Origin of the sequence: Ruminiclostridium cellobioparum DSM 1351 = ATCC 15832, from assembly GCF_000621505.1 — a bacterium.
GTDB classification, from domain to species: Bacteria; Bacillota; Clostridia; order Acetivibrionales; family DSM-1351; genus Ruminiclostridium; species Ruminiclostridium cellobioparum.
In genome coordinates this window covers 1-230,686 of sequence record NZ_KK211289.1, presented here as the reverse complement: position 1 = coordinate 230,686, position 230,686 = coordinate 1, and the positions used below count along the sequence as shown (strand labels likewise).

Here is a 230,686-nt window from a genome sequence, read left to right as displayed (position 1 = left end):
GGCGTTGATATAATGGTTATACGGGAACTCACGGGCGGAATCTACTTCGGTAAGAGAGGCAGACTTGATACTGAAGGCGGAGAGGCCGCTTATGACACCGAAATGTATAGCAGGGCTGAAATAGTGAGGATTGCAAAAGTGGGTTTTGAAACAGCTATGAAGCGGGGCAGGAAGCTCATGTCTGTGGACAAGGCCAATGTGCTTGAAAGCTCAAGACTGTGGAGGCAGGTGGTGGAAGAAGTTGCAAAGGACTATCCGGAAGTGGCCTTAAGCCATATGTATGTTGACAATGCTGCAATGCAGCTGGTGAGAAATCCCGCACAGTTTGATGTGATACTCACCAGTAATATATTCGGTGATATTTTATCGGATGAAGCCTCAATGATTACAGGGTCGATAGGCATGCTGCCTTCGGCAAGTCTGGGTGCCACCAGGCTTGGCCTATATGAACCGATACACGGTTCTGCACCCGACATTGCGGGACAGGATAAGGCAAATCCTATTGCTACCATACTTTCACTGGCTATGATGTTCAGATATTCCCTGGACCTGCCTGCTGAAGCCGACGCTATTGAAAGTGCGGTTGTGCGGGTGCTGGATAAAGGCTTTAGAACGGGGGATATTGCCTCAGCCGGAACTACTGTGGTGGGAACCGGGGAAATGGGCAGAATCATCAGGGCCGAGCTTCAATAATGGTACCATAATAAAATACCATTATGCTATATTTATAGCTAATTAGAGCACAATTAAAGTGTGCTGGAATTCAAAAAACGCAGCTATGCACTGGGAGACCGATCTGTCCCGGTGCACAGCTGTGTTTTTGTTTTAGAGTATAGGAGTTTATTGGAACAGCCTGATACTAAAATGATATAATAAACTTAACCTGACGGTACTACTTGGAAATTTAAGGAGAATTATGTCGCAAATAACAAAAAAGGCTCTGGCAGCCTCTTTAAAAAAACTTCTTTCACAGAAGCCGCTTGACAAGATCACAGTAATTGATATTGTAGAGGACTGTGGAGTAAACAGGCAGACTTTTTATTATCATTTTCAGGATATTTATGACCTGGTGGAGTGGATGTTCCTGACGGGGGCTGCTGCTGCCCTGAACGGGAAAAAGACCTATGATACCTGGCAGCAGGGTTTTTTGCAGGTGTTTGAATATGCACTTGAAAATAAAAATTTAGTTATAAACACATATCATTCCATAAGCCGTGATCAATTGGAGCGTTATCTTTATGATGTCACGTACAATCTGCTCATAGGAGTTGTTGAGGAGCAGGCGGCGGGAATGGCTGTAAGAGATAACGATAAAAAATTCATTGCCGATTTTTACAAATTTGCCTTTGTGGGCTTGATGCTTGACTGGATCAGAAGAGGTATGAAGGACGACCCTGAAAAGATAGTAGAGCATATAAGCACACTCATCCAGGGAGACATAAAGCGGGCACTGGAGAAATACAGAACCTGACAAATATGCCCTTATGTATAAATTTTAAACAATATCACCGCTGTGTCAAAGTTTTAGGCACGGCGGCTTTTTTGTCTATTCATTTTATTGCAGGCAATAATTATAGTATAAGTATGATTTCAATTGATTATGGGAGGTCGGTAATTATGTATTATTCAAACGGTAACTATGAAGCCTTTGCACGTCCTGAAAAACCGAAGGACGTTGATAAAAAATCTGCTTATCTTGTAGGAAGCGGTCTGGCTGCTTTGTCAGCGGCATGTTTCCTGGTCCGGGACGGACAAATGAAAGGCGAACATATTCATATCTTTGAGGAAATGAAGCTCCCAGGCGGCGCCTGTGACGGTATAAGGGATGACCAAAAGGGTTTTATAATCCGGGGTGGGAGGGAGATGGAAAACCATTTCGAATGCCTCTGGGATCTGTTCCGGTCCATTCCATCCATGGAGACCGAAGGGATATCGGTCCTTGACGAATTTTACAGGCTCAATAAGCATGACCCGAACTATTCACTCATGCGCGCATCGGTAAACCGCGGGCAGGATGCACACACCGACGGAAAATTTACGCTGTCGGAAAAGGCTTCAATGCAGATAATAAAGTTGTTTATGACAAAGGATGAGGATTTGTACGATAAAACAATTAATGATGTTTTTGACAATGAATTTTATTCCTCAAACTTCTGGCTTTACTGGCAAACAATGTTTGCTTTTGAGAAATGGCACAGTGCCCTTGAAATGAAATTGTATTTGCAGCGCTTCATACATCATATCGGAGGACTGCCGGATTTCTCAGCACTGAAATTTACAAAATACAACCAGTACGAATCACTTATCCTGCCTATGATAAAATATTTGGAAGCACATGGAGTACACTTCCAGTATGACACGCAGGTTACCAATGTCATCTTTGACATCAGGGGAAATAAAAAGGTTGCAAAGCAGCTTGTCCTTGTACACGAAGGCAGAAAAGAAACAATTGATCTTGTAGAGGACGATTTGGTATTTGTAACCAATGGGAGCTGTACTGAAAATTCCACTTTGGGGGATGATGACCATGCACCCGAAATGAATACCAATCCGGGTGAAGGGGGCTGCTGGCAGCTGTGGAAGAATATCGCGGCGCAGGACCCGGCTTTCGGGCGGCCGGGAAAATTCTGTTCGGACATCGGTGCTACCAACTGGGAATCTGCAACGGTAACAACACTTGATGACAGAATTCCCAAATACATTGAGAAAATGTGCAAACGGGATCCGTTTTCGGGGAAAGTTGTCACCGGAGGTATTATTACCGTAAAAGATTCCAGCTGGCTTATGAGCTATACTCTTAACCGCCAGCCGCACTTCAGGGAGCAGCCCAAGGGTCAGCTGGTGGTATGGGTTTACGGACTGTATACCGATGTTCCGGGGGACTTTATAAAGAAGCCCATGAGGGAGTGTACCGGAAATGAGATCGTGCAGGAATGGCTCTACCATATGGGTGTGCCAGAACATGAAATCCCTGAAATGGCCAGGACGGGGGCACACTGTATTCCATGCATGATGCCGTATATAACTGCATTCTTTATGCCAAGGACAAAAGGGGACAGGCCAAAGGTAGTTCCTGAGGGCAGCGTAAATTTTGCGTTTATTGGACAGTTTGCAGATACGGTACGTGATACGGTATTTACAACAGAATATTCTGTCAGAACTGCAATGGAAGCAGTGTACACGCTTCTGGACGTGGACCGGGGGGTTCCGGAGGTTTTCAATTCCTGCTATGACGTGAGAGTGCTCCTGGACTCAACCTCCAAAATGATGGATGGTAAGAAGCTCACCGATATAAAGCTTCCATTCATTGCCAACCTTGTGGAGAAGAGGGTACTCAAGAAGGTAGCGGGAACAATTATAGAAGAATTGCTTCAAAGGTATAAATTAATTTAACCTGCAGTGCCAGTTAATTTAATTTATACTTTACTAAGGTAATATTTTTATATCAACTGGGAACTCCCGTACTAACTTCATAAGATAAGGACGCACCCAAAACAATTGCGAAAATTGTATCGCCTCATTTAAAGCGGTTTTACCGTCGCTCAAACTCGACCTCCTGTCTCGATTTGAAGCTCAAAGCAACGTCCTGTTGCTTTGCCGGCAAAACCACTTTACCTTCGTCGACAATTTACCGCAATTGTTTTTGACCGTGCATCTTATTTCATGAAGTTGTACTCGCGTACCAGTTGATACTGATTTAAATCTATCCGTAAAGCAAAAACAAAATTTCAATTACTACAATTTCAAGCTACGGAAAGCACCTGCTACCCCAGCTGTAAAGTCAGCAGTGCATTATCCTCATTGATTCTCTCCAGGGAAACTTTAGACGTAAGTTCTTCATCGGTAAATACCTGCTGTGTTTTCTTAATTCCCATAAATGCACTTTCATTGTCTCCCAAGACCTCACCTGAAAATATCTTACTGTAAAATTCTTCGAGACAGAGGTTTCTTTCTTTCATATATATACTTAAGGGAATACCAACATACCTTATATGCCAGGGTTCATAGACAGCATTGGTCTCCTTTGTCTTGTCCTGGGGATACCTGATTATAAAGCCGTATTTCTGGAGATTGGTATTGAGCCAGACTTGTTCCTTTGTGCCATTAAAATCGTTCCTATGGCGTCCGCTCACACTGAAGATATCGGCGGCCAGTCCGGTGTGGTGTTCGGAATTACCCGGGAGTGCCACCAGCTGTCTTGTTTTTGCGTAGGCTTCCTCATAAGTTTTGGAGCTTTTCTTAAACCCGCTCAGGTTGGCGTCAAATATTTGCTGCTGAGTTGTGAGGCTCCTGTAGGCACTGTTTATTATAAAGCCTTTTACACCATCCTCTTTTGCGGCTTCTACCATGGAATACAGGGCTTTGAGAGTAACTGGCAGCAGTTTGAGTTCCTGGTACTCCAGCTTTACCTTGCCGGAGTCGATATTGACCAGATTTTGAGGTATAAAATTTTCAGGAAGGGGATTGTCCTTATTGACCAGAAGTTTGCTGCCGGCGGTATTATCTGTTTCTATTTGTTTTAAAGCTTTCAGGTTTATTTCATTAAGCTCATGAGATGTGATATATATATTATTATTTCGGCCATATATGTTAACAGGCTCCTGGCTGACTGTGATTTTATAAAGCGGATTGAAGCTTTCAGAGCGCGGTTTTTCAATAACTTCAAACATGTCGGGAGCCTTCGCTGCCCCGGAATTTTTGGCATCGGATACATTGTGTGTCCCGGTGTTATCGGCAGTATTTTCGGGCAAAGCCATCAGTTCTGTTTTGTCACCTATGACATTTGGTTGGGAGAGGTTTGTGCAGCCGACAAAGAATATACTGAGAACAACTATGCAAGCGGCTTTTTTCAATTTCAGTTTCCTCCATAATAAACTTTAGTGGGATAAAAGGTATTATTAATATACGTAAATTTACCAATTTTAATTATTAACCTGGAAATTTTACATTTGGTCCTTATATTGCCCACGGGGGTTCATGATATGGAGTTTAAGAGAGCCGGTAATATTTAAACAACTTCTTCAGCTTTCAATATTTCTGCCCCTGACGAATATTAAACTGAACATTATCAGCAGCATGCCGCCGATTTGTATAAATGAAACGGTTTCACCAAGCACCAGTACACCTCCTATAATAGACACCACGGGAATCAGATTCAGGAACATCGATGAGACAGTGGCCCCAAGGCCTTTAACTGCAACATTGTACAGATAATATGCCAATGCTGAGCAAAACAGGGCCAAATACAGCAGGTTGGCCAGGGAATAGGCCGACAGGCTTTGCCATTGTTTAAATTCAGGTATGATAAGGGGTATAAAAAGCACAGAGGCTGCTCCCATTTGATAGGCGGTTATTACGATACCGTTATATTTGCCTGTCAGGCTTTTGCAGATAATGGTATATATGACCCAGGTAACCATGGCACCGATCATCAGAAGATTTCCCCTGGTATAGCCCGAGGAAAAATCCAGACCCTTCTCGAAAATAACCAGGAAGACCCCGATTATTGAAATGATGACGCAGACAATTACCCTGGAGGTTATTTTAAACTTGTAAAACAGCGATTCTGTTATTAAAGTAAAAATTGGTACGGCAGCGACGATAATCGAACCGTTTGAGGCAGTTGTATATTTTAAACCCATATTTTCAAATAAAAAATATAAAACTATTCCGAAAAAAGAGGAGGCAAACAGGAGAAAAACATCTTTTGCCGGCATCCTCACAAACAGCTTTTTTATGTATAATATGACAGCGAGTACCACGGCGGCTATTACCTGACGGAAAAATGCAATGGTGATGGGCGGAAGGTCATTGAGTAAAATTTTTGTACTTACGAATGAATAACCCCAAAATATTACTGTAGCAGTAATAGCTATCAAAGCGAATAATTTATTGTTTTTTCTATCTCTATTCATTTTACAAAATCCCCATATTAATGTCTTTAAGGTATAATTTTCTCACATCACGAAAAGTATATCAAGAGAATATATGATTTCTATGATGTTTTACCGGGTCAGCAAGCATATATTTAATGAAAGTTTTGGCAGCTGCACTTGCAGAATCCTTGATTTCAACTGTTTTTAAAAGTGAATATTAACTGTATAAACTGTAAATAATACGCTATGAAACAGAAATAAAACAGATAGTGCAAGGCTTTATGAGGAGTACATTATGGATAATGTTCAGGGAATTACAAATCATTATGAAAACGTAAAAAGAATACTTTTTCTTTTTATCGGTTGGATGTCAGCTATTTTATCACTATTCTTTTATCCCTTTGTATTTGGAATGATTGGTGTTATTTCGGGAATTCTTGCAACCAAAAATAATAAAAGCAGGCTTGGAGTTTTCCTTGTAGTAACTTCCATTGTTCTTATGGGGTTGGGGCTTGCTTTTAGCAGTAAGTTTCTTGGTTTGGCCAAAGATGTATTAAATATATTATCAGTGGCGGGTTTACAGCTTCCGCTTATGATATAGTCCCGGCGAGCGTTACGAACTCGTAAAGGTGGATTTATTTTTATTTAAATTGGAGGAAAATAATGGGTGAGCTAGTTAATGGTAACTTATTGATCATAGGGGGAGCTGAAGATAAGTGGGGACAGAGCAGTGTCCTTAAGCATGCTATAGAAATGTGCGGAGGACCTGAAGCCAAAATAACTGTTTTGACAACTGCAACACAAAAGCCCCAGGAGGTTGGAGAAGAATACAGGAAAGTTTTTTCCAGGCTTGGAGTACAGAACATAGATGTTTTAAATATTGACAATAGAAGCGATGCAAATGACGACTCTGTAGCACAAAGGATATCAGGTGCAGCAGGAGTTTTTTTTACAGGAGGAGATCAGCTAAGAATAACAAGCATATTAGGCGGAACGAAAACCTTTGGAGTACTTCTGGACTTATATAGAAAGGGAGTGCCGATTATAGGAACCAGTGCAGGTGCATCTGCCATGAGCAGTGTTATGATTGTCGACGGCAACAGTAATTCGGCTGCAAGGAAATGCACATTGGGGATGTCACCCGGACTCGGACTTATGGAACAGGTTATACTGGATCAGCATTTTGAGCAGAGAGGCAGGCTGGGGAGGCTTCTTGTAGGTGTTGCCCAGAATCCGTCTATTCTTGGCATTGGTATTGATGAGGATACCGCAATTAAGGTTCATGCCAATGCTTCCTTTGAAGTTGTGGGCACCAACTGCGTTACGGTTATTGACGGCAGAACCATTCAGAACTCAAATGTTTCGGAATTGAATTCCGAAGATATAATAGCACTGTCAAATGTTACAATTCATGTATTGCCCAATGGCTATGGCTTTGATCTTGGCCGGAGGTGTGTTCAGAAGAAAAATTCATAACTTCAAACTAACAAAAACTAACAAAATGAATCAATATTCATATTGCATAGTAACAATATTAGGAGGGTTTTACGGTGCAAATTCAAAGCATTTATTGCTTTCAAGGCAGAAATATATATAGTCACAAACCTGTGGTAAGAATGATTGTTGATATTGGGATTTTTGAGTCAGGACCAACAAAGGATATACCGGGCTTTAATGAAAAATTGTTGGAAAATTTTCCCGAATTGGCTGAACATACCTGCGGAGTCGGTTATGCGGGAGGCTTTGGCGAACGTCTGGCCGAAGGCACTTACATGGGACATGTTGCAGAACACTTGATCATAGAGCTGCAAAATAAACTCGGGTATAACGTGAATCATGGAAAGACCAGGCAGATCGGTACGACCTCGAAGTACTATATCATATATGAATATATAAATGAAACACTTGCCGTAGAATGCGGCAAAAAGGCTATAGAAATTCTCAAAGGCTTTGCTGCCGGAAAAGATATTGAAATCTGGAAAATAATGAACGCGCTGAAGAAATTATCCCTGGAAACCGATATGGGACCAAGCACAAAAGCCATTTATACCGCCGCTGTAGACAGGGGTATCCCGGTGGTCAGGCTTGGTAACGGCAGTATGCTGAGGATGGGCTACGGGAAGGGTATAAGGACAATACAGGCATCGCTGACCGATAATGCCAGCTGCATATCGGTAGATATGGTGTCGGACAAGCAGCTTACCAAGAAAATATTAGCCGACGGCAATATTCCCGTGCCTTACGGTGCAGCAGCCAAGAGCATCGAGGAAGTGGAGGAGGCGGCACAAAAGGTAGGTTATCCCCTGGTGCTGAAGCCTCTGGATTCCAATCAGGGAAAAGGCGTCACAGTCAATATAACATCCGGTGACCAGCTGGGGGAGGCATTTGCAGAAGCAAGAAAATATTCAAAAAAAGTTATTGTGGAAAGGTATATAAGCGGAAAGGATTACAGAGTGCTTGTGATAGGGGGGCGCGTAAGCGCAGTGGCGGAGAGAAGGCCTCCTGAGGTGACCGGGGACGGCAGAAGTACTGTGGAACAGCTTGTTGAACAGGAAAATCAGAACCCTCTGAGAGGGGAGGATCACGAAAAACCTCTGACATATATAAAACTGGATGATATTGCAGAAAAATGTCTGAAGTCACAGGGTTTGACCCTGAAAAGTATTCCGGAGGCTGGAAGAATTGTAAGACTGAGGCAAAATGGAAATATCAGCACAGGCGGTACTGCCAGAAACTGTACCGAAGATATCCACCCCAAGAATGCACAGTATGCAATAGCAGCTGCACGTGCGGTTGGGCTTGATGTTGCAGGGATTGATTTTGCCTCTGAAGATATCTCCATACCGCTGGATATGAATGCCGGTGCAATTATTGAAGTAAACGCGGCTCCAGGGCTTCGGATGCACCTGTATCCCTCTGAGGGAAAACCTGTGGATGTTGCAAATGATATTATTGATATGATGTATCCAGACAGCTGCTGGAGCATTCCAATAGTGGCAGTCACGGGTACAAACGGCAAGACTACCACCACCAGGCTGATCAGGCACACTCTGGCGCTGACCGGACTGACAGTGGGTATGACCTGCACCAGTGGAATATATGTAGGAAATGAATGTATCCAGAAAGGCGATACTACCGGTCCGGTGAGTGCCAACGTGGTACTGGCCAACAAAAAGGTCGAAGCGGCTGTACTGGAAACAGCCAGAGGCGGGATTATCAGAAAAGGCCTGGGGTATGATCTGGCTGATGTGGCAGTGCTGGTAAATATCAGCGACGATCATCTGGGCATTGACGGAATCAATACCCTGGAGGATCTGGCAAAAACAAAAGCCCTGGTAATAGAAGCGGTCAAGCGGTCGGGCTATGCGGTTCTCAACGCCGATGACAGCATGACACCCTATGTTTTGAACAGGGTGAGGAGCAGGGTGATATTGTTCGGAAGGACTATGTCAAACCCGCTTATAAAGAAGCACAGTAAGAATCCGGAAAATATCGCCGTATTTGTGAGAGATAATTACATCTGGATACTCAGAAATGGAAAAAGGGAGCCTGTTATCAGTCTGGTGGATATCCCCATAACCTACGGAGGTTTGGTAGACTGCAATATAGAAAACTCTCTGGCTGCAATTTCAGCATTGATCGGGCTTAATATATCCGTGGATGTAATAAAAAAAGGTATGAGTACATTCCGGCCTGATATCGAACTGAACCCGGGAAGGTTTAACATCTTTGATATGGGGACCTTTAAGGTAATGATAGATTACAGCCACAACATAGCAGGTTACTCGGCGGTTATAAGATTCATGCAGAAAACAAAGGCAAAGCGGCTGGTGGGAATTGTGGGAATGCCCGGAGACAGGATGGATGCAAATATAAAGGAAGTTGGCGAGCTGTGCGGGAGGTCTTTCGATAAAATTTACATCAAGGAAGATAAGGACTTAAGAGGCAGGAAAAAAGGAGAAGTTGCGGAATTATTTGAGTCAAGTATATTAGGTGCAGGATTTAAAAAGGAAAATATCGAGATAATATTAAGCGAAACCGGTGCACTTGAAAAGGCCATGCTGGACGGCCAGCCGGGCGATTTGATAGCATTGTTTTATGAGGAATTTGATCCGGCTGTACAGGTGATAACCAAATTCAAGAAAGAACAGGAAGAAGTGAATCAGGTACTTGAGGACAGTCTGAAGGATATGACAAAGGACAAAACGGAGGTTGCTCCAATACTTTTAAACAGTATTTTGACAAAACCCGATATGGTGGAATTCAGAGAATTGTAATATAATGAAAGAAATGAGGCGGATTCATGGGGTGTGTTAATGGTAGAGGTCTATTATTATGTCAAAACGGAAAATGTGTCGAATATATTGGAGTGCGGATTAAAACTGTCTGCTTGTCATAACAGGGAAGTTTTAATAGGCCCCGAGAAGGTAATGTGCTTCTCGGGTCTGTTAAATCCCAAAGACAATCTGGAATTATACAGATCCTCTGATTTTACATGTCTGAAAATACAGGTGAAAAGCGAGAAATGTTTTGTAGCAGACAGATTTCTATTTGAAAATGCATCGGATACTGATTATAGTATGGATTTGTATTATAAATCGATCATACCTGTAAAAAAATATATTTTCGGGACTTACAGACTGCCGGAATGCCTGATAACTACCACAATCCTCCCCGGAGAGGCGGCAGTACTTGATAAAAGAATGGATTCGCCGGTTATTTATACAAATTCGGAAGAACTATATATAAACAATATTTTGCAGGAATTGAGGGAACAGCTTGCAGAATCTGATGATTTTCTACTGTATTACTTCTTTGATAAACTTGCAGAAGGAAACTATCTGGAAAAACTGGAGAATCCTCAGAATAGAACAGCGGTGTTCAGAACTCCGGCAGGGAAAACATATTGTTTAAAAAGACCCCGGCAGGATCAATTCCCTGAGTTGGACCGGCTTAATGAACGGTGTGAGGCGGATCAGATAATTAATATAACATGATTTATTGTTATAAGGGATGGTGACCAGGCAATTTGAAAAATCTTATTTTACATAGGCTTAAAGAAAAGCGGGAATACGTATCGGGTGAGGAACTCAGCAACAGTCTGGGGGTTTCGCGTACCGCAGTATGGAAGCATATAAATGAACTGAGAAAAGAAGGCTATAACATAGAGTCTTCTTCAAGAAAAGGATACAGACTTATAGAGTTGCCGGATATACTTGATGAAAGAGAACTCTATGTCCCTGAAGGACAGCATATCGGAAGAGAACTTATACATTTTGATGAAATAGATTCTACCAATAACCATGCAAAAAAAATTGCTAATGATGGCTGTCCCCACGGGACAGTAGTGGTTGCCGAAAGGCAGACCCTGGGAAGAGGCCGTGTCGGGAGACTCTGGCAGTCTGACAACAACCGGGGACTGTGGTTTTCAATTGTTCTCAGACCGGATCTGGAGCCCGAGCAGGTTCAGATAATCACTCTTGCGGCATCTGTTGCTGTTGTCGAGGGAATATTCCGTGATCTGGGAATAAATTGCGGAATCAAATGGCCCAATGATATAATATTGGGGAACAGCAAGCTGTGCGGAATACTTACCGAGCTGAGTGCCGAGCCGGGGCATGTAAATTATGTAGTGGTCGGGATTGGCATTAATGTAAATCAGAGTTTCAGCGAATTCGATGCGGATATTCAGGACAAGGCCACCTCTCTGCAGATACACGCAGGCAAAAAAATTTCCAGGGTGAAGCTGCTTGCGGGCATATTGACCTGCTTTGAAGAAATGTATAATAAAGTGCTTGAGAAAAATACAGAAGATATTATTGACAGATGGAATAAATACTCGGTTACCCTTGGCAGGGAAGTGAAGATTGTAAGCAGGGATATGGAATACATTGCCACTGCACAATCCGTTGCCCCGGATGGAAAACTTGTTGTAAAATGTAAGGATGGCACTGTAAGGGAGATTTCAGCGGGAGAGGTTCAGGTCAGAGGTCTGCTGGGATACGTATAAAAAATTAAGCCGTATATCAAGAGTACGCGGCACAACGCATTGCTGTACGTCTTTGCCCTGTCGCAAGCCAAGTACGACGACAAAGAAAGGTGGCAAAATAGCCGGCGTGAGGCGTGTTGTACATTGTCAATAGAGGGGATATATGCTATGATAACAAAGGCTGGATTATATTTTAAAATTGATTATATTTAGCTGAACAGAAAGCTTAGGAGGAATAAAAAAGTGGTTAAAAAGAATGATTACCCAAGAAAAAACTTTTCAAAGGATGGAGTTCAAACAGGTGCGCCTGCCAATCAAAATTCACAGCAGAAATCCTTTCAAAAGGATTCAGATGTATCTCGCAAAGACAACCATAATCTAAGAAGCAACAGGCCTCCAAGAGACAGAGACAATCAGCAGAGGGAAAATAATAACCAAAGGGATTTTAACCAGCAAAGGGATACACAGAGAAGAGAAAACCGGGACAATCAGGTAAGGGAAAACTCTTCACGGGAAAACGGACAAAACCAGCACAAGGAAAATTATCAGAGAAATTTTCATAGGGACAATCAAAAGGAAAACAGGGAAAATGTCAGACAGCATTTCCAGAGACCTATTAAGCCTCGTGCAGAAGAGACAGTGGCGGATATTTCCGCGGATATAGCCAGAATAGAAAAAGAAATTGAGCTGGAATTAAAGGAAATTCGCACTATGAGACTTGGAGTATAATTGGAGTATAATATATTTATATTTCTCGTAGTCTGCAAAATCTGAAGCGTGTATTGTCCGGCAATACATGAATTGAATTTAGCTGTTACGGATTACTGGTTAAGAATGGTGGAGGAATATGATTCTAGTAGTAGATGTTGGAAATACGCATATTGTGCTTGGTGTTTACGGGAACACGGAGCTTCTGGCCAGTTGGCGGCTGAAAACCGACAAGGAGAGGACCGCGGATGAATTGGGGATGTTTATGCTCAATTTATTTGGACACGCCGGTTTAAAAGCCGGTGAAATCGAAGCGGTTATCATAGCATCAGTTGTTCCGCCCATAATGTATACTTTGGAGCATTCAATCAAAAAGTATTTCAAACTGGAACCCATGATCATCGGTCCGGGTACCAAAACTGGTATAAACATCAGGTGTCAGAATCCGAAGGAAGTGGGAACAGACAGGATAGTAAATGCTGTTGCAGCCTTTGAAATATATGGCGGACCGCTTATAATAGTAGATATGGGAACCGCTACCACTTTTTGCGCCGTATCGGGCAGGGGGGAATATCTGGGCGGTATTATCTGTCCCGGAGTCAAGATCAGTCTGGAGGCGCTGTTCCAAAAGGCGGCCAAGCTCCCAAGAATAGATCTGGTAAAACCGGAAGGTGTCATTGGCAAAAACACCGTATCCAGTATGCAGTCGGGAATATTTTACGGATATATCGGACAGGTTGAATATATAGTTAAGCGGATGAAACAGGAAATGCAGGAAGACAATATAAAGGTAATAGCTACCGGGGGACTGGCAAGATTTTTCTCCGAGGAATCCAGGACAATTGATCACGTAAATCCGACATTGACACTGGAGGGGCTCAGAATAGTATACGAAAGAAATCGAAATTGATTAACATATTGTACCATCGTTTCCATATTAGCTTCACTAACTTCAATCGATGAATGCACACAGAGGTGCTTACATGAAATAAACAGGTTCAGCAAATATTTTGCCTGCAAATTTCAGTAAGCACTTTTATTGTAAGCGCTATTTTTTTAACAAAGTTATAAATATTCACCTTGTTAAATTTTGCTCAATCATCCGCAAATCTGCATGGTATGTATACATCTGGGCTAAAAAGAAAACATTGTATACAAGTTAAATGGAAATGCATAAAAACTTGAGATTAAGCTACAATATGAAATGTAATCTCGAAAATCAGCGATTTTTGCTAAGAAAATAATAGAATATCATGTTATTTATGTTTGTAAGTTAATACAAGTTGTGATACGCTTATAACAATTGCGAAAAAAATGGAGGGAATTTGTATGGGATATAAAGTAGCTATAATTGGCGCAGGATTCGTTGGAGCTTCAGCAGCTTATGCGATGTCTATTAACAATTTGGTATCTGAGTTGGTTTTAATCGATGTAAACAAGGAAAAGGCTTACGGAGAAGCTCTTGACATTAGCCACGGCTTATCATTCGCAGGTCATATGAATGTTTATTCAGGTGATTATGCCGATGTTAAGGATTGTGATGTAATCGTTGTAACTGCGGGTGCTGCAAGAAAACCGGGCGAAACACGTTTGGACCTTGCAAAGAAAAACACTGCAATAATGAAGAGTATTGTGACTGAGCTTATGAAATACTACAACAAGGGTGTAATAGTAAGCGTATCAAACCCTGTTGACGTATTGGCATATATGACACAGAAGTGGTCAGGCTTACCTGCAAGCAAGGTTATCGGTTCAGGTACTGTTCTTGACAGTGCAAGATTCAGAACACATATCAGCCAGGCGTTGAATGTGGATATTGCCAACGTTCACGGCTATATCATGGGTGAGCATGGAGATTCACAGCTTCCTGTATGGAGCCAGACTCATATTGCGGGAACACAATTTGACGACTATGTAAAGGCTAACGGTTTAAGCATAAATAAGGACGAGTTGTTTAGTGAAGTAAAGGCAGCCGGCGCTACAATCATCAAAAACAAGGGAGCAACTTACTACGGTATAGCTCTTTCAATCAACAGAATAGTTGAATCAATACTGAAGGACTTCAACACAATAATGCCTGTTGGTACTGTTCTTGACGGACAATACGGCGTCAAGGATGTATTGTTGAACGTTCCCACAATAGTTGGCGGCAGCGGAGCTGAAAAGGTTCTTGAATTAAACATCACAGATGCTGAATTACAACTTTTGAGAGATTCGGCTGAAAAGGTAAGAGCAGTTATCAATGAAGTAAAAGATATTTAATTTTGTAAAAAATTAGGATAAGCTTAGTTTTTTATGGTTAAATTTAAAAAAGAGGTTGTGAAAGATTTCACAATAGTGTAGAATAGATAAGGGACAAATAACAGTAAAATCCGGCGGCCGCTGGGAATTATTGGTTGTTTGTTCCTTATGGCAATAAGAAAAAATCGATTAAATTAACGTTTGGAGGATTATCAAATGGGAACTATTTATGAAGATTCACTTAAGGCGCACGAAGAATGGGCAGGCAAAATAGAAGTAGTATGCAAAGCTCCCTTAAAGGACAAGAGAGATCTTTCATTAGCTTATTCACCTGGAGTAGCTCAACCATGCCTTGAAATACAGAAGGACGTTGAGAACTCATACAAATACACAAGAAGACACAACATGGTAGCAGTTATCACCGACGGTACGGCTGTTCTTGGTTTGGGTGACATCGGTCCGGAAGCAGGTATGCCTGTAATGGAAGGTAAATGCTGTCTTTTCAAAACTTTCGGAGATGTTGATGCATTCCCGCTTTGTATCAAATCAAAGGATGTTGATACCATAGTTGAAACTGTCAAGTTGCTCTCCGGCAGCTTCGGCGGAGTAAATCTGGAAGATATAGCTGCTCCGAGATGCTTTGAAATAGAAGAAAGGTTGAAGAAGGAAACAGATATTCCAATATTCCACGATGACCAGCACGGTACTGCAATAGTCACAGCAGCAGGTCTTATCAATGCATTAAAGGTTGTTGGAAAGAATATGGAAGATATCTCAATAGTTGTTAACGGTGCAGGCGCCGCTGCTATAGCTATTACCAAGCTTCTTTTCTCCATGGGTCTCAGAAAAGTTGTTCTCTGCGATACCAAGGGTGTTATATATGAAGGCAGAGACAACCTCAATCCAATCAAGGCTGAGATGGCAAAGATCACCAACCTTGAAGGCAAGAGAGGTTTATTAAAGGATGTTATGGTCGGAGCTGATGTATTCATCGGAGTTTCAGCTGCCAACCAGGTTACCAAGGAAATGGTCAAGTCAATGGCAAAGGATCCGATCATATTTGCACAGGCTAACCCGACTCCTGAAATCATGCCTGAGGAAGCTCTTGAAGCTGGTGCTGCTGTTGTTGGAACAGGCCGTTCAGACTATCCGAACCAGGTTAACAACGTTCTTGCATTTCCTGGTATCTTCAGAGGTACTTTTGATGTAGGAGCACGTGAAATAAATGACGAAATGAAGATAGCTGCAGCATACGCAATAGCCAGCCTCGTCAGCGATGCTGAAAGAAACGCTGAGTATGTTATTCCTGCTCCTTTCGATCCGAGAGTATCAAAGACAGTTGCAGAAGCGGTTGCTGAAGCAGCCAGAAAGACCGGAGTTGCAAGAAGGTAACATTTTTAAAAAGTTATTGATTTTAGAATAATATCGCTTAAACAAGCTGACAATGTTTCCATAACATGGTCAGCTTGTTTTTTTATTTTTCCTTATTGCATTAGAAAAAGAGGTATGATACAATTAATTCATAGAAATAAAGAACGTCGTTCTATATTATAGAACTAGGGGGCGCGCAATGGTATACGATACTGGTGAAGTTAAGATCAAAAGTTTGAGCAAAGCAATCGAGGTTTTAAACTGCTTTGTCAAGAAGCCTAATCTGGGTGTTACCGAGATCAGTGAAATGCTTGGCCTTTATAAAAGCAATGTTCATAATATATTGGATACATACAAGCAAATGGGATATATAGAGCAGGATGAGGAAACAGGAAAATACAGTCTGGGTATCGGTATTTTTAACCTGAGCAGAGCTCTGGGGGATACCTTTGCCATTACCAAGATAGCCCAGCCCTACATGCAGGAACTGGCCAACATTACAAACGAGAACGTTTACCTCGCAGTTCCCCACCGGGGAGAGGTGCTTTATCTCGAGGCTACCTATCCTGCGCAGGCAACCCATTTGATGCGTTCTCTTTTCGGTGAACGGGCCGGAATGTACTGCACGGGAATCGGCAAGGCAATGCTTGCCAACATGTCCGAGGAATTTATTTCAAGCTATCTGGAACAGGATTTCGTGCCCTTTACCGGGAATACCATAGTGGATAAAAAGATTCTGAAGGAAGAACTGCAGGTCACAAAAGTCAGAGGTTATGCAATAGATAACATGGAACATGAATTTGGTGTCAAGTGTGTGGCATTGCCCATATTCGACTCCAAGCACCAGGTAGTTGCCGCCATGAGTGTTAGCGGAGCTTCCTTGAAATTCACAGAGAGCTTCATACAGGAAGTAGCTGAGCTTACAAAGAGATATATTCAAAAAATAGAAATAAGGATTTGATCAATAAAAAAATTGAATATTTCGCTTTAAATCCATAGGGGCTAAAACTTAGGTATATTTATCTAAGTTTTCCTTAACAACACAATTGAGAACAGAGTTCTACGATGTGGAACAAAATGAATAATTGGTATATATTATACAGAAATGGAGTGAAGTTATAGTGGAAAATAAATTTCCGGGTGGGGTTTGGCCGGTCATGCTGACTCCTTACAATGAAAAGCAAGAAATTGACTATAATGCGCTGGAGCAACTTGTTGATTGGTACATAAAGGAAGGTGTATCAGGGCTGTTTGCAGTTTGCCAGTCGAGCGAGATGTTTTATTTGAGTCTTGAGGAGAGGATCAAACTGTCTAAAGAAGTTGTAAAAGCTGCGGCAGGCAAAGTCCCGGTTATAGCTTCAGGCCATGTATCCGATTCCTTTGAGGATCAGGTGACAGAAACCAATGAAATAGCGAGAACAGGTGTGGATGCGGTAATTTTAATAACCAACCGCCTGGCAGGGGAAGATGAGAGTGATGAAATATGGCTGGAAAATTGCAAAAGACTTCTGGAAAAAATAGACCCGGACATACCGTTAGGCTTCTATGAATGTCCTTATCCGTATAAAAGACTTATATCTGTTGAAAATATAAAGTGGTGTGCCGATACCGGCAGGTTTTTCTTTCTGAAGGATACTTGCTGTGATACCGGGGAAATCCGGAAAAAGCTGAAGGCAATAGAGGGCAGCAATTTGAAACTGTATAATGCCAACAGCTCCACGCTGCTTGAGTCCTTGAAGGACGGAGCTGCCGGATACAGCGGAGTAATGGCCAACTTTCATCCGTCATTGTATGCCTGGCTCTGTAAGAATTATGAAAAAATCAGCGCCGAAGACCTTTCGGATCTGCTTACAATTACATCACTGATTGAGCGTCAGTATTATCCGGTAAATGCAAAATACTATCTTAAAACCTTTGAAAACCTGCCCATGACGACGGTGTGCAGGGTAAAGGAGGAAGATGGACTTACTGAAACCTTTAAAAAAGAAATTTCGGTACTGAATAGGATTTCGAAAAACCTTATTGACAAGTATGTGGATTAAAAGGCTGCAAAAGGCTATATAGGGGGGAAGGTATAAATATGAGCGGGGCAGTTAAAGCAAATAAAAAACTAAATGAAGAAAAAATATTGGCAGTTGTATTTTTAGCGCCGGCATTGATTTTGATATTATGTATGACTGTAGCACCTATCTTCTACGCAATCAATACCAGCCTGCATGCAACGGAATATGCGCAGATAAAAGAGTTTATCGGCCTGCAGTACTACAAGGAAATACTGGGGTCGGCAAAAGGATGGTATTCCATATTCAATTCGGTTACGTATGTTTTAATGTCTTTGATTCTGGTTATTCCTTTAGGAACAATCAGTGCAGTATTGCTGAACAAAAAGATTGCAGGGAGGACAATCATCCGGACACTGGTGATCATACCCTGGGTATTGTCACAGACCGTTACGGCTTTGCTGTGGAAATGGCTGCTCAACAGCAACTATGGACCTGTAAGCTATATATATTACTCCATCACAGGCCAGAAGGTCGACTTCTTTAATACACCTCTGGCAGCCAAGTTTACTGTTGTATTAGCCAATGTGTGGAATTCCTTCCCCATTGTTTTAATCCTGATACTGGCTGCCCTGCAATCAATATCCTCTGAAATCTATGAGGCGGCTGAAGTAGACGGTTCAACCAAGCTGCAGACATTCTTCAAAATAACGCTGCCGCTGTTGAAGCCTACAATACTGACGGCGGTTGTGCTTCAAAGCATGGAGTATTTCAACATGGTTACTCTGATATATACCCTGACATCGGGCGGACCCTTCGATGCCACTCAAACCGTGAGTGTACTGGCATTTAAGGAAGGTTTTGATTACTGGCACCTGGGGTATGGCTCTGCCAGCAGTATCATAATACTTTGTCTCAACATGCTATTCAGCATTTTTTATATGAAAATCCTCAGAAAAAAAGACTAGTGATGAAAGAAGGGAACAGAAGATGGCAAAAGGTTACTCAACCATGGGAAAGGAAAAGTTCAGCATATCAACTGTAGTTACATATATAGTTTTGCTGTTGTTTATTTTTGTCATGATAATTCCTATTTTCTGGGGATTGATGACATCCTTGAAAGGGACCGGAGAGATTAACAGATTTCCGCCTACAATTATTCCAAGTGTACTGGATACGACAAATTATTATAAAGTACTGTTCTTATCAAATTTTACAACCTATTTTAAAAACAGCGTACTTGTAACGGTTCTATGTGTTTTTGTCTCAACAGTCATAGCCGGGCACGCAGCATATGCAATTTCCCGTTTCAACATAAGGTTTAAAAACCAGCTGATGTTTGGAATACTGATGACCAGTATGGTTCCTGCTGTGGCACTGCTGATTCCGCTCTATATAATGGGCGTAAAAACCGGAATTTACAACACCAGGTTTATGCTGGTACTGGTATACACTTCCTGGAGAACACCAATGCTGACATGGATACTTAAAGGGTTCTTTGACTCGGTACCGCTGGCAATTGAAGAAGCGGCAATGATCGACGGCTGTTCGCGGCTCAGAACTTTTTATACTATCGTGATTCCGATGTCACAGCCTGGAATTGTGTCAAGCGCATTACTTACAGCGGTTTATGTGTGGAATGATTTTCTTGTATCCTTCAGTTTTGTAACGAATGAAAAACTTCGAACCGTGTCGGTTGGTCTTTATTCCTACATTACGCAGTATGGGGTCCAATGGGGAGAACTTCTGTCTGCGGTCATGATAACAATCATTCCCATAATTATTCTGTTTGTTTTACTGCAGAAAAAGTTCGTGGATGGAATGGCTGCCGGGGCAGTCAAGGGTTAGAAGCTGTTTCGTGTCAGCTTGCGTTTGGCATTTTGGTTGGGTTTCGCACCAAAATGACGAGCGTAATGGGATATTAAACAGACTTTTGAGTGTGAATTAAGGCTGGATGCTTTAATTATAATTTAAAGGGCAAAGGAGAATAAAAAATGAAAAGATTAGTTAGTGTAATACTCGTATTAGTGCTGGTCTTTAGTCTGGCTGCATGCGGAGGAAACTCAAACGGAAACGCTGAAAGCAGCAAGACAGGTTCTGAACAAAGTTCGTCAGGTTCTGCCGTGGCAGAAGGGTCGGATTTAACTCTTTGGATTTTCTTGAATCCCGAATCCCAGGAGGATCCAAGAAATGTTGTTTTAAAAAACATAGTTGACAACTACAATAAGAATAATACCATGAAGAATACCGTTAAGGTTGAGAGCATTCATTACAGCAAGTTTGAAGCTCAGGCTATCCAGGCGGCGGCAGCAGGCACCGGACCCGACATAATCAACGTGTACACCGATATGCTGAAACAGCATATTGCAGGCGGAACCATCCAGCCAATGACAAAGTACGCTGAGGAATTCATACCCACCCTGGAGGGCTATACTTATTCTGCAGACAGTTTGAAAATCAATAATGAAATATATTCGCTGCCATGGGAGAGCAGAACCTTTGTATTCTGGTACAGAAATGACATATTCAAGGAAGTGCCTACATCTCTCTCAGGTCTGTCCAAGCTGGCAGGCGCACAATCAACAGCTCTTGCACAGGGTTTTGTCATTGGGTTGTCGGATGGTTCAAAAGGTGCGAGCTTCATGGAATCCTTTGTTCCATTCATTCGCTCGGCCGGAGGTACATTATTTGATGATTCGGGCAAAGCGGTATTCAACAGCGATTCAGGTGTACAGGCTCTGGATTATGTAAAGAGTCTCGTGGACTCCAAGGCCATGGACAAGTCGACATTAAGCCTGGGAGTTGATGAGATAATAGATGCATTCAAGGCAGGAACAATACTCTCCTGCAATGCAGGAACACAAAGAGCGGCTGCAATAAGAGCATCTGAGCTCAACGATAAAATTGTATCGGCGCCCATGCTGGGTTTCAAGGATAATGAACCAAGTCCGGCAGTGGTTGCAGGACAGAGTTTGGGTATAGGAAAGTTCTCAAAGAACCCCGAAGCCTCATTTGATTTCATAAAAGCATTCTTCACCAAGGAAAGCCAGGTTGACTGGTTGAAGGCAAAGGTTCTTCCGGCGCTCAAGACGGTATATGACGACCAGGAAGTCAAGAGCATGGCAAACTATGATGAACTGCTTTCCTGGAATGAATATGCAAGCAAAGGAAAAGTTGAGTTCTACCCGGCAGATTATTCCGAGTTGTCGGTAAAACTGGTTCAGGCAGCGCAGAATGTCATATTCGGCGGCAAGGATTCAAAGACCGAACTGGACAATGCTGCAAATTGGTATAACAGCAAAAATAATAAATAAGTTGGTCCGGGAATGCACTTATACGGGAAAGTGTAAGTGCATTCCCAGGAAATAAAATATTAATGGAAGCTGGGGGAAGTTTGAATATGAATTATAAAGAGAATTATGATGTAATAGTAGTAGGAGGCGGCCCGGCGGGAATCATGGCAGGTCTGGCTTCGGCCAGGGTTGGAGCCAGCACGTTGATAATTGAAAGAAACGGTTTTTTGGGCGGTGCAGCTACAAATTCCGTTTTAGGCCCGATTTCTCCGTTTCATTTTGGTGATGAGCAGGTTATAAACGGAATTCCGCAGGAATTCATAGAAGAACTGGTCAAGGTCCACGGCAGCACCGGACATTTAAAAGCGCTGGACGCATATGGCAGCGGAGCATATCTTGGTTTTTACGACAGGGAAAAATACAAATATGTGGCCGAAGAAATGCTTGTTAAGGCAGGAGTGGATATATTCTTTCATGCCTTCATAAGCGAAGTGCAAAAAGAAGGTGACAGGATTAATGGAGTTACTGCCATAACAAAAGCAGGCTCAAAAAAATTCGGCGCTAAAATTATTGTTGATGCAAGCGGCGACGGGGATGTGGCTGTTATGGCCGGAGCCGGCTATGTGTACGGAAATGCCGAGACCGGCAAGGCACAGCCCGGTTCATCAATGTTTGAAATGGTGGACGTGGACACCGACAGGGTATATGAGTATATTTATCAGAATCCCGATGACTTTGAATGGAAATCCGATTTGGTTCCGGTGAGGGAGTACAGCGACAGGTTAAAGCAGCACTATTTTGTAGCCCAGGGATTTAAAAAGCTGGTTAAAAAGGCTGTTGAAGCAGGAGATCTGTGCTTCGGAAGAGACAGTGTAATAGTGTTGAACGGTATCCATCCCGGCAGCATCCACTTTAATGCCACAAGAGTGACGGGCTATAATTCTGCAGACCCTGTTGAAAAATCCATCAGTGAAATTGAAGGAAGAAGGCAGATAGAGTCTGTTTCGGAATTTATGATCAAGTATGTTCCCGGCTTTGAAAAGGCATATGTAAGTGTTACAAGTAATGAAGTAGGCGTACGTGAAACAAGGCATATAAAAGGCCTGTACACTTTGACCGCTGAGGATGCCGGAGAAGGCAGAAAGTTTGAGGACGTGGTTTCCAGAGGATATTTTCCCATGGACATCCATAATCCCGACGGTGTAACCGGCTATACCGAAGGTAAGAGCGGTGGCTGCTGGGTGGATTTAAAGGATACCTATGATATCCCCATCAGATGCCTGATACCTGAAAAGCTGGATGGAATGGTTTTAAGCGGAAGATGTATTTCGGGAACAAGCGAAGCTCACGGTTCATACCGTACCCAGGGCGGTATTATGGGAATTGGTCAGGCATCCGGAGTCGTTGCGGGCTTATGTGCTGTTAAGGGTGTGGAACCAAGGAATATAGACGTAAAGGAAGTACAGCAAAAGCTGGTTGAGTTTGGAGCATCGGTTTGGCGTGACGAAGAAAAGAAGGCTAAAGAGGAAGCCCATGCCACAGAGTGCGTAAAAAAATACATGAGCAGACGTGACAAGTGTATCACAAAAAAGGAAGTTATGGACCAATATTATAAGTAGTACCGGATGCAATACATTAGATTCATGAAATTCATAAATACTCCTAAATTAAGCGCCTGAAGGAATATTCTTTTGGGCCGGTTTTTTAGGCAGGTTTTTCTCATAAATGATTTTATAAATTTATTCTAAATATCAAAACATAAAAAAATCATAAGGCAAGGCAGGGGGGAATTATATGAAGGTACCCAGGATACTGGTAGTGGGAAGCTTTGTAATGGATTTGATATACAGTACTTCAAAGGTTCCCGGTGAGGGAGAGACGGTAAATGACGGACTATCGTTTGCTTCGGCACCTGGGGGAAAAGGTGCAAACCAGGCTGTTCAGGCCGCCAGGCTTGGCATGGATGTGACCATGGTAGGCAAGCTGGGACAGGACATGTTTGGGGATGAGCTTCTGAAAGCTGTTGAAAGTGCCGGTATAAACGCCGAAGGGGTTATCAGAGACCCCTCCTGTTCATCGGCGGTAAGTAATGTGGTATTGGAAGTGGTGCCGGGCAAAAAAGCCAAAAACAGGATAATAGTTGTACCCGGTGCCAATATGTCACTGACTGTAAGTGATGTGGAATTCTTAAAGGATAAAATTTCACGGTATGATATGGTAATCCTGCAATTGGAAATACCATTGGAGGTAAATAGAAAGGTCATTGATTACGCATATGAAAAAGGAGTGCCGGTAATGCTCAACTCTGCTCCGTATCAGCCTCTGGACGACGACCTTCTCTCCAAACTGACATATATTTCGCCCAATGAGCATGAGGCGTACGGCCTGACAGGAATTAAAACTACCGCCGGGGATGGCGGAATAGATATAAATAAAGTCGAAATGGCCGCCAAAGCTCTGCTCGGCAAGGGTGTTAAAAATGTGATAATAACACTTGGCAGCAATGGTGTGGCATTTATGAACAGGGATATGTTCATTGTCAAACCCTGTGTGGACATTGTAAAGGTAGTTGATCCCACGGCAGCGGGGGATTCCTTTACAGGAGCCTTCTGCTCGGCGGTGTGTATGGGCATGACTATTGAAGAAGCCCTTGATTTTGCCAACTATACTGCCACCATTACGGTTTCGAGAATGGGGGCAATAACCTCTCTGCCGGTTCTTCAGGAGGTCAGGGATTTAATGAAAAAGGATAATTACATTGGAAAACGGGGGGTGTGATTATGGAGCAAACATTGGATGACGTATTAAAAAATTTTGTTGACATTTCCATAAATGAGATAGAAGCCTTAAAGAAGGATATAAGCCTTGAGGTTTATAAAAAGGCCATGGAGCTCATAATGGATGCCGAGGAGCATGGGAGCAGGGTACATATCACGGGAATCGGAAAGCCGGGGCATGTGGCGGGCTATATAGCCTCCCTGCTGTCGTCTACCGGCACTCCTGCTTATGAGCTCCACGGTACCGAAGCAGTTCACGGCTCCTCAGGCCAGGTAAGGCCGGGAGACGTCGTGATTGCAATATCAAACAGCGGTGAAACCTCTGAGCTTAAAGCTACCGTGATGACACTGAAGAACAATGGGGCAAAAATTATTGCGGTTACCGGTAAAAGGGACTCCTGGCTGGTCAGAAATGCCGATGCCTTCCTGTATGCGGGGGTTGAAAACGAGGGCGATCCCCTGAACAGGGCTCCCAGGGCGTCAATACTTGCAGAAGTGTTCGTGCTTCAGATATTGAGCCTGCTGCTGCAGTGTGAAAAAAATATTACTCCCCAGCAGTACGTTAAGTGGCATCCGGGAGGAACTCTGGGACAGCTGAGAGAAGATGAAAAGGACAAATAAAGGAGCGGACTATGCTTAAAACAGCTTGTATAAATCCCGGGCTGGCAGGACTTCTGGCAGCATGCGGGCATGGTGATAAAATTTTGATAGCCGACGGAAACTATCCCTTGGAATCAAACACAGGAGGGAATACCAAAAAGGTATATCTTGGATTGACACACGGTGTTCCCTCTGTGACTCAGGTTTTGGAGGTCATTGATAAAACTCTTGCCATTGAAGCCGCAGAGGTAATGGTTCCCGGGTCGGGAGAGGAACCGGAGATATTCGGTGAGTTCAGGAGTATCCTTCCCGGGGATGTAGTACCGGGCAAGCTTGACCGGTATGAATTTTATGAAGCATGCAAACAGGATAATGTTAAAATAGCAGTCTCAACAGGTGAAAAGAGGGTGTTTGCCAATATACTGATCACTGTGGGCGTTGCATAAATCAGATAAACTTTGTTTATAACACATACGCTTTTGAAAAGTATTCCCGGCGGGTTTGTTAGTTGCCCGTCGGGAATACTGCTGTTAAAAGCCTTATACTTAAGGTGTTCCGGAATTCTGTTTACCGGTGGAACTGCAGCCAGGCAAGGTCGATGCTGTTTCCGGGAAGGAAAATCAGGGATACCGTCTTTTTACCGGTAACCGTTTCTCCCAGTGGAAATACTGCGCTTGTGTAATCCTCGGAACCATCCGCAAATATCACTTTTTGAATTTTTTCTTCTTCACCGGTAAATACAATTTGAATGGAATTGCTTGGTAATTCCGATCTCCAGCTCAAGGCGACACTGCTGGTACCGGTATCACCAAAGTCCATATTTTCATATATGATGGAAACATTGTTTCCGATATTCTCAACCGTACCGGCATTGACCCTGAAAGAATCCCCGTATATGGTATCGTATTCCGCGGCAGAAAGTTTTTGAAAAGCCTTCACGTATTTTTTAAAGGAAAAGCCCTTGATATGGACCTTTTCCCTGAATACCAGGCACAGGGTGGTCACGCCCCGCAAACGTCTGGGAAGCTTATAAGTCACTTCCTGGTAAGTGTTCCAGACGGATCCTTTGTCATAAGCCGCCGTACAAAGCAGTTCGCCGCCTTCGGAAGGCATTCCTTCCCATATTTCGAAAGTAAACGGCTCTTTTCCAAGCGGAAACAGAGGCAAGGTGATTTCATCCGAGCCGTAATTTCCAAAGTCCACATCTTTGAAGCCCACGTGACTTTCACCGCTGCGCAGGGTTGCAATACCACGCTCGTTGCCGTTGGTGAGTTCGGCATTGCTGCAGTTGCACAGCCCTGCCGACACAAAGCCGTAAGGATCCAGGAATGCTTTACCCATACCTGTAATATTGATCACCTGCTGTGATATTATTGTCACATGTCCGCGCCCGTTCCTGGCAGCGCAGCGCACATGGACCCTGCCGTCGCCCTTAGGGATCACTGTTGCGCTTTTGCCGTCCCCGGCAACCTGGAGGATGCCCAGGGGACTGTCTATACCACCCGCATCGGTCAACCGCCAGTATAGGTCGCTGTATGTGGCATTCTCAGGGAAAATCCGTGCGGTAACAATGTAGTCACGTACCGACAGTTCGATCTTCCGGATGGGAATGTCATTGTCATCCATTGCCGCCGATATGTGAGGCGGGTCGTCATTTTCACACTTTACGACGGCCAGAAGCTTACCGTTAAACAACCGCCTGCTGTCCGTGCGGTATTGGTCGTAGTCTGTGGAGTCGCCGTTGTCCAGGGTCAGAAGTTCCCCTCCCTTTACCGAGATGCGGACTCTGCAGTTGGCATTCTCCACACAGTTACCGTTCCTGTCTGCAGCCGTAACGGTTATAAATTCAAGCTCTCCAAACCTTTCACGCTGGATTTGAAGACTTTCCGCGTCACCAAAGGAGCTCCTGGACTCTTCTGCAATTACATTGCCCTGTTCGTCATAGGCTACCGCCCGCAAGGTTCCGGGCTGGTAAGCTATTTGCCAGCCGGCTGAAAAACGGTCTTTGAGGGTTACCGCACCCAGACTTGCATTGTTGAAAAACAGCTCGATCTCCGGTGCATTTGAGTAGACCTGTACATCTATGATTTGCCCCGGTGAAAAATCCCAATAGGGGAAGAGATGCACCATGGGTGCTTCCTTGTAGTCGGTCCAGGCTGCCTGGAACAAATAATAGGAATCCTTGGGGAAACCTGCCGTGTCAATGTGTCCAAGGTAAGAGTTCTTTGTGTGATATGGAGTGGGCTCGCCGAGATGGTCCTGTCCTACCCATACGAAATGCCCCAGTGAATACGGCGTATCCAGGTCAAACTTTACACAGGCTTCAACGCTTCTGGCCCCCCAGCTGGTTGAACTGTTGCCCAGAGCCGAACACTGCAGGTCATCGTCGGCTAAAATGGACTTGCTGAGTGGGAAGTGATAAACTCCGCGGCTTTGCACGGTGGAGCAGGTTTCGCTGCCATAGATGATCCAATCGGGATGTCGGCTGTGATGATTATCATAAAGCGCCTCACCGTAGTTGTAACCGATGAGTTTAATTATATCGGCGCATTTCTGGGTATTCTCCCAGGGCATATAATTGGAGCAAAGAGTCACAGGCGCATGCCCCTTGTAGTCGTGCTTCCTTACAAGCTCAATCAGGCGGTTCATGGTTTCGGCTCCGGCCCGTGCATCCAGATGGGTATCGTGAATCTCATTGCCGATGCTCCACAGGATGATCGAAGGATGATTTCTGTCCCGGCGTATCCAGGATGCCACATCTTTTTCAATCCAGCCGTCAAAGAACCTTGCATAATCATAGGTATTCTTGGGTTGTTTCCACATGTCCAGAATTTCCGACATGACCAGGAAGCCCATTTCATCGGCAATATCCATAAATACTTTGGCTGGAGGATTGTGCGCGGTACGCAGGGCATTCACACCCATGCTGCGAAGCAGGGTCAGCTGCCTGCGTATGGCATCAGGGTGCACCGCCGATCCCAGCGAACCCAGATCGTGATGCAGGCATACGCCTTTAAACTTAACGGGCCTCCCGTTGAGGAAAAAGCCCTTATCGCTTGTATAGTCAATGGTACGGAAGCCGAAACGGGTATGCTCCACATCTGTGATAACGCCGTCTACCAGTAATTCGGAGCGCAAGGTATACAGCTGCGGATTATCAATGTCCCATGGCAGGATATCGTCTCCTGCATCCAGCAGAGTGTGCTTGACCTCATATGGCCTGCCGCAGGTTTCCACCTCGGCATCGGCCTCGAAAAACCATTGGTTATCCCGTTTGCCGCTAGTAATATATATACCGTCCGAAACAAAATGGCTGGCATTTTTAACCTTTAAAAACACATCCCTGTATATGCCGGCACCTGTGTACCAACGGGAATTGGGGGACTTATAGTCCACCTTCAGCAGAATTGTATTATTTCCTTCTGAACGTAAGAAATCGGTTATATCGTATTCAAAGGCGGTATAGCCGTACTTCCATTCCCCCACCTGCCGGTCGTTTACAAACAGCGTGCTGTCCATATAGACACCGTCAAAACGGAGGAACAGTCTCTGCCCGTCCTGGAGAAAGCTGGTGTCGAATTCACGCCTGTACCAGCCCAGACCGCTTTCATACAAATTGTTTACATCATAAATCAACCAATCGTGGGGTATTTCCACGGGTATAAAGTTTTTGGGCTGGTCTTTGGCAAACATCCAGCCATCATTAAATAATTTCATATTAACCTCCATGAGCCACATTTGTGGCCACAAAATGTAATGAAAACTTATATCCTTTATCGCAATGTGGCGAATAAAGGAGGTTAATTGGCCATGTGCGCTTTCAAAGTATTGCGAAATACTTTGAATATTTCGCACGGCCATAAATTCACAGGTTAGTTTGGAAGACGAACGCAAGTGAAGTCTTTCAAGCTAACCTCCGAACAATGTTATTCAGTCACATTTTCATTCTCCAATTGCCGGACGGAACCGCGTATTTGCAGCTGTGGCGGGAACAGGACGTTCTTTCCCTCCGATCCGTTAATTAAAGACAATAGAAGTTTTGCGGCAGCCTGGCCCAATTCCTCCGAAGGGTGGTTAATGCTGGTGAGTGAGGCAATCTTGGCCGGTTCGGAATTATCGATTCCCACCACAGAGAGATCTTCGGGGATATTTCTGCCGTTTTGACGCAGATAGTCAATAAGCCTTAAGGCCATATGGTCGTTAAAACACAGAGCTGCGGTGCACCCGGCCAGCTGATCCAGAAATCGGCTCCCGTGCAGCAGCTGCTGTACACTCTCCTTTGAATACCAGAAAATCCGGTCCTCCCGGATCGGAATGCCATGCTCCTTCAGTGCCCTGACATAGCCCAGGTAGCGCAGGTGCCCCTGCCTGTTGATGTGTGAGAATATGCCCGAAATATTGCGGTGTCCCATGCTTATAAGGTGCTTTGCCGCTGAATATCCCGCCATAACATCATCCAGGCTCACATATGGAATGGACAGCTCGGAGTAGAACGAATCAATAAAAACCATAGGCGTTCCCGCCTGTATTAGAGAATTGTACAAATCAAGATTTGCACAGGGCAAGGCACTCCTTGTGGGAACGATGATCAGGCCGTCAACATGCCTTTCAGCCATGAACTGCAGAGACCTGGCCTCGGTTTCCACAGAGTTGTTGGTAGATGCCAACTGGACGGCATAGCCGCAGGAGGAAAGAATACCTTCTATGCCGCGCACGATACTTGGAAAAATATAATTGTCCAGATATGTAGAAATTATGCCAACCGTCATGGTACGTTCCCTATCCAGGGCAGGCGGGTTAGGTTTGCGGGAGGAGACGTAGGTTCCGCTGCCCTGGACCCGGGAGATATAACCCCGCTGCTCCAATACCTCCAGTGCCCGGCGCACGGTTTGACGGGAAAAGCCGAACTTTTCTCCAAGCTCGGTCTCGGACAGAAATTTATCATTTGGCTTGAATGCTTCGGTGGAAATCTGTTCAACTGTCCACTCAACAATTTCCATATACTTGGGGGTGTAAATCATAGGTTCCTCTCTTTTATTCCTGAATTTTCAAATAGCACAACAAGTTAATTTGATATTTTTATTATAAAGTATCATTTATTATAAATACAAGTGCTATATTGTTGTAATTACAACTAGCGGTTTTGTTGAAGTGCAAGTAAAGAGAGTATTAGAGAGGAATACCCGCTCAAATGGCGCAACAATCGAAGATTATAGGATGCTTGATAAATAAGTAGTTGTATTGACAAGTAAAAATAATATGGCAAAATGTGAAATGTTTTTAAAAACCTGTGCCATATTGTGGTACAGGTTTGAGAAAAGAAGTGAACACACTTATGATTTTGTATTAAAAACTTATTAAATATGAAAGGGCTGTCAAATTAAAGCAAAAACATCTTCAAAATTATCAATATAACAACACAGCAACTTTTGCAAGTCAAATGACAATATAAGCATATTATTTATTACCCGAAATTGTTATTATCTGAATATAGGTGACTAATTGTAAGCTATCTCTGGGGGTGTTAAATCGTTTGAAGAAAGTTTTGTGCTGATATGTGCAATTGCGCAGGGGTAAAACCATAAATTTGCAAAAGATGCTCAGGTTTATGATTATTATTGCTATCTTGCAGCAGGAAAATAGAAGAAATTTTATGCAATATTTTTATGTATTACTTTCTGAAGCTTATTTGTACAACCGGTCTCCGGGAGTACAAGTTTCCACTCTCTGTTAATTAAAAAATAAAGAAAAGGGGTGCACCTTTGTCTGGAAATACACAAAAACTCAAAAACTATTTAAAACGCTACTGGACACTATATCTTCTGCTTGTCGTGCCGATCGTATATTTTCTTGTGTTCCGTTACATACCGATGACTTACATCCAGATAGCATTCAAGAAATACAGTATAGTGCAGAGTCCCTGGGAAATGCCCTGGGCGGGCAACCATGGTTTTGAGTACTTTATAAAGGCCTTTGCAAACAGGGACTTCATTTTTGCATTGCGCAATACGATTTTACTCAACCTGCTGGATCTGGTGATTGGATTCCCTGCTCCCATAATACTGGCATTGCTGCTCAACGAGCTGACCTTTGCAAAGTTCAAGCGGGTTACCCAAACGGTTGCATACATGCCTCACTTTCTTTCGTGGATAATCATTTCGGGTATGGCATTGCAGTTATTTGCGCCAAGTACGGGTCTCCTGAATATCATGCTGAATCATATGGGGGTTGAATCCATTCCGTTCCTCAATGATCCGAAGCATTGGGTGGCGACATACATATTGCTGGGAGTATGGCAAAGTGTGGGCTGGAACTCCATCATATACCTGGCCGCACTTACGGGAATCAATCCCGAACTGTATGAAGCTGCTTCAATCGACGGGGCAGGGCGTTTCAAAAAAATGTGGCATGTAACACTGCCGGGCCTTCGTTCTACTATTATCGTTCTGCTGATTATGAATCTGGGACGTATTCTGGGCAGCGAGTTTGACAGACCATATGCTTTAAGAAATGCTCTGGTTGACAACGTATCAAATGTTATCTCAACTTTCGTATATACTAACGGTATCCGTGGCCTTCAATTCTCTTTAACTACTGCGGTGGGACTGTTTCAGTCTGTAGTTTGTGTTATTTTCCTCATCGGGGCGAACTCACTAGCCAAGAAATTCGGCGAACGCGGTATTTGGTAGGGTATGGCTAATATTTGAAGGAGGATATACAGAATGATTAAATCAAAAAGTACCAAGTTAGGAGACTGGATAATAGCTTTCATATGTTTCCTGGTTATTTTAGTCTGTCTTTTACCGCTGGTTAACATTGCGGCGCGTTCTCTCAGTGCCTCGGAAGCTTTGATTAAAGGAGAGGTCACACTTTGGCCGAAAGGCTTCAATATCAGTGCCTATAAATTGGTGTTCAACGACAGCAAATACGTCTGGTCACTTGGCTGGACTGCAATATTGACATTTATTTGTACGGTGGTATCCATGGTCATGACAACCATATGTGCCTACCCGCTCACTTACGACAAGCTTAAAGGACGTAAAGCCATCAACACCTTGATTATTTTTACCATGTATTTTAATGCAGGTGCAATACCAAACTATTTGCTGATGAAGGATCTTGATCTTATTAACAAGCCTTTGGTATTAATAATTCCAAGCTGTCTGAGTGTATTCAATATGATCATAATGCGCAGCTTCCTGTACGGGATACCCGACAGTTTGCGCGAATCTGCAGAGATAGACGGCGCAGGGCCCATACGCACCCTTGTCAGCATCTATTTGCCGCTGTCTACCTCGGTAATAGCAACTCTCTCACTCTTCTATGCGGTGGGACGCTGGAATGGTTTTTCAGATGCACTGATTTATATGGGTAATAGAAAATATTATCCTATTCAGCTTCTGCTTTACAACATCATCAATAACATTAACAATATCGAGGTCTCAGCTCAGGAGGGCTTTGCCAACCCGGGTCTCTCGGACGGCATTAAAGCGGCGACGGTCATGTTTGCCACCGTACCCATCCTGCTGGTATATCCATGGCTTCAACGGTATTTTATCACCGGTGTGACCATAGGAGCAGTAAAGGGATAGTTTGTATTTAGACATAATATGTCTAATTATGATAAATTAAAGGAGGATTTTATATGAAAAGAGTACTTTTAGTTTTATTGGCCTGCCTTCTTGTGATTACCAGTTTGGCAGCCTGCGGTTCCAGTGACTCCACAGCTGCATCAACCGCCGGTTCATCAGCGGCTGTGAGCAGTACCGCAGACGGCTCGGCAGCAGGCGCTGAAGGTCTGCCTGGAAGATTTGCGGAAAAGAAATCCATCACTGTTGAAGTATTTGACCGTGCTGTAGATGGTGGAACAAAGGCAGAAGATAACTTCTATACCAATTGGATTAAAGAAGGAATGCTTCGCGACTATAACGTTGAAGTTACATTTATTCCGGTACCCCGTTGGACTGAGCAGGAACAGATGAACAATCTCCTTGCTGCAAACAGTGCACCTGATATTTGTCTTACATACAGTTATCCAACTGTACAGACCTATGCAAACATGGGTGGTATACTTGACCTGGCTCCGCTTCTCGAAAGCAATAAGCAATTACTCCCTGACCTGTACTCTCTGGTTGGAGAAGAGAATCTGACCTGGAATAAGGATCCGGACAAGGGAACAATCTGGGCCATTGAGTCCATGCTCTTTCAGAACAAACGTATCAACACTTTTGTTCGTGAAGATTGGCTGAATAAACTGAACATAAAAGAACCGACAACCATTGAAGAGTTTGAAACAATGCTTAAGGCCTTCCAGAGCAATGCTAAAACATTACTCGGAGCTAACGCCGACAAGATGATTCCTTTCCTCCTCAGCGTAGATGTAGGCTGGAATGCTGATCATTTAATAACATCCTATATCCCTGACAGTTTTGTAAATTCCGACAAGGATTATTGGATTAACGGTTTTGACGACAGACACTTATTGGCTCCGGGCTACAAGAACGGAATCAAGAAGCTCAACGAATGGTACAATGCAGGTTTGATCTGGAAGGATTTCCCGCTGTATCCTGCCGGAGACAAGAATATAGACAACCAGATGAAAGCCGGATATGTCGGAGCAATGATACATAATTGGGATTATCCGTACCGCGGCGGAGATGACAGTATTATTGCAAATATGAAGAAGACAGTTGGACCTGATGCGGCATTTATTGCAGTAGAGCCCTTCAAGAATGACGCAGGGGTATACAGAAAATTACTCAGCCCTCCGATTGACCGTAAAATATTCTTCCCGGCAACAAATAAAGAACCTGTTGCATCATTGCTTTATCTCAACTGGATAAGCAAGCTTGACAACCGTAAGTTCCTCCAGATCGGAGAAGAGGGTGTTACTCATGAAAAGACTCCGGACGGCTTAATAAGGACAATAGCTACTACTGGAGATAAATACATGAATTCTCCCAATAATATCGATTACACTATGACAATAAACGGTCTGGATCTTGGCGAGCCCGATTTGACAATGAAATCCGTCGCTCTGGGCTATGCCGGAATAGATGCGAAATATGTTACAAAAGCATATGAACTTACCAGCAAAGATGCTGTTATCAGTAAACATATCAATGTAGGCGAGATCAAGGCGGAAGAAGGAATGGGTCCGGCACTTAAGGAAAAACGCGATAATATGCTGACTCAGGCCGTAACTGCAAAACCGGACAAATTTGACTCCATATATGACAACGCATTTAAGGATTTCCTTGCTTCGGGCGCTCAGGCTATAATAGACGAACGTGCAGCAAAATATGAAAAGTACTACGGTAAATAATTCTTATATTTTACTATAAGATAAAAAAATGAAAGAGCTGCTTCACATAAGGAGAATTGTTGTGAAGCAGCTCTTTTGTTTAGAAATTTTATATCACAGCGTATTATGCGGAGTTGTGTACTTCTATAAATCCTGTTTGAAGTTGGAATAAAAATACTTTGGGGTAACACCGTATTCCTTTTTGAAGGCCCTGAAAAAGTTTGAATAGTCGCCGAACCCGCATTGCTTGAAAACCTCTGTTATGGGTATGCCCTTAAGGATCAGCTCTTTGGCGAGAATCAGCTTTTTTTGAATTATGTATTTATGAATGGTAGTACCCGAATGTTTCTTGAACTCCCTCAACAGGTGATACTTACTGAGGAATACGTGCTCCGAAAGAGTGTCTATGGTCAATTCTTCCTCAATGTGATTATTTATATATTCAATGATATCGGTAATCATATTACTTTTTTTAACATCGGCATCAGGTCTTATACTGTTGTGTTGTAAAGCCATGTTGATCTGGACGAATAATTCCACGAAATATGCCTTGTAAAGAATGTCACTTCCTATGCCGTCATAGTTTTCAATTGAAATGATTTTGTGAAAAATTGACCTTATATTCTGCTGAAGGTCAAGAGACAATCTGATAACATAATCCTTTTTGTTATAAAAACATTCGGCCAAGTCGGTTTTATCGGTTGAAAGACTGTTCAGAAAGTTTTTATCTATCCATAAAACGATTCTTTCATAGGGAACGGTATGGTCTTTAACAATGAGCTGGTGGAGCTCGGTGGTATTGACGGGAACAATATCCCCCGGTTTCAAGGCATAGGTTTTGCCTTCAATGTAATAACTTACATTGCCTGAAATAAAATAGAAGCACTCGTAAAAATCGTGGTGATGCAGAGAAACCTTTTCAATGGTTGAATCTGAATAATAAAATATTTCATAGTCCTTTGCATGCATTTGCTGACGGGTTTGATAATCGTGATACCGTTTTTTCATATGCACCTCTAACTTTACTTTAAGGTAAGAAAATCTTTCGGCAGCCGGAAAATTTTCCATATAACCTGTGTATTATAATATGATTCTATCATAGCAATTATTGCAAGTCAAACGGCAATATAAACATATTAGTAGCAAGTAGTCATTAGTATAATTTATGTAAGGAAAAACGTGAAGACTTTCATTCTGGAGTGATTTATATATTGACTGGGCTTTAATGGACAATAAAAATGCCCGGAAAAGATATTGGCAAAAAGTGCTCATTTAGGAGAGGCTAAAATGGATAAAACACAGGATACAGGGAGTAATGACAGAAAGCTTAAACTCCCGCGTTTGATAAGTGACGGCATGGTTCTGCAAAGAGGGACTGCCGTAAGGATATGGGGGTGGGCCGGGGCTGGTGAAAACGTAACGGTTGAATTTATCGGCAAGTGTTACAAAACCCGGACCGATGAGGAAGGCTGCTGGGAGATTTTTCTGGAGGATTTGAAGGCCGGAGGCCCGTACGACATGGAAATCAAGACTTCCACAGTCATAATGGTAAGGGATGTCTTAGTGGGAGAAGTTTGGGTTTGCTCAGGTCAGTCCAATATGGAACTGCCCATGGAAAGAGTAAAGGATCAATATCCTGCCGATATGGTCAATTGTGATTATCCGCAAATACGGCAGTTTAATGTAGCACTGAGGTGTGAATTCAATACACCCCATTCCGATCTTGCAGAAGGAGGCTGGGAGGCGGCAAGTCCGGAAACCATCAGTGGATTTTCGGCTGTGGGATATTTCTTTTCCAGGGCCATCCATGAAAAGTATCAGGTACCTGTGGGTTTTATAAAGGCAGCCATCGGAGGCTCTCCAATTGAGTCATGGATAAGCGGGGCGGCATTAAAACCATATCCTGAAGTTTTGGAAAGGCTTCTCCCATATAAAGATGACAATTACGTAAAAAAAGTTCTGACCGGTGATGAAAAAGCCACCAATTCATGGTATGAAAATCTGGATAAACATGATGCAGGTATGACTTCCGGAGAATTGCCCTGGTATTCCGATGAAGTGGACACAAGTGGGTGGGAAGACATGGATTTACCGGCAAGGTTTGAAAATGAAGGCCTTGAGGGATTAAATGGAGCCGTATGGTTCAGAAAAGAAATAGAGGTTCCGGAAAATATGCTGAATAAGCCGGCCAGGCTCTGGCTGGGCAGGATAGTTGACAGTGACAAAACCTATGTAAACGGAAAGTTTGTCGGGGAAATAACGTACCAATATCCCCCGAGAAAGTATGATATCCCGGCAGATTTGCTGCGAAAAGGCAAGAATACCATCACGGTAAGGGTCACAAGCAACAATGGAAATGGTGAATTTATTTCCGGCAAGCAATATACGCTGACAGCCGGAGGTCATACCATTGATTTGACCGGTCAATGGAAATACAGGGTGGGAGCGGTTTGTGGTCCTTTGCCCGAAGCCACTTTCATTCAATGGCAGCCAACGGCTTTGTATAACGGGATGCTGGCCCCTCTTACAAATTATACCGTCAAGGGTGCGCTGTGGTATCAGGGTGAGGCAAATACCTCAAGGCCGTCGGAGTACTTCAGCCTTATGAAGACCATGATTGAAAACTGGAGACAGGGATGGAAGCAAAGTAACCTTCCATTCATATTTGTGCAGCTACCCAACTACGGAACAGCCGATATGCTGCCCTCTGAAAGCCAGTGGGCCCAGCTTCGCGAAGCCCAGCTTGATTCACTGCAGATACCCGGTACTGCCATGGTTGTTGCTATTGACCTGGGGGAGTGGAATGATATGCACCCGCTGCGCAAAAAAGATGTGGGAGAAAGACTTGCACTGGCGGCCCGGAGTGAGGCATATGGTGAAGAAATAATTTCTTCCGGCCCAATATTTAAGGATATGAAAATAAAAGACAACAGGATAGCAATTGAATTTTTCAATACAGGAAGCGGATTAAAGGCCGGAAATGGCAAGGAGTTGAAACATTTTGCCATAGCAGGTGACGATGAGATATTTAAATGGGCTGAAGCCAGGATCGAAGGTAACACGGTAGTAGTGTGGAATGACAGCATTTCAATGCCCAAAGCGGTGAGATATGCCTGGGCCGACAATCCGGAAGCTGCCAATTTGATGAATGAGGAAGGACTGCCGGCATCGCCCTTCCGCACAGACAGATGATGATGCCGCTATTGACCCTTAAAACCGGGTGAAGTATAAGAATTGCTAAAAAATAAATTTGGAGATAAACATGGAGTTGAACAGAAAAAGTTTGGAGAACAGCTTTTGGCAGCAGGCAGGTTTTGAAATACCGGAGTTTGATATGGAACAGATGCTGGATAAAACATACGAAGCGCCGGTATGGGTTCATTTTGGAGCGGGGAATATCTTCAGAGGTTTTATTGCCGCCCTTCAGCAGAAGCTGCTGGAGGACGGAAAAGCGGAAAAGGGTATAATTGCGGTAGCTCCTAATGATAATATGATAATTGAAGAGATATATAAGCCGTCGGACAATCTGACTATTTTGGTACATCTTCTTCCTGACGGCACACTGGAGAAAAAGATCATAGCCAGTGTGTCTGAAAGCCTTGTGGGAAATACCGATATAACTGCCGACTGGCAGCGGCTGAGTGAAATTTTCTGCAAGTCCTCGCTGCAGCTTGTAAGTTTCACCGTCACTGAAAAGGGCTATGGGCTGACAGCTATATCGGGGGATTTTTTAACCTCAGTCAAAGAGGATATACAGAACGGTCCTGAAAGTCCCAGGAGCCTTGCGGCAAAAATTGCTTCGCTGCTTTACCTCAGGTATAGGGCGGGAGAATTGCCCATAGCACTGGTAAGCATGGATAATTGTTCTCACAATGGAGATATCCTTAAAGAGTCAATAAAAACGATGGCTGCTTATTGGCTTAAAGGCGGATTTGTTGAGGAGGGCTACCTTGATTACATTGATAATCCGGAGAAGGTGGCTTTTCCCTGCACAATGGTGGATAAAATAACCCCCAGGCCTTCGGAGGCGGTGGATAAAACTTTGAAGGAGCTGGGGATCCAGGGCACTAAAATAATTTGCACTGCAAAAAATTCATATTTATCCCAATTTGTAAATGCAGAAAAGCCTCAATATCTCGTTGTTGAGGATAAGTTCCCAAATGGCCGCCCTCCTTTGGAGGAGGCGGGAGTTTATTTCACAGACAAAGCTACCGTAGACAAGGTTGAAAAAATGAAGGTTACAACCTGTCTGAATCCATTACATACAGCCCTGGCTATTTTCGGATGCCTTCTGGGATACAGGCTCATAGCCGACGAGATGAAGGATAAGCAGTTGAAGAGACTTGTGGAAAGAATGGGGTATGAGGAAGGAATGCCTGTTGTTGTCAATCCCGGTATAATTGATCCTGCCGGATTTATTGATGAGGTTTTGAAACAAAGGCTGCCAAATCCGTTTATTCCCGATACGCCGCAGAGAATTGCCTGCGATACCTCGCAAAAAATCCCGGTACGCTTCGGGGAGACCATCAAAACATATGTTAATCATTCCACACTGGATGCCGGAAAATTGACGTTTATACCTCTTGTTATAGCCGGCTGGTGCCGTTATCTTATAGGAATAGATGATTCGGGCGATGAGATGGAGCTAAGTCCCGATCCCATGCTGGATGAACTCAGAACGTATATCCAGGGAATAAAGCTGGGGAGCGCCGATACTGCCGGAAACTGTCTTAGGCCCCTGCTTTCCAACGAAAGGATATTCGGATTGGATTTGTATCAGGCCGGCCTGGGGGGCAAAATTGAAGGCTTCTTCTGCGAAATGCTGGAAGGCAGGAATGCTGTCAGAAAAGTTCTTGAAAAGTATGTTATATGAGGAGATGATTTTTTGAAAATTACATTCAGATGGTTTGGAGAAAAGGACGATAGTATAACTCTGGAACAAATCAGGCAGATACCGGCCGTTACCGGAGTGGTGGGCGCATTGTACGACGTGCCTGTGGGTGATGTATGGCCCATGGAAAAAATTCTGTCACTGAAAAATTCAGTGGAAAAAGCAGGATTGGAGCTGGAGGTAATAGAAAGTGTCAATATCCATGAAGATATTAAACTGGGCCTTCCTTCCAGAGATCAATATATAGAAAATTACAGGCAGTGTATCAGAAATCTTGGAAAAGCTGGAGTCAGGGTTATTTGCTACAATTTTATGCCGGTATTTGACTGGCTTAGATCAGAACTTGCCCACAAACTGCCCGACGGCTCGGAGGTTCTCTATTATGACCACAATGCTGTAAAGCATATAGATCCTGTCAAGCTGGTAGAGGATATGGCCACAAATTCAAACGGATTTGCATTGCCGGGCTGGGAACCAGAGAGATTGGCCGAATTGAAGGATACACTGGAAAAATACAAAAGTGTGGATGAAGAGAAGCTGTTTGAAAATCTTAAATATTTTCTTGAGGGAATAATACCTGTATGTGAGGAAGCAGACGTAAAAATGGCAATACATCCGGATGATCCGCCATGGTCACTTTTCGGACTGCCAAGAATAGTAACCTGCAGGGAGAACCTTGACAGGCTTGTGAAGCTGGTGGACAGCCCGTATAACGGCTTGACCCTTTGCAGCGGTTCTCTGGGTGCAAATCCGGAAAATAACATACCCGAGATCATCAGATATTTTGGAGGTATGGGAAGAATCCATTTCGGACATGTAAGAAATGTAAAGTTCATCGGTGACAGGGTATTCCATGAGACCTCACACCTGTCCGGAGATGGTTCGCTGGATTTGTTTGAAATAATGAAAGCTTACCATGATATAAATTTCAAAGGGTATATCAGGCCGGACCACGGCAGGATGATCTGGAGTGAAAAGGCAAGACCGGGATACGGCCTGTATGACAGGGCTTTGGGAATTGCTTATCTGAACGGACTTTGGGAAGCTATTGAAAAAATGAAAAAACTTCAGAATAAATAAAAAGTATTAATGTATTATATATAGCAACTTGCAGTAACAATTAAACTATAAATTCATAGAAGTCAGGGAGGAAACTGATGAGTAATTTTGTGGTTGCAGGCAATCCGAAAAGTACTTCCATGTACAAGTGCTGGCTTAAATATTACAAGCTTGAAAATAAAAAATTGTCCGGTGAATATGAAAATCTCTTGAGAAACATCGTGATTAAAGAGAATACGGCAATTACACAAAGTGCGGTAAATGAATTGAAAAGGGGCCTGGCCGGGATTCTGGGAATCAGGCCCGAGATTTCTGAAGAACCGGCAAAACCGGCTTTTCTGATGCTTGGAACTCTTTCAGGGAATAAAAGTATTGCCGGGCTGCTGGGCAGGGAAAAGCAAAACCTGGGAGAAGAGGGTTTTATAATAAAGCTCCTGACAGAGAATGAACAAAAGCAGCTTCTGGTTGCCGGAAAAACCGACAGAGGGCTGTTATACGGTGTATTCAGCCTGCTGAGACTCATTCAGACAGGAACCGGGTTGGATGAACTGCCAAGAATTGAAAATCCTGTAAATCAGCTGAGAATGGTAAACCATTGGGACAATATGGACGGAAGTATCGAAAGAGGCTACGCAGGAAAGTCGATATTCTACAAAAACAATAAAATAACAGGAAACCTCGCAAGGATAGGCGACTACGCAAGAATACTGGCCTCGGTGGGTATAAATGCCATAGCCATAAATAACGTTAATGTGCATAAAATTGAAACCCTGCTGATAACCGACAGATATATAAAGGATGCAGCAAAGCTGAATGAAATATTCCGCAGCTATGGAATCAAGCTCTTCCTGAGTATAAACTTTGCCAGTCCCCTATCCACAGGAGAGCTTTCTACTGCTGATCCTCTGGATAAAGAGGTACGGAAGTGGTGGAAAAACAGGGCGGAATTTATTTATTCGCATATGCCCGATTTTGGAGGTTTTCTTGTAAAGGCCGATTCAGAAGGCAGGCCGGGTCCGTTTACCTACGGGCGCACTCACGCAGACGGGGCAAATATGCTTGCTGAGGCCTTGAAACCGCATGGCGGCCTTGTTATCTGGAGATGCTTCGTCTACAACTGCCTGCAGGATTGGAGAGACCGTACCATTGACAGGGCAAAAGCTGCTTATGACCACTTTATGCCGCTGGACGGAGCCTTTGCAGAAAATGTATTGCTTCAAATAAAGAACGGGCCCATGGATTTCCAGGTGCGTGAACCTGTTTCCCCGCTCATAGGCGGCCTGGAAAAAACAAATCAGGTGCTGGAGCTTCAAACAACCCAGGAGTACACAGGACAGCAAAAACATTTGTGCTATCTGGTACCTATGTGGAAAGAGGTATTGGATTTTGACACCTGCGCAAAAGGACGGGGTACAAGTGTAAAGAAAATTATAAGCCGTGAGGTGTTTAAAAATAAATACGGCGGGTTTGCCACTGTTACAAATATCGGTGACGACACCAACTGGACAGGGCACCAGATGGCCCAGGCAAATACCTTTGGGTATGCGCGGCTGGCCTGGGACCCCGAACTGACCTCGGAAGAAATCGCCGAAAGCTGGATAAGGCTTACCTATTCAAATGACAGAATACTGGTGGGCACCATAAAGGATATGCTTCTGGGCTCCTGGAGGACTTATGAAAACTATACGTCACCTCTGGGCATCGGCTGGATGGTCAATCCGAACCATCATTACGGCCCAAATGTCGACGGCTATGAGTATGACAAGTGGGGGACCTACCACCGGGCAGACCACAAAGGTATTGGTGTGGACAGAACTGTCAGGAACGGAACCGGCTATGCGGGGCAATATCATAAGGAGGTGGCCCGTCTCTATGAAAATGTTGAGACATGCCCGGAGGAATTACTGCTGTTCTTCCACTACATCCCTTATGATTACAGGTTGAAATCAGGGGAGACCTTGATACAATACATCTATAACACTCACTTTGAAGGCGTTGAACAGGCAGAGGAGTTAAAGAGAAAATGGGAAAGCCTTAAGGATAAGGTAGAGGAGGATGTATTCGATCACGTAATGGAGAGGCTGGAAGGACAAATAGCACACTCAAAAGAGTGGAGGGACATTATCAACACCTATTTCTTCAGAAAGACCGGAATACCTGATGAGCTGGGCAGAAAAATATATTAGAGCAAAACCAATTTGGAGATTTTATGGACAATATTCCTGATTATTTGAATAAAGAATTGAGTTTTGAGGCCAGAGCAAAGGATCTGGTCACAAGGATGACCCTGGAGGAAAAAGTTACACAGATGCTTTACAGTGCCCCGGCAATCCCCCGTTTGGGCGTGAGGGCATACAACTGGTGGAATGAAGCACTCCATGGAGTTGCAAGGGCGGGGACGGCTACAATGTTTCCCCAGGCAATAGGCATGGCCGCAACCTTTGATGAAGAGCTCCTGTATAAGGCAGCCGATATAATATCAACCGAAGGCAGGGCAAAATACCATGAAGCGCTGAAGTATGACGACACGGATATTTACAAGGGGTTGACCTTTTGGGCTCCCAATGTGAATATATTCAGGGACCCCAGATGGGGCCGCGGGCATGAAACCTACGGGGAAGATCCTTACCTGGCAGGAAAGCTGGGAGTGGCTTTTGTGAAAGGACTTCAGGGAAATGATGATAAATACCTGAAGACGGCTGCCTGCGCCAAGCACTTTGCAGTGCACAGCGGCCCCGAGGGAGAACGCCACAGCTTCAACGCCGTAGTTTCCAGGAAGGACATGTATGAAACCTACCTTCCGGCCTTTAAGGAATGTGTCAAAAAGGCAGGGGTTGAAGCTGTCATGGGTGCATACAACAGAACCAACGGGGAGCCCTGCTGCGGAAGCAAAACCCTGCTGAAGGATATTCTCAGGGACCAATGGGGCTTCAAGGGCCATGTAACCTCAGATTGCTGGGCAATAAAGGATTTTCACGAAAACCACATGGTTACAAGGACCGCACCCGAATCTGCGGCCCTGGCTGTTAACAACGGCTGTGATCTCAATTGCGGAAATATGTATATCAATCTTCTGATTGCCCACAAGGAAGGGCTTGTGACCGAAGCACAGATAGATCAGTCGGTTGTCAGGCTGATGACCGCGAGAATGAAGCTGGGCATGTTTGATGACGACAAGGATGTGCCCTATGCCTCAATTCCCTTTGAGCTTAACGACTGTGACCGGCACAGGGAGTTCTCTCTTGAGCTGGCCAAAAAGTCGCTTGTGTTACTGAAAAATGCCCATAATACCCTTCCTCTGGACAGGGAAAGGATAAAAACAATTGCAGTCATAGGCCCTAATGCAGACAACAGAAATGCCCTGACAGGCAATTATTTCGGAACTGCCTCACGTTATACCACAGTGTTGGAAGGAATTCAAAATGCTGTTAAGCCGGGTACAAGGGTATATTATTCGGCGGGCTGCCATTTATTTAAAGAGAAGCCCGGGCTTGCAGCTCCCAAAAACTTTTTCGGCGAAGCAGTTGCAATGGCCCAACGGTCCGATGCGGTGGTATTATGCCTTGGACTTGATGCCACACTGGAGGGTGAACAGGGGGATGTATCCAATGAGTATGCGGGCGGAGACAAGTCAGATCTGAATTTGCCCGGGCATCAGCAGGAACTTCTCGAAACTATTTGCAAAACAGGAAAACCGGTTATACTGGTACTGCTGTCAGGCAGTGCGCTTGCAGTAAACTGGGCCCATGAACATGTGCAGGCTATAGTACAGGCCTGGTATCCGGGTGCCGAAGGAGGAAAAGCCGTAGCATCACTGCTCTTTGGTGAATTCAGCCCCAGCGGAAGGCTGCCGGTTACCTTTTACAGAACGTCGGAAGAACTGCCCGACTACTGCGACTATTCCATGAGAAACCGGACATACAGATATATGGAGAATGAAGCTCTCTATCCCTTCGGCTACGGATTAAGCTATTCCAATTTTGAGTACGGAGAAATGCTGATTGACAGAAGCAAGCTCAATACGGGTGAGGAATTCAGCTGCCGTGTTACCCTTAAGAATACCGGCAAATATGAAGCCGATGAGATAGTCCAGCTTTACCTGGAGGATGTGGAGGCAAGTGTCGAAGTGCCCAGGTGGCAGCTCTCAGGCATAAAAAGAGTACATCTTTTGCCGGGGGAGACAACTGAGGTTTCCTTTACCGTTGCTCCAAGGCAAATGGCCCTCATAGATAATGACGGCAGGTGTATTCTGGAACCGGGCCGGTTTAATGTATACGTATCCGGCAGCCAGCCCGACAGGAGAAGCCTGGAACTGACAGGCGGCAAAGCGGCCAGGGGAAGCTTTGAACTGACCGGAACAAGGATGGAGATTGAGTACTGACAAACATACTTGTATAATTTAACTCGTTGCGCCGGTTAAACTCTTGTTTTGATTTACTGAAAGATTTAATTGGGATCAACTGGTACGTGAGGACAACTTCATAAAATAAGATGCACGGTTAAAAGCAATTGCTATAAATTGTCGACAAAGTTAAAGTGGTTTTACCGGCAAAGCAGCAGGACGCTGCTTTGAGCTTCAAACCGAGATAGGACGCCGAGTTTGAGCGACGGTAAAACTGCTTTAAATGAGGCGATACAATTTTTGAAATTGTTTTGGGTGCGTTCTTATTTTTGAAGTTAGTACCGAAGTTACCAGTTGATATAAAAATTTATATAAGTAAAGCAAATTTTAGATCAATTGGCACAACAAGTTAATTTACGCCTGTGTTTCCAGTCTGTTTTTATATTCCCTGGGAGACTGTCCGGTATTTTTCTTAAAAATCCTGCTGAAATAGAAGGGGTTGTCATAGCCTACAATGGATGATATTTCAGAAATGTTGAATGAGGAGCTTGGTAAAAGCTCCTTTGCTTTTGCTACTCTGATATCGGTTATATACTGCTGCGGAGTCATGCCTGTGTAGGTCTTAAAGCAGTTGATAAACCAACAGGTACTCATATTGCACATTTTGGCATACTCCGTTACACTTTGCTTTTGCGTAAAATTTTTATTCATCAGTTCAATAATATTCTGCAGTTGTTCATTTATCCGGTGGATATTGGAGCTCCCCTCGGACATGTTTCTGGACATAAGGGACAGAAGCTCCAGGGCATAAAGGTTTGACAACTCGAAAAAGTGTTTTCTCCTCAGCTGCAGTTCTCTTATTATTTTCTCGAATATTGGTATATAATTATTCTTAATTCCAACATTGAACAGAGAGCCGCCTTCAAAGTCCAAATTATTAAGATAAGTTCCGGCCTGTGCTCCCGAAAAATGAAGCCAATACACTTCGGGAGTGTTTTCCAGATGATATATGTAATATTGAGGTTGACGAGGCAGGTAAATAACAGCAGAGCCTTCTTCTACTGTCATAAGCTCTCCTTCAATTTTAAAATCTGCGGTACCCTTGGCCACATAAAGGAGCTGATAATCCGGTCTTCCTTCGGACCGGCTTGTTTCAAAGGATGCCTGTTTTACCAGCCTGTAATAACCGCAGCTGTTTACAGAAAAAAAGTTCTTGCTGTCAACAATATCCTCGTCTGCATCATTAATATAGCCCGATATATTTATCATGTTTTTACTCCTTTTGCTTACTCCGTTTAGTTTTTATTGTAATTATTAAAAAGAGATTTATTTACACATACTATATTTCGAATACAAATTTGATCTGTTAATACCGATTTTTAAATGGATTATATCTATATTTTATACTATTTACACCGGCAGCACAAATGTGTCTGTTTAATTTTGTGCAGGTTTTATTCTATTTTATTAATGGAATCGGGTATAACCGGAATGTATAATTTAAATTAAGATATGCACTTATTAATTCGAAAGCGGTGACAAAAATTGTTGGTAAAAAACTATTATGAAGATCCCAAAACCCTTCATGTAGGGACCATGGAGGACAGGGCGTACTATATCCCCTATCCGGACGGAAATGCGGCAATACCCGGGGACAGAAACACCTCCTGTCGTTTTCAGCTTTTAAACGGGCAGTGGAGTTTTAAATATTTCAACAGTATTTATGATTTAACAGAGGAATTTTACCTGCCTGATTTTGACCACACCCGTTTTGACAGCATCCCCGTGCCTTCAGTCTGGCAAAATCATGGCTATGACAGGCACCAATACACAAATGTCAAATATCCCTTTCCTTTCGATCCCCCTTATGTGCCGGTGGAAAATCCATGCGGAGCCTATGTAAGACAATTTGAAATAGCTGCAGGCAATGAAGATATGAAAAAATACATTAATTTTGAGGGTGTGGATTCCTGCTACTATCTCTGGATAAACGGTGTATTCGTGGGCTACAGCCAGGTTTCACACTCCACAAGCGAATTTGACATAACGGATTTCGTCAGGGAAGGTACAAACACCATTGCAGTGCTTGTTTTAAAATGGTGTGACGGGAGCTATTTGGAGGATCAGGACAAATTCAGGACCTCGGGTATATTCCGTGATGTCTATATACTCTATCGTCCTCAGGAACACATACGGGATTTCTTCGTAAAAACAGCACTGTCGGATAACTATAAAAAGGCAGACATTACGGTTGAACTTGAATACCTGGATGGGAAGCCGGTACCGGCAGACTATGTGCTCCTGGCTGCCGATGCAAGAACCGAGTTGGAAAGAGGAGCTGTGCAGGAGGGGAATTTCTGTATAAATCTGGAAAATCCTCAGCTCTGGAATGCCGAACAGCCGAATTTATATACTTTGGTTTTGAATACGGCCCGGGAAGCCATAGCCATAAAGGTTGGCATCAGGGAGATAAAAATAATTGACGGTGTTGTGTACCTGAATGGAGAAAAAATCAAATTCAGAGGAGTGAACAGGCACGACAGCAATCCGGTCACAGGCCCTGCCGTGACAGTAGAGGATATGCTGAAGGACCTCACACTGATGAAGCAGCACAACATAAATGCAATACGTACCAGCCACTACCCCAATGCGCCTGTGTTTACCGAATTTTGCGACAAATACGGTTTTTATGTTATTGCTGAGGCTGATATTGAAACCCACGGCACAACAACTATTTTCGGCGGGGGACAGGATGGCAAAGCCTTTCCGATGCTGGCACACGATCCGGATTATGAGGCTTCAATACTGGACCGGGTTAAGAAAAATGTGATCAGGGATAAGAATCATGCGTGTGTTGTAATCTGGTCTCTTGGCAATGAGTCGGGCTTCGGCAGAAACTTCGAAAGTGCATTGAGATGGATAAAGGGCTATGACACCAGCAGACTGACACATTACGAGAGCGCTCATTACACTCCCGAAGGCTATAAATGTGATTTCAGCAATTTGGACTTATTCAGCTGCATGTATGCCTCAATAGAATATATTAAAAAATATTTTGAAGAAGTCAGAGGAGATAAGCCGTTCATACAATGTGAATATATTCATGCAATGGGCAATGGGCCGGGAGATATTGAAGACTATCACGATTTGATTCAAAAATATGACGGCTTCTGCGGCGGCTTTGTGTGGGAATGGTGCGATCATGCCGTCTATATGGGCAGAACTGAAGACGGAAGGGAAAAGTATTACTATGGGGGTGATTTCGGAGAATTCCCCCATGACGGAAATTTCTGTATGGATGGGCTTGTTTACCCCGACAGAAGGATCCATACGGGTCTGCTGGAGTATAAGAATGTGATCAGGCCGCTGAGGCTGGTAAAGGAGAACCCAAAAGAGGGGAAATTCACATTCCGGAATATGCTGGACTTTGTGAATACAGGGGATTACCTTTATGTATCCTACAGTGTGGCAAGGAACGGTGAAGTGATTGCCCGGGGAATTATAGAGGATGAAAGTATCCTGAATATCAAGCCCCATGAGGAAAAAGTTATTTATCTGACATTTGACCAGCCTATTGAAGGGGATTGCTATATTAAATTTGATTATCACCAAAAAAACGATCTTGCTTTAACAAAGAGGGGACATCTCCTGGGCTTTGACCAGGTTAAAGCGGCAGTTGACAGGATTGGGCTGAAGGAGGACAGAATCAAAAGCCTGCTGGGGGAATATGACTCTCCAAAGGGCGAAATGTCCTTTAGTGAGACTGACAGATATATATTCGTATCGGGGGTTAACTTCAAGTACACCTATAATAAACTGACAGGTGCTTTTGAAAGGATGGTCTATGATAATAATGTGCTCCTTGAAAAGCCCATGAACTATAATATCTGGAGAGCGCCTACCGACAATGACAGGAATGTGCGGGGAAAATGGGAGGAATGCGGTTACGACCGGGCTTTCTCAAGAGCTTATGCCACACAGGTATCCATGGAGGACAGCAACATCAGAATAATAACGGAGCTATCCGTTACCGCTGTCCATATTCAAAGGATACTGGATATAAGTACGGAATGGAATATTGCCGGCGACGGTGCAATATCGGTGAATATGCAGGTGGAAAAGAATATGGAGACTCCATACCTGCCGCGTTTCGGCCTCAGACTGTTCCTGCCTCAGGAAATCAACAAGGTTGAATACTTTGGCTTCGGGCCCTATGAAAGCTATGCCGACAAGCGCAGAGCCTCATATATTGACAGGTTTACAGCCAGGGTGGACAATTTGCACGAGGACTATATCAAACCGCAGGAAAACGGAAGTCACTGGGGCTGCCACTACGTAAAAGTCAGCTCGGATTCCGGTCTTGGTCTGCTGGTTTTGGATGATGAGCCTTTCGGTTTTAATGCTTCTTACTATACTCAGGAGGAATTAACCAGCAAGCTGCATAATTTTGAACTTGAAAAGAGCGGCAGTACCGTTCTCTGCCTGGATTATGCCCAGAGCGGCATAGGCTCCAACAGCTGTGGACCGGAATTGATAGAAAAATACAGGCTTAACGCACAGCGGTTCCATACCACAATGCTGTTGAAACCATTTGTGAGAAGTGAGTAAGAACCCGTAAAAATTATAAGCAATATGTAATAAAAAGTTCTATGAAGTGAAAAAGCAGGAATCCTCCAAATTTGTATACAATTTGGAGGATTCCTGCTTTTATATACTTTTATTTATTCAAAAATATGTTTGAGAGCCTCTTTTTTCACTGCTTTAGCTGATCTCATCCGGTGCAGTCCAAACAGAGTCATTTTTTGCACTCCTGACCACAGCATGAATGAACCTGACACCTTCAACCCCATTTTCAATTTGGGGGAAATCCATATCTTCTGCTAATAGCTTTTCTCCGTTGATTGTTTTCAGAACGGCACTTAAATAAGTTTTGTAAATATTGGCGAAGGCTTCATAGTAGCCCTCCGGATGTCCGCTGGGTATGCGGTTCAATTGGGCGGCTCTTCCGGTGATATATCCTGTACCTCTTTCATAAACGGCTGATGGCTGTCCTTTAAGTGTAACCTTTAGCTGATTTGGCTGCTCCTGCCTCCATTCAATTGCACCTTTAGTGCCAAAGATCCTCACAGTTAAGCCGTTTGCATAGCCTACGGCTACCTGCGAGCAGGAATAAACTCCGCCGGCACCGTTGTCAAAGTCTATAAGTATGTTTGCATTCAAGTCCAGAGGCTGGTTGAAGTAATCCAGTTTGGCTGCAACGCGCTTGATTTTCAATCCGGTCATATATGCAACGGTATTTTCAATGTGAGTACCAATATCCCCTACACAGTTGGATATACCCGAAACTTCAGGATCTGTCCTCCAACCTGACAGCTTGGCAGTTTGGGAAGCACTGCTGCCGACGGAGTCTATAAGCCATTCCTGCAAATATTCCGCATTAACATTGATTATCCTGCCTATTGCACCTTCCTCTATAAGCTGCTTGGCCTGTTTCACCATACCATAGCCTGAATAGGCGTATGTGACCGCAAAAAGCAGTCCTCTATCACGGGCAATTTTTTGCAATTCCTCCGCATTGCTTATTTCAGAACAGAGTGGTTTTTCGCATACAACATTGATATCATGGAGCAAAAATTCTTTTGCAATATCATAATGCGAGCAATTGGGGGTGACAATACAAACAAAATCAATTTTATCATTCCTCAGACTTTCTTTTTGGGCCATTTCCCTGTAATCCGGATAAACCCTGTCTGATGGCAGGCCATAGTAACTTCCGGTGTCAAGATTGTTTTGCCTGTTTGAACTGAAGCATCCTGCCGACAGTTCGGCATTAATTTCAAAATTAAGAGCGTTTTTATGAACTCTTCCGATAAAAGAATTTAAACTTCCGCCAACCATGCCATAACGAACAATACTGCGCTTCATTTTACAACCTCCTCAGCTTTTAATTGCATCGTCAAACTTTACATTTGAAGGAGCGAAATCCACTTTTTTTACAAACGCCGCTGCTTCTGCTCCGCCATACTCTCTCTCCATACCGCTGTCTTCCCATTCCACTGACAAAGGACCCTGGTAATTATATCGGTTTAAAACGCGGATTATTTCTTCAAAATTCACATCCCCATGCCCTAAAGAGCGGAAATTCCATCCTCTTCTCAAATCTCCGAAATCAACATGTGAACCCAGTAATCCGGATTTTCCATCCAGGGTTACTGCCGCATCCTTCATATGCACGTGATATACTTTGTGGATGAAATCATTCAGGAAGATATGGGGCTTGATTCCCTGCCATATAAGGTGGCTTGGGTCAAAGTTCAGTCCGAATTCTTCATGGCCGGCAAATTTTTGAAGGAGTTTTTCGGTGGTATAGTAATCAAATGCGATTTCACCGGGATGAACCTCCAAGGCAAACTTTATGCCGTTTTCCTTAAACACGTCCAGTATTGGAGTCCACAGGCGGACAATTTCGTCAAAACCTTCCTCAACCATTGCTTCAGTTGTCTGAGGGAAGGAGTACAGGTATTTCCATATGGGAGATCCGGTAAAACCGGTGACAACCTTTGCGCCAAGCCGTTTTGCAGCAATTGCGCAATACTTCATTTCCTGGGTAGCCCAGGCACGGATTCCCTCGGGATTGTTCCAGTATTCCTTGGGAGCGAAGTTGTTCAGTCTTGTGTCAGGCCCGTCTCCTACACATTGGCCTATAATATGTGCCCCGATTGCTTCACATTTCAAATCATACTTTTTTAAAGTATCCAGAATGTATTGCACGTAACTTTCATCCTTTGCTGCCTTTGATGGATTTAAATGATTGCCCCAGCATGCGATTTCCAAGCCTTCATAGCCCATTTGCCCGGCTTTTTGACACATAGTATCAAATTCCAGATCAGCCCACTGCCCTGTAAATAATGTTACCATTCTGCCCATTATATAGCCTCCTTTGGATTAATAATTATTAAAAGCCTTATACCCTCTATTGACAATGTACAAAACGCCTCACGCCGGCTATTTTGCCACTTTTCTTTGTTGTCGTCCTTGCCTTGTGCCTTGCAAGCGGCTTCAACGCGTCCGCAGGGCAAATCCACCACTCAAAAACGTATTGTACATTGTTAATAGAGGGTACTCTCTAATGTTATAATACAAATCCGGTATTTATAATTCCTGAATAATACTTGATAAATGCTAATATAAACCTAGTACAATATACAGACTACTAGTTTTTTATTAGTATTTTACAGTCATTTTATAGGCGTTGTTCTTTTTCTCATTTGGTTTAAACTATAAGCATCAGATGAGCTCATTCGCATCAAACCAAATAATTTCTAAAGGAGTGTTTCAAAAATGAGTGAATTAAGTCCGCTTTTCAAACCCTTGAAGATTGGCAGCAGGGTAGCCCCAAACCGTATAGTTATCAATGCTATGGAATGCTGTGATGCTTTGCCGAATGGTGATCCGAGTCCGGAAACTTATGCACGTTATGAAAGACTGTTTGAAGGTAAAGCCGGTATTGTTGTTTTAGAGGCTATCACACCCCAGTACGAGCATAGATCCCGTAAAGATCAGCTTTCAATCAGAGAGCACAATATACCGGCGCTGAAGAAATTTGTTGCACACCTTAAAAAAATAAATCCTGAAACTATTTTATTATTTCAGATCACACATTCAGGTGAAATAAGCAATCCTGAGTTTTCAACCAGAATACGCGTTACCAAAGAACCGCTTCCCGGCTATGAGGATGCAAAACTTGTGGGGGAAAAGGAAATCGATGAAGTAATCGCTCTTTACATACAGGGGGCAAAATATGCTTATGAAGTTGGAGCTGACGGAGTAGATCTCAAGCTCTGCCATGGCTACCTGGGTTCTCAGATTCTCAGACCTTACAACAAAGAGAACTGGAAATACGGAGGCAGCTGGGAAAACCGCAAGCAGTTTGCAGTTAATATTTACGACGGTGTACGTGCGGCTATTCCCGACCCGAATTTCATAATTGGTTCAAAAATTTCGATTTATGAAGGATTTCCGGGCGGCTGCGGGACCTTGAATGCAAACAGTGCATGTATGGACCTCACAGAATCAATAGACCTGATAAAAACATTGGAAGCTCATGGAGCAAACTTCGTACTGCAGTCGGCAGGTTCGCCTTCCATTACTCTGGATCTGGCACACCCTGACGTACGTACTCCCGACTATGCTTATATTCACTTCTATCTGCAGAAGGTATGCCGCGAAAATCTGAAACCCGAAACAGCAGTAATAGGTTCCGGTTATTCAATATACAGGGATGGAAGAAAAGGCTTCCATGCAGTTAAGCGGGAAAATAATACGCTTCGCTTCTGGGGAGAGAAGAACATTAGTGACGGCATTGTTGACGCTATAGCAATTGGACGTCAGTCTTATGCAGATCCTTATCTCCCGGCAAAGATGGAGAAAAACGATGATGCATCCATTAAGTGGTGCACTCTTTGCGACCACTGCGTAGAGATGCTGATCACCCAGACAAAAGTAGGATGTGCGACCTTTGACAGGAAATATACCGATGAGTATGTAAATATGATTAAAACAAAGGGCGGAATCAAAGAAAAGCACACTTAATGTTTTGACGGTTTATGAAAGTTGAACAATAATATCTAAAATTAAGGTGTTGTTAATGCTATCGTATATCACGAATTGATTTTATATAACTCATTAAATCTGAAGAAATAGATACTTTATGTATACTTATATCATTGGCAGCACCTTGTCTTTTTAACCCTGGCATAAGATTTGACCCCATTGGAGATTTGTATCAAGCAATTCAAACCTACCTAATTGGTCTTCTTATGCTTTTTTTTAAAGTTTTGGGTTGGTTTTATCAGAAGCATCATGGACAAAAAAAGTGTTAGTAAAGTTTTCGCCAGTATTTAGAAGGGATAAAGGGGGCAATTAATTAATGCCTGAAAAAAAATGTTTACTCGATATTCAAGGAATATCAAAACAATTCTCCGGGGTAACTGTATTTTCTGATTTTGATTTTCAGGTTTACGAGGGAGAAGTCCACTGCTTGTGCGGAGAAAATGGGGCGGGGAAATCCACCTTTATTAAAATTTTAGCAGGAGCGCATCAAAGGGACGGCGGTGAAATCAATATAGAGGGAAATCCGCTGCAAGGAAAACTAAATCCGGCATTGTGTATGAAATTGGGTATTCAGACAATATACCAGGAACATACTCTTATGCAAAATATGAGTGTTATGGAAAATCTCTTTATTGGAAAAGAGGTAACAAAAAGACTTGTTTTGGACCGCAGACAAATGTACAAAGAAACTCTTGACGTTCTGGCCAAGATCGGTGTGACAGGACTGGATCCTCAAACACCTGTGAGGCTGCTGGGCACTGCTCAACAAAAGTTTGTTGAAATTGCAAAAGCATTTGTACAGGAGGCCAGGGTCATTATAATGGATGAACCAACCGCATCCTTCGGCTGTCATGAAATAGAACAGCTGATGAGTGTTATCCAGGCGCTTAAAGAAAAAGGAGTAGGCATTATATATATTTCACATCATCTTGAAGAGGTGTTCCGTATTGCAGATAAGGTCACAGTAATACGTGACGGAAGAAAAATAAGGACATATGACAGAACTGAGATTGATGAGGCTTCCATAATAAGGGATATGGTAGGCCGGGATGCCTCCATGTTTTATAGCAGAGAGGCAGCCGGAATAGGCGAAACTGTTATGGAAGTACAAAATCTTTCGGGTGGTGGAGTGAAAGACATATCTTTTTCGCTGCGGAAAGGTGAAGTTTTGGGGTTCGCAGGTTTGGTAGGAGCAGGACGCACAGAGATGGCCGAACTGTTATTCGGAAAGAAAATTCCTGAATCAGGTGAAATCATGATTTCAGGAGAAAAAGTCAGATTCAAAGCGCCAAAAGACGCTATAAAGGCCGGATTATGCATGATAACTGAAGACAGGCAGCTTACCGGTTTATTTACAAGACAGAAAAACTCTCTTAACACGATTTTGGCGCATTCGGCGAAATTTCCGGTCAGATTTATGCATCCGGACAGGGATAAAGAAACCTGCTGTGAGTATATTGAAAAGCTGAAAATAAAATGCAAGGGCCCTGATCAGCAAGTGCGTTTTCTGTCAGGGGGAAACCAGCAGAAAGTAATTCTATCCAAGTGGTTCCATTCAGACGGAAGCATTTACATTTTTGATGAACCGACACGGGGAGTAGACATTGGAGCAAAGGAGGAGATTTATAAGGTAATGGTGGAGCTGTGCAGGCAGGGTAAATCTATTATCATGATATCCTCCGATATGCCCGAGGTCATCGCAATGAGTGACAGGGTAATGGTTATGAAAGATGGGAGCATTCTTGCAGAGCTTTCAAAAGAGGATGCCGATTCAGAGACAATACTATCGTATGCACTGGGAGGATGTAAAATATGAGTAACAGCCAAATTGAAAAATCAGCATTTGTAAATACATCTGTCAGGAAAAGATTATTCGCAAATGATAATATTTTTTTATTTTTAGGGTTAATTATATACATAATAGTCTGTTCAATAATAGCCCCTAATTTTGCCACCGGCTATAATGTAAGTATTGTGCTTGAACAACTGGCTGTCCCCGGAATCCTTTCAGTGGGGATGTGTGTTTTAATGATCTCGGGGGGAATTGACCTGTCGGTGGGTACTCTGCTTTCCTTTGCTGCATGTTCCATGGCCTGGCTGATATATGGAGGCACACCGGTTGTAATTGCGGTCATTGTCGGTGTATTGATTTGTGTAGTCTGTAATTTTCTCATGGGTCTGCTGCTGTCGCGGACTTCTCTGGAACCATTTATCGTATCGGTGGGAGCAATGATTATTTATAAGGGATTTGCGTTAATAACCACAAATGGCGCTGAATACCCTATTCCCGGGAAATTCGGCTTTGCAACCAATATAAGATTTTTCAACCTTCCCCTAATGGTATACATAATGATATTGGTATACATAATATTTGCACTGCTTCTAAGGTATACAAAATTCGGACGCTGGCTTTATGCAGTGGGCGATAATGAAGAAGCGTCGTTTCTTGCAGGAATAAGTGTCAGAAATTTTAAGCTTTCTGTTTATGTTATCAACGGACTGGTTGTTGCATTAGCTACTATTTTAATGCTTTCAAGAAATGAAGTTGGAAATCCCTATCTTGGTACAGACCTTGAAATGAGAGCTATTGCGTCCGCTGTTGTCGGAGGTACTGCATTATCAGGGGGCAAGGGAAATATTGTTGGAACACTGTTGGGAACCATATGGATGGGCATAATCTCCAACTCCTTGAACGTTATAGGCGTATCTGCGTTCTGGCAGTATGTGGTCACAGGAGGAATCATTGTTGTAGCGGTGTTCGTTAATAATTTGAGATACAAGGTGGCATAAACCCAAATTAATTCGAAATTTGTGACAGTGGTCATAAAAATAAAAAAATAACAGGGGGAAAATCATCATGAAAAAAGTATTAACTCTGGTTCTGGCAGTTGTTCTGCTATTAACTGCAGCAGCCGGTTGCGGCAGCAATGGCGCAAACACGGCTGTCCAAAGCAAGGAATCAAGTCCGGGTACGGCAGCATCCGGCAGTACCGTTTCATCTGGGGAAAAAGGAAAGAATATAGGATTTATACTGGCAGGTTCTGATATTTATTATCAGAAGGGCTACGAAGTTTTTGAGGCGCTTGCCGGGGAAGAGGGCTGGAAGGTGACCAAAACCACATCAGACTACGATCCTAAAAAGGAAACAAACAATGTTCAGGATATGGTAGCCAAAAAAGTCGATGCAATTGTTTTGTGTACAGTCAATTCATCAAATGGTTCCAAAGCCGGAGAAATAGCCAATAAAGCAGGCATTCCCATATTCTACATCACATCGATTCCCGATCCGAAGGGCCCTGGAAAGCCTGACGGATGCGTTTCAGGTCCATGGTATGAAGGCGGATATGAAATAGGTGTTCTCGTGGGTAAAAATTATCCTGCAACTGCGAAAATAGTAACTGTTGAAGGCGGATACGGACAGGCTATAGCAGAACTTCATAGAATGGGCTTCCTGGATGCGCTTGCTGAAACTTGGGGAAAAACACCGAAGCAGGTTTTTGACGATAATATTGTTTATAACCAGACAGGTGGTTTTATGACCGATAAGGCCCAGACAGTAATGCAGGATGCAATATCTAAGACCGGCGGAAATTTTGATCTGGTTTATGTTCATAATGAAGCCATGATGGATGGTGTACTGAAAGCAATAAAGAGTACCGGCAAGACATATCCCGTATACGCCATAAACGGAAAGGAAACTACAATCCAGCAGATTAAGGAGGGAACCGTAGAGGCTACGGTCTCGATTCCCCCTTCAAGTGAAGGAGAAATGGTATTCCAGCAGGTTAAGGCCAAATTCAAGGGTGAAACATATCCGGTATATTTGAAGAATATCTATGTTCCGGTTGATAAAAGCAATGTTGAAACCGCTTCAATTCTTCCGTGGCTGGATTCCAAAAATTACGTTGAAATGTCCAAAGCAGGAAAAACAGGCATTGACATAATGAAATTGAAGGACAGCGGCCCAACGGATCCTGATTGGAGCGAGATGCTGGATCTGAACGGTGCCAAGAGCAAATAACGGTTAATAAACACAACTGTCCTTACCGGCATGTTCAAAATGCCGGTAAGGACGATGCAGCTTCTATTTGATAATATTCTGCCTATAACCTATGGATGCGGTAATAGCAAAGTACGGATTGGAGGGAAGTGTTATGCTGTATTGCAAGTATTGCAACTATCTTAAGATTATTAAGGATAATGACCGGCAAACAGATAAACAGGTATATTTATGTGAATTAGCCGGTATTATCTTTGATTGTGACATTGAATCTCTGATTATAGACTATCCATGCAATAGCATCTCTCTATCGAACAACGCAGAAAATATAAAATTAATTAAAGCGTAAAAACGTAGGCTAAAGCATAATAGCAGCTTTGCATTTATTATTCATATACTGCAGCCTGATTACAGATGTGTTTCCAGATATACCTGCAGATTGTCCTCACGTTTTAAATTCAATTTTTTTCTGATGTTGGCCCGGTGATAATCAACAGCTTTTTTAGTAATACACAGTCTGTCTGCAATTTCCTTGCTGGCGCAATTTTGTTTAATGAGCGAAGCTACCTGTAATTCTCTGGGCGTTAAGGTGCTTACCTGTGATGGACGGATTTTTGTCAGCGGGAAAATGATTTCGTCAATAATACCGCTTACCATATGGATATCTTCTTCCTTTACCACTTTCTTAAGATAATTTAGAGAGGGTTTTACATACCGCTCCACATTGTTTACAATAATTTTTTCCAACTCGTCCCTGCTGTGTTCACGGTTTTTTAACGTATTTATCAAAATGCTTTTTTGTTCCTCCAGATCACGGAAGTTGTCCTCTGCAATTTTCCGAAGTGTTATGTCGCGGACATACTCAATAATTAAAATTACGTCATTGTTTTTGTTCAAAAGCGGAACTGCAAAAAGCTGCTGCCATCCCAGATCCTTATTGTCCAGCTGGTATCTAACCACCTCCACTTGAGGCTGCTTTGTTTCCAGTGCCTTTATGCAGGGACATACTTCACAGGGAGTATTAATGTTATGGAAACGTTGGTAGCACTTTTCAGAAGTTGATTCCGATTTATTATGATACCAATGCTTCATTACGGTATTGGCATATTTAATAGTTAAAGTCGAGTCTAAAACGCTGATACCATCCTGAATAATATCAACAATCAATTTAAACAATTCAGAGGAAGAGGATAATGAATATACATCATCAGAAACATAATTGCTGCAAATATCAGGAGTAAATACCCATTCACTATTTGTTTCAGGTTTTACAATCATGAAAGACTACCACCTTTGCATATTTTATTTGAATAGCAAGTTTTGGAGTAAACGATTTAATCAGGAACCAGTTATTATGCGTAATGAAAAGTATCAGAACTTTAAGATGTTAGTTTTTTTGATTATATCATAACTTTTATAAAAATGATATAGAAAGTTTTTTTATAAACAGACTAATTTTTTATTTAAATTATATTTAAATCAGGAGGATTTTGTATGACAAAAATTGCAATAATAGGTGCGGGAAGTATAGTTTGACCCTGCACTGGCGATTGTGAACAGACTGGAGAAGTTGCCGCTTAAAGGTTAAAAAATTATGGGGCGATTACCTAAGAATATATGCTTTGGTTCTAATATAAACAACTGCTTCTATACTCGGAGGGGGAAAGCAGCATGAGCCTCCGGAAGGTGTTGCTGAAGTAATACACGTCCTTAAAGCCTGTGAGTTCAGCAACCTCGCCTATGTTGTATTCACCTGACTGTAAAAGGATAGCTGCTTTGTTTATCCTGACCTTCATCAGGAAACTGTGTATGGTCATTCCCTCTGATTTCTTGAATAAAGCCCCGCAGTAGACTCTGTTGATATTTAATTTGTCTGCCAGAAGGGAAACGGTTATTTCCTCGGTGTAATGTTCAATGATGTAACGTTTAATTGAGCGGACATGCCGGTTGCCGTTATTCTCTCCGTTCATAAAGAGCAGTTTGTGCAGGAGGAGAGCAAAAACAGCCTGGCACTTGAGCTGGTAACCTTGGGATTGCTGCAGCCATTCATATTTCAGCTCACGGAAAAGATGATAAAATTCATTCAGGTCGGTCATGCTGGAAACAGTGGGGATGAGGATTTCTTCCCCGTCCCTCAGCTGGAAGTCGATGGAGACGCATTGCATGCCGGTGGTTGAGGCAGTACGTGTACTGCCCCGCTTTATAAATAAAATATCACCTTTTTCAACATGGTATTGAACCCCGTCTATAATATAGTCGGAGCTGCCCTCAAGCACAAAAACCAGATCGTAGAAGGGAATCTTCTGATTGATGATTTTCCAGGAGGGAGTACATTCTTTTTCAACAAAATATATCATTGAAGGAAAAGTGATATTATTCATAGGAACCTCGTTTTTAGCGAAAGAATATCATCCCTGCCCAGGAATGTCAAGAAGTCTATTACAAAAAATCTTTAATTTTTATAAATAAGTTTAGTTTTTTCTATGGAATTATATGGGCTGAAAATATAAAATGACTATAGCTTACAGCGAGAGAGGAATAAAGAAATCTCATAACTGTTTTGCGGCCGCAATGCCGGCTCAAAGCCATAACATGGCTTAGGAGGTTAGCTTGAAAGACTTCACTTGCGTTTGTCTTCCAAAACTAACCTGTGAATTTATGACCGTGCGAAATATTCAAAGTATTTACCAATACTTTGAAAGCGCAAATGGCCAATTAACCTCCTTTATTCGCCACATTGCGATAAAGGATATAGGTTTTCATTACATTTTGTGGCCACAAATGTGGCTCATGGAGGCTAATATGATCAGAGTGGCTGTTATCGGAACCGGCAATATATCAAGGCTGCATATAAGCTCCTATCTGGCTTTCCACGATAGATGCCGGATAGTGGCATTTGCGGACATATATCCCGAAAAGTGCAGGGAAAAAGCCGAAGAATTCGGGCTTGAGGTTGAAATCTTTGATTCCCACAAAGAACTGCTTGGGAGAAGCGATATTGATCTGGTAAGCATTTGCACGCCGCCTTTCTGCCATGCGGAGATAGCTGTGGAATTTTTGAATGCCGGAAAGCATGTAATTGTTGAGAAACCCATGGCTGCTTCTCTGGAGGAATGTGACCGTATGCTGGAAGAAGCCGGTAGGAGCGGAAAGATTTTGGCGGTTGTGGCCCAAAACAGGTTCAAGGATCCCGTTATGAATCTGAAAAGAGTATTGGACAGCGGAAAGATCGGGAGGATAGTGCATGCACAGGTGGACTCCTTCTGGTGGAGGGGACACTGTTATTATGACCTGTGGTGGCGCGGAACCTGGGAAAAGGAAGGGGGAGGCTGTACCCTGAACCATGCCGTGCACCATATAGACATGCTGGCATGGATGATGGGCAGGCCTTTGAGCGTTCAGGCACTTCTGAGCAATACCTCCCATGATAATGCAGAGGTCGAGGATATATCAATAGCGGCTTTGCAATATCCCGGCGGTGCAGTGGCCCAAATCACCAGCTCGGTCATACATCACGGTGAAGAGCAGCAGGTGATCTTCCAGGGGGAAAGGGCCAGAATCTCGGCTCCGTGGAAGGTCAGTGCAATGGTTTCCAAAAGCAACGGATTCCCTGAGAACGATCCGCAGCTGGAGAAAGAATTGAACGATTATTACAACAGTCTTCCAAAGCTGAAATATATTGATCACAAGGGCGAAATAGACGATGTGCTGACAGCTGTGGAGACGGGAGGACAGCCGCTTATTACAGGCCGGAGCGGGCGCCTCACCATTGAAATCATAACAGCCATTTACAAAGCGGGCTTTGAGCGGAAAACCATAGACCTTCCTATTGCAAAGGATGATCCGTATTATACGGTAAAAGGGATACGGGAAAATGCTATACATTTCTATGAAAAAAAGTCCTCCGTTGTTAATCTGGGCAGCGGTCAGGAAATAACAGTGGGCAGTGACTATACAAATAATAAATGACTTAAAAGCCGGCAGGCAATGCGGTCTGGAGCCGGAAAAGGAGATGGTGGCTATGGAAAGAGTGGAAGGAATGAACTATATGCCAAAGGGAAAGCCAAACCCCGTGGTGAAGCCGGGTGAATTCATGTTTGCGGCCGTATGTCTGGATCATGCGCATATAGGCGGCATGTGCAACGGCCTTATAGAAGCAGGCGGAACCCTGAAATGGATTTACGATCCCGATCCCGGAAAGATGGACAGATACAGCAGCTTGTTTCCCCAGGCAAGACGTGCAGTAAGTGAGGAAGAGGTATTGTCCGATCCCGAAATAAAACTTGTGGCCGGTGCGGCCGTTACCTCGGAACGCTGTGCTTTAGGGCTTCGTGTTATGGAGGCCGGCAAGGATTACTTTACCGACAAGGCCCCCTTGACCACCCTTGAGCAGCTTGATGCGGCAAAGGCAAAGGTTAAGGCTACCGGAAGGAAGTATGCCGTTTATTACAGCGAGCGCCTGCATGTGGAAGACGCAATATTTGCGGGACAACTCATAGAACAGGGAGCCATAGGAAAGGTTATCCAGACAATTGGAATGGGCCCTCACAGACTGAGTGCTCCGGCAAGGCCCGAGTGGTTTTTCCTCAAGGAAAAATACGGAGGTATCCTCTGCGATATCGGAAGCCATCAGATTGAACAGTTTCTTTATTATACAGGGGCAAGGGATGCAGCCGTGGTACGCAGCCAGATAGCAAACTATTCACATCCTGAATATCCCGAGCTGGATGACTTCGGTGACGCGGCCCTTGTGGCCGACAATGGTGCTTCGGGGTACTTCCGGGTAGACTGGTTTACTCCCGACGGGCTCTCCACCTGGGGGGATGGAAGGACCTTTATCCTTGGGACGGAAGGCTATATCGAGCTCCGCAAATATGTAAATATAGCAGTGAATAATGGGGGAGGTACGGTTTTCCTGGCCAACCGGAGAGAAGAAAAAGCTTATGACATACGGGGAAAAGTGGGCTATCCTTACTTTGGACAGCTTATCCTCGATTGCATGAACAGGACCGAAAATGCCATGACCCAGGAACATGCCTTTAAGGCGGCTGAACTTTGTGTCAAAGCACAGATGCAAGCTGTCAGGCTAAAGTAAATATAGTGTAAGAGAAAAAGGGGCCGGTGTACGTCAATGGGGCGTTTACCGGCCTTGATCACTATGTATGAATAATTCATTTTTTATCGTCGGGTTTCGCCCTCAAGATATCAACTATCCAGCTGCTTTCCGGCATTGGTATTTGAGGGTGGAGAACAACACATTCGGCAATCCCCTGTATGGCACTCCAATAAGCAAGGGCCAGTGCCTCGGGATTTCCCGGTTTTATTTCCCCCAGTTCCTGTCCCTTCAGGATAAAAGGGAGGACGGGCGACATGGGATCAAATTTGTCGACTATTTGTTTTATGTTTTGGGGAACTCCCTCGGAATTCATTGCCTGGGGCATGAGAAGAAACATTTTTGCCGTCATTGAGTCAGTCTTCAGAGCTTTAAAAATTCCTGCCGTGAGTTGTTCGAAGCAGACCACAGGTGAGCCGCTGCTGTTCTCAAGTACCTGGAGTACACTCTGGGGCCCTGACATTCCGTATCTTACCAGCTCTTCATAGACACTTTCCTTGGAATCAAAGTAGTTGAAGAACAGGCCTGTGCTTATATTTAATTTTTTAGCTATGTCTCTTATGGTAGTGGCGGCATAACCCCGGCTGATAATCATATCAAGACTGCAATTGAGTATCTGGTTTCTGCGGTCAAGCCGCTGCTGTTCTCTTTTGTTCATAAGTACCTCTGTCATTTATCATTTCTAATATTATATCGTGGCTGAAGCCTGGGGGGCCATATATTATTTCAGATATTTTGCCGCGGCTCTGGAAGCTTCCTTACCGCTCTCCACTGCCGTACATATTCCCCCGCCCACAGTTGTCCACTGTCCGCAGAGAAAGAGGCCTTCAATTCCGGCGATTTTCTTCTTTATGCTGTATTTAAAGGAGGAAGGAGTTGGAGCGAAGCCTTCCCAGGAACCCTTGTACAGATTTGCATACCGGATATAGGTGGCGGGAGTGGCTATATCGGTTACTTCCACGGCGTCTTTAAAGCCGGGGATCCGTTTGTCCAGGGCTGAAACTACTTCCCGGGCCAGTTCTTCCTTCCTTGTTCGGTAGTCTTCAGGATGGTCCCGGCGCAAAGCCTGCCAGTATTCAAGTGTTGACTCCAGTACCACCATGACACTGCTGCAGTTCTCGGGGGCGGAGGACGGGTCGAATTCAAAGGAACGGATATTTAGGTAGTGGGAAACTCTCTCGGAATCAATTTTGATTCCCTCCGGGCATTCAAAGTTATGTGAAAATGGCAGATTGAATTTTTTATTAAGTCCGAAGGACGCCACAGTTATGGGAGGAAACAGCTCGGCCGACTCAAGCAGGAGGTCCAGCTGCTTGTGGGCAAACCTGCCGCCCAGCATGTTCTTGAGTACATCATACATATCACAGGCCGCCACTATGGCGTCTGCCTGGTAAAGCCGGCCCCCGGATTCCAGAGCTGCGGCCTTTCCGTCTTTCAATACGATTTTATCCACTTTGGATGAAAAATGAATGTTGCCGCCCAATTCCCTGTAGTATCCTTCCATCCTGTTTATAACGTCATGGGCGCCTCCCAGAGGATAACCCGCATTACCGCACATGCGGGTACCCAGCATCATTATCAGGCCGAAAAAGGAATACTGGGGAGGTATCAGATAATATAAAATTGATTTCAATGTGGGATTTTTCAGGGCTTCCACATAGTCCCGCATATGCATTCCCACATATTTTCTTGCCAGATTCAAAAAGCCCCGGCTGTTTTTTAGAATATCCAGCAGTTCCAGGAACCCTGTGGGTCTCCCGGCGGGCATATTGGTGGTTATCATAGTCCCTATCCCGGCACAGAGGGTCTCGATTTTGTCACTGTCTTCCGGGGAGACTGATAACAAAAAGTTCTTAAAGGGTTTCAAGGTCATTGGAATTTCATAGGTTATTCCGTCAAATTCGGTTTTGATACTTTGGGCATTGTAGATTACTGTGTCTTCCTCCAGTGCGTGTACTTCGCGGTACAAATTATAAAACGGAGTACCGGCCTTTGTTCCAACCATCCAGTGAATGCAGCCGTCAAACCTGTAGCCCCGGCGTTCCCAGGCTATGCACATGCCGCCGGCCTGCCCGGATATTTCAAAGATCTCGGTCTGAATTCCCTGTTTTTGCAAATAGATTCCTGCACTTATGCCTGCCAGGCCGGCACCGATAATCAAAACTTTTTTACTCATAAAACCCTCCTTGAACGTTATTTACAGGCTATTGGAAATTATAATTTTTATCACATGACAATTTGATTTATATTGAACAAAAGTTCATTGAACATCTGTTCAATATTATAGTATGACTAGTACCAATAATTGTCAATAGGGATTGTTGACACCTTCCTGCTTATGGTCAATAATGTAATTGGGCTTTAATAAAGCCAATGAAGCCAATGGTTTGAACGCTGTAATAAAAACTATCATGGATATTAATATAAAAGCAGGTGATAAAAATTAAAGCCTATAACACTCCAATATACAATTATCTGCGCAAGTACGCGGGAGAGAATATAAATATTTTTCATATGCCGGGACACAAGCTGGGCAGGGGAGTTCCGGGACAGCTTGCACAGGACCTGCTGCAGCTGGACGTCACCGAGGTGGAGGGCACAGATAATCTCCACTATCCCGAAGGCATTATAAAGGAGGCTCAGGAGAAGGCTGCAAAGGCATTTGGTGCAGATAAGACCTTCTTTCTTGTAAACGGGTCTACCTGCGGGGTGCAGGCGGCTGTAATGAGTGTCTGCGCCCGGGGTCAAAAGATCATTGTGGGAAGGGACTCCCATAGAGCTGTAGCGTCAGGCCTTATACTTTCGGGGGCAGAACCTGTTTTTGTCCGGCCGGGGTTTAATGAGGAATTCGCCCTGTCTGCCGAAATAAAACCGGAAAGTGTGGAGAATGCGCTGCGCGCCAATCCGGATGCAGCCGCCGTGCTCATAACCAGGCCCAACTATTACGGCATATGCAGCGACATTGAAAAAATAGGCAGCCTGGTGCATTCATATGGAAAGATATTCATAGTGGATGAGGCACACGGCGCACATCTGGCCTTCAGTGACAGGCTGCCTCCTCCGGCGCTGGAGCACGGCGCAGACATATGTATTCAAAGCGCGCACAAAACTTTACCGGCAGTTACACAGGGGGCATACCTGCATGTGAAGGGAAACAGGGTTGATATGGACAGGCTGGCGCTCAATCTGGCCATGCTTCAGACCTCAAGCCCTTCATATATCATAATGGCCTACCTCGATATAGCCAGGGAACTGATGGAGCGGGAGGGCAGGAAAAAGCTCGAGGAACTGCTGGATATCAACACCTGGTTCGGAAAGGAAATAGAAAAAACCGGTGCATACAAGGTTTTGCCGGCCGCAAAAATGGGTATAAAAGCTATACAGGATCCCACCAGACTTGTAATAAATCTTAGGGCTCTTGGAATAAGCGGCTACCTTGCTGAGAAGCTTTTAAGGGAAAAGTACCGGACGCAGATAGAGATGGCCGATTATGAAAATTTAGTAATAATCACTACGGTGGCTGACACAAGGGAGAGAATGACAGAGCTGCTGAAGGCATTAAAAGCTTTAGCCGGTGACGGATTCCGGCCCGGCCGGGAGTATAAGGCCGAGAAACTGCGCAGTATATTAAAGGGAATGGGAACGGGAGAAGCGTACGGGAGTTTAAAACTGCTTCCCTGGCAGGCCTTTTATTCAAAAAGGGAGGAAATTTCACTGATGGAAAGCACGGGAAGGATAAGTGCTGATATCATAACTCCATATCCTCCGGGAATCCCTCTCCTGTACCCCGGGGAAATAATAACCGGTGCCTGCATACAATATATTGCCGGTATAATTGCCGCCGGAGGCAAGGTAAACGGAATTACCGGCAATGACGGCATCCGGGTAATAGAAGAGGATAAATGATAACTTACCGTTTTTGCTTTAAAAAAATATTAAAGAGATTAAATGATGTTATGTTATAATAAAGTATATTAAAAAATGATTTATTACAAAGGATAATGGCTTGAAAGGATGCAGGCAAATGAAAAAAGGCTTATTTATTACTTTTGAAGGTACTGACGGATCGGGAAAGACGACACAGATAAAATTACTTGAGAAATATATGCAGGAAAAGGGCTGTGAGGTGGTTTTATCCCGTGAACCCGGCGGAACCAGAATAAGTGAAATAATACGTGATCTGATATTGGATCCCCGGAACAAAGAGATTGTCCCTTTGACCGAAATGATTCTGTATGCCGCATCGAGAGCGCAGCACGTGGCAGAAGTCATAGAGCCGGCAGTTGAAAACGGCAAAATTGTCATTTGTGACAGATATGTGGATTCAAGCTATGCATATCAGGGCGGAGGAAGAGGCATGGATCTGAAAATCATAGCGGATGTGAACAGGATCGCCGTTAATGGAACAGTGCCGGACATAACCTTTTTCCTGGATATAGACCCTGAGATATCAGTAAGACGGAGGATAAATTCCACCGGGGCCGACAGGATCGAGCAGGAAAAACTGGACTTCCACAGACGCGTATATGACGGCTATAAGAAGCTGTCCATTCTGTATCCTGAAAGAATAAAGACAATTGATGCTGCAAAATCCATTGAGGAGATTTCCTCTCAAGTAAGAGATTATATTGATGAATTATTTTAAAAAGGAGGCTTTGCTATGAAACTGGTATTTGCAATTGTTCATGATGAGGACGGCCACAAGGTTATGGAAGAACTGAACAAAAACGGTTTCGGAGTCACAAAAATGTGCTCTTCCGGAGGTTTCCTCAAGGCGGGAAACACAACACTTTTAGTGGGTGTTGAAGAAGAAAAACTGGACGAAGTAATAGCCATAATTGAAAAGAAATCAAAGAGCAGGAAACAGGTGATAAATACCCCTGCAACACCTGGAGGCATGAACGGAATGAACGGAATGTACATGCCGTACCCTGTTGAAGTGACTGTCGGCGGAGCTACAGTATTTGTTGTGGATGTTGAAAGATTCCACAAAGCGTAGTCGTACAGCATGACAATTAATTCTGAAGCTGTGAAAATAGTCAGGATAGGATGTGTTTGCCATTAAGATACAGGATACAACCAAAAATCCTTCAGGTATCAACGCAATCCCTGGAAGGGATGAAAGAACCATAAGAAATGAAAGAGATACTGCTTTTTCGGCCTCTCTCAAAAAGATGGAATTTAAGAATTATGAGGAGAGAATAAAAGTTCTGGCTGACAAGATCCAAAGTCAGGGTAAAAAGCTTGAGAAAAAAGCCGACATTCGTGATCTGAAGATTTACAAGCAGCTTATTTCCGAATTTCTGGATGAAGCGGTTTCCCACTCGCACAGCTTTACAAAAAAGAGTTTTTTGGACAGACGCGGCAGGCACAGGGTATACGCCTTAATAAAAAAGATCAATGAAGAACTTATTGAGCTTACAAATGAGGTGTTGAAATCAGAACAGGACAATCTGAGCATATTAAAGAAACTCGACGATATCAGAGGTCTGATATTGGACCTGCTGTTATGACGGAGAGTATTGAAAATACTTTTTGAAGAGCCCGGCGGATCAATTCAATTGACCCTGCACATGGGACATGGAGGTTAAAGTGTTAGGTCACCGGAAGATACTGGCCAGCTTACAGGAGACAATTAAAAATGACAATGTAGGTCATGCTTATATATTTGAGGGACCTGACGGAATCGGCAGAAGAGAAACGGCGCTGTCCTTTGCGGCAATGCTGATGTGCGAAAGAGAGCAGGCTCCCTGCGGCGAATGCAAATCCTGCAGGCTCTTTGCAGAAGGTTCAAATCCTGATTTTCAGGAGATTTATTCGGCAGATAAAAGTATAAGCGTTGACGACATAAGAAATGTATTAAGGGGGCTGGTCATCAGACCCCTTTATTCCAGATATAAAATAATAATAATCAATGACGCCGACAGTATGACTGTACAGGCCCAGAATGCGCTTTTAAAGTCCCTGGAGGAACCGCCCCCCTATGTGGTTTTCATATTGACGGTGCAATCGGGGGCGGCGGTAACACCTACGGTAAAGTCCAGGTGTCAGAGAATTTTGTTTGACAAACTCCGGGATGAGGAAATAATGCAGATACTTGAAGAAAGGTATGGCCGGAGGAAGCCCGAATGGGACTTTATTGTTTCCTATTCCGACGGCGTGGTAGGTACCGCCCTTGAGCTTGTTGAATCCCCCGGGTACCTGGAGACAAGGGATGAGGTGATCCGGGCTGCAGACCAACTGCTTAAGCCGGGAGACAGTGATGTGTTTAAAATATATGAGCTGTTTGAAAAAAATAATGACAGAACAGAATTCATGTTAAGAATAATGCTTCTGTTTTTTAGGGACATAATAATATATAATCAGACCTCAAACTATAACATATTGATTAATTCCGATAAAAAAGATATGATTATTGAGAACGCCGGTGCAAAACTCTCGGCCATGCTGAAATGCATTAATGCGGTCTGGAGTGCCAAAAGGAGCCTGGAGTACAATGCCAACTTTCAACTGGCGATTGAAGTTATGCTTATGAAAATCAAAGATTCTTATGTTTATTGATAGAAAGGAAATTTTTTGATGGTAAAAGTTGTAGGTGTCAGATTTAAAACTGCCGGGAAAATTTACTATTTCGATCCCGGAGAACTGATTATAGATTTAAACAGGAATGTAATAGTTGAAACAGCGAGAGGAATCGAATTCGGACTTGTTGTGGTGCCAAACAGGGAGGTTGAAGAGTCGGAAATTGTGGCTCCCCTCAAAAAGGTCATACGGATAGCCACTGATGAAGATACAGCGCATGCTGCCGAGAATGATAAAAAGGAAAAAGAGGCATACGATATATGCCTGCAAAAAATAAATGACCATAAGCTGGATATGAAGCTCATAGACGTAGAATATACCTTTGACAACAATAAAGTGCTGTTTTATTTCACAGCTGACGGAAGAGTGGATTTCAGAGAGCTGGTCAAGGATCTGGCCGCAGTATTCAAGACAAGAATAGAACTGAGGCAGATAGGTGTACGCGATGAATCGAAGATGATGGGCGGAATAGGTATCTGCGGGAGAGTGCTCTGCTGCAACTCCTTCCTTGGTGAATTCCAGCCGGTATCAATAAAGATGGCAAAGGAACAGTCGCTTTCCCTTAATCCCACAAAGATTTCAGGCACCTGCGGAAGACTTATGTGCTGCCTGAAATACGAGCAGGAAGCCTATGAGGATTTGCTGGACAGGGTGCCCAAGGTGGGTGCGATAGTTGAAACTCCCGAAGGACAGGGAACTGTGGTTGAAGTGAATCTGCTCAAGGAAATTTTGAAGATAAAGCTGGACATTGGCAAGGAAACAGAGCTTAGGGTGTACAATTACAAGGAAGGCGAAGTAAAGCTGATCAAGAATGCTGCTGCCAACGATGACCTGGATATAGACCTGGAAGTTTTGAAGCAGCTTGAGGACTAGCTTTCAGTGAAATTCGAAATGCGTAAAATACCATTGGTTAAGGGGATTTTGCTTAAATTTAAAGTTTGAAAAATTTTATAATTTAATTTGTCATTTGACAAAAATGATGGTAAAATAAGAGCGAAAAACATATTTCAAATGCTTGTTTTTCCTTAATTATTAGGAGGTGTTTTTAAATGGCATATTTTATTACTGAATCATGCATCAGCTGTGGAGCATGCGAATCAGAATGTCCGGTATCATGCATAGCTGCTGGTGATAGCGTATATGTAATAGACGCTGATGCTTGCATCGAATGCGGCGCTTGTGCAAATGTATGTCCTGTTGATGCTCCTCAACAGCAATAGTTTTAGGGTAATGAGGGTCAGATAAAGGCGGAAGTGCCTTTATTTGGCCCTTTTTTCGGCGTATAGGAATTTTGATAAACTTTTTTATAAGGAAATAATATTGCATGGTGGAGCTAAAGGAAAATGAACGTATAGATGATTTACAGCTGAACGGGCTAAGGCTGATACAAAACCCCCGTTCTTTTTGTTTTGGGGTGGATGCCGTTTTGCTGTCCGATTTTGCGGATGTAAAAAAGGGTCATAAGGTTCTTGATATAGGGACCGGAACGGGTATAATACCCGTTCTGCTGTCAGGTAAAACAAAGGCCGGGTCAATAGTGGGACTGGAGATACAGGCCGAAATGGCTGAAATGGCTTCCCGGAGTATAAGACTCAATGGACTTGAGAATAGAGTAAGCATAGTAAACGGAGATATAAAAGAATACAGACGGTATTTTGGCAAAGCCTGCTTTGACGTGGTTGTTTCAAACCCTCCGTATACCAATAAGGGCTGCGGTCTTGTGAACCCCCATGACAACAAGGCCATTTCAAGACACGAAATACTGTGCACCCTTGAGGATGTAGTAGGGGCCGCGGCTGATCTGCTGGCACCGGGAGGACAGCTTGCCATGGTGCACAGGCCTGAAAGGCTTGCCGATATCATATGCTGTATGAGAAATTGCGGTGTGGAACCCAAGTATCTGAGGATGGTGCACCCCAAGCCCTTTAAGAAACCAACCATGATTCTGATCAAGGGCAGCAGGGGAGGAAATCCTGAACTCAAGGTAATGGACCCGTTGTATGTATATAATGAAGATGGAACCTACTCTGAGGAAATAAACAGAATTTACGGCAGATAGGTAATTGCAAACCAAATTATATTTAAAACAAAAATCTGGCCGCCGGGCGGCTTAACCATAACATGGCTTAGGAGGCAAAATGGAAAAAGGAACTCTGTATCTTGTTGCAACACCGATAGGCAATCTTCAGGATATAACCCTAAGGGCAATAAACACTCTGAAGGAGGTAGAGCTCATAGCTGCCGAGGACACCAGGCAAACCATAAAGCTGCTCAACCACTTCGAGATCAAAAAGCCTCTGGTGAGTTACTATGAGCACAACAAGGTAGTAAAAGGGAATTACCTGATTGAGCAGCTGCAGCAGGGGAAGGATATCGCACTTGTATCTGATGCCGGAACTCCCGGGATATCGGACCCCGGAGAGGATCTGGTCAGGCTCTGCATAGAAAATGAGATAACGGTTACCATGATACCCGGCCCGGTGGCGGCGGTAACAGGGATGGTTATATCGGGACTGCCTACGGGTAGGTTTGTTTTTGAAGGCTTTTTGCCCATGAATAAGAGGACCAGGCAGGAGCGGCTGAAACAGCTGAAGGATGAAACCAGGACCATAATTTTCTACGAGGCCCCTCATAAGCTGCCCTATACTCTGAAGGATATGTATAATGCCTGGGGAGAAAGAAGAATAGCCCTTGCCAGGGAGCTTACCAAGCGGTATGAAGAAGTGATACGGTGCAATTTGTCCGAGGCGGCCGAGAGATATCAGGTTGAAACACCGAAGGGAGAGTTTGTGGTTGTCATTGAAGGGCAGGACCAGGAGGTGCTTCAGGAGCTGGAAAGAGACAAGTATTCCGATATCAGTATAGAGGAGCATGTTGAAAGGTATGTGAAAGAAGGACTCCCCAAAAAGGAAGCTGTCAAAAGGGCGGCAGAGGACAGGGGCTTGAATAAAAGGGATGTCTATAATCTTGTAATGAAGAAATAATTGCACGCACAAAAAAAAGAGCCTTTCAGGCTCTTTTTCGTGTAAGTATTTTTGTAAGTAATTATTTCTTTAATTCTTTCATACAGTCAGGACAGATATTCTTGCCTTTGTATACTTGTACGTCTTTGGCATTTCCGCAGAAAATACAGGCTGGCTCGTATTTCTTTAATATAATAGTAGATTCATCAACATAGATTTCCAAAGCATCCTTTTCGGCAATATCAAAAGTTCTGCGCAATTCAATAGGGAGAACAACCCTTCCCAATTCGTCAACTTTTCTTACAATTCCTGTAGATTTCATAATAATGACCTCCTCATTAATACACTTCATATTTCGACAAACTTCGTTATTATAATACCATAAATTCCAATAAACGTCAACGCTCATTTTGTAAAAAATTAAAAAAATTTTAAAGTTATACAATTTCAAAAACAGTGATGAACAGAGGGTTTGGAGGAATAACCCTGCTAAAAGCATTTATATTACATTTTTATGAACATTTTATTAATAAAATAAAATTACAAAGCTTGAAAAATAATACTGGGAATTTAACAGCAAAAACCGAAAAAATTCGACAATTGTTCGACAAAAAGTGCACAGAATTTTCGACATAAAAACAGGCGTTCAATAGCCAGCCGCCTGCTTTTTAACGACTATTTTACAAATTATTGGTATTCATATTCCGGTACTGGGAGGTGGTTATTCCATATTTTAATTTAAAGGTTGTATAAAAATAGTTTTTGTTTTCCCAGCCTATTTCATCCAGTATCCCTGTTATGCTCATTCTGCTGTTGTCCATATACTCCACAGCTTTTTGAAGTCTTACCTCGGTAAGATAGTCTGCAAAAGATTTGGAATAGGCTTCTCTGAACATTTTTCCAAGGTAATCCCTGGAGATATGAAGTCTGTTGGCAACCGCATCCTGGCAGAGACATTTGTCCATATATTCAGTCTCAATAATGTATTTTACTTTTTCAACCATGCTGCTCTTTTTCTTAAAACGTTTGTTTTCAATGGTATCGGTGATTGCACTGAAGAGATTAACCACTCTTTCATTTATTTCGTTCAGGGTTTCAAGAGTGATAATTTCACTTATATAGCGGTTTGAATCAAAGGTGATCTTCTCATATCCCCTGGCCTCCAGATCGTTGAATTTTTTGATAATAAGATAGGAGAGGTACAGGACATAGGAGTTTATTGTTTCATAGGAATAATCGGTTATGTATTCAATTATCCTTCCATAGGCTTCGGTTGAATCTCCCAGCTTGCCGTTGTTCAAAGCTTCATCCAGCTTTTGTTCAAGGTGAATGGGATGTTCGAAGGCATTGGATTTGAGCCTGAAAATAACCTCGGGCAGCAACAGGCATTTATACCCGTAAACCAGCCTGTACCTGGAAAGCTGCAGAGTGAACCTGCAGCTCTCCGATAAATCTGCCAGATTGACCGGTTCAATATGCAGTGCGGCAGACAAACTGATATTGAGGTTTGCATGGCACCAGTCCTGGATCTCTCCTACAATATCAAGCACATTTGACTTGCGTGTATCGGGCTCTGAATTGTCCGCCTCCATTAAAAGCATGATATTTTTATCATCCAGCTCAAAACATTCATTTCTAAAATACTTCTGGGCAAGCTCACCTGCCACGTTGCAGATTGCAAACCTGAACAGTTTCTGATCCTCTACCGTCAGATTCTGGGAGAAGGAGGCATAGTGATCAATGCTGAAATTGCAAAGCAGAAAATTACCGCCCATATTAAGATTTATTTTGTACTTCCCGAATACCTCTTCGGTTTCAGCCCTGTCTACCGACTCATCGATCAGAAGTCCTCTGAGAAAATCTGTTCTTTTAATAATGTAATTCTCATAGCTGACCGACTGCATATTTCTGGTTTTTTCAAGGGTCTCTGTAAAAATGTCGGTCAGGAAATCAAGTTCATTCTTGGTCTTTTCCATTTTCACATCGGAAAGCTGCTGAACCTTTCCCAGCATACTGTTAATGGGATGATACAAATACTTTGAGAGGAAATAGGACATCAGAAAGCCGAATACAACTATAGCAACACAAAGTATATACAGATTTGTTTTCATTTTGTTGATATCTTTGAAAATCTGATCGTACGGTGTTATATTGACAAATTTCCAATCCAGTACATCGGAAGCGACATAAGTGACAACCACTTTCCTGCCGTCAGCCGTGTCGATAAAGCAGCCATTTTTAGCTTTGCTGTTTAGGATTTTGCTGACGTAGGTCTTGGCTTTTAAATCACTGAAGGCCGTGCCGGGATTGGAGCTTGCAATAACATAGCCCGAACTGTTTATGATGACCGTATCGCCGCCGGTCAAGGCCCCCTTTGTGTTCAGGGTGTTGATCAAACCATCCAGGTACTGTGAACTCAAATTGATTATTATAGCACTCAGGATCTCCTTGCCGTCAAGGGAGTAGTCAGCCATAATATAGGTCAGTACATTCATATATGTTTTGTCGGGGCTGTTGTCAAAATCCACCGGTATTTTACGTAACAGAGGAGTTGATGTGAAGATTTCCCCGCCGGGAATTTTGTTGTTTTTGATTGTATCTACGATATCAGAATCGATAAAGTCGTCGGAGGAGCTGTAAAAGCGCCACCAGGTGGAATAAAAGGTGTTGATCTCCCTGTTGTATATGTAGATTGAATGTACATTGCTGGACTGGATAGCCAGAGCCTCAAGGCCCGTTATCACCTGATAGGCATCTTCCGAACTGGTGTACCTGCCGTATCTTAATACCGAATAGTCGGTATTGGAATAGATATATGCAGCAGTGTTCCTGGCAGTATCATCAAGGTAGGTGGCGCTGTAGCTTATTTCGGATAATATGTTTTTATTAGCTTCATACTGCATTTTCAGTCCAACATTTTCAAAGTTAAAATAAAATACAAAGGATAAGGTCAATATTATTACTAAAACAAGAATGGTTATATACAAAAACATTTTTTTATAAAAAGAATGCTTATATATCCTAAGATTCATGATTCTACCTCAATAAACGCCCATAAGCTGGAAAATAAGAAATAAACTCTCATTATTAGTTAATTATATAGCATTGAAGGGCAAGCTTCAATCTATTTATCAATCATCAGCCGGAATTGAAAAAACTAATAAATAGAGATGGTACCGGCATAAACTGCAAGTACCATCTCTATTGAATGGATACTAAATGAATACTGTTAGAATGAAAAGTGATCCTATTTGGCTTTCCACTCATTTATCTGCTTCTGCATTTCCTTCTGTACATCTTCAAGACCGGCTTTCTTGAGTCTTTCCTGATAGGCGGGGAACTTGGCGAGGTCCATATTGCCTGTATTCCATATGCTCTTATATTCGTTGAAAATAGCTGTCAATTGGGCTATCTGGGTTTTAACGGGGCTGTTGTCAAAGGTGAAGCCGTTTATAGGTGAAACTACACAGTTATCTGTTGCCTTTTTCTGCGCTTCAACCAGTGCAGGCCTTTCAGGCAGGTTGCTGTAAAGCATCCAGGGATCTCCGAACATCCACTCCATGTTGGTCCTGTAGCCATTGGTCTCGTCCGTGACGCCGTCCGGATTCTTGATGATTTTTATAATTGGGTCCTTATCATCAACAACCACATAGTGCTTGCCTTCAATACCAAAGCCCAGCAGATTGAGCAATTTAGGATCGGTGTTGGACTGCTCAAGCAGCATAACCGCCCTCTCGGGATTTTTTGAAGTACTGCTTACCGCAACACAGCTCTGGGTAATATTTGTTGTGTTAAGGAGGGGCTTGGAGCCGAGAGGAACAGCCACCATATCAAATTTGAATTTCTTTTCATAGTCTTCCAGCCAGCCGGGGACATAGCCGCCGATTTCTGCGGCGTATTTCTTGGTCATCATTTCAGGGTCATCGTCCTTGATGGAAACAGCATCCTTCCTTATGTAACCCTCCTGGTTCCATTTGCGGAGGAGTTCCCGGTCATGTATGCTTTCAGGCTGATCATCGGTATTTACAACCGTGCAGCTCTGGTCGTCAAATTTGACGCCTAATGACGGAACACTTACGTCAGGCTGGTCGAACCAGTAGTTGAACAGACCTACCGTTCCGTTTCCGCCGGCCATGCATAGAGGAGTTATACCCTTTTCATTAGCCAGTATCTGGTCAAAGAATGGTTCAAGGTCCTCATATTTTTTAAGGGAATTTACATCAAGCTTGTATTTATCCACAAGATCCTGCCTCAGATACACGGCACCCTGTGCACCAAAGCCACTCATATTGTAAGGGATGCCGTAGAGCTTTCCATTGACCTTGCAGGCATCAAGGTATTTTGCATATTTCTCTTTAACCTTGGGAGCATATTGATCTAACAGACCGGTAATGTCGGCCCAGGCACCCTTGCCGGCATTCTGTATGAAGTTAACCTGCCAGTTGGCAGTAAAACATAGATCGAATTCATCCCCTGTTGCTATCATTACGTTCATTTTCTGCTCGTATGCACCCCAGTCGAGATAGTTTATTTTTACTCTGCAGTTCAGGCTGTCCTTCAAATAATCAGCAACTGCGTCTTCGACCAGTGCCGTATCTTTTTCGGGAGTTCCTACGACATACCAGGAAAGCGTCACAGGCTCCAAAACTGGTTTTGAAGTATCGGCAGCACTGCCGGAGGCGGTCTCTGTCGCCGAAGCGGCCGAACCGGAAGCGCTATTTGAAGCCGAACTGCCAGAGTCTCCGCAGCCTGCGAACAATGATACCGAAAGTGCCAGACCAAGAGCAAGACTTATTACCTTTTTCGCCTTGTACATTTAAATGTACCTCCTCTAAATAATATATTTTTATATAATAACTGAATAAAATCAGTTAATAAACCTAACCTTTGACGGCTCCGACGGTCAGTCCCGACACAAAATACTTCTGGACAAACATGAATGCAAAAATGATGGGACCAATTGCCAGGACTGCCATTGCCATACGGGCGTTCTCTCCCGGGAGGGCGGCTGTGGATATTTGCCCCTGCAGAGGACTTAAACGCATGGCGTTAAGATTTTGCATTATAAGGTAAAGCATATATTGAAGGGGGTTCAGATTGGCGTTGTCAATATACAGCAATGCCAGCCACCAGTCATTCCAGTACTGCAATACAATAAAGAGACCTACCGTTGCCATAGCAGGCAGTGACAGGGGGAGTATGATCTTGAATAAGACATTTATTTCACTTGCCCCTTCAATTTTGGCACTTTCCACCAGTGAGAAAGGTATTTCGGAAAAATAAGTTCTCAGCAGCAGGACGTAAAAGGGAATGATCAAATAAGGCAGTATGAGGGCGAAAATGTTGTCCTTCAGGTTCAGTACCTGGGCTACAATTATGTAGCTGGGCACAAGTCCTCCGTTAAACAGCATGGTAAAGAACAAATACAGGGAGATTTTTCCCCTGTGGGGAAAGTCCTTTCTCGACAATACATATGCCAGACAGGAGGATATGATCAGACTCACTACGGTGCCGATCAGAGTCACTACGATTGTGACTCCGTAAGCCCTTGCAATTTGAGTGGGATCAGCCATTATGTACTTGTAGGCCAATAGTGTGAAATCTCTTGGGAATATGGAATACCCGTTCTCAATAATCATCTGTTCTTCGGTAAATGAGGAAGAAACGACTATTAGAAATGGGATGAGGCAACATACGGAAAATACGGATAAAAATATATTAATAAAGATTTTTGGTATTACACTGCCTTCTCTGCTTTTCATGGATATCCTCCTATCAGAATAATGCTCGTTCAGGATTTATTTTTCTTACGAACAGGTTGCTTGCCAATACCAGCAGGAAGCCGACAAATGCCTGATAAAACCCGGCTGCCGAAGCCATTCCAACATCTCCGGAAAACTTCAGAGCCCTGAAAACATATGTATCTATGACGTTGGTTGTGCTGTACAGACCGCCGTTATCAAGAGTTACGTTGTAGAACAGGCCGAAATCGGCAAAGAAAATACGCCCTATTGACATTAATGTAAGTGTTATGATCAGCGGAGACAAAAGCGGAAGGGTTATCCTTGTGACCTGCTGAAACTTGCTTGCCCCATCGATGGTAGCAGCCTCATAAAGCTCTCCGTCAATACCCATAATTCCGGCCAGATATATGACGCTTCCGTAGCCCACGCCCTTCCAGAGGTTCACTATGGTAAGGATGGCAGGCCACAGCTGGGGCTCATTGTACCATTGTACCGGCTCCATACCGAAGGAGGACAGTATTGAATTGATCATACCCATATCATAGCTCAGCAGCGAATAAACGAAGTATGAAACAATGACCCAGGAAATAAAGTAGGGTAGAAACATGGCAGACTGATAAAATTTAACCAGCCATTTATTATTTACTTCGTTGACCAGGAGTGCTATCAGGATTCCTCCGACGGTTCCGGTCAAAATAAATAAACTGTTTAAAAATAATGTATTATATGTAATGTTCCAGGCATCCCGGGTAGAAAAAAGATATTTGAAGTTGTCAAAGCCCACCCATTTGCTTCCCAGGATTCCATCGGCAATTTTATAATCTTTGAAGGCCAGGATTACACCAAACATGGGGAGATAGTTGAAAACAAAAACGATGGCGATTCCCGGAAGGGCCATCAACCACAGCCATTTGTGGGTATTTAAATCCTTCAGGAATTTATTGCGGGATTTTAACGGTTCTCTGTTTTGCTTAAGATATAATTGGGATTCCACGATTTCTGCTCCTTTTCAGTTGGATTTTCTGTGACTGTTTTATACCAAAAATTAATCTCGTGTTCATGACGGTAGATCACAGCATAATTGTAATTAAGAATTGAAAAATTTTGAAGTTTAAATTTAAGAAGTGTCTTTATTTTTCAGTAAAATCCATATCTAAAATTCAGAAGTTTGAGGTCAGGCAATACATCTATATTTTGAATAAATCCATGTGGGATGTGCTGATAGAGCGGTATTACAGGTATAACCTGACGCGTTTGTGTCAGTTGATTATCTCAATTTTGTAAGTGAAAATTGTTTTTGATTATACAGGTACTTCCGTACTAACTTCATAAAATAGGGACGCTCCCAAAACAATTGTGATAAATTGTATCGCCTCATTTAAAGCAGTTTTGCCGTCGCTCAAACTCGACATCCTGTCTCGATTTGAAGCTCAAAGCAGCGTCCTGCTGCTTTTCCGGCAAAACCGCTTTACCTTTGGCGACAATTTAACACAATTGTTTTTAACCGAGCATCCTATTTCATGAAGTTGTAGTCGCGTACCTGTATAATCAGTACACAACGTTTAACTGTAAAATTGAGAGTAAATTAACGGGCACAAAGAGTAATTTGATTGGTTTTTCTCAATGGATTGCCTGTACAAATTCCGGCAACCGCTTTTACCGTGCTATTCATGGTTGTGAAGTTGTACTCGCGTACCTGTATAATCGGTACACCACATTTAACTGTAAAGTAAACCAACCGGCACAAAGAGTTAAGTTATTTGAAAACATAAACAGGGCTCTGTCCACATATATAATAAGAGGAAACTAAGGAACCGTGCATTTTTGGGACGTGGAGGAAAAATGCTTAATTATATATGGATGGGTTTGATGCTGATAGGCTTTGCCGTGGGAATAATAAACGGAAGGATAGACCAGGTTACAAAAGCTGCCATGGATTCTGCACAGTCGGCGGTGACGGTATGTATAGGACTTCTGGGAGTGATGTGTCTCTGGACAGGTTTGATGAAAGTAGCCGAAAAAAGCGGACTGGTTACCGGTATCAGCAGATTTGTAAGACCTGTGATGACCTTTTTATATCCCGATATACCCAGGGATCATCCTGCCCTGGGGGCCATCGTAATGAATCTGGTTGCCAACTTCCTGGGTTTGGGAAATGCGGCAACCCCGCTTGGAATCAAGGCCATGAATGAGCTGCAGTCCTTGAACCGGGACAAAAAAACCGCCACTGACTCAATGTGCATGTTTCTGGTCATGAACACTGCGGCAATACAGCTTGTACCGGCAACCATAATTGCCTTGCGGACTTCCGAGGGATCAAAGAAGCCTGCCGAAATAATCGTCTGCATATGGATAGCCTCGGTATGTGCCACAATAATGGGAATCATAGCTGCCAAGCTCCTGTCAAAGGTATGGAATGAGGGGCAGACGGAACCGGGCGGCTCCGGAAAAGCCGCAAAGCACAAACGGTAGGTGGAAGGTAAGCCATGGGGATTATAAGACAAATATCTGATTATGCAATACCTGCAATCTTCATTATAATAATACTTGCGGCTATACTCAGGAAAGTTAAGGCCTACGATTTATTTATCGAGGGAGCAAAGGACGGCATAGAAACCGTCATTAAAATAATGCCCTCCCTTGTAGGACTGCTGGTGGCGGTGGGAGTGTTCAAGGCCTCCGGGGCCCTCGACCTGCTGATCATTTTGCTGCGTCCCCTGATCGACCTGTTGGGGATGCCTCCTGAGGTGGCTCCGCTGGCGCTGCTGCGCCCCATTTCGGGAAGTGCCTCGTTTGCATTTGTAACTGAGATAATAAAAGCCTTTGGGCCGGATACCTATGAGGGGCGCGTTGCCGCCACCATGATGGGGTCTACCGAAACCATCTTCTACACACTTGCGGTATATTATGGCTCGGTAGGTGTAAAAAACATAAGATACACACTGATAGCTGCAATAATGGCTGATATTATCAGTGTCATAGCATCACTCTGGGCCTGCCGTTTTATTTTCGGATAGATAATTCCTAAAAATACTTTTTTGCTCTGAGAAGGTTGACGGCTGAGGAATAGAAAAACATTCCCCGGCCCCCGGCCTTCAGCAGCGCCTTGCTGGTAATGGCATTCATACCTTCATTTGCTTTTGGGTGGGTAATGTATATGCTCAGGAGCAGTTTGACGGTGGAACGGACAAGCTTTGGATTGGATGCCTTCATTCTCAAGGCTTTTTTCATAAGGAAAATAATTCTGTTCTCATACTCTTTGAGATTCTCATAATAAAAATCGTAATTGATGTTTCCCGAGGATAAATCATCATTATAATTGATATAACCTTCCAGTATTTTATGAATGCAGCATATCCATGGAAAAAAAGATATGTTGAAGCTTTCAGCCTTTTGTTCTGTCAGATCCGGATCAGTTGCAAGGGCCAGCAGGAGCTGTATGCTTAAAGTTGAGTCAACTGCCATACAGAATTCCCAGCCCGACAGTTCAGGATACTTTTGACCGTGAGCAGAGCTCCAGTTGGTAAGGTTCACTTCTTTCGCATTATCCTCCGAGGAGAACTTTGTAATCTGCAAATCAATGAAAAGTGCCAGAAAAGCCGACAGTTGATCGCGGATTACATCATAGGACGGCAGAGTGCGCATTTTCTGACGGCACTTTTCTACAAGTATGGTGAGATAGCCGCTGTCGTCCTTTGAGGGGAAGAATGTAAAATACTGTTCATATGAGTCGTTTCTGAGATTTAATGCATCTTTTAAGGAAGAAAAGATCAGCCTCAAAAAGGGTTCGGTACTTGTAGAGGAATGCATGCATATGGTGTTCAGGTATTGAAGGATGGCCTGGAAAGAAGTAATCACATCCGCAGCCATTGGTATATCAACATTCGGATACAACATGCATATGGAGGAAACTGCCGAATCAAACCTGTTTTTCTCAAGGGCTTCCCGTGCGTTTGACTTAATGGAGAGCTTGCGGATACGCTTTGTGTAGCCCCAGTTTTCTTTAACTCTTTTTTCAACAATTGGATATATATAATTTTTGTATTTATTTGAATATTTCAAACTTCTTATAAAACTTATCATTCGGAATATTCTCCTTGAAAAATTGAAAACAAATATGTATAGTAGTAATGAGTACTAACTATAAAATTATACCATGTTGGGGAACAATTAAATAACATAATACATTAAGTTATTATCTATTGTTGCATATATTGCAATTTTAGTAACAAATGAGGAGGAAAGATGTCTAAAAAAACTTATTATATTTCGACGCCAATTTATTATCCAAGCGGAAAGCTTCACATAGGACATTCATATACAACTGTTGCAGCTGATGCTGTTTCCAGATACAAGAGGCTAAAGGGCTATGATGTAATGTTTTTGACAGGAACCGATGAACACGGGCAGAAAATACAGAGAAAGGCCGAAGAAAAGGGAATAACCCCGAAGCAGTATGTGGATGAAATCGTGTCAGGTATAAAAGACCTGTGGAAATTGATGAAAATAACCAATGACAGATTTATCAGGACCACCGACGACGAGCATGTAAAGGCCGTTCAAAAAATATTCAAACAGCTGTATGACCAGGGAGATATTTATAAAAGTGAATACGAGGGCTGGTACTGCACACCCTGCGAATCCTTCTGGACAAAGACACAGCTGGTTGACGGCAAATGCCCTGACTGCGGCCGTGAGGTTGAACTGACAAAGGAAGAGAGCTATTTCTTCAAACTGTCAAAATATCAGGATAGATTGATCAAACATATAGAAGAAAATCCCGAATTCATACAGCCTGTATCCAGACAGAACGAAATGCTGAACAACTTCCTCAGACCCGGTCTTGAGGATATTGCGGTTTCAAGGACCACTTTCAACTGGGGCGTTCCGGTTTCCTTCGACGACAAACATGTGGTATATGTGTGGATTGATGCCTTGTCAAACTATATAACTGCATTGGGCTACTCGGCGCAGGACGATGCTCTGTTCCGCAAATACTGGCCTGCCGACGTTCACCTGGTTGGAAAGGAAATCGTGAGATTCCATACCATAATATGGCCTGCAATGCTTATGGCACTGGATCTGCCGCTGCCGAAACAGGTCTACGGACATGGCTGGCTGCTGCTTGAAGGCGGCAAGATGTCCAAATCCAAGGGAAATGTTGTTGATCCGCAGATACTGGTAGACAAATACGGATTGGATGCCATCAGATACTTCCTCTTAAGGGAGGTTCCTTTCGGTTCTGACGGAGTATTCTCCAATGAGGCTCTTATTAACAGGATCAACTCCGATCTGGCCAATGATCTGGGCAATCTGGTAAGCAGAACTGTGGCAATGATAGATAAATATTTCGGGGGCTCGATTCCTGAAAACAAGGTTTCAGGTGAATTTGACAGTGATCTCATAAGCCTTGTAAAAGAAACTCCTGCAAAGGTGGAGGAACTCCTTGACAAACTGCAGTTCAGCACTGCTCTGTCGGAAATATGGAAGACAGTGTCCAGAACGAATAAATATATTGATGAGACAATGCCATGGGTTCTGGCAAAGGATGAAGCAAACACTCCAAGATTGGCACAGGTGATGTACAATCTGGCAGAAACCTTGAGGGTCATAGCCATCCTCATACAGCCCTTTATGCCTGAAACTCCCGAAAAGATATGGAACCAGCTGGGCATAACCGACAAAAGCCTGGTGGAATGGGATAAAGCCGGGGAATGGGGAGTATATCCGGTGGGAGCAAGGGTAAACAAGGGAGATGTTATCTTCCCGAGGATTGATTTGAAGAAAGAGCTTGAAGAGATAGAAAAAATGTCTGAAAATGCTGCGGAAGCTGCAAAGTCGGCTGAACCTGCAAAAGCTAAAGAGCCGCAAAAGACTGCAAAAGCGGAGCAGGCCGTTAACCAACCCGCAGATGAAACCAATGCCAACCTGATAACCATTGACGATTTTACCAAAGTCGATCTCAGGGTGGCCAGAGTGTTGGAGGCCGAAAAAGTTGAAAAGGCCGACAAACTGCTGAAAATGAAACTGCAGGTCGGTGAAGAGGTCAGGCAGGTGGTATCCGGAATAGCAAAATACTATACCCCTGAGGAAATGGTGGGAAAAACCCTGATATTGGTAGCCAACCTGAAGCCTGCAAAACTCAGAGGAATAGAATCCCAGGGTATGATACTGGCGGCCTCGGATGAAAACGGCCTGTCTCTGGTAACCATAGACAAAGACATGCCAAGCGGAGCACACGTTGGCTGACAGAGCCTGGGAGTGTCACACTGAACAGTTTTGAAAAGGAACCTTAAGGCTAATCCTGTCATATAGATATTAGGAAGTACTTTTCATAAATTTGGAAAATACTATGGTATATTCGATAATTATTGAAATAAAACGGGTGATAAATTGATTTTTGATACACATGCACATTATGATGATGAGCGCTTTGACGAAGACAGGGATTCTTTGTTGAAGCAGCTCCATCAGGAGGGGATTTCGTATATATTGAATGCCAGTGCCAGCCCCGAATCTCTGGAGGCAACAATGGAGCTGGCAGAAAAATATCCCTTTGTTTATGCGGCTCTGGGAATACATCCCCATGATGCCGAAAAAATGAATGAGGACATTATGAACAGGATCCGGACCCTGTCGAAAAATGATAAGGTTGTGGCCATAGGTGAAATAGGTCTGGATTATTATTACGACAATTCTCCGAGAGACATACAGAGATATTGGTTTGAAAGGCAGATAGAGCTGGCCAAGGAGCTCAGGCTTCCCATAATCATTCATGACAGGGATGCACATGAAGACACTGTCAATATATTGAAAAAGACGGATGTTAAGCAGGTGGGAGGAATATTCCACTGCTTTTCAGGCAGTGCACAGATGGCAATGGAAATGCTTAAGCTGAATTTATATATTGCCGTCGGAGGAGCTGTCACCTTTAAAAATGCCAGAAAAACCGTTGAAGTTGTAAAAGCTGTTCCTCTGGAAAAACTTTTGGTTGAAACAGATTGCCCATATCTATCTCCCGAACCTCACAGGGGAAAAAGAAACAATTCGGGTTATTTGGTCCACATTATTCGAAAAATTGCCGAGATTAAGGAAATAAGTGAGTCTGAAGTTGCCGGGATAACACTGATGAATGCGAAAAAGGTATTCGGATTGAAATAAAATAATAAGTCTTAATTGATTCTCAAGGAGAGGAATTATGAAAAAGTTTATTATTGTTATTGTGTTTGTATTTCTGATCGCAATACTTATTTCTTTTAATTATTTGTTGTGGGACAGGGAAAAACAGCTGGAAAGCTTTCAGGACCTGAGCAATGCCAAAAACCTGAGTATTGATACTCTCGGTGAAAAAATCAACAATCTTGACAAGCAGAACAAGGAGCTGGCAGAAAGGGTTTCTTCCCTGACACAGGAAAACTCCGACCTGAAAAGCAGCAATTATAAGCTCATTGCCGAAAGCCAGCAAGTCCGGCAGGAAATGGAGGCCAATAAGGCATTTATCAGCCTGCTTAAAAGTAATATGAACGCTGAACCATTTGAAGCAGCTATAAAAAAATGGGTTGAAGCTGTTAATTCAAGAAATTTTAAAGCCGCCCATACTCTTGTAAGCAAAGCATCCAGGGATGAAATCCTCAGTGATGAAGAAAAATTCAAAAAAACCTACCAAAGTGAAGTCAAGGCCATCAGGCTTAAGTCATCAAAGCTTTATAACGAATTGACCGATGACGAACATCTTGCCAAAATTCAATTTCAAGTAGTCTTTGAGATTGACAAACCTGAAGCATCCTCAGAAGATAAGGAAGAGATACCGCAAGTCCTTTTTAAAAGCGGTGAAAATGAAAAATACATTACCATGGAATTAGACAGTGAAGCAGGGGAATGGCGTATTTCCGAACTGTCGGATAAGCCATAGCTGCGGGTTTCGGACTTTTTTCAGGCATAATTAGTGGTTCAGAATAATATACTAAAATCCAGTTAATAATTGTTAATAAGGGAACTGTTTGGAAAATCTATGCCATTAATAGGCAATAAATTTGACAAAATTATACGCTTAGCATAAAATATTCACAGTCCCTTTGAATATTTCTAACAGGAGGTTAGTATTTATGATACCGATTGCGAAGAATATTAAAAGGTATTTTTCACAAATGAATTTTCGTGGTTTTGGCAGAAAGAAGCACGGAGATTTATTCAAGATCAGATCATTGGATATTGCAATAATCAGTATTGCCGTTGTTATATCCGTTACTGCCGGTGTCTTTGTATTTAATGGGTTGAAAAGACACGTAGTAATCAACGACAATGGACATGAGATTGCAATAAAGACAATGAAAGCAACAGTGAGAGAGGTATTGGAGCAGACAGGCGTAACAGTTGCAAAGGAAGATTTTGTCAGCATGCCGTTTGACTCAAAGCTAGGGAGAATCCAGGAGAACAGAATTGAGATAAAAAGAGCTGTACCTGTTTCAATTATTGTGGATGGGAAGGAATTAAGTGTTAAAACTTATAAGGATACTGTCAAAGAGGTACTAAACGACAACGCTATCAGCGTGGATGAAGACGATAAGTTCATCAAGTCCCAATTGGGGGACAGAATTGTACCTAATATGGATATTTCAATAATTCGGGTAGATGAAAAGACAGTAAAAGAGACTTCTCCCATACCATTTAAAACAATTACAAAAGAAAACAACAGACTGGACAAAGGACTAAAAAATACAGTTAGAGAAGGAAAAGAAGGCATCAGAGAGAAGACATATACTGTAGTTTACGAGAATGGAAAGCAGACCGCCAAACAATTGATCAAGGATATTGTTGCAGCAAATCCGCTGGATAAGATTGTTGAAGTCGGTACGGTTTTAAACTACAAGACATCGAGAGGTGATACACTAAGATATTCAAATGTTATGAATATGAAGGCGACCTCATATACGGCTTCTTTCGCCGATACCGGTAAGCACCCCGGAGATCCGGGCTTTGGTATTACTGCCACCGGCGCAAAGGTCAAAAGAGGGATTATAGCAGTAGACCCAAGAGTTATTCCACTGGGAACCCGGGTTTATGTCGAGGTTCCGGGAGCTGCAGCTGACTATGGATATGCAGTTGCTGCCGATGTAGGAGGAGCGATAAAAGGAAACAAGATAGATGTTTATCTTGATTCCAGCTATGCGGTGGACATATGGGGGGTAAAAAAAGTAAAAGTTTATATACTTAAATAGCAGTTTGATTTTAAGTGTGTAAACAAATAAAAGTATTAAAGGGACTGTTTGAGCTGATCCGGTTTGTGGGGTCGGCTCATTTTCTATCCGCGTATCCGGAGAAACCGGACTGTGCCGGACTGTGCCAGCCTGTGCAAAGTCCGATGCCGGGTTGATAGCCCAACCAGGTCACTTTTCTGCGGCTTACAGTTCTGCGGCCAGCATATCTAGCTGATTTTGCAGCCAGGCAATAACATCACTTTTATCTTTATTCAGTGGGGCTATATGATCCCAGAGGTCACAAAAATATTCTTCAAAGGCTCTCACCAGCATAGGCTCCTCTATGGATAGCCGGACCTGGGGTTTGCCGCTTGCGGGTTTGAAAGCCTCAAACTGTACCGAATGCCTTTCCTTGACCGTACAGTATAAATCATTTATTATCAAGGTGCTGTCACCATCCGGGGATAAGAAAGCAATATTATAGTTGCTGAACTTTTGAAGGATATTTATTATATTCTGCAGGATTTCAATAATATCCCTAACCTTCAGCTCAAGGACTTCAACTCCTGAATAAGTGTATAGATAAAGCTGCCTGTGGCAGATCAGCTTTTTTATTGTATCCACAGGAAATATATCCTTATGCCAGTAATTCTGGATATTAGAGATGATTGTATTAATCTGCCTCTTGTGATCCTTCAAGTACATCTGGATTGCCTCAGAAGGCATATTTTTACTTCCCATGAGCTTTTTATACAGCTTCTCAGGCAGAAAAAACTTACTTAGCCCATAATTGTAAACATAGCGGGTACCCATATTTTCTTCACTTTCGGTCAAAAGACAGAAATAGTCTGCAGACATATCCTCAGGATAGTACTTAATGAGCAGTTTTGCATAATTGGACAGAAGCAAATTAAAGTAATCCTTTAAAATATTGACGGCAGCTTTACTTTCCAGGTAAAAGGCACAACTTATTTCCGAAGTTGGATTTGTGGAAAAGCATGAAAGTGCTCCGATATCGGAAATGATACATAGTTCTCTTTCTGCTGCAAAAACACCGTATTTTTTAAAATAATACAGATTAAGTCTCCCCGTTTTCATGAATGGCAGTATGAAATTGATGAACTTTAAAGTCCTTGAGGTATTATTGGTTAATCTCAATAAAAACACCACATCCCATCCGTTATTTATGGTTCTCAATAAAAGCTCCTTAAACTGTGTAACTTTATTATTTGGCAGGGTATGTAAACCCAAGTCACTGTTAAAGGTAAGGAAAACAGTTTTATCTTCCTGCTGGGTCTGGTTCACGGCAGTTTCAAGCAGAGAGATGGCTGCCGAAAGTATATTACTGATTCCAAAAATAATTTTATCCTTGCTGGATAAGGCCACTGCATTGCTAAGACTCTCCTCTATATTTGCCCTGTGGATTTTACTTTCTTTTTTTTCAGCTTTTTTACACTCAAAGGAATAACCCTGTGACTCTCTTAGCGTTATCCTGATTTTCTCCTGAAGGTCAACTACTGCCCCGGTATCCCGGCATACCTCTAAAAGAATATTATTCAGCTGTTCCAATTGAGTGGAGTTATGAACATTTTTGGACAGGTATTCCGAAATTCTTTCAATATAGAGTGTATTATAAGAAGGAACTCTTTTTCCATGAATCCAGCGGTTAACAAGCGAGTTGTCAACATTGATTGCCTTGGCCAGTCTATTAATACTTATATCTAAAGCCGATAGAATTAATTTCAGGCATTCACCGAATTTAATGTTGGTTGCCATGGTTTTCTCCTTAAATCAGTAGTGTATTTACTATATATCAATTAAAACGATTGTTCTCTATCTTCAAATATTTGTCATAACCACGGCTTTGACAAATTTTGATAATATATTACAAATAAAGCCTTACTAATATATCATAAGAGATAAGTTGTCAAAAAAAATATATTGAGATAGTGATTTGTGGCACATTATTTGGAGGTATCTATGTTCAAGCTAAAAAGTATTAAAACAAAGCTGGTTCTATTTTTTGGAGCATTATTGTTGTTTATTTGTACAGGACTTGGAGTTGCAGCAGATATGGTTTCATCCGGAGCATTGAAATCCACTATAAATGAATCGCTGGCTCAAATGTCCAAGGAGGCCGCAAAGGTTATACAGGCAAGGGTTGATGTTCAGCTGAGTGTTTTGGAGGCATTTGCCGAGACAGATTACATAAAAAATGATACCACATCATATGACGAAAAGCTGAGATTGATGGAAAACGAGGTAAAAAGAAGCGGCTATTTATATATGATGCTTGCAGATATGGATGGCAATGCAAGATATACCAACGGTAAAAATTCCATAATTGCGGACAGGGAATATTTTATAAAGGCAAAAGCCGGTGAAAGAGCCGTATCAGACCCTATTGCAAGCAAAACAAATAATAGTCTGGTAGTGTGTTATGCAGTTCCGATTAAAGAGGGAAATACCGTAAAGGGGGTATTGATTGCAGTCAGGGATGGGAATGAATTGAGTTCTCTTATCGATGACATACAATATGGAAAAAGTTCGGAAGCTTTAATGATCAGTAATTCAGGGACTATAATAGCTCATCATGATAAAAATCTTGTCTTTGATATGTATAACGTTTTTGAAGAAGCAAAAAAAGATCCGCAATTAAATGGACTGGCCCAATTGACAAAGCAAATGGCTGAGAGAAAATCAGGAGTCGGGGAATATCATTTTAACGGTGTTACAAAATACATGGGCTTTTCTCCGGTGCAGGGCACTGCCTGGTCGTTGTCCATAGCGGCTCCGGAATCCGAGACCATGGCCGAAATAAGTAAATTGGCCGTAATTATAGTTGTGCTTTCAATTGTATTCATGTTGGTAAGTCTGGTAATTACACTATTGATTGCAGGAAAGATTTCAAAACCTATAAAAACGGCTTCAGATTATTTGAAGGTTGTGGCTACCGGGGACTTTTCGGGTAATATGCCTGAGAAACTGTTAAAAATGACAGATGAAACGGGTATCCTTGCCAACTCCATCAATACCATGCAGCAAGCTGTAAAAAATATTATCATTGAAGTTGCCGATGAGTCCTCCGAGGTCAGCAAGCTGCTGGTTACAATAAATTCTGAAATGGACAGGCTCAACAAAAATATAGAAGAAATTTCGGCGACAACGGAAGAGCTGTCAGCAGGTACCGAGGAGACTGCATCGTCCACAGAAGAAATGAATGCAACCTCTCTTGAAATTGAAACGGCAATTGAGGCTATTGCCACAAAAGCCCATGAGGGAGCACTTACCATAAATGACCTGAATAAAATGACTGAGGATATGGAACAAAATGCTGTTTCCTCAAAGTCCGATGCCGTATCGATATATGAAAAGACCAAAAAGGATTTGCAGAGTGCAATTGAACAGGCTGAAGCTGTAGACCAGATAAACGAACTGTCTGAAGCTATCCTCGAAATAACCTCCCAAACAAACCTGCTTGCCTTGAATGCGGCCATTGAAGCTGCAAGGGCAGGGGAAGTGGGAAAAGGCTTTGCGGTGGTTGCCGATGAAATAAGAAAACTTGCCGAAGGCTCCAAGAACACCATTGCGAGGATACAGGAAATTTCCAGAATAATATTCAAAGCGGTGAAGGAACTCTCGGCCAGCTCGGGAGAGATCATGGAGTTTATTGACAGGAAGGTTCTGAACGACTATGATTACCTGGTTGCTTCCAGCGGACAATACAGCAAGGCTTCAACAAGCATAAACGATATGGTAACCGACTTCAGCGCCACTTCCCAGGAGCTTCTTGCTTCCATGCAGAGTATGGTAAAGGGAATAGACGAAATAGCCAATGCCTCCAATGAAGAGGCGCAGGGTGCTACAAACATTGCAGAGGCGGCATCAACCATAGCCCTGATGTCAAACGATGTCATAAAGATGGCAGGGGCGGCAAAAGGGAAATCGGAGATTTTGATTAAAGCGGTCTCACGGTTTAAGGTGTAGGCAGCAGAAGTTGTTAATGATCATACCGGTACTTCCGTACTAACTTCAAGCAGTGGAGTGCACACAAAGTGCTTGCTTGAAATAGTAAGGGTTCAAAACAAGTATTTTCTTGCCGTCGCAGCGACTCGACCATCCGGGTCTCGCGTACTGCTCAAAGTGACGTCCTGTCACTTTGACGGCTGAAATACTTGTTTTTCACCTACAAATTTCAGTAAGCACTTTTATCGTGCACTCCATTGCTTGAAGTTGTACTCGCGTACCGGTATGATTATCATAAACAGTTCAACTGCCAGGCCGGTATCCGTCAATGGGATGCCTGAGTAGAAGAATTTGCTTGAAACGTGCAGGTTTGCCCAAGTACATGGTGCCGGCAAATTTGCAAACTGGAAAGCATACCGAATTTAACCGGGTTGGCAGGTACATCGGGTCTAAGTTAACGTGTTGTGCTAATTGAAATTGTCTTTTGCTTTACGGATAGATTTAATTAGAATCAACTGGTAACGCGAGGACAACTTCATGAAATAGATGCACGGTTAAAAACAATTGCGATAAATTGTCGACGAAGGTAAAGCGGTTTTGCCGGCAAAGCAGCAGGACGCTGCTTTGAGCTTCAAATCGAGACATGATGTCGAGTTTGAGCGACGGCAAAAACCGCTTTATAATGAGGCGATACAATTTTCGTAATTGTTTTTGGTGCGTCTATTTCATGAAGTTAGTGCGGAAGTTACCAGTTGATATAAAAAATTACACAGGTAAAGCAAATATGGAATAACTGGCACAACGGGTTAAGTTAGCGCAGATGCTGTTTTCTGTACTCCCTCGGAGTGATGGAGGTAATATTCCTGTATGCCCTGTTGAAGGTTCTCAAGGTTTCAAAGCCGCTTTCCAGAGCAATCTCGGTTATCTGCCTGTCTGTGGTTAAAAGCAGATGATTTGCGTAATTTATCCTCAATTCATTTATATATGTGTCAAGCCTGAGACCTATGTTATTTGAGAAGACCCTCGACAGGTAAAATGGGCTTATATCAAGTTCTGCAGCAATGGAATTAAGATTTATGGCATTGAGGTAATTCTGCTGGATATAGTTCAGTACCTTCTCCACCAGATTCACCGATACCTCCTTATTTACTTTTTGCAGATTCAAGAGTTCCAGCAGTCTTGCTACTGCGATATAAAGATATCCTGTGGTGATACCGGGATTATTGCCCGACTGTGTCTCACTGAATATGCTGCTGAGGCTGGAATAGACTTCTCCGGGGATACTCGGCCCCGGAATCCGGCATTCGGCAGCCTTGCAGGTTGAAAATATATTTTTATACAGGGGTAGCAAATCCCCATTGAATATTAAAATATAATAGTGACTCTGGGATATGGTTTTATAGCCATGAATTGTATTGGGGAAAGCAAAACTTACATCTCCTCCATGCAGAACCTGCTGTTTGGAATTGACCGTCAGCTCTATTTCACCTTCTAATAAATACAGTATTTCAAGTTCTTTGTGAATGTGCGGAGGAAAAGTCATATTACTTCCCTGCCAGCAATATAAATGACTGGATTTATTTTCATAAAAAATCATTTAAGCCTCCAATCTGCACTCCATATAATTCAAAACCATGCACATTTTGATACAATTCTGCATCATATTAATATATTATATCTTACTGCAATAATTGTCTACTTTTTATAGCCTTTTTACTTTTTTTAGAAGCTGCAAAAGCATAATATGTTTTTAACGGATATTTAGAATTTAATCCGGACAATAAACTGCGGGTTGATTGACCGGGAGATGGGAGAGATTTTATGAAGAAAAGGGCTATGATTGTACGGGGCGGATGGGATGGACATCAGCCTGTGGAAGTATCTCTGGTGTTTGAAAAACTGTTGAAGGGTGAGGGCTTTGAAGTTGATATCTTTGAAGACCTGAGTGTTTTTGAAAGCCTGGACACAATAATGGGATACTCTTTGATTATACCTGTATATACAATGAGCGAAATCAAGGAGGAATATGTCGGAAACATCTGCAAGGCTGTAGAGAGCGGTATCGGACTTGCAGGCTGCCATGGCGGGATGTGTGACTCCTTCCGCAACAGCACCAGATGGCAATTCTTGACTGGTTCCCAATGGGTGGAACACCCGGGAAATGACGGTATAGAGTATGAGGTCAATATCGTCGGTGCAAGTTCCAGTCCTATAGTTGAAGGGCTTAAAGATTTTAAAGTGAAAACGGAACACTATTACCTGCATATTGATCCGGTTGTAAATGTTCTGGCAACCACGAGCTTTCCGCTTGTCCCGGGACCTCACAGCACCAACGGTCCCGTACTTATGCCCGTTGCCTATACAAAAAAATGGGGTGAGGGCAGAGTATTTTATACTTCTCTGGGACATCATGCCGATGTATTTGATGCACCTGAAGCCGCTGAGCTGATGAAACGGGGATTTTTGTGGGCCAACAGGCTTATATGAAAGTATAAATCATAAAAAAACAAGTATAAAAAAATAAATGAGCATTGGCCCGATACGGTTTAGTCAATGCGAACGGAGGCCGGTATGGAGAAAGTTAAAATTGGAATAATCGGATGCGGAAATATCAGCGATATTTACCTGCAGAACCTGACTTCAGCTTTTGTCAACACCCAGGTATGGGCGGTCTGTGACCTGGTGGGGGAGAGGGCTGCGGCAGCTCGGGAAAAATATAAAATCAACAGGATATGTACCCTTGAGGAAATGCTCAACAGCGATGAAATTCAAATAATTATAAATCTCTCAACTCCAAAGGATCACTTTGAAATTTGCAGGCGTTCCCTGGAGGCGGGCAAGCACACTTATGTTGAAAAGCCTTTGTCGCTCAAAGTTGAGCAGGGACTGGAACTTGTGAAACTCGCAAAAGAAAAAAACCTGCTGCTGGGCTGTGCGCCTGACACCTTTCTCGGTGCAGGCCTTCAAACCTGCCGCAAGGCAATAGATGACAGCCTGATCGGGGATGTCACAGGCGCTACGGCTTTCATGGTCTGCCACGGACATGAGAGCTGGCATCCCGACCCTGAATTTTATTACGATTTCGGCGGAGGTCCCATGCTGGATATGGGCCCGTACTATATGACAGCTCTCGTTTCTCTCATTGGTCCGGCCAAAACGGTAGCCGGAATGAACTCAATAACCTTCAAGCAGAGAACCATTACAAGTGAGAAGAAATTCGGAAAGGTTATTGATGTGAAGGTTCCCACCCATGTGGCCGGAACGGTGGAATTTAAAAATGGTGCAATTGCCACGGTTATAACCAGCTTTGATGTATGGGGAAGCACACTTCCCAGAATAGAGATATACGGTTCAAGAGGCACGCTTCTCGTTCCCGACCCCAATACCTTCGGAGGGGATGTAAAAATTCAGACCTACTTCCAGGACGGATTCAGGGAGCTTCCGCTGACACATATATATTCCGAGAACAGCAGAGGTCTGGGTGTGGCAGATATGGCCGACGCTATCTGCAGCGGCAGAAAAAATATAGCAAGCGGTGAACTGGCAGTCCATGTCCTCGAGATAATGCAGGCATTCCAGGAGAGTTCTGAAAAAAGAAGTTTCATTGATCTAAAAACGGAATGCTCCAGGCCTGAGGCATTAAAAATCGGGCTTGTCAAAGGGTTTGTCAGATAATCAAAACAGTAAAAGTAAATAGTGAACACAATAAAAAGCCTGCCTGTAAATAATACTATAAAACCGGATAGTTTATTTATGGGTATGGCTTTTTTAACATTTTACAAAAATTTGAAGAGGAGTTTTTACACGGCGGTTTTGTTACCTGGGCAATAGTTATAAGTCAAAGTTTGTTCTGGACAAAGATAACGTAAGATAACACGAGATAATTAGTGAGAATTGAAGATATATAATAAAATTGATAAAATTTTAAATAAATTCTTGAAATTCTGCACAAAATCGTGTTAAAATGGGTTTGAGATACTTCTGAAATTATATAATTTCTAAAATTTTATCTTTTAAAAAATTTAAAATCTATTTAAATCAAAATTATTAAATAGTGTCCACACACGTACAGAAAAGACATTCAATGCCATATCTGGAAGGGGGTGAACATATGTTTGTCAGAATGCTAAGGCAGCATAAAATAAAAACTGAATAAAAAAGCGGTCAGAAGTGAAGTCTATTTTTTAGCACTTGTTTTTTGATCGCTGGTATACTTCAATGTTAATACACAAAATGGAGGTACTTAGTCATGACCATTAGAGAATCTGATTTGCCGAATATCGGAAAAAAATTCGAAGTAGAGGTTCAGGAAGGAAATAAGCTGGTTATTGTGGTACATGATGACGGACGACGGGAGCTGTATCATTTCTATCACAATGATTATGAGAACTGTGCTTCAATGGTAACCCTCGATGACAATGAGGCACGGAATGTTGCTGCAATAATAGGAGGACTGGCATACAAGCCAAAGGCCCTTGAAACGGTTGATGTGTCTTTGGGAGACCTGATAGTTGAGTGGTACAAAATTCAAGCCGGTTCAAAATGCATCGGTAAATCCATTGGTGAGATGCAGGTAAGGAAGACGACGGGAGCGTCAATTATCGCCGTTATGGAGAAGGGGCAGAAAAAACACATAAATCCTGGTGTTGACTACGTATTTTCAGCTGAGTCCACCATAGTTGTAGTCGGGGAAAGAAAGCACTTAAAAGTGCTTAAAAATTATTTATTCGGAGGAGAAATATGAAAGTATAAACATCATAGGGAGGTAGAATGGATACATTAGTTTTTGAAATTGGTTTGGCAATAACACTGATAGCCATAGTGGGGTTTTTATCAAATAAACTTAACTTTTCTGTAATCCCATTTTATATATTGATAGGTATGGCTGTGGGGCCTCATGCCCCGAGCTTTGGTATTATTGATTTAAAATTTATTGAAAGTTCTTCATTTATAAACTTTATGGGCCGGTTGGGCGTGTTGTTCCTATTGTTTTATCTGGGTCTGGAGTTTTCGGTAACACGTCTCATCAAGTCGGGCAAGTCTATTTTTATTGGCGGTACGGTTTACGTCCTGTTAAACTTTTCTTCCGGGCTGCTGCTTGGCTGGATTATGGGCCTCCCCATCAAGGAAACCATGGTAGTGTGCGGTATCATGACCAGTTCCTCCACCGCAATAGTAGCAAAAGTTCTCATTGACCTGAAGCGTACCGCAAATCCTGAAACAGAAATTATCATGGGAATGATAATGTTTGACGATCTGTTCATAGCTATTCACATATCCATATTATCCGGGCTGCTTCTCAGCGGATCAAATTCAGTCTGGGGAGTACTGTCTACATCACTTGTGGCGCTTTTCTTCATACTGGCCATACTTATAGGCGGTAAAAGGGTGATGAAGTATATTGACAAATTGCTTAACATACAGTCGGCCGAGCTTTTCCTGCTGGTGGTTATAGGTGTGTTGTTTCTGGTCGCCGGATTTTCCGAAACACTGCATGTGGCCGAAGCAATAGGTGCCTTGCTTGTGGGGCTTATTATGGCCGAATCGGTACATGCCAAGAAGATCGAACACAATATACTGCCTTTTAGAGACTTCTTCGGCGCAATATTCTTTTTTAACTTCGGACTTTCAATAGACCCGCTGTCACTGGGCGGCGGTGCGGTTATGGCGGTTGTAGCCGCTATTCTCACCATTCTGGGAAATATAATTGCCGGAATTTTCTCGGGACGTATGTCGAAAATATCCAATCAGGCTTCGGCCAATATTGGTTTTACTCTTTCGGCCAGAGGTGAATTTTCAATAATCATGGCCAATATGGGTAAGGCAGGCGGGTTGCTGCCGGTACTCCAGTCCTTTGTTGTAATATATGTACTGATTCTGGCTATTGTTGCTCCGCTGCTTACAAAAGAATCAAAGAAGATATATAATCTCTGCAATCTTATTTATCAAAAGATATCCGGCAGACAAAAAAATATTCCTTCTTAAAAGAACAATGGTTTCAAAACTGAATTTATGGAGGTTGATATATGAATGTAAAACGCATGCTTCCAATAATTGTTATGAAATACATTTTTATTCTTGTGGGTTCAATAATGACTGCCCTGGGTCTCGAGGTCTTTTTCAAAGCCCATAATCTTATCGGAGGCGGAATTATAGGAATTTCAGTGGTATTGAGCTATCTTAGTGAAATACCTTTGGGAGTGATAATTTTTATTTTAAATTTCCCCTTTATTCTTGTTGAATATATACAACGGGGAAAGCAAAAGCTGGTTACAATATTATTTGCATTGCTGTCCCTTATTTACTGGATATCCGCAATAAATACCGATAACTGGGAAACTTACGATATTCTGAATTCTACCATATTAGGCGGGATTTGCCTTGGTATAGGTTCGGGATTGATTCTAAAATACGGAGGGTTTTTAGACGGGATTGAGCATAGAAGAATATTATTTAAGATTAATAACAATTATTCACCAAATAAGTTAGTTATATTAATTAATCTTCTTATAGTAATTGCAGCCGGATTTATATTTGGGTGGGAAAATACAATATATTCGCTCATAGCGTATATTGTTGTATTTAAAGTAATTGATTTTACACTGGATATATTGCATCCGCTGGACCGCATATACAAAAAGGGACAAAAATAAGAAAATAGCCTTCAAATAACAATTTTATAGGATATAATATTATTAAAATTTATTTTTTGAAGGAGAAGTAATGATTAAAAACAATACACTGGACGTTATTAAAAAGCATAACCTGAGGTTGACCAAGTCCCTCGGACAGAACTTTCTGAATGATGATAACGTCGTAAGGAAAATAGTTGATGCCGCTGATCTTGATAAGGATACGCTGGTTCTGGAGATTGGTCCGGGAATCGGCAGCATGACAAGGGAACTTGCCGGGAGGGCGGCCGGAGTTGTGGCCATAGAAATTGATAAACATCTGATACCTGCTCTCAATGACAACTTAAGTGAGTTTTCAAATATAGACATAATTAACAATGATGTTATGAAGGCAAATATCGATGACATAATATCGGAATACAAGAAAAAATATAATTCAAAGTCGGTAAGGGTAGTTGCCAATCTTCCATATTATATTACCACTCCCATAATCATGAGATTTCTGGAAGAGGTCAAAGGGATAGACGGAATGGTGTTTATGGTGCAAAAGGAAGTTGCGCAGAGAATGGTTTCGGGACCGGGTACAAAGGATTACGGGGCACTGTCGGTTGCAGTGCAGTTTTACTGCAAGCCTGCAATAATATTTGATGTGCCGCCCCATTGTTTTATTCCGCAGCCCGAGGTACATTCTACAATTATCAGGCTGGACATATTGAAAGAGCCTTCAGTCAGGGTTGACGATAAAGATCTGTATTTCAAACTGGTCAGGGCCTCCTTCGGGCAGAGAAGAAAAACTCTTGTAAACGGACTTGCCAATGCAGGCTTCCTTAGAAAGGATAAGGAGCAAATAAGGCAAATAATCGAGAGTATGGGCTTAAAGGACAATATAAGGGGCGAAGTGCTCTCGGTACAGCAGTTCGGAGAGCTGTCAAACCTGTTGGGACGTTAAGCGGCTATAAACTAAATAAAAAGACAAATATAAAATGCCAATTATGCTTAAAAAAATCATAATTGGCATTAATTCTATATCATAGGAAAATATTAACGTAACAATTTTATTATTATGTTACATTCGACCTTATTTGTCATTATACACTATAATATTTCCAATTTCTACATTAATTTTAAATTTAAATCTGACCGAACTTCAGAACTGCACCAATGAATAGAGCTCATCTTTCTGATCCTGATTGATCCCGATATAACGCAAGGTAATGCTCTGGGAACTGTGGTTGAAAGTATCCATTATTAAGCCGACATTATATTTTGACATGTTATATGTCCAGTACCCCCAGGTTTTTCTCAGGCTGTGAGTGCCGAAATTTTCAACATTGCAGAACATGGCCGCTTCCTTTAAAACCCTGTAAGCCTGAACCCGCCCTATATATCCGCCTTTTTGGCTTGAAAACAAATAGGAATCATACTTTATGCTGGAATTTTTAAGATACGAATTAATATTTTTGCGCAAGGCATCATTTAACTTTATCTTTTTTTCCTTTCCCGTTTTCATCTCTTTTAATATCAGGTAGTCTCTGTATTCACCTTTTTCATTCAGTATATCCTTTACTTTTACGGCAAGAATATCACTGATCCTTAGTCCGGTATTCAATCCGAACTTAAATAAAAGGCCATATTTGGGGTCCTTTCCATTTAAAAAATAATAAATTTGCTTAATTTTTGCTTTATCCCGTATGGGTTCTACTGTCATGGTGATTTCCTCCGAGGTCAGATTTGTTTGGCAGACAAATGTCGTGAAATGTAGATTTGTGTCAATAAATAATGTAATTATTATAGCATATTATGCATAAATTGATACATTTGTTTTTTGCAGGTTTAATATATTTTATAGCTGGACATCAGCGTAGTTATAGTAATAGTGTGCCTTATGTACTCTAAAAAAATGTAACATAATAATAATATTGTTACATGGTTGATGAAGATATTATGTCAATAAATTTACAAAAGATTTTATATATTATTTATATTTACAAACAAGGATGTGATTGGATGCTAAAAGTGTTGGTAGTTGATGATGCGGTTTTCATGAGACAGGCTTTAAAGCTGATACTTGAAAGAAATGGTTTTACGGTAGTCGGTGAGGCTGAAAATGGCAGGATAGCAGTTCAGAAATACAAGGAATTGTCACCGGACCTTGTAACAATGGATATAACAATGCCTGAAATGGACGGGATTGAAGCCGTTAAAGCAATAAAAGCAATCAGTCCGGGCAGCAAAATAGTCATGATATCGGCACTGGGACAGGAAAGTCACATCAAGGAAGCTGTTATGGTAGGGGCTACCGGCTTTATTGTAAAACCTTTCAAAGAGGAAAGCATAGTAAAAGCTCTCAGTAAATTTCACAGCAGCACATGAAAATAATCCGGTAATCATTATTCGATACAAAATTTATATTACGGGGTGGCTATTTTGTCGGACTATATAAATACTGAGCCAATGCAGGAAATATTTGTATTTGAAACTTCCCAGCTTATTGAACAACTTGAACAGATAATTCTTTACAGTGAAAAGAAAAACGGACTTGAAAGCCAAATAAATGAAATATTCCGGATTATGCACACTATCAAGGGCTCTTCTGCAATGATGTGTTTTAATAATATTTCCCTGCTGGCACATTCTGTTGAAGATGTATTTTTTCATTTGAGAGAGAACAAACCTCCGCAGGTTGATTACATGTACCTCACAGACATCATGCTGAAGGTCATCGATTTTATTGGGAGCGAGGTAGTAAGAATCAAAAATAAGGAAGAGTCCTATGAAGATCCATCAAATATAATCCACCTGCTTACCAATTTTCTATCTGATTTAAAAACTTCCCGGACGGGAGAAGAAACAAACCGCTCTGCACATGAAGCCGGTGATGCTGACAACAACCCCGGCGTACACAATTATGCCTATAAAGCTGTCATAACCTTTGAGGAAGACTGCGAAATGGAGAGTATGAGAGCATTTGCAGTTATTCATACACTTCAGCAGGTGGCCTATGGGATCAGCCACTTCCCGGAGGAGATTTCGGATAAGGACAGCTGCAATAAGGAAATCCGCGCTAAAGGACTTACAGTGCGGTTCTGTTGCCGGCTGCCCGAAAGTGAGGTAAGGCAGCTTCTGGAAGAAACCATGTTCCTGAGGGAGCTCACTATTGAATGTGAACCTGTACACGCAGATCGTGAGAGCTCAGAGGAAACTGAAATTTGCCTGCCGGGCATGGAGGAGGACAGTACCGGGAAGAATTCCGGGGAGCCTGCCGAGGCAGATAAGCTGGCAAATCTGTCAAAACAAAATTTCATAAGTGTTAATATTCAAAAAATGAATAAATTAATGGATGTGGTAGGAGAACTGGTCATATCCGAATCCATGGTAACCCAGAACCCTGAGCTGAAGGGGCTTGAACTGGAAGGCTTCAAAAAAGCTGCCAGACATCTGAAAAAGATAACCGGAGAGCTGCAGGATATAGTCATGTCTATGAGGATGGTTCCCCTTTCCACTACATTTCAGAAAATGAACAGGATAGTCAGAGATATGAGCAAAAAGCTGGAAAAGGATATTGTTTTCGAAATAACCGGAGAAGAGACAGAGGTTGATAAAAACATTATCGAACATATATCAGATCCATTGATTCACCTGATTCGCAATGCGATTGATCACGGAATTGAAACCAGGGAGGAAAGAATATTGGCCGGAAAGGGTGAAATAGGAAAAATCACTCTTGAAGCAAAGAACTCCGGCGGGGATGTTTGGATAATCCTGAAGGACGACGGAAGGGGGCTGGACAAGGAGGGAATTATCCGGAAAGCCATTGAAAATAATATCCTTCAAAGGCCTGCAAGTGATATGGCCGATAAGGAGATCTATTCAATCATACTGCTGCCGGGATTTTCGACAAAAGAGGAGGTAACTGAGTTTTCAGGCCGTGGAGTTGGAATGGATGTTGTCCAAAAAAACATTGATAAAGTCGGAGGAACAGTCCAGATCGACAGTAATCCCGGCACAGGCACCACATTCTCCATAAAAATTCCGCTGACTCTGGCCATTATGGACGGGATGACGGTAAGAGTCGGACAGGCCACCTATACCATCCCTACGGTTTCCATACGTGAATCGCTTAAAATCCGCCAGAACGATGTGATATGTGATCCTGACAAAAATGAAATGATTATGATCCGGGGTCAATGCTATCCAATATTAAGGCTGCATAAGATTTTTAATGTGAAAGCCGGTACCGGGAAACTTGAAGAGGGCATCCTGATATTGGTGGAAAGCGAAAATGAAAGTGTCTGTGTATTCGTTGATAGTCTTATAGGCGAACAGCAGGTGGTAGTCAAAGCGTTGCCGCAATATATCAAACAGGTTCAGGGAATTTCGGGATGTACATTATTGGGTGACGGAAGCATCAGCCTGATAATTGATATAGCAAGTCTGATCAAAAGTAAACGATGAAAGGAGACCAACATGGCTTCGATATTGGAAGATAATTTGCAAATTGAAAATGAAGACACTCAAAAAGGGAGGTTTCTGACATTTACATTGGGAAAGGAGGATTACGGGATAGAAATAAAATATGTAACCGAGATAATCGGAATACAGCCCATAACACAGGTGCCGGAGCTGCCGGATTATTTGAAGGGCATTATCAATCTCAGAGGCAAAATAATTCCGGTAATGGATGTAAGACTCAGGTTTAAAAAAGAACCTCTGGATTACACCGACAGAACCTGCATAATAGTGATCGATATAAATGAAACTTCCATAGGGCTCATCGTCGACACGGTATCCGAGGTGGCTTCCATTGATGATGAGGATATTATGCCGCCTCCCAATTCCAAAACCGGCTTTAATAACAAATATGTCAAGGGGATAGGAAAACCCGGAAATGAAGTAAAACTGCTCCTGGACTGCGGAAAGATACTGAGTGAGGATGAGACTGAATTGCTGGGAAGTATGGTGCAGGCGTAGTTATTGTTTTGCCGGTGGAATTATTGACAGCAATCCATCCGGTTATTTAAATTAAAATACATATCTCAAGGGAGGCTTTTATGAATTGGTTTAAAAATATGAAAATAGCGGCAAAGCTTATTGCAGGCTTTGTCATTGTGGCATTGATAGCGGGCATCGTAGGTATTGTGGGTGTCATTAACATTGTTCAGATAAATAAGGCAGACACAGAGCTGTATGAAGTAAATACGGTACCCATAACAGAGCTGGCCACCGCAAATGAAAAGTACCAGAGAATCAGGCTCAATATGCTCAATGTCATAATAAATAAAGATACTCAATCAATGAATGAGAATATGACCAAAATCAGTCAGTTCCAGGATGAAATGCAGACTGCGCTGGACAGCTTCGGGAAAACCATTGTGGGCAGTCAGGTAAGAACCGAATACGACTCGCTTGTAAAAACTATAGATGAAGAATTCCTTCCGTACAGCAAGCAGGTTACTGACCTGGCCCTGGCAGGTAAAAATGATGAAGCTCATGAGCTCACCAAAACAAAGGGAGACAGCTTGAATAAGACTATTCAGGCCAACTATGACAACCTGTTCAATATGAAGGTGGACGACGCCAGTAAAAAATCCCAGAGCAATGACGGTGCGGCACAGACAGCTATTGTGATGATGATAATATTTATCGCTGTCGGAATGTTTTTAGCCATAGGCCTGGGACTGATCATATCAAGGCTCATCAGCAATCCTATAAAAAATATGGTTGTTGCGGCCGACAGGCTATCTCTGGGAGATGTTGAAGTAAGCGTACAGGCCGATACAAAGGATGAAATAGGCACTCTTATGCTGTCCTTCTCCAAAATGGTGGAAAACATACGGAGCCAGGCCCTGATTGTTGAGCGGATGGCAGCAGGTGATCTGACCATCGATGTAAAAGTGAGATCGGATAAGGATCTGCTGGGCAGGAAGCTGAGTGAGATGATCGAAACGAATAATGAGGTGCTGAGCAATATTAATTTTGCTTCGGAGCAGGTGGCATTGGGGGCCAGACAGGTGTCATCATCAAGCCAGATGCTGTCACAGGGCTCTACTGAACAGGCAAGCTCGGTGGAAGAGATTACTTCCTCAATAACCCAGGTAGCTGCCCAGACAAGACAAAATGCCCAGAATGCCGGACTTGCAAATGAACTTGCCGTATCGGCCAAGGATAACGCGGCCAGGGGCAACTCCCAGATGCAGGAGATGGTAAAGGCAATGGCCGAAATCAACGAGTCTTCTGCAAATATATCAAAGATAATAAAAGTAATTGACGAAATAGCCTTCCAGACAAATATACTTGCGCTGAATGCAGCAGTGGAAGCCGCAAGGGCCGGACAGCACGGAAAGGGTTTTGCTGTGGTTGCCGAGGAGGTAAGAAATCTTGCCGCAAGAAGTGCCAATGCAGCAAAAGAAACCACCGAAATGATAGAGGGCTCCATTAAGAAGGTTGAAATAGGTACAAAGATCGCCAATGAAACGGCAGCTGCATTGGACGAAATTGTCGGAGGTGTGGCAAAAGCAGCAGCGCTTGTGGGAGATATAGCAGTGGCATCAAATGAACAGGCCACAGGTATATCCCAGATCAATTCGGCTATCGAGCAGGTCGCTCAGGTTGTCCAGACAAATTCGGCTACCGCCGAAGAGTGTGCGGCTGCCAGTGAAGAGCTTTCAGGTCAGGCCGACATGCTTAAGGAGTCGGTATCACGATTCAAACTGAAAAAAGCTAAAGCCGCATTAACTGCCAATGAGGTGCTTACACCGGATATGCTCCGCACAATAGAGGGTATGCTTGAACGGAAAAAGAGCAAGGAAACCCCGTATACATCAGAGGAGGAAGCCGCCGCCGCAAAACCCAAAATATCCCTTGATGACAACGACTATGGCAAGTATTAGTCAAATGACAGAAGAAGAATTCATTGATTTGGTTGATTATGTAAGGCAAAACTATGGGGTAAATCTTATACATAAAAAATCACTGGTCTCGGGAAGGTTAATAAATTATCTTGCAGAAAATAACTTTTCCAGTTTTACCGATTACATGAATCACATAAGAGCCGATAAAACCGGCAGGTTTGCTGCTGCAATGATTGACAGGCTCACAACAAATCATACGTATTTCATGCGCGAAAATCAGCATTTTGATTTCTTCAGAGATCATGTACTGCCTCAGCTTGAAAGGGTTTGTGACAAAAAGAAGGATATGGGTATCTGGAGTGCCGGCTGTTCTACGGGAGAGGAACCCTATACTCTGGCCATGATAATCGGTGATTACTTCGGGGCTTTAAAAAGTAATTGGGATACCAGTATCCTTGCCACCGACATATCCACAAAAGTTCTGGACAGAGCTGCTGCCGGTATTTATGGCAGGGATACCGTAAACAGCCTGCCGGAAGCCTGGAGAAAAAAATATTTTACTGTTCAAAGCGGGGAGGCTTTTAAAGTTTGTGATAAAATAAGAAAGGAAGTCATTTTCAGAAGATTTAACTTAATGACCGGCTATTTTCCCTTTAAGAGAAAGTTTCATGTTATATTCTGCAGAAATGTGATGATATATTTTGATAATGAGACAAAGCGCGAACTGGTGAATAAGTTTTATGAGAGTACCGAGGAAGGCGGTTACCTTTTTATAGGTCACTCCGAATCCCTGAACAGAGAGGATTCAAAGTACAGGTGTGTCATGCCGGCAGTGTACAGAAAATAATACCCGGGTAAAATATACTTCTTGTACAGGCATGCGCACTCTCTGCAGTGTAATCTGTAAACCGTCCGGTAGTGGGAATGGGATAGCCAGGAGCAAAAATGTCCCTGGTGACGAGGAATCTGAAGAAGCAGAGGGCATACTTTTGGTCTGACGAATAGAAATCACACCAGGTGTATGTTGAAGACAAATTGCTGGTAGTACTCCAGGCAGTCGACGGCTTGGAGGAAGGGTAAGCACGGAAAGTGAAAGATATGCAGGAGTGTACAATTCTTTGAAGATAACTGAATACAACATCGCCAATGCAAACGAGTCGAGAGAAAGATTACTTGAGTAAATATTGGATGGTGATAATCTTAACAATTATAATTCGGAGCCGAAAAGCTCCTTTTTTTTAACTCAAAACACAATTCCTCATCCGCAATAACATAAAATTTCACATACAGTGGTTCTTTAACTATCTGATTTTTTATGTAAGAATATAACAAGGTGGTGAGAATCATGTTTGCAGACATTAATTTTACAAAAGAACGTCCGGTTTATGTTCAAATCAAAGAATATATCAAACAGATGATTTCCAGAGGAATGCTTCAGGAAGGACAAAAACTGCCGTCTACCAGAGAGTTGTGTGAAATATTGCATGTAAGTAGGAATACAGTAATTGAGGCTTATAATTGCCTTCAGGATGAGGGATTTATAGATACTATGGGGGGCAAAGGCACATTTGTAGCATTTAAAGCGGTAAATTGTGCAGATGTATGTAATTTAGACTGGTTAAACAGAATAAGTTACGAAGCAAGACAGGCCGAACAGTTAGACATCATGAAGCAGGGGATAACTTATGAAAAGGGGATGATTTCTTTTACCAGTATTGCTCCCGATGAAAAATATTTTGATATAGATAGTCTGAAAAGAGCGTTTTTGGCCAAAATCCCTCTTGAAGGCAAAAAGCTACTGAATTACGGATATGCCAAGGGTTATAGGCCTCTTATGCAGCATATATTGAAATATATGGAGAGCAAGGGTCTTGATACAGGCGGAAAAGATATACTTATTACCAATGGATTTACAGAAGGTTTTGATCTGGTATTATCCGCTCTGTGTGATAAAGGGCAAAAGGTAATCTGCGAAAATCCTACACACAATACTGCTATAAAAGTTATGAAATTGCACGGACTGGAGCCGGTTGGAATAGCTATGGATAATGACGGCATGAATCTTGGTGAACTTTCGAAAACTTTATCGGAAAACGATATGCGCCTTGCATACCTGATACCATCCTATCATAACCCAACAGGTATCGTTATGCCGCCTGAAAAAAGAGCAGACATCCTTAATATTTTCAGCAAATATAAGGTGCCTGTGATCGAAGATGGCTTTAATGAAGAATTAAGATATTCGGGTTCACATATTACTCCTTTGATTGCTTGCAATGGGAAAGGTAATAATGTCATTTATATCGGCAGCTTTTCCAAAATTCTTTTTCCAGGCTTAAGAATTGGCTGGGTTATTGGTGATGAAAATCTTATATATTACATTGAAAGTCTGAAAAGAAGCCGGAATATTCATACATCCTCTTTTGACCAGGCATTATTGTATCAGTATCTTTATGAAGGAAACTTCGATAAATATATCAAAAAAGTAAGAAAGATATATAAAGAAAAATATGAGACGGCTCTACGTTATACAAAGGAATTTATACCCTGTAAAAATGTATCGGGTGAAGGCGGTCTGCATATTTTCGTTGAGCTTGAACACAGCATTGATTCACGGATTGTGCTGGAGCAATGCTGTAAAAAAGGTGTTGTTTTTACTCCGGGAGATATTTTCTTTACGGATAATACCGGAAAAAATACCCTACGACTCGGATTTTCCAGGGTAGATAATGAAGAAATTAAAAAGGGCATTAAAATTATTGGGGAGGTAATCAAAAAATATGAAAATTAAAATTCGGGAAGCAGCGGAGTGTGATATACCCTTAATTCTTTCACTGTATTCGCAGCCGGATATGGATAACGGTAAAATCATATCAGTTGAACAGGCAAAGCATATTTTTTATAAAATGAAAAGTTACCCTGATTATAAAATTTATGTAGCTGCTGATGAGGAAAGAATAGTAGGAACCTTTGCGCTGCTCATTATGGATAATCTTGCTCATATGGGGACGCCGTCAGCAGTTATTGAGGATGTGGTAGTATCCGATAGTTTTCAGCGGATGGGTGTGGGTAAGGAAATGATACGTTTTGCAATAGATAAAGGCAAAGAGGCTAAATGTTATAAAGTCTCATTATCCAGCAATATAAACAGGAAATCTGCACATGCTTTTTATGAATCGCTTGATTTCCAAAGACATGGATACAGTTTTGTTATATAAAATCCTAACTCAGAAATCTGGCTAATGGAGGATGTTTTATGAAAATCGGAGTTATTATGGGAGGAATATCATCGGAATATGAGGTTTCTCTTAATACAGGCAAAGAAATAATGAATAATTTGGATTCTGATAAAAACAGTATTTGTCCCATAAAAATTAAAAGTAAAAAAGAACTTATTGATAAGGTTCAAAATTTGGATTTCGTGATATTGGCACTTCACGGAAAATTTGGAGAAGACGGAACTATTCAGGGTTTTCTGGATGTAATGGGCATACAAACTCCGGATTGGTTAATTGTCCGGAATATTGATGAGTTGAAGTATCAAAAGATTGAACAATTAGGATATCCCGTGATTATTAAACCAAATTCAGGAGGGTCCAGTATCGGAACATACATTGCCCATAGTCAAGAAGAAATATTTGCAGCCGTAAGAGAGGTCTTAAGTCTTGATAATGAGGCATTGATTGAAAAGTATGTAAAAGGTGAAGAAATAACCTGTTCAATTTTAAACGGAAATCTATTACCGGTACTTTCAATTAAACCAAAAGCTGAATTTTTTAGTTACCTTTCTAAATATGATAAAGAAGGTGCGGAGGAAAATGCAGCTCAGCTCACAGAGAACCAATACAGGCAAATTGAGCAGATTGCAACAAAGTGTTATGAAGTTTTGAAATGCAGTGTTTATGCCCGGGTAGATATAATAATCAAAGCCGGTATCCCTTACGTGCTTGAGGTCAACACGCTGCCAGGTATGACGAAAAACAGCCTTTTCCCCAAGTGTGCTAAAGCTGCTGGAATATCTTTTGACCAACTTCTGGAATTATTGATAAAATACTCGCTGGATGAATGATTTTAAAGAAATAATGCAAATCCCATATAAAATTTAAATGGGATTAATAACCAAAGGAATTAAATTAATATTGTAGAATAGGTATACCATAATATTTGCTATAATGATTCGACAGTAAATGTCACGGAATTATATCTCAAAGTTTTATCCAGGGTGTAGCCGGAGGGAATATCAGATGTTCAATATTTTAATTGTAGACGATGATCAAATAGATATAGAAGGTTTAAGCCGGTTTGTAAACTGGAAGGAGCTTGGATATAATGTCATAGGGTCTGCGCACTCGGCAACAGAGGCTGTAGGTATCATAGAAACGGAGTACGTGGATGTGGTGCTGACCGATATAGTTATGCCCGGCAAAAACGGGCTTGAACTAATAAAAGATGCCCTGGAAATCAATCCGAACATAAAAACCGTCCTTTTAAGCGGTCACAGCGAATTCCAATATGCAAAGGAAGCACTGCGGCTGGGAGCTTTTGATTACCTGATGAAGCCTGTGGATTTCAATGAACTCAAGAGTATATTTGAAAAGCTGAAAATCAGCCTTCATGAGGACATCCTGGCCAAGCAAAAGCAGGTTGAATTTATGAAGATACTGAGGATGCAGTTTCTGAATAATATTGCAGGAGGAGTCATACAAAATCCGGAATACATTCATAAAAAAGCCTATGAAATAGGTATTGATCTCACAGATGAAAGTTTTTGCATAATCAGATTTTTAGTTCTGAATGAAAAAAGCCATAAGAACCTGGAGCATGGTGATTATGACAGTTTCAAGTCTGCATTGACCGGTGAGATAGCGAATTATCTTGAGAGCTACGGAAAAGCCTATGCCTTTGAAAACAATATAAGCGAAATATCGGTTATTTTTTATCCAAAGGATCTGACCAAATTGGAAAGCATACTTAAAAAGTTGATGCTGACTATAGATATAGTTAAATCAATAAACCTGTACCTTGGTGTGGGAGGCATCTACAATACTGTGGGAATGCTCTCTCATTCATACAGGGAGGCCGGAAAGGCCCTGGATTACAGGTATATAAACAAAAGCAGCCTGCTTTTTTATAAAAACATTTCAAGGTTCATTACAGGAAAGCCGGTTGTGCCGGCAAATCTGGAGGAAAGCATACAGGAACATCTCCTGCACGATAACGAGGAAGCCTTCGAGGAACATATTCTTAACATAATATCGGAACTGTATACTGATAACATGTATGACAGAGGAGTCCTTCTTGAGGCGTGCATAGAAATCTTATTGATCATAAACAGATTTTTAGGAAAATACCACAGCCGGGAGGTTCAAACCGCCCAATCCGATCACAATGTAATTGGAACACTTTTAAAAATAGACAATTACGAGGAAATTAAAAAGTTTATCTCCTCATATTTAAGAAAAACCATATCCGGTTTGCATACAGTCAGGGAAAAGCCCCTTGGGCTGGCTATCGAAAGCGTGCTCAGGTATATCAATGAACACTACAATGAAAATCTATCCCTGCAGAAGCTTTCCGATGTGGTATATATGCACCCGACCTACCTCAGCAAGCTCTTTAAAGAAAAAACGGGTGAGAATTTTTCCGAATATATTATGAAAGTGCGGATAGAACAGTCAAAAAAGCTGCTTCAGGATTTGTCGCTCCGAATGTACGATGTTTGTGAAATGGTAGGCTATGACAGTCCCAAGCATTTTGGCAGGATATTTAAAGAAATAACAGGAATCACGCCAAAGGATTTCAGGAAGCAAAGCAAAGGGTTGAAACAATAATTTCTCATAAGGGGAAGTCCGATGAAAAGAAAAGGGATGAACCAGAAATTAAAGAAGATATATGCTGGAATATTAAATACATTGAGGAAATTCAGTATATATAAGAGGCTGATATTAGCTTTTCTCATTATCATCATAATACCTAATATGGTAATTGGCTATTATTCCTTCAACATAAGCACCCGTGAGATGGATAAGAATATTTCAAGCAGTACCAGACGGATATTGAGCAATATCGGGAAAACTGCCGATGAAAAGCTGAAGCCTTATGAGAAACTTGCCCTTAGTGTCTTTTCAAATACACAGCTCAGAAATTTATTAATAGAATGCAAATCACTCAAAGATAATAAAGCTTCTGATCCCGAAGCTATGAAAAAATACCAGGATTGTAAAATTAAAATAGGAAATATCCTTTTTGAGTCCTCTCGGCTGCAGGATATAAATAATCTGCAGATTGTCAGCGATTATGACCAGTTTGTCCAAATTGATTACAAAGGCACAAAAAGAGGTGCTTCCATTGAAAAGGCTGAGGAATATGTAAAAAGACAGGACTTTCTCAATGCCGTAAATTCAGACGGCTCTCTGGTCTGGAGCAACAGTTCGAAGGAAAAGGACATATACCTTGTAGAGCCTCTCAGAAAATCATATTTGGGCGGATATATCACGCTTTTCCAGTCGATTCCCGACCCTCAGCTGAATCAGAGCGGACAATTAGGAGTAATTATTATTAATGTTCCCATTAAAATATTCAAGGACATGATCGATCTGGAGAACATGTATGATGAAAATGAAATAGTATTCATGTCTGGAAAAGGCGGAACAGTGAGTGTTTTAAACGGTGTGTATGCAGTGAATAAAATGCCCGGAACAGACATAATCAATGAAATATCTGCTATAAAAGAAGGCAGTCTGGTAAGGAAAATCCAGAACAAGGATTATATACTGGTTTTCCAGACCTCTGAAAAAACAGACATGACCATTGTATACATGGCCGAAAGGAAAAAAATACTCAGCGGTGTCTACAATGTCAGAAGCCTTATTATAGAGGTAACAATAATATGCATATTTTGTGCGCTTGTAATATCTTATGTCGTCACGTCAAGTATTTCCATTCCGCTCAGGCGTCTTAAGAAAACAATGGAGAGGGTCGGTGAAAATAATCTTGAACTTGTCTATCATGACGAGCAGAAAGATGAAATCGGGGTTCTCGGAGACAGATTCAATGCCATGATTGTACGTATAAAAAACCTGCTGGGAAATCTCATTGATTCCGAGGTATCGAGAAAGAATGAGGAGATCAGGCGCAAGGAAGCTGAATTGGATGCACTGCAGATGCAGATCAAACCTCATTTTATGTACAATACTTTAAATATTATCAGGTGGAACGCAATGTTTGCCGAAGATGGGGAAGGCCCTGTCAGCAGTATGATTGCGTCATTTTCCAAATTTTTAAGATTTAATACCATAAATACCAACAGACTGGTGGAGATACGGGAGGAAATAGAGCATCTGTATGCCTATGAGAAGGTGCTTAAGCTCAAGAAAGAACTGGAATTTGCCATTATGCTGGAGCTGTCTGATGAGGAACTTCTGAACAGCAAAATAACAAAGCTTACTTTTCAGCCTATTGTTGAAAATGCAGTAAAATACGGACTCACCGGTAATGGACGGCCAGGTGAAATCAACATAAAAATCAGTGCTTCAGATATGGATATATTGATTGAAATTACCGATAACGGAGTGGGCATGCCGCAGGAACAGGTGGAGCTGATCAACGGCAGGCTGATGTCCAGCAGCAGTACTTCTCAGGGCGGAATCGGACTCAAGAATGTCAATGAGAGAATCAGACTTTATTTTGGACAGGAATACGGACTTAAAGTCGTTAGTGAGGAAGGAAGATATACTTCTGTCATTATTCATATTCCATATATTAAAGGCTGATTATAAAAAAATGGTTTACATAATATTATTTCCTTCAAATAGATTGAATTCACGCACCTTTTACAAATATACGGCCTTTTGAGCACGTTGGGTTTCTTCATATAATTGATCTGGAAAGTAGTTAAAAATAAAGGGGGAAATCATTAAATGTGTAAAAGATTTTTAAGTATTATCTTATCGGCAGCGCTTTGTACGGGATTGCTTTCAGGATGCGGCGGAAGCGGTGCCGCCGAAAGTGCCGGTTCAACATCTGCAGCACAGACTTCGGCAGCTTCTGCTCCAGCAGCTGAACCTGAAAAGGATATAACCATAACCTTATGGCAGCAGGCTGCAAATACGGCAGAAGCAACACTTGCCATGCAGCAGAGTTTCCAGAAGGATAATCCGCATATTAAACTGAACATAGTTGAAACACCGGATAACGGCACTGATGCCATAATAGCAGCCATTGCAGCTGGAAATGCTCCTGCGGCCATACAAATGGGCTATCCTACCGTAATGTCCTACATATATAGGAATGCATGTCTGCCTATTGATGATTTTATAGCTGAAACTCCGGATTTTGCAAACTTCGAAAAGACACAGGTGGAATCTTTTGCGGTAAACGGCAAGCACTATGCAGTACCCTACGATAAATATGTCATGGGTTTCTACTATAACAAAAGATTGTTTGAAGAAGCAGGAGTAACTTCAACTCCTGCAACCTGGGATGAATTCCTTGAAACTGCCAAAAAACTCACAAATCCCGCAAAACAGCAGTACGGCTTTGGCCTTGATGCAATACAATGGGGCTGCTGGCATTTTGAAACCTGGGTATGGGGAGCAGGCGGAGATTTGACCAAACAGAATTCAGACGGAACGCTCACTTTGACATTTACAGATCCGGCAGCAATAAAAGCGGCCGAATTCTACAGAACTCTCAAGAAAGAAAAGGTAATACAATCTGACGGAACAAAAAATCTGGAAGCTTTAACAAAGGATTTCGCAATGGGTAAATCAGCAATGATTTATGACAGCATAAATGCCGGTACTCTTGCAAAATTTGTAGATGCCGGTGCAAAAGCTGAGGAAATAGGGTATTTCGCATTCCCGAAAGGCCCAAGCGGAAATGCATATACTCAGGCCGGTGCCAATGCCTGGGTACTGCCTGCCACCAGTGATATGGATATTGCAAATGCAGGCTGGACCTATATAATGTATGCAAATTCAAAAAATGAATTAATGAATACACTTAAGGAACAGGCGGCAAAAGGTCCTTTAGGAGCAGCAATTCTGGCCAGAACCGATGTGAAGGTTTCCGATATCGGTGAAATTGATGCTGAAATGCAGGCAGTAATGGATGCATCAAATCTCATAAGCAAGCCTGAATTCTATGGAAAAGGTGCAGTTGGCTCTTTCGCAGACGATATGGTTGCAAAAATCTTTGGTGATACAAATTCAGACATAACTAAAGTATTTCAGGAATATCAGGATAAAGCCGCTAAAGCTGTAGAAGAATTCAATAAATCCGTCAAGGAATCTAATAATTAATCCCTCTTGTAATTAATATTGTAAACATACAAAAGAGGCACTTAACAGGTGCCTCTTTAAAAATAAATGGCACGTGCTTAAATTGAATTTAAGCCCATAAAAAATTTCATTGAAATTTTTGTTTCTGTTTTGGGCAAATTCATTTTGCACAAAGCAGAAATGGAGTTTAAAATGAAAACATCAAGTTCTGTTATTACTACCCACAGGCATCTGCATATTTACCGGGTAAAAAAGGCGGTAATACCGTGGCTGTTCCTGCTGCCGGGATTGTTATCCACCTTTGTGCTGAGATATTACACAATATTCCAGGGGCTTAAATTGTCCTTTTATCAGTATGACGTTGCAAACCCTCCGGGTAAGTTCGTGGGTTTTGAAAAATTCGGAGAGCTGTTCAGGAATACAGATTATTGGCAAGCCTGGAGGAATACCTTTGTATATCTGGTTCTGATCGTGGCATTGAATTTTTTCATACCCATAATTCAGGCACTGTTTTTAGGAGAAATAATCAAGCTAAGAGGCTTCTTTTCAACTTTTTATATTCTTCCGGCAGTTATTCCGCTGACAATAAATATAACCCTGTGGAAATGGATATGGGAACCTGAATTCGGAGTGGCAAACTACCTGGTAAAGTTTTTTGGAGCCGATCCCATACCATGGCTGTCAGATGCACGGTGGGTCAAGTTCTGCATTATTTTCCCCGGAATTATAGGCGGCGGGTTTTCGGTATTATTATATCTGGCGGCAATCCTCGGTATATCGGAGGATGTCAAGGAAGCATCAATGCTGGACGGCTGTACCGGCTTTAGAAGAATGTTCTACATTATTCTGCCCAACATCAAGTTTCTCATATTGATTCAATTTGTTTTAACTACCATGACGGCTCTGCAGCTGCTGGACCTTCCTTTCCAGTTCACAGACGGAGCACCGGCCGGGGCGTCAACATCACTTCCGCTGTTTATTTACCACTACTACACAAGGAATTACGATTATGGCCTGGGCAGTGCCGCAGCCATGACACTGATGATGATTATAGCGGTAATAACATTTATACAGTTGAAGCTGAATAACCAGGAATCGGAATAAAGGGAGGCAGATGAAATGGCTAAAAACATTTCCGAAAAAAGACTTAAAATCATAGCATATTTTTTAAGCACTATATTTTTATTAATTATTATATTCCCGTTATTTTATATCGTGAGTTTATCTCTGCAGGACGACAGCGAAATATATTCCTACCCTCCAAGGCTGATTCCCAGAGAAGGAACAAGCATATCCATAGTTATGGATTATTCAAAACTGGAAAATCAATCTGAGGGTGAGTTAAAGGATACTATGCTGAAGGATTCGACCCTTGCAATGTACTCCACCATATATGAACTGAACAGGGAGACTATAAGTGAAGTCAAATTTTACGGCACCATGGACGGCAAAACAGTATTTTATTCAAGGGCTCACGGTTTAATGCTCAGGCTCCAGCTGCAGTTCGGAACATATACCAAGGCAAGGGTTTCCTCAAAAGTCCTTCTTGCAAACGGCAAATATTTGGAATCAGCGGAGGCATTGGGCTATAACTTTGATATTAATGGACTGGACAGGGTTTATGATATTATGGAGCTGGGAAAAAACAGGTACTCCGGTCAAATGGGGGAATATCTCAAGACCGCATATAATACCGAAGGTGATTTCAAGGGTACCATAGCAGCTTACAATAGTATTCTCCTGCTGGAAAACTACAAGTACTATTATCTTACACCGGTGTATATGTATAAAAATATTCCAAGCATCCAGAAATACAGTTTTTTTGCATTTATGTTCAATACCGTGATCACTCTGGTATTTGCCATAGTTTGCGAAGTGGTCATATGCTCCATTACTGCATATCCTTTGTCTAAATTATTGAGTAAAAAGACCTCCGACAAGGTACTTCTATATTTTCTTGTTACTTTGATGATACCTTTTGTATGTATTATGATACCGCAGCTCATACTGGTCAAAAGCTGGGGAATGTATAATAACTATGGCGGAATGCTGATTACCTGGCTTTATCCCTATCCATTCTACATTTATCTTTTTAAAGGCTTTTTTGACAGGATTCCCAATGCATATTTCGATGCTGCAAGAATGGACGGTTCAGGAGAGCTCAATACTTTTCTGAAAATATGTATTCCCATGTCCAAGCCCATTATAACCCTGATTGCCCTTCAAACCTTTGTAGGAGCCTGGGGAGATTTTTTCTGGTACTTCCTGGTGGCAAACAAACCCGAACTTTGGACACTGAACGTGGCCATATATACCATTTCCAAGACATCCCAGGTGCGGCAGAATATGATGATGGGACTTTCTGTAGTGACAATCCTGCCCGTTCTGATAATCACAGCTGTTTTCTCTAAGCAGATCAAGACAAGTATCATGTCCTCTGGCATAAAAGGTTAAAATAAAGAATTTTGTAATATGGAGGTATATATGAAAAAAGTAAGCATCGCATTGATAGGAGCCGGGCAGAGAGGCAGTATATATGCCGCTTATGCGCTTTCTCATCCTGAGGAGCTCAGAGTTGCTGCTGTTGCAGAGCCTGATACAAATAAAAGGGAAGCTTTCGCAAGGCTTCATGGAATCCCGGAAAACATGTGTTATCCCACCTGGGAGGAACTGCTGTCGTCTCCCAAGGCAGCAGATGCCGTTTTGGTCTGTACCCAGGATAATATGCATACAGGGCCGGCAATAAGGGCATTGGAGGCGGGATACCATGTTTTGCTGGAGAAGCCCATGTCAAATAATGCATTGGAATGTTTGGCGATAGATGAGCATTCACAGAAGTATGGCCGGATGGTTTCGGTATGCCATGTTCTGAGATTTACTCCTTTCTTTTCAACATTAAAAAAGATATTGGACGAAGGTCAAATAGGCAGGCTCATATCGATACAGCACAATGAAAATGTGGGATACTGGCATCAGGCACACAGCTATGTGCGGGGCAGCTGGAGGAATTCCCGGGAGTCAAGTCCAATGATTCTTGCAAAATCCTGCCATGACCTGGATATACTTTTATGGCTGGCAGATTCGGAATGCAGTAGTGTGGCATCTTTCGGAGAATTGACCCATTTCAGAAAGGAAAATGCCCCTGTTGATGCTCCCGCCCGCTGTCTTGACGGATGTCCTCACCGTGAGGAGTGTCCGTTTTATGCACCCAGGATATATATAAACGGAAATACAGGGTTTCCCGCATCGGTAATCAGCAGTAACACCAGTGTGAAGGCACTTACTGCGGCTCTTAAGGACGGCCCCTACGGAAGGTGCGTGTACCGCTGCGATAATGATGTGGTTGACCATCAGATAGTAGCAATGGAATTCAAAAATAGCGTTACCGTATCGTTTACGATGTGTGCCTTTACAAATGAAGTAAGCAGGACAATTAAGATTATGGGTACCAGAGGCGAAATAAGAGGTGCCATGGAAAAAAATGAAATTGAGATCACCAGGTTTGCTGACGGTGCAAAAACTAAAATCTGCCTTAACCCCGGTACTTCGGGACATGGGGGAGGAGACGAGGGGATTATGAGTAATTTCGTAAAACTCATGCAGACAGAAGAGGAAGACCGGCTCACAGCCTCCGGAATTTCAGTCCAAAGCCACCTTCTGGCATTTGCAGCCGAGAAATCCAGAATTGAAAAACGGGTAATCCATATGGAGGAATATACCCGGGAACTCAGAAACGGAGGCCGCCATGCATAAACCTGATGAAGCAGCAAAACCCACAAAGCAGCAAGAGATCTGGCAGGACCTGGAGCTGGGGCTTTTTTGCCACTTCGGAATAAATACCTTCAATGATAAAGAGTGGGGGGACGGCATCGACGACCCGGATACCTTCCATCCAACTTCCATGGATTGTTTGCAGTGGGCCCGGACTGCCAAAAAAGCAGGTTTCAAATATTTGATTCTAACTGCAAAGCATCATGACGGATTTTGCTTGTGGCCCACAAAAACAACTGATTATTCGGTAAAATCGGTTACATGGAGGAATGGGAAAGGGGATGTTGTAAGGGAGTGTGCAGAAGCCTGCCGTCAGGAGGGAATACATTTCGGCATTTACCTGTCACCCTGGGACAGGCATGAACCCTGTTATGAAAATAAGGCCGACTATGACCAATTTTATCTGGAACAGCTTAAAGAGCTGTTAACAGGCTATGGCCCGCTAATAGAGCTCTGGTTTGACGGAGCGGGTTCCGAGGGGCGTCAGTATGACTGGAAGAAGATATGCGATACTGTGACTGAATATCAGCCCGATGCAATGATATTCAACATGGGAAGACCCACTATACGCTGGGTGGGAAACGAGGACGGCCTTGCACCAGAGACCTGCCGGAATACGGCAAGTGAAGCCAGAGCCAGCATGTTTACCGAGGATATGCTCACCTGGCTGCCTGATACACCGAAGTGGGTGCCCGCCGAATGTGATGTTCCCATAAGAAAGAAGCACTGGTTCTGGCATCCGGATGATGAAGGAAGTCTTCTTTCACTTGAGGAACTTATGGATATATATTATAAATCTGTAGGAAGGGGCACCAATTTGCTGCTAAACGTGTCTCCGGACAGAAACGGTTTATTTCCCGAAGCTGATGCTGAAAGGCTGCTGGAATTTGGGGATGAGATAAGGAAGCGTTTTTCAAAACCAATAAAAACCGTTGAAGGACCGGGGAAAAGTCTGGAATTGATGCTGGAAGAACCAGCTTATATGGACCATGCGATAATTATGGAAGAGATATCAGAGGGAGAACGTATTAAAGAATATAAATTGGAAGCCGGGCAAAGCGGAAAATGGATTGAGCTGGCGAGGGGTACTTCAGTAGGACATAAAAAAATAAATCATTTTGACAGGATAATGGCCTCAAGGGTCCGGTTTACCGTACTGAGCTGTGAAAATCAGCCTCTGATAAGGAGTTTTTCGGTTTACCATACCGGAGTTGAGCTATGACAATTTATAGAAGGTGGAGAGAGACTGTGCATTACGGATACTTTGACAATCAAAACAGGGAATATGTAATAACCAGACCGGATACTCCCACTCCCTGGATAAACTTCCTTGGAAACGGGGAGTACGGAGGTTTTATCTCCAACAATGCCGGAGGAATGAGTTATTACAAGGATCCCAATTCAAAGAGGATAACAAGATACAAGTATAATAACCTGCCTGCTGACAGGCCGGGCAGATATATTTATCTTAAAGATATGAAAACAGGGGAATACTGGTCGCCTACCTGGCAGCCTGTAATGAAAACACCGGATTCCTATGAATGCCGCCACGGCCTTGGATATACGGCTATAAGCAGCTCATACGGCGGAATTGAAACACAGATCACATATTTTGTACCGGTTGGGAAAGATCATGAAGTCTGGAAAGTGAAAATAAGGAATAATTCCGGGAAGGAACTGAGCCTGAAAGCCTTTACCTATGTGGAATTCAGTTACCATACGGCTTCTCTGGATCTGATGTGTGATTGGCCCAGAATGCTTTTTAATGCTGATTTTAAGGAAGGATTCATTGTCTTTGAGTCCATGACGGCTGAAGCCTTTTATCCATACATAGGCACAAATGCCGGGGTTGAAGGCTATGACTGCAGTCTGGAAAAATTCATTGGGGCATACCGTTCCGAAAGCAATCCTATTGCACTTGAAAACGGAAAGTGTTCAAATTCCCGGGTATCTTCCGATAACGCAGTCGGAGCCATGTGCTGCCCCGTAAATTTGAAATCCGGGGAGGAAAAGGCTTTCGTTGTGGTTCTGGGTTTTTCGGAAAACAAGGAAACTGCAGTGCAAAAAGGCAGGGAGAATCTTGATGAGCGGCAAATTGAGAAGGATTTTGACGAATTACGGGCTTACTGGGATAATTTCTTATCCCATGCCAGCTTCAGTACTCCCGATGATAATGTAAATCTTATGCTGAACATCTGGAACCAGTATCAGTGCAAAACTACCTTTGACTGGTCCAGATTCATTTCCCTGTATGAGCGCGGAATAGACAGGGGTTTGGGATTCAGGGACAGTATGCAGGATATATTGGGAGTTGTGCATGCAATTCCTGATAAGGTTAAAGCCAGAATTAAAGACCTTCTGAGCATACAATTCAAAAAGGGAGATGCCATGTCGGTACTGTATCCCGCAGACAGGAAAGCCTGCGGAGGAGGACGCTCCGATGATCACCTGTGGTCTGTCTTTTCGGTCTGTACATATATCAGGGAAACAGGGGACAGGGAATTTCTGAATGAAACCGTACCCTATTATGACGGAGGAGAAGGCACGGTTCTGGAGCACCTGGAGAATGCTGTGAAGTTCACCGTAGACAATCCTGGAGAGCATGGCATACCGCTGCTGCTGCTCAGCGATTGGAATGATACATTGGCTTCAATCAATAAAAAGGGCGGCTCCGAGAGCATATTCGTATTTTTTCAGCTGGCTCATGCAGTATATGAACTGCTGCTTTTATACAGGCAATACGGATATACTGAAAAGGAGAGACGGGCATCGGAGATATATGCTTACTGTAAATCAAAACTTGATATTATCTGGGACGGCAAATGGTTCTTAAGAGCCTTTAACAGCTGCGGTGAAAAATATGGAACGGCTGATGACGAGTTCAATAGAATTTTTCTGAATCCGCAGACCTGGGCCGTCATGAGCAGACTTCCAACCGAAGAACAGGCTCATTCGGCGCTGGATGCCGTCCATGAAAATTTAATGACAGAGTTCGGTTTGCTTACCCATTATCCTGCTGCTGATTTTTATGATGTTGAAAAAAAGGCCTATATGCCCTGTGCTGCGGGAACAAAGGAAAACGGCGGAATTTTCTATCATACAAATGCCTGGGCTGTTATTGCTGAAGTCTTGCTCGGAAGAAATGAGCATGCTTTTGAATATTATAGCACTGCATTGCCCTGCAGAAGAAACGGCATTTCCGATCTTTGCCGCATTGAACCTTACGTCTATGCATCACATATATTCGGAAAACAGCATCCGGAGTTCGGGGCAGGTACAAATTCCTGGCTTACAGGAACTGCGGCATGGATGTTTCTTGCGGCATCTCAATATATACTGGGTATACGTCCGGATTATGACGGCCTCGTAATTGATCCCTGCATACCCAAGGAGTGGGATGGGTTTAAGGCCGAAAGAATGTTCAGAAATGTCAGGGTTGTTATCACAGTAAAAAATACCGGCGACAGTAAAAGAGTTGATAAAAGAGTAAATAATATGGTTGTTGATGGTAATGTGCTGGAGGGCAACAAGGTTCCGGCTGCTTATTTGGAGGAAAAAACTCTGGTACAGGTATATGCGGAGATATAAATATTACAATGCACAATCGGCCAGGAGGCTGCTCAATTAACGGGCAGCCTCCTGGCCGATTGTGCAGAAGGGTTTCAGCTGTGGTTGAAACCAGGGTAGGACTGTTGTTCTAAAGCTGAAGAAAGCTGCGGAATGTATTTATTACACTTTTGGCGTCCTCCAGGGACGGCATTTCACTGAAAATTCTCAGGACAGGCTCGGTTCCGGAGAAACGGCAGATGACCCAACCGCCGTCTTTGAAATATATCTTGCAGCCGTCAAGGTATGAAATTTTATCTATAGCCCATGGGAATTCCGGAATCTGTTTTTCCCGGAACAGGAGATTTGACAGCTCCAATTTGCGTTCACCCGTCATAAGACAGTCAAATTCATCCATAAGGAAACTTCCGTATTTAGTGTGTATGTCCTTCAAAATTTCATTCAAAGGCTTTCCGATTACACTCATCATTTCAACTAAAAGTGATCCGGCATAAACACCGTCCTTGCCCTGTATGTGCCCTCTGACCGTCAGGCCTCCCGAGGATTCGCCCCCGATAAGGGCATCGGTTTCCAGCATTTTGGAGGAAATATGCTTGAAGCCTACCGGCACTTCGTGACACTTTTCTCCAAATGCGGCTGCCATCCGGTCGAGGCAGTGGGTTGTGGCAATGTTTCTTACAACATCCCCCTTCCAGCCTTTGAATTCGTGCAGATAAAAATACAGCAGCACCAGGATGTCATTGGGATGTATAAAAGTGCCGCTGGAATCGATCAGACCAATTCTGTCGGCATCTCCGTCTGTTGCGATGCCCATGTCGTAACCGCCCTGTACAACCAGCTGGGACAGGTGGTACAGCGTTGAACTGTTGGGGGAGGGGAGCCTTCCTCCAAACAGTGTGTCATGCCGGTCATGTATGACATCCACCTGGCAGCGGCAGGTGAGCAGGATTGTCTGGAGGGTGGTTTTACTGACGCCGTACATGGGATCAAGCAGGATCTTCAAGTTCTTATTTTTAATTGTTTCAGAATCAATTATTTTAAGTATGCTGTCAATGTAGCTATTTTGTGGGTTTATGACTGTTATCAGGCCTGAAGCGATTGCTCTGGAATATTCCATGCTGCGGATATCGGATTTTGATATAAGAGCGATCTGGGCCTCAATATCATTTGTGACTGTTTCCGTGGCATCTCTGCCGCCTGAGGTGAACACTTTTACTCCATTGTACCGGGCCGGATTGTGACTTGCGGTGACAGCCATGCCGTATGCGGCATTTTCCTTCATGACCTCGTACATTATAAGCGGCGTTGGAGCATCATAGTCTATAAGGTTAACTTTAATGCCCTCGGCTGCAAATACGCAGGCCATCCATTTAGAAGCCAGATCCGATAAAAATCTCCGGTCATATCCAATAACCACGGGTAAAGATTGCTTCATATCACGTTTGATTATTCTTACAAGTGCAAGGGATATGAACTCGAGATTTTCCCGGGTAAAATCTTCGGCTATTATTGCACGAAAACCGCCTGTTCCAAATTTTATCATAACAATACCTCCATTAATCCTTCCGTAAATACCGTTCATGGCAGTATTCTAACACCCGCAACGCCATTTTTCAAGGAATCGGCAGCAAATCTGAACAACATGCAAGTATTCTCAACAAAAGTTCAGAATCGTCACATTGTATAAAAAAAGCTAAGATGCAATAATATTTTTGTAGATATTCAATAAAAAATCGGGAGGAAGAAAAATGAAAATGAAAAAAATTCTCAGTTCCATGTTAGCTGCAATTATGATCATGGGGGCAGTGGCTGGCTGTGGAAGTTCCGGCGGAAGTTCCTCTGAAAGTTCCCAGGCGGCAGCCAGTACTTCTGTAGCTTCAAGCGAGAGCTCAACTGCAAAAGCCGGCGGTTCAAAAACTGTCACAGTTTATTCTCCGCACCCGGCAGATCCTTTAAATGCGGGTATTAAGGAATTCCAGGAAAAGACGGGCATCACGGTGGATCTTGTGGCTGCCGGAACAGGTGAATTACTTAAAAGAATAGAAGCAGAAAGCGGCAATCCCCTGTGTGATGTATTCTGGGGCGGCGGGGCCGATTCACTGGCCGCATACAGCAAATATTTCGACACCTTCAAACCCGCAGATTTAAGCAGTATAGATCCGCAGTATGTAAGCAAGGATAACCTCTGGACAGGTGAATCACCCCTTCCGATGGTAATCATGTATAATAAGAAGCTTGTAAGCGAGGCCGATGTTCCGAAAGGCTGGGCCGACCTGACAAGTGCAAAACTAAAGGGTAAAATTGCCTACGCTGATCCTGCAAAGTCCGGATCTTCCTATACCATACTGTGCACCATGCTCACCGCCTTCGGAAAAGACGACGGAAAGGGCTGGGATTTTGTAAAACAGTTTGTTGGCAACCTGGATGGAAAGATTTTGAGCTCCTCCGGCGATGTCTATAAAAAAGTGTCCGATGGCGAGTACAGTGTTGGCCTGACTCTTGAGAAGGAAGCCATCAAATATGTTCAAGCCGGTGCCGATGTTGGTATCATTTATCCGTCGGAAGGTACTTCGGCTGTTCCCGATGGAATCGCAATAGTAAAGGGCGGCAAAAACAAGGAAAATGCAGAGATCTTCGTTAATTTCGTCCTTGGGAAGGAATGCCAGACAATGATGTCAAATGACTTCTCCAGAAGGTCGGTAAGAACTGATACGGAAGCTCCCGAAGGCCTTCCTGCAATAAAGGATATAAAATTCGTGGACTATGATTTTAACTGGGCTTCCTCGGAAAAGGTGAATATCCTGGAGAAGTGGAAAGAGATAATAGTGGGATAAACCTCGGTACCGGGTAATACGGGATTTTAGATAAATACATTAAATAAAAATAATGGAAATCAGTTTATGCAGGCACCTTTCAGAAGCTGGAAGGCGCCTGTACAATATATAGCTGTCCAGGAATCTATGACATCTAAATTTATACATTTAAATTCATACACTGCCGGCGGTTAAATTTTTCCGCCGGACAATATACGTTTTAGATGTCACAGACTGCCAGGCTTTGAGAAAAGGGGTTGAGTGGATGAGCCACAGTGTTAAGGTTTGTAATGTAGTCAAGAAGTATGATGATTTTGTTGCAGTAGACAAAATATCCTGTGAAATCCGTGAGGGTGAATTTTTTACCCTGCTTGGTCCGTCAGGCTGCGGAAAGACAACTTTGCTGAGGATGATCGCAGGGTTTAATTCAATTGACGACGGTGAAATTTATTTCGGAGATAAAGTAATTAATCAGATAGAGGCTCATAAAAGGGATATAGGAATGGTATTCCAAAATTACGCCATATTTCCCCACATGACGGTATATGATAATGTGGCATATGGGCTTAAGGCCCGCAAGGTTCCGAAGGACCAGATAGAGGTAAAAGTCATGGAGGCCCTCGACCTGGTTCAAATCAAAAATTTAAAGGACAGGAAGCCGTCCGAGCTGTCGGGGGGACAGCAGCAGCGTGTTGCACTGGCACGTGCCATTGTCATAAAGCCGGGAGTTCTGCTGATGGATGAGCCGCTCTCAAACCTGGATGCAAAGCTCAGAGTCCAGATGAGAACCATAATCAAGAAGCTGCAGAAGGATCTGGGGATAACAACGGTATACGTTACCCATGACCAGGAAGAGGCACTTGCCATATCGGACAGAATAGCCATAATGAAGTCGGGAAAAATCATGCAGCTGGATACGCCGGCCGATATATATAAAAGGCCCCGGAATACATTTGTTGCAGGCTTCATTGGAACTTCCAACTTCCTGGATGTCCAGGTGAGATATGACGATAAGATGAACACGTTTATAAAAGTCGAGGGCGGCCTGGAATATCCCGTAAAATTGAAAAGAAAGCTGGAAACCGCCATTTTGTCAATAAGGCCGGAACAGTTTATCATAAATGGTCCCGACGGCAGGGGCATTCCGGGAGAAATTCAGATGTATACCTTTCTTGGAGATTTTGCAAATTATGAAATCAAGCTTCCTGGCGGCCAGGTGGTTGAGGCCAATGAATACACCAAGGACATTGACTTTGTAAGGGCTATAGGAGACAGGATCAGGCTCGACTTTGACCCTGAAAAAATCAGTCTGTTTGACCAGGAAGGGACGGAGGCTTATCTATGGTAAATGAGCAAAGCATTGCTGGAAAGATAAAAAATCATTTCAACTTCTGGAATATCACAAAATACCTGTTTATAATACTATTGCTGATATTCCTGGTATATCCGCTGTTTGCAATAATATTCAGGAGCTTTTACAACACTGAAGGCGAATTCACCATGAAGTTTTACAAGACGTTTTTTACCAAGGCATACTATTACCGCACTCTGATAAACAGCTTGAAGGTGTCTGTCCTCACAACGGTTTTATCTGTGGCGGTGGGAGTTCCACTTGCCTATATCACCTCGAGGTTCAATGTTTTCGGCAAGAAGCTTATCAACCTCCTTATTATCATGTCGCTGATGTCTCCGCCTTTTATAGGAGCTTACTCATGGATAATGCTGCTGGGAAGGAACGGCTTCATAACAAATCTGTTTGAAAAAATAGGGATTACCATGCCTCCGATATACGGCTTTGGAGGGATTATCATGGTATTTACCCTAAAATTGTTCCCTTACGTTTATTTGTATGTTTCAGGGGCAATGTCCAGTATCGACCGTTCCCTGGAAGAGGCGGCCGAGAATCTGGGGTCCAGCAAACTGAGGAGGGTATTTACTGTTACAATACCGGTAATCATGCCAACACTGGCTGCAGGAGCCATAATGGTATTCATGTCCTCCCTGGCCGACTTTGGTACACCCATGCTGATCGGGGAAGGTTATAAGGTGCTTCCGGTTCTGGTATATGAGGAGTATATGAGCGAAATGGGCGGCAATGCCAACATGGCGGGAGCCCTCAGCGTTGTAATCGTATTTTGCTCCACTGCAGTGCTTCTGATCCAGAAGTACGTCATATCCAGAAAGAATTACGTAATGACTGCCATGAGACCTCCCATCATTGAAAAGCTATCCATGGCAAAGCGAATTCTGTTGACTGCAATATGCATGTTTGTGGCGTTTGTTGCTTTTCTGCCCCAGATAGTTGTTGTCATCACCTCTTTTGTAAAAACAAGCGGCCCCATATTTGTAAAAGGCTTTAGTTTAGAGAGCTATGAAAAGATATTCTATAAATTATCAAAAAACATAACAAATACTTTCACCTTCTCAATTATTGCCATTGCAATAATAATAGTGGCGGGCATGCTGCTGTCATACCTGATTGTAAAGCGAAAAAGCAAGATCAACAGCTTTCTCGACCTGCTCATAATGTTCCCATATGTTATTCCGGGTGCCGTGTTAGGTATATGCATGCTGGTAGCCTTCAACAAGCCGCCGATCATATTGTCCGGTTCGGCTGCCATACTGATCATAGCCTACGTTATCAGAAAAATGCCTTATACCATCAGGTCCAGCAGTGCGCTTTTGTACCAGATTGAGCCAAGTATAGAGGAAGCCTCCATCAATCTGGGGGTTTCGCCCATGAAGACCTTTTTCAAGATCACTGCCCGCATGATGGCGCCGGGAGTTTTGTCAGGTGCAATTTTGAGCTGGATAACCACAATAAATGAGCTGAGTTCGAGTATAATGCTGTATAGCGGTAAAACAGCCACAATTTCGGTCGCAATATACACCGAGGTTGTACGTTCCAGCTTCGGTACTGCGGCGGCATTGGCCTCCATTTTGACAATTACCACCATTCTGTCCCTTTTATTGTTTAACTGGGTAAGTAAAGGAAAAGTTTCCGTAATTTAATATACACAAATTATGTTAACTTTATTGCAATCATTTGTTATAATAAAGCTAAAAATGAAGCCGTTGGACGGATGGTGCCGAATGCGTTCTGACAAAAAAATCAGATTGAGTTTTATTAAAAAACTATTCATTTGTTTTACAGTTATGAGTTTTATACCGGTCCTGGTACTGGGGACACTTACGTACACCATTTCCTCCAGGGAATCCATGAGGAATCTTGAGAACCAGGCCTCGGAGACTGTGGACCAGGCATTGAACAGTCTGGGCAGAACACTGGATGAGTATAAGTCTGCCATATCCTATTTCTGCAAGGATGAGGAAATTATCAGCATGCTTGATGCCGGACGTGTTACCGAAAAAAGCCGTACATCCATTTATCAGAAAATGTATATCATGCTTGCGGGAAAACCAACGTCGGTAGCAATGCATCTGATAAAGGCCGATGGAAGCTTCAGCGTTTCCACATCTCAAATACCCGAGGCATATGAAATAAAAAATCACGAGGATTGGGGCGTGTTCAGGAAGCTCAATTCAAATGACGAATCCTCGGAGTACTCCAACAGATATACTGCAAAGAACGGTATCAGATACTGTATGGCAGTTGCCCATAACATTAAAAAAGACAATGTTGTGTTGGGATATGTGATCATAGACATACCTGAGGAGGCTTTCAAAGCCGCACTTGGCGCCGTAAATCCTGCAATTCCCATGAAATATGCCATTGCAGACAAAAACTATTACATTTTATATGATGAAACTTTTGGTTACAGGTCAGGAAGCTTTCTGGACAACAATATCCGGGATAAAATATTTCAAATGCAGGCAGGGAAAAAGATTTATCTTGATGAACCATACAGGCTGCTGAGTTACAGTGAAACAAAAGATGATTATCAGCTAAGGATCATATCCTCTGTTCCGGTTGAAATGGTGGTTATCAACAGCAATTATATCACGGTTACTACTTTAGCGGTGGCAATAGGTGCTATTTTGATGTGCCTTATTTTATCCCCTCTTATAATCCGGGGACTGACCAAACCCCTCAGTACTATAATTCATACAATGAACAGGGTTAGAAACGGGGATACTGCAGCTAGAGTCACCGTTAAAAATAATGATGAATTCGGGTATATAGGAAAAAATCTGAATACCATGCTGGATAACCTGAATGAGCTCTATCAGAAGGATCTGGAAAAGCAGAACAGGCTTCGCCTTGCTGAGCTGAAAGCACTGCATTCACAGATAAACCCTCATTTTCTCTATAATACTCTTGATTCCATAAAGTGGCTGGCAAAGCTAAGCGGAATTAATGATATTGTCGTTATGGTTTCCCAGCTTGGCAGGCTTTTGAAAAGCAGCATCAACAATCAGAGGGATATAGTACAGATATCGGAGGAGATCTCGCTTATCGGAAGCTATATTTCAATACAGAAAGTCCGTTACAGCAATAAATTCGAAGTGGATATGGAAGTTGACCCGGATATAATGGGCTGTGAAGTGCCAAAGCTCATTATACAGCCCATTGTTGAAAATGCAATCATACACGGTATCGAAGATAAAATAGGTAAAGCACATCTTAAAATCAGGGGTTGGAAGGATAATGACAGAATTATCTTTGAGATTACGGATGACGGTGTGGGTATGAGTTCGGACGACCTGGAGGGCATCAGGAAAAAAGTGCAGGCCGAGGACATGGGAAAGAGCAGTATCGGACTTGCAAACGTGGATAAGAGGATAAAATTATACTATGGTGAACAGTACGGACTTGCAATAAGCAGTGAAGTAAATGTAGGTACCATAATGAGAGTGGTCATGCCGTTTTTCGAAATACAGCAGGAAAAAACGGAAGGTGAGTCTGAAGATCATGATAAGAATCGTTGTAGTTGAAGATGAAATTCTGGTGAAAAAAGGTCTGATACTGACGACAGACTGGCAGAAGTACGGCTGTGAAGTGGTAGGTGAGGCATCCAACGGTTTTGAAGGTGTTCAGCTTATTGACAGGGTGAAACCCGATATTGTGATCACGGATATAAGGATGCCGGGACTGGATGGTATTAAAATGATAGAAAGTCTCAAGGAGAACGGGGTGAGTCCTGAATTCATCATCATCACAGGCTACGGTGAATTTGAGTATGCCAGAAAAGCTCTGAAGCTGGGAGTGCGGGATTTTCTTGTAAAGCCCATTGACGATGATGATCTGGATAATGCCCTGACAAATACCTGTCAGGCCGTACTGGACAAACAGAGGATTGAAAAAATCAGGGATAAGCTTGATAATATTGGTGAGAGCCGTGTAATGCTCTTCAAGGAATACATTGTGGATCAGGTGTCGGAGGAGGACTATGTCGGAAGGGCTGTCAAATATATAAGTCTGAATTACAGCCTGGATATCACTGTAAAAACCGTGGCCGATAACCTTTTTATTAGTGAGAGCTATTTGAGCAGGCTGTTCAAGCAAAAGGTAGGTCAGACCTTCGGCGATTACCTGACGTATTACAGGATAAAAAAGGCATGTGAGTACCTGCGTGAACCTGACGGTAAAATATACGAAATAGCAGGAAAAATAGGATACAAGGACCAGCGGTATTTCAGCCTGATATTTAAAAAGCTGGTGGGAGTGACACCCAAGGAATTTCGTGATAAATTGAATAGCAGGCTTTGATGATTTTGGGCAATTTATTTTGCACATTGGGCTAATGGAGGTTAATTGATGATAAGAAATATTATTTTTGATATGGGAAATGTACTGCTGGCATACACACCGGATAAATATATCGCAACCCTGACAGAAGATGCGGAGGCTGCGGAGGCATTGCTCCGGGAGCTCTTCCGCAGCAGTGAGTGGCTGGAGCTGGATGCAGGGAGCATAACCGAAGAAAGTGCTGTAGAGAGTGTCAGCCTGAGAATTCCTCAATATGCCGGGCTGGTCAGGAAGGCCATGGACAACTGGCATTCCGATCTGACTCCAATAGAAGGCATGTCAGAGCTGGTGGAAAAGTTAAAAAGTAAAAACTATAATATATATTTGCTTTCCAATACAAGTATGAAGTTTTTCAGTTATATGGATAAAGTTGAAATGTTCAGACACTTCGATGGGTTTATAATATCAGCCAAGGAAAAGTTGGTAAAACCCGACAGAAAAATCTTTGAATGTATTTGCTCCAGATTCGGCTTAAACGCCGGAGAATGCCTGTTCATTGATGATCTGCAGGCCAATATCGACGGTGCTCAAAGTGCCGGACTCAACGCTCATCTGTTCCAGGGGGCTGAGGAACTGACGCAATTTTTGAAGAATAGTAATATTTTATAATTAGATTAACTTTATGTGCTAGTTATTCTATATTTGCTTTACCTGCGTAAATTTTATATAACTGGTAACTTCCGTACTAACTTCATGAAATAGGACGCACCAAAAACAATTACGAAAATTGTATCGCCTCATTATAAAGCGGTTTTGCCGTCGCTCAAACTTGACATCCTGTCTCGATTTGAAGCTCAAAGCAGCGTCCTGCTGCTTTGCCGGCAAAACCGCTTTACCTTCGCCGACAATTTAGCACAATTGTTTTTAACCGTGCATCCTATTTCATGAAGTTGTCCTCGCGTTACCAGTTGATTCTAATTAAATCTATCTGTAAAGCAAAACATATTTCAATTAGCACAACATGTTAAATTAACCGTCATGCTGTTAAAACGGCCTCTCAACTTCGCAGTTAGTACGGAAGTACCGGTATATTAATATTGATTTTATACTGAAAAAGTTGATCAAATAACCCGCACAACAGGTTAATTTGTATGCAATAAGACTATTCAAAAAAATAGTCTTATTTTTTTATGCCCCTCATATACTTTAATGTTAAGGCATATCACGGCCTTATAATATTAAAGCAAAGGAGAATCCTTGTCATGGGCAATAATTATCAGAGACAGTTTTATATATTTCAGAACATGGATAGCAATCTGGGCAATCCAACGGGCTATATAAAGGTTGAGATAAATGATCTGACTGCAAAGCTGCAAATATCACTCGGGAACCTGACAGATAGACCGGGAATGGCATACCGGCTGTATGGCATAAGCAGGAAGGAAAATGAGCTACAATATGCTGAAATATGTGATATCGGGAATAACAACGGCAGAGCGGACTATAAGTTTGGTCTGGAAAACAGCAATATAGGAGGAAGTAATCTTTGCTTTGATGATATTAATGTATTTGCAGTAATAGCAGCAATTCCCGATAACAATTCGGTTGTTTGCCCGCTGGTTGCATATAGAAACGGTCAAGTGCCTTGGAAGCAGGAGTTCGAGGCCGCTCTGAGAAAACCCGCACCTCCGGTAATTGTGGAGGCAGCGGTTGAGAAGATGAACGAAAGAATTGATATGCAGAGGACCATAGAGGAAGATGCTGCGCTGCCTGACATTCCGGCAGATGGAGATAGGGGCAATATTCCGGAAGAAATAAGCAGCTTTGAAGAGGAAAGTCGGAATATAATAACTGAAGAGGGTTTTGAAGAGGAAGGGCGGAATATAGTAACCGAAGAGGGCATTGAAGAGGAAGGGCGGAATATAGTAGCCGAAGAGGGTTTTGAAGAGAAAGGACAGAACATAATAACTGGAGAGGGCCTTGAAAGGGAAGAGCTTGAAGAGGAAACCGTGGGTCAGCTGTCCGATCTGATAGAGGTTTCGGTTAAGAATGAAAATGAAGCTGAACATTCTCGTACTGCTGCGAAACCGGAGCCTGAGAACGTGGCCGATAAAAGCCGCGATGATATATCAAGCAAATTTGAAGCAACCCTGACCAGCATATACAATCACGAAAAGGTGAATGATGCAATAAGTGCGGAAAGTGATATAATAAGTGCCGCCGAAAAAAATTTCAGAGATATCTCCTCAATAAATGCAGAAGGGGACAGGGTGAGAAAAGAGCTTGATATTGACCTTCTGAAAGAGGAACTGGACAAAAGCTTTGAGATATGCAACCCCTTCAACACCAGGAGCAAGAGGTTCAAATGGTGGAAAATCAATAGTCCCGGATACCTCAATAATATACTTTTCAGAAATAATGTAAAAACATATCTTTTATTTAATCCAAAGGTTATGCTGGCACATTATAAGTACAGATATATTGTTTTCGGCATCCGGTATGATAAATATTCGGGAAGAGAGCGCTTTGTATGCGGTGTTCCAGGAGTATACAGCATTGATGAGAACCCCTTCGGAAACCTGGGAAGCTGGGCCCAGCTGGAAGGCTATAGGCCAAAATACGGTGCCTTCGGGTATTGGATCATTCTTATAGATCCGAGAACAGGAAAGTTAATTAAAATTAAGTAGATAATTGTCGTTTCATAGCATTACAAAATGGTATATAATAGAATTATAGGCCTAATATTGTAATGTATCGGAGGGATAAAAATGGCGGCAATACAATGGAGAGACAGCTATATGATTGGCATCAAGGAGATCGACGATCAGCATAAACAGTTATTCGATGCGGTTGACAAACTTTTTGCAGCATGCAGTCAGGGAAAAGGCAAGGAAGAAGTGGGGAATACACTGAAGTTTTTAGAGGAATATACCAAGGTTCATTTTACCGATGAACAGCAGCTGCACATAAAATTCAATTATCCTGAAAGGCTCAACCATAGGAATGTACATGATAATTTTTTGAAGAATTTTGAAAAATTGAAACAGGAATTTGATGAAAAAGGTGCAGGTGTTCTTTTTGTTTCTACTGTTAACAAATTATTTGTGGACTGGCTGATCAAGCATATCGGAAGCATGGACAAGGCCTTTGCCACCTACGTAAAAGAGCAGCAGAAATAAATTATTTGCCGAAATATAGAATAATATAGTATAATTGAGGTAAATTGAGGAAGGCTTGTATAAGCCGTTCCACAGCGAGATTGAAGGAGCTGATCACCTTGACCTCAAAAAATAAGGTTGTTATCCGTATAGCCGGCAAAGATTATACGCTGGTAGGTATGGAGTCAGACGAATATATTCAGAAGGTCGGACTGTATATCGACAAAAAAATGAATGAAATATTGATGCGCAACAATAGGCTCAGTACCTCGCTTGCAGCTGTTCTCACCGCAATAAACGTGGCCGACGATTTTTTCAAATCCCGTGAAGCGGAGGTTAATGTCAGGAAGGAAAAAGAAGCTGTAAATGAAGAACTTGAGAAACTCAGGAATGAAATCATGCAATTGAAGGAAGAAAACGGCAGCCTGGCTGCAAAAAATACCAGCCTTCAATTGGAACTTGCCAAAAGGGAAGCAGAGCTTGGCGAAGTCAGAAATTCAATAGATAAGGGGAGCAGAACTCTTATTCAAAAAACTTTGAGTGGATATGATATGTAGTTGTTCATAGCTGACACAGCCGGAGGAAAAATACCCTCCGGCTTTTTGTTACACAGGACAGGTTTGACTTTTAAAAATCTGCATTATATAGTTAGAATTGATGGGAAATACAAAAAACATATACGAATACGAAGGGTTTATATGAAAGTAATTTTTATATTTATAGATGGAATAGGTACCGGCAATAAAAACCGGGATACAAACCCAATATATGCCGCGCACACACAGGTTTTGTCAAATATGATCGACAATGCCCGGTTCACAGCCGATGCATCCATGGGAGTGCCGGGACTGCCTCAGAGTGCTACCGGACAGACTGCCATTTTCACTGGTATCAATGCGCCGGCAGTACTGAACAGACACCTCAGCGGACAGCCTACCGTCACACTGAAGAAGCTTATTCAGGATATTAATATCTTCGGACAACTGATGAAAAAGGGATTGACGGTTACCAATGCAAATGTCTACCGGGATGAATATCTTGCCAACATGCTGGAGGTCAAGGACAGGCGGAACAGGCCATCTGTGACTTCCGTCATGGGAATGGCCGAAAATATCAAGTTCCGCAATGTAAAAGATTTTATGGAGAATAACGGAGTATATCATGATATAACCGGTGATATATTAAAAGAGTCTGGATATGAAGTGGATGTGATATCGCCGGAGGAGGCAGCCCAAAACCTTTACAGGTTAAGCCGCCAATATGACTTTACCTTGTACGAACATTTCATAACTGATTACGCGGGTCATAAATTTGAAATGGACAGGGCAACCGAAGTGGTAGTCAACCTGGACAGATTTCTGGGTAAATTGGTTGATATGCTGGACTTTGAGCAGGAGGACGTACTTATAATCACCAGTGATCATGGAAATCTCGAGGATATATCGGTCCGGACACATACCATGAACAGGGTTCCGGTAATTGTAAAGGGAAAGAAGGCTGAGCAGGTGGAGAAGGAAATAAACTCTTTGGTTGACATAATGCCTTTTGTCATGGAATTATTCAGGAGGGAATTAGACGGCAATGACAAAGAAAATTGAGCTTTTGGCACCTGCAGGCAATTATGCTGCATTCCTTGCTGCGGTTGAAAATGGCGCGGATGCGGTTTATATGGGCGGAAAGCTGTTGAATGCAAGACAGTTTGCAGGAAACTTTGAGGATGAAGAACTGCAAAAGGCAATAGATTATGCACATGTCAGGGGAGTACGCATACTTCTCACCCTAAATACACTGGTGCTGGACAGTGAAATGCAGGAGGCTGTGGAATATGCGGCCAGGGCATATGAAATGGGCGCGGATGCTTTTATAATACAGGATATGGGACTTGCGGCAAATCTAAAAAAAGCTGTTCCCGGTATTCCCATCCATGCAAGCACCCAGATGACTGTTTATAACCTGGAGGGCGTAAGGTCTCTCGAAAAAGCCGGCTTTGAAAGAGTGGTACTTGCCAGGGAGCTTGGAATTGGTGAGATCAGAGAAATTTGCCGCAATACCGGGCTTGAAATTGAAGTATTCGTACATGGCGCACTCTGTATCAGTTACTCCGGCCAGTGTCTGATGAGCAGCATGATCGGCGGCAGGAGCGGAAACAGGGGGAAATGTGCCCAACCCTGCAGAATGTATTATTCGCTGGCCAGGGATGGAAAAAACCTTAAAAGCAGCTATTTGCTCAGCCCAAAGGATATCTGCTATATAGACCATCTGGCAGAACTGGTTGACGCAGGTGTGGCCTCCTTTAAAATAGAGGGCAGGATGAAAAGCCCCGAATACGTTGCCACCGTGGTGGGCACCTACCGGAAATATCTGGATCTGCTCCAGCAGGAGCAGAGAAAGCTCCCGGGTGAAACGCCGGTTGAAGCAAATCAAAAGCAAATATCGGGTCCCGGGGTTTCGGAGCAGGACAGGCATCAGCTCCTGCAAAGCTTTAACAGGGGGGGTTTTTCAAAGGGATACCTGCTGGGCAAGACCGGGCCTGAGATGATGGCCTACCATAAGCCTAAAAACTGGGGAACCTATTTAGGCACGGCGCTTGCCCGGGACAGCAGCACCAACTCTGTAAAGATCAGGCTGGAAAATACATTGGGAAATGGAGACGGCATAGAGATATGGTCGGGGAAAGCTTGCGAGGAAAGTCCCGGCGGTATTATCACAAAGATAGTCCTGGATGGGGGCAAACAGGTCAAGCGCGCCAACTCCGGCCATACGGTCTGGGTCTCGGTTATCAGGGGAAATATAGAAAAGGGGAGCAGGGTTTACAAGACTTCGGATAAGGAAATGCTGGAGCAGGCAGCAGCTTCCTTTGCAAAGCCCTCCAGAAAAGCAGATATTAAAGCTGCCTTTAAAATGAAGGCCGGGGAACTGCCGGAATTAATCCTGGAGGATTTCAACGGCAATATTGTTTCTTCGAGGGGTGGCAGCCTTCCTGAAAAAGCTGTTAACAGGCCTCTCACCGGGGACAGGATTTCAGAACAGCTAAAAAAAATGGGTTCAACACCCTTTAATGTGGTTGAATTAAATATAGATATGGATAACGATATTGTGATACCTATAAGTGAATTAAACAATATCAGGAGAAGAGCGGCCGAACTTTTGGAAAGTAAGCGCGTATTGGCAGGAAAGCCGGAACACGGACTGCAAAATAATCCGACATATTTCCCGGGAAATACTGCAGACCTGTCATATAGTCTGAAAAAGCCAAAAATTTCTGCCATGTTCTATCATGTAAACAGGGATATGGAGCTGGACCGGGTCAATGCAGACAGATTGTATATTCCTTTGAAAGATATTTTGGACCGGGACACCGGTGAGCAGATAACAAAAGTCAGAAGCCAGGGAAAAGAAGTGTATGCATATATTCCGGCAGTGATCAGGGGAAAGCAGACAGAGCTTCTCATTAAAAACGCCCGAACCGTCAGGGAAAAAACCGATGGATTTCTGGCGGGAAATATAGGAGTTGGGGAGCTGCTGAGGGATGTGCTGGGTGAGAATGTGAAATTAATGGGTGATTATACTCTCAATGTGCTAAACAGTTCAACTCTGGGTTTCTTTAAGGAAGCAGGCTATAAAGGGGCTGCCTTATCCTATGAGCTGAATTTGACCCAGCTGGCATCCATTGCCTGCCCGGGGGATTTTGAAGCCGAAATTGGAGTTTACGGGAGAATACCCGTTATGACCAGCGAGTACTGTCCGGTGGGAGGAAGTGTGGGAAATGCCGCGCCTCACAGGTGCGGAACGGAGTGTAAAAACGGAGTTTTTCACTTAAAGGACAGAAAGAATGCGGCATTCCTTGTCAGGTGCGACTGCCTGGATTGCAGAAGCACCATATTCAACTCGGATATATTGTTTGCGCCCGATCTGCTGGACGATATATGTAAAACGGGGGCGGCTTATCTGAGGATGAGCTTTATTGACGAAATAAGTCAGGAAGTTTATGATATTGTTAATTTACACAGAGATATGATAGAAGGCGGAAGAAACACACCTTCCGCCCAAAGAACAATGGAAATAATCAGAAGCAGGGGTATAACAAAAGGTCACCTGCAGAGAGGTGTTTAGCAGTTATTAAGGATACTGGGCTCAGTTATACCCGGAAATGGAGGAACAGGTGGTTGAAGTTTTTGTAGAGGTGTGCAGGGAGGATGCAATACTGCCGGTATATGCGAATCCGGGTGATGCGGGGATGGATGTATTTGCTGCCGAAGAGGTGATTATAGCCCCGGGTGAGACAGCCATAGTGCCCACCGGTTTAAAGCTCGCAATACCGGAGGGCTATGAAATACAGGTGAGACCCAGGAGCGGGCTGTCACTGAAAACTCCCATCAGGATTCCCAATTCCCCTGGTACCATTGACAGCGGTTACAGAGATGAATTGGGGATAATTGTAAGCAACAATTCCGACAGGAATGTGTGCCAACCCGGCCGGACACCTTTTACACTGGAGGAGAAGGGCAACAGGCAGGGAACGTATATTGTAAGAAAGGGTGACAGGATTGCCCAGATAGTATTGCAGGCAGTACCAAAAATGGTGTTTACAAAAGTCCCGTCGGTAAAGGCTGTGGGGAATGACAGGGGAGGCGGCTTTGGCTCGACCGGAGTAAAATAGGGGGAATCCGCTCTGATAAAACAAAGGGACAAATATAAAAAATTTATTTTTACTGACATTTCCAAAGAGAAAAAAGATGATTTTCCTGTAATAATAGGTGAAACCTACGGTATTGATAAGAACAGCTGCATGCTTCACTACCATGACTGTATCGAAATATGCTATATAAAGCAGGGGACCGGAACTTACCTGATCGATGGAAATGAATATTCTTTTGCAGCCGGTGATATTTTTGTCATCGGCAGCAATGAAATACACCTGGCCTATAATGACAGAGATGTCATAATGCTTGTAGTCCTTTTTATGCCCGCATTAATTTATAATGGAGCAGGGTACTCTTTTGAGATGGATTATATCAGCACATTTCAGGAGGCCAGGAGGATGCTGTTTCACAGGATATCGCCCTCTTTTAGCCATTATGAAGCTATTCTTGACGCTCTTTTGGAGATAATGCATGAAAATACCGGTAAAAACCCCGGATATGAGTTAATGGTTAAAGCAGCTCTCTTAAAAATGACTGTAAATATTAAGAGGTGCTTTAATATTGAGTTAAAAAGTAGTTTACATAATAACACAAAGAATTACGACTTTTTTATTCCGGTATTTGAGTATATTAAGGAAAATTATTCAGGAAAGATTAAAATAGAGGAGCTGGCCAGGCTTGTCAATATGAGCTCATCAAATTTCAATCTGGTTTTTAAAAAGTCAACCGGTTCAACACCTACTGAATATATAAATAAATTCAGGATAGTAAAAGCATCTCAAATGCTGCTGGAAACAGACGGAAAAATTATAGATATTGCCGCAGAGGCTGGTTTTCTGAGCCTGCCGCATTTTATAAGCTGCTTTAAAAAATACACCGGAAAACTTCCGAAGGATTTCAGGAGCATAAGAGAATATATAAATTAGTTTGTAATATATATAAAGATGTAAAAGATGCGCTGCCGTATAATTTTTATACGGCAGCAATTTTTTTGAAAAGCAATTATAAGAAGCAATTAATAATAGGTAATTATGAGGAGTGATTATATGGAAAAAAATTTGACGGTTACATCCCAGTCCCATAATGAAGTGACAGTTTTCGCCGCAGAGGAATTGAAAAGATACCTGGAGTTGATGCAAAACAACCGGACCGGAGGTCTTGAAAAAGCGCACCTGATAAAGCTTGGAGTATTCGGGGATTTTGACATAAAGCCCATAAACGGCAGTACAACAGCATTTGATGATGAGATTTTCATTGATATTGACAACGGTGAGGGCATTATTGCAGGAGCAAATCCCAGAAGTGTTCTGCTTGGAGTCTACAGATTCCTCACAGAGGCAGGCTGCAGATGGGTCAGGCCCGGAGCCGGGGGAGAAATCATTCCTGGGCGGTGTATTGAGGATATTTCAGTAAGGCTGCAGGAAAGGCCGTCATACAGGCACCGCGGCATATGTATTGAAGGGGCGGTCAGCCTGGAAAATGTCACGGATACTGTAGACTGGCTGCCAAAAGTGGGATTGAACAGTTATTTTATCCAGTTCAGGGAGGCATATACTTTTTTTGAGAGGTGGTATAACCATACCGATAATCCTGAAAAGCAGGGTGAGAAATTTACCATTGAAAAAGCAAGAGAACTTACAAAAGCACTGGAGGCGGAGATTAAAAAAAGAGGCCTGATTTACCATGGAGTGGGGCATGGCTGGACCTGTGAACCCCTGGGTATCCCCGGCGTAAGCTGGGAAAAGATCCAGGAGGATATCAGCCCTGAGGTCACCAGGTATTTTGCAATGGTCAAGGGTGAAAGAAAGATGGTTGACGGGATCCCCTTAAACCTGAATCTGTGTTATTCCAATCCGGAAGTTCAGGAAATGATGGTACAGAGTGTGCTGGATTATCTGAAGTCCGATAAAAATGTTGATATCCTTCATTTCTGGCTGGCAGACGGGTACAACAACCAATGCGAGTGTGAAAACTGTAAAAAGCATATACCTTCGGATTTTTATGTGCAGATATTGAATAAACTGGACAGGGTGTTGACGGAAAATAATATTAAAACCAAAATCGTATTCCTGCTGTACTATGATCTTCTGTGGACTCCCGAAGAGTATCATATTGAGAACCCGGACAGATTTATAATGATGTTTGCACCCATAACAAGAACCTATACCCACTCTTTTGCCGGCAGCACCGTAAGTGAAAATACCGTCAGGCATGAAAGAAATGATATTAAGCTGCCCAAAACCATAGGTGAAAATCTTGGGTTCTTAAAAAACTGGAAAAAGGAGTTTAAAGGAGACAGCTTTGATTTTGATTATCATTTCATGTGGGACCACTTTTATGATCCAGGCAGTATATACACAGCTAAAACTGTTTATGAAGATGTACTGAATCTGAAGGAAATAGGCCTGGATGGCCTGATCAGCTGTCAATGCCAGAGAGCGTTTCTTCCCACGGGATTTGGTGTATACACAATGGCCCGGACCCTTTGGAATGACAGGCTGGACTTTGATAAAACAGCTGGGGACTATTTTAACAGTGCTTTTGGCGAACAGGGAAGCCAGTGTTTTTCATACCTGCTGACCTTGTCGGAATTATTTACACCACCGTATATGCGGGGAGAGATTCCGGCGGCTGATGAGAAAATTTCAAATAAATACGATTCCATACATAAGGTTTGTGAGGAGTTCGGATTGTTAATAAATCAGAACAGGGAGAAGGGACATCCAAGTCAAAGGCTGTCCTGGCAATATCTAACCTTTCACATGGAAATTTGCATACGTATGGCTGAACTTTTAAAGTACAGAACGCTTAATAATTTTGAAATGGTTGAAAGCGCCTGGAAAGGGCTGAAGAAATATATTTGCAGCATCGAGGACCAGGTACAGCCGGTTTTTGATCTGTACGAATTTATCCAGACTTTTGAGATCATGAACGGTTTTGTCCTGAAAGATCCGGAAGAGAGGAAATGACAAATGCAATGGATTAAATTCAGATGCAGTTCAGGTGCAGTTCAGATGTAATTCGGTGTAATTCAGGGAGGATGGGATTATGAGAAATTTAAAGATTGCAGTAATTGGTGCAGGAAGTACATATACCCCCGAACTTATCGAGGGATTTATCGTCAGGAGGGAGACCCTTGACGTGGAATCCATTTATCTCATGGATATAGATAAACCAAAAATGGGTATAGTGGGTGCACTGACCGAAAGAATATTAAGGAAAAATTCCATGAAATGCAGGGTTGTTATGACAGACAATCTCGAGGAGGCAATACAGGGGGCTCATTATGTGCTGTCCCAGGTCAGGGTGGGTAAACTGGATGCCAGGATCAGCGATGAAAAGATACCCCTTAAATATGACATGCTGGGACAGGAGACCACGGGGGCAGGCGGCTTTATGAAGGCCATGAGGACCATTCCCGTTATTATGGATATTGTAAAAACCATGGAAAGACTTGCTCCCGACGCATGGCTCATCAACTTTGCAAATCCGTCGGGTCTGGTGGCTGAAGCAGTATTGAACAACAGCGGCATTAAGATGGCAGGATTGTGCAATTGCCCCACCAGCATGATAAAAGATGCCAGAGCCATGGTTTCAGCTGATACGCGGAATTTTGACTACGATTACGTCGGGCTGAATCACCTGAGCTGGATAACAGGAGTATATGCAGAAGGAAACAATATCCTGCCACAGCTTATTGAGAGTGGACTGGAAATAACAACTATGAAAAATATCCAGGAGGCGGAGCTTCAAAAACCGTTGCTGAAAGCCACCGGAGGAATTCCTTCCTCGTACCTTAACTATTACTATTTCAGGGATGCTCAGATAAATCACTGCAAGGAAGCGGAGAAAACCAGGGGCGAGGTGTGCAAGGAGCTTGAAAGGGAGCTGCTTGAGCTGTATGAGGACATTAACCTGGTTGATAAACCGGCACTGCTGGAGCAGAGGGGCGGAGCGTATTATTCCACCGCAGCAGTCTCACTGATCGATGCGCTGGAAAATGACAAAAATGAGTATCATGTTGTAAATGTAAGGAATGAAGGTGCATTACCCTTTATGGACAATGATGATGTTGTTGAGGTAAAGTGTCTTGTAAACAGAAAGGGAATTTTCCCGGTTAAAATGAAGAATTTTAATAACCATATGATCATAGGGTTGATGAAGGCTGTGAAGGCATATGAAAAGCTGGCTGCCAGGGCAGGACTGACAGGGGATTATGATGCGGCACTGTCCGCCTTGCTGGTCCATCCGTTAATAGGTGATTACAACAAGGCAAAACCCATGCTCGATGAGATGCTGGAAGCCAACAGAAAATTTTTGCCGCAGTTCCATAAGAAATAGAAACAGTTGCTAACTTCCTTTACTCGCCGCACAGCGATAAAGGACAATTAATTACATAACATTTTGTGGCCACAAATGTGGCTCAAAGCCATAACATGGCTTGGGAGGCTAATATGAAGCAATACGTGCTTGGGGTGGATGGAGGCGGTACAAAAACACAATGTGCACTGTATGATATTGAAGGTAACGAAGTTGACTTAATTAACTGGGGCCCGACGAACCATGAGGTATTAAAAGGCGGCTATCAAGGCTTCAAAAGTGAAATGACACTGATGCTCAACTACCTTGTAAAGCGTAACGGGCTGCAAATCAGTCAGATAGTTAAAAGTGTTTTTGGCATGGCAGGAGTTGATACAAGATGGCAGCATAAGGTCATTTCAGGAATTTTGAAGGAACTTGGCTTCAATGATTTTAAATTGTATAATGACGCCTACCTTGCAATAAAAGCCGGAAGTAAAAACGGGTGGGGAATCGGAGTTGTCAATGGGACAGGGTGCAGTGTGGCCGGTATTGACCGGACGGGAGGCGTTCTCCAGGTGGGAGGTATGGGTGCCATTACGGGAGATCTGGGCGGCGGTGCATACCTGGGAGAAAAGTTTATACAGTCTGTTTACAATTACTATTTCAGGTGCGGGGCAGAGACCTGTATGCTGGATATGATTCCCGAAGAACTGAAGGTGGAGTCAAAATATGATTTCATTGACAACGCTATCCGGAAAATAGAAGAAGGAAGCATAAGTGTACGGGAACTGAACAGAATTATCTTTGATGCTGCCAACAAAGGAGATAACCTGGCCATAAAAATACTCGAGGAGCTTGGCCGGAGTCTGGCAAACTCGGTTAACGGGTGTATCAGGGAGCTGAAATTTGATACACCTGGGCTGCAGGTAATACTATCGGGCTCCATTAATACAAAAGCGGCAAATCCCACAATTACCGACACTTTAAAAAAATGTGTGACCTCGGCGAACAGGGATATGGCTATAGAGTTTATCCTCCTGGATAAGCCGCCGGTCGTAGGTGCGGTCATATGGGCCCTTGAGGATATAATGGACAGAGAGCAAATAATCGGACTTTTTATGAAATACTGATCATAGTGCGCGAGTACAACTTCAAAAAATGGTAAGCTCTATTAAAGGTACAAATTTAAATTTATTAGTTAACAGCACTCCTTGAAATTTTCATTTATCTGCCTTATTCTCTAATAGTAATATATAATATAGGTAAATCTGCATCATGGAAAATTGGTGTGCAAGTGTGCCGGGGCGTACCTGGATTATAGGAGGCGAGCTTATAAATATTAACGGAAATACCCAATCCATCAAGGAGAGGCTTCTTAACGAGCTTGAGGAGTTGTATGATAAAAAATTCGAATCAAGGGAACTTGTTCCTGCCGAATTGGCTGAAACCATAGCAAGAATTTCTCATGAGATTAACAGGGAGATATCTGTTCTTATAAACAGAAGAGGAATTGTAGTTGACATAAGTATTGGCGACAGCGGAACAGTGTCGCTGCCCCAGTTGGACAACAGAAGAGGGAAATCCAGATTGTCTGCTATCAGATGCATTCATACACACCCCGGCGGAAACGGGATGCTGTCGCAGGTTGACATAAGTACACTGCAAAAGCTGAGGCTGGATGCAATGCTGGCAATGGGCATAAATGAGGGACAGCCTGGGGAAATATATGCGGGCTGCCTGTCGGCCGAGCAGGATGTGGATGTGTATGGCCCGTTTACACTGGGCGAGCCGAGGCTTAACTATCTGTATAAAATCATAGAGGAACTTGACGCCTCGGTGAAGGATGATATATATGAAAATGAAGGAGAGGCCGAGAAAGCCATACTTGTTGGACTGGAAACCAGTCAGAGCAGACTGGAAAGTGCCTCGCTCAGGGATGCGGAGGACTCTCTCACTGAGTTGGAGGAACTGGCCGGGACCGCAGGAGCAATAGTTGTGGACAAGGTCCTCCAGCGCAAGCAGGCCCAGGACTCGGCCTACTATGTGGGAAAGGGCAAAATAGAGGAGCTGTCTCTGCTGTGCCAGGCAAGGGATGTTCAGCTGCTCATATTCGACGATGAGCTCTCGGGCGCCCAAATTAGAAATATAGAAGACGCAACAGGTGTAAGGGTGGTAGACCGTACCACATTAATATTGGATATTTTCGCCCAGAGGGCCATATCAAAGGAAGGCAAGCTTCAGGTGGAGCTGGCACAGCTCAAGTACCAGCTTCCCAGACTCATCGGCCTGGGAACCCAACTGTCCAGGCTGGGCGGAGGTATCGGAACACGTGGCCCTGGTGAGAAAAAGCTGGAGGTGGACAGAAGGCATATCCGCAGAAGAATATCAGGTCTTGAGAGAGAACTTGGGCAGCTTGAGAAAAGAAGAGACTTTATGCGGAGCACAAGAAGTAAAAACAATGTGCCTGTTATAGCCATCGTTGGTTACACAAATGCCGGAAAATCAACACTCATGAACAGGTTGTGCGGAGCGGCCGTATTTGTGGAGGACAAACTGTTTGCCACTCTTGATCCGTCTGCCCGCAAGCTGATACTGGCCGACGGAAGGGAAGCCGTACTCGTAGATACGGTCGGCTTCATAAGAAAACTGCCCCATGATTTGATAGAGGCGTTCAAGTCAACACTGGAGGAGGCAGTGCACGCAGATATGCTGCTGCATGTTGTTGACGCTTCAAATGAGAATGCAGCAATGCAGATCAGTGTTGTGGAGGGGCTGTTGGATGAATTGGGAGCTTCCTCAAAAAATACGATACTTGTACTCAACAAGCAGGATCTTGTCACCTCGGGAGGCAGAATAAATTCCATAGGCTATTCCTCAGTCTGTGAAATATCAGCAGTTACCGGAACCGGTATTGACCGTTTGCTTGAACAAATTACCGAAGGTTTTAAAGACAGGCTCAGGGAAATAAATCTGCTCATACCATATAATGAGGGGTGGGTGCTGCCATACATTTACAAATACGGGCAAATAATCAATCAGGAGTATCTGGAGAACGGAATACAGGTTAAGGCTTTAGTGAAATTAGACAAAATTGGCAAACTCGAAGAATTTATCCTTGTATAATATATATAAGTACGGTATTATATTTATAATAGAATGTATTAAATTCTATGCATTGGAAATAATAAGGAATAGTTAGATAATATATACATATGAATAATTATATTATTATCTGATTATTCTGAAAACTCAAAAAAATCTATCAGGGAAGGGGTTTTGATTATGCTTGTTAGAAACTGTGCAGGTGGTGTTGTCTTTTCCGGAGAGAAAGTATTTCTTCTCAAAAATGAGAAGGATGAGTGGGTGCTTCCTAAGGGAGTAATTAAGATCGGGGAATATCCCGATGAAGTTGCCAGGCGAAGAGTTAAAGAAGAAGCAGGAATTAATGCCGAAATTATTTCTACTGCGGGTAATACCAATTACGAATTCTTTTCAGTCACACGTCAAAGGCCAGTCTGCAATAAGATCACATGGTACGTCATGAAATCCCTGGATGATAAATTTGAAGTTAATAAAGAAGAGAACTTTACCGATGGCGGTTATTTTACCATTGAGGAGGCCTTGCAAAAAATAACCTACAGTCAGGACAGATCCCTTATAAACTGTTCCTATTCAAAGTATTGCAAGGTGGAAAATTCCGATGCGGTAGGGTTTTATTAAGTTTGACAATAATAAAGTAAATAAATTACAGCACTCTCCATGATGGGGAGTGCTGATTTTATTGAGGTGAAAAAGCTTGCAGCCTTTAATTTTCAGGTATACTGAGGTATAATAATTACTATTCTGCTATAACCTTTTTTATGGAGGCAAAATGATATCCGAATATAAAACAGTCCTTAATACTGCTGTAACCGAGTTTGAGGAAAAGAAATCAAGATTTATAACGAATGTAAAGCCTGTGTCTTCTGAGGAGGATGCGGTTGAATTTATAAATGAAATAAAATCCAGGCACTGGAATGCCACCCACAACGTCTATGCCTATTCCATAAGCGGTGACAGCCTCATCCAGAGATACAGCGATGACGGTGAACCGTCAGGAACGGCCGGTATGCCGGCGCTTGAGGTTATCAGGAGGATGGGTGTGCAAAATGTTGCCGTTGTTGTGACCAGATATTTCGGAGGTACGCTCCTGGGTGCATCCGGTTTGATACGCGCATACAGCCACGGGGCTTCTCTGGGTCTGGAGGCCGCTGAAGTAGTTACGAGAAAATTATGTGTAAATGTTAACATAATGCTTGAATATACATTGTTTGGGAAATTACAGAATATGCTCATGACAAACAATAATATAATAAAAGATACACAGTATGGACAGGATGTTGAAATCACGGTCCTTATTGAGGACGGAAGAGAGGAAGCCTTAATCAGGGAGGTCGTTGAGAACACAAATGGCAGGGCCATCATCGGATGCGGTGAAAAAGAATATATAACATTGGATGGTGAAGGGAAAGTCATAGGTTAGCAAACTCATATGCCAGCAGGTTGATTATTTGAGAAATTACTATTATAATGTTTAAGTAATAATTCAAAAAATTAATCAGCAATGTTTATTATAATGCAGTGAGCATTAGGGAGGTATTTATGTCAGGGCATTCAAAATGGGCCAATATCAAGCGTCAAAAGGGAGAAGCCGACGCAAAGAAGGGAAAGATTTTTACTAAGCTTGGCAGAGAAATTCAAATTGCTGTTAAAGTTGGTGGAAGTGCAGATCCAGCTACAAATTCCAAACTGAAGGATGTTATTGCCAAGTGTAAAGCTGTCAATATGCCTAATGATAATATTCAGAGAAGTATAAAAAAGGCTGCCGGCGACGGTGATAATGCGAATTATGAAGAAATAACCTATGAGGGCTATGGTCCGGGCGGGGTAGCTGTTATTTGCGAATGTACCACCGATAACAGAAACAGGACTGCGGGGGACTTAAGGCACTACTTTGATAAATTCGGAGGTAATCTGGGTCAGAGCGGCTGTGTTTCCTTTATGTTCAATAAAAAAGGTGTTATAGTTATTGAGAATGACGGAAAAATCAGCGAAGATGATCTCATGATGGAAGCCCTTGAGATTGGTGCCGAGGATTTCAAGGCGGATGGGGATGTATTTGAAATATTGACTGACCCTGCGGATTTTTCAGCTGTACGTGAGGCGCTTGAGAACAAGGGATATGAATTCCTTGAAGCCGAAGTGTCAATGCTTCCTACAACGACTACAAAACTTACCGATCCTGAGCAGATCAAGTTTATGGATAAGCTGATTGAAAATCTGGAGGACCTTGATGATGTTTCCAATGTATATCACAGCTGGGAACAGGATGAAGAATAATTCGGAACGTGTTGAATAGATATAAAATGGGAACGGCCCTTGTGGCCGCCGATAAAAAAGCCGGCTGATGCCGGCTTTTAACTTTAACAACAACTAAAGCATTTTAATTTTACTGCTTATCAATGATTTCCAGTCTGCCCTCGTCAACGAACTTTTGAATATGGGCAACTTTGATGTCCAAATCAGTAGCAATTTTACCTATTGTAGCTCTTGGATTCAGCTTCAAGTAGTTCTTGATTTTTTTAAATTCCAGTTCGTTTCTCTGGCTGCAGGTCAGACAAAGACCGTCACTGGTGGTATATTGGAACATTCCCATACATTCTTTACATTGCTTTGTTTCAGCCATATATAACCCCGGTAATTAATTATAATTGATATTTTAGTAATATTAATCCGAACAAATCTGGCTGTTTTTTGCCTTAATGCCAGGAATATTGTTCAAATTCTCCTCCAACTCCAGCACTTCCTTGTCAGATCCAATCAAGTGAAGGATAATAAGGCCTTCGTTTGAGCAAAAGTCTTCACCTGCATCATGAATTCCAAGCCTTGTTTTGATAATACAGCCTGATTTAGTAAAAACATGCTGCATTTCAGAAACATTTTCAATTCTGTTGTTTGTCAGAACAGTCATAACATTATAGCAAGCCATAAACAACCTCCATAATAATAATTAAGTGATAAGTAAAACTTGTTGTAACTCCCGGTATTTATTATTGACCAGCCCGGTCTTCAGGTTCTGCTGCAGCCGGTACGTCAGGATTTTGTACCTCAAGTACATCCAATATAAAAATAAATATCGGAATTCCGATTATAAGTCCCCAAATCCCAAGGATATGCTCTGATACTATCAGAATTACGAAAGTATAGAACACCGGAAGTTTTGTCTTCTGGGACATAAGCTTCGGATTGAGAATATAGCTCTCAAGGGCATGCAATATTGCAATCAGAATCAAAACATAAACAATCATTCTAAAGCCGCCAATTGTAAAAGCTATAATAGCAAGCGGCAGCAGTGATATAACCACACCTGCTACGGGGACAAGCCCCAATACGAATATCATGGCGCCTAAACCCAATACCTGCGGAAAGTCAAGTACGTACAGCATTATCATTGACAGGATGGCATTGATAAATGATATGGTTATCTGAGTTTGGATTACTTTTCCGAAGGATTGAAGAAATTTTCTTCCGAAAAAGGACATTTCATCATATACAACTTTAATTTTACTATTTTTAAAATATGAGGTGAATTTGACGATCCTGTTTTTTTCAAGTATAAAAAACAAGCTCAATATCAGGGCTATAAAGATATCGATGCCCCATTTGCCTATATTGGTGATGGATTTGATCAAACCCTCATAATTATTGTTGATATACGTTGACACTTTAAATTCCTTTGAAAGTGATATGAAGTAATTCAAGGTTTCATTTTCATAGGTACCGTTTAAGAAAACAATTGCCTGCTGTATGATTGAGTTTACTTCGGAAATTATTTTCGGAATATACAGATACAGTACATAAACGGCAAGTGTCAGGATTGCAAGGTATACTGTAATGATAATAGCCTTTAAGACTCTTGAATTAAGATTTTTAGCCCTTTTAAAAACAAAATTTTGCGCAGTATAGCCGAGATAAGCAAAGATAAAGGTCAGCAAAAACATGTTTGCCATACCTCTTAAAAGGTAGATGCCTAATCCGAAAGCAAGAAGTATCAGTATACGCCTTGTCATTTGATTTGTGAGGATTGTTTTAAATGTTGTCATAGAAACCGTTTCCTTGTTATTATTATAAGAAAATACATTATCCCCGCAGTGTATGTACAGGCTTGGTGCAATTAACTTATTAGTTCAATTATATAAAAATATTCATAACTTATAAAGTGTTTATTTGCAAATAAGTTTAATTAAATAAAAGGACACCGTCCTAAACGGCATCCTTTTATTATTGTGCCCTTTAAGGACACTCACCTGCAAATATTACTTGTTCATTTCCTGATGCTGATCTCTAAATGTCTGGAATACTTTCTTGGTGATGTTTCCACCGACTTTACCAGCATCTCTGGAAGTCAAATCACCATTGTAACCTTCTTTGAGGTTTACGCCTACCTGAGAAGCTATTTCATACTTCATGTTCTCAAAACCAGTGTTTCTGTTATTACTTCTACTTGCCATAATCGCATTCCTCCTTTTAGTGTCACCATATTTCACTGTTATCAGTGATTTTGCTGGTGTACTTATATAATTTGCAATACCGAAAAAATTATTACAGAAATTTATAACTTTTTTAATAAAAAATTCTGGAAATAGAAACATAAATATATTTTTACCCGGCCATAAAAGTAATAAAGTGGCGTCAAACACCCGCCACTTTAGGCTATTATTGATTTCTTGCAGTTTCAGTTTCCCTAAATAAAAGACTTATGCTGTACAAACCGGCAATACCTACTATGGTAAATATTGTCCTTGTTAAAAGCGAAGCGGTTCCAAATATGGAGGCAACCAGGTCATATCTGAATAAGCCAACAGAAAGCCAGTTTAAAGCTCCAATGATAACCAGTACTAGTGCAACCCTATCCAAAGGTGTTCTCATTGTCATAACTTCCTTTCTTGATAGTTTTGGCAAATTTCTATATTAGAAATTGTGCTTGAATATATTATAATTAATGTACATATTTTTTATTCACTGCGGTCATTACATGCATAAAATAACCGCACTTCCTTTTTTACGGGAAATGCGGTGTATTTAAATAACCGTCTGTTTTCACAGGCAGTTAGTCCTGATATATGATGCGTACAAAGAATTTTCTTTTTTAGAGAACAATGTTTTTTGTAACCATAATCAGGTTTTATGATAATAAGATTTACTGATCAGGTAACATTAACAGTAATGTATTTGAATTAACTTGATGTTTTTAATTTAAAGCATCCAAATGAGATAACGTATAATTAAGCTATTCCAGGGAGTGACAATTAATTAAAATCATAATAAATAACTATTTTGTAAAGTCACTCCTTAGTATAATATGAAAAAGAAAAATTATGTGTGATAGTAAAAATATTTATTTATAACAAATACCAGTACAATATTCTGCATATTGTACTAGATTAACGGAGGCAGGGTTTGAATCTGATAGAAACACCAAATTTACCGGCTGGGACAGTGACCGCCGTCATTATTGACGGAAGGATACCCCGCGAAATAAAAGCTGCGCTTGAAAGGCTCAAAATAGCCATAGTACCCACAGAGGCCCATCCGGATGTATATGCTGCCGTTGCGTTCCATCCCGACATCATGCTGCACCACATAGGCGGAGATGTTTTGGTATACGCACCGGGCACACCGGAACAATTTCTGGATACACTTCGGGAAAGAGGCTTCAGGTTGTTTCAGGGCAATACCGTGCTGGGAGACAAATACCCTATGACTGTAGCCTACAATGTTGCAAGAGTCGGAAATTATGCAATTCACAACACCAAATATACCGATCCTGTTGTACGGGAGCTGCTTGCCTCGAAAGGAGTTGAGTTTATTCACACAAATCAGGGTTATTCCAAATGTCTGACCTGTGTGGTTGATTCAAACAGTATCATAACCTCGGATCACGACATCCATAGAAGAGTCTGTGCCGCAGGTTTGGATTCATTGCTGATAGAGCCTGATGAGTCCATCAGGCTGGAGCCTTTTAATATGGGTTTTTTCGGGGGAGCCACAGGTATGATAGGGAAAAATAAACTTGCAATAGCCGGAGATTTACGTTTTCATAAAAATTACCATAAAATAATGGACTTTTTGAGTTTAAAACGCGTAGACGTGGTTATGCTTAATGATGGAAAGCTTATGGACATAGGAACAATAATTCCTGTGGAACAGAATCGGCAGTACAATCTTTGGTTCTGAAAATAAAGAAAATACGCTGCTCGCTCTGTTATAAATTAATCTTGAAGGTGTAGTACCTTAAAAAATTACAGTGCATATAATGTAGCAAGACTTAAGAGCGGATAAAGCTGCTGGGAAATTATAAAAATAATTTTTGATAGCATAAACTGTAAAAACGCTCACTGCATACAACATTTTGCCAAAGTCAATTACGGTTAAACTATTCATTTACATTTGGAGTAATAGTAATTGACTTAGCACATACTACACACGAAGGGAAGTGAAGTTGATGCAGTATCCATATCTCTCAATAGGGATAACAGATAGCGCAGAAAACATAATACAACAAATAGATAAAGAGCTTCAGCAACTCAGGGAAAAGAATATAGATTACTCTATTAAAGAGGTTGATTTTGAGGGTACAACTTCAGTTGTGTGTAATTTAGAAGGAGAGCCGGTGTTCTCAAAAAAATCCAACCAGTATGAATTACTGAAATATCATGTGTCAAATGCTCTTGCCGACCATGTTATACAGCAGTATGAAGAAAAACTTTTAAATAGAATTATAAATAGTAACTATGGATATTTTAATTCAGCCGAAAAGAAAGAAATATTACGCATTTCGCTTAAAATAATCAGAAACGATGACAAGGTTTTTTTCAACACCCTGTTTCAAATAAGACGCAGAAATCTTATTATAAAAAAACTAATGGAGTATTTTGAAAGCTCAAGCAGCATCATTCTGGACGGCTTTGTCAATTTCAGGCTGAAGGATTATATAAAGGAACTTGAAGATATTATTGACAATGCAGTAGATGACTTTCTCGTTGAAAGGGAGTACAAGGAATTCATAAGGCTTTTAAGGTATTTTGTTGAGATACAGGAATCGAAGTTTAATTTCATCCATGTGGTAATGCAATATGATGAAAACTATATTTTGCTGGATGAGAAGAAACGTGAAATTACCAATGAGTGTATCCAGGAGTTCATAGCCGAGCTCCCCGAGTCTGAAATAAATCACGATGACCTGCTGGTCAGCTCATTGATAACGCTGGCTCCCAAAAGCATAATTATTCATAATTGGGAGAGGTTTAAAAACCAAAAACTTTTGGATACTATTAAAAATGTTTTTTCGGGGAAAGTTATACTTTGCAGCGGTTGCAGCGTTTGTGAATACAGTTTTGCAAAATCCGACAGAAAAGACTAAGGGTCGACAGACTAAAAAAAATAGTAAAATATTACTATGATATTTTTCACAATAGATATTGACAAAAAGTTGGTATATAAATACAATATATCGTGTAGTAACTATATAAAGTGTAGTTGAAATGAATAAACACTTTATATTGGTTAACAGCCAATATAAATAATTTATACCTTACAAAAGATAAAACGATAAAATTACAACAGACAAAGTTTAAAATTACAAAAGATTAAAATGTCCGGGAAAAAGAAAAGAGAGTCAAATGGCTCTCTTTTTCCCTTTGTATACAAATGTATACAAAACATTTAAGCAGGTTTGGAATCAATGATTTACATACAATACCGTTATAATTTATAATTTGTTTAAAACATGTAAATAATTCAGATTAAAGACTCTATGTTTATTGTTTACGCCATATTAGGAGGAAGACCTTGAAAGTAATTGGATTTATTGGACCAAGCGGTACGGGAAAAAGCCACAGAGCATCCTGGGTTGCAAGAGAACATGGGACAGACTTTATAATAGACGATGGACTGCTGATAAAAGGGAATACCATAGTAGCAGGGGTTTCTGCAAAACGGGAAAGTACAAAGATAGCCTCGGTCAAAAGAGCTTTATTTACAGATCCGAAGCACGCCGAGGATGTTGTTAAGGCGCTGAAAAATAATGACACCCAGGTGCTGCTCATAATTGGGACCTCTGACGGGATGGTGGAAAAAATAGCCGGACGTCTTGGGTTAGGTCCTGTTGCCGAAAAGGTATATATAACCGACGTGGCCAGTGAATATGAAATAAAGCAGGCGTTATCCACCAGAAGAGAGCAGGGAAAACATGTAATTCCCGTTCCTACCTTTGAGATAAAAAAGGATTTTTCGGGGTATTTTCTTGACCCGCTCCAGATTTTCAGGAGAAAGGGTAAGGGCAGCTACCAGCTGGTGGGCGAAAAATCCGTGGTAAGGCCTACCTTCAGCTATATGGGAAATTATACCATTTCGGACTATACTATCTACCAGATAGTTGAATATGTCACCTCCAATATTGAAGGTGTATCCAAAATATCCAGGTTCCGCGCTGAAAACAGGCCGGACGGAATATATATCGAAATGGATATTGTACTTATATACGGTTATATGATAAAAAAACTGCTCAGAGAAGTTCAGGAGCAGGTCAGCGAACAGATCAAGCACCTTACCGCCCTGAACATCAGAAGGATGAATGTGGTGGCAAAGAGCCTTGTGATGGACAGCAGGAAGAGCTGAGGAGGAAGTAATTCTTCTTGTTGCCTAAGGATTTGGAATTAATACGGCCTTGCGTAATTTGGAGGATTTAGGTGAAGTAAAAAACTGCATACCAGACTATGCAGTTTATTTACGTGAAATATAAAATTTTTGTCTTTAAATCACATCTACACCCCTGAATATGCCGAGAAGCCTCCGTCCACAGGAATAACCACACCATTTACAAAGCTTGAGGCTTCCTCATTCACCAGAAATAACAGCACGCCCACCAGCTCCCGAGCTTCTCCGAACCTGCCCATAGGCGTACTGTTCAAAATCTTGTGGGACCGTTCGGTGTAGCTCCCATCGGGATTTTTAAGCAGAGCCTCATTCTGTTTTGTCAGGAAGAAGCCGGGTGCTATGGCGTTGACTCTTATTCCGACCTTGGACATATGTACTGCAAGCCATTGGGTGAAATTGGAGACCGCCGCTTTTGCTCCTGAATATGCAGGGATTTTTGTAAGCGGAGTATAGGCATTCATGGAGGAAATATTGATTATTGTACAGCCCTTTCTCCCGACCATGTCTATTGAAAATTCCTGGGAAGGCAGCAGAGTGCCCAGAAAGTTCAGATCCATCACATGTTTTATGCCCTGTTCATCCAGATCAAAAAAAGTTGTAATGCCGTCCTTTTTATCGGTAAGATCCTCAGGATAAAGGTATTCCTTTGTAGTAGTACCTTTGGGATGATTTCCTCCGGCACCGTTGATAAGGATATCGCAAGGGCCTAATTTTTGCAGTACAATATTATGGGCATTTTTGAGGCTTTCCCTGTCAAGAACATCTGCGGCAACTCCTATGGCAGAGCCGCCGGAGCTGACAATTTCAGAAGCCTTTTTTTCAACAAGAGCAAGATCCCTTCCCAGTATTGCAACCTTGGCTCCGCAGGCAGCAAGTGCGTTGACCCAGTATGCACCCAAAACACCGGTTCCGCCGGTGACAACTGCCACTTTATTGCTTAAATCGATTTTAAATGGTAAATCCATATGAACCTCCATGTCTGCAGTAAAATGTAAAAAATAGCGTTAAATTCATAGTTGCTTGCTATCCGTTTTCACTAAGGTTTCCCATATGCCGGTGAGGTACATGGCTCCCAAAGCCCTGTCATACAACCCGTAGCCCGGCCGGCCGGTTTCACCCCATATCATCCTGCCGTGGTCAGGACGTACATAGCCTTGAAATTTATTTTTATAAAGCACTTTTACAATTTCAACTACGTCCAGTGAGCCGCAGGGCGAGTAGTGGGCACTTTCCTCAAAGCTTCCGTCGTCAAGCAGCTTGACATTTCTGATATGCATGAAATGAATACGGCCCATGGCGGAATATTTATCAACCATTCTAACGATGTCGTTAAAACTGCCGCTTCCCAGTGAACCGGTACAGAAGGTCAATCCGTTGTATTCGCTGTCAACCAGTTTGAGGAATCTGTCCAGGTTCTTTTCATTTGTTATGATCCTTGGAAGACCGAATATGGGCCACGGCGGATCATCCGGATGAATGGCCATTCTAACATCACACTTTTCTGCAACAGGAATAATTTCTTTAAGAAAATATTCCAGATGTGACCACAATTTTTCATCATCCACTTTGGAATATGCTTCAAAAATATTTGCCAATTGATCTTTGGTGTAGCTTGCATCCCAACCGGGAAGAGATAATTCGCCCTTTAGAGGGTCCATTTTTTGCAGATGGTCTTTATAATAGACAAGAGCAGTTGAGCCGTCAGGCAGAGTCTTGTCCAATTGCGTGCGTGTCCAGTCAAATACAGGCATAAAATTATAACAGATGCATTTCACCCCGGCTTTTGAAAGTCTCCGGATATTTTCCTTGTAGTTTTCAATGTACCTGTCTCTTGAAGGAAGCCCAAGCTTGATATCTTCATGAACAGGAACGCTTTCAATAACATCAAACTTGAGTCCTGCCTTTTCAACTTCATCTTTTAACTGTGCTATGCTTTCATGACTCCAGATTTCTCCCACCGGAACGTCATAAACAGCTGTAACTATGCTGTACATATTTGGGATTTGCCTGATATAGCTTATTTTGACCGGATCGTCCGTGCCATACCATCTGAATGATAATTTCATGTGACCTCCATCCCCGTGCTTTCAGCACGGAATAATTTAATTAAAGCACTTGTCTTATATTGTAAACATTAACCTTTTATTAGCCATATTCTTTTTATAAATATACATAAAATCAATATAAGAAATTATACCTGTATTGCTGATTTATGACAACTGCTGGAAAGGCCAGTTTAATTTTAAATACTAGCAATATTTTTATAACACAAATATGTTTTGGTTGCTGTTTATATTGCAAAAATTGCTGTGATAAAAATTATATGGGGTGTTATAGCAATATATGTAAAAAAAGAAGAATTATCGGTAAAAATATAACATTGAGGCCGCAGTTGTGGGGGGATATCATTAAACCAAGAGAACTTATAAAAATTATGAAATGATACAAAAATACAAGGATGCCAAAATGACCAGGAGAGTATTGGATAAAAGAGGGAGCACTGCTGACACATCCGCTGATAGGGGATTACTATAAGGCAAAAGGTGTACTTGATGAAATGCTTGAGGCAAATAAGGAATTTTTACCACAGTTTCAGGAGGAGAAGCTATGAAGAAATACATACTGGGAATTGACGGAGGGGGGACAAAGACCCACTGTTCTGTTTTCAATCTGGACGGGGACCCGGTTGATTTTATAAGCTGGGGAAAAACCAACCATGAATGCCTGAAAGGCGGCTATGATGAACTTAAGCAAGAATTGGACAAGCTTATTACATATGTATTTGATAAAAACGGCATAATTGCAGACGAGCTTGGAAAATGCGTATTCGGTTTGGCAGGAGTCGATACAAAAAAACAGCATGAACTCATTTCAAATATAATAGCTGACCTGGGAATAAAAGACTTTATTCTGTGCAATGATACCTATCTTGGAGTTAAAGCCGGATGTGAGAATGGATTTGGGATTTGTGCAATAAACGGGACGGCTTTTAACATAGGTGGAATTGATTCCAGGGGAAATATGCTCCAGATTGGCGGATTGGGAGCTATGAGCGGGGGAGATTTCGGAGGCGGGGAATATCTGGCAGGTAAAGCCATGTCCGCAACGTACAATTCAATTTTTAAAGGAGACCCTGATACATATCTGACTGACCTTTTTTTTGAAATTTTAAATATAAAATCAAAATTTGATTTCGTAGAAGCTCTGCAATACAAAATCGATGAAGGTGAATATAGATATGATTTTTTTAATAAATTGATTTTTGAAGCCGCCAATAAAAATGATGCGGTAGCGCTGGAAATATTGGATAACATGGGCCGGGAGTATGCCAGATGTATAAATGGACTTATAACCAATCTTGATTTTGGCAGGGAGGAAACCATAAATGTCATTCTGGCCGGTTCAATATTTGTAAAAGGTGAAAATTCAAGGGCGATTGATAAAATTAAGCAGGAAGTCATTGAAAAGAATAAAGAAAGGCGGATAGCTTTTAACATCTTAAAATCACCGCCTGTGGCGGGTGCGGTTTTATGGGCTTTAGAGGAAAATGGCTGTAAAAGGCATAACAGGGAAAAAGTTTTGAATGCATATGCCAACTAAACATAATTTGTAGAATTGACAAGGGGATCTTGTAAGTCAAATTCACATATATTAAAAGTTTAGGAGAGTGTAAAAAATGAAAAGAAGAAGCAGAGTTATTTCATTCCTGGTTGCAATTATCATGCTGACGGCAGTGATAATGCCGGCAGACACAGCCTGGGCAAATGCCAGCGGAATATTTATCAGGGTTAACCAGGCAGGGTACAAGCCGTCAGCAGGAAAGGTTGCTATGGTGCTGTCCAGCACCAATCTAAGCGGCGTCAGGTACGACGTATTTAATTCAGGCAATGTATCAGTGTTAAATGGAACAATTTCGTCACCCAATAAGGGAAGCTGGGGCGACGCAGGCGGAGCAAAATGCGCATATACATATGCTCTTGACTTCAGCGCTCTGAATACACCGGGCAGCGGATATTATATTAAAATCAACTCATATAAATCGCCGTCCTTTCCAGTGGGTGATTCAGTCTACAGTACCCTGGCCGATCTTTCAATGCAATTTTTTAAAGTACAGCGCTGTGGAAATACCAATCCGAAGGATCATGGCCCCTGCCATATATCAGGTTCAAATTCGTCAATAGACGGAAAACCTGACGGAACATCCAAAACTATTGATGTTACCGGAGGATGGCACGACGCGTCCGATTATATTAAATTCATGAGCACCATAGGACATGTGACTGATGTAATCTTAACAACATATATACACCGTCCTGAGGCATTTCCTTCCCCCGGAAGCTCCGGCGGGGTATTAACCGAAGCAAGAGTCGGACTTGACTTCATAAGAAAGATGTGGGACAACACAAACCAGATATTATATATGGAAGTAGCCGATGGCCTTGACCATGATGTTGAAAATGATGATCTTGATTCCCGCAGCAAATGCTGGCCTGAAAATGATAATACCATATATGGTCCGGCGCGTCCGGTGCATCCGTGTCCGGCGGGGACCGGTGCCAACCTGGCAGGGAAAGCGGCAGCTGCGCTGGCACTTGGAGCAAAAATATGGGGAGACCCCAGCGGACCCTGTTATGATGCAGCATTGGCCGGCAATTATCTTGTGGCAGCACAGCAGATATACACCTGGGGAAAGACAAGGACAGGAATTGCAGGAGATGCGGATGAGTTCTATGTGGATACCGATTACAGGGATGATATGGCCTGGGCGGCGGCAGAACTCTACCGTGCCACAGGGACAGCTTCTTACCTGACAGATGCGAGGTCATATTGTGACAGCGCAGGGGAGTGGTATAACAAAAGCGACACCAGCCTCAATTGGTCAAGATCCTATGCATGGGCAAACTATGAAGTGGCATCACTTGATCCGGCATACAAGAGTACTGCTGCAGCCCGTATGAACAACCATTTGAATGTAAAGAAATCCTACGCGGATGCGCAATTCTGGAATAACAGCAGCCAGCCGAAGTGGGGCACTTATGAGGCAATGAGCAATAATGCGGTTGAAGCATTGATGTTTCAGGAGCTTTCAGGCAGTTCCGCATACTTAAATTTAGCACAGCAGCAGATGGATTTTATGCTGGGCAAAAATCCGTGGGGCGTCAGTATGTTAAATGGAGCAGGTACCACCTGGTTCAAGAACCCCCGCCACCGTGTCACAACTCTGAACCGTGTCAGTAATCCGGCGTATGAGCTCCTTGGCGCATGGAGCGAAGGTTTTGAAACAAGTGCCCAATATGCTGTGGATCAGTTGGATCCATTGCTTTCAGGACAGGAAGATCCAAACATAGTGCAATTCAATGATAATCGTATGATCTGGCATGATAACCGCAGAGATTATGCAACAAATGAGGTTACTATTACCGGAAATGCGGCAGGTATGGCAATGGCAGCATTTATGGGAGGCAGCTACACACCGGCTGCACCGGCAGTGCCTGCAGGCTTGACTGCTACAGCGGCAGGTCCGTCACAAATAAATGTAAGCTGGAATTCAGCAGCCGGTGCAACAGGCTATGACCTTGAAGTTGACGGCACGACAATAAGCAATGTAACATCACCCTACTCACATACAGGTTTAACACTGGGGTCAACACACAGCTACAAGGTAAGGGCTAAAAACAGTGCCGGTTCGAGCGCATGGAGCACGGCTGTGAGCGCTACGACTTCAGCTGTCCCTGTGGACTATCCGGCAAGCGCTGATGCATATGTAAGGGACGGGACTTACTCAGCAACCAATTATGGCACAGCCACTACGATTGATGTCAAAGGTGATCCGGACGCCGGATACAACAGGAAGGGTTTCATAAAATTTGACCTTACCGGACGTGCGGGAACATCGGTTGCATCGGCTGCCTTGAAGATATACTGCAATGCCGCATCTGCGGCTACACCTGTAAAAATATACGGACTTTCGGGCACCGATTCCTGGATCGAATCGGGCAGCGGAAGTATAACCTGGGACAATCAGCCCGGCAGCACAGATGCGGTATCAATTGGCACGGTTGACGTATCGGCTGCAGGCTGGTATACCATAGACGTTACAAGCTATGTGAACAGCCAGATGAGCGGAGATAAAAAAATGACCTTCAAATTGCAGGTTGAGAATAATAATGGAGCAAGCTTGAGCTTCAACAGCAGGGAAAATACTTCAAATAAGCCTGCTCTTACCGTAAATTAAGAAATATTGTAAAATCCCGGAGGGGCGGACAGATTTTCTGTCCGCCTTTACTGCCGTTTTGTGCAATACGGAAAGATTATACGGTTTCAGCATACCTCCGGGAGATTTTTTACACCGAAAAGAGGTTTTTCATGCTTTGAAGCTGAAAGTTATCAGGAAACAAATCGAAAAAATTTTCGTTCATCCGCACATTTTCAGGAGATAAAACGTTAAACAGTTTGAGAGGAGGCCGCAGGGTGTCGATTGATATTGAAGAACAGTACGACAAGATATATCGATATTGTTACTATAAAACTGGCAATGCCACACTGGCGGAAGACCTGACCCAGGAAGCCTTTCTCAAATATTTTGCGCAGAATTCTTACATGGAATACGGCAAGAAACTTGCCTACCTTTACACCGTGGCAAGAAATCTATGTATTGATTACTTCCGCAGAAAACAACCCGAAAAGCTGACCGATGAGTTGCAGGATACTGATTTTATTGAACGGCTGGAAATGAGGAGCACATTACGGCAGGCACTGAAAACGCTGCCGGAACAGGAGCAGGAACTGCTGCTTTTCCGGTATGCAAACGAGCTTTCAGTCGGAGAAATTGCCGCGATTACGGGGCTTTCCCGCTTTGCTGTTTACCGCAGAATAAAATCTGCATTGGCATCTCTGAAAAAATTGCTTGGAGAGGAGAATTCTCTATGAATAAAAAAATGAAAAAAGCTTTGAGAGAAACCTTTGAAGCGCCGCCGCCCATGGATAAGCAGAGATTCTTGAAAACGCTGCAGCATCCCGGCAGCACTTACCTGAAATTTCTGCTTAACCAGTTTTTTTATATACGGAAAAGGGTATGGGCTTTTTCAGTTGTAATTATTTTTATTGGCTGGGCAGTTACCTTCGGATCACCGGTGTTCATAGACTGGAAGGCGGAAGCAGGGAAAATATGGGCGGTTTCTGCCGTACTTCCATTTCTGGGGCTGATGATGACGGCAGAAATTTACCGCTCGGAATTTTACCGCATGTCGGAACTTGAAATGAGTTTCCGGTTCAACCTGCCTCAGATAATCATGGCGCGGATAGCAATATTGGGCGGAGGAAATTTTGTAATCCTGACAGCACTTTTAATTTTTATCAGCAGGGTATCTCCGTTCAACCTGCTCCAGGTAATAATCTACCTGATGGTACCGTACCTCATAACCTGCGGTGTTTGTCTGCTGATACTTAACCGGGTGAGACTGGGGGAAGGTATGTACTTCTGTGCTGCCGCGGCCTGTTTTACCTGCATGGTTAATATTATTACCGGCAGCAGGGTGCAGCTTCTTTACTCCAGCTCAACCCTGGGTTACTGGCTGCTGCTGTTTGCGCTGGGCGGCGTACTGACAGCTATTCAGCTGCGCAAATTAATAAAACAAACGGAGGAAAGAACATGGAACTTACTCTTGACAGAGTGACAAAGCAATATGGCAATAAAATTGCCTGCGACCGCATCTCTCTGACTCTCCGCCGGGGTGTGTACGGGCTCCTGGGCGCAAACGGCGCAGGTAAAACCACCCTGATGCGAATGATGTGCGGCGTGCTGGCCCCCACCTTCGGAACTGTAAATTATGACGGGATTGATGTAAGCCGGGAGAATTACCGTGATTTGTTGGGATATCTGCCCCAGGACTTCGGCTATTACCCCGAGTTTTCTGCCCTTGATTTCATGCTTTACATTGCAGTGCTTAAGGGACTGTCCAAAGTCCGGGCCAGAGAAAAATCATTGGAGCTGCTTGAGCTTGTATCCCTTGAAAATGAAGCAAAAAAGAAAATAAAAACCTTTTCCGGAGGTATGAAACAGAGGCTCGGCATTGCCCAGTCATTGCTCAACGATCCGAAAGTACTGATCCTGGACGAGCCCACTGCCGGACTTGATCCAAAAGAAAGGGTGCGTTTCCGCAATATGATCTCCCGGCTTGGAGGAGACCGCATTGTACTTCTTTCTACCCACATAGTTTCCGATGTTGAGCACATTGCCGATACCATTCTCATAATGAAAAGCGGCCAGCTTGTACATAAGGGGACGCTGGAAGAAATCATCGGCACAATTCAGGGCAAGGTTTGGGAGTGCAGCATACCGCCTTCTGTGGCAGACCGGCTTTGTGAAAGGTATCCTGTTATTAATCTCCGGAATGAAGGCAAAAATATGTTTTTACGTCTGATAAGTGAAGAGAAACCCTGTGATTGTGCCGTGACAGCACAGGCTTCACTGGAGGATCTCTATTTGTATTATTTCAGTGAGGTGAGCGAAGGATGAGAGTTTTTTGGAGATTGGTGGGTTTTGAGTATAAAAAGATATTATATAAAAAAAGTGTGATTATAGTTCTGGCGCTGGCCGTAATTGTCACTGCCGTCAGTGTCTGGGGGACGCTGCTGGGAAATTATTATATTGGGGGAGAGGTGTTTGAGTCCAATTATGATGCCATGGTTAAGGACCGCTCTTATGCCAGAGCCCTTTCAGGCCGGGAAATCGACTCGAAATTGATTATGGAGACAGTGGAGGCTTATTCAAAGATCCCCAAAAAAGATCGATATTACGATACCCCGGAATACCAGGCTTTTGCAAGAAAATACAGTGAAATATACAGGATTGTCCGGCCTATATATAACAGTGAGTCCAGACGGTTCAATATGGAAGATTTCCAGCGACTGACCGGAGAACAGGCAGCCGGGTTTTATGCTGCACGTCATAGCAGACAGGTTCAGGCCCTGGAAGAAACAGGAATGAGCGGTAAGGCAAAGGAGAAATTGATTGCTCTGGATGAGCAGATAAAAACTCCGTTTACATTTTCCTATACAGACGGATACACACGGTTTTTCACACTCATGTATACAGTTGGCCTGATGGCAGCGTTTGTCATGGCAATTTGCATTGCTCCGATTTTTTCAGGTGAATACTCCTCGGGAGCCGATCAGCTCATCCTTGCTTCAAAGCATGGAAAGAATATGCTCATAACAGCCAAGCTGTTTACGGGTTTTACCTTAGCCTCAGCCATATGCCTTGTCCTGACTGCCATAAATTATATTCTTACAATTCTGACCTTTGGCTTTGACGGTTTAAACTCCCAATTGCAGCTTTACTATCCCATGTCGACTTACCCGCTGACCATGGGACAGACAGCCCTGTTATTTTCTGTCTGCGTCTTTTTTGCCTGCCTGATGACTGCGGCAATTACCATGCTTTTATCGGCAAAATCCAAATCAGCTTACGGTGTAATCATAATCATAACCTTAATTCTTATTGTACCGATGTTTATAAACGTATCCTATGACCGGATATGGCTGTACAATCTTTTACATCTCCTGCCGTCCGGCATGATGGAATTTGGTTCTGTGACAAGCCCTGTTCAGTATGAATTATCCGGTGTGATCGTGAAGCCCTATGTGTTCCTGCCGTTGTTTGCCGCTGTGGCCGGCATTCTGGTTACACCGTTCGCATACCGTTCTTTTAAAACCCACCAGATTGTTTAACGTTATTCTTTTAACTGCCTTGTTCCTAAGGACCTCTTAGGGATGAGGCAGTTTTTTTCTCCAGTAAAAAAGTAAACATGTAAAGAAGTAAGTAAAATACGTAAATATATGAGATTGCTGCTTGGGCTGAACGATTATAGGATAATACTGAATAAAATTTTTAAGAGTCTGTTTAATATACGCTTGTGTCTGATATCTTAAACAGGCTCTAAAGGTGGAGGAGAGGAATATATGAAAAAAGCGGGTAAATTAATTTCATTGCTGGCAGTTATAACGATGTTCCTAACAATTGTCATACCGCCGCAAAACACTTTTGCAGCTGCCGGTGATACTTTTATCAGAGTTAACCAGGTCGGTTACAAGAGCAAAGCGGCTAAAACGGCCATGGTATTGACCGGCAGTGATTTAAAAGGCAAGGAATTTACTGTTCATGATTCCAAAGGCAATAAAGTATACACCGGAAAAGTTGGGATCGATAAGGGCAACTGGGGAGATTTGGGGAAGAACTATGCCCACACCTATGAGCTGGACTTCAGCAGCTATACCAAACCGGGCACCGGATACAAATTAAAGGTCAAAGGATTTACCTCACCGGAATTTATTATCAATGACGCTGTTTATGATAACCTGGATAATTTATCCCTGGAGTTTTTCAGCCTTCAGCGCTGCGGGGATACTGAGCCCAAGGGCCACGAAGCATGCCACCTGGACGATGGAATAGTTGTTTCGGGAGTGACAAAAGGGAAGCTTATAGATGTTTCAGGCGGTTGGCACGATGCTGCCGATTATATAAAGTTTATGAGTACAATCGGTTATTGCAGTAATATTATGCTTTCAACCTACTTGAATGACCCTGAGCAATTCAAGGATCCTGCCAGGGGTATTCTTGCCGAAACCAAAGTTGGACTTGATTTTATGGTGAAGATGTGGGACAACGAAAACCAGGTGTTATATTTATCTGTAGCCGATGCAGATGAGCACGGCGGTGAGGATAATATATCCAGGTGGGAGACCTACCCTGAAAAAGATAATTTCTATAAGGGACCACGTCCCGTATATCCGTGCGAACCGGGCAAGGGTGCCAATATTGCTGGTAAAGCAGCTGCAGCGCTGGCCATGGGAGCCAAGATATGGGGTGACCCGAAAGGACCTTGCTACAATCAGGAATTAGCTGATACATATCTTACTGCGGCAAAGCAGATTTATAATTATGGAAAAAACAATCCTGCGACCATGTCCGACAGGGACGGCGGATATGAGGAACTGCCTGAAGAATGGGCCTGGATGGATGACATGGCGCTGGCAGGAGCAGAGCTGTACCGCACTACCGGCATCAAGTCCTATCTGACCGAAGCAAAAAATTATGCCGATACGTTGGGAGATAACAGTGACGGCGACTACTCAAACATAAATCTCAGCTGGTCAAGATGCTGTCATTATGTGAACTACGAGCTGGCAAAACTGGATGCTTCGTATGCGCCCATTGCCGCAGTCCGCATGTACAAACACCTTAATACGGCACAGGGCTATTCAGACAGCAATGTGTGGGGAACCGGCCTGAATGAGCTGCGCTGGGGCAGCGGTGCAATGATGAGCCAGTTGATAGTTGAGGCCTCCATGTTTAAAAGTTTGACAGGTGACAATAGCTTCATTCCACTGGCTCAAAAGCAGACCGACTATTTGCTGGGCTCCAACCCATGGGGTGTTTCTTTCCTCAATGGCGCCGGAACTACATTTGTACGCCATCCGCGCCATCGCATAACCTATCAGCAGCAAGTCTTAAAAAATAACCCGAAATGGGATCCAACCGGGTTATGGAGCGAAGGGCCTGTATCTGAAGCAGTTTATACTCCTAATCAGAATGATCCGCTGGATACCGATATGAAAAACAACAATAACTATACTGAATTCCAGGACAAGAGAGCAGTTTGGCACGATAACAGAATGGATTATGTGACCAATGAGGCCTGCATTAATGCAAATGCCGCCGGTGTGGCAGCAATGGCGTGGTTCGCGTCAACCGACCCCGGTATATACAGGCCCAAAGCTCCGGGTACGCAGCCGTCAACCCCTGTTCCGCCGGAAGATGAATACCAGGTCAGTGAAGATTCATATGTGAGAGATGGCGAATATGAAGCCGTGAATTACGGAACGGAATCCACTCTTGCTGTTAAAGGAGATCCTGATCCCGGTTACTCCAGAAGAGCATTGATTAAAGCAGATCTTTCAAAATTTACAAAGGCTACGGCAGCATCAGCAGTACTGAAAATATATAACAGTTCTGCCAATTCATCCACATCGGTCAAAGTTTATGGTCTCTCTGAAGATAAATGGGCCGAAAAGGCTGTGACCTGGGCAAATCAACCCGGTACAAAGGGGGCGGTTTTAATAGGCACACTGGACCTGTCTACCGAAGGATGGTATACAATCGACATTACCAGCTATGTGAACAGTCAGCTTGCAGGAGACAAGACGGTATCCCTCGTATTACAGAATGAAAGTGCGGATGGAATAAGTACCGCTATATGCAGCAAGGACGGTATAGCTAATAAACCTGTACTTATTGTCAAATGATTTGTAAATTAATATTATAATGCTATTGAATTGCTGCATAGAAAGAAATATCCGGCTTTATGAATAAGGACTCCATTAAGGCTACTGATATAACTGCAGTAGCCTTTTAACCAGCCTTAAAAATAAACTGACTCGTTTTGTTGGTTAAATTTATGACTTTTTTAATAGCTGTTATTTTAAAAAGAATAGCTTTAAAAAAACGTAATGCAATAGTGTGCGAGGCTGGACGGGAACACTATGCTTTTACTGGCTTGTTTAAAGCTGTCCATCTGTGAGACAACAGCTGTTAAAACATACATACCCTCTATTGACAATGTACAATACGTTTTTGAGTGGTAAATTTACCTCACAACGAGTCAATCATCAGAAAGGATTATAAAAATGCTTAAGGAAATATCGTTAAACTCATACTGGGAATTTAAATTGGACAGAAAAAATGAAGGACTTGGCAATGAATGGTATACGGCTATTCCGGATAATACAGACAATATTTGGGTGCCCTCCTGCTGGAATGAATCGGATGAAGAGCTGTTCGACTATGAGGGCGTAGCCTGGTATTTCAGGAAGTTTATATTTAAGGAAATACAGGACGTAAAAAGATATGTTTTATTCTTTTACGGTGTCAATTACAAATGCGATATCTGGCTTAACGGCAAAGCTGTGGGCTCTCATACCGGAGGTTTTACACCTTTTGAAATTGACATTACTGAAAGCCTTGTTATCAACGGCGAAAATTTAATTGCTGTCCGTGTTGACAGTGAAATAAACAATATGACTTCTCCTCCCATAGGTGTGGATTGGTTCAATTATGGAGGCATCTATAGGGATATATCCATTATAGGGACAGGTGAAAGCTGGCTGGAGGATGTGACCGTTGTTACCAAAATGAACGGGGAGGTGGCAGTTACTATAGATGTTGGTAATTTTACCGCTGCCGGTGACTATTCAATAAATCTGACGGTTGATGATAAGGACAGGATGGAACCCGTATATGATGTGACAGAAAAGATCACCTGCGGTAAAAAAACAATCACTCTGGTGGTTGAAACCCCAAAACTGTGGTCTCCTGACAGCCCATTCCTCTATGATTTTAAAATATGTCTCAAGAAAAATGATAAACCCATGGACTATTGGACTCACCGGATTGGAATAAGAGAGTTTTCCATAAGTAACAGAAAGGTTTTGCTGAACGGAGAAGTCATATACCTGAGAGGGTACTCCAAACATGAAGAATATCCCGTCACCGGAAGGACGTTTTCAGATGACATCGTGAGGAAGGACTATGATCTGTGCAAAAAGGGCAGTGCAAACTTTTTAAGACTCTGCCATTACCCGCACCACTTGAAGGAGTATGAAATAGCCAGTGAGACAGGCTTCCTTGTCATAGCTGAAGTGCCAAATGTCAACTTCAAAAAAGAACAGTTCCAGAATCCGGAGCTCCTGGAGCTTGCAAACAAACAGATGCAGGATACCATTAAATATTACAAAAATGAGACCTGCATTATGTTCTGGAGTCTGTTTATTGAATGCAAAACCTACGAGGACGCAGCTGTGGATTTCGTTCCGAAGTACATAAAGCTTGCAAAAGCTATGGACCCCACGAGGTTTGTGGTGCATGCATCGGATATACCCACTGAAGACAGAACCTACGAATATTTTGATGTGGTAGGGATAAATTACTGGCTTGGCTGGTATAACGGACATACCATTGAAGATGGAAGCCTTCTACTGGACAGGATTGCCGCGAGATATCCCGAAAAACCGGTCCTTATGACTTCCGGAGGCTGGGAGGGCATGTATGGACAACATTCCCGGAAAGCCAGGATCAAATGGTCCGAAGAATCACAGGCCGATTACCTGGAATCGCTTATAGACCTCTATGTTTCAAAAGACTATATCATAGGACAAATTGTGTGGACCTTTAATGATTTCAGAGTTTCTTCATGGCTGATTGACGGAGAGGCAAAATGGCCCTCTAGACCCATGGGAATAAATCATAAGGGTGTGCTGGATTTTTACAGAAGACCCAAACTTTCATATTACAGATTGCAGGAAGCCTTTAAAAAGTGGGATGAAAAACCGGTGTAATAGTAAAAACGACTTTATTGCTACCGAAGGTAAAGAAAGAAGAATTATACGTAAAAATATAAGATTGAGGCTATATGGACCTCAGTATATCATTTAGATTGTAGAAGATGTTACTAGCATAGTTAAACAAATATAAGGGGTCGATATAATGGATTCTATTCTTAGAAAAATTAATTCACTGCGCAACAGTGAAAGTTTTGCCGGGTATATGTTTATACTCCCATGCTTGTTTTTTCTGCTGTTTATGGCAATTCTGCCAGTATTCCTGACTGCCATAATCAGTTTTACCAATTGGGGTTCGGTTGCTACCGATATTTCAAAGCTGTCATTTGTAGGATTTAAAAATTACATTGATTTATTTAAGGATGCAACCTTTTATACAGCTTTAAAAAATAATATTCTATTACTTTTTTATACAATACCTGTTCAGTTGGTAGTCAGCTTTATATTAGCAGTTTTAATAAATAAGTACTGCTATTTTAAAAACTTCTTTAAGGCCATCTACTTTTTGCCTTATATCTCAAGTACTGTTGCTGTTGCAACTATCTGGATGGTTGTTATGCAACCATCCTATGGCCCGCTTACAGAAATGCTGAAAGCCATGGGAATTGAAAATACGCCGAAATGGCTTTCTGATTTGCATTGGGCACTGCCAAGCTTATCGGGTATGGTTGTGTGGCAGAATCTTGGATACGATATTGTAATTATACTGGCCGCACTTCAAACTGTTCCGGCTGAAATGTATGAGTCGGCTGATATAGATGGTGCAAACTGGTTCGTAAAGATCCGGAAAATAACACTTCCTATGATAACACCCACGATATTTTTTCTGATCATATATGAGATAATGGAAACTTTCAGAATATTTGACCAGATCAGTGTTTTGACAGATGGCGGCCCTGGTGATGCCACACAGGTTCTCGTCTATTATCTGTACAAGCAGGCCTTCAGAAACAGCCATATAAACTATGGAGCAACTATTACCGTTGTGCTGTTTATTATAGTTTTTGCAATAACTCTGGTTCAATGGATATTCAGAAAAAAATGGGTGCATGAATAGAAAAGTACCATTCACGCCTTATCCGGCTCACGGTATGCGCGTGGAATAATTCCATCAATTTTTGTGAGCCAGAAAGGCTAATGGTACTTTTTATTATGAATGGTATAGCAGCTAACAATAATGTTAAAACTTTGAACATAAATAAAAAATTGAAGGGCAGCAATTTAAGGGATGCAATAGGAAAGACAGTGATTACATTAATTTTATTCGCATTCAGCCTTGTAATGGTTCTGCCGTTTATATGGATGATTTCCACCTCTATGAAATATGAGGTCGATGTATTTACTTACCCGATTCAATGGATTCCGGCAAAGTTCAGAATTATTGAAAACTACAGGGAAGTTTGGTTTGGGGATGCTCCGTTTACTTTATATTATTTTAATTCCATTAAGGTAACGGTAATAACAACCGTCCTTTCACTGTTAATTTCCAGTATGGCTGCATTTGCATTCTCAAAGCTGAAATTTCCGGGCAGGGATAAAATATTCCTTTTAATAATCGCCACAATGATAATACCTGACCAGGTTACGCTTATCCCAAGATTTCTGTACTTTAAGTGGCTTCACCTGTTTGATACACATATATGTCTGATAATCAGCATGCTGTTCAGCCAGTCAAATATATTTTTTATTACCCAGTTTATGAAATCATTGCCCGCGGAGCTCAGCGACTCTGCTAAAATTGACGGGGCCGGAACGTTCAGGACCTTCTGGAACATTATTTTGCCTCTGACAAAACCGGCTATTGCAACCATGGCAATTATTAAGTTTATATGGTCATGGAATGATTATCAAAACGTTTTGATTTTTATTACCAATGCAAAACTGTTTACCATACAGATCGGAGTGCGGATGTTCACCGACAAATACGGATCATTCTATTCACTGATAATGGCTGCCTCGGTATCGGCAATAATACCGCTGTTTATCGTATTTGCACTTGGACAGAAGTATATCATCGAGGGCCTGACTGCAGGAAGTGTTAAGGGTTAGTGCTTTAAGGGTTAATACTTTAGGAAATATTGGCGTTTCAACGAGGTAAAGGTGTCCTCAAGGACACCCTGGATATGCTCACTGCCCGAAAACCAGATGGTACCAGCCACCTGTAAAGGTGGTGGATATCTATTATTGCCTCGTTATAATATAGGTAACGCCTTTATAAATATAAAAAAGGAGAGATTATATGAAAAGAATGGCAAAACTTTTATCGACAGCTTTAGCTGCAACCTTTCTGATTTCGGCAACACTAACAGGGTGCGGCGGGACAAAGCCGGCCTCCGAAAGCAGCAATGCCGGAGATTCCTCCACGTCAGCATCAACAGGAGCACCTGCCAAGGAGATAACTCTTAAGTTCTATACTGCCACAGATGAGGCCACAAATAATCAGCGCAAATGGCCCGAGTTTATTACAGAGTTCGAAAAGAAAAATCCCGGTATCAAGGTTGAAATGGCTCCGCTGGTAGCAAATGTAAACAATGATGAGTACAAGAAAAAGGCCGATCTTATGATTGCAGCCGGTGAACAGATTGATTTGCTCAGAACCTCTGCTTTGTATGAATTAACAGAGTGGGCCGATAACGGCGTAGTTGAACCTCTGGATGAATATGCCGGGAATGCAGGTGTTAATTTACTTGACGAATATAAAGGTCTTGCTCCTTATAATGATAAAATTTATGCCATACCTGAAGAGATAACTCCGTGGCTGGTATTTATAAATAAGGATATGCTTGATGCAGCCGGACTTCCTCTGCCTCCGAAAGACTGGACATGGGAGGACTATAGAGAATACGCCAAAAAGCTTACCAAAGGTGAAGGTGCGAATAAGATATATGGTTCTTTTATGAACGAATGGTCCAACTTCTTTACTGTTGGCACCCAAAGCGAGATAATGGACAATCCTTTCTTTACAGCCGACAACAAGCTGAATTTTGATCATCCCACATTCAGAGACGGTTTGCAATTCAGATATGACCTGGAGAATGTGGACAAATCCCAGGTGCCTTATGTAGATTTGACATCGCAGAAATTAAAATACAGAACCATGTTCTTCAGCGGAAAAGTTGCCATGGTATGCATGGGCTCCTGGATGGTCACCGATATTCAGTTGACCGACAAATATCCTCACACCTTCAAGACAACCTTTGCTACATACCCCAGATGGACTACAAACAGCAAACCTAACACATCACAGCTTGACGGAGCCGGAATCGGCTGGTCAATAAATTCAAAGTCGGCAAATAAACAAGCAGCTTTTAAATTCCTGACTGCTTTGACCTCCGAGGGTCTGGAAATTGGTCATAAAACATGGTCTGCCTGGAAGAAAACAAATGCAGATGAAATGATAAAAGGTCTTGTAGGTCCTGATGAGAGCTTATATGATCTAGAAGCCTTTAAGAATGTTGTATTTGATCCTGAAAGGGTTGATAATATTGTGACAAGATCCGGCCCCGGTGAAAGTGAAATCATAGACGTATTTACTGAGGAAGCAGAGAAATATTTCGTAGGCGGACAGTCCTTGGACACCACTCTTAAAAATACAAAAAATAAGGCAAATGCAATTATGGAAAAGGCCACCAAGTAAGAGAACTTTAAGTATAGGATCCGGCAAGGGAATATTGTACAATTTATAGAGCCAATCACGGCTGAAAGCTTTGTTTCGGGCTCTCAGCCGTGATTGCTTGCCGAATTCCATACAGTTTTCAACGGCATGAAGTTATGGATATTTAAATTGGGCCATGCTAAAATATGAATAGGTGATTTTGTGAGGAAAATTGTCGAAAAATTTCGGAATTTAAGCATAAAAAGAAAATTAACTATATCCTACTCTGTTATTGTGGTATTCCCATTAATAATTTCCTTATTGCTGTCCAATAATGTGATGACAAACTTCATGCTGGATAAAATCGCCGATTTAAACGAAAATTCTATAAACGATTCCTCGAAGGTATTAAACAGAACCCTTGATGATATAGCTTTTACATTATTGAACATAGCCAATAACAGCCATGTAAGGGAAATTCTCATTGACGACAATATCAGCAGCACTCAATCCGGTAAAATCCAGAGGTATGAAAAACAAAAGAAATTTGACGATATATTTGAGAGTATCCCAATTTCTCTGATGACCTATAATGCCAGCATAACCATATTGGGAGAAAAACAATTTGATTACGGCAACTGGGAAGATTATTCAAGCTATACTAGTTCTATGAAACAAAGCAGCTGGTATAAGGAAATGGTCCGGTCCAGGGACATGAGGATCAGGTGGATAGGCACTAGGCCTGGTATTGGCACCAGCGGAGGCTATTTCCTGGAAGCTGCAATGCCTGTCAAGGGAAACAGCAGTCTGGCCAGGGTTGGCGTAGTGCATATACAAATAAATGAGAAGGATGTTTATAAGGCATTAAGCTCAAACAACGGGACCAATGAAATTTATCTGATACAAAAAAACGGTGATATTCTGTCCTGCAAAAACAAGGAGGAAATTTCAAAAAACCTTAATTACAGGCTGGAGGTTCCGAAAATCAACGAAAATATTAAAAACTGGTATATTGATGTTGACAGGAACGGAGAAAAATTGGTTGTAAACAGTGTGCACATTGAAAAAGGCAACTGGACACTGGTATCAATGATACCCTATGAAAAATTGGTAGCACCTTTAAATAGCATCAGGAATATCCTGTTATTTATCAATTTGATTTTCATGGTAGCCTTTTTGATGGTTGCACTGTTTATTTCCAATATAATAAGCAAGCCCATCATAAAATTGGGAATGAGCATGAAGAAGGTTGAAAAAGGGAATTTCAGTCATAAGGTTGAAGTTGTAAGTGAGGATGAAATCGGAAGATTAAGCCGGAATTTTAACAACATGCTGGATAAGGTCAGTGAGCTGCTGATACTCACAAAAGAGCAGGAACGGCTGAAAAGGGATGCTGAATTTGAAGCACTGCAGGCGCAGATAAATCCTCACTTTCTTTTTAATACCCTGAGCTCCATAAGATGGGCGGCAGCTGCCAATGGTGACAGGAAAGTTGAAGATATGGTGCATTCTCTGTCGGTATTGCTCAGGGCCAGTATTACAAACGGGCAGGAAATGGTTGCCCTCGAAACTGAGATTGGGATCCTGAAAAATTATCTTGATTTAATCCGCATGAAACAGGGTTCCAGTTACATTTTTGAATGCAATATAGATGACAATCTGATGAAATACCGTATACCTCACCTTTTGCTGCAACCCATAGTTGAAAATTCAATACTGCATGGATTCGAAGGACTGAATGAGCAGGGAGTTATCCGTATATCCGCATCAGTAGAAGAGGATTCGCTTATGATAGAGCTGACGGACAACGGCAGAGGGCTGCAGGGCAACACTCTTGAGAATATTCTGAACAGGGAGTCTTCAGAGCTGGATAACAAAAGGTATTATAAAAGTGTTGGGCTGAAAAACATACATGACAGGATCAAGCTTATTTATGGTCAAAACTACGGAATAGATATTTGCGAAGGAGAAAGAAACGGTACAAAGGTAACTTTATATCTGCCATTCCAGAAAGGGTGAGTATACATTGCTGACAGTAATGCTGGTGGATGACGAAATTAATGTTATAGAGGGGTTGAAGGTCTCAATAGACTGGGAAAAGCATGGGTTTGGGATAATTTGTACCGCCGCCAACGGGGAAGATGGCTATTATATGGCAATGGAACACAAGCCCGATCTCATAATAACGGATATTACGATGCCCAGGATGGACGGGTTTGGCATGGCTGAGAAAATCCGTGAAAAACTGCCTGAGTCGAATATTATATTTCTGACCTGCCATGAGGACTTTAATTTTGCAAGGAAAGCTGTCAACCTGAGTGCTGATGAATACCTTATAAAAGATACCATGACAAGGGAGGAGATCTATTCGGCATTGGCCAAGATCAAAACCGGTATTGAGGAAAGAAAGCTGAAAAAGAAGAAGGCCAATGAGCTGTCGGTGGAATTAAACCGTAACCGCTGTCAGCTCAGTGAAATACTCATCAATGAGTTGCTTAAAAAGGGAAAAATAGATACAAACAGCTTTGAGAGACGTTTAAGTATATACAACTATAATTTATCAAAGCAAAAGTATATTCCTGCATTACTTACCCTGGACAGATATATTGGTCTGATTAACGGTGATCTGTTCAATAACGATACCGAACTTATACGATTTGCGGTTTTAAATATTGTTGAGGAGATTCTTAAAAAATATGATATCGGAGAAGTTTTCCCCAGCGGTGAAAATGAATATATAATTATTTTCAATTACACTCCAAACCTTAAAATCAGCATAGATGAGAAAATAACTGCAGTGTCCAAAGAAATCCAGAGCTGTATAAGTGAGGTTATTAAAGCAACCTGCACAATTTACATGGGGATTCAGGTTGGTTCAATGCAGGAAATCAAACGTGCATACGAAGAAATGCTGATATTAAAAAATTATAGATTTTACATGCAGGACGGATTAATTTTATATAACTCAAAAAGAGAATTTAATTTTTCAAATATTGATTTTAATTACATGAATGACCTTATTAAAGAGTTCGATCATTATTTGGGGGATCTGAATATTGAATTGCTTGCACACCTGGAATATGTTTTTTTTGAAAAGGTCAAAAGGGAAAATGTTTTTGCCGCAGATGTAAAAATTGTGATTGAAAGGCTGGTCAACAGCCTGGGAAAGTCTGTGGAAAAGAGCGGCTTCATGTACCGGCAGGTCATCCAGGATTCCTGGGTGAAACAACTTTTTAATATTGATAACGTCAATGAATTAAATGAGGCATTCCACAGGCATCTGTCAGCTACGGTGGATGTCTTAAAAAAGAATGCCTCTTACACCTGTACTCCCGAAATGAGAAAGATCCTAAAATATATCTCGGAGCATTTACAGGAGGACATTAGTCTTGAGACCATAGCAGCACACGTAAATATGAACAGCAGCTATTTCAGCAGATATTTTAAAAGTAAAACCGGAGGCAACTTTATTGATTTCCTGACCGGTGTCAGAATCCAAAAGGCAAAGGAACTTTTGCTGGAAACCGAATTGACCATAGAAGAAATAGCAATGAAGGTCGGACATGTAAATAAAGCTTATTTCACAAAAGTTTTTAAAAAGGTAACCGGGTTCAATCCCGGTGAATTCAGAAAGAAAAGATGCTCATGAACACTTTTTACGCTTTGACATAATGGTTTAAAATGGTTCCAAGTCAAATAGTTCCAAAATGGAGGTAATTTATCAATGCTTAAAGACAAACTGAAAGTCAATATATATGCAAATAGACTGGAAATGGGCAAAGCGGCTGCAACCGCGGTGGCCGAAAGAATAATCAAACTTCTGGCGGACAAGAACGAAATAAACATGGTATTTGCTGCGGCTCCGTCACAGAATGAGTTCCTTGAGGCTCTGGTCAATAATAGGCAAATCATGTGGGACAGGATCAACGCCTTCCACCTGGATGAATATATCGGTTTGAGGCCTGAAGCCCCGCAAGGATTTGGGAATTTTTTAAGAAGAAAATTGTTTGACTGTGTTAATTTAAAGTCTGTAAATTATTTAAACGGAAGTGGAAACGGTGAGATTTCTGAGTGTGAGAGATATTCAAAGCTTTTAAAACAATTCCCGCCGGATATAGCCTGTATTGGTATCGGGGAGAACGGGCATCTTGCTTTTAATGATCCGCCGGTTGCGGATTTCAATGATAAAGCCCTGGTGAAGATTGTGGAATTGGATGAGGTTTGCAGGAAGCAGCAGGTCAATGACGGATGCTTCACGGCTCTTGACATGGTGCCTGCGCATGCGCTCACACTTACTATTCCGGCAATAATGTCGGCTGGATATATTTATTGTATGGTACCCGGAAAGACCAAGGCCGAAGCTGTGGAGAGGACATTGAATGGTCCTGTATCGGAGACCTGTCCTGCATCCATACTCAGAACCCATGAAGCGGCAGAGCTTTTTCTGGATGCGGACAGTGCTGCAAAAATATGACGATTGGGAACAGAGGTAAACTATGATATTAAGGAAGATATGGGAAGAAAAAGACGCAAGTGACATAAGGGAAAAATTGCTGATCAACCCTGAAGAGGCTGAAACAATCGCCTTGGGCTATGTCTCGATAAATTCCGGTGAAAGCACCAAAACCGGATTTCATGAGGATGAGGAAGAGATATATGTTATCCTCAAGGGCAGAGCAGTTCTGACCATAGGAGATGAGGAAGGTGAGGTTACCGGAGGGGATGTGGCTTATGTCCCCAGAAATAACGTTCACAGGATGAAATGTATATCTGAAGAAAAGCTGGAATACTTATATTTTGCAAACTGGCCGAAATGACAGAGATAGCGTGAAGACATTTTTGATTGCTGTTTATGCCGCTGCATGGCGGCAGAATGAGGTGTTTTATGGATAGAGTAAAAATTTTTAACTGTAGGATCATAACCCCCTGCAGGATGCTTGAGAGAGGCACTATTGTCATTGAAAACGGATGCATATCGTATGTCAGCGAAAAAGATGTGCCTGCAGAAGATGCGGTTGTAATAAATGCATACGGCAATTATGTGGCTCCAGGCTTTATTGACATCCATACTCATGGGGGCGGAGGGTATGACTTTATGGATGCCACTGTGGAAGCTTATCTTGGGGCTGCCGAAGTACATGCGCAGTACGGAACCACATCTATTGTACCTACCACTCTTACCTGCACCAATGAAGAGCTCCGCCGATCCTTTGAAGCATTCAGGAAAGCAAAGGCCATAAACCGCAAAGGTGCCGATTTGATAGGAATACACCTGGAAGGTCCGTATTTTTCACCGGAACAGAAAGGGGCGCAGGACCCCAGATATATCAGAAAACCTTTGAAAGAAGAGTATGAGAGGATTTTTGAATGGAGTGACGACATTGTTCGCTGGAGTGCCGCACCTGAAATTGAAGGGGCGATGGAGTTTTGCAGATATGCCAGGAAAAAAGGGGCCCTAATGTCCATAGGGCATTCTGATGCCATAGGTGAAGAGGTGGCAGAGGCCTTTGAAAATGGCTTTACACATGTAACCCATTTGTATTCGGCCATGTCAGGCGTAAAGAGGATCAATGGGCTGCGGGTTTCAGGAGTTATTGAGAGTGCTTTCCTCATAGATGAAATGACGGTGGAGGTAATAGCCGACGGCATACATATTCCGCCTGACCTGTTAAAGCTGGTATATAAAATAAAGGGACCTTCCCGGACAGTGCTGGTTACCGATTCCATGCGTGCGGCAGGTATGGGTGAAGGACCAAGCATACTTGGAAGCTTAAGGGATGGTGTGGAGGTTATTGTTGAGGACGGGGTTGCCAAGCTGCCCGGCCGGAAAGCTTTTGCAGGCAGCGTTGCCACAGCCGACAGGCTTGTCAGGACAATGGTAAAATCGGCAGGAGTACCGCTGGTCGATGCAATCAGTATGATTACGGCCACGCCGGCCAAAGTTATAGGGATAGATGATAAAAAAGGCAGTCTGGCAGCAGGAAAGGCTGCTGATATTGTCATATTTGACCAGGATATAAATATACTGACAACAATTGTAAAAGGTAAAACAGTATATGAAAGAGAACAGCCACCGGTCAAATTGGCGTAATGTAATAATATTAAAATATAAGGGGTGGATTCATGAATATAATACCCAGACCCAAAAAAGTCAGTGAAGGCAGAACTTTGCCCGAAGGAATTCATTCGGAAAAGAAGATATATACAAATATAAGCGGCTTTGTGCTGGAGTATGCAGCAGCCCAATTAAACCTGGAGGCTATACCAAAAGATACGGCAGTATTCCCTTTTATACGGATCTCAGATGAATTTGCTATTGAAACCGGGCAGCTGCCGGAAATATTGCCCGAAAAAGAAGGGGGATATATATTAAAGGTTGATGAACAGGGTGTTGTTATTGCAGCTAAAAGCAGCAAAGGGTTGTTTTATGGAATACAGACCTATCTGCAGCTGGAGCAGCAGGACTGCAATAAGGAGCTGGAAATAACAGACTGGCCCGATAATGATATCAGAGGCTTTCATTTGGAAACAAGGTTTGGTATCCCCAAATTTGAAAGGATACTGGAAATAATAGATGAACTGTGCAGGTACAAATTCAACACAATTTTGATGGAGCTGGAAGATAAGTTTCCCTATGAAAAGGTTGGAGGTATAACCTCGGCAAATGCACTGGACAAGAATCAATTAAGTGAAATAGTCAGGTATGCCAATGACCGGTTCATTGAAATAATTCCCCTGCAGCAGACCCTTGGGCATGTGGAATACATACTTAAAAATGACCGCTATTATGCCTTGAGGGAAGTCAGGGACAACAGGGCTAATCCGGAATTCCCCTTTTCCTTGAATGTCATTGGCAGTCTTTCCTTCAACGATATTGACGAGTTTTGCCCCTCAAATGAAGAAGCATACCGGTTAATTGAAAAAATGTGCAGGGAAATGGCAGAGAAATATCCTTCAAGCAAGTATATTCATGTCGGGTGTGACGAAGCATGGAATTTGCTCCATTGTGAAACCTGCAGGAAAAAGTATGGGAAGGAAGGCTTCAACAAAATTTTCCTGGAACATACAAACCGCATGGCCGGGTTTATAACTTCGCTGAATAAGGTTCCTGTAATCTGGGATGATATGCTTCGGGGGTTTTCAAAGGAAGACTTTGAACTACTGGACAAAAATATAGTAATAATGTGCTGGCTGTATTACGACGGAGATTATGAAAAAGGTGCGGCACTGATTAAAAAATATCGGGAATCCGGCTTCAAAGTAATAGGAGCTTCATCTGCAAAATGCTGTGAGGGTATGAGTTCCGATTACCTGGATATGCCCAATATGAAAGACCGCCTTATAAACATAAAGGATTGGAGCAGATTGTCGGCAGAACTTGATTTGATGGGGGTAATAACCACTGTCTGGTCGAATTATACGGGTACAATTGCGCCGCCTCATCCTTTCTTTGATACCATGTGGTATCCTATTGTATATTCGGCAGAAAGGTATTGGAATGCTGGGGCGGATAGCTCTGATTTTGAAAAGAGATTTCTGGAAAATTATTTTGGGGTGGAAGGGATGGAAGACTGCTTCGGAAGTGAGAATGAAGCAGTGTATGAAAAGACCGCCAGCATTGCTGAAAACTGTAAAAGGAATAATTATGTTGCCCGGGTTTATAAATTTATGTCACTGCTGTCGGTATACAGGCAAAAATCTATGGCCGTATACAGGGAGCTGTACAAGTTATTCGACGGCTCATCAAAAAGAGAAAAAGATATTGCAGTCAGGAAGGTCAAGGAGCTGGAAACAATGCGGGAATACCTGAAGCCGGAAATTTCGAAACTGATTGGCAGATACTACAATGAAGCCGATACGAAAGAATTTGTTAATTCAAGGTTTTATATGGATGAATTTATTATTAAAAGTTTGCCTTTTTTTACTGATGATTCATATTGCGGGACCCTGTTCAGGCAGACCTGACATGGGGATAAAACCTACTTGTAAATATAAAAAATAGATAGTATACTAACAGTTAGGACGCAAATAGTTAGAATTCTAATTATATGCGTCCTAACTATTCACATAATACATTTGAGCCCGCAAAATAATGGGCTTCCAGGTATTTCTGATAGAATATCATAAAAATATTGTTAACTAATTTAAAATATTAAATTGGAAGAGGAATAAGAATGGATAATACAAAGAGACTGGGAGAAGAAAACATACTAAAACTTTTAATGCAATTTTCCATACCCTCAATTGTTGGAATGCTGGTAAGCGCACTCTACAACGTGGTGGACAGGATTTTCATCGGAAACAGCTCAGGGCCCCTCGGACTGGCAGGGATCACCATAGGCTTTCCCATCATGATAATCCAGATGGCCTTTGGCGGACTTATAGGACTTGGTGCTACTGCCATGGTTTCCATTAGGCTTGGACAAAAGAAAAAAGATGAAGCTGAATTGATCATGGGAAATGCAGTTATACTCCTTGGGATAATTTCTGTTATTGTAACGGCAGTGGGGCTTATCTTCATGGATCCCATTCTGAGAGTATTCGGAGCAAGTGATGAGGTGCTTCCATACGCGAGAGACTATATGAGCATAATCCTGGCCGGCAGTGTATTCGGCTCTACAAGCTTCGGTATGAATAATTTTATGCGTGCCGAAGGGAAGCCTGCCATTTCAATGCTTACTATGATAATAGGTGTATTCCTTAATGTGCTTTTGGCTCCGCTGTTTATTTTTGTATTCGGTTGGGGAATGAAGGGAGCGGCACTGGCTACAATAGTGTCTCAGGCTGTTTCTGCTACCTGGATTATGTCTCATTTCATCCTGGGTAAAAGCACTTTAAAGCTTAAAAAGGTAAATTTGCGTCTGAAGTTTGATATAGTAAAAGGCATCTTTTCTATCGGAATAGCACCTTTTTCAATGCAGGTTGCACAATGCGCCTTATCAGCCATTTTAAACTTAAGGCTCGGAGCTTATGGCGGAGACATCGCCATATCGGGAATGGGTGTAGTGAACAGCCTCATGACCCTGGTGGTCATGCCGGTATTGGGACTAAATCAGGGTGCACAGCCTATTATAGGCTATAACTACGGAGCAGAAAACTATGACAGAGTAAAAAAGGTACTGAAAATTGCCGTTATCGGGGGAACCATAATTACAACTTCAGGATTTATCATCACACGCTTGCTGCCGACCCAGCTCGTTGGTCTTTTTAGCAGTGACAGGGAGCTGATTTCCTTCGGCAGCCATGCTATAGTGATGTTTATGCTGTTTTTCCCTGTTGTGGGTTTCCAGGTTATCGGTTCGGGTTATTTCCAGGCGGTGGGAAAACCTGTAAAGTCCATGGTGCTCAGCCTTTCAAGGCAGGTGCTTGTGCTGATTCCGGCTCTGCTGATACTGCCGTATTTCTTTGAAATGAATGGAATACTTGCGGCCGGACCTTTATCGGATTTAATATCATTTATCATAACCGGAATCTGGCTGTCGTTTGAACTTAAATATTTAAACCGGAAGCAGCTGCAAAAAAAAGAGCAGGAAACGGTAATATACAATAAGGTTTCCATAGAAGAAAGTTGATCAAATGGTAACTCCCGTACCATTTGATTCCAATTAAATTTATCTGTAAAGCAAACTAAAATTTCAATTGGCCCAATATGTACATCCAGTTCTATCCCTTTACCGACCCGCTTAACAAACCTGACATATAATATTTCTGAAGGAACAGGAAAATAACCGTAACCGGCAGTACCGCCAGCACCGAGGTTGCCATCAGGCCGCCCCAATCTGTTATGTTCGCACCTCTGTACAGCATAATTGCAGGTGTAATGGTTTTAAACTTATCAACAGAAATAAAAGTGTAACCGAACATGAACTCGTTCCAGGCACTTATAAATGCATACAATCCGGTTGATATGATACTCGGGATTGAAACAGGGATAATTATTGTGAATATGGTTTTCAGCTTACCGCAGCCGTCCACCTCCGCAGCCTCCTCAAGTGAATAGGGGATGGTATCAAAAAAGCTGCTCATCATGAAAGTACATAACGGAATGACAAAGGTCGTATACGCTAAAATAAGTGAATAGTAGGAGTCCAGCAGCTTAAATTTCTGCATAATCAGATACAGGGGAACCAAAAGCAGGACTCCTGGAACCATCTGGGATACAAGCATACCTATATGCGTAACTTTTACGTACTGCTGTCTGGAATACCTGCTCAGGGCATAACCTGCAAAAATTGCTATCACTAACGAAATAAGAGTTGAAAACACCGATACTACCAGGCTGTTTTTCATGAAGCCCACAAAGCCTGTATCAAATAAAACCTTTATAAAATTTTCAAACGTAGCATTTTTTATATAAAACGTCGGATTGGCCGTTCTGATTTCCGCTTTTGGTTTTAAAGCTGATATTACCATCCAAACGAATGGGAACAGGCAGTATATTGAAAATAAAGCCAGAGAAAAATAAGTTACAATATGATTGATGCGTGTTTGCTTTTTGCTGTTTAACATATTTCCACCTCCTCAGGTTTTACATTGCTGATTCACTTAACTGGCTGCGTTTCTTATAGTAGAATACAAACAGTACCGTCATAAATATGATCATGATTGTAGACAGTGCGGATGCTGCTCCTACATCAAACAGCTTCATGGAATACCTGTAGATCATAAGAGGCAGGGTTTCGGTGGCGTAATTTGGCCCGCCCTGTGTTAATATCCATATAAAGTCAAAGTTTATAGAAGTCCATATTATGTGAATGAATACCAAAACCAGGGATACTGATTTCAGCTGCGGCAAAGTGATTTTGAAAAATCGTTTAAACATTCCGGCTCCGTCTATGGAGGCTGCTTCCTGGATGTCTGAAGGAATTGACTGTAATGCCGCTAGAATTGAAATAGTATAGTAGGGGAAACTTCTCCATATATTTATAAAAATAACCGATGCCATGGCTATGTTTTTATCGCCTAAAAAGTTTATGGGAGTTTTGATAAAGTGAAAATTAACAAGTAAATTGTTTAATATTCCGAAGTCAGGATTTAATATCCAGCTCCAGGTCATGCCGGCAACTATGATAGGAACAAGCCAGGGTATAAAAATGAATATTCTGAATACAGTCCTTCCTTTAATATCCTGATTGAGTAAAACTGCACTTCCAAGCCCCAGTACATATTCGCCCAGTACTGAAAAAACCGTCCAGACAACAGTATTTATCAGGGCTTGAGTAAAATGTTCGTCTGAAACAACCTTTTTGAAATTGTTTAAGCCTGCAAAACCTGAAAGTGTTTTATTGATAAGATGCGAGTAGGAAAAGCTGTCAAAAACAACTTTTACAAGCGGGTATGCAATCAAGCCAAGCAAAAATATTACTGCCGGCATCAACAGCAGTATTGCTGTGACTTTGCTTCTTTGATCTCTGCTGAGTTTTCTCTTTACTATTTCTGTTTGATTTTTTGACGGCAAAATCGAAAACCCCCTTTATTTAGAAAGTATAATGGGGATTTGTACTGTTAAAAGCAGTATTAACATTACAAATCCCCATTTTTAAGACTTATAATTTAATGGACTATTATTTCTCACTCAATTCATTTGTATCCTTCAACGAGGCATTAATCTGATCGGATAACCAGCTTGCGGCATCGGTAGGGCTCATACCGTCATGCAGTACCTTTGCAACGGAGTCTATCATTGCTTTTGTAACTCCGCCCAGTGTAACAGGAGGGAATATGATACCGTCATTGGCCAGAGCCTTGAAATCCTTGCACCACTTTGAATCGGTTGATACGTCGCTTCTTGGTGATCTGTCTTTAAATGCTGCTTCCTGGAATTCCTTGCTTGCTACGAAAGTGGCTAAATCAAAGGCTTCATCCTGGTTTTTACTGCTGTTGAATATGAACATGGGCTTTACCTCCATGTAGGTAGCGGCTTTTCCGTTTGATGGATAAGGGATGGGGGCTATCTGGACGTCCTTCATGGTATTGGCATTTGTGCTCTCTCTTTCTGCCAGCCAGTTGCCTGATACATACATACCTGTGATTCCTGTGGCGAAGTTTTCATCTGTTTCTTCCCAGCCCCAGGTTTTGGAGTTAGGATCAACAATACCCTTGTCAATCAGATCTTTATAGAATTGGAAAACTTCTGCGGCTTTTTTCAGCTGGTCGGGATTGTCCTTCCAGGTATTTTTGTATTTCCCGTCGGCTTGCAGGGTGGCAATTTCAAGGTCCTTTTGAGCCAGATAGACCAGTAGTTCCTGAGGTGAGCGGACTCCGGTGGCTGCTATGCCGTATGGATATTTTCCGGTTTTCTGTTTATAGTCCCCTAATTTCATAAGGTCATCCCAGGTTTTTGGAACATCTGCACCGGCGCTTGAATTGGTATCGGCGTGAACCAGCAATGCTCTTAAGGTCATTTCATAGGGGATACCTATAACTTTATCACCGACTTTCATGGATTTTACAACTGAATCGTAAAGATTGCTCTTGTCGTTCCAGGCATTGAATTTGTCGGTTAGATTGACCACCAGGTCCATGTTGTTGAATTCTCCGACCCATTCGGGCAGTGCCCAGGCCAGATCAGGTGCGTTTCCGGCAGCGCCTGCCGTAACCAGTTTATCATGCAGCATATCATAAGTAGCAACTGAGTAGTTAATTGTATTGCCTGTTTTCTGCTCCCATTCTTTAAACATAGGCAGGCTTGCCTTTTCGGTGTCGGCACCGGGAGTCCAGGATACCCAATATTCAATCGTTTTACCTTCGCTTTTCGCTGCTGTTCCGGCGGTTGTTGAGCCTGCAGCTGACTGGGTGCCGCTGCTCGCCGTGTTACCGCTGCCGCAGGCGGCAAGAGCTGCAACAAGTGACAGGCTGATAAGTACTGATAGTAACCTTTTCATTTTCATACTGATTTCCTCCTGAAAATATTATTTTTATAAATTCTAAGCAAAGTATAGTGCAATATATATAAAAAACAAATGCGGTAGAGATCGGTTTTTTGTTTAATATTTTCAGATTGTTGTCTGCAATCGTCGATTAGAATAATGATCAATGCTATAATGATGTTAATATTCCGATAGAAAAGACGAGGCGCATCTTGATGAAATCCATAAAAGATTTTAACATACAACAAAAGTTTCTGTTAGCCATGCTGTGCTGTGTCACCATCCCTCTGGTACTTTTATCTGTTTACATAATATACCAAACAGACGAGGTAAAGCAATCAAATTATAACTATGCCCAGGTACAAATACAGGAAAATATGTACCGGAGTCTGGAATACGAAATTGCAAACCTTGATAATGCCGCCTACAATATTTACAGCAATTTTAACTTGCTCAGAGGCATTGCCGATAAGAAAACCAATGCAAATTACTATCTGGTGCATAATGCCATAACAGACATTTTTAATTTATATACGGGTTCCACCAGGAAAAACAACCTGCTGAATGTAAACTTTTATAATTCGGATAATGAGTTGCTTAGCTATTATTTATATTATAGACCTGTTACCCTTAAGGGAAAAATACCCAATAATTATCAGTATTATACCCGTGTTTCGGAAGAAACCGGAGATCACACAAGAATGCTGGTATTTATGGCAGATAGTGATTTTCAGATGGAGGTGGTACGTTATTATTATCCTATAAACTTTAAGGGCAGTTACATCGGCTTTCTTGAATTTACACTTGATGCAAAATCCATTGAGGAGGTCATTGAAAGTTTCAATCAGTTTCACAAGGGAACCTTTTATATTGTAGCCGGCAACGGCCAGATAATGTATAATTCACATATAAGCCGGACAGGGCTGTATTATAAGCAGGTTGCTCCAAACGGAAAAAATGTTGTTGTAAAGCATATTGACAATATAAATTCGGATTTAATATATTTGTACGAAGACAGTCTCTCCACCAGGCTTTCGGTGTATATCACCATTGCGGTTTTATTTCTGACCATCCTTGCCGTAATATACATATCCTATGTTTTAAGCAGAAAAATTACCAGGCCGATAGTTATGCTCAGCCGGAGCATGAACAGCATTAAGCAGCGCAATTACAACAACAAGGTTGAAATAGTCTCAAATGATGAAATAGGTGAGTTGGGCATGATATATAATGAGATGACCGACACAATAAAGTGGTACCTTGAGTATGAGGTTAAATCCAAACTGGACTTCAAGGATGCACAGATAGGGGCTTTACAGGCCCAGATCTCTCCGCATTTCCTGCATAATACGCTTCAGGCCATTTCCAATATGGCAAGCGAAAACAATACCTCCGATATAAATACCATATGTAAATCGCTGAGCGATATGTACCGTTTTAATATGAATATTAACGAAAATTATACCGGGCTGCAGAACGAAATCATGAATGTCCGGAATTATATGCTTATTATTTCCAAAAGGTATAACAATGCAATAAATTTCAAGATAAAAATACCTCCGGCATTCCATTCTTTACAGGTCCCTAAGCTGATACTGCAGCCAACCGTGGAAAATGCCGTGATGCACGGACTGCTTTCTTCGCCTAAAACCGGAAAAAGGCTTGAAATAACTTTTGAATGTGATGGGGAGAATAAGCTGTTATATATTTATGTAAACGATAATGGACGCGGAATAACAGCTGAGGAAGTTTCCCATATAAACAGCAACTTAAGAAATGCAAATTTTGAGGAAAAATATAAAAGCTATGACAGTATAGGCATTTATAACGTTCAAAAAAGAATCAACCTTCTTTGCGGGAAGCAGTATGGTCTACAGATTGACAGTCAGTTGGATATCGGAACTGTAATAACATATACACTACCCTTGATAAGGAGAAACGAAAATGAAAATACTGATTGTTGATGATGACATTACGGTACATAACACTATTAAAGGCCTTATCGAAAAAAACAGCCTGGATTTTGAAATCTCGGGAAATGCTTTTAATGGGGAGGAGGCCTTTGAAATGTTCAAGGAGCAGTCCCCCGACATTATTATAACAGATATGAAAATGCCTGTTTCCGATGGGTTAACCTTTATGAGCTGGGTAAACGCTCTGGAGCATGCCTGTAAAATAATTGTCCTGAGCGGCTATGGGGACTTCTCCTATACCCGGCCTGCCTTTTTGCTCAAAGCAGTTGACTACCTTTTGAAACCTGTTAATGAAATGGATCTCCTGGACATATTGAAGAAAACTGCCCAAAGCCTTCTCAGGGAGCAGCCTGCGAAGGACACAGGCAGCAGATATTCCAGCAAGGGTCTGGAAATGGTTCAGGAGGAATTTCTGAGCGAGATCACCTATAACGATATTGAAGATGAAAATTTTATTATAGTCAAAGCCAATCAGCAAAAGGTGGTTTTACCCGAAGGGAATTATTCCCTGATCGCCATAAAACTTCAAAGTACACAGCAGTGCCTTATAAATAGCTTTAACGGAAATTTGAATGAATTTTACGATTATATCAGGGCATTTATTCATGAACGCTTTACTTTCAGCAAGACTATTGTATTCAGGCAGTTTTACAGGGTAAACGAGTTTGTGATTATTCATACCGCTTCAGACAATGATCAGATAAGAAAATGCTTAAATGAAATATATCATTCTTTAAAAAAGGATATGAACCTGACTGTTACAGCTGGTTCCAGCGGCAGCTTTGAATACCTGGACGGTATGTTTCACGCCTATAGGCAGGCATCTGAAGCTCTAAAAACGACCAAATTCAACAACAGGGAGTTTTTCTGCACATATGGAGACAGCATTTGTTCAAATTCGGAGGAATGGAGGGAGATCAATCTGCTTATGGATTGTATAATTGAGAATAAGAGTATTTATAGTTATCAGGATCTTTTAAACAGACTCCGGTATGTACTGTCTGACGATTATGTAAACAATCTGACCATGGGTGATATGGCTGAAAATATAAGCTGGTTTATTGACAAAGTAAATATTATCCTGCGGTACAGGGAGAAGGAAGATAACTTGCATGAAAAAATCCATACGATAATTGACCGGGTATCAAAGCATTTGGAGCAGTACAATATCAGGAGAGCAATACAATATATTGATGAACTACTGGTTCTTCTGCCGTCTGTTTTGGAAGCCTACAGCTACACTGAACAGCAGTTTAAAGAGGAAATAAAAAAATATATCGATGAACACTACAGGAACGTGACCCTGACAGATATATCCTCGCACTTTTTTCTCAATAAAAACTATTTTTCTACACTGTTTAAAACTCTGACTTCAAAGACTTTCTCGGATTATCTGCTGGAAGTCAGAGTTAAAAAGGCAGCTTACCTTTTGAAAAATACAAATATGAAAATATATGAAGTTTCCCGCGCCGTGGGCTATGACGATTCTCGCTACTTCAGCCAGGTATTCAAAAAAGTGTATGATTTACAGCCAACGGAATACAGAAATTCAGGCAGTAACTTATAGAATAAAATTACTGCCTGAAAAAGAAAGCAGGCACTATCACAGTATTTTACAGACGTATCCATATTTCAATTTTTTTGTTTTGCAGATATTGCCGGCTGTATCCTGTTGTATTTACTTCTTTTCGGCGGGACGTTCCTCCGCTTTGTCTGCGGCACCTGCGTTTCTTTTGGCTGATTCCCTGTCCCGGGCCATTTCCTCCACTGTTTTGGTATGGAGCCTTGCAGCACCTTTATAGCCTTCCTTTACAGGTATGAGGCTGCCGCTCTTCAGCCGTTCTTCGGCCTCGGCTATTGCCTTGCCGTACTGCGGCAGCCACTGCTTCTGAGCCACCAGCATTTCATCGGTCATCTGCCATATTTCATTTGTATTGCATACGGCACCTACCAGCGGGTCAAGCATCATAGCCTGTCGGAGTAATTTATCGTCACCGCTGACAGCTGCCTCCACAGACAGTCTCTGAACAGATATGCTGGCATTGCAGACGGCAGCACAGCCCAGCGGCAAATTACCAACTCTGGGAATATTTATCCCGTTTGCATCAACATAACCCGGAACTTCAACGATGGCGTCATCAGGCAGATTTGAAATAGCACCGTTATTTACCACGTTGAAATGACCTCTGTAAATTCTGCCTGTTTCAAGGCCTTCCACTATGTAAGACCCATGCTCCTTGCTTCTCAGTTCTTCCTTGTATTCAAAGGCGGGTTCCTTCATCCAGTTGGGAAAATCGGTTTCAAACCAGTTTCTTCCCTCGGTTGTAACTCTCAGGTATCCGCCTGTTTCACCGTTTATCCAGCAGCCCAGATCAATCCAGTCCGTTATTTCACCGGGACGCTTTCTGTACCATGGAACGTATTCGCTCAGGTGTCCGTTTGATTCTGTGCTGTAGTAACCGAATCTTTTGAGCATATCTATACGGACTTTTTCAGTAACGGAATATTCCGGATGCTTCTGGAAGGCCTCCAGCAGCTTTCCTGTCAGATCCTCCCCGTTATGCCGGATCTGAATATACCAGGTCTGATGATTGATGCCGGCGCATATGATATCCACTTCCTCCTTCTTAAGTCCGAAAACATTGGCTATCTGCTCATGTCCATGCTGCACGCCATGGCATAGTCCTATGGTTCTGACCCCGCCGTACTTGTTGCAGGCCCAGGTCACCATTGCATTGGGGTTGGCATAATTCAACAGCAGGCATCCGGGTTGGGCAACCTCCCTGATATCCTTGCAAAAGTCAAGAATAGCGACTATTCCCCTCTGCCCATACATGATTCCGCCGGCACACAGAGTATCGCCGACACATTGGTCGACGCCGTATTTCAACGGGATATCAATGTCATGCTGGTATGCTTCAATACCGCCGATTCTTACAACATTGAACACGTACCTTGCATTTTTTACAGCCTCCCGCCTGTCGGCAGTCGCCTGGATTTTTATTTTAAGCCCGTTCTGGTCAATATCCCTCTGACACAGCTGTGTGACCATCTCCAGGTTGTGTTCATTAATATCTGTAAAGGCCACTTCAATATTATTGAATTCCTTTACTGCCAGAATATCCCTTAGCAGTCCTCTGGTAAAGCCTATGCTTCCCGCTCCTATAAAGGCAATTTTAAAAGACATATCATATTCCTCCCACCACAAATTGTTTTAAGAATCCTAAGTTAATTATAAGCAATATACGGTGAGGATGTTTTAAAAATAAAGATCAGTTTGGTGATAGAATGAAAGAAATAGCGACTTTTTTAATTTTTATGATCTTCTCCGAAAAGTTCCACCTCAAAGCTTTTTCTGAATTTTTTAGGAGAAAGGCCGGCAGCCTTTTTAAATACCTGATTGAAGTACTGCCGGCTGCTTATTCCCACAATGTCTGAAATATCAATTATCGGGATATTTGTATTGCGAAGCAGCATTTTTGCTTTTTGTACCCGTATACCGGTCAGGTATTCAATGACAGAAGTTCCTGTGCTCCTTTTGAATATCCTGTTCAGGTAGTCCTCATTAATATTTGAATAGGCCGAAATGTCCTTCAGGCTAATCTTCTTATCATAATTAAGGTTAATAAAGAGCTTTGTTTTGTTGACATAATTGTCGGCAGGAGATTCATTCTTCCTTTTCATTACCGCACCGGAGGTTCTTAAAAGTATTTCATACATCAGAAGAAAAGCCGAAATACTCTGTTCGGAGGATGAGGCACTGAGCTCCACCACCAGGCTTTTTAAAAGCTGGTATACATCTTCATAGTCTTTTAAAATGAAGAAGGGTTCTTTTGCTGCAATGAGCTCCTCCAATTCCTTTGAGTTGTTTACAAACTCTCTGAAGGAAGGCAGGAAGTTCGACTGCTTTGCAAATACAAACTCAATGTTCATCATCATACAGTCCGAATCCCCATTAACTATGAGCTTGTGCGGGACCATCGCATTGATCATAATAAAATCGCCTTTTCTGAAATTAATTTTCTCAGCTTCATAATTTTCAATATAAATCTGGCAGGAGCCCTTGATAACATACATTATCTCAACCCTGTCATGATAATGGAAATCCATTGAATAATTATTCCACCTGCGGAAATAATACGCCTTTACCTCTGGCTGATAGTCCTCATTTATAAGTTTTTGATCATAGATATCATTAAAGCCCATATTAACCTCCAGCTTTATATTACAACATATGCGGTGCGATGTTCAATGCTTTATATCGAAAACGGGGGCAAATCCGCCGAATGTCAAGGTTGCAGGTGACAGTACGGTAATTTCATATTTGTGGTTATTGTTTATTCAATATTAAATGTATATAATTTGTTTAATGTGTATAATAATTTGCGGACAGGCAGGTGGAGATATGTGTAATTTGTATAAAGTATTAATTGTAGAGGATAATGACATAATCCGTGAAGATATTGAACATTTGATTGATTGGACCAAACACGGATATAAACTTGTCACCGGGGCCAAAAACGGCGAAGAGGGACTCGCAATGTTTCACAGATATAATCCCGACATAGTTATTACCGATATCAAGATGCCGGTCATGTCAGGGCTGGAAATGATCGATCAGATACGGAAAACCGGCTCACATGCACAGTTTATTTTGCTCACTGCTTATGAAGAATTTGAATACGCAAAAAAGGCTCTTTATTTGGATGTCCATTCCTATGTACTAAAGCATGAGGTGGATGACGAAATTCTTTTATGTGAACTTGAAAAACAAAAAGCTGCCTTGAACAAAGAAAGAAATATGGGGAGAATTACCAAATCCATGTCTTTGAAGGAATATTTGACGCGGGGAGATATTGTCAGTCAGGGAGTGGATAATTTTTTCAGATGGCATGGCAGAAGTATTGTTATGGTAGTTGAATTGGGGGAAATCCCCGGGAACGGTTTGACGGCATACAAACGTTTGAAGGAAACAACGGAGGCTATGCTGTCTGAATATGAATTTGAGAGTGTGGATATAGGAGCACGGGAGTACGTTATATTTTTGAAGGTGCCTGAATCCTTAAGTGAAGCGCGAAGCCGGGATTTTGTCCGGGCTTTTGTAAAAAAGCAGCAGGACGCTTTCTCGAAGATTCTTGAAGTAAATACTGCTGTGGGGATTGGACCGTATATTTTTCATACGGATAAAATTTTAGACGGATATAAAGTGGCTAAAAAAATTCTCAGGCAAAAAGTTTTTTATAAGGGAGACTGTGTACTTGATATACAGGATATTCCACCTGGCCATGGAAAGGCAGAGGAAGTAAGAGAACTGATAAAAGCCATTAAACAGAATATATCCGGCATGAACAGGGATGTGTTGCACAAGCAGCTTTTAGCATTGTTCACTGATTTACTGGTGCAGTATAAAAGTGTGGAGCTTCTGGACGAATGTGTGCATGAACTTATTTACACGCTGGCCAATGTCCATAATCAAAATGGTCTGGAAAATCTTCATGACCGCCTTGATAATATTATTCTTTGTTCCCGTTCGGGGAATGTTTATGAACTGGTTGAGCTCTACAACGAGGCTATCGGTAAATTGGAAGCGGCACTTATGCCCCAGTACTCAAAAAAAATACGGGATATCATCAAGTATATACATGAGCATTACCAGGAAGAGGTCAATCTTTCCGACTTGTCCAGAAAGCTTGATATCAGTGTGATCTATATCAGTCAATTATTTAAAAGGGAAGTTGGCATGAACTTTTCTTCGTATTTAACCAAGGTACGCATGGACAAGGCCGTGGAATTACTGGAAACCGGAAATTACAAGGTATATGAAGTGAGTGAAATGGTGGGTTATCAGACAATTCAGTATTTCAGTAAAATGTTCAAAAAAGAAACCGGGAAAATGCCCAGTGATTTCGGCCGTTCTATCTGGAGGAGCAAAGATGAGAAGAGAAATGTTCTTTAGAAAAAAAACCAGAATTTTTTTAAGGATTCTGTCTGCGGTTCTATGTGCAATCATTCTCTCTGTGGTAATGTGCAGCCTGGCCATATATTTTTATTTGGAGCCCATAATCAAGCAGTCCATTGTCAATAGCAACCGGGATATGGTCGTTAAAATGTCCCAGCAGGTTTCGGGCAGTTTTGATGAAATTATGGCCTATGCACGCAATATTTCTTTTGATGACACCGTACAGATTTCCTGTGATAATTACCGGATGGAAAACACATATAATTATTATTCCATGGTTCAGAGATTGGAAAAAAAGCTTAAGGAATATGTAATTTTAAGAGATAATATTGTTTATGATATGTTTGTTACCGATTGCTACGATCAAGTTTTAGAATTAAATCATACCTACTCCGATTTATTGAAGCAGCCCATCTATAAAGGTTTTCTGGAAAGTTCGCAAAATGGTTTTACCTCAATACATAATGTGAGGTACAACAGCTCAGGCGGTGAGTGGAAAGCCATTGCATATATCAATAACATATACAGCAAGCAGCCTTCCTATAAACACATCGGCAAGCTTATCGTACTTGTCAGGTACAGCGAGCTTGTACAGCCAATCGTATTTGATAAAAGCTCCGGAATTGAGATTGAACTTCATGACAATCTGGGCAACACAATATACAGCAGCAGCATGGAAAAAAATCTTGAATCGGAACTGAAACAGTTCGGTGCTGAAACCAATTTTTTTCAAAACCGCCAGAATTATTATTTCAAGGATAAGGTGGGAACGGATGGATGGTACGTGGTATACTCCATCTCAAGTCATAAGATAAGCGAATCCTTTAACAAAATTAATAAGATTATCCTTGGAATCGTGATTATTTGTCTTATAATCATGCTGTCGGTCATCAGTAAAATTGTTTCCAATATAGTTGTACCTCTCGAGACGCTGGTAAAGGGAATGCAGAGGGTTTCCAGGGGCAGCAGGAACGAGCATATATCCCTGAGCACAGGAGATGAAATTGAGGAGGCGGCCCTGGTTTTCAATAAAATGGTTGAAGATATAGACCGGCACACCCAGGAGCTGATTACAAGTGAGAAAAAGGAACATGAGACGCAAATCAAAATGCTGCTCTATCAAATCAATCCGCATTTTATCTACAATACGCTTAATTGTATTATTTGTCTTGCACGGCGTGAAGATTTCGGCAATATCATCAGGCTGACCAAAACCTTTATCATGCTGCTGAGATCAATGCTGAGGGTGAATCCCCAGTCAATGACCACACTGAAAAATGAAATGGAGTATATCAATAATTATGTGGGTGTTTTGCAGTTCAGCTATAACAAGATACCAAACGTCGTGTGGAATGTTGACCAAGAGCTTCTTGACATGGAACTGCCCAGAATGATCTGTTATCCCCTGGTGGAAAACAGTATTTTCCATGGGATTGTTCCATCACAGCAAAAATGCGGTGTTACGGTACATTGCCACCGGACGGGAAACTGCGTTACCCTGTGTGTGGAGGATAACGGACGCGGATTCTCACAGGAAGAGCTTGAGCTTTTGAAAAGAAAGCTCAGAACACCCGATGATGAGAGCGGTCATATCGGACTTTCCAATGTTAACAGCAGATTGCAGTTGATTTATGGCAGTTCCTCCTCCTTAAAAATTGAAAGCGAATTTCAGAAAGGCACAAAGGTTTCTTTTTCATTTTTTTGCAATGCCGCCAGTGTTGATATAACTAAAACGGAAGGGATACACGAAGAAATTCTGAATTGATAATTTCTGTTATGGGGTTTAAAAATGTATAAATTTTAATATTTTTGTTATGTATTTTTAGGTTCAATATTAAAGTACAATGATCTTGTCGAACAGACCCGTTAATAAACCCAAATAAATCAGGAGGAATCAATATGAAGAAAAGAACCAGAGTTTTAGCACTAGCTGTTTCGTCATTCTTAACATTGTCAGCTTTCAGCGGATGTGCTTCCAAGGAACCTGTGAACACTTCACAGGGCGGAGCCGCTTCATCAGCCGCATCAGCCGGAGCACCGTCTAAAATCAATATTTGGTGTTGGGACAAGAGTGATTCACGTGCCCAAATGCACAGCAAGTTTACCGAGGAGACAGGTATTACTGTTGAACTGACAGCTGTCCAGAGCAAAGATATGACTCAAAAATTGCAGACAACCTTAGCCTCCGACGGTGATATGCCGGATATAGCATGGCTGGAAGCGACTTTCCGCGGAAAGCTTCTTTCTTTAAACATTTGGGAGGATATTTCCAAAGCTCCCTACAACTTTGATAAGGCAAATGTACTTGATTATCTTATTCCCCTGGAAACTTCCGAGGATGGGCAGTATGTCGGACCGGAATGTCCGTCGGTTGCCGGTTTGGCCTATAAACGGGAACTGGCAAAACAATACCTTGGCACCGACGACCCTAAAGAACTTGAAAAGCTGATACCCGATTGGGATTCGGTAATCAGGGTGGGCAAGGATGTCATGGCAAAATCACAGGGCAAGGTGTTCATGTTCTCAAGCCTGGGAGCAGTGGGCAACATGCTGAAGGGTCAATCCACCGATCCTTTTATCGATGGAGACAAGCTGAATCTGAAGACTTCCATGAAGCCGATTCTTGAAAGGCTGATTGAACTTAAAAAGAGCGGCATGGTTGATGTACTTGACTTTGACTCTCCGGAAGAAGGCGCATCCTATGCAGGAAATGAACATATTTTCTATCCGTGTGCCAACTGGTCTGTAGAGTTTACAATTAAATCCAATGATAAAGACGGCAAAAACAGATGGGGCTTTATGCTTCCTCCAGGCGGTCCGTTCCCCTGGGGCGGCACTGTAATGGGAGTTCCGCAGAAAGCTGTAAACAAGGAAGCTGCCGTAGAATATATTAAATATTTCTTTGGTTCCGAAAAAGGTGCCTCCCTCCAAAGGGATTTCAAGGGTAATTTCTCTCCTTTCAAACCTCTGTATGCAAACGCTGATTTTTACAGTGCAAAGGATGAATACTTTGCAGGGCAGGATGTTCTGCAGGCAATCAGTCAGGACATATTGCCGAATATCAAGGGAGTCCGTCTTCCCAGCAAATATGACCAGGATATCAATGACGCTTACAACCTTGTAATTAAAACAATCAATGCGTCCAAGGACGGAAATGTTTCTGCTGATGACATGATTTCCAAAATGGAGGATGATCTGGTTAACAAACAGCCCGCCATCACTAAATAACATCTGAAACAGATATATTTGTATATGATCAGGGGGATCTGTAGTAAAATATGGATCCCCTGGTTATTATCAGACTCAGTGAGGTAATAGACATGAAAAAAAAATATATTCCTTATACCATGATAGCACCTTATTTTATTCTTTACATCGCGTTCGGTTTATTTCCCATCATTTTTTCACTGGCAATCAGTTTTACCCAGTGGGACGGTATCGGCACCGCCACTTTTATCGGATTAAAAAACTATATACGTACATTTACACAGGATAAGTTCTTTTATCAGTCCCTGGGGAATACAACTCTGCTTCTGCTGGTAAATACCCCCATTCAAATTTCAGTGGGCTTATTAATGGCAACGCTGCTCAAGGATTTTTTCAAAAAGACCAGGGGAGCCTTCCAATTGATAAATTTTCTTCCCTACATCACAACTCCGGTTGCCATTGGAATCATATTTCAATTGATGTTTGACTGGAAGAGCGGCGTTGTAAACGGACTGCTGAATTTATTCGGAATTGATTCGGTATACTGGCTTGGAAATGCATGGGCCTCCCGCGGGGTGGTTGTCATAATGGAGATATGGAAGGGTTTTGGGTACATGATGATTATGTTCCTGTCGGGACTTTCCACCATACCGGAGGAGCTCTATGAATCCTCCAGGATTGACGGCGCCAAGTGGCGGCATTCCTTCGCCCATATTACAATTCCGCTGCTGCGCCCTATCTTTACCTTTGTAATTGTAACAAGTGTCATTAACGGATTCAAGCTGTTTGATGAGCCCCAGCTGCTGTTTTCCTCCACCTCCCAGCCCATCGGCGGGCCCGACCGGGCAGTTATGACGGTAGTAATGAGGTTTTATGAAACCGCATTTAACGGTTTTGAATTTGGATATGGGTCAGCACTGGCATATTGCCTATTTATCATTATAGCTATCGTATCCTTCTTCTTATTCAAATTTATCAACCGTGAGAGTGATATGGCATGATACCAGAATTTTTTAAAGGGGGAGTTTTATGGAAATAAAACTTATCAAGCGGCTGCCGGTGTACATGGTAGTTCTGATCTTTTCTGTGGCAGCCCTGCTTCCATTTTACATGATGATTATTATGGGAACTTATTATAGTGAAGAGCTTTATTCGGGAGTCAAGCTGCTGCCGGGGGACTACTTTCTTACAAATCTTCAGACCGTTTTAAAACAGAATTTCTTTATCTTTTACAAAAACAGTATAATCGTTTCAGTTTGCAACACTTTGGGAGGAGTATTCATCAGTGCTCTTACAGGATATGCTTTTGCAAAATACCAGTTTAAAGGGAAGAAACCGTTGTTTGCTTTTATTGTGGCAACACTGGCAATCCCTCAACAGCTTGGCCTGGTCGGATTTGTGGTTGAAATGCGTGCGCTTGGCTGGATCAATACTCTTTTGCCGCTGATTTTTTCAGGTATGGCAAGTGCATTTGGAGTGTTCTGGATGACCCAGTATATATCTTCATCAGTTCCCAATGAAATTATAGAAAGCGGAAGGATAGACGGCTGTAATGATTTTGTGATCTTTTTCCGTCTGGTGCTGCCAATTATACGTTCAGCCCTTATTACCATCTTTCTGCTGCTGTTCCTATGGTCCTGGAACAGCTACATGACTCCGCTGGTTACCATCAGCAAGGAGAGGTACTACACCATCCCGCTTTCCATTGCATTGATAAGCAGCGAATACCGCACTGATTATGCGGCGCGTATTCTGTCGCTGGCATTATCAACAATACCTATTATAGGTATGTTCTGTATTGGTTCGAAACACCTGATTCAAGGCTTGATTTCCGGAAGTGTAAAAGGTTAAAAGAATGGTTGGTGAAAAATATGAAACAGAAGATTTTATTACATTCGGGCTGGACACTGAAGGATGCTGAAAATAAATATCCTTTGCTTGCTATTCCTCAAATGCCTGCGCAGGTACATGATATCCTTTTCAGCCACGGAATTATCAATGATGAATATCAATATGGAAATACCTCCGGCTGCCGCTGGGTATCCGGGCAAAGGTGGATTTATCAGACCTCCTTTGAGTGCCCTGCCTGGGAGAAGGGAATACGGATCGGGTTTGAAGGCCTTGACACGCTGGCTGAAATTTTTTTAAACGGTGTGGCAATAGGAAAGCATTCGGACAGTTATCTGCCTGTCCGGTATGATGTGAAAGACATCCTACGCCCGGGGCAAAGGAATGAACTTGAGGTTGTTTTTGATTCGGTAATAGAGCGGCTTGAACAGCTTGAGGGGGAAATACTCCGGAAGGGCACTCCTGCCGGGGCCCAAGCCAGCAGGTATATCCGAAAGAGCTTCCATGATTTCACGGGATATCTGGGGGCAAAGCCTGATTTTTTGAAGGCGGGGATCTTTGGTGAGGTAGCCCTTGAGCTGATTGATGAAGCTGAACTTGTTGATTTTGACATTGACTATTCCTTGAATGATACATTAAACCGTGCAGATGTCCGCGTTTCTGCCCTGACTGCCGGAGCCGCCCAGGGAAAGCGATTGGAGCTTGCCGTTTCATGCCCGGACGGGACGGAATTGGAATACAGCTTTGCTGTGGAAGAGGCTCTGGACATTCTGGTGCAGCAGCCAATGCTCTGGTGGCCCCGGGGCCATGGCCGGCAGGATTTGTACTGCTTCAGTCTCAGCCTGTATTCGGAGGACGGGCGGCTTCTGGACAAAAAAACAAAACAGATAGGTTTCCGCAAGATTGAAATGGTGGAATGTCTGGATTTCACAATCAACAAACGCCAGATAAAACTATGGGGAGGCAATCTCACTCCGGTTGACGGACGTACTGCCTGTGAAAACCCCGAAAGAGTGAAAGAAATAGTGCAGCTGGCTTTTGACTGCAATATGAATACACTCAGGGTATGGGGAGAAGGGGACAGATTCGGCGATATGTTGTATGAGCTGGCCGATCGGATGGGTATCCTTCTCTGGCAGGAATTCTTTTGCGGTCATGCACAGTACCCGCCTGAAAAATCTGTCCGGGAGCTGATATTAGAGGAAGCGGAATATCAGATAAGGCGTCTGCGCCATCATCCCTCCTTACTTCTGTGGTGCGGAGGAAATGAATGCTTTATGAGCAGGGATTTTGCAAAGCCCGGTGAAGAGTATGGGGCGGCGCAGCTCTTTGAATACGATTTAAAAAATCTTTGTGCACGGCTTGATCCCGGGAGATATTATCATGTCAATTCTCCGTTCGGCGGCCCATACACAAACAGTCCGGATTTTGGAGACACCCACAGCTATACCAACTCCTGGTATGTGCCGGGCGGTGAAATACCTAAATTCGTAAGTGAAAATCTCCGGGTATCACTTCCTCCGGTCAGGAGCCTGAAACGTTATTTAAAAACCGATAAGCTGCCCCAGCCGGTTCCTCTGACACATGGGAGCCTGCCGTGGCCAGAAGAATTTGAAAAAGTGACTTCTGCGGAGTCCTTCAAAAAAATTCCTCCCATTGAGCAGTTCTACGATGCGGTTAATCCGGAGCAAATGGTGTACCGGTTTGGCATGGCTGCCGGCAGTTACCTTAAAGAGTCGGTGGAGAGATACCGCAGGGGGAAAACTGTTTCGGCTCCGTTTGCACACCGCGGCTGCAAAGGACATCTCATATGGAAGCTGAATACAACATTTCCCCATATATACAGCTCGATACTTGACTATTACCTTGAGCCCGGAATTCCCTATTATTATTTGAAGCGTGCCTATGAACCGCTGCTGGTTTCCATAGAAGTTGCGGATCACATCAATATCTGGATTGTCAATGATACTGCAAAAGAAGTACAGGGCACCCTTACCGCCCATTTGTTCGACATGGGGGAAAATAAGGTTTGCTGCTCTCTTGACCGCCCGTTCCATGCGGGTGCAGGTGAAGCTGTTCCGGTTACCACCCTGGACGAATTCGGACAATTTACCCGGGATAAGCTTTTACGGGCCTGTCTGAAGGATGGTGAAGGAAATGTAATTGGATCGGTAAATAATTTCGCGGATATCGAGCGCCATCTGGTGTTCCCCCAGGCACAGCTTTCCCTGTCCTGCAAGGATAATATACTTTCGGTTTCCACCGACAGATTTGCCCGCTGTGTTGAGCTTTTGGGTTCCGATAACGGGGATGAATTCGGGTGGAGGTTTGAGGATAATTATTTTGACCTGTTCCCGGGTGAAGTGAAGCAGATCAGGGTGGCTGGCCGCCATTCGAGTGGGATCGTCACGGCAAAAGCGGCATATTCCCCACATGTTTCGCAGGCTGTTTATTTAAAATAAAAAATATTTGATATATATGTATTTGAACTAATGAAATCGTGTATCACACTATATTGAAAGGGTGGATTAATTATGAAATATAATATATTTGGAAAAACAGATTTTAAAGTTTCAGATATTGGATTCGGTGCCTGGGCAATTGGCGGGACAGCCTGGGGCGGCGGCAGAAATGATGAGGATGCAAAAGCGGCGTTAAGGGCCTCCATGGCTGCCGGAATTAATTTTTATGATACCTGTGATTCATATGGGGATGGGCACAGCGAGGAATTGATAGGCGAGTTTTTCAAGGGAATACGCAAGGAGGTTGTCATAGTAACAAAGGGAGGTACCAACTTCCGCGTACCGGAGCGCAGCAAGAACTTTACACGGGATTATCTGATGATGAGCCTGGATGAGAGTTTACAGCGCCTTCAGACAGATTATGCCGACGTTTACCTTTTACACGTTCCAGATTCAAAATGGCAGGATGAAGCTGAAATTTTTAAAACAATGGCAGAAATCAAAAAGTCCGGCAAGGCAAGGTGCTGCGGTCTTGCAATGTGGGGAGCCGCCGATACCCTTCATGCGCTGGAAAAAGACAAGGAGGGTGCCATAGAGGCACTTGAATGTCCCTTCAATATTCTGAATAAATCCAATATAGAGGTAATAAAAATTGCAAAGGAAAGGAATATTCCCGTATTTACAAGTCAGCCCCTTGCCAGCGGAATCCTTACAGGCAAATATGGTGTTGATACAAAATTCACCGACGGGGATAACAGAAAAGGCTTCTGGAGCAAAGCGCGCTTTGAGGCAGTCCGGGATGATATGAGAATAATTGAAGAATGTGCCGGGGAAACCGGCCTGAAAATGAATGAGCTTGCGCTGGCGTACAACTTGAACTATCCGGGGATATGCAGCGTTATTCCCGGGGGGAAGAATGAAGGTCAGGTACGGCAGAACGTAGCGGCCAGCGGTATTGAACTGAGTGCGGAAATAATGAGAAAATTGGCTTCAGTAAAGGGTTTTGTATTTTAAAGGAGCAGGGGTCAATATGAAAAATACAGTTCTGCTGGATAAAAATTGGTGTCTTAAAAAAATTCTGCCTGCAGAGAGCATCAATCCCAAGGATTATGCCGTGGATGACAGGGACTGGCTTACCATTTCCAGCATGCCTGCACAGGTGCATGATGTGCTGCTGGAGCATGGGCTAATCTCGGAGGAAATGCTTCTGGGTTGGTGTGAGGATGCGGTATGGACAGATGAATACGACTGGGTTTACCGCTGCTTTTTTACATGCGGCCCCTCGGAAGGTGCGTATTTGAATTTCGCCGGTCTGGATACAATAGCCGACATCTATTTGAATGGAGTTAAAATAGGGCGGCACGATGATTTTTATACCAGCCGGAAAATACAAATTGCGGGAATTGTAGAAGTAAATAATGTTTTACTGATCCATTTTCACAATATCCGGGGGCATTTGAAAACTCTTGAGCTTGATCCCTCATGGGACAATGCCGTAATGAAATGTAAACTGATCCGGAAGCCAATCCATGATTTCCCTCCGGACAAAATTGAAGGCAGCAATTATCAGGGAGCCCATCCGTATTTTTCTCCCATAGGTGTATACCGGGACGTGACACTGACAATTCCGGATGGCCCTGAGATAGAGGAATGTGAATTGCGTGCGGTTCTGCAGGACATGAATTGCGGAGAAATCCGTCTGGCAGTTGCAGGCTCCGGCACAGCAAAGGGATTAAATGTGACAGTGTCAACGACTGATGAGGCCGGAAGGGAATGTGCAGGCGGGGAGTGCTGTGTCAAACCGGTGCTTTCAGGGTGGAAGGCGGAGCTCACGCTGCCTGTGAATGATCCCCGGCTCTGGTGGCCCCGGGGTTTTGGTTCCCAGCCTTTATACAGTGTACGGATTTCACTGCTTCAGGATGGAAAGCTCTGTGACAGGATACAGAAATCTGTCGGCTTTAGAAAAATAGAAATGCCTTCCCCGCTTGAATTTATCATCAACGGAAAGCGCGTGAGGCTCTGGGGAGGCAGTATGGATCCCCTGCAGGGATATACGCACTGCTGGCGCCCCGAACGGGCAAAGCGCATGTTTGAGATGGTGGAAAACGCCAACATGAATACCTTGCGTATATGGGGGGAGGGAATTCCCTATCCCGACGAATTTTATGATGAAACCGACAGACGGGGAATTCTTGTATGGCAGGAATTCTTTATGGGGCACGGCGCCTATCCCGATACACGGGAGTATCAGGATAAATGTGTTCAGGAGGCTTGTGAGCTGGTGCTGAGGCTTCGGCACAGGCCTTCGCTCCTGATGTGGTGCGGTGGGAATGAAACCATTATGGGAGCTGAATTTCAGGGAAAAACACCCCATGGCTCACAAATCTTGTTGGAGGCTTTTCCAAAACTTCTGAGCGAAGTTGATCCCCAACGCTATTATCATCCGAACTCTCCTTATGGAGGTGAATATGCAAACGACCCGCGGGAAGGGGATCATCACACCTATGAGTGTGTGTGGCAGTATCCCTATGCAGACTATCCCAACTTTATGAGCGAGCATATCCGAACTGCTCCGCCTGTACTTCACAGCCTGAAAAAAATGATAAGGGGAGAGCTGTGGCCCCGGGATTATACAGGGAAGTTTTTGTATGGCACACGTTTTCCCATGCCCGACAGCTGGGCCCGGCGCAGCCATCATCCTGCAAAGGGTGAGCTGAAAACCGGACCCTATTGGGAATATTATGATGCGGACACCCCGGAGGAGCTGATCTACCGTTTTGGTGCGGCATATGGGCAGGAGGTCCGGCGGGGGCTTGAAATGATAAGAATGGGAAGCCCCGACGGAAATGCGGAGCCGGGGAAAAGGTCAAAAGGACATTTTTCCTGTAAGCTTCTTGATACCTGGCCCAAGGTGTACTGCTCCATTATTGATTACTTCCAGGAAGCATACATTCCCTACTATGCCACAGGGTGTGCCCAGGCACCGCTGCTGGTCTGCTTTGACAGGAAGGACAGTATCCGGCTGTGGCTGGTAAACGATTCTGCCCAAGATTTTTCTGGACATATAAAATTCGGACTGTACAGCCTTTCAAAGGAATGCTTTCTGGCGGAAAAATTAATAGATGCATCAATGCCTCAGGGTGAAGCCGGAATTTTGTTTGATCTTGCTGCACTGCATTTCTTCCCTAAGGACTGCCTGCTGACGGCGCGGCTTGAGGACGAAAACGGCGGTGTTATCTGCAGTTCGGTTGACTATGTTGATATTGAACGCCATCTGAACTTTCCCGATGCAAGGCTTTCGGTGAGTATAACCGGAAACGTACTTAATATTGTTTCAGACCGGTTTGCACGTTGTGTGGAAATAACGGGTGAGTGTGACGGAAACCCATTCGGATGGCTTTTTGAGGACAACTATTTTGATTTGATGCCTGGTGAGACTAAAACTGTCAGTATACTGGGAGATATCCCATATGGACGCATTACATTAAAACCACATTATTCGCCACATGCAGCTGAAATTTCTTTTAAACGCGTTTGACTGGAAAACTGTATAACAAAGGAGAACATAAGATGAAGCGAATCAACCTTGATGAAAATTGGAAGCTGAAACGGCTGGAAGAATCTCAGCAGAACAGCCGGTTTAATATTGACAGGCTTGATGAAATTTTGACGGAGGGCTCTTTACCACGTGATTGTGTGCTGCAGCTCAAAACAATTCCCTGTCAGGTCCATGATGCATTAATTGAGAGAGGCATAATTGAAAATCCCAATATCAAGGGCAGAAACAATGACTGCTGGATCGGCGAATCGGATTGGATATATGTTTGCGACTTCTCCCTGGACGAGTGGCAGGGAGAGTGGACCTTGCACTTCGGCGGTTTGGATACTTTTGCGGATATATATCTGAATGGCAGGCTGATTGCTCAGCATAACGATGCTTTTCTGCCATGCATTATCACAAAGCTTGATAATCTCCGTCTCCAAAATACACTTGTGCTGCACTTCAAATCAGCCAGGAAAATAGTGAATTCTATCTCCGGCCTTGAAAAATATCAGGGAAAAGTCCCGGCTATTTCAATGGCACGTGTATTCCGGTCGGGTTTTCATGAGTATTGCGGGCCCATCCCCGAACTGATCCGGGTGGGTATATACGGACATGTTACCCTGGAACAAAGCGGGACTTTCGGCATCGAAGAGCTGGAGGCCGAGGTTGTTCTCAGTGGGGATTTGATGCGGGGAACGGTTTCGCTGCAAGGTACTTATGCCGGAAACGGTAAAGATTTGCGTATTGTTGCCAGTCTGAAAGATGATGAAGGTAATATTGCAGCTGTTTGCGAGCAGAGGGAGCTTTCGCAGGACATGGTTCTGCATGTGGAGAACCCCCGGCTCTGGTGGCCGCGCACCCATGGAGCGGCAAATCTGTATACGCTGGAGGTTTCGGCATTCTGCGGGGACTCCTGCCAGGATGTGGTAAGGCGTACAATTGGATTCAGGCGTATTGACAAGGTTGGAGATTTCGACTTCATCCTGAACGGCAGGCCATTGAAATTATGGGGTGCAAACCTGACACATATGGATACGGTCAGCGGCTGCTACAATGCCCTGCGTGCGGGTGAACTGCTGGAGCTTGCGGAGCTGGGCAATTTCAACTGCCTGCGGGTTTGGGGCGAGGGCGAAATACTGGCTGATGAATTTTATGAACAGTGTGACCGCAGGGGAATACTATTGTGGCAGGATTTTTACCTGTGCTATTCAATGTACAGTGAAGAGCAGGAATTCCTGGAATTGTGCCGGAGGGAGGCCGAAAGTTTAGTTTCACGGCTCAAGCATCATCCCTCCGTTCTCTTGTGGTGCGGCGGCAATGAGATGCTGCTTTCGAGGGATTATGACCATCCGGGGGAATATTGCTGGGGAGAGAAAATTTTTGGTGAAATTTTTCCTTCCGTCTGTGCAAAACTTGATCCGGGGCGGTATTATCATGAATCCTCTCCCGCCGGGGGATTGTTTGCCAACGATCCGAGAGAAGGCGATACTCACGGCTATACGCATCTCTGGTATGTCCCGGGCTCATATTATCCGGTGTTTCTCAGTGAAAATTGCCGTGTGTCGGCACCTCCCCTCCGCACCATGCAGATTATGATGACTCCCGGGGAACTCTGGCCGGAGGGTTATACCAATATCATGACTAAAAAACAGCGGCTTTGCTGGCCCGAAACCTGGAATCAGCATAATACCAACAATGGTGCGGTAAAAGTGGGACCTGTTGAAAACTATCTTGATGCAGAAGATCCGGCGTCGCTGATTTACCGCCTGGGTGCAGCTCATGCGAATTATATAAAACGTGATGTGGAACGGTTCAGGAGAGGAAAGCCCGTTTCTCAGGCGGAAGGCCCGCGTCTGACTAAAGGACATTTGCTCTGGAAGTTTAATAATAACAGCAACATTATCTCCTATGGAATTGTGGACTATTTTAATGAGCCGGGAATGGCTTACTATGCTCTCCGTAATGCATATTCACCACTGTTGGTTTCATTTTCCGTAGAGGATGAAATCCATGTCTGGTTAACCAACGATACACAGGAGCATTACAGCGGTTCTGTTGTTGTAAAACTTTTCAATTTACCGGAAAATAAATTCGCAGAGGAGATGGAATTTCCGTTTTCGGTCCAACCGGATCAGTCAATACCTGTGGGCAATTTGAACGGGTTTCTGCAGTTCCGCCGGGAGCATGTTCTGGTGGCATATGTATTCGACCGGGCAGATAAAATGCTGGCAAGGAATGTAGATTACGTGGACATCGAGCGGCATTTGATATTTCCGGAGGATGCCGGTATTGAGCTTGATATAAAAGATGGTGATTTGATGCTTGCCTGTAATAAATTCGCACGCAGCGTGGAACTTATTGGAGACGAGGACGGTGACCGGTTCGGCTGGATGTTTGAGGACAACTATTTTGACCTTGTCCCCGGAGAAGTAAAACGTGTAAAAATATTGGGCAGGCATAAAAAAGGAACCATCTGTGCAAAGCCATACTATTCAAAAACAGAGAGTTCTATTTGTTTTGGAAAAACCTGATATAATGATAAAAAATGTCCTGTCTTCTTATAATAGGAGGACGGGATTTTTTATTGTCTTTGTTCTTAAAAAAATATGTTAAAATATAAGTAGAACATAAACAATTGAGGTAAATTAATTACCGGAAAGGATGTTTATGAAAAGATTATTTAATTTAAACAAAAACAATGAGCAAGAAAACAGAGCGGGACCTGAGGACTGGGTGCATTTAACCACAGCTGAAAATGAATTTGAATACAATGTGGTAAGCGGGTTATTAAAGGAAAACGGTATAACCTGCATAGGAAAAGGAAAACCCCTGGATCTGATGGACAGCGGATTTCTGAATATAGTGCTTGGCCCCTGCATACCTGTTGATATTATGGTGCCGTCCGAACTTTATGAAGAAGCCCATCAAATTTTGAATTCACAAGTCAGCGATGAAGAAATTGAGAAGCAGGCTATCTGTGAAGAACAGGAAAAGAACGAAGAATGATCTAGTGTATACGTCAGAAGTTTCCGGAGGATATGTGGAATACGGTTATCAGGTCAGCAGACTTGTCAGCCGCTTTTAACATGCCCTCCGCACCCAGGGAGCATTGTTATATGGATTTCACCGATTACAACTTCATTGAGTTGGGATTTGTTATTCAAGGCTGTGCCAGCTTTTGCTGCAAATCTTCCGGGAACTGTATTTCATGGAAATTGGATTTCAGAATGTTGTAAGAAATTTTTATTTTGACAATGAGAGTGAGTACCGGGTGGAGGTAATAGACACCTGGGAAATGGCAATTAAAGAAGCCGGTGTATTTAAAGGTAAATTTACTGTAGAATTATCCGGTAAGGAATATATGGCAATAAGGATCAGAAATCCCCTAGCGAACAAGACAATTTGCGTATACCGTTATTCAAACTTAAATACAATGTTTTCACCCTTATACACATTTAAATATTTTTTCTGATCAAACCAAACTGAACATTGATATATTCTATAAAAAACCACATATTTACTGTAAACATAATATGCACTATAATTAATATTATATGGTATATGAGGTAAAAACAGTATGCTGGAAATAATACTAAATTGGGTATTGGCTTTAATCAATGCCATCAGGAATAAATTTAATAATTTTAAAATAGGAGTCCGGTTTACATTAATTTATTGTCTTATATCTGTTTTTTCCATATTGATGAGCAATATGCTTTTTCAGGAAATATACTCAGAAATCGCATTAAGAAAGGTAAGTGAGGTTTCCATCCAAACCCTCTATTCCATCAGAACCAGCTTGAACATTACAATCACAAATATAAGCAATTACTCAAAAATGATTATATCCGATGATGATTTACAGATTCTATTAAGAAGAGGAAATATATACTCCGACTTAAACGTTCAGAAAAAAGTGGGTACATACTTGAATAAACTTACTCAGGAAACACCATACATATCCTCGGTATATATTTTTGATACCTCCGGTAATGAGTATTCGGTAGGTAATCAGGACGATCTGAAATTTATTCCGGAAAAAATCCAGGATGCCGTCTGGTACAATTCGGTTCTGGGTAAAAAGGGCTCCTACATTCTGAGTCTCAATGGAGGAGGGGCATTCAGTCATGCTCCCGATGATAATTTCATATCGATGATCAGGCTTGTCAGAGATATAAATACCACTGAAGCGCTTGGAGTATTGATAATAAACATATCTGAAAATACCTTCAAAGATTCGTTTGCCAATATAACGAACAATTACATGACAGACATTACAATATTTGACCAGAACAATCAAAGCATAATCAAATCCAATGGGGTTGATATAGGTAAAGGTAATCTGACCGAATTATTTGAAAAACAAAAGCAAGGGTTTTTGATCCGGGATGTTAATAATACGGAATGCCTTCTTTCATACCTGCTTGAAGACAGGTACGGCTGGAAGATTGTCAGTGTCATGCCGGTTAAGGAACTGTCCAATGAAACGGCGGTTCCGGGCTTGATTGGATTTGCAATAATAATGATAAACAGTGTGCTGCTGTTTATAGGAACTGTTTTTACCTCTAAAATGATTACCATACCCATCAAAAAGCTTCTGAAATCAATGAAGGGTGTGGAAAAAGGCGAATTTAACGAGGTTAATATCAAAGCAGGCAAGGATGAGATTGGACAGCTGCGGGACGGATATAACATTATGATCCGAGAAATACAAAATCTCATAAAGCGTGTTATAACAGAACAGAAAGTAAAAAGAAAGGCGGAACTCAATGTTTTGCAGGCGCAGATAAAGCCACATTTCCTGTATAATACTCTGGACTCCATAAACTCCCTGGCACTCATGGGAGAAACCTCCTCTGTATGCGATCTGGTTGAGGCACTGGGAAGCTACTACCGGATAAGTTTAAGCAAGGGAAAGGAAGTTATAAACATTGGACAGGAAATTGTCATGGTAAAAAACTATCTTAAGATTCAAAAAATGAGATATCCTGATTTGTTTACGGCACATTTCATTATTGATGAAAAATGTAGCAGTTATAAAATTCTGAAACTTGTTTTACAGCCTCTTGTAGAAAATTCACTGTATCATGGCATCCGGAACAAGGATGGGGGCGGTACGATAACTTTAAAAACAGAACATTTGATTGACCGTATACGGATTACAATAGAAGATGATGGTATTGGGATGGCTAAAGAATATATAGAACAAGTTTTAGGAGATAAAACCGGAACAACCGATACCAGCTTTGGTCTGCGAGGCACAATTGAACGGCTGTCTATTTTTTACGGTACCGAGGACTGTTTTCAAATAGAAAGTGATGTGGGTATAGGGACCAGGATTACAATACTGATACCTGTTGATAATGGAAATGGAGAATATAATCATGCCTAGTTTGAAAATTTTTATAGTAGATGATGAATACTTAATCAGGAATCTTATAAAAATGCGGATTAAGTGGGAAGAACTGGACATGGAAATAGTGGGTGAATCGCCCGATGCAAGACAGGCGCTGGAAATGATTGATGCTTTGGTGCCTGATATCATTTTCACGGATATTTGCATGCCTTTTATGGATGGAATTGAATTCAGTAAAAATGTAATTGAAAAGTACCCCCACGTTAAAATTGTGGTCATAACCGGCCATGATGAGTTTGATTATGCAAAGCGGAGCATAAAACTCGGTATTTCAGATTTTCTGTTAAAACCCATCAATGCGGAGGAAATAAAAAAGGTTGCACTGGAGTTGAAAAGAAAAATTGAAGCCGAGAGAACACATATTAAGAAGTATGAGAAAATGAAACAGCAGTTGGAGCTGAATCTTCCTTATATTAAAGAAAAGTTTATGATTCAGCTTTTACAGGGTGAACTGGGTGCAGATGAAATAGCGGATAAATTAATGTATTTCGGGCTGGATATAAATCCGGAATCCGATTACTTTCAAACGGCTGTTGTAGAAGTCAGCAATTCTATCATGGTTATGGACGCCGGAGAGGAAAACAGTATTCTCCTGGAAATTCAGTGTGCCGAACGAATACGTCAGATTACCAGAGAAGATGACTATACATGGATATTTTTTGATAACAGCAGGAAAATTGTCCTCTTGAGCAATAATGAATCACTGGATTTAACCGATTGCTGTGAAGCCATTAAAATAATGATCATTAACAGCTGCAACTGTTTTGTATGCATTGGCATCGGAAGCAAGGTGCATGGTTTTGAAAATATTAAAATCTCCTACCGTGAAGCATGTGATGCATTAAAGTACAAGGTTGTAATCGGCAAAAACCAGGTTATAAATTACTCGGACATAACCTACACCAATGAAGTTTCCAGAAGAAGTATTCCCAACAAGGCTGAAAAAATAGATTTTTACATTAAAGCAGGTATGAAGGAAAAAATGTATGAGCTGATTGAAGAGCTCTTTGCAGAAGGCTGTTATTGTTCGGCAGCAACTGTGGAAAATTTACGCCTGGAGGCTTTTGATGTGCTGTTAGCCTGCATGCATGTTCTGCTTGAACTGAAAATTGATGCGTCCAGCCTGTGGGAATATCCTACACAAGCTTATGAGCAGGTTTCAAGAATAGATAATCTGGTTGAATTAAAGAGTTATATTAAAAGCTTAATTACTAAAGTTATAAATAAAGTGCACTGCATAAATGAAAAAAAGGCCAATTCTTTAATTATGCAGATTTGTGAGTACATACAAAACAACATGAGTAATGCGGAACTTTCACTCTCGGTTGTGGCGAAAGAATTCTTTATCAGTCCAAGCCACTTGTGCCGCTTGTTCAAGCAGGGAACCAACCAGACTTTTGTGGAATATCTCACAAAGGTCAGGATGGAGAATGCTGTAAAAATCCTTATGGAAACCGACCTTAAGGTATACGAAATAGGTGAAAGGATCGGAATAAACGATTCCCACTATTTCAGTATAATATTTAAAAAATTTACCGGCTGCAGCATTAATGAATTCCGCAAAAACTCAAAAGTATAATACCTAAAATTCTAATACCAAAAGTGAAATACCCAAAATTATAGTTCCAAAAAGTATAATATCAATATGAATATAAAAAGTTCTTCCATGCTAAGATTTTGAATGTAAACAGCAAAATAATGAATTGAGTAATGTCAAATACCGGTTATAATAATATACAAGCTGAAGTTAAATTCAACTGAGGGAGAACAAACAATGAGCAAGTTAATGAGAGTTATTTTATTAACGGTAATTGTGATTTCTTTATTATTCAGCCAGACTGCATGCAGCATAAAAATGCGATTCAATAAAACCTCTCGGGAAAATGTCGCTTCAGAACCGGAAACGTTGATTTTATGGCATCAATGGGTAAATGTATCCAATAAAAAGACAAACCCCCTAAAGAATGCAATCAGAGAATGGAATGTTCAAAATCCAAACATCCAGGTTAAAGAGTTAAGCTGGAATGGTGAACAGTATAAATCAAAAATCAGAACTGCGCTGGCAGCAAATGAGGCTCCGGATTTGTTCTATATGTGGGGAGGCAGTTTTGTAGAGCCCTATATCTCCGGAGGAAATATCCTTCCTTTGGATTCATATATAAACGCGGGAACATTGGATAAATTGGTTCCTGGAGCAATCGACTACTGCAGGTTTGACGGAAAGATATACAGTCTGCCCATGTATATTTTTATTGCGAGTTTATATTGCAATACTCAGTTATTTGAACAGGCGGGTGTAAAAATTCCTGAAACATATGATGAACTTTTGGATGCTGTGAGAAAATTGAGAGCCAAAGGAATAATACCTGTTGTTGTCGGTGAAAAGGACCGGTGGACCGGTATGTACTGGTATAACATACTTGCCATGCGGCAGGCAGGTAATCAGGTATGCCTGAATGCACTAAACAATCCTGCTCAGTTTGAAAATCAGGCCTTTGAAGCTGCCGCTGAAAAGTTATTGCAGCTTGTAAACGCAAAAGCCTTTAACAACGATGCCTTAAGCACCAGTTTTAATGATATGGTGGTCGAATTCTCCCAGGGGAAGGCGGCTATGATGTATCAGGGGAATTGGGTCGAATCCAATATAGAAGAATCAGAATCCACAACCAAAAAATATGTAACGGTGGTACCCTTCCCGGTAATAACCGGCGGAGGAGGGACCCTGAAAGAGTTTTATGGAGGAAGTGCAGACGGGTACTATGTAAATATTAATACAAGGTACAGACAAGAGGCTGTTAACGTACTGGAATTTATCAGTGAGAAGGCCGGCAGAGAAGGGTATCTGAGCGGTGCGGGTTTCTCTTGCTGGAAAACAGATGATCTGGATAAATCCCAAATGTCTCCCATCTCCAAACAGTCATTGAAGCTGATGGAAACTGGAACGTCTTTTGTTAATTGGTGGGATACCATCCTGCCGGCGGCTGACGCTGAAACCCACAAGGATCTGGTGGCTGAACTGTTTGCCGGAAGGATGTCTTCAAAAGAATTTGCAAGGAAAATGGCTGGGCTTAACAAGTCTGTTTATTAAATCTACTCACATATCTAATCAAACCAAAAATGTCAAATAAATGAAAAAATCATATAAGGAGAGTATGAAATGTTTACAAATGTGGACACCACACTCAAACCAAAGCTTACAAAACGTCCGGGCGGCTTTTTGAAAGAATTGGTGACCAACAGAGCAATGTTTCTTATGCTGTTACCTCCGTTTATTTTGGTAGTCATTAACTATTATCTGCCGATGTTCGGGATAATTATAGCTTTCAAGGAGTTCAACTACCAGGATGGTTTTTTACACAGCCCATGGTCTGGAATTAAAAACTTTGAGTTTTTGTTTAAATCCGATGCAGCATGGAGAATCACCAGAAATACCATAGGCTATAATCTCATTTTTATTGTATTAAATTTGTTTTTTGCCGTAACTATAGCTCTTATTCTAAATGAATTGAAAAATAAGGTGGCAGCTAAATTATACCAGTCTGTAATTTTCCTTCCGTATTTTTTATCCTGGGTGGTGGTAGCCTATCTTGTCCTTGCCATACTTAGTCCGGAAGGCCTTTATAACAAATCCATTGCACCCTTGCTTAATCTGACAGCCGTAGACTGGTATACACAGCCACAGTACTGGCCTTTTATATTGCCCTTTGTAAATCTGTGGAAAAACATCGGGTATGGTATTGTCATATATCTGGCGGGAATCACCGGAATAGACCAGGAGTACTATGAAGCGGCCGTGCTGGACGGAGCAAGCAAATTACAGCAGATACGTTCCATTACAATTCCTTTTCTTGTTCCCTTGATGATAGTGACTACAATAATGGCATTAGGTAATATATTCCGTTCGGATTTCGGACTGTTCTACCAGGTACCCATGCAGCAGGGGCTGCTCCAGGATACCACGGATGTACTGGATACATATATATATAATGCCTTGATTTACAGCGGTGATTTGGGTATGTCATCGGCTGCGGGCTTCTATCAGTCAATTGTAGGCTTTTTCCTGGTGTTGTTTGCCAACTGGTCGGTAGGCAAAATCAGTGCGGAAAACAAAATATTTTAAACAAGGAGAAAAACTATGAAGACTAAACCATCCAAATCATCCTTTCAATCAAACTCTATTTCTCATGTTTCAAATGCCATATTCAACGCTGTATTTATTATATACTGTATTGTCTGTCTAGCTCCGCTGCTTCTGGTATTCATGGTGTCCATCACTAGCGAGAGCTCCCTTGTGACAAACGGGTACTCGTTTTTTCCCAGTGAAATCAGTTTCAGTACATACAAATATCTGTTTATGGATTCTGAAAAACTGTTCAGGGCTTACGGCATCACAATCGGGGCATGTATTATAGGTACATTTTTCAGTGTGCTGCTTACAATGATGTATGCCTATCCAATATCCAGAAAGTCATTTAAGTACAGGAACTTTTTCTCCTTCTTTATGTTTTTCACCATGCTGTTTCAGGGTGGATTGGTGCCATGGTATATTCTTTATACAAAATATCTTCACCTGCAGAACAACCCAGCAGTGCTTGTTATTCCTGCTCTGCTAAACGCATTTAATGTGTTGATAATGAAGACATTTTTTAATACAAATCTGCCCGATTCAATTCTGGAGTCGGCCAGGATTGACGGTGCCAGCGAATTCAGGATATTTTATACCATTGTCGTACCATTATCAACTCCTGCTATTGCAACAGTTGGTCTGTTTGCCATGCTGGCATACTGGAACGACTGGTACCTGTGTCTGCTTTTTATCAATGATGCAAAATATTACAACATCCAGTTCTCAATGTATCAGGCCCTGCGTTCGGTAGAATTTTTAACCTCCTCGCATGCGGTTTCTATCGGGAGCACTTCCAGTGAACTTGCCAAACTGCCGGCAGAGACCTTGCGTATGGCAATGGCTATCCTTGGAATAGGTCCGATAATTTTTGCATACCCGTTCTTTCAGAAATATTTCATTAAAGGTCTCACCATTGGTGCTGTAAAAGGTTGATTCCGGCAGATTGGTTTGTATCTGTTTGCCGGTCAATATATTATTTTCATATTGAAGGAGGAAAATAAATGAATAGGATGAAAAAAATGGGGTGTATTGTTTTTGCCCTGGTATTTATTTGCAGTGTTGTTTTAACAGGCTGCGGAGGCTCAAAGGACAGTACTGTGTCGTCTTCGTCAAACAGTCAGGCTTCAGTTGCTGACAGTTCTGCTTCGGCCGAAAGCAAGGCTCCTGAATTGAAACCTTATGAGCTGAACTGTTATTTCCTGGCTCCTCAAACAAAGGACCTCCCATTAATTCAGGACGAAGTAAGCAAGCTTTTAACTGAAAAAATCAACGCAACCATCAAGCTTAATTACTTTTTCTGGGATAGCTATCAGGACAAACAGAAACTGGTGGTAGCTTCCGGTGAAAAGATTGATGTCATGTTTTCACCTTCCTGGTGGGGCTGGAGTACATTTGTAGCCCAGAAGGCATGGCTTGAGCTGGATGATCTGCTTGCACAATACGGAGCAGATATTACAAAGAATATCAACCCAGCTTATCTCAAGGCACCGGTTATTAACGGCAAGCTTTATGCAATCCCTACCAACAAGGATATGTTTGGTGTAGGCGGAGTACTTGTTAACAAAGCTTTAGCAGAGAAATATAATTTTGATTTTTCCAATATAAAGACTCCAGCGGATTTTGAACCCATGCTGAAGACAATTAAGGAAAAGGAACCTGGAATAGTGCCATTCGTTTCTGCACAGGGTGACCATGCTTCTTATTTTACCCAGGATGCATTGGTTCATATATCACAGACAGAGGTTCCGGTAGGATATCAGAAGACCGACGGGGATATTAAAGTTGTAAATCTCCAGGAAACACCTGAGTATATAAACGTGATAAAAATGACCAGAGAATGGTACAATAAGGGTTACATAAATAAGGATGTTGCCACACTCAAAGACTCTATGCCTGTTAAGAAAGCCCAGAAGGCATTCATGTGGGGAGAACAGCTTAAGCCGGGCAAGAACGATGAAATGAAGGCACAGTTGGGATATGATTTGATACAGGTAAATGCATATAAGGATATTCCTTATTATGCCACAACCGGTGACCTGACAAATTCCATGCTCGTTATTCCAAGAACCTCAGAGGACCCTGCAAGAGCTATGATGTTTATTAATTTATTGTTCAACGACAAACAAATAAAGAATCTCCTGGATTGGGGTATTGAAAACAAGCATTATAAGAAGATAGGTGAAAATCAGATTGATTTTGCGGATGGAGTAACCGCCGATAATTCCGGTTATACAGGAATTGCCCAGTGGGCAATGGGAGGAGACCAGTTCCTTGATTACCTGTGGGCAAATGAGAGTCCGGATAAATGGACCAAGATGAAGGAATTCAATGAATCTGCGAAACCTGAGAAGCTTTTGGGTTGGGTATATAATCCTGAAGCTGTAAAGACTGAAATTGCTACTCTGGCAACTGTCGGTAAAAATATGGGTAATCCGTTAAACGAAGGTATCGTTGATTATGACAAGTATTATCCAAAGATGAAGGAATCTCTTGAAAAAGCAGGTATCAACAAGGTTTGCGCCGATGCTCAGAAGCAGGTTGATGACTTTTTAGCCGCTAAAAAATAAATCCTAAGGCATAACCCCAAGAGCTGTTTCAAGCATAATGCTTATTACATTATGTTTGAGGCAGCTCTTTTTTTGTATTCAATTTTAAGATTCATTGTATTATATTCAACTGCTAAATGAATCACTAAATAATTAGCCATACATTTAGTTATTAACTAAAAGATTTATAAACATGCATTTAGCTAAACGTACTCAATAATCAAACTAATTTATGCAATATATATAAATTAATGCTATATATACTGTGTAAATACAACAAATTGTATAAAGATTTAAATAAATTTATTGCTAAATTTAAATAAACGATTTATAATAATACTTAAGTGATAAACATTAAATATATACTTGATTTAAATAATTTAAATACTATTGCTAAACAGAATTTACCAGCTATCTTATATTTTTATGTAATTTATTTTAATAAATTATTTTATTTGCAAATAGTGTATTAATATACTTTTTAAAGGAAATTATGTAAACCTAATTTAAGATAAGTAATTATTTAAGATAAGTAATTTCTGGCCTATCTTTGATTAATTCAATAACCATCGAAACAAAATATATCTAAAGAATGGAGAAATGTAGAATGAGTAAAGTGAAAATCGGCTTTGCACCCACCAGAAGAAGTATATTCAGCGCACCGGATGCAATCAAATTCGGTAACCTCACAAGAGATAAACTCAAGGAATTGAATGTGGAATTTGTTGATATTACGGATATTAACTCCGAAGGACTTCTGTATGACGACGAAGATATGAAGAAGATTGCGGAAAAGTTCAAGTCTGAAAAAATTGACGGACTGTTTTTACCACACTGCAACTTTGGTACCGAATATGTATGTGCCAGATTGGCCAAAGCCTTGAATGTTCCTGTGTTATTATGGGGCCCGCGGGATGAAAGACCCGATGAAAAGGGGATACGCCTGAGAGACAGCCAGTGCGGACTCTTTGCCACCGGAAAGGTGTTGAGAAGATTCAGAGTTCCTTTCACATATATGTCCAACTGCAGATTGAATGATCCGGAGTTTGAAAGAGGTATGAAGGACTTCCTGGCTGTATGCAATGTTGTTAAAACCTTTAGAAATACAAGGATATTGCAGATTTCCACAAGACCGTTTGATTTCTGGTCCACAATGTGCAACGAGGGGGAATTGCTTGAGAAATTCAACATACAGCTCTCTCCCATCCCAATGCCCGAACTGATATATGCGGTAAATGCAGCCAAAGAGGAAAAGACGGAAGTTGAAAAAGTCATAGAGACCATAAAAGCTGAAATGAATGTTAAAATTGCTGACCAGCACCTGGAGAATGTTGCGGCAATGAAGGTTGCAATGCAGGGACTGGCCGCTAAATACGGCTGCAATGCCATTGCACTGCAGTGCTGGAACTGCCTGCAGTCTGAACTGGGAATCATGCCTTGTGCGGCAAACTCGCTTTTGAACGATGAAGGCATTCCGGTTGTCTGCGAAACGGATATCCATGGTGCAATAACTTCATTGCTGGCCGAAGCCGCAGGTATGGGTGAGACAAGATCCTTCTTCGCAGACTGGACGGTACGCCACCCGGACAATGAAAACGGTGAGCTGCTCCAGCACTGCGGACCATGGCCGGTTTCGGTAGCCAGGGAAAAGCCTACGCTGGGTTACCCCCTTGCATTCAGCTACCCGGGATCTGTGGAAGCAGAAGCAAAACACGGCGAGCTTACACTGTGCAGGTTTGACGGGGACAACGGAGAGTATTCACTTCTGCTGGGCAATGCAAGGGCAATTGAAGGCCCCTATACAAAAGGTACCTATCTCTGGATAGAAGTGGACAACTTGAAAAGGCTGGAGGAAAAGCTGGTTTCCGGGCCATATATCCACCATTGCGTGGGGATTCACAAAAACATTGTCCCGGTATTATATGAGGCCTGCAAATATATCAATGTCAAGCCGGATTTTTATGACCCGGTGGAAGAAGACGTTAAAGCATATCTCAGAGGAGAGTAATTGATATATCGTATGCAGTTGATTTGTAACAGATTAAAATTTTTATTACTTTTTGCTACACCGCTTCCGCGGTGGAGAGGGGGATATTAATGAACAATTTGAAGGCATTGTCTTTTGAGCTGAGAAAAGATGTACTCAATATGATTTTTAAAGCAAAGACGGGGCATATCGGCGGAGATTTCAGTGTCATGGATATACTGGTAACTCTTTATTTCAAGCATATGAACGTTTCGCCCGAAACAGTTAACGACAGTGAAAGGGATAGATTTATTCTCAGCAAGGGGCATTGTGTGGAAGCCCTGTACAGTGTTCTGGCAGGGAGAGGCTTTTTTCCCAAAGCAGATCTGGAAACCTATTCACAATTTAAATCAAAATATATCGGACACCCTACCAACAAGGTTAACGGCATCGAAATGAATTCCGGTTCCCTGGGACATGGCCTGTCTGTGGCAGTTGGCATGGCACTGGCTGCAAGGATGAATAAATCCTCCTACAGAGTGTATACAGTCATGGGGGACGGTGAACTGGCAGAGGGCTCGGTGTGGGAAGGGGCCATGGCGGCCGGACACTACAAGCTGGATAATCTCACGGCGGTAGTGGACAGAAACCGTCTGCAGATCTCCGGAACCACAGAAGAAGTTATGAACCAGGACAACCAGGACGAAAGATGGAGCAGTTTCGGCTGGAATGTGATACATGCCGAGGGCAACAACCTGGAAGCCCTGGATAAGGCATTTGAGGCTGCCAAGGCAGCAAAGGGCAAGCCCACAGTGATTATTGCCGATACTATAAAAGGCTATGGAGTATCCTTTATGGAAAATTCAAAACAGTGGCATCATAAGATTCCGGGTCAGGATGAGTATGAGAGGGCAATTGCAGAGTTGGACCAGAGGAGGTTGGCGGCAAATGAATAAAATACCAAATCGTCAGGCAATATGTGATATTTTAGTAGAGAAAGCAAACACTGATAAGGATATTGTAGTTCTTTGCAGCGATTCCAGAGGTTCTGCTTCATTAGCTCCTTTTGCGGATACCCATCCGGAACAGTTTGTGGAGACAGGTATTGCCGAACAAAACATCGTATCCATTGCAGCAGGGCTTGCAAAATGCGGCAAAAAAGCCTATGTCGCTTCTCCGGCCTGTTTTCTGTCCACAAGGAGCATGGAACAGGCAAAGGTTGATGTGGCTTACTCCAATACGAATGTAAAGCTTATCGGCATCAGCGGAGGTGTCAGCTATGGGGCCCTGGGAATGACCCATCACTCGGCACAGGATATTGCATCAATGACCTCAATACCAAATATGAGGGTATACATTCCAAGCGACCGTATACAGACCAGGGCTTTATTCGAAAATCTGCTGAAAGATGAAAAACCGGCCTACATACGTGTGGGACGAAATCCTGTGGAAGATGTTTATGAAGAGGGCGGGCTGGACTTTGAAATGGACAGGGCAACCGTTGTCCATGAAGGCACCGATCTGACCGTTATAGCCTGCGGGGAGCTGGTAAAGCCGGCTCAGAAAGCTGCCGGGATCCTGCAGGAACAGGGTATATCGGTAAGAGTTCTGGATATGTATTGTGTCAAGCCTATTGATAGGGCTGCCGTAGAAAAGGCTGCTGCTGAGACAGGGGCTATAATAACAATGGAGGAGCATTCACAATATGGCGGGCTTGGAGCTATGGTCAGCCAGATTGTAGCAAGTACCGCTCCGAAAAAAGTGATCAACCTGGCGCTGCCTGATGAGCCGGTAGTGACGGGAGTATCCAAAGAGATATTTGACTACTACGGCTTAAATGAAACCGGATTGGTCAGTATAGCAAAAGAATTGCTGAACAGGTAAATTACGTTTTTTAAACTGCCCATACCGGGCACCGTTGCGGGAACTGACGGGGGGTCAAACTCCGTAGTATCTATATAAAAAATATATATTAAATTTTCGGGAGGATGTAATTTATGAAAAGAAAGTTTTTATCACTTCTTATGGCAGTTGCATTAACAGGTTCACTGCTTGCCGGCTGCGGCAGCACCAAACAGGCCGAATCAACCAATTCATCGGCAGCTCCTTCATCAACTGCAGCATCAACTCAGGCAGCAGAAACATCTGCGGGTGATACTGGCGCAGCCAAGCCTCTTACAGGCGGGAGATCGAAAATAGTGTATATAATCACCCCTTCACATTCAAATCCGTTCTTTAAGACTGAGGCTGAAGCAGCTGCTGCAAAAGCAAAGGCTCTGGGTTATGAAGTCAAGACGGTATCACACGACGACGACCCTACAAAGCAGGCAGAATTATTTGATACCGCAATATCTGAAAAGGCGGCTGCAATCATCTGTGACAACGCTGGTTCGGATGCAACCGTTGCAGCAGTCAAGAAAGCAAGAGACAATAATATTCCAACTTTCCTTATAGACAGAGAAATAAACGAATCCGGAATTGCAATTTCGCAGATAGTTGCAAACAACTACCAGGGTGCAAAGGCAGTTGCCGAAATATTTGTTGAAGCAATGGGTGAAAAGGGTAAATACGCAGAACTGCTGGGCAAGGAATCAGATACAAATGCAGGTGTGAGATCAAAGGCTTTCCATGAGGTTATAGACCAGTATCCCGACATGAAGCTTGTTGCTACACAAACCGCCAACTGGGAACAGACAGAAGCATATACAAAGATGGAAACCATTCTTCAATCCAACCCCGATATCAAAGGCGTAATCTGCGGTAACGATACAATGGCAATGGGTGCTGCGGCAGCTATAAAGGCGGCCGGTTTGAAAGGTATAGCCATAATAGGGGTTGACGGCAGCGACGATGTGAGAGATGCTATAAAAGCAGGTGACATCACTGCTACAGCTCTTCAGCAGGCAGCGTTGATCTCTGAGATGGCAGTCGAACAGGCTGACAAATATTTAAAGACCGGCGCTACCGGTGCTGATGAAAAGCAGCTTGTAGACTGTATCGCCATTACAAAAGATAATGCCGATAAATTATCAGCTTTCAAATTCAGCAAATAATAGCGAATAATAGTAAATAATATTGTATAGTTAATAAGGGGACTGTTGCAGAATAAAGCAAATGTAATGCAGATATTTCAATTGCTTAAATTGGCAGCAGCCCCTTAAATCCGAAAAAAGTCAGTTATTATCAGTCCGCAAAGCCTCCTGAATTCATAAATTTCTAGCTATTTATGGACTTTGATGATATTTTGAGATGTAATTGATTTTCGAATTTTCTTTTATCATTATGAGAAGCTCACAAAAGACAAGATATTCTATCAGGACAAGGAGGAAGTATATGAAAAAGAAAGTTTTGCTTGTGTTGCTGGCAGCAGTTTTAATGCTTTCATCATTAACAGGCTGCATCAAGATTGTTAAAACCGGCGAAGAATATAAATTGACAGGTGAGACCCAATTCAATGCGGGGGATGATGTTGCAGGGATATGGGACTCAAAAGCAGTTCCCGAGTTGACTGAAAAGGCGGTGGACCTGCTTGCTTTCTTAAATGAGGCCAACGGGGATTTCAAATCTCTGGACAAGAAGTACGGAAAGTATTCCATGGGTACATCAGGCGAGCTTAATTATACGGTAAAGGGCGAGGCAACGGTAAAGGAAGTCAACACCGAAAAGAAATCGGGCTATATGGAAGTGACTCTGGAGGGCTATACCGGCCCGGCTGTTATCAGGCTGCAGGTTGGTCCGGTATTTAAGGGTACTTCCATAAGGGATTCGTTAAATATAATCAAATTTGAGGAATATAAGAATCAGGTTGATTTTGCCGCAGTATCCCAGAGTATTCATAAAATTGTTGAGGAAAAAATAATAAAACCGGTGGACCTTGCTTCCTTGGAAGGTAAGAAAATCGAATTTACCGGCTGCTTTACGGCAGACAAGGAAGATCTTATTTTAATTACTCCGGTTGCTTTAAATGTGAAATAGAAGAGGGGGCAAAACACCGCAATGGATAAAGTTAGCTTGAAAGACTTCTCGCAGAACAATGTTTGCCTGCATGCCGAATGCATGGATAAGATCTATCCCGGCACCAAAGCCCTGGATAATGTCTCCTTTGATGTAATAAAGGGCAAGGTTAACGTTTTGATCGGAGAAAACGGGGCGGGGAAATCCACACTGATGAAGATTATTGCAGGTATTGAACAGCCATCCTCCGGAAAGATCTACATGGACGGGGAAGAGGTTTTGTTCAGGGATACCACTGAGGCAAGAAAACATGGAATAGGCATTATACATCAGGAGCTGAGCCTGTTTCCAAATCTTTCGGTATATCAGAATATCTTTATGGCAAAAGAAAAGACCAGGGGAAAATTGATTCTCGATAATAAAACACATATAGGACTGACAAATAAAATTCTGAATAAACTTGAACACCCTTTGGATGCCAACACCCTGGTGGGGGATTTGAGGGTCGGTCAGCAGCAAATGATAGAAATAGCCAGAAATCTGATTCAGGATGACCTGAAGATATTGATTATGGATGAACCGACTTCATCACTCAGCCAGCAGGAAGTTGATGTACTGTTTAAATTAATGCGGGAATTAACTGCTGAAGGCATATCAATCATATATATTTCTCACAGGCTTGAAGAAATAATGAAGATAGGTGACTATGTAACAGTATTACGGGATGGTAAATTTGTTGCAAATGCGGCGGTAAAGGACATAAGTGTGCCCTGGATCGTACAGCAGATGGTTGGAGAGGGCAAGTCCTACCCCAAAAGAGACAGGAAAATAGACTGGAGCAGGCAGGAAAAGGTATTGGAGGTTAAAGACCTCACACTGCCCAAAAGCGGCGGAGGGTATCTGCTGGACAATGTCTGTTTTGATCTGAAAAAAGGTGAAATACTTGGAATATATGGACTTATGGGCTCGGGCAGAACAGAGATATTTGAATGTATCATGGGGCTTAGACCCGAGCATACCGGAACAATAAATCTGGAAGGTAAAGCACTTAAAGTCAGGAACATATCCGAGCAGCTTGACAGAGGCTTTGCAATCGTTCCGGAGGACAGACAGAGAGAAGGGATCATTCAGACTCTGGATATAGGCAAGAACATATCTCTTTCCAGTCTGAAAAATTATGCAAAAGCTTTTTTTGTTGACTCCAAAAAGGAAAATAAATTTATTGATGAACAGATAAAAGATATTCATATAAAGGTTGCGGACAAAAGCCTGCCAATCTTATCACTGTCAGGCGGAAACCAACAGAAGGTAGTTATAGGCAAGGGTATTCTGACAAGTCCCAAGATTCTTTTGCTTGATGAACCCAGCAGGGGTATCGACATTGGTGCAAAAACTGAAGTCTTTGATATTATTAACCAATACGCCGAAAGAGGCCTGTCTATAATTGTTATTTCATCCGAATTGAAGGAAATTGTGGCTATTGCAGACAGGGTTATCGTAGTTTCCAATGGGATTAAAACCGATGAGTTTTCGGGTGATGAAATTAAGGAAGAAAGTCTGGTATTAGCCTCATATAAAGGCCACTACGGTAACTAATGGAAGAAAAGGGGAAAGGGACATGAATAATTCTAAAACAATCAAGAAATCAAATAATACTCTGGTCATGAATCTGCTCAAAGGCAGAACGCTGATAGTATTGTCCATATTAGTTGTATTTTTCAGTATTGCAAGTCCTACGTTTTTGTCGGCCAGCAGCCTGCTCCTGATTGCAAAGCACGTTGCACTTTATGGAATACTTGGTATCGGTATGACTTATGTTATCATAAACGGAGGAATAGATCTGTCTGTCGGTGCGATAGTAGGCCTTTCTGGTATGATTGCCGGAGGTCTTATAAATGAAGGCCTCCGTATGTTCGGTTACACCATTTATTTCAGTGTACCGCTGATCGTACTTATAACAATAATCTGCGGGGCATTGATCGGTATAGTAAACGGTCTGGTAATAACAAAATTTAATGTAGCTCCTTTCATAGCAACACTTGGTATGATGTATATCGCCCGAGGTTTTGCACTGCTCCGTTCCAACGGTGCGACCTTCTCCAATATTGTGGGAAAGGAAGGGCTTGGAAATACGGGCTTTGAGGTTTTTGGCAGAAATGTGGGAGGGATTCCCGTAGGGGCCATAATACTTGCAATCATAGCAGTAATAGCAGCCATTGTGCTCAAAAAGACTCCCTTTGGATGGCATATTCTCTCCATCGGAGGAAATGAAAAGGCTGCAAGATTGTCAGGCGTCAAGGTCAAAAAAGTAAAGATAATGGTTTACATGATTTCAGGAATATGTGCGGCCATCGTCGGTATAATAACAGCGTCCCAGCTGGTAGCTGCGCATCCGGCATCGGGGGAATCCTGGGAAATGAACGCCATCGCTGCAACGGTATTGGGCGGAACCTCAATGGCAGGCGGTGTGGGAACAATTGGCGGAACCATAATCGGTGCCTTCGTAATAGGTGTTATTAATGACGGACTGGTTATGTGCGGCGTTTCGGAATTCTGGCAAATGGTTATAAAGGGCCTGGTTATCATATTTGCAGTAGTTATCGACCAGTTCCAGCGCAACCTGCAGGCTAAAATGGCACTGCAGTCCCGTAATGAAAATAAGTAACGGCGGAGGTACACATGAAAAAAAGAGGAATACTAAATGCACAGCTTGCCGGTTATATTGCAGCTCTTGGACATAACGACATATTTTTAATAGGTGATGCAGGGCTGCCCATTCCGGCAGGTGTTCCAACGGTTGACCTTGCTCTGTGCGGCGGCGTACCCAGCTTTGAGCAGGTATTGAGTGCCGTCCTTGAAGAGACACAGGTGGAATTTTATTATCTGGCAGAGGAAATTACAGGGAAAAATGTTTGCCTGCTGCAATATATAAAGGCTTCCCTGCCAAATGTTGATAATGAGTTTATGCCCCATTCCGAGTTTAAGGAATTCACAAAAAAGGTCAAATTCGCCATACGAACAGGTGAATTTACCCCCTTCCCCAATATTATACTGAGGGCAGGAGTGGCCTTTCCGGTTTAAACTGAGGTAATACTGTTTGACACAAAGCACTCAGGGGTGAACAAATTAGCCTGTAATAAATGTTCCTCTTATAAATGCTATAAACACAGGAGGCTAATTATGAATAAGGGTTTTATTTTAGCATTGGACCAGAGTACTTCTGGAACTAAAACCATGATAGTTGACATAAACGGAGATATTATTGCGAAAGCTTCCCTGGAACACACTCAGCATTATCCCAGGCCCGGCTGGGTTGAACATGATCCCCTTGAAATATATGAAAATGCCAAAAAGCTGCTTGCTGACGTCCTGTCTCAAGCTGAGCTGAAGCCTGAACATATCAGGGCTTTGGCAATAACAAACCAGCGGGAGACAATAGTTTTATGGGATAAAGCCACCGGCCTGCCGGTGTACAATGCAATTGTCTGGCAGTGCAGACGCACGTCGGATATGTGTGAAAAATTTAAAGAGAAGGGCCTGGAGAAGACAGTAAATGAGAAAACAGGGCTTTTGCTGGACCCTTATTTTTCTGCAACAAAAATAAAATGGATACTGGATAATGTGGAAGGTGTGAAGGAAAAGGCCCAAGCTGGACAAATCCTCACCGGTACCATTGACTCCTGGCTTATCTGGAAACTTACGGGCGGGGCGGTGCATGCCACGGATTATACCAATGCCAGCCGGACGCTGCTTTTTAACATACGTACTCTCAGCTGGGACAAAGAGCTCATAAAACTCTTCGGAATATATGAGAGCATGCTGCCCGAAATAAAATATTCGGATGATATATTCGGGTATACATCTGAAAATGAGCTGTTGGGGGCAAAGCTACCCATAACGGGTGTCATTGGCGATTCCCAGGGTGCGCTCTTCGGGCAGAACTGCTTTGAAGCGGGGATGGTTAAGGCCACTTACGGCACCGGCTCGTCCATCATGATGAATATCGGCTGCGATTATAAGGAAGTAGGAAACGGGTTGGTTACGTCTGTGGCCTGGGGTATGAGAGGCAGGGTGGAATATGCCATTGAGGGAATAGTCCACTGCAGCGGAGACGCATTAAAATGGGTAAAGGATAATCTCGGTCTTTTTCAGAATTTTGAAGAAGCAAGAGATATGGTCAATTCCCTTGAAAGCAATGAAGGGGTATATCTTATCCCTGCGTTTGTGGGGCTTGGAATACCTTACTGGGATTCAAATGCCAGAGCGGCTGTTGTGGGCATGTCCAGAGGGAGCCGGAAGGAGCACGTTGTCAGGGCAGCCATAGAATCAACCGCATACCAGATCAAGGATGCCATAGATACCATGACACAGGAGGCGGGTATACGGCCCAGGGAAGTGCGTGTTGACGGAGGCCCCACCAGGGATGCTTTCCTCATGCAATTTCAGGCAGACATGCTGGATATTCAGGTGGCAGGTGCTGAAATTGCAGAGCTGTCCTCCATGGGTTCGGTTTATCTGGCAGGACTGGCTGTGGGTTTATGGGACAGTAAGGAAGAGATAAAGTGTTTAAGAAAAGCATGCAATGTTTACAGCCCGGCAATGGATTCCGGTACGCGGGATGAACTGTATCGGGGCTGGAGGGCTGCCGTAAAAAGAGTACTGTGCTGAATACAAAAAACGTTTGACACCTACAAGTATAACTCATAAAATTTATTTGATATAATTAACATATTGACATTATAAAATAGTAAAAAACCGCTTTAGGAGAGTTATTTTTTTATAATGTCTCAGACTAAAATCGGGTTATCTGTTATCTGGATAAAATGGAGTGATTATGATGAAATTAACTGTTAAGGATATAGCAAAGGCGGCAAATGTTTCACCTGCCACAGTGTCCAATGCTCTTAACAACAGAAAGGGAGTAAGCGAGGAAATAAAGCAGAATGTCCTGAAAGCTGCCAGAGAGCTTGGGTATACCAAGGAAACCGCTTCCGACAAAAGTACCATAAGGCTGGTTATATTCAAAAGGCATGGCTATGTTGTCAATGATACTCCATTTTTTTCTTCCCTGATAGAGGGAATAGAGAAGGAATGCAGGCAGCAGGGATATCAACTGCTTATTTCCCACATAAGCATCATGGAGAAGGACTTCAGGGAGATCATAGCAGGTTTGAATAATGACAGTGCTTCGGGAATGCTTATACTTGCAACCGAAATGCTGAGTGAAGACCTTGAGCTGTTCGGTAATTACAGAAACCCAATTGTTTTACTTGACAGCTGTCTCAGGGACAGCAATATTAATTCGGTTCTCATAAACAATGAAGATGCTTCATTCAGGGCAACCAGTTATTTAATAGAAAATGGGCATACCGAGATAGGCTACATCGGCAGCTCGGCCTTTATAAAAAACTTTTTTTACAGAAGGCAGGGATTTCTGGACGCCTTGCATGAATCCGGGATAGCTGTAAAAAAGGAGTATCTCATATCTGTCGAGCCCACAATGGAAGGTGCATACAGGGATATGTCAATTTTTCTGGAAAATAACAAAAACCTGCCGACAGCCTTTTTTGCAGACAATGACACTATTGCCTTCGGGGTAATGAGAGCTCTGAAGGAAAAGGGTATTAATATTCCAAAGGATGTTTCCATCATAGGTTTTGATGATATGCCCTTCTGCGAGATAACAAGCCCCAGACTGACAACAATAAAGGTATTTAAGCAGGAAATGGGAAGCACTGCCGTAAAAAGGCTGATGTCATTAATGACTGAAGGCGGCGGGCCTTCACAAAAAATTCAGATCAATACCGAACTTATTGTCAGGGACAGTGTCCGTGATCAGAAATAACCAGTCTTTAGCATAGGAGAGTGTGCAGCTTGAATAAAATACTGAATTTTGGATCATTGAATATAGATATTGTCTATAGCCTGGATCATATAGTTCGCCCCGGCGAAACAATTTCTTCCCGGAAAATCAATACCTTCTGCGGAGGAAAGGGACTGAATCAGTCTGTAGCAATAGCAAGATCGGGACTTGAGGTTTATCATGCCGGAAAAATAGGCAGGGACGGAGCTGTAATAAGAGAGGTCCTGGACGGGGCGGGGATAAAGTGCGATTTCCTGCTGGAAAGTGAAGGGCGTACGGGTAATGCGCTGATTCAAAAAGATAAGTCCGGTCAAAACAGTATTATACTTTTCGGCGGTGCAAACAGGGAAATTACTGCCGGTGAGATAGACAGTATATTGGAGCAGTTTACTGAGAACGATATTCTAATTTCCCAAAATGAAATAAGCAACGTACCCTATCTGCTTGAAGAAGCCCGGAAGCGTAATATGAAAATAGCATTTAATCCTTCACCCATGGAAGACTGGATTAAAAACACCTCATTGGAAGGTATAACCTGGCTGGTAATCAATGAAATAGAAGGGGAAGATCTTACAGGTTCCGGCAAGCCGGAAGAAATAACAGAACGGCTTTTGGAGAAATATCCAGATATCTGCGTTGTTTTGACTTTGGGAAAAAACGGGGTTATATATTCGGATAAGTCCGGCCGGTTCAGGCATGATGCATATAATGTAAAAGTGGTTGATACAACTGCAGCCGGTGACACATTTTTAGGATACTTTATAGGGTCCATAGCAAAGGGCTCTGATATTCCTACTTCCCTGAAGCTTGCCTCGCTTGCCGCATCACTGGCTGTTTCAAAGGCAGGTGCCGTCTCCTCCATACCAACAGTTGAGATGGTAATGAATTTGATTAAATAAAAAATTCATATCTGAAAAATTTATATCTGAATGAAGTAATGCGGCGGCTATGTTTATAGCCGTTTTTTTATGGTCAAGAAATCATTATGACTACATATTCCTGAAAAATCAGTACATAGAGCTGTCAGGCCTGGCGTTAAAGTAACAATTTTTTACCGGCGAGTTTATGGATTAACTGACACAGTAGTTAATTTAACGCGTTGTGCTAATTAATTTTGTTTTGCTTTACCTGTGTAATTCTTTATATCAACTGGTAACTTCCGCACTAACTTCATGAAATAGGGTGCACCCAAAACAATTACAAAAATTGTATCGCCTCATTAATAAAGCGATTTTGTCGTCGCTCAAACTCAACATCCTATCTCGATTTGAAGCTCAAAGCAGCGTCCTGCTGCTTTGACGGCAAAACCGCTTTACCTTCGTCGATAATTTATCGTAATTGTTTTTAACCATGCATCCCTATTTCATGAAGTTGTCCTCGCGTACCAGTTGATTCCAAATAAATTTATCTGTAAAGCAAAACAAAATTTCAACTAGCACAATAGATTAATTTATGCATATCAGCAACTAAAAAGCATCACTTCTTAACAAAATCATAATTTACTCAAAAAATTTATAAATCCGGGTGTTAAATCAACTTCAAAAATTACTAATCAATATAGGAATAAATTTTAGGAGTTGAAAAGGATGTACACCAGAGTACCGGACAAATCCGTAGCCGCACATAATAAAAATCACCAGAACTCATCATCAAGGCAAAAATCGTTAGTCAAGCAGCCAAACTACATGGAAATAATCCTGCGTCTCAGAAGACTGCCCAATTCATTGACACAGCAGGATATAAATATTCTCCAGAAAACCATCGGAAACCAGGCAGTTATTAAGCTGCTTACCGATATTAAAAAGATACCTCCAAAAAACAACCAACCCGGTCAAGACAAAGAAACTACTCCCGGCACACAGGACAAGCAGCCGGATTCTAAAATGCAGCAATCGGAAAAACAACAGTCGGAAAAACGGCAATCCGGATTGCAGCAGCAGGATACCGGCAGCAAGACCGTGGAAAAAAGAGAAGAACAAAGTGACTCAGGTGACCTGAATACTAGGTTGACAGAGGCATCCGGGTCGGCTGAACAAAAAGCTGAAAAGCAGGAAACAAAGGAAAAGGCTGCTCCGGTAACGGCAGAAAAGTCCATCACTGTAACTGCTTTGAATAATTCAAATACGGGTAGTAACACCGACACTGTTTTAAGTAAATCCGATGCAGGCAGTAATACCGTTAAGGAAGCAAACTCAAAACAGATCCAGGTGGCAAAGGAAAGCTCTTCACGGCAGGAGACTTTACAGCAAAACAAAGAACTCTTTCAACCAAAACTTGAAAACAAGGGGGATACCGATCTCCAGACAGATAAAGAATCAAAACCTGCTTCCCTCAAGGAAGAAAAAGCTGCTGAAGGCGGTAAGCCAGCAGAAAATAAAAACCTGGTGAAAACAGCCGACAATGGAGCAGAAGCAGTTTCTGATAAAAATACAGCAGCTGCTAATAAAGATGCCCAGGCCAAACAGGAAGCCGTGTCACCTGTGGAAGATGTCCCAACTCCAGCAGGCTCTGAAAAAGCAGGCAAGGCTGAAAATGCTGCAAATAGCGAGAAAGCTCAAAAGCAGGCAGCAAAGGCACCTGCAGTTAAAATATCCGGCGAAGACCCCTTAAAGATACTGAATCAGCTGGGAAGCATTCCGCCTACCGAAGCAGTAAATGCATTTTCACAGGCCGCTGCTGTTTCAGACGGTGCCTTTGAGAAGCAGCGGGCCAGGACTCAGGCTGTCATGCCTGAAATACCTACACCTACAGGGCTTCCTGCAATAAAAGACAAGGGTTTCAAAGCTGCTGCTGCCAATAAGGTAAAGGAAATAAAGCATAATGAGCCTGCTGCCTTCAGGAGCGAGAAAACAGGAGGCAAGGCACACGAGGGAATACCCGGTGAAATTAAATTGAGCTCAAACCCTGAAGCCGACGCAGATGACGTAATGGCCGAGGCCAGACAGTACTCAAAAAATACACCTTCAATTGGAATGACAGGAGAAGCCGATCCAAATCAGATGGAGGGCTTTAAAAGTGAGGCAGAACAAAACGTTCGATCAGCAGAACAGGCTGAGTTGATTCAGACCAACCAGGACTTCGGAGAAAACGACATAGCACCTAAAGAGGATCCAACAAAAATAAAAGCTGCAAAACCCATAAGCCCAGTCATACCCCTTGGGCTGGAAATCAACAGGACGGCACCCATACCTCCTGATGTGGCTTCCATAGCCAATCCACAATTGAGTTCCGAACTAAAAACCTTTATGAAGGGAAAAGAAAACGAATACCAGCAGGGCAAGGCACAATTCGATACGGGAGTATCCAATGCAAAGCAAAATGCCAATGAGCAAATAGAAAGCCGGAAAACACAGGCAAAGGACACCCAGCTCAAGGAGCAGGCCAGTGCAAAAGCAGAGGTGGAAGGCTATAGAAAACAGTGGAGGACAGAAGTAAACACAGCAGCATCGGAATATGACAAAGAAGCAGGCACCGAGGCAGAAAAAAAGAAAAAAGAAGTAGGAAAGATAAAAGAAGAAAAAGAGGGCCAAGTCAAAAAGACAATGTCCCAGGCAGAAAAGGATGCAGACAGGGAATGTAAAACAGCAAAAAAGGAAGCCGAGGAAAAGAAAAAGGAAGGCGAAAAAAAGAACATATTCGAAAAAGCCTGGGATTGGGCCAGGGACAAAGCAGAAAAAGCGGTGGACTTCGTAAAGAAAGCAGTAAGCTTTGTATTTGACAAGCTGCGCCAGGCAGTAAAAACCATATTTGAAAAAGCAAAACAGGCGGCACTGGGACTGATAGAAGCAGGCAGAAAGCTTATAGTAGGTGCAATCAAAGGACTTGGAAACGTACTGAAAGGACTTGTAAAAAAAGTATTTGCCAGATTCCCCGGAATATCCAAAAAAATATGCGGCTTCATAGACAG

The 230,686-nt window shown here is 42.4% G+C and carries 179 protein-coding genes and 1 pseudogene (1 of these 180 cut by a window edge); 146 read left to right on the top strand and 34 right to left on the bottom strand.

The features are described from left to right. The 3 genes from leuB to T344_RS0120375 all read left to right on the top strand — a co-directional run. Positions 1-693, top strand: partial view of a 3-isopropylmalate dehydrogenase gene (leuB, locus tag T344_RS0120385; protein WP_027630222.1) — the 3' portion only. It extends 381 nt beyond the left edge of the window; only the last 693 of its 1,074 coding nucleotides appear in the window; the start codon falls outside the window, past its left edge; its stop codon occupies positions 691-693. 223 nt (positions 694-916) lie between these two features. Next, positions 917-1,471 carry a TetR/AcrR family transcriptional regulator gene (locus T344_RS0120380; protein ID WP_027630221.1) on the top strand — a complete coding sequence of 185 codons (555 nt, stop codon included), beginning with the start codon at positions 917-919 and terminating at the stop codon, positions 1,469-1,471. A 146-nt stretch (positions 1,472-1,617) separates the two neighbouring features. Continuing rightward, positions 1,618-3,393, top strand: a complete 1,776-nt coding sequence (locus T344_RS0120375; protein ID WP_027630220.1) for an oleate hydratase — start codon at positions 1,618-1,620, stop codon at positions 3,391-3,393. A gap of 371 nt (positions 3,394-3,764) precedes the next feature. On the opposite strand, the gene T344_RS0120365 is transcribed toward T344_RS0120375, so the two are convergent. Together T344_RS0120365 and T344_RS0120360 are read right to left on the bottom strand one after the other, a co-directional pair. Next, positions 3,765-4,853, bottom strand: a complete 1,089-nt coding sequence (locus tag T344_RS0120365) for a M15 family metallopeptidase (protein ID WP_027630219.1) — start codon at positions 4,851-4,853, stop codon at positions 3,765-3,767. A gap of 168 nt (positions 4,854-5,021) precedes the next feature. After that, the gene (locus T344_RS0120360) at positions 5,022-5,915 is read right to left on the bottom strand and encodes a DMT family transporter (protein ID WP_027630218.1); all 894 of its coding nucleotides are present in this window, start codon (positions 5,913-5,915) and stop codon (positions 5,022-5,024) included. A 256-nt stretch (positions 5,916-6,171) separates the two neighbouring features. Between T344_RS0120360 and T344_RS28895 the strand changes: the two genes are divergently transcribed. The 18 genes from T344_RS28895 (at position 6,172) to T344_RS0120270 (ending at position 25,301) form a co-directional block, all read left to right on the top strand. Further along, entirely contained in the window at positions 6,172-6,477 is a 306-nt protein-coding gene (locus tag T344_RS28895; RefSeq protein WP_004623713.1) for a hypothetical protein, read from the top strand. A gap of 62 nt (positions 6,478-6,539) precedes the next feature. Next, entirely contained in the window at positions 6,540-7,352 is an 813-nt protein-coding gene (locus T344_RS0120350; protein ID WP_027630217.1) for a cyanophycinase, read from the top strand. Positions 7,353-7,426: 74 nt separating this feature from the next. Next, positions 7,427-10,153, top strand: a complete 2,727-nt coding sequence (gene cphA, locus T344_RS0120345) for a cyanophycin synthetase (protein ID WP_027630216.1) — start codon at positions 7,427-7,429, stop codon at positions 10,151-10,153. 39 nt (positions 10,154-10,192) lie between these two features. Continuing rightward, positions 10,193-10,873 (top strand): hypothetical protein, encoded by a 681-nt coding sequence (locus T344_RS0120340; RefSeq protein WP_034862494.1) that lies wholly within the window; start codon positions 10,193-10,195, stop codon positions 10,871-10,873. A 32-nt stretch (positions 10,874-10,905) separates the two neighbouring features. Next, entirely contained in the window at positions 10,906-11,886 is a 981-nt protein-coding gene (locus tag T344_RS0120335; protein WP_027630214.1) for a biotin--[acetyl-CoA-carboxylase] ligase, read from the top strand. 222 nt (positions 11,887-12,108) lie between these two features. Continuing rightward, on the top strand, positions 12,109-12,594 hold the full coding sequence (locus T344_RS0120330) for a hypothetical protein (RefSeq protein WP_027630213.1): 486 nt from the start codon (positions 12,109-12,111) through the stop codon (positions 12,592-12,594). A 118-nt stretch (positions 12,595-12,712) separates the two neighbouring features. Beyond that, a complete protein-coding gene (locus T344_RS0120325; RefSeq protein WP_027630212.1) occupies positions 12,713-13,483 on the top strand; it encodes a type III pantothenate kinase in 771 nt (256 codons plus the stop codon). A 419-nt stretch (positions 13,484-13,902) separates the two neighbouring features. After that, on the top strand, positions 13,903-14,835 hold the full coding sequence (locus T344_RS0120320; RefSeq protein WP_027630211.1) for an L-lactate dehydrogenase: 933 nt from the start codon (positions 13,903-13,905) through the stop codon (positions 14,833-14,835). Positions 14,836-15,030: 195 nt separating this feature from the next. Then, complete coding sequence (locus tag T344_RS0120315; protein WP_027630210.1) at positions 15,031-16,206, top strand: NAD(P)-dependent malic enzyme; 1,176 nt, start codon at positions 15,031-15,033, stop codon at positions 16,204-16,206. Between the two features lie 178 nt (positions 16,207-16,384). After that, positions 16,385-17,146 carry an IclR family transcriptional regulator gene (locus tag T344_RS0120310; protein ID WP_004623727.1) on the top strand — a complete coding sequence of 254 codons (762 nt, stop codon included), beginning with the start codon at positions 16,385-16,387 and terminating at the stop codon, positions 17,144-17,146. 160 nt (positions 17,147-17,306) lie between these two features. Next, positions 17,307-18,227 (top strand): dihydrodipicolinate synthase family protein, encoded by a 921-nt coding sequence (locus T344_RS0120305; RefSeq protein ID WP_027630209.1) that lies wholly within the window; start codon positions 17,307-17,309, stop codon positions 18,225-18,227. Between the two features lie 38 nt (positions 18,228-18,265). Next, positions 18,266-19,153: a carbohydrate ABC transporter permease gene (locus T344_RS0120300; RefSeq protein WP_027630208.1), complete on the top strand. Its 888-nt coding sequence runs from the start codon at positions 18,266-18,268 to the stop codon at positions 19,151-19,153. A 22-nt stretch (positions 19,154-19,175) separates the two neighbouring features. Next, a complete protein-coding gene (locus T344_RS0120295) occupies positions 19,176-20,033 on the top strand; it encodes a carbohydrate ABC transporter permease (RefSeq protein WP_027630207.1) in 858 nt (285 codons plus the stop codon). A gap of 146 nt (positions 20,034-20,179) precedes the next feature. Further along, entirely contained in the window at positions 20,180-21,499 is a 1,320-nt protein-coding gene (locus tag T344_RS0120290) for an ABC transporter substrate-binding protein (RefSeq protein ID WP_027630206.1), read from the top strand. A gap of 86 nt (positions 21,500-21,585) precedes the next feature. Continuing rightward, complete coding sequence (locus T344_RS0120285) at positions 21,586-23,097, top strand: FAD-dependent oxidoreductase (protein WP_027630205.1); 1,512 nt, start codon at positions 21,586-21,588, stop codon at positions 23,095-23,097. Positions 23,098-23,272: 175 nt separating this feature from the next. Further along, positions 23,273-24,256: a ribokinase gene (locus tag T344_RS0120280; protein ID WP_027630204.1), complete on the top strand. Its 984-nt coding sequence runs from the start codon at positions 23,273-23,275 to the stop codon at positions 24,254-24,256. A gap of 2 nt (positions 24,257-24,258) precedes the next feature. Next, entirely contained in the window at positions 24,259-24,876 is a 618-nt protein-coding gene (locus T344_RS0120275) for a KpsF/GutQ family sugar-phosphate isomerase (protein ID WP_117407530.1), read from the top strand. Positions 24,877-24,887: 11 nt separating this feature from the next. Then, positions 24,888-25,301, top strand: coding sequence for an RbsD/FucU family protein (locus T344_RS0120270; protein WP_027630202.1), 414 nt, complete (start codon positions 24,888-24,890; stop codon positions 25,299-25,301). Positions 25,302-25,422: 121 nt separating this feature from the next. Here the strand turns inward: T344_RS0120270 and T344_RS0120265 are convergent, their stop codons facing one another. Next, positions 25,423-28,572 carry a glycoside hydrolase family 2 TIM barrel-domain containing protein gene (locus tag T344_RS0120265; RefSeq protein WP_034862490.1) on the bottom strand — a complete coding sequence of 1,050 codons (3,150 nt, stop codon included), beginning with the start codon at positions 28,570-28,572 and terminating at the stop codon, positions 25,423-25,425. 209 nt (positions 28,573-28,781) lie between these two features. Beyond that, positions 28,782-29,876 carry a GntR family transcriptional regulator gene (locus T344_RS0120260; protein WP_027630200.1) on the bottom strand — a complete coding sequence of 365 codons (1,095 nt, stop codon included), beginning with the start codon at positions 29,874-29,876 and terminating at the stop codon, positions 28,782-28,784. 741 nt (positions 29,877-30,617) lie between these two features. Between T344_RS0120260 and T344_RS0120255 the strand changes: the two genes are divergently transcribed. The 3 genes from T344_RS0120255 to T344_RS0120245 are packed head-to-tail and all read left to right on the top strand — an operon-like array spanning position 30,618 to position 34,180. Next, entirely contained in the window at positions 30,618-31,544 is a 927-nt protein-coding gene (locus T344_RS0120255) for an ABC transporter permease (protein WP_027630199.1), read from the top strand. Between the two features lie 33 nt (positions 31,545-31,577). Continuing rightward, on the top strand, positions 31,578-32,447 hold the full coding sequence (locus T344_RS0120250; protein ID WP_027630198.1) for a carbohydrate ABC transporter permease: 870 nt from the start codon (positions 31,578-31,580) through the stop codon (positions 32,445-32,447). Positions 32,448-32,500: 53 nt separating this feature from the next. Then, positions 32,501-34,180 carry a type 2 periplasmic-binding domain-containing protein gene (locus T344_RS0120245; RefSeq protein ID WP_027630197.1) on the top strand — a complete coding sequence of 560 codons (1,680 nt, stop codon included), beginning with the start codon at positions 32,501-32,503 and terminating at the stop codon, positions 34,178-34,180. Positions 34,181-34,303: 123 nt separating this feature from the next. On the opposite strand, the gene T344_RS0120240 is transcribed toward T344_RS0120245, so the two are convergent. After that, complete coding sequence (locus T344_RS0120240; RefSeq protein ID WP_027630196.1) at positions 34,304-35,167, bottom strand: AraC family transcriptional regulator; 864 nt, start codon at positions 35,165-35,167, stop codon at positions 34,304-34,306. A 279-nt stretch (positions 35,168-35,446) separates the two neighbouring features. Between T344_RS0120240 and T344_RS0120235 the strand changes: the two genes are divergently transcribed. The 5 genes from T344_RS0120235 to T344_RS0120215 all read left to right on the top strand — a co-directional run bounded on the left by T344_RS0120235 (position 35,447) and on the right by T344_RS0120215 (position 44,490). Further along, on the top strand, positions 35,447-37,351 hold the full coding sequence (locus T344_RS0120235) for a sialate O-acetylesterase (RefSeq protein ID WP_051572096.1): 1,905 nt from the start codon (positions 35,447-35,449) through the stop codon (positions 37,349-37,351). A 70-nt stretch (positions 37,352-37,421) separates the two neighbouring features. Beyond that, a complete protein-coding gene (locus T344_RS0120230) occupies positions 37,422-39,032 on the top strand; it encodes a mannitol dehydrogenase family protein (RefSeq protein WP_027630194.1) in 1,611 nt (536 codons plus the stop codon). Between the two features lie 12 nt (positions 39,033-39,044). Further along, a complete protein-coding gene (uxuA, locus tag T344_RS0120225) occupies positions 39,045-40,130 on the top strand; it encodes a mannonate dehydratase (protein WP_027630193.1) in 1,086 nt (361 codons plus the stop codon). Between the two features lie 77 nt (positions 40,131-40,207). Next, positions 40,208-42,295, top strand: coding sequence for an alpha-glucuronidase family glycosyl hydrolase (locus T344_RS0120220; protein WP_051572094.1), 2,088 nt, complete (start codon positions 40,208-40,210; stop codon positions 42,293-42,295). Positions 42,296-42,318: 23 nt separating this feature from the next. Then, positions 42,319-44,490: a glycoside hydrolase family 3 C-terminal domain-containing protein gene (locus tag T344_RS0120215; protein ID WP_027630191.1), complete on the top strand. Its 2,172-nt coding sequence runs from the start codon at positions 42,319-42,321 to the stop codon at positions 44,488-44,490. Between the two features lie 375 nt (positions 44,491-44,865). On the opposite strand, the gene T344_RS0120210 is transcribed toward T344_RS0120215, so the two are convergent. Then, the gene (locus tag T344_RS0120210; RefSeq protein ID WP_027630190.1) at positions 44,866-45,720 is read right to left on the bottom strand and encodes an AraC family transcriptional regulator; all 855 of its coding nucleotides are present in this window, start codon (positions 45,718-45,720) and stop codon (positions 44,866-44,868) included. 276 nt (positions 45,721-45,996) lie between these two features. On the opposite strand from T344_RS0120210, the gene T344_RS0120205 reads away from it, so the two are divergent. Continuing rightward, a complete protein-coding gene (locus tag T344_RS0120205; protein ID WP_027630189.1) occupies positions 45,997-49,059 on the top strand; it encodes a glycoside hydrolase family 2 TIM barrel-domain containing protein in 3,063 nt (1,020 codons plus the stop codon). A 153-nt stretch (positions 49,060-49,212) separates the two neighbouring features. Here the strand turns inward: T344_RS0120205 and T344_RS0120200 are convergent, their stop codons facing one another. Together T344_RS0120200 and T344_RS0120195 are read right to left on the bottom strand one after the other, a co-directional pair. Beyond that, positions 49,213-50,376, bottom strand: a complete 1,164-nt coding sequence (locus T344_RS0120200; protein WP_027630188.1) for a Gfo/Idh/MocA family protein — start codon at positions 50,374-50,376, stop codon at positions 49,213-49,215. A 12-nt stretch (positions 50,377-50,388) separates the two neighbouring features. Then, complete coding sequence (locus T344_RS0120195; RefSeq protein WP_027630187.1) at positions 50,389-51,378, bottom strand: sugar phosphate isomerase/epimerase family protein; 990 nt, start codon at positions 51,376-51,378, stop codon at positions 50,389-50,391. Between the two features lie 414 nt (positions 51,379-51,792). Between T344_RS0120195 and T344_RS0120190 the strand changes: the two genes are divergently transcribed. The 4 genes from T344_RS0120190 (at position 51,793) to T344_RS0120175 (ending at position 57,085) form a co-directional block, all read left to right on the top strand. Then, a complete protein-coding gene (locus T344_RS0120190; RefSeq protein ID WP_027630186.1) occupies positions 51,793-53,043 on the top strand; it encodes an oxidoreductase in 1,251 nt (416 codons plus the stop codon). 337 nt (positions 53,044-53,380) lie between these two features. After that, positions 53,381-54,880: a sugar ABC transporter ATP-binding protein gene (locus T344_RS0120185; RefSeq protein ID WP_027630185.1), complete on the top strand. Its 1,500-nt coding sequence runs from the start codon at positions 53,381-53,383 to the stop codon at positions 54,878-54,880. Further along, positions 54,877-55,854: an ABC transporter permease gene (locus tag T344_RS0120180; RefSeq protein WP_004623753.1), complete on the top strand. Its 978-nt coding sequence runs from the start codon at positions 54,877-54,879 to the stop codon at positions 55,852-55,854. The genes T344_RS0120185 and T344_RS0120180 overlap by 4 nt, the downstream gene beginning before the upstream one ends. Positions 55,855-55,921: 67 nt before the next feature. Then, positions 55,922-57,085, top strand: a complete 1,164-nt coding sequence (locus tag T344_RS0120175; protein ID WP_027630183.1) for a sugar ABC transporter substrate-binding protein — start codon at positions 55,922-55,924, stop codon at positions 57,083-57,085. A 387-nt stretch (positions 57,086-57,472) separates the two neighbouring features. Here the strand turns inward: T344_RS0120175 and T344_RS0120165 are convergent, their stop codons facing one another. Further along, positions 57,473-58,342, bottom strand: coding sequence for a helix-turn-helix transcriptional regulator (locus T344_RS0120165; RefSeq protein WP_027630181.1), 870 nt, complete (start codon positions 58,340-58,342; stop codon positions 57,473-57,475). A 350-nt stretch (positions 58,343-58,692) separates the two neighbouring features. Continuing rightward, positions 58,693-59,445 carry an AraC family transcriptional regulator gene (locus T344_RS0120160; protein ID WP_027630180.1) on the bottom strand — a complete coding sequence of 251 codons (753 nt, stop codon included), beginning with the start codon at positions 59,443-59,445 and terminating at the stop codon, positions 58,693-58,695. Positions 59,446-59,866: 421 nt separating this feature from the next. Here T344_RS0120160 and T344_RS0120155 point away from each other — a divergent pair, with 421 nt between their 5' ends. Beyond that, positions 59,867-61,033 carry a Gfo/Idh/MocA family protein gene (locus tag T344_RS0120155; protein WP_027630179.1) on the top strand — a complete coding sequence of 389 codons (1,167 nt, stop codon included), beginning with the start codon at positions 59,867-59,869 and terminating at the stop codon, positions 61,031-61,033. 52 nt (positions 61,034-61,085) lie between these two features. Beyond that, positions 61,086-62,159: a Gfo/Idh/MocA family protein gene (locus T344_RS0120150; RefSeq protein ID WP_027630178.1), complete on the top strand. Its 1,074-nt coding sequence runs from the start codon at positions 61,086-61,088 to the stop codon at positions 62,157-62,159. A 76-nt stretch (positions 62,160-62,235) separates the two neighbouring features. Here T344_RS0120150 and T344_RS0120145 read toward each other — a convergent pair whose 3' ends face one another. Then, positions 62,236-62,835, bottom strand: coding sequence for a TetR/AcrR family transcriptional regulator (locus tag T344_RS0120145; RefSeq protein WP_027630177.1), 600 nt, complete (start codon positions 62,833-62,835; stop codon positions 62,236-62,238). A gap of 63 nt (positions 62,836-62,898) precedes the next feature. Then, positions 62,899-64,353: a phytoene desaturase family protein gene (locus tag T344_RS0120140; protein WP_027630176.1), complete on the bottom strand. Its 1,455-nt coding sequence runs from the start codon at positions 64,351-64,353 to the stop codon at positions 62,899-62,901. 257 nt (positions 64,354-64,610) lie between these two features. Between T344_RS0120140 and T344_RS0120135 the strand changes: the two genes are divergently transcribed. The 9 genes from T344_RS0120135 to rsmI all read left to right on the top strand — a co-directional run bounded on the left by T344_RS0120135 (position 64,611) and on the right by rsmI (position 71,743). Further along, positions 64,611-66,083 (top strand): aminotransferase class I/II-fold pyridoxal phosphate-dependent enzyme, encoded by a 1,473-nt coding sequence (locus T344_RS0120135; RefSeq protein WP_027630175.1) that lies wholly within the window; start codon positions 64,611-64,613, stop codon positions 66,081-66,083. A gap of 118 nt (positions 66,084-66,201) precedes the next feature. After that, positions 66,202-66,822 carry a dTMP kinase gene (gene tmk / locus T344_RS0120130; RefSeq protein WP_027630174.1) on the top strand — a complete coding sequence of 207 codons (621 nt, stop codon included), beginning with the start codon at positions 66,202-66,204 and terminating at the stop codon, positions 66,820-66,822. A gap of 15 nt (positions 66,823-66,837) precedes the next feature. Further along, positions 66,838-67,176 carry a cyclic-di-AMP receptor gene (locus T344_RS0120125; protein ID WP_004623770.1) on the top strand — a complete coding sequence of 113 codons (339 nt, stop codon included), beginning with the start codon at positions 66,838-66,840 and terminating at the stop codon, positions 67,174-67,176. Positions 67,177-67,228: 52 nt separating this feature from the next. After that, positions 67,229-67,690, top strand: a complete 462-nt coding sequence (locus T344_RS0120120) for a YaaR family protein (protein WP_004623767.1) — start codon at positions 67,229-67,231, stop codon at positions 67,688-67,690. Positions 67,691-67,769: 79 nt separating this feature from the next. Further along, positions 67,770-68,738, top strand: coding sequence for a DNA polymerase III subunit delta' (gene holB / locus T344_RS0120115; protein WP_027630172.1), 969 nt, complete (start codon positions 67,770-67,772; stop codon positions 68,736-68,738). Positions 68,739-68,756: 18 nt separating this feature from the next. Continuing rightward, positions 68,757-69,632, top strand: coding sequence for a PSP1 domain-containing protein (locus tag T344_RS0120110; protein ID WP_027630171.1), 876 nt, complete (start codon positions 68,757-68,759; stop codon positions 69,630-69,632). A 176-nt stretch (positions 69,633-69,808) separates the two neighbouring features. Beyond that, a complete protein-coding gene (locus T344_RS0120105) occupies positions 69,809-69,979 on the top strand; it encodes a DUF362 domain-containing protein (protein ID WP_004623729.1) in 171 nt (56 codons plus the stop codon). A gap of 104 nt (positions 69,980-70,083) precedes the next feature. After that, the gene (locus T344_RS0120100; protein ID WP_027630170.1) at positions 70,084-70,818 is read left to right on the top strand and encodes a tRNA1(Val) (adenine(37)-N6)-methyltransferase; all 735 of its coding nucleotides are present in this window, start codon (positions 70,084-70,086) and stop codon (positions 70,816-70,818) included. A gap of 79 nt (positions 70,819-70,897) precedes the next feature. Continuing rightward, entirely contained in the window at positions 70,898-71,743 is an 846-nt protein-coding gene (rsmI, locus tag T344_RS0120095; protein WP_027630169.1) for a 16S rRNA (cytidine(1402)-2'-O)-methyltransferase, read from the top strand. A 61-nt stretch (positions 71,744-71,804) separates the two neighbouring features. Here rsmI and T344_RS0120090 read toward each other — a convergent pair whose 3' ends face one another. The 5 genes from T344_RS0120090 to T344_RS0120070 form a co-directional block, all read right to left on the bottom strand. Beyond that, the gene (locus T344_RS0120090) at positions 71,805-72,044 is read right to left on the bottom strand and encodes an AbrB/MazE/SpoVT family DNA-binding domain-containing protein (protein WP_004623737.1); all 240 of its coding nucleotides are present in this window, start codon (positions 72,042-72,044) and stop codon (positions 71,805-71,807) included. 358 nt (positions 72,045-72,402) lie between these two features. Continuing rightward, positions 72,403-74,754: an AraC family transcriptional regulator gene (locus T344_RS0120085; protein WP_027630168.1), complete on the bottom strand. Its 2,352-nt coding sequence runs from the start codon at positions 74,752-74,754 to the stop codon at positions 72,403-72,405. A gap of 215 nt (positions 74,755-74,969) precedes the next feature. After that, positions 74,970-76,538: an extracellular solute-binding protein gene (locus tag T344_RS30010; protein ID WP_027630167.1), complete on the bottom strand. Its 1,569-nt coding sequence runs from the start codon at positions 76,536-76,538 to the stop codon at positions 74,970-74,972. A 64-nt stretch (positions 76,539-76,602) separates the two neighbouring features. Beyond that, positions 76,603-77,484: a carbohydrate ABC transporter permease gene (locus T344_RS0120075; protein WP_027630166.1), complete on the bottom strand. Its 882-nt coding sequence runs from the start codon at positions 77,482-77,484 to the stop codon at positions 76,603-76,605. A 13-nt stretch (positions 77,485-77,497) separates the two neighbouring features. Next, positions 77,498-78,460: an ABC transporter permease gene (locus T344_RS0120070; RefSeq protein ID WP_242842115.1), complete on the bottom strand. Its 963-nt coding sequence runs from the start codon at positions 78,458-78,460 to the stop codon at positions 77,498-77,500. Positions 78,461-79,308: 848 nt separating this feature from the next. Here T344_RS0120070 and T344_RS0120065 point away from each other — a divergent pair. Together T344_RS0120065 and T344_RS0120060 are read left to right on the top strand one after the other, a co-directional pair. Continuing rightward, positions 79,309-79,938, top strand: a complete 630-nt coding sequence (locus T344_RS0120065; protein WP_027630164.1) for a nucleoside recognition domain-containing protein — start codon at positions 79,309-79,311, stop codon at positions 79,936-79,938. A 14-nt stretch (positions 79,939-79,952) separates the two neighbouring features. Further along, the gene (locus T344_RS0120060) at positions 79,953-80,483 is read left to right on the top strand and encodes a spore maturation protein (protein ID WP_027630163.1); all 531 of its coding nucleotides are present in this window, start codon (positions 79,953-79,955) and stop codon (positions 80,481-80,483) included. Between the two features lie 7 nt (positions 80,484-80,490). Here the strand turns inward: T344_RS0120060 and T344_RS0120055 are convergent, their stop codons facing one another. After that, positions 80,491-81,549 (bottom strand): DUF2600 family protein, encoded by a 1,059-nt coding sequence (locus T344_RS0120055; protein ID WP_027630162.1) that lies wholly within the window; start codon positions 81,547-81,549, stop codon positions 80,491-80,493. A gap of 162 nt (positions 81,550-81,711) precedes the next feature. Between T344_RS0120055 and metG the strand changes: the two genes are divergently transcribed. From metG to T344_RS0120035, 4 genes are all read left to right on the top strand, one after another. Further along, entirely contained in the window at positions 81,712-83,715 is a 2,004-nt protein-coding gene (gene metG, locus T344_RS0120050) for a methionine--tRNA ligase (protein WP_027630161.1), read from the top strand. A gap of 144 nt (positions 83,716-83,859) precedes the next feature. After that, positions 83,860-84,627 carry a TatD family hydrolase gene (locus tag T344_RS0120045; RefSeq protein WP_027630160.1) on the top strand — a complete coding sequence of 256 codons (768 nt, stop codon included), beginning with the start codon at positions 83,860-83,862 and terminating at the stop codon, positions 84,625-84,627. A gap of 37 nt (positions 84,628-84,664) precedes the next feature. Beyond that, a complete protein-coding gene (locus tag T344_RS0120040; RefSeq protein WP_027630159.1) occupies positions 84,665-85,378 on the top strand; it encodes an MreC domain-containing protein in 714 nt (237 codons plus the stop codon). 193 nt (positions 85,379-85,571) lie between these two features. After that, complete coding sequence (locus T344_RS0120035) at positions 85,572-86,684, top strand: 3D domain-containing protein (RefSeq protein ID WP_051572092.1); 1,113 nt, start codon at positions 85,572-85,574, stop codon at positions 86,682-86,684. 183 nt (positions 86,685-86,867) lie between these two features. Here T344_RS0120035 and T344_RS0120030 read toward each other — a convergent pair whose 3' ends face one another. Then, positions 86,868-88,439: a helix-turn-helix domain-containing protein gene (locus T344_RS0120030; protein WP_027630157.1), complete on the bottom strand. Its 1,572-nt coding sequence runs from the start codon at positions 88,437-88,439 to the stop codon at positions 86,868-86,870. Between the two features lie 204 nt (positions 88,440-88,643). Between T344_RS0120030 and T344_RS0120025 the strand changes: the two genes are divergently transcribed. Beyond that, entirely contained in the window at positions 88,644-90,650 is a 2,007-nt protein-coding gene (locus tag T344_RS0120025; protein WP_027630156.1) for a methyl-accepting chemotaxis protein, read from the top strand. A 790-nt stretch (positions 90,651-91,440) separates the two neighbouring features. On the opposite strand, the gene T344_RS0120020 is transcribed toward T344_RS0120025, so the two are convergent. After that, positions 91,441-92,226, bottom strand: a complete 786-nt coding sequence (locus T344_RS0120020) for a helix-turn-helix domain-containing protein (RefSeq protein WP_027630155.1) — start codon at positions 92,224-92,226, stop codon at positions 91,441-91,443. Positions 92,227-92,450: 224 nt separating this feature from the next. On the opposite strand from T344_RS0120020, the gene T344_RS0120015 reads away from it, so the two are divergent. From T344_RS0120015 to rsmA, 6 genes are all read left to right on the top strand, one after another. Further along, on the top strand, positions 92,451-93,116 hold the full coding sequence (locus T344_RS0120015; protein WP_027630154.1) for a ThuA domain-containing protein: 666 nt from the start codon (positions 92,451-92,453) through the stop codon (positions 93,114-93,116). Between the two features lie 84 nt (positions 93,117-93,200). Further along, positions 93,201-94,304: a Gfo/Idh/MocA family protein gene (locus tag T344_RS0120010; RefSeq protein WP_027630153.1), complete on the top strand. Its 1,104-nt coding sequence runs from the start codon at positions 93,201-93,203 to the stop codon at positions 94,302-94,304. Positions 94,305-94,878: 574 nt separating this feature from the next. After that, the gene (locus T344_RS0120005) at positions 94,879-95,373 is read left to right on the top strand and encodes a cation:proton antiporter regulatory subunit (RefSeq protein WP_027630152.1); all 495 of its coding nucleotides are present in this window, start codon (positions 94,879-94,881) and stop codon (positions 95,371-95,373) included. Positions 95,374-95,399: 26 nt separating this feature from the next. Continuing rightward, complete coding sequence (locus tag T344_RS0120000) at positions 95,400-96,614, top strand: cation:proton antiporter (protein ID WP_027630151.1); 1,215 nt, start codon at positions 95,400-95,402, stop codon at positions 96,612-96,614. Between the two features lie 41 nt (positions 96,615-96,655). Next, positions 96,656-97,282 (top strand): YitT family protein, encoded by a 627-nt coding sequence (locus T344_RS0119995; RefSeq protein WP_027630150.1) that lies wholly within the window; start codon positions 96,656-96,658, stop codon positions 97,280-97,282. Between the two features lie 70 nt (positions 97,283-97,352). Continuing rightward, positions 97,353-98,210: a 16S rRNA (adenine(1518)-N(6)/adenine(1519)-N(6))-dimethyltransferase RsmA gene (gene rsmA / locus T344_RS0119990; protein WP_027630149.1), complete on the top strand. Its 858-nt coding sequence runs from the start codon at positions 97,353-97,355 to the stop codon at positions 98,208-98,210. A 198-nt stretch (positions 98,211-98,408) separates the two neighbouring features. On the opposite strand, the gene T344_RS0119985 is transcribed toward rsmA, so the two are convergent. Beyond that, a complete protein-coding gene (locus T344_RS0119985; protein WP_027630148.1) occupies positions 98,409-98,969 on the bottom strand; it encodes a tyrosine-type recombinase/integrase in 561 nt (186 codons plus the stop codon). 299 nt (positions 98,970-99,268) lie between these two features. On the opposite strand from T344_RS0119985, the gene T344_RS0119980 reads away from it, so the two are divergent. The 16 genes from T344_RS0119980 (at position 99,269) to T344_RS0119905 (ending at position 120,752) form a co-directional block, all read left to right on the top strand. Continuing rightward, positions 99,269-99,634 carry a response regulator gene (locus T344_RS0119980; RefSeq protein WP_027630147.1) on the top strand — a complete coding sequence of 122 codons (366 nt, stop codon included), beginning with the start codon at positions 99,269-99,271 and terminating at the stop codon, positions 99,632-99,634. 54 nt (positions 99,635-99,688) lie between these two features. Then, positions 99,689-101,716: a chemotaxis protein CheA gene (locus T344_RS0119975; RefSeq protein ID WP_027630146.1), complete on the top strand. Its 2,028-nt coding sequence runs from the start codon at positions 99,689-99,691 to the stop codon at positions 101,714-101,716. Positions 101,717-101,728: 12 nt separating this feature from the next. After that, positions 101,729-102,232: a chemotaxis protein CheW gene (locus tag T344_RS0119970; RefSeq protein ID WP_027630145.1), complete on the top strand. Its 504-nt coding sequence runs from the start codon at positions 101,729-101,731 to the stop codon at positions 102,230-102,232. Positions 102,233-102,312: 80 nt separating this feature from the next. Continuing rightward, positions 102,313-104,151, top strand: coding sequence for a methyl-accepting chemotaxis protein (locus T344_RS0119965; RefSeq protein WP_027630144.1), 1,839 nt, complete (start codon positions 102,313-102,315; stop codon positions 104,149-104,151). Continuing rightward, positions 104,147-104,959, top strand: coding sequence for a CheR family methyltransferase (locus T344_RS0119960; RefSeq protein WP_027630143.1), 813 nt, complete (start codon positions 104,147-104,149; stop codon positions 104,957-104,959). The genes T344_RS0119965 and T344_RS0119960 overlap by 5 nt, the downstream gene beginning before the upstream one ends. Positions 104,960-105,457: 498 nt before the next feature. Continuing rightward, the gene (gene pdxR / locus T344_RS0119955; protein WP_027630142.1) at positions 105,458-106,903 is read left to right on the top strand and encodes a MocR-like pyridoxine biosynthesis transcription factor PdxR; all 1,446 of its coding nucleotides are present in this window, start codon (positions 105,458-105,460) and stop codon (positions 106,901-106,903) included. Next, entirely contained in the window at positions 106,893-107,330 is a 438-nt protein-coding gene (locus T344_RS0119950; protein ID WP_027630141.1) for a GNAT family N-acetyltransferase, read from the top strand. The genes pdxR and T344_RS0119950 overlap by 11 nt, the downstream gene beginning before the upstream one ends. A gap of 38 nt (positions 107,331-107,368) precedes the next feature. Then, positions 107,369-108,181: an ATP-grasp domain-containing protein gene (locus T344_RS0119945; protein ID WP_027630140.1), complete on the top strand. Its 813-nt coding sequence runs from the start codon at positions 107,369-107,371 to the stop codon at positions 108,179-108,181. A gap of 175 nt (positions 108,182-108,356) precedes the next feature. Beyond that, positions 108,357-109,943, top strand: coding sequence for a response regulator (locus T344_RS0119940; RefSeq protein WP_027630139.1), 1,587 nt, complete (start codon positions 108,357-108,359; stop codon positions 109,941-109,943). Positions 109,944-109,964: 21 nt separating this feature from the next. Beyond that, positions 109,965-111,884, top strand: a complete 1,920-nt coding sequence (locus T344_RS0119935) for a sensor histidine kinase (protein ID WP_027630138.1) — start codon at positions 109,965-109,967, stop codon at positions 111,882-111,884. A gap of 147 nt (positions 111,885-112,031) precedes the next feature. Next, complete coding sequence (locus T344_RS0119930; RefSeq protein WP_027630137.1) at positions 112,032-113,414, top strand: extracellular solute-binding protein; 1,383 nt, start codon at positions 112,032-112,034, stop codon at positions 113,412-113,414. A 171-nt stretch (positions 113,415-113,585) separates the two neighbouring features. Further along, the gene (locus T344_RS0119925; protein ID WP_004629208.1) at positions 113,586-114,497 is read left to right on the top strand and encodes a carbohydrate ABC transporter permease; all 912 of its coding nucleotides are present in this window, start codon (positions 113,586-113,588) and stop codon (positions 114,495-114,497) included. A gap of 15 nt (positions 114,498-114,512) precedes the next feature. Continuing rightward, positions 114,513-115,847 (top strand): carbohydrate ABC transporter permease, encoded by a 1,335-nt coding sequence (locus T344_RS0119920; RefSeq protein WP_027630135.1) that lies wholly within the window; start codon positions 114,513-114,515, stop codon positions 115,845-115,847. 30 nt (positions 115,848-115,877) lie between these two features. After that, a complete protein-coding gene (locus tag T344_RS0119915) occupies positions 115,878-117,146 on the top strand; it encodes a Gfo/Idh/MocA family protein (protein ID WP_027630134.1) in 1,269 nt (422 codons plus the stop codon). Then, positions 117,139-118,386 (top strand): alpha-L-fucosidase, encoded by a 1,248-nt coding sequence (locus T344_RS0119910; protein WP_027630133.1) that lies wholly within the window; start codon positions 117,139-117,141, stop codon positions 118,384-118,386. The genes T344_RS0119915 and T344_RS0119910 overlap by 8 nt, the downstream gene beginning before the upstream one ends. Further along, positions 118,383-120,752 carry a GH36-type glycosyl hydrolase domain-containing protein gene (locus T344_RS0119905; RefSeq protein ID WP_051572090.1) on the top strand — a complete coding sequence of 790 codons (2,370 nt, stop codon included), beginning with the start codon at positions 118,383-118,385 and terminating at the stop codon, positions 120,750-120,752. Before T344_RS0119910 ends, T344_RS0119905 begins: the two co-directional genes overlap by 4 nt. A 109-nt stretch (positions 120,753-120,861) precedes the next feature. On the opposite strand, the gene T344_RS0119900 is transcribed toward T344_RS0119905, so the two are convergent. Then, positions 120,862-122,274, bottom strand: a complete 1,413-nt coding sequence (locus T344_RS0119900; RefSeq protein ID WP_027630131.1) for a phosphoglucomutase/phosphomannomutase family protein — start codon at positions 122,272-122,274, stop codon at positions 120,862-120,864. A 205-nt stretch (positions 122,275-122,479) separates the two neighbouring features. Between T344_RS0119900 and T344_RS0119895 the strand changes: the two genes are divergently transcribed. The 20 genes from T344_RS0119895 to T344_RS0119800 all read left to right on the top strand — a co-directional run bounded on the left by T344_RS0119895 (position 122,480) and on the right by T344_RS0119800 (position 146,676). Beyond that, positions 122,480-123,565: an ABC transporter substrate-binding protein gene (locus T344_RS0119895; RefSeq protein WP_027630130.1), complete on the top strand. Its 1,086-nt coding sequence runs from the start codon at positions 122,480-122,482 to the stop codon at positions 123,563-123,565. A 244-nt stretch (positions 123,566-123,809) separates the two neighbouring features. Further along, on the top strand, positions 123,810-124,892 hold the full coding sequence (locus tag T344_RS0119890; protein WP_027630129.1) for an ABC transporter ATP-binding protein: 1,083 nt from the start codon (positions 123,810-123,812) through the stop codon (positions 124,890-124,892). After that, positions 124,886-126,556 carry an ABC transporter permease gene (locus T344_RS0119885; RefSeq protein WP_051572084.1) on the top strand — a complete coding sequence of 557 codons (1,671 nt, stop codon included), beginning with the start codon at positions 124,886-124,888 and terminating at the stop codon, positions 126,554-126,556. Before T344_RS0119890 ends, T344_RS0119885 begins: the two co-directional genes overlap by 7 nt. A gap of 81 nt (positions 126,557-126,637) precedes the next feature. Continuing rightward, positions 126,638-128,440, top strand: a complete 1,803-nt coding sequence (locus tag T344_RS0119880; RefSeq protein ID WP_027630127.1) for a sensor histidine kinase — start codon at positions 126,638-126,640, stop codon at positions 128,438-128,440. Continuing rightward, the gene (locus T344_RS0119875) at positions 128,418-129,215 is read left to right on the top strand and encodes a response regulator transcription factor (RefSeq protein WP_027630126.1); all 798 of its coding nucleotides are present in this window, start codon (positions 128,418-128,420) and stop codon (positions 129,213-129,215) included. The genes T344_RS0119880 and T344_RS0119875 overlap by 23 nt, the downstream gene beginning before the upstream one ends. Before the next feature lie 48 nt (positions 129,216-129,263). Next, complete coding sequence (locus tag T344_RS0119870) at positions 129,264-129,863, top strand: HAD family hydrolase (protein ID WP_027630125.1); 600 nt, start codon at positions 129,264-129,266, stop codon at positions 129,861-129,863. A 593-nt stretch (positions 129,864-130,456) separates the two neighbouring features. Beyond that, a complete protein-coding gene (locus T344_RS0119865) occupies positions 130,457-131,881 on the top strand; it encodes a hypothetical protein (protein ID WP_027630124.1) in 1,425 nt (474 codons plus the stop codon). 81 nt (positions 131,882-131,962) lie between these two features. Further along, a complete protein-coding gene (locus T344_RS0119860) occupies positions 131,963-132,373 on the top strand; it encodes a bacteriohemerythrin (RefSeq protein ID WP_004629108.1) in 411 nt (136 codons plus the stop codon). 44 nt (positions 132,374-132,417) lie between these two features. Further along, complete coding sequence (locus T344_RS0119855; RefSeq protein WP_479692235.1) at positions 132,418-132,909, top strand: cell division protein ZapA; 492 nt, start codon at positions 132,418-132,420, stop codon at positions 132,907-132,909. A gap of 141 nt (positions 132,910-133,050) precedes the next feature. Then, positions 133,051-133,950 carry an alkaline phosphatase family protein gene (locus T344_RS0119850; RefSeq protein ID WP_027630122.1) on the top strand — a complete coding sequence of 300 codons (900 nt, stop codon included), beginning with the start codon at positions 133,051-133,053 and terminating at the stop codon, positions 133,948-133,950. Further along, complete coding sequence (locus tag T344_RS0119845) at positions 133,934-136,465, top strand: U32 family peptidase (RefSeq protein ID WP_027630121.1); 2,532 nt, start codon at positions 133,934-133,936, stop codon at positions 136,463-136,465. The genes T344_RS0119850 and T344_RS0119845 overlap by 17 nt, the downstream gene beginning before the upstream one ends. 49 nt (positions 136,466-136,514) lie before the next feature. Beyond that, the gene (gene dut, locus T344_RS0119840; protein ID WP_479692234.1) at positions 136,515-137,012 is read left to right on the top strand and encodes a dUTP diphosphatase; all 498 of its coding nucleotides are present in this window, start codon (positions 136,515-136,517) and stop codon (positions 137,010-137,012) included. 12 nt (positions 137,013-137,024) lie between these two features. Then, positions 137,025-137,921: an AraC family transcriptional regulator gene (locus T344_RS0119835; protein WP_340140767.1), complete on the top strand. Its 897-nt coding sequence runs from the start codon at positions 137,025-137,027 to the stop codon at positions 137,919-137,921. A gap of 120 nt (positions 137,922-138,041) precedes the next feature. After that, the gene (locus tag T344_RS28885) at positions 138,042-139,964 is read left to right on the top strand and encodes a DUF4838 domain-containing protein (protein ID WP_051572083.1); all 1,923 of its coding nucleotides are present in this window, start codon (positions 138,042-138,044) and stop codon (positions 139,962-139,964) included. Between the two features lie 79 nt (positions 139,965-140,043). Then, positions 140,044-141,336, top strand: a complete 1,293-nt coding sequence (locus T344_RS0119825) for a 6-phospho-beta-glucosidase (protein WP_027630118.1) — start codon at positions 140,044-140,046, stop codon at positions 141,334-141,336. A 113-nt stretch (positions 141,337-141,449) separates the two neighbouring features. Next, complete coding sequence (locus T344_RS0119820; RefSeq protein WP_027630117.1) at positions 141,450-142,427, top strand: N-acetylglucosamine kinase; 978 nt, start codon at positions 141,450-141,452, stop codon at positions 142,425-142,427. Positions 142,428-142,572: 145 nt separating this feature from the next. Beyond that, a complete protein-coding gene (gene hflX, locus T344_RS0119815; protein ID WP_084331286.1) occupies positions 142,573-144,420 on the top strand; it encodes a GTPase HflX in 1,848 nt (615 codons plus the stop codon). A gap of 159 nt (positions 144,421-144,579) precedes the next feature. Further along, positions 144,580-145,017 (top strand): NUDIX hydrolase, encoded by a 438-nt coding sequence (locus T344_RS0119810; RefSeq protein ID WP_004629204.1) that lies wholly within the window; start codon positions 144,580-144,582, stop codon positions 145,015-145,017. Positions 145,018-145,168: 151 nt separating this feature from the next. Then, positions 145,169-145,819 carry a YigZ family protein gene (locus tag T344_RS0119805; protein ID WP_027630115.1) on the top strand — a complete coding sequence of 217 codons (651 nt, stop codon included), beginning with the start codon at positions 145,169-145,171 and terminating at the stop codon, positions 145,817-145,819. Positions 145,820-145,938: 119 nt separating this feature from the next. Then, entirely contained in the window at positions 145,939-146,676 is a 738-nt protein-coding gene (locus tag T344_RS0119800; protein WP_027630114.1) for a YebC/PmpR family DNA-binding transcriptional regulator, read from the top strand. A gap of 109 nt (positions 146,677-146,785) precedes the next feature. On the opposite strand, the gene T344_RS0119795 is transcribed toward T344_RS0119800, so the two are convergent. The 5 genes from T344_RS0119795 to T344_RS0119775 form a co-directional block, all read right to left on the bottom strand. Then, a complete protein-coding gene (locus T344_RS0119795; RefSeq protein WP_004629164.1) occupies positions 146,786-147,022 on the bottom strand; it encodes a hypothetical protein in 237 nt (78 codons plus the stop codon). A 42-nt stretch (positions 147,023-147,064) separates the two neighbouring features. Then, positions 147,065-147,325 (bottom strand): CPF_0552 family protein, encoded by a 261-nt coding sequence (locus tag T344_RS0119790; protein ID WP_027630113.1) that lies wholly within the window; start codon positions 147,323-147,325, stop codon positions 147,065-147,067. 61 nt (positions 147,326-147,386) lie between these two features. Beyond that, positions 147,387-148,439, bottom strand: coding sequence for an AI-2E family transporter (locus T344_RS0119785; RefSeq protein WP_027630112.1), 1,053 nt, complete (start codon positions 148,437-148,439; stop codon positions 147,387-147,389). A 213-nt stretch (positions 148,440-148,652) separates the two neighbouring features. Beyond that, positions 148,653-148,847 (bottom strand): alpha/beta-type small acid-soluble spore protein, encoded by a 195-nt coding sequence (locus T344_RS0119780; protein WP_027630111.1) that lies wholly within the window; start codon positions 148,845-148,847, stop codon positions 148,653-148,655. A gap of 205 nt (positions 148,848-149,052) precedes the next feature. After that, on the bottom strand, positions 149,053-149,265 hold the full coding sequence (locus tag T344_RS0119775; protein WP_004629179.1) for a DUF378 domain-containing protein: 213 nt from the start codon (positions 149,263-149,265) through the stop codon (positions 149,053-149,055). A 531-nt stretch (positions 149,266-149,796) separates the two neighbouring features. On the opposite strand from T344_RS0119775, the gene T344_RS0119770 reads away from it, so the two are divergent. The 3 genes from T344_RS0119770 to T344_RS0119760 all read left to right on the top strand — a co-directional run bounded on the left by T344_RS0119770 (position 149,797) and on the right by T344_RS0119760 (position 153,015). After that, positions 149,797-150,573 carry a DUF6873 family GME fold protein gene (locus tag T344_RS0119770; RefSeq protein WP_027630110.1) on the top strand — a complete coding sequence of 259 codons (777 nt, stop codon included), beginning with the start codon at positions 149,797-149,799 and terminating at the stop codon, positions 150,571-150,573. 268 nt (positions 150,574-150,841) lie between these two features. Beyond that, positions 150,842-151,759, top strand: a complete 918-nt coding sequence (gene ytxC, locus T344_RS0119765; RefSeq protein WP_027630109.1) for a putative sporulation protein YtxC — start codon at positions 150,842-150,844, stop codon at positions 151,757-151,759. Positions 151,760-152,187: 428 nt separating this feature from the next. Beyond that, positions 152,188-153,015 (top strand): Asp23/Gls24 family envelope stress response protein, encoded by an 828-nt coding sequence (locus tag T344_RS0119760; RefSeq protein ID WP_027630108.1) that lies wholly within the window; start codon positions 152,188-152,190, stop codon positions 153,013-153,015. Between the two features lie 146 nt (positions 153,016-153,161). Here the strand turns inward: T344_RS0119760 and T344_RS0119755 are convergent, their stop codons facing one another. Continuing rightward, complete coding sequence (locus tag T344_RS0119755; protein WP_027630107.1) at positions 153,162-154,019, bottom strand: SDR family oxidoreductase; 858 nt, start codon at positions 154,017-154,019, stop codon at positions 153,162-153,164. A 45-nt stretch (positions 154,020-154,064) separates the two neighbouring features. Next, a complete protein-coding gene (gene uxuA, locus T344_RS0119750; protein ID WP_027630106.1) occupies positions 154,065-155,120 on the bottom strand; it encodes a mannonate dehydratase in 1,056 nt (351 codons plus the stop codon). Between the two features lie 541 nt (positions 155,121-155,661). On the opposite strand from uxuA (T344_RS0119750), the gene T344_RS0119745 reads away from it, so the two are divergent. From T344_RS0119745 to T344_RS0119660, 18 genes are all read left to right on the top strand, one after another. Continuing rightward, a complete protein-coding gene (locus T344_RS0119745; RefSeq protein WP_027630105.1) occupies positions 155,662-156,654 on the top strand; it encodes an N-acetylglucosamine kinase in 993 nt (330 codons plus the stop codon). Positions 156,655-156,730: 76 nt separating this feature from the next. After that, positions 156,731-159,289, top strand: a complete 2,559-nt coding sequence (locus T344_RS0119740; protein WP_027630104.1) for a glycoside hydrolase family 9 protein — start codon at positions 156,731-156,733, stop codon at positions 159,287-159,289. A 236-nt stretch (positions 159,290-159,525) separates the two neighbouring features. After that, a complete protein-coding gene (locus T344_RS0119735; protein ID WP_027630103.1) occupies positions 159,526-159,984 on the top strand; it encodes an RNA polymerase sigma factor in 459 nt (152 codons plus the stop codon). After that, positions 159,981-160,730 carry a hypothetical protein gene (locus T344_RS0119730; protein ID WP_027630102.1) on the top strand — a complete coding sequence of 250 codons (750 nt, stop codon included), beginning with the start codon at positions 159,981-159,983 and terminating at the stop codon, positions 160,728-160,730. Before T344_RS0119735 ends, T344_RS0119730 begins: the two co-directional genes overlap by 4 nt. After that, the gene (locus tag T344_RS0119725; protein WP_027630101.1) at positions 160,706-161,572 is read left to right on the top strand and encodes an ABC transporter ATP-binding protein; all 867 of its coding nucleotides are present in this window, start codon (positions 160,706-160,708) and stop codon (positions 161,570-161,572) included. The genes T344_RS0119730 and T344_RS0119725 overlap by 25 nt, the downstream gene beginning before the upstream one ends. Continuing rightward, positions 161,569-162,786 (top strand): ABC transporter permease subunit, encoded by a 1,218-nt coding sequence (locus T344_RS0119720; RefSeq protein ID WP_027630100.1) that lies wholly within the window; start codon positions 161,569-161,571, stop codon positions 162,784-162,786. The genes T344_RS0119725 and T344_RS0119720 overlap by 4 nt, the downstream gene beginning before the upstream one ends. Positions 162,787-163,017: 231 nt before the next feature. After that, positions 163,018-165,360 (top strand): glycoside hydrolase family 9 protein, encoded by a 2,343-nt coding sequence (locus T344_RS0119715; RefSeq protein WP_027630099.1) that lies wholly within the window; start codon positions 163,018-163,020, stop codon positions 165,358-165,360. Between the two features lie 381 nt (positions 165,361-165,741). Next, positions 165,742-167,448 carry a glycoside hydrolase family 2 protein gene (locus tag T344_RS0119710; RefSeq protein ID WP_027630098.1) on the top strand — a complete coding sequence of 569 codons (1,707 nt, stop codon included), beginning with the start codon at positions 165,742-165,744 and terminating at the stop codon, positions 167,446-167,448. A 148-nt stretch (positions 167,449-167,596) separates the two neighbouring features. Then, a complete protein-coding gene (locus T344_RS0119705; protein WP_004629128.1) occupies positions 167,597-168,508 on the top strand; it encodes a carbohydrate ABC transporter permease in 912 nt (303 codons plus the stop codon). A gap of 80 nt (positions 168,509-168,588) precedes the next feature. Continuing rightward, positions 168,589-169,500, top strand: a complete 912-nt coding sequence (locus tag T344_RS0119700) for a carbohydrate ABC transporter permease (protein WP_004629122.1) — start codon at positions 168,589-168,591, stop codon at positions 169,498-169,500. Positions 169,501-169,690: 190 nt separating this feature from the next. Next, complete coding sequence (locus tag T344_RS0119695) at positions 169,691-171,088, top strand: ABC transporter substrate-binding protein (RefSeq protein WP_027630096.1); 1,398 nt, start codon at positions 169,691-169,693, stop codon at positions 171,086-171,088. 180 nt (positions 171,089-171,268) lie between these two features. Next, positions 171,269-173,065: a sensor histidine kinase gene (locus T344_RS0119690; RefSeq protein ID WP_027630095.1), complete on the top strand. Its 1,797-nt coding sequence runs from the start codon at positions 171,269-171,271 to the stop codon at positions 173,063-173,065. Positions 173,066-173,072: 7 nt separating this feature from the next. After that, a complete protein-coding gene (locus tag T344_RS0119685) occupies positions 173,073-174,695 on the top strand; it encodes a response regulator transcription factor (protein ID WP_027630094.1) in 1,623 nt (540 codons plus the stop codon). 75 nt (positions 174,696-174,770) lie between these two features. Continuing rightward, complete coding sequence (locus T344_RS0119680) at positions 174,771-175,520, top strand: glucosamine-6-phosphate deaminase (RefSeq protein ID WP_027630093.1); 750 nt, start codon at positions 174,771-174,773, stop codon at positions 175,518-175,520. Between the two features lie 22 nt (positions 175,521-175,542). Continuing rightward, on the top strand, positions 175,543-175,863 hold the full coding sequence (locus tag T344_RS30005; protein ID WP_051572080.1) for a cupin domain-containing protein: 321 nt from the start codon (positions 175,543-175,545) through the stop codon (positions 175,861-175,863). Positions 175,864-175,931: 68 nt separating this feature from the next. Beyond that, complete coding sequence (gene nagA / locus T344_RS0119670) at positions 175,932-177,137, top strand: N-acetylglucosamine-6-phosphate deacetylase (protein ID WP_027630092.1); 1,206 nt, start codon at positions 175,932-175,934, stop codon at positions 177,135-177,137. 32 nt (positions 177,138-177,169) lie between these two features. Next, on the top strand, positions 177,170-179,011 hold the full coding sequence (locus T344_RS0119665) for a family 20 glycosylhydrolase (protein ID WP_027630091.1): 1,842 nt from the start codon (positions 177,170-177,172) through the stop codon (positions 179,009-179,011). 209 nt (positions 179,012-179,220) lie between these two features. Continuing rightward, positions 179,221-180,618, top strand: coding sequence for an MATE family efflux transporter (locus tag T344_RS0119660; RefSeq protein ID WP_027630090.1), 1,398 nt, complete (start codon positions 179,221-179,223; stop codon positions 180,616-180,618). A 91-nt stretch (positions 180,619-180,709) separates the two neighbouring features. Here the strand turns inward: T344_RS0119660 and T344_RS0119655 are convergent, their stop codons facing one another. From T344_RS0119655 to T344_RS0119645, 3 genes are all read right to left on the bottom strand, one after another. After that, positions 180,710-181,555 carry a carbohydrate ABC transporter permease gene (locus T344_RS0119655; RefSeq protein WP_027630089.1) on the bottom strand — a complete coding sequence of 282 codons (846 nt, stop codon included), beginning with the start codon at positions 181,553-181,555 and terminating at the stop codon, positions 180,710-180,712. Between the two features lie 19 nt (positions 181,556-181,574). Further along, positions 181,575-182,504 carry a carbohydrate ABC transporter permease gene (locus T344_RS0119650; protein ID WP_242842114.1) on the bottom strand — a complete coding sequence of 310 codons (930 nt, stop codon included), beginning with the start codon at positions 182,502-182,504 and terminating at the stop codon, positions 181,575-181,577. Between the two features lie 106 nt (positions 182,505-182,610). Then, positions 182,611-183,936, bottom strand: a complete 1,326-nt coding sequence (locus T344_RS0119645; RefSeq protein ID WP_051572078.1) for an ABC transporter substrate-binding protein — start codon at positions 183,934-183,936, stop codon at positions 182,611-182,613. A gap of 194 nt (positions 183,937-184,130) precedes the next feature. Between T344_RS0119645 and T344_RS0119640 the strand changes: the two genes are divergently transcribed. Together T344_RS0119640 and T344_RS0119635 are read left to right on the top strand one after the other, a co-directional pair. Further along, on the top strand, positions 184,131-185,879 hold the full coding sequence (locus T344_RS0119640) for a sensor histidine kinase (protein WP_027630086.1): 1,749 nt from the start codon (positions 184,131-184,133) through the stop codon (positions 185,877-185,879). After that, positions 185,860-187,455, top strand: coding sequence for a response regulator (locus T344_RS0119635; RefSeq protein WP_027630085.1), 1,596 nt, complete (start codon positions 185,860-185,862; stop codon positions 187,453-187,455). Before T344_RS0119640 ends, T344_RS0119635 begins: the two co-directional genes overlap by 20 nt. A gap of 111 nt (positions 187,456-187,566) precedes the next feature. On the opposite strand, the gene melA is transcribed toward T344_RS0119635, so the two are convergent. Then, positions 187,567-189,075 carry an alpha-glucosidase/alpha-galactosidase gene (melA, locus tag T344_RS0119630; RefSeq protein ID WP_027630084.1) on the bottom strand — a complete coding sequence of 503 codons (1,509 nt, stop codon included), beginning with the start codon at positions 189,073-189,075 and terminating at the stop codon, positions 187,567-187,569. Positions 189,076-189,197: 122 nt separating this feature from the next. Then, a complete protein-coding gene (locus T344_RS0119625; RefSeq protein ID WP_027630083.1) occupies positions 189,198-190,094 on the bottom strand; it encodes an AraC family transcriptional regulator in 897 nt (298 codons plus the stop codon). A 208-nt stretch (positions 190,095-190,302) separates the two neighbouring features. On the opposite strand from T344_RS0119625, the gene T344_RS0119620 reads away from it, so the two are divergent. The 29 genes and pseudogenes from T344_RS0119620 to T344_RS28875 form a co-directional block, all read left to right on the top strand. Continuing rightward, positions 190,303-191,844 carry a response regulator transcription factor gene (locus tag T344_RS0119620; RefSeq protein ID WP_162178049.1) on the top strand — a complete coding sequence of 514 codons (1,542 nt, stop codon included), beginning with the start codon at positions 190,303-190,305 and terminating at the stop codon, positions 191,842-191,844. Next, complete coding sequence (locus tag T344_RS0119615) at positions 191,822-193,612, top strand: sensor histidine kinase (RefSeq protein ID WP_027630081.1); 1,791 nt, start codon at positions 191,822-191,824, stop codon at positions 193,610-193,612. The genes T344_RS0119620 and T344_RS0119615 overlap by 23 nt, the downstream gene beginning before the upstream one ends. A 134-nt stretch (positions 193,613-193,746) precedes the next feature. Then, a complete protein-coding gene (locus tag T344_RS0119610; protein ID WP_027630080.1) occupies positions 193,747-195,075 on the top strand; it encodes an ABC transporter substrate-binding protein in 1,329 nt (442 codons plus the stop codon). A gap of 50 nt (positions 195,076-195,125) precedes the next feature. Continuing rightward, positions 195,126-196,055 (top strand): carbohydrate ABC transporter permease, encoded by a 930-nt coding sequence (locus T344_RS0119605; RefSeq protein WP_027630079.1) that lies wholly within the window; start codon positions 195,126-195,128, stop codon positions 196,053-196,055. Positions 196,056-196,083: 28 nt separating this feature from the next. After that, positions 196,084-196,905, top strand: coding sequence for a carbohydrate ABC transporter permease (locus tag T344_RS0119600; RefSeq protein ID WP_027630078.1), 822 nt, complete (start codon positions 196,084-196,086; stop codon positions 196,903-196,905). 20 nt (positions 196,906-196,925) lie between these two features. Continuing rightward, positions 196,926-199,364, top strand: a complete 2,439-nt coding sequence (locus T344_RS0119595) for a glycoside hydrolase family 2 protein (protein ID WP_027630077.1) — start codon at positions 196,926-196,928, stop codon at positions 199,362-199,364. A gap of 72 nt (positions 199,365-199,436) precedes the next feature. Continuing rightward, entirely contained in the window at positions 199,437-200,378 is a 942-nt protein-coding gene (locus tag T344_RS0119590; protein ID WP_027630076.1) for an aldo/keto reductase, read from the top strand. Positions 200,379-200,394: 16 nt separating this feature from the next. Further along, positions 200,395-202,902 carry a beta-mannosidase gene (locus tag T344_RS0119585; protein ID WP_027630075.1) on the top strand — a complete coding sequence of 836 codons (2,508 nt, stop codon included), beginning with the start codon at positions 200,395-200,397 and terminating at the stop codon, positions 202,900-202,902. Between the two features lie 32 nt (positions 202,903-202,934). After that, a complete protein-coding gene (locus T344_RS0119580) occupies positions 202,935-205,439 on the top strand; it encodes a beta-mannosidase (protein WP_027630074.1) in 2,505 nt (834 codons plus the stop codon). A 136-nt stretch (positions 205,440-205,575) separates the two neighbouring features. Then, entirely contained in the window at positions 205,576-205,914 is a 339-nt protein-coding gene (locus tag T344_RS0119575; RefSeq protein ID WP_027630073.1) for a putative signal transducing protein, read from the top strand. A 202-nt stretch (positions 205,915-206,116) separates the two neighbouring features. After that, a complete protein-coding gene (locus tag T344_RS0119565) occupies positions 206,117-206,380 on the top strand; it encodes a DUF5605 domain-containing protein (protein WP_027630071.1) in 264 nt (87 codons plus the stop codon). Between the two features lie 105 nt (positions 206,381-206,485). Beyond that, entirely contained in the window at positions 206,486-208,300 is a 1,815-nt protein-coding gene (locus T344_RS0119560) for a cache domain-containing sensor histidine kinase (RefSeq protein WP_027630070.1), read from the top strand. Beyond that, positions 208,293-209,903: a response regulator gene (locus tag T344_RS0119555; protein WP_027630069.1), complete on the top strand. Its 1,611-nt coding sequence runs from the start codon at positions 208,293-208,295 to the stop codon at positions 209,901-209,903. Before T344_RS0119560 ends, T344_RS0119555 begins: the two co-directional genes overlap by 8 nt. A 195-nt stretch (positions 209,904-210,098) precedes the next feature. Continuing rightward, entirely contained in the window at positions 210,099-211,412 is a 1,314-nt protein-coding gene (locus tag T344_RS0119550; protein WP_027630068.1) for an extracellular solute-binding protein, read from the top strand. A gap of 69 nt (positions 211,413-211,481) precedes the next feature. Next, complete coding sequence (locus T344_RS0119545; protein ID WP_051572076.1) at positions 211,482-212,444, top strand: ABC transporter permease; 963 nt, start codon at positions 211,482-211,484, stop codon at positions 212,442-212,444. A gap of 15 nt (positions 212,445-212,459) precedes the next feature. Further along, positions 212,460-213,383, top strand: a complete 924-nt coding sequence (locus tag T344_RS0119540; protein WP_027630066.1) for a carbohydrate ABC transporter permease — start codon at positions 212,460-212,462, stop codon at positions 213,381-213,383. A gap of 68 nt (positions 213,384-213,451) precedes the next feature. Continuing rightward, complete coding sequence (locus tag T344_RS0119535; protein WP_051572074.1) at positions 213,452-215,017, top strand: ABC transporter substrate-binding protein; 1,566 nt, start codon at positions 213,452-213,454, stop codon at positions 215,015-215,017. Positions 215,018-215,603: 586 nt separating this feature from the next. After that, positions 215,604-217,004 carry an L-fucose/L-arabinose isomerase family protein gene (locus T344_RS0119530; protein ID WP_027630064.1) on the top strand — a complete coding sequence of 467 codons (1,401 nt, stop codon included), beginning with the start codon at positions 215,604-215,606 and terminating at the stop codon, positions 217,002-217,004. Between the two features lie 89 nt (positions 217,005-217,093). Further along, positions 217,094-217,918 carry a transketolase gene (locus T344_RS0119525; RefSeq protein ID WP_027630063.1) on the top strand — a complete coding sequence of 275 codons (825 nt, stop codon included), beginning with the start codon at positions 217,094-217,096 and terminating at the stop codon, positions 217,916-217,918. After that, positions 217,911-218,846, top strand: a complete 936-nt coding sequence (locus tag T344_RS0119520) for a transketolase family protein (RefSeq protein ID WP_004629145.1) — start codon at positions 217,911-217,913, stop codon at positions 218,844-218,846. The genes T344_RS0119525 and T344_RS0119520 overlap by 8 nt, the downstream gene beginning before the upstream one ends. A gap of 113 nt (positions 218,847-218,959) precedes the next feature. After that, positions 218,960-220,015, top strand: a complete 1,056-nt coding sequence (locus T344_RS0119515) for a D-ribose ABC transporter substrate-binding protein (protein ID WP_027630062.1) — start codon at positions 218,960-218,962, stop codon at positions 220,013-220,015. Positions 220,016-220,295: 280 nt separating this feature from the next. Next, positions 220,296-220,937 (top strand): DUF2291 domain-containing protein, encoded by a 642-nt coding sequence (locus T344_RS0119510; protein WP_027630061.1) that lies wholly within the window; start codon positions 220,296-220,298, stop codon positions 220,935-220,937. 21 nt (positions 220,938-220,958) lie between these two features. After that, entirely contained in the window at positions 220,959-222,512 is a 1,554-nt protein-coding gene (locus T344_RS0119505; protein WP_034862468.1) for a sugar ABC transporter ATP-binding protein, read from the top strand. Between the two features lie 22 nt (positions 222,513-222,534). Continuing rightward, positions 222,535-223,581 carry an ABC transporter permease gene (locus T344_RS0119500; protein WP_034862465.1) on the top strand — a complete coding sequence of 349 codons (1,047 nt, stop codon included), beginning with the start codon at positions 222,535-222,537 and terminating at the stop codon, positions 223,579-223,581. A gap of 14 nt (positions 223,582-223,595) precedes the next feature. After that, complete coding sequence (rbsD, locus tag T344_RS0119495) at positions 223,596-223,997, top strand: D-ribose pyranase (protein ID WP_027630058.1); 402 nt, start codon at positions 223,596-223,598, stop codon at positions 223,995-223,997. Between the two features lie 99 nt (positions 223,998-224,096). Next, positions 224,097-225,584 (top strand): glycerol kinase GlpK, encoded by a 1,488-nt coding sequence (gene glpK / locus T344_RS0119490; RefSeq protein WP_027630057.1) that lies wholly within the window; start codon positions 224,097-224,099, stop codon positions 225,582-225,584. Between the two features lie 166 nt (positions 225,585-225,750). Further along, the gene (locus tag T344_RS0119485) at positions 225,751-226,761 is read left to right on the top strand and encodes a LacI family DNA-binding transcriptional regulator (protein ID WP_051572072.1); all 1,011 of its coding nucleotides are present in this window, start codon (positions 225,751-225,753) and stop codon (positions 226,759-226,761) included. A gap of 29 nt (positions 226,762-226,790) precedes the next feature. Next, positions 226,791-227,678, top strand: coding sequence for a ribokinase (locus T344_RS0119480; protein WP_027630055.1), 888 nt, complete (start codon positions 226,791-226,793; stop codon positions 227,676-227,678). A 687-nt stretch (positions 227,679-228,365) separates the two neighbouring features. Continuing rightward, positions 228,366-230,686: pseudogene (locus T344_RS28875) on the top strand (hypothetical protein); the annotation flags it as partial.

Bases quoted from the DNA above. Each gene is read 5' to 3' on its own strand.
- T344_RS0119560 (WP_027630070.1), top strand. From the start codon at position 206,486: ATGCTGGAAATAATACTAAATTGGGTATTGGCTTTAATCAATGCCATC.
- T344_RS0119755 (WP_027630107.1), bottom strand. From the start codon at position 154,019: ATGGATTTACCATTTAAAATCGATTTAAGCAATAAAGTGGCAGTTGTC.
- T344_RS0120310 (WP_004623727.1), top strand. From the start codon at position 16,385: ATGGTATACGATACTGGTGAAGTTAAGATCAAAAGTTTGAGCAAAGCA.
- T344_RS0119930 (WP_027630137.1), top strand. From the start codon at position 112,032: ATGTGTAAAAGATTTTTAAGTATTATCTTATCGGCAGCGCTTTGTACG.
- T344_RS0120065 (WP_027630164.1), top strand. From the start codon at position 79,309: ATGCTTAATTATATATGGATGGGTTTGATGCTGATAGGCTTTGCCGTG.
- T344_RS0119520 (WP_004629145.1), top strand. From the start codon at position 217,911: ATGAATAAAATACCAAATCGTCAGGCAATATGTGATATTTTAGTAGAG.
- T344_RS0119890 (WP_027630129.1), top strand. From the start codon at position 123,810: ATGAGCCACAGTGTTAAGGTTTGTAATGTAGTCAAGAAGTATGATGAT.
- T344_RS0119680 (WP_027630093.1), top strand. From the start codon at position 174,771: ATGCTTAAAGACAAACTGAAAGTCAATATATATGCAAATAGACTGGAA.
- T344_RS0120315 (WP_027630210.1), top strand. From the start codon at position 15,031: ATGGGAACTATTTATGAAGATTCACTTAAGGCGCACGAAGAATGGGCA.
- uxuA (WP_027630106.1), bottom strand. From the start codon at position 155,120: ATGAAATTATCATTCAGATGGTATGGCACGGACGATCCGGTCAAAATA.
- T344_RS0119910 (WP_027630133.1), top strand. From the start codon at position 117,139: ATGCATAAACCTGATGAAGCAGCAAAACCCACAAAGCAGCAAGAGATC.
- T344_RS0120260 (WP_027630200.1), bottom strand. From the start codon at position 29,876: ATGATTTACACCCCCAAGTATATGGAAATTGTTGAGTGGACAGTTGAA.
- T344_RS0120375 (WP_027630220.1), top strand. From the start codon at position 1,618: ATGTATTATTCAAACGGTAACTATGAAGCCTTTGCACGTCCTGAAAAA.
- T344_RS0120060 (WP_027630163.1), top strand. From the start codon at position 79,953: ATGGGGATTATAAGACAAATATCTGATTATGCAATACCTGCAATCTTC.
- T344_RS0119845 (WP_027630121.1), top strand. From the start codon at position 133,934: ATGACAAAGAAAATTGAGCTTTTGGCACCTGCAGGCAATTATGCTGCA.
- T344_RS0120300 (WP_027630208.1), top strand. From the start codon at position 18,266: ATGAGCGGGGCAGTTAAAGCAAATAAAAAACTAAATGAAGAAAAAATA.
- T344_RS0120215 (WP_027630191.1), top strand. From the start codon at position 42,319: ATGGACAATATTCCTGATTATTTGAATAAAGAATTGAGTTTTGAGGCC.
- ytxC (WP_027630109.1), top strand. From the start codon at position 150,842: ATGCAGTATCCATATCTCTCAATAGGGATAACAGATAGCGCAGAAAAC.
- T344_RS0120150 (WP_027630178.1), top strand. From the start codon at position 61,086: ATGGAAAGAGTGGAAGGAATGAACTATATGCCAAAGGGAAAGCCAAAC.
- T344_RS0120040 (WP_027630159.1), top strand. From the start codon at position 84,665: ATGAAAAAGTTTATTATTGTTATTGTGTTTGTATTTCTGATCGCAATA.
- T344_RS0119625 (WP_027630083.1), bottom strand. From the start codon at position 190,094: ATGGGCTTTAATGATATCTATGATCAAAAACTTATAAATGAGGACTAT.
- T344_RS0120015 (WP_027630154.1), top strand. From the start codon at position 92,451: ATGAAGAAAAGGGCTATGATTGTACGGGGCGGATGGGATGGACATCAG.
- T344_RS0120245 (WP_027630197.1), top strand. From the start codon at position 32,501: ATGAAAAGAGTACTTTTAGTTTTATTGGCCTGCCTTCTTGTGATTACC.
- T344_RS0120175 (WP_027630183.1), top strand. From the start codon at position 55,922: ATGAAAAAAGTATTAACTCTGGTTCTGGCAGTTGTTCTGCTATTAACT.
- T344_RS0119805 (WP_027630115.1), top strand. From the start codon at position 145,169: ATGATATCCGAATATAAAACAGTCCTTAATACTGCTGTAACCGAGTTT.
- T344_RS0119800 (WP_027630114.1), top strand. From the start codon at position 145,939: ATGTCAGGGCATTCAAAATGGGCCAATATCAAGCGTCAAAAGGGAGAA.
- T344_RS0119725 (WP_027630101.1), top strand. From the start codon at position 160,706: ATGGAACTTACTCTTGACAGAGTGACAAAGCAATATGGCAATAAAATT.
- T344_RS0119745 (WP_027630105.1), top strand. From the start codon at position 155,662: ATGAAGAAATACATACTGGGAATTGACGGAGGGGGGACAAAGACCCAC.
- rsmA (WP_027630149.1), top strand. From the start codon at position 97,353: ATGATTAAAAACAATACACTGGACGTTATTAAAAAGCATAACCTGAGG.
- T344_RS0119485 (WP_051572072.1), top strand. From the start codon at position 225,751: ATGATGAAATTAACTGTTAAGGATATAGCAAAGGCGGCAAATGTTTCA.
- T344_RS0120160 (WP_027630180.1), bottom strand. From the start codon at position 59,445: ATGAATAATATCACTTTTCCTTCAATGATATATTTTGTTGAAAAAGAA.
- T344_RS0119585 (WP_027630075.1), top strand. From the start codon at position 200,395: ATGAAAAATACAGTTCTGCTGGATAAAAATTGGTGTCTTAAAAAAATT.
- T344_RS0119555 (WP_027630069.1), top strand. From the start codon at position 208,293: ATGCCTAGTTTGAAAATTTTTATAGTAGATGATGAATACTTAATCAGG.
- T344_RS0120380 (WP_027630221.1), top strand. From the start codon at position 917: ATGTCGCAAATAACAAAAAAGGCTCTGGCAGCCTCTTTAAAAAAACTT.
- T344_RS28885 (WP_051572083.1), top strand. From the start codon at position 138,042: ATGGAAAAAAATTTGACGGTTACATCCCAGTCCCATAATGAAGTGACA.
- T344_RS0120320 (WP_027630211.1), top strand. From the start codon at position 13,903: ATGGGATATAAAGTAGCTATAATTGGCGCAGGATTCGTTGGAGCTTCA.
- T344_RS0120035 (WP_051572092.1), top strand. From the start codon at position 85,572: ATGATACCGATTGCGAAGAATATTAAAAGGTATTTTTCACAAATGAAT.
- T344_RS0119580 (WP_027630074.1), top strand. From the start codon at position 202,935: ATGAAGCGAATCAACCTTGATGAAAATTGGAAGCTGAAACGGCTGGAA.
- T344_RS0119500 (WP_034862465.1), top strand. From the start codon at position 222,535: ATGAATAATTCTAAAACAATCAAGAAATCAAATAATACTCTGGTCATG.
- T344_RS0119610 (WP_027630080.1), top strand. From the start codon at position 193,747: ATGAAGAAAAGAACCAGAGTTTTAGCACTAGCTGTTTCGTCATTCTTA.
- T344_RS0120180 (WP_004623753.1), top strand. From the start codon at position 54,877: ATGAGTAACAGCCAAATTGAAAAATCAGCATTTGTAAATACATCTGTC.
- T344_RS0119715 (WP_027630099.1), top strand. From the start codon at position 163,018: ATGAAAAAAGCGGGTAAATTAATTTCATTGCTGGCAGTTATAACGATG.
- T344_RS0119530 (WP_027630064.1), top strand. From the start codon at position 215,604: ATGAGTAAAGTGAAAATCGGCTTTGCACCCACCAGAAGAAGTATATTC.
- T344_RS0119880 (WP_027630127.1), top strand. From the start codon at position 126,638: ATGCGTTCTGACAAAAAAATCAGATTGAGTTTTATTAAAAAACTATTC.
- T344_RS0120075 (WP_027630166.1), bottom strand. From the start codon at position 77,484: ATGAAAAGCAGAGAAGGCAGTGTAATACCAAAAATCTTTATTAATATA.
- T344_RS0119550 (WP_027630068.1), top strand. From the start codon at position 210,099: ATGAGCAAGTTAATGAGAGTTATTTTATTAACGGTAATTGTGATTTCT.
- T344_RS0119785 (WP_027630112.1), bottom strand. From the start codon at position 148,439: ATGACAACATTTAAAACAATCCTCACAAATCAAATGACAAGGCGTATA.
- T344_RS0120005 (WP_027630152.1), top strand. From the start codon at position 94,879: ATGACCATTAGAGAATCTGATTTGCCGAATATCGGAAAAAAATTCGAA.
- T344_RS0119995 (WP_027630150.1), top strand. From the start codon at position 96,656: ATGAATGTAAAACGCATGCTTCCAATAATTGTTATGAAATACATTTTT.
- T344_RS0119870 (WP_027630125.1), top strand. From the start codon at position 129,264: ATGATAAGAAATATTATTTTTGATATGGGAAATGTACTGCTGGCATAC.
- T344_RS0120295 (WP_027630207.1), top strand. From the start codon at position 19,176: ATGGCAAAAGGTTACTCAACCATGGGAAAGGAAAAGTTCAGCATATCA.
- T344_RS0119575 (WP_027630073.1), top strand. From the start codon at position 205,576: ATGAAAAGATTATTTAATTTAAACAAAAACAATGAGCAAGAAAACAGA.
- T344_RS0120000 (WP_027630151.1), top strand. From the start codon at position 95,400: ATGGATACATTAGTTTTTGAAATTGGTTTGGCAATAACACTGATAGCC.
- T344_RS0120210 (WP_027630190.1), bottom strand. From the start codon at position 45,720: ATGATAAATATATCGGGCTATATTAATGATGCAGACGAGGATATTGTT.
- T344_RS0119935 (WP_027630138.1), top strand. From the start codon at position 109,965: ATGAAAAGAAAAGGGATGAACCAGAAATTAAAGAAGATATATGCTGGA.
- T344_RS0119615 (WP_027630081.1), top strand. From the start codon at position 191,822: ATGAGAAGAGAAATGTTCTTTAGAAAAAAAACCAGAATTTTTTTAAGG.
- T344_RS0119700 (WP_004629122.1), top strand. From the start codon at position 168,589: ATGGTACTTTTTATTATGAATGGTATAGCAGCTAACAATAATGTTAAA.
- T344_RS0119885 (WP_051572084.1), top strand. From the start codon at position 124,886: ATGGTAAATGAGCAAAGCATTGCTGGAAAGATAAAAAATCATTTCAAC.
- T344_RS0119950 (WP_027630141.1), top strand. From the start codon at position 106,893: ATGAAAATTAAAATTCGGGAAGCAGCGGAGTGTGATATACCCTTAATT.
- T344_RS0120280 (WP_027630204.1), top strand. From the start codon at position 23,273: ATGAAGGTACCCAGGATACTGGTAGTGGGAAGCTTTGTAATGGATTTG.
- T344_RS0120110 (WP_027630171.1), top strand. From the start codon at position 68,757: ATGGTAAAAGTTGTAGGTGTCAGATTTAAAACTGCCGGGAAAATTTAC.
- T344_RS0120285 (WP_027630205.1), top strand. From the start codon at position 21,586: ATGAATTATAAAGAGAATTATGATGTAATAGTAGTAGGAGGCGGCCCG.
- T344_RS0119795 (WP_004629164.1), bottom strand. From the start codon at position 147,022: ATGGCTGAAACAAAGCAATGTAAAGAATGTATGGGAATGTTCCAATAT.
- T344_RS0120250 (WP_027630198.1), top strand. From the start codon at position 31,578: ATGATTAAATCAAAAAGTACCAAGTTAGGAGACTGGATAATAGCTTTC.
- T344_RS0120105 (WP_004623729.1), top strand. From the start codon at position 69,809: ATGGCATATTTTATTACTGAATCATGCATCAGCTGTGGAGCATGCGAA.
- T344_RS0120230 (WP_027630194.1), top strand. From the start codon at position 37,422: ATGGAGTTGAACAGAAAAAGTTTGGAGAACAGCTTTTGGCAGCAGGCA.
- T344_RS0120240 (WP_027630196.1), bottom strand. From the start codon at position 35,167: ATGAAAAAACGGTATCACGATTATCAAACCCGTCAGCAAATGCATGCA.
- T344_RS0119525 (WP_027630063.1), top strand. From the start codon at position 217,094: ATGAACAATTTGAAGGCATTGTCTTTTGAGCTGAGAAAAGATGTACTC.
- T344_RS0119790 (WP_027630113.1), bottom strand. From the start codon at position 147,325: ATGGCTTGCTATAATGTTATGACTGTTCTGACAAACAACAGAATTGAA.
- T344_RS0120270 (WP_027630202.1), top strand. From the start codon at position 24,888: ATGCTTAAAACAGCTTGTATAAATCCCGGGCTGGCAGGACTTCTGGCA.
- tmk (WP_027630174.1), top strand. From the start codon at position 66,202: ATGAAAAAAGGCTTATTTATTACTTTTGAAGGTACTGACGGATCGGGA.
- T344_RS0119925 (WP_004629208.1), top strand. From the start codon at position 113,586: ATGAAAACATCAAGTTCTGTTATTACTACCCACAGGCATCTGCATATT.
- T344_RS0119915 (WP_027630134.1), top strand. From the start codon at position 115,878: ATGAAAAAAGTAAGCATCGCATTGATAGGAGCCGGGCAGAGAGGCAGT.
- hflX (WP_084331286.1), top strand. From the start codon at position 142,573: ATGGAAAATTGGTGTGCAAGTGTGCCGGGGCGTACCTGGATTATAGGA.
- T344_RS0119980 (WP_027630147.1), top strand. From the start codon at position 99,269: ATGCTAAAAGTGTTGGTAGTTGATGATGCGGTTTTCATGAGACAGGCT.
- T344_RS0119875 (WP_027630126.1), top strand. From the start codon at position 128,418: ATGATAAGAATCGTTGTAGTTGAAGATGAAATTCTGGTGAAAAAAGGT.
- T344_RS0120125 (WP_004623770.1), top strand. From the start codon at position 66,838: ATGAAACTGGTATTTGCAATTGTTCATGATGAGGACGGCCACAAGGTT.
- T344_RS0120085 (WP_027630168.1), bottom strand. From the start codon at position 74,754: ATGAATCTTAGGATATATAAGCATTCTTTTTATAAAAAAATGTTTTTG.
- T344_RS0119945 (WP_027630140.1), top strand. From the start codon at position 107,369: ATGAAAATCGGAGTTATTATGGGAGGAATATCATCGGAATATGAGGTT.
- T344_RS0119970 (WP_027630145.1), top strand. From the start codon at position 101,729: ATGGCTTCGATATTGGAAGATAATTTGCAAATTGAAAATGAAGACACT.
- T344_RS0119505 (WP_034862468.1), top strand. From the start codon at position 220,959: ATGGATAAAGTTAGCTTGAAAGACTTCTCGCAGAACAATGTTTGCCTG.
- T344_RS0119645 (WP_051572078.1), bottom strand. From the start codon at position 183,936: ATGAAAATGAAAAGGTTACTATCAGTACTTATCAGCCTGTCACTTGTT.
- T344_RS0119780 (WP_027630111.1), bottom strand. From the start codon at position 148,847: ATGGCAAGTAGAAGTAATAACAGAAACACTGGTTTTGAGAACATGAAG.
- T344_RS0119740 (WP_027630104.1), top strand. From the start codon at position 156,731: ATGAAAAGAAGAAGCAGAGTTATTTCATTCCTGGTTGCAATTATCATG.
- T344_RS0120265 (WP_034862490.1), bottom strand. From the start codon at position 28,572: ATGAAATTATTTAATGATGGCTGGATGTTTGCCAAAGACCAGCCCAAA.
- T344_RS0119710 (WP_027630098.1), top strand. From the start codon at position 165,742: ATGCTTAAGGAAATATCGTTAAACTCATACTGGGAATTTAAATTGGAC.
- T344_RS0120020 (WP_027630155.1), bottom strand. From the start codon at position 92,226: ATGATTTTTTATGAAAATAAATCCAGTCATTTATATTGCTGGCAGGGA.
- T344_RS0119695 (WP_027630096.1), top strand. From the start codon at position 169,691: ATGAAAAGAATGGCAAAACTTTTATCGACAGCTTTAGCTGCAACCTTT.
- T344_RS0119900 (WP_027630131.1), bottom strand. From the start codon at position 122,274: ATGATAAAATTTGGAACAGGCGGTTTTCGTGCAATAATAGCCGAAGAT.
- T344_RS0120235 (WP_051572096.1), top strand. From the start codon at position 35,447: ATGGATAAAACACAGGATACAGGGAGTAATGACAGAAAGCTTAAACTC.
- T344_RS30010 (WP_027630167.1), bottom strand. From the start codon at position 76,538: ATGTACAAGGCGAAAAAGGTAATAAGTCTTGCTCTTGGTCTGGCACTT.
- T344_RS0119660 (WP_027630090.1), top strand. From the start codon at position 179,221: ATGGATAATACAAAGAGACTGGGAGAAGAAAACATACTAAAACTTTTA.
- T344_RS30005 (WP_051572080.1), top strand. From the start codon at position 175,543: ATGATATTAAGGAAGATATGGGAAGAAAAAGACGCAAGTGACATAAGG.
- T344_RS0119640 (WP_027630086.1), top strand. From the start codon at position 184,131: ATGAAATCCATAAAAGATTTTAACATACAACAAAAGTTTCTGTTAGCC.
- T344_RS0119655 (WP_027630089.1), bottom strand. From the start codon at position 181,555: ATGTTAAACAGCAAAAAGCAAACACGCATCAATCATATTGTAACTTAT.
- nagA (WP_027630092.1), top strand. From the start codon at position 175,932: ATGGATAGAGTAAAAATTTTTAACTGTAGGATCATAACCCCCTGCAGG.
- T344_RS0119510 (WP_027630061.1), top strand. From the start codon at position 220,296: ATGAAAAAGAAAGTTTTGCTTGTGTTGCTGGCAGCAGTTTTAATGCTT.
- T344_RS0119820 (WP_027630117.1), top strand. From the start codon at position 141,450: ATGAAGCAATACGTGCTTGGGGTGGATGGAGGCGGTACAAAAACACAA.
- T344_RS0119595 (WP_027630077.1), top strand. From the start codon at position 196,926: ATGAAACAGAAGATTTTATTACATTCGGGCTGGACACTGAAGGATGCT.
- T344_RS0119565 (WP_027630071.1), top strand. From the start codon at position 206,117: ATGGAAATTGGATTTCAGAATGTTGTAAGAAATTTTTATTTTGACAAT.
- T344_RS0119905 (WP_051572090.1), top strand. From the start codon at position 118,383: ATGACAATTTATAGAAGGTGGAGAGAGACTGTGCATTACGGATACTTT.
- T344_RS0119600 (WP_027630078.1), top strand. From the start codon at position 196,084: ATGGAAATAAAACTTATCAAGCGGCTGCCGGTGTACATGGTAGTTCTG.
- T344_RS0120055 (WP_027630162.1), bottom strand. From the start codon at position 81,549: ATGATAAGTTTTATAAGAAGTTTGAAATATTCAAATAAATACAAAAAT.
- T344_RS0120275 (WP_117407530.1), top strand. From the start codon at position 24,259: ATGGAGCAAACATTGGATGACGTATTAAAAAATTTTGTTGACATTTCC.
- T344_RS0119895 (WP_027630130.1), top strand. From the start codon at position 122,480: ATGAAAATGAAAAAAATTCTCAGTTCCATGTTAGCTGCAATTATGATC.
- T344_RS0119720 (WP_027630100.1), top strand. From the start codon at position 161,569: ATGAGAGTTTTTTGGAGATTGGTGGGTTTTGAGTATAAAAAGATATTA.
- T344_RS0119515 (WP_027630062.1), top strand. From the start codon at position 218,960: ATGAAAAGAAAGTTTTTATCACTTCTTATGGCAGTTGCATTAACAGGT.
- T344_RS0120360 (WP_027630218.1), bottom strand. From the start codon at position 5,915: ATGAATAGAGATAGAAAAAACAATAAATTATTCGCTTTGATAGCTATT.
- T344_RS0120290 (WP_027630206.1), top strand. From the start codon at position 20,180: ATGAAAAGATTAGTTAGTGTAATACTCGTATTAGTGCTGGTCTTTAGT.
- melA (WP_027630084.1), bottom strand. From the start codon at position 189,075: ATGTCTTTTAAAATTGCCTTTATAGGAGCGGGAAGCATAGGCTTTACC.
- T344_RS0120100 (WP_027630170.1), top strand. From the start codon at position 70,084: ATGGTGGAGCTAAAGGAAAATGAACGTATAGATGATTTACAGCTGAAC.
- T344_RS0119540 (WP_027630066.1), top strand. From the start codon at position 212,460: ATGAAGACTAAACCATCCAAATCATCCTTTCAATCAAACTCTATTTCT.
- T344_RS0120350 (WP_027630217.1), top strand. From the start codon at position 6,540: ATGGGTGAGCTAGTTAATGGTAACTTATTGATCATAGGGGGAGCTGAA.
- T344_RS0119965 (WP_027630144.1), top strand. From the start codon at position 102,313: ATGAATTGGTTTAAAAATATGAAAATAGCGGCAAAGCTTATTGCAGGC.
- T344_RS0120185 (WP_027630185.1), top strand. From the start codon at position 53,381: ATGCCTGAAAAAAAATGTTTACTCGATATTCAAGGAATATCAAAACAA.
- metG (WP_027630161.1), top strand. From the start codon at position 81,712: ATGTCTAAAAAAACTTATTATATTTCGACGCCAATTTATTATCCAAGC.
- T344_RS0120090 (WP_004623737.1), bottom strand. From the start codon at position 72,044: ATGAAATCTACAGGAATTGTAAGAAAAGTTGACGAATTGGGAAGGGTT.
- T344_RS0120340 (WP_034862494.1), top strand. From the start codon at position 10,193: ATGGTAGAGGTCTATTATTATGTCAAAACGGAAAATGTGTCGAATATA.
- T344_RS0120165 (WP_027630181.1), bottom strand. From the start codon at position 58,342: ATGATTGTAAAACCTGAAACAAATAGTGAATGGGTATTTACTCCTGAT.
- glpK (WP_027630057.1), top strand. From the start codon at position 224,097: ATGAATAAGGGTTTTATTTTAGCATTGGACCAGAGTACTTCTGGAACT.
- T344_RS0119920 (WP_027630135.1), top strand. From the start codon at position 114,513: ATGGCTAAAAACATTTCCGAAAAAAGACTTAAAATCATAGCATATTTT.
- T344_RS0120220 (WP_051572094.1), top strand. From the start codon at position 40,208: ATGAGTAATTTTGTGGTTGCAGGCAATCCGAAAAGTACTTCCATGTAC.
- T344_RS0120145 (WP_027630177.1), bottom strand. From the start codon at position 62,835: ATGAACAAAAGAGAACAGCAGCGGCTTGACCGCAGAAACCAGATACTC.
- T344_RS0120195 (WP_027630187.1), bottom strand. From the start codon at position 51,378: ATGGGCAGAATGGTAACATTATTTACAGGGCAGTGGGCTGATCTGGAA.
- T344_RS0119545 (WP_051572076.1), top strand. From the start codon at position 211,482: ATGTTTACAAATGTGGACACCACACTCAAACCAAAGCTTACAAAACGT.
- T344_RS0120155 (WP_027630179.1), top strand. From the start codon at position 59,867: ATGATCAGAGTGGCTGTTATCGGAACCGGCAATATATCAAGGCTGCAT.
- T344_RS28895 (WP_004623713.1), top strand. From the start codon at position 6,172: ATGGATAATGTTCAGGGAATTACAAATCATTATGAAAACGTAAAAAGA.
- T344_RS0120200 (WP_027630188.1), bottom strand. From the start codon at position 50,376: ATGAAGCGCAGTATTGTTCGTTATGGCATGGTTGGCGGAAGTTTAAAT.
- T344_RS0119850 (WP_027630122.1), top strand. From the start codon at position 133,051: ATGAAAGTAATTTTTATATTTATAGATGGAATAGGTACCGGCAATAAA.
- rbsD (WP_027630058.1), top strand. From the start codon at position 223,596: ATGAAAAAAAGAGGAATACTAAATGCACAGCTTGCCGGTTATATTGCA.
- T344_RS0119590 (WP_027630076.1), top strand. From the start codon at position 199,437: ATGAAATATAATATATTTGGAAAAACAGATTTTAAAGTTTCAGATATT.
- T344_RS0120025 (WP_027630156.1), top strand. From the start codon at position 88,644: ATGTTCAAGCTAAAAAGTATTAAAACAAAGCTGGTTCTATTTTTTGGA.
- T344_RS0119775 (WP_004629179.1), bottom strand. From the start codon at position 149,265: ATGAGAACACCTTTGGATAGGGTTGCACTAGTACTGGTTATCATTGGA.
- T344_RS0120190 (WP_027630186.1), top strand. From the start codon at position 51,793: ATGAGTGAATTAAGTCCGCTTTTCAAACCCTTGAAGATTGGCAGCAGG.
- T344_RS0119940 (WP_027630139.1), top strand. From the start codon at position 108,357: ATGTTCAATATTTTAATTGTAGACGATGATCAAATAGATATAGAAGGT.
- T344_RS0119635 (WP_027630085.1), top strand. From the start codon at position 185,860: ATGAAAATACTGATTGTTGATGATGACATTACGGTACATAACACTATT.
- T344_RS0120140 (WP_027630176.1), bottom strand. From the start codon at position 64,353: ATGAGTAAAAAAGTTTTGATTATCGGTGCCGGCCTGGCAGGCATAAGT.
- T344_RS0119705 (WP_004629128.1), top strand. From the start codon at position 167,597: ATGGATTCTATTCTTAGAAAAATTAATTCACTGCGCAACAGTGAAAGT.
- T344_RS0119985 (WP_027630148.1), bottom strand. From the start codon at position 98,969: ATGACAGTAGAACCCATACGGGATAAAGCAAAAATTAAGCAAATTTAT.
- T344_RS0119810 (WP_004629204.1), top strand. From the start codon at position 144,580: ATGCTTGTTAGAAACTGTGCAGGTGGTGTTGTCTTTTCCGGAGAGAAA.
- T344_RS0119605 (WP_027630079.1), top strand. From the start codon at position 195,126: ATGGATCCCCTGGTTATTATCAGACTCAGTGAGGTAATAGACATGAAA.
- rsmI (WP_027630169.1), top strand. From the start codon at position 70,898: ATGGAAAAAGGAACTCTGTATCTTGTTGCAACACCGATAGGCAATCTT.
- T344_RS0119665 (WP_027630091.1), top strand. From the start codon at position 177,170: ATGAATATAATACCCAGACCCAAAAAAGTCAGTGAAGGCAGAACTTTG.
- T344_RS0119535 (WP_051572074.1), top strand. From the start codon at position 213,452: ATGAATAGGATGAAAAAAATGGGGTGTATTGTTTTTGCCCTGGTATTT.
- pdxR (WP_027630142.1), top strand. From the start codon at position 105,458: ATGTTTGCAGACATTAATTTTACAAAAGAACGTCCGGTTTATGTTCAA.
- T344_RS0119825 (WP_027630118.1), top strand. From the start codon at position 140,044: ATGAGAAATTTAAAGATTGCAGTAATTGGTGCAGGAAGTACATATACC.
- T344_RS0120325 (WP_027630212.1), top strand. From the start codon at position 12,713: ATGATTCTAGTAGTAGATGTTGGAAATACGCATATTGTGCTTGGTGTT.
- T344_RS0120010 (WP_027630153.1), top strand. From the start codon at position 93,201: ATGGAGAAAGTTAAAATTGGAATAATCGGATGCGGAAATATCAGCGAT.
- T344_RS0120030 (WP_027630157.1), bottom strand. From the start codon at position 88,439: ATGGCAACCAACATTAAATTCGGTGAATGCCTGAAATTAATTCTATCG.
- T344_RS0119860 (WP_004629108.1), top strand. From the start codon at position 131,963: ATGGCGGCAATACAATGGAGAGACAGCTATATGATTGGCATCAAGGAG.
- T344_RS0119730 (WP_027630102.1), top strand. From the start codon at position 159,981: ATGAATAAAAAAATGAAAAAAGCTTTGAGAGAAACCTTTGAAGCGCCG.
- T344_RS0119865 (WP_027630124.1), top strand. From the start codon at position 130,457: ATGGGCAATAATTATCAGAGACAGTTTTATATATTTCAGAACATGGAT.